This window comes from Virgibacillus sp. Bac330, from assembly GCF_003667845.1.
In the GTDB taxonomy this organism is placed as follows: Bacteria; Bacillota; Bacilli; order Bacillales; family Amphibacillaceae; genus Virgibacillus; species Virgibacillus chiguensis.
This window is the reverse complement of the sequence record NZ_CP033048.1, coordinates 1,557,127-1,787,812: the sequence shown is the minus strand read 5'-3', so window position 1 is coordinate 1,787,812 and position 230,686 is coordinate 1,557,127. Positions and strand designations below refer to the sequence as shown.

Genomic DNA, 230,686 nt, shown 5'->3' with positions numbered 1-230,686 from the left:
TGAGTATCGTTTAACAAAAATATATAGAAAATTAGATGTGAGTACTAGAAGTGAAGCAGTTAAGAAAGCAACTGATTTAAAATTATTGGACTTTTAGGGTAGTAAAAGCCAATTAATGTTTTTAGAAAAATAAAATTATTAATTATTTCATACCAATAATTAATTAAATTATTTCTCTCAGAAGAGAGTATGTCTGATTAAATACAATATTTTTTAAATCGCATCACTACCTGAGCTTTTCAATTACAACTAATTTAATATTCTGCATTCCCTAAATGTGTAACGATGAAAACCTTATGAATTTCTTTTGCGCCAACTGTCTTTATTAATTTACGAGTCGTTACACTTTGAAAAGTAAAACAAGGAAAGGGAATATAAAAAAATGCACCATTGTAGATAAAAATTGATTTGTCAGCCTATACGAAGGTTATAGTTACGAAATGTATATCAATTAGTTATAAATAGCGGGAATCTAGGTTAATATTTTTTTAGTCTTAGAAATGAATGCAGCGACCTTTAATCATTTTTGTTTCAAGTAGTAGCTGTAGATTTTTTACAAAGAACCGTTATTAGTATTTATAATAGCTTATATTGCCTCACTGATAGGTTCATTTTGAAGGTATATTTAAATTATGGTGTAGTCCCCTAAAATCTAGATTATCTTTATTCAAGCAATTGGCAATTTAGTCTATTAACTCCACTTAAACTCATACTTCTCAAATACTTTTATAAAAAAACGAATGCCGTTTGTCTACTATATGAAAGGCACCACGGGAATTTTACCCCCGCAAGTATATCTGTAAGCGTAAAATAAAATACACATAACAATCACAGGGCATCTATGTGATAATCTTCTTAGAAAATAAATTAGGAGGTTATGCGATGACCCTAAAAGACAAGCGAATAGAATGGAAAGCGCGGTATGATGCCTGGAAAGAAAGCGGACAAAGTATATCTGCATGGTGCCGGCGGAAAGAAATTAAAACGCATCAGATGTATTATTGGGTGCAACAATTTCGTGAGCACGGAAAAACTTCCATCAAGAAAAGCGCATCCAGGGAAACACAATGGCTAACCGTTCAAATGGGTGATTCTCCACTTGTACCACCTCACGAGAAAGAACCAATCTTTATTCACGTTGGTTCTACCTCCATTGAAGTGCGATCAGGAACGGATATGAACTTACTCTCGGATATTATTCATGTTTTAGGGAAGTAATCACGTTCATGAATATGCCATTTGAAAAAGTGTATTTAGCTTGCGGTAGCACAGATATGCGTAAATCGATTGATGGACTTGCTGCCATTGTGATAGAATGCTTCGATTTAGACCCTTTTTCTCCTTGCCTGTTTGTATTTTGTAACCGAAAGCGTGATAAGTTAAAAATACTGCAATGGGAAGTCAACGGATTTTGGCTGTATTATCGTCGGCTTGAAAAAGGAACATTTCAATGGCCATCCGATAAAGACTTAACGCCTATATCTATTAGCCCACGTCAATTTCGCTGGTTGTTGGATGGTATGTCAATGAACCAGCACCAAGCACACAGAGAAGTACTAGCGCGCACGATTCTATAAAAAATTGAAATATAGAAATACGGGAATTTTACTAGGCAAGTCGGGTTCTTTTTCGTATACTAATTTTATGGATAAAACAGCGGAAACAAACAAGAACACAATGGAATATTATCAAGAGCTCAACGAAAAGCTAGAGTTGGAAGAAGAAGAGCTAGAAGCAAAATTAAAATGGTATGAAGAACAATTTAGATTGCTTCAACAACAAAAATTCGGCTCTTCTAGCGAGAAGACCAATTCTGACCAACTGTCTCTTTTTAACGAGGTAGAGGACACTTCGGATTCCAACCATGAAGAGCCTACGGTGGAGACGATTACATATAAACGCAAGAAGCAAAAAGGGCAACGCAAGGAGCAATTAGACAACCTGCCTACGGAAACGGTAGAATACCGTTTACCTGCTGAGGAACAGGTGTGTTCGTGTTGCGCTGGTGAACTGCATGAAATGAGCACGCAAGTGCGTAAAGAATTAAAGGTTATTCCTGCGCAGGTGAAAGTGGTGGAACATGTCCAGTACGTCTATAGCTGTCGCCATTGTGAACAACATGAGATACAAACGCCTATTCAAACAGCTAAAATGCCAGCGTCTGTGTTTCCGGGGAGTTTAGCCTCTCCTTCCGCCATGGCCTATACGATGACGCAAAAATACGTGGAAGGAATGCCGTTGTATCGCCAAGAGAAGCAATTCGAACGATTTGGCGTCTTTATTCCACGTCAAACACTAGCTAATTGGGTCATATATGGTGCGACCACTTGGCTTACACTCATTTACAAAGAGATGCATACCGCCCTATTAGAATTGGATACCATACATGCAGATGAAACAGTTGTACAAGTTTTATCTGAACCAGGTAGAAAAGCTACTTCCAATTCGTATATGTGGCTGTATCGCTCTGGCCATACGGATGTGCCAATCATTTTGTATGAGTACCAGCAAACAAGAGCATCCAAACATCCACGACGATTCCTACAGGGATATCAGGGCTACTTAACAGTAGACGGTTACCCTGGTTATAATGGAATAAAGAATGTCGTACTGATTGGTTGCTGGGCGCATGCACGTCGTAAATTCACAGAAGCATTACAATCGCTTCCCGAATCTTCGACCACTACAGCGGTAAAAGCGAAAGAAGGCTTAGACTTTTGTAATCAATTATTCGATATCGAACGCGACCTAAAGAGCGTTAGCCCACAGGAACGTTATGAACAACGTTTGGAGCGCAGTCAGCCCGTGCTGGATGCTTTTTCAGCATGGCTAAAACAGCAAACGCCGCGTGTTCTTCCGAAGAGTAAACTAGGCAAAGCTGTTACCTATTGCCGTAAACAATGGGATCGCTTAGAAGGATTTTTAAAGGATGGAAGATTGGAGATAGACAACAACTGCGCAGAGCGGTCGATCAAGCCTTTTGTGATCGGAAGAAAAGCTTGGCTGTTTAGTAATACCGCCAAAGGAGCTACATCCAGTGCCATTGTTTATAGCATAGTGGAAACAGCGAAGGAAAGCGGATTAAATCCATTCCATTATCTTAGCTACTTATTTGAACGACTTCCCAATATAGATACAACAGATAGGGAACAACTAACCCAACTCTTACCGTGGTCAACCACGCTGCCTCAAGAGTGTCGTGTTCCTACGAAATCTAAGTAAATCTTAACATAGGCCCACATCTACATAATAGGTGCGGGCTGTTTTACGCTTACGTATATCTTGCAGCCCTACTCATAGCTTGCTACGCTTTTAACGCTCGAACCATAATGATAGGGGAGTATAATTATCCTAACTGATAAGTTATAGCCATCAATTCACCACGATTGCTTTAGATTCATAGATTCCCGCACTCACTACTAGTGAAAGTCACACTTATGAATCAAGTAGCTCATCATCAGTAGAACATATCTGATTTTTTGTTTATGCTGCACAGTGTTGCTTTCTTTGTCAAAGATCAAATTATGATTAATGAAAGGGAAAACCTAACCATTATTTCATCAAATCTTGAAAGCTAGAATAGCCTTGCATAAGCTTTGAACGTAAACGATCACGTGTATCTTCATCAATACCCCAGTAAAGTGCTTCCTTGCTCATCACAAAGCTTACGCATGGATAAACTTGTTAGATAGCTTCCATAATTGCACGATAGTGTAGTGACAAAAACATAAGCCTTAATCTTTTCTCCAGTATCCCGATCAATGATAAAAGCTGATGATCCTGCCCAATCAACCTCCATGATTTCCCCTAGTTTTCTAAATGCGCAAAGTTGCTTTATACTTTTCTGCGTAACGACTATAATACCGTAAACTTCTATAAGAATATGGGATCATTTTATTAGCTCTACAATCTATTTCATATTCATTCATGATGAAGAAGTTGGAGTGTTACATTAGGCTTCGCTAATTCCTTATGGATATAATCTAAGTCCAGTGCTTGCAGCCCCGACACTTCCAAGGTTTTTTCAGGGAAAAGGAACTCATCAATCCACTGATCAGTCATTTCTTCATCTAAGGGACACACCAATCCTTTCTTTACCGCCAAATGAATAGTCTCAGTTACTCATTGACAGGAGTTTCCTGTGCTTGCAGCAAAGCCTCTAAAGCTAACACCCTTATCTCGTAGTTCCGGAATATTCTGGTAATAGATCATGCAAAATACCTTCTATAAAAAATGTCACATATTTGAGTGTGCCCATTAATTATACAGGAGGTATTGTGTGGTTAACAGCTTGTTTGACATCGACTGGTATAATCTGTGGTATTAAGTGGTAAAAAAGATGTCATTATTGGTACATTACAATGGCCGTAACCACTTTTTTAGGGTGATCCCTAAATATTACGTTGAATAATAGGGATTGCCCTAATTTTTCCGTTGAAAAACTTAGGGTTTTTTTGCGGAAAATACTGTGAAGGATTGTGATAGTATGAGGGTGAGTTTAGAAATGAAAATATTTATAGTGACATCGGAATTTTTAAAATGATTAAATAGAGGTGCTAACTGTAAACAAAATATTTAAAGAGTGTTAGGGAAAGAGAAAATAATATGGTTACAAAACAACTTAGGACAAAAACTTGAAGAGGACACTTAGTAGTTTATGGATTTTGGAAATGCAGTAGATGTCAAAGTAAAAACATATGAAAATAATACGGAAAAGACTTTTATACATTTACAGATGGTTCAATATCAATCATTCCATTTCGTCCGTGTCTGTAAATTCACCGATAAAGGAGATTTAACCTTATTTATAAAAATAATGTTTATACTTGTGTTCATTAGCGTTACATTAATTATCACCTTAAATTTGCAATAATCTAAAATACCGTTATCAACCCTCATTGTCCAAGAAAAAATACTTTATAGTGAATTTGGAATGAGCGTAAACGAATGGAGAACTATGCCCCAATTTCTAACAGGGGGAGAAAAACAGATAACAGTTTGTATACTATGATACATAGTTCAATAATGTATAACGAGACATATGTTGAAGAAGTAAGAAATCCAAAATAACCAAAACTAACAAGTTTGTTTTTTAGGTAGATGTTTTTTAGAGGGAGAATTGGACATGAATAAATTTAAGCTGTTCTGCATTCCTCATGCGGGTGCAAGTGCAAGTGTATACTATAAATGGTTTCGAGATTTAGACGATACAATGATTGATTTATATCCATTGGAATTAAAAGGACGTGGAGCAAGACTTGAAGAGCCATTTTATTCAGATTTTAACGAAATGATGAATGATGTGTATGGAATGGTTACAAATATTCTGTCAACAAAGGACAGCTATATGCTTTTTGGACATAGCATGGGGGCCTATGTTGCATTCCGATTAGAGAGCATGCTTGAAAGAAAATTAGGAGTGAAGGCAGCACATGTATTTCTCTCAGGAAGAGAGGCGCCAATTGTTTGGGGGGAAAATAAAAGGAAAATTTCTCATCTAAATAATCAAGAGTTTTTGCATGAAATCAAAAGCTATGGCGGAATAGATGAGAATTATCTTCATGACCAAGATGTCTTAGATATGATTTTACCAATTATTCGTAATGATTTTAGGATAATTGAAACACTTGATACTAGCGATAAAAATAAGTGTTTACAATCCCCAATTACGATTTTAAATGGGAAAGAGGATTTTTATAACCCAGAAAATATTGATTTGTGGAATAACTATTCTTCTGCTAGTTGTCAATTTAAATATTATTCTGGTGGTCATTTTTATATGGAAGATCATTTGGAAGAACTGAATCATTGTATTTATGAGATTGCTAAAAAAAACTTTGATGACGCAATAATTTTGAAGGGAGTGTGTAAATATAAACGTTTTTGACACGTTTATATAATAAAAAATATGAAAAAAATTTATGATGAAGCAAATGTAAAAGTGGAACAAGCGTATGTTTCTGGTGGCGATATTAAAATGCATGATCCTAATTCTTTAACTTTAGTAAAAACGTTTGAAGAAAATTTGAAACAAAATGGAGAAGAAAGTGTTTATTTCTACAATGTTAAAGGTCAGGTTAGTTCTACGAATTATAACGAGATCAAAATCAATTCCTTAAAAATGCTTAACGGACTATCTAGAAGAAAGGTTCATCCACAAGAGAAAGTTATTTTTCAGTGTGGTACGCCTAAGGACTTTATCCATATGTTTTGGGCGAGTATGTATGGAGGCATCATCCCGATTTTGGCCAATTTGCCGAAGGATCTAGATGACATTACAGATATTAACAGTATAACAATATTAAATATTTGGAAAATGACTGATAAATCCAAAATCGTAGTTAGTGATGAAATTTATGACCAATATGTCCGTTTTGCTGAAAAAATCGGTATTGATGTGAACTGCTTGATTAATATCGATACCTTAGACGGGTCAATAACAGAAACTAATATTTATGAGACACAGCCAGAGGATACTGCAATGATGTTTTTTACATCAGGTAGCACCGGGGTTCCTAAAGGAGTTCTTCAAACCCATAAAGCTGCAGTGCTAAGAGAATTTGGTCAAATTCAATTAAATAATAGTCAAAAAGATGTTTTGCTTAACTGGATGCCTCTTGAACATGCTGGTGGTGTATTAATGGGACATGTTAGAGGAGTTATGTTAGGAAGTACGCAAGTGCTAGTTGAAACAGAGTATATCTTGTCTAATCCTTTGCGTTGGTTAGATTTAATCGACAAGTATCGCGTAAATTCTTCTTGGGCACCGCACTTTGCTTTTGTTTTAATTGAAGAAATGATCGAACATACACCAGGAGAATGGAACCTTTCCTGTGTCAACTCTTTAATTAACTCTGGGGAAATGGTTCACGCTAAAAGTGCTAAAAGTTTTCTAAAGAGTCTTAAAATATATGGGTTGAAGTCGGATGTTATGCATCCAGTATGGGGGATGAGTGAAACATGTTCTGGGGTTTTATACAATTTAGAATTTGATGAAAAAGAATTTTCAGGTGTTCAATTGGTTTCAAAAAATCTGAACGAACATGTCATTACAAATTCAGTAGAAAATGCAAATGTTGTGACGGAAATTGGCATGCCTATCCCAGGATGTTCTATAAAAATTGTTGATCAAAACAATAAAACATTACCCAAAGAAACAATTGGTCGCGTGTTAATCAAAGGAGAGCCTGTAACACAAGGTTATTTCAAAAATAAAGAAGCAAATAAGGAAAGCTTCACAGAAGATGGTTGGTTTATAACAGGAGATTTAGGTTTTATTCGTAATGATAAGGTTACTTTAACTGGTCGTGAAAAAGATGTTATTATTGTGAACGGCTTGAACTATAATAATGTAGAGGTAGAAGCGATTATAGAAGAAGATAGAAGGGTTGAAAAGTCTTTTACAGCTGTCTGCGCTGTTACTGACCCAGATAAACAACTAGAAAAAGTAATTGCTTTTATTGTACCTCAGAATGATGATCAAGATAAAGAGAAATTAATAAATGAAATTAAAAATCATGTTTTAGTAAGGCTTAATTTAAAAATTGATCACATCATTCCTGTTAAAAAAGATGATATCCCTAAAACTAATCTTGAAAAGATACAAAGATCGAAATTAGGACAATTATATATTGACGGTAAGTTTGCCAATCATGAGATCTTAACTGATGTTATAAATCAGTTAGATAGAGTAAAGACAGAGGTTTCCGAAAAATTTGATATTAGTGATGTGGCGATAGTTTTAAATGAATCTAACAGAAAATTAGATGCTTTAATAATTTCTGATCAAGCTGATTTAGCAAGGACAGGCATAATCTCTGAAGAATATAAAGAAAACCAAAATTTGTCCAAACAAATGAATCAAACACTTACAGATATTGAAGGAGTTCAAAAACTTTATCTAATCTGGAAAGTGAACTCGATAGGGATGGATAGTTTTGAACCTATTATTTTCTTTAAAACAGGATTAAAAGATTTTCATTTTAATATATTAGTGTTGAAGAAAATTCAAGAACAAGTCGTCAATAAGTTTAATTACAAGCAAAGTACAATTATACCTATTTCCTGTATAACTTACCTCGAAACAAGCAGTCTTACAGAGCTTGTAGATGCTTATAAGCAAGGACTGTTTCGTGATTTATTAACGAAAATAGATAAGGAACTATTGAATGCTAATACACTACCACAATGGTTTTATGAGGAAAAATTAGTACCATGTAACGCGATTGAAGAAAATCGTACAAACAATTTTAGAGTTATCTTGGTTAATGATGTTGAATTAATGACTCAATTAATAGATGTTTATCGTCATCAATTAAGGCAAATTGTCTTTTTAATAGATGAAAACAGTAACTATAACCAAACGAATGAATATTTAAATATTGAATATATTAATGTCTATGACAAGAATTCATATGAATCAGCCCTGAAAAAGTGGTGTGAAAATCAAGAACAGATTGATATCGTTCATTTAACTGGTTGTGAAATATATGAAATAGGCTCGATTGAAAGCTTAGAAGATGCTCAATATAAAACTGTTGTAAGTATACAAAATGTGATTCAGACACTTGGAATGATCAATGTTGCAATTGACCGTTTCCTTGTGATGACTAAAAATACATTAGCTATAGAAAATATTAATCATAATTATGCTATATCTACTGTATCAGGGTTTGTGAAATCTGCTGCTGATGAAGGACATAAAATTAAGCATATTGACATAGATGATGCTTCAGCAGGTTTATTAACGGAAATAATTAAGACTGAACTGAATACTATAGATAAATTAAAACAAGTTGTTTATCGTGAAAATAAACGACATAAACTTTCTGTTCAGAACTTAGACATTTACGAGAGTATTGAAAATGAGACATCACTTGTCGAGAATGGTTTCTATTTGATTACTGGTGGATTGGGTGGTATCGGAGTAAATATTGCAGAAACCTTAATGGATCATTTCCGTGCGAAAATTGTTCTAACAGGGCGAACAAATATTGTCGAAGACATAAATAGTGAAAAGTATAAAGCATATGATGATTTGAAGGTTTTAGAGAAAAATGGTAGTAAAATTTTTTATGAACCATGTAATCTTACAAATGATAAAGAAGTAAATCATATCATTGAACATTATGAAAATAAATTTGGAAAAACTTTAAATGGCATTATTCATTTAGCTGGGGGAATTACAGAACAATTAGTAGAAAACCAAGATATAGAAGAGCTTTTGGCTGTTTATGATGCCAAGGTTTATGGAACGTATGTATTAGCAAAAGTTATTGAAGACCGTAAGGATGCTATTTATGTTACGACATCAACAGCAAGATCTTTATTGCCAGGTATGACAGTTTCTGCATACTGTAGTGCAAGTGAATTCAATGCCCATTTAAGCAGATATATGAACGAACAGTTAAATATTCCAACATACTGTATTTCCTGGAGCCAATGGGATGAAATTGGAATGGGCAAAGATCTAGTTGTTAAAGATGTGCTAGAAGAAAAAGGTTTTAAGAATATTTTAAAAGAGCAAGGTCAAAATAGCTTTTTGATGACATTGAAATTCAAAAAACCATATGTATATGTAGGACTTGATCAAACAAAGAAGTCTATGCGGGAACTTCTCTTAGATAATGAAAATCCTCAGCAAGAAATTCAAGTTTTTACAACATATCGGAATGTTTTAAATAAAGAAGAAGAATTTATATCATTCATTAAAAAATCTATCGATCGTTTAGAAGAATTTAATGGAGTTACTATCAACTTCCGATTTGTTAATCATTTACCTTTAGATAAAAATGGTTTAGTAGATAAAACTCTTTTATCAGATCGGATGGATGTTTTACTTGGTGCAACTAAAATTATCAACCCCAGAAATGAGTATGAACAAAAAGTCTATGATGCTTGGAAGAAAGTCTTAAAAAATATTGATTTTGGTGTAACAGATCACTTCTTTAACTTGGGTGGAGATTCGATTAAAATTATCCAACTCATTTCAATATTAAAATCAGCATTCAATGTACCAATTAAAAACCAAGATATTTTTAAATTAATTACAATTGAACAACAAGCTAAATTCTTTAAAAATCAATACAAAACGAATCAACAACAAGTTCCAACGAATACATCTATTAAGATTAGTAATGAAGAGTCAGTCGTAAAAGGGAATATCGAAATTTTATCGGCACCTCAAAAAAGACAGTGGGTTCTTTATAAAATGAATCCTGACTCACCATATTATAACAACACTGTGGCTATTAATATTTCTGGAACCATTCTGTTGCCATGCTTGAAAATGGCTATTTATCAGCTAGTTGAACGGCATGAATCATTAAGAACAAGATTTGGAGAAAAAAATGACCAATTTTGTCAATTTATTGATGACTCTTTTAATTTGTCAATAGAAGAAGTTAATCTTGCAGAAATGAATGAAGTGGAACAAGCTGATGCTCTGGAAAAATTATATATCGAAGAAGCTAATAAAGTGATTCATATCGATCAGGAAATACCAATTAGAGCGACGATTATTACGATCGGCTCTAACGAAACGATTCTTCTTATTTCGATTCATCATATCGCATCAGATGGCTGGTCAATGGGAGTTCTGCTTCAAGATCTTTCAGCGATTTATTCTGATATTCTTACAACAGGACGGAGTAAATTGCCGGTATTAACAATGCAATATTCTAATTTCGCAACCTGGCAACATCAATTTATGAAAAGCCCAGAATATGAAAAACAGCTTCAATATTGGAAGGAAGAGTTGAAAGATGCACCGCCGACATTAGAGTTACCGTTAGATTTAAAAAGAACGGGCGAGATTCAAAATAAAGGTAAAAGACTCATTTTTGAGATTGATCAAGAAGTGACGAGCAAATTGAAAGCAATCTGCAAAGAAAAAAATTGTACTTTATATATGTTGTTAATGAGTGCCTTTTCGTCTTTAATGCATCGATACTCTAATCAAGAAGACATGATTATTGGAACACTCATTGCTAACAGAAATCAGGCAGAACTAGAGGAAATGATCGGTTTCTTTGTAAATTCCATGCCTATTCGGCTAAATGTTAAAAGTGATATGTCATTTGACTTGCTCATAGAACAAGTGAAAGATAAAACATTGAAAATGTACGATCATCAAGATGTTCCTTTTGATGAAATGATCGATGAGCTGGAAGTTGAAAGAGAGTTAGGGAAAAATCCAATTTTCCAGACGTTATTCGTCGTTCAAAATGCCCATATAGAAACAATCAAGGATGAGAATGCTGAATGGAATTTGGATATTTTGGATAGTGATACGTCTAAGTTTGATTTCATTACACAAGTGCTTGAAGTGGATAATAAGTTATCTGTTAAATTTGAATATGATACAAGCTTGTTTTATGAAGAAACGATTCAGCGCTGGAGCGAACACTTTAAGAGCTTAGAACTCATATTGCGAATGATTATAAACAAGCAGTTGGAGATTACGAAATTCTAACGGGAGAAGAAACACAAATGATCGAGCAGATCAATGAAACTTCAACCGATTATGCATCATCTAAAAATATTTATGAGCTTTTTGAAGAAACGGTAGCTAATCACCCGAATGCGAATGCAGTATCAACAGAAAATGAGCAAGTAACTTATATTCAGTTGAAAGAAAAAGTAGATAGATTGGCAACGCATTTATCCAATCTTGGTGTCAAACATGAAGAGAATGTTGTAATTGTTGCCGATAAATCAATAGAAACTATTGTCGGGATTATAGCTATTCTAAAAATTGGTGCAGCTTATGTACCTGTTAATCGAAACTATCCAGAAGAATTTCTTGAAAATATTATTGAAGACTGTAAATCGAAATATATATTGTGTGTGGAAGACTTAGCAGGTTTTGACCACCTGAAAAAAATAAATATTAATCGGGAGTTTGAAGAGGTGATTCAACACACTTCATATTCAATCAGTCCGCAAGATAAAGCGTATGTGATGTATACATCGGGAAGTACCGGTAAATCAAAAGGCGTAGTCGTTACACATAGAAATATTATCAGACTAATTAATAATACAAATATTATCGACTTTAAAAGAGAAGATGTCATCTTACAAACAGGATCAATTACGTTTGATGCTTCTACCTTTGAAATTTGGGGAGCATTATTAAATGGTATTGAATTATATTTAGTTGATGAGGATGTTTTATTAGATATTGAATCAATTCGAATGGTAATGGCAAAATCGAAAGTTACGATTATGTGGGTAAGTGCCCCGCTCTTTAATAAACTAGTTGAAATAGATGAAACGATTTTCAGAGATGTTAGAACTTTACTCGTTGGGGGTGATGTAGTATCGCCAAAAATGACTAATAAAGTCAGGAGACATTCTCCAGGGATTGTAATTATTAATGGTTATGGACCAACTGAAAATACAACCTTTTCCACCTTTTTTAAGGTAGACAGAAATTATGAGACGTCGATCCCAATTGGAAAACCAATTGCTAATTCAACAGCTTATGTAGTTAATGAGAAAATGCAGTTACAACCTTTTGGAGTGATTGGAGAACTTGTAGTAGGCGGAGACGGAGTAGCAGAAGGATACTTGAATAAACATGAGTTAACCGAACAACAGTTTATTGCTAATCCTTTTGATTCTAGTGGAAGACTATATAAAACCGGTGATTATGCGAGACTAAATGAAGAAGGAAATATTGAATTCATTGGTAGAATCGATAAGCAAGTTAAGGTTAGGGGTTTTAGAATTGAGTTACAGGCAATTGAGCAAGCAATTCGCACAATTATAGGTGTTGATCAGGTACTTGTTAATTGTGTCGAAGATGAAGATAACAAGAGGATTATTGCCTATTATACCGGTGAGTCTAGTCTAGATATTTTAGATATATTAGATGAAATGTTGCCAGATTATATGTTGCCACATCATATAATCCATATGAAAGAAATCCCGTTAAGCAAAAATGGTAAAGTTGATTACTCTAAATTGCCAAAGACATCTGAGCTAACAGAAGAGTCAGTTAAATCAACTCATGTTTTACCAAAAACGGAAGATGAAAAAGTTTTGTTTGAAATTTGGAAAGAAATACTGCAAACAGATGCTTTCGGGATCACAGATAACTTCTTTAAACTGGGTGGAGACTCTATTATGGTTATTCAGCTCACAAATATGGTTAAAAAAGCAGGTTATCATGTAACAACGAAAATGGTTTTTCAAAACCAAACGATCCGCAGTCTAGCAGGACAATTAACGAAGATTAACAAAGTCATTGAGGATGAAGTTGTGACAGGCGAAGGAGAACTCGGACCAATTCAACAATGGTTTTTCAATCAAGGCATGAAGAACAAACATTTTTGGAATCTCCCATTAATAATTCATTTTGATCAAAAGCATGAATCAGAAATTATTCACAAAGCTCTACATGAAGTCGTAATATATCATGAAAGTTTGCATTCAACATTTGTTGAGACTGAACATGGTGTTGTTCAAGTATATGGAGATAAGTCAGTAAATCTCCCATTTGAAATAGTAGATTTGACAAATGTAAATGATCGGGAAGAGGTAATCAAGCAAAAATCAATTGCTTGTCAAGAAAAGATCAATATCGAAAATGGCCCATTAGTAAGCGGAGTATTATTCAATGATCAAGAAAAACAATATTTATTTATTGGTGTCCATCACTTGGTGGTTGATGGTGTTTCATTAAGAATAATAGGAGAAGATCTTTTACATGCAGTTGAACAACTAGAGAATCATAAACAAATTCAATTACAACCTAAATCTACCTCATTTAAACAATGGACTGAAAGATTAAAAGAGTATGCAAATAGTAAGCAAGCTATTTCGGAATATGAATATTGGAAAGCAATTAATGATAACTCCAAAAATTTTATCAATCTAGAAGGAGTTAACCAAGAAAACACTTCCAAAACAATGTATGGAAAGCTAGATCAAGAAACTACTGATCTTCTATTAAAGAAGGCAGGTTTAAATTTAGGAGCGGAAATCAATGATTTGTTTTTAGCTAGTTTATTCAAAACATTCAAAGATTTATTTGGGGTAAGTAGTCTTTCGCTTAAAGTAGAAGGGCATGGCAGGGAAGATATCATTCCGGTTGATCTTTCTAGAACAGTTGGTTGGTTTACAACAGCTTATCCAATTTTACTCGAATCATCAAATGATGAATCGATTGAAAACTTAGTGTTGGGTGTGAAAGATATTTTACGTAAGATTCCGAATAAAGGAATTGGATACGGCATTTTAAGATATCTGTCTGACCATGAAGAGGTGTTGTTAGATTTTGAACCAGAAATATCATTTAATTATCTCGGTAATTTTGATGAAAAAATGGAAGTGGCTTCAAGGAAATATGGCATATTTCATGACGAAACTGCGAAGAGAGATGTAGTGCTTGATTTCAATATCGTTTTATTTAGAGGGGAAATGATATTTTATCTCACGCTCCATGATGAATTAATAAAAGATAAGCGTTTTAAAATATTATTAGAAACATATATTCAAAATACTAAGATTATTACACAGACTTGTGGCCAGTTAGAAGAAAAAATTTATTCTGCTTCCGATTTCCCGTTAGCAAATGTAGGGACGAAGGAAGTTCAAAATATTATGAGTGAATATCAAAATAAAGTAAAAGATCTATATTCGCTTTCAGTTGCGCAAAAAGGAATGCTTTATCATTATTTAATGAATTCAAAATCAGAAGAATATTTTGGGCAAATTCATTGCCAATTATACGGAAATCTAAATAAGGATCGTTTTACTGAGGCATGGAACCATGTGGTTAGAAACAATCCAATTTTATCTACTGTTTACAAGTGGGAAGAGATGGAAGACCCCGTTCAAATAGTCTTAGAAAATGAGAGGCTGGATGTTCGTTATATAAATGCTAAAGAGATTGAACAACTAGATGAAGGTTATCTTGAAAAATTACTTCAAGAAGATAAAGAAAACCGATTTGAATTAACGTCACTACCAGTTATTCGTATCATGGTTGTAGAAATGAAACAACATATTGAATTTGTTTTTAGCTTTCATCATATCTCTCTTGATGGTTGGAGTGTATTTGTGATTTTAAACGAAGTTATTGAGACATATAAACAACTAACAAACAGAGAAAAAGTTCTTATCGGTCATGAAAAAGGTCAGTATAAAGATTATATTGAATGGCTACAAGAACAAGATAAGGTAGAAGTTGAATCATTTTGGTCTCAATATATGAAAGGTTTCGAACAGAAAAATTGGGTATGGGGAGTATTACCTGAAAAAAATGAGATGAAAGCAAGCAAGTTTAAACAACAAACGATTGAACTTACGAAAGCTGAAGAAGTAGCACTAAATAAACGTTCCGAGGAAATAGGTGTTACTGTCAACACTCTATTACAGAGTGCATTAGCGATTATACTCCATAAGTTTTCGGGTAGTCAGGATATTGTATTCGGCACAACCGTATCTGGGAGAGATCCAAATATTGAACAAGTCAACTCAATTACTGGTCTACTGATTAATACGATTCCATTAAGAGTTCAAATGGACATGGAAGCAGAAATTCATGACTATATACAGTTTATTCAACAAAATGCTTTTGAAATAAATAACTATCATATGCTCTCAATGGCAGAAATTAAAAGTGTTAGTGATATAGATCATGCGGATGAATTTTTCGATGTTCTGTTAATATTTGAAAACTATCCAATCGCAGAACAAATCTCTGACCGTAACAATGAAATATCTTTTGGCAGATTTGAAAGTCACGAACGAACAAATTATGCTTTAACAATTGTAGCAGTTCCTGAAGAAACATTGAAGATTCGCTATTCCTATATGGATAACGAGGTAGATGAGGATACCATTCATGCATTAATGAAAGGGATGAAAACAGTGTTGATGAATCTATGTACCAGTGAAGGTACAGTTAGTCATATCAGCATTGACGAAGAAGACTATGAACACAATGTGCTTCATGAGTGGAGCAGAAATGCAACGATCAAAACCCTCTATGAGGATCAAGAGGAAATTTATTCTGTTGTAATGAATTCTGAATATGATGCACAAATTTTTATACTTGATAAAGATTTAAAACCAACATCTTTAGGTATTCCGGGAGAAGTGTATATAGCAATAAAAGATATTAATATAATTGAAAGTGATTGGACTGATTGGATGAAGGAAAATAAAATAGAGAATGAAATTTCCAGTGATTCATACGATCATTTGTATAAGACTGGCGACATAGGAATGTGGATTTCTAAAGGAAAGATTAGATTACTCGAATAATTAATGTATGAGGTGAAAAAATGTTACTTAAAAATTTAAATTCAGATATTGTGAGGATTAATGGTAAACGGATTGATATTCGTAAATTAGAAGAGGAAGTCCAAACTTATTTCGGACGGAAGAAATGTGTAATTGTAACCAAAGATTTATTAAACAAACAAAAAAGAACAACTTTATTTGTGCAAGCAAAATCGACAGATAATATTTCATTAGAAAGTCTTGTAACAAACATTAAGGACGCTGAAATCATTGATGAAGTGATTCCACTGTCAACACTTCCATTAGCTAATAATGGGAGTGTTGATAGAAATAGGTTAAGAGATTTGGAGCTTGCCGATCATACGGCATTAGAGCAACTTAACGAAAGGAATCATGATAGCCGGAGTTTAGCAAAACATCTCGTATTATATACAGAAAAATATAATATTGGAAAGCCTATCCATTTTAAAGATGTTTTCACTCCAGAAGAACCTAGGGATGTTCAATATGTAAAATCAATAAATGAACAAAAGAAAGAGAAAAAGCTTGCATATGTTGATGGAGGTCCGATCCATAAAGTTAAAGGTGATGTAAATAATTTACCTAATATGCTTATTCGGGCAACGAAGAAACACCCTAACAAAGGTATGACTATGGTTAATGATGAAGATGAAACGATATTTATTACTTATTCCGAATTACTTAATACAGCCAAAAGAACCTTGGGGGGATTAAAAAAAGCAGGTATTAAACCAGGCGACAAAGTGATTCTGTTAGCTGATTCCAGCGAATCGTACTTTTATGCTTTTTGGGGCTGTGTTATGGGCGGGATTATTCCTGCTCCAATGACCCCCCCAAAAACATTTACCGAAAATAATAGTGATATTAGGTTATTAAAAAGCGTTTGGGAAACATTGGAGAGTCCGCAAATTTTATCAACAAATCATTTAATTGAAAATATTTCAAACCATCAAGGGGAATTCAAATTTTTAGATATCGATCAGCTTGTTTTATCAGAACCGGAAAATCATTTGCCTGAAGTGGATCCACAACAAACTGCTGTTTTGTTATTTACTTCAGGTAGTACAGGGAAGCCAAAAGGTGTTATCCAAACACATCAAAATATTGTAAACAAACAAAGAGCAGCTGCACAGTTTAGCAGATACGAATCGGATGACATATTTTTAAATTGGCTTTCTAAAGAACATGTTGTCGGACTACTTGCTTTTCATTTGATGCCTGTTTATTTAGCTACAGATCAGTTACATGTTGCAACAGATTATGTGTTAGCAGAACCGTTACGCTGGATGGACTATATTTCGGAGTATCATGTAACGATAACATGGGCACCAAATTCGCTGTTTGCCTTAATGAATGATTCTATTCAGGAAGAAAGAAATTATCATTGGGATTTGAGTTCAATAAAAAGAATCATCAATGCAGGTGAATCTGTTAATCATGCAACTTGTGAAAAGTTTCTAGACAATTTTATACCTTTTGGACTTGATGAATTTGCGATTAAACCTGAATGGGGAATGTCTGAAACATGCTGTATGACAGTTTCTTCGGATATATACGGGTATAAAAATAATCAGGGGATTCAAATTATTGATAAAAACCATATGGAAAAAGAAATTGTGTATTGTGATGAAACGAATCCAAATAAGGCAATTTTTGTTGAATGTGGAAAAATTTATCCAGGACTTGAAATGCGTATAACTGATCACAATAATAAAGTTATAAACGAAGGTGAAATTGGCAGATTCCAAGTGAGAGGGGAAATGGTTTTACCTAGTTATTATAACAATGCGAAAGTAAATGCGACAGCTTTTACAGAAGATGGTTGGTTTGATACTGATGACCTTGCTTTTATTAAAGACGATGTTGTTACATTCACTGGTCGAATGAAAGATATTATTATCGTAAATGGTGTCAATTATCAAAATGTCGACATCGAAGCATGTGTAGAAGAAATTGGGGATATTGATGTAACCTATACAGCGGCTTGTGCAGTCCAATTCGACGGAGACCATACAGATAGTGTTGTAGTGATGTATGTATCGCTTTTAAAAGATCAAGCAGATATCGAGCAACAAATAAATAATATTAAAAAACATGTGTTTTCAACAACAGGTTTAAATGTAAGTTATGTCCTTCCAATCACGAGAGAAGATATTCCGAAAACAAATATCGGAAAAATCCAACGTTCACAAATAGTGAAAAGGTTAAAAGATGGACAGTATGATGAACTCATGAACGAACAGGATATCCGTTCTGATCAGGAAAACGTTATCCAACCATGGTTTTTTAAGTCAGAATGGATAAAAAGTAATTTAAATATCAAGGGAAATTTAAAGGACAAGAAAATTCTTTTATATGGTGGTAATAATGATATAAATATAAAAATCCAACAAGAGTGGGAAGATAATGGGGCAATCTGTAACATTGTCGATAATATCGATGCATGTATTGATTTTATTCAGTCGAATCAAGTCGATTATCTGATTAATTTAACTCATTTTAACATCAATAATCTAGAAACTGAAGGTAATCAGAGAGCCAAAACTTACCTATTGGAAACGAATCGACTCATCAGCGAAATAAACCCTACTCAAAAAATTAATTACTATGTAGTAACAAGACAGAAAATCATTGCTGATTCTCAATCAGAGGAAACAGGATTTGGTGTTTTAGAAGGTTATCTTAAGAGTTTAAATCAGGAAGAAGAGAAATTCCAGATGACCTTAATAGACGTAGAAACAGATGATCCTTTAGAAATATCATATATGTTAAAACATGAGCTGCTCGGAAACATGGATGATGAGATGGTCGTCTATAGGGGAAAAAGACGTTTAATTCAAAGCTTAAGATTAATTGATGTAAACAATGAAATGCAAGAACAGTCAAAATTAAAGGTCTCAGGAAGATATATAATTACTGGTGGAACTGGAGGAATTGGTCAGTGGGTTTCAGAAGAATTAGTAACAAAGTTTAACGCTGATTTATTGCTAATTGGAAAAACACCATTTGAAGAACTCGATGAAAAAAAGAAAAACACAATTCGCAGACTTTCACAAATGAATGATAAAGTGAGCTATGTCGCTTTAGATATCTCTACGGTCACAGGGCTTAATAAATTGGAAGACATAATTACTGATAAATGGAAAGGCAATCTAGATGGGATTTTCCATCTAGCAGGTGTAGGTACTTTTTCAGGTGATCATGATAGCTTTGAAAGTTATTGTCAAAGAGAAACAATCGAAAATTATGAAAAATTCTTTGCTCCTAAAGTTTATGGAACGATTCAGTTAGCAAAATTATTGAAAAAAGATACGTTATTTGTAAGTTTTGGTTCTGTAAATGGATTTTTTGGGGGATCAGGTTTCAGTGCATATTCAGCTGCTAATAGCTTTATGTCTGCTTATACAACTAACTTAATAAATAAAGGTTATAAAAATTGCTATTGCTTGAATTGGAGTGCGTGGGATGGAATAGGAATGTCACAGGATAATATTTTTACCAATGTAATTTCGGAAAAAGGATTCATTCCTTTACCAGGTATGCTAGCTACTTACTCAATGTTTGCAGTGTTGCGAACTGAGGAGAGGAATGTTTATATCGGATTAGATCCACTTAATACTCATATTAAAAGTAAAGTGTATCATAAAGAAGAGTTAGAGTTGACCTCAACACTCTTTATAGAAAAGGATCAGGAAATTAATGAGAGTCAGATGAACATTTTCAATGCCTTTAATGACTATATTACTTTAGACTCAATCCCAATAGATAAAAATAATCGTATTGACCGCCAACAACTATATTTATTAATGAATCATCAAAATAAAGACGAGTTTGTAGCATTAGAAACAGAAACGGAAAAGGCATTAGCGGAGATCTGGAAAGAAGTTTTAGAAACAGAAAAAATCGGTAAAAATAGTGAGTTTTTTAGTTTAGGTGGACATTCATTAAATGCTACTAGATTAGTGGCGCAGATTAAGTCAATCCTGCATGCAAAGGTAGCTTTAAGTGACATTTTTCAAAATACAAGCTTAAGTAAGATGGCAGCAAAGATCGATAATGAACTTGCAAATAAAAAAGAACAAAAGCAACAGATTGAACATGTTGTAAAAGAAAACTATGATTTATCCTATGCACAAAAGCGAGTATTTATTTTAGAAACAATTGAACAGCAACGAGGACTTTATAATATTGTCGGTGCGTGGAATATGAACGGTATTGTAGATCTCGATGTTTTAGCTGAAGCAGTCCAAGCGCTTACTAGGCGACATCCAATGTTAAGAACAACATTTAAAGAGGTTGATGGAGAGCCTAGAATGATAGTTCATGATGAAATGGACATTCCTTTTACGATCTTAAATTTAGAGGGATTACCAGAGACACTTAAAGAGGAAAGAATAGATGAAACCATTGACATAGAATGTGATCGTGAATATGACTTATATAATGGTCCATTAATGTATTGCAGTGTTGTTAAAAAAACCAACGACCAACTAGTTTTTATTATGAGTCAACATCATATTATTTCTGACGGATGGTCATTAGGAGTAATTGTAAAGGAATTAGGAGAAATCTATCAAAGCTTATTAGCCAAAGAAGAAATAAAGCTTCCAATATTCGATGTGAATGTTATGAACTATATTGAATGGAAGAATCAGGAGATCTTACAAGACAAAATTGGGCAAAGTTATTGGAAGAACCAATTAAATACAGATCTAGAAGTGTTAAATCTTCCACTTGACTTTGAAAGACCAAAAATTCAAACATATCGTGGTGATACAGTAGTCTTTGATCTATCTAGAGATTTAAAAGACAGTGTAGAAAAGTTCAATCGAGAAAATGAGAGCACAATGTTTATGACTTTATTATCAGCATATTACTTGATGTTACATAAGTTAACACACCAAGATGATGTTGTGATAGGAATTCCTGTCGCCGGTAGAGAGGATGAGGAAGCGAAGGACTTGATCGGTATGTTTGTCAATTCTTTAGCAATCAGAACCCAAATAAATCCTGAAATGACGCTCATTAACTTTATTAAACAGATAAGAAGTTCTATGATAGAAGGATTTGAACACCAAAATTATCCGTTTGATAAGCTTATCGACGATATGAATCCACCGCGCACTCTAAATAATACGCCACTGTTTCAGACGATGTTTAACTATTTAAGTGTTCCTTTAAAAATCAAGATAGATGATGTAACTGTCGAGGAACACCTTGTTCGACATAAAATCGCAAAATATGATATTTCAATTAATATTTTAGAATTAACAGATAAACTGAACATTTCGTTTGAATACAATATTGATTTATTTGAAAAAGATACTATCCGTAGATGGTTGAAACATTATATACATGTTATTAGACAAGTATTAGCAAACCCTGATCAGACAGTAGCAGAATTACAACTATTATCAAGCAGTGATCAAGAACAGATTTTAGCAATAAATGAAAACCAAACTAATTATCCAAAAAATAAAAATGTAGTTGAGCTATTTAAAGAAAGTGTTGAAAAATATTCAAATAAATCAGCGGTGACATTTGCTGATAAAAGATTGACTTATCAAGAGTTAGATGAGAGATCTGAGGAGATTGCCTGTGAACTTATTAGAAAAGGCGCAAAAGCAGGGGATATTATCGGTATTTATGCCGAGCGTAATATTGAAACGATTGTTGGAACGTTGGCGATTCTCAAGATTGGCGCTATTTACTTACCCATTAATCATAAATATGCGGATAATGTAATTACACGTATGTTGGAAGACTGCCAAGTAAATTTGATTTTAACAACTGGAAATGCGGAAACACATGAAAACATCCATTATATAGATCTTAGACAGCGATTTGCAAAAGAAACTATATACCCAACATATTCAGGTGAAAACTTAACGGCATATATTATGTATACTTCTGGAACAACGGGTAATCCAAAAGGTGTTAAAGTAAGTCATCAAAATATTGTCCGTTTAGTAAAGAATCCTAATTGGATTGATTTAAGTGAGCAGGATGTGATTTTACAGACTGGTGCACTATCATTTGATGCCTCGACGTTTGAAATTTGGGCGGCTCTGTTAAATGGTATGACTTTATGTTTGGTAGAAGAGGAATGGATTCTTGATGCAGAGAAACTTAAGTCTGAAATAGCGAGACACAGTGTTTCCATTATGTGGTTAAGTGCTCCATTGTTCAATCAATTGGTTGATATTGATGCCATGGTTTTAAAAGGTTGTGAAAAGCTTATTGTAGGTGGAGATGTACTCTCACCGAAACATATCAATAAACTAAGGGAAGTATGTCCAGAAATTACAATTATAAATGGATATGGGCCAACGGAAAATACAACATTTTCTACTACATTTACAATTGATCAAACTTATGAAAATTCGATTCCGATTGGAAAACCCATCTCTAACTCAACAGCTTATGTCCTCAATGAGAACAATCACTTGCAGCCAATTGGGGTGATGGGGGAATTATGTGTTGGTGGAGATGGAGTCGCTTTGGGTTACTTGAATCAGGAAGAGTTAACAGCGGAAAGCTTTGTAAAAGATCCTTTTAATCCTGGACAAAAGATGTATCGTACAGGTGACTTTGTCAGAATGGATAAAAATGGTTTATTACATTATCTTGACAGGATAGATAACCAAATGAAAATTAGAGGATTTAGGGTCGAATTAGATGCCATTAAATTTGTGTTGTTAAATAATACAAATATTATAGATGCAGTCGTACTTGTTCAAGAAACCGAACATAACAAGTTTATTACAACCTATGTCGTGCAAGATGGGAACAAAACAGAGCAAGAAATTTTAGAGTATTTAAAACAACATTTGCCGTTTTATTTGATTCCCGCAAAAATGATTTTTGTGTACTCCATCCCATTAAATACAAATGGGAAAGTAGATGTAAATAGATTAGAAAAGATGAAATTAACGAAACCATCTGCTGATAGTGAATTAGAACTCCCTGTTAAAGGATTAGAAAAAACATTATTAGAATTGTTTGCAAAAACTCTTAATCATAGTGAAATGGGAGTCAATGATTCCTTCTTTGAGTGTGGCGGAGACTCATTATTAACTATTAAAGTAACTGCAAAATTAAAAGAATTAGGGTTTAGAGTAGATCCTAAGTTAATTTTCATGTATCCAACTGTCAGGGAACTGGCAAAAGAAATATCATTACTTGGTGAATATGAAAACACAGAACGGACATCTAAAGATTATCTGATTAAAACACATAGTGGTAATGAAAACAGCAGCAGAATCTTTTTTGCACCACCCGCTGGAGGTACTATATTAGGATATATCGAATTATCTAGACATTTTAAAGAAACGGGCGAAACATATGGAATTCAGGCACCTGGACTCTATGATGATGAACAACCTCAATATTTGAGTTTTGAAGAAATGGTAGACTTCTGTCTGCAAGCAATTGACCAAACGTATAGACCTGGGAAAGATTATCTAGCCGGACATTCATTAGGAGGGCATTTAGCTTTTGCGATGTGTGTGGAGTTGATTAAGAAGGATAAAGCACCGAAAGGTTTAATAATTTTAGATACAACGCCATCGCTAGATCTCATTAAGACAGATGCTGCTAAAAATATCAATGAAGAAGATTTTAAATTACTCTTGCTTACTATGGGAATTGGAAACATGATGAATGTAGATTCGAAGCGTTTTGAAGGTTTATCATATCATGAAGCGAAAAATGTCATTTTGGAAATGTCTGAAACAGATGAAAGGATTGCTTCCTTCCTTAATGAAGAGTATTTAGATAAATATTTAAAAATGCAGCTCCATCATATTCTCATGTCAAGAGAAATAGTACTTCCAAAAGTTCAGTTAGATATTCCAATACATGTAATCAGAACGACCGAGCATGAAGAGTATGTCTATGAGTTATTTGAGCAGTGGCATGATTACACAAAAGATTTAAATATCATTGATATGAACGCAAACCATACATCTATGATGAAACTACCACATGTCAAAGAACTTGCAGAAAAAATTGAAAAAAGTTGCTACAAATCATTTGCTCATTAGTCTTTAGGAAAATAAACCTAAAGCCTAGGTAAAGTTTGCTGAAAAGCAAATGTGAAGGGGAATGGAGCAGCGGATAAATGAACTGTTCCATTCATGACTTCATTCGAAGTAACTGAATAGGAGGAAAAAGGTTGATTGAAGTAAAAAAATTAACGAAAAGATTTAAAAACGGAAAAGGTCTCTTCGATATTAATTTTCAAGTAAAATCAGGCGAAGTATTTGGTTTTATTGGACCGAATGGTGCAGGTAAATCAACAACAATTCGTCATTTAATGGGTTTCTTAAAACCTGATATAGGAGAATCAAAAATAAATGATCTTGACTGTTGGAGTGAATCAACAAAAATTAAAAAAAGTCTTGGTTATTTACCTGGAGAGATTGTTTTTCCCTCGAGCATGTCAGCGGCAGATTTTATAAAGCTTCAAGAAGGCTTATATAATATAAAAAACCGTTCAAGAACGAAAGAGTTAATCGAACGTTTTCAACTCAATATTCATATTCCTATTAAAAATATGTCCAAAGGAATGAAGCAAAAGTTAGCTATTGTCGTAGCTTTTATGAGCGATCCTGATATTCTAATTTTGGATGAACCAAGTACAGGTTTGGATCCATTAATGCAAAAGGAATTGATTAATTTATTAATAGAAGAAAAAACAGAAGGAAAAACTATTTTTTTATCCTCCCATATATTTGAAGAAATTGAAAATATTGCGGATAAAATTTGTATCATCAAAAACGGAAAGATTCTAAAGAATCAAGGAATAAAAGATGTTCATGATCAGATGAAACAAACGCTTATTATTCGATTTACCGACAATACTGATTTAACTTCCTTTGCAATTCCCCATCAAAGAAAAGAAGATGGTAGTTTTCATATTGAGATTAAAAATAATGAAAATGAAGTGATTAGAGAATTAGCGAAGTATCAAATTCAAAGCTTAGAGATGAAAAGAACAACCTTAAGCGAAGTTTTTGAACAATATTATATGGGAGGGGACTAGGATGTTGTCGACAAAAATTGTTCGTTCATCTCTAAAAACAAGCAGTGTCTTGATTAGTATTATCATTGTGACTATTATCGCTTCGATTGTAGGTTTAGTTTCACTATACCCAAGTATAACTTCAGACAATTCGTATGCAGATCTTTTAGATGTAATGCCGAAAGAAATGCTTAATGCAATAGGTATGACTGGTGATATCACGGACTTAAACGAATATTTAAATATGAATTTTTATAACTCTGTTTATTTATATGTGTTAATGGCTTATACGGTTGTATTTATAGCAAAATTAGTAGCAAAACCAATGGGGGATACCTCGTTAGTTTATTATTTAAACTCTTCTGTTTCGAGAACACAATTTTTGGGAAGTCAAATAGTTACATTTATAATTGGTCTCAGTCTTATATTTGTATCTTCCGTTTTTTCGGTGATGCTATCAAAGTGGATATTTATTCGAGACCAAGATTTTGAGGTTATGAATTTCTTGAAAATTAATGTCACGATTATTTTAATATTTTTCTTCCTAGGGTCTATCTGTTTTTTGATCAACACATTAGTAAATAACAATAGTGAAGCCGTTGCCTATACAGCCTTATTAATTGGTATCCAATATATACTAGATGTTTTCAAGAATATAAGTTTCAATTTGGAAAATTTGAAATATTCTACGATTATTTCTGTTTATGATACACACAAAATTTATACTGATGATACTTATTTTATGATAAGTTCTTTAATACTGTTGGTTGTTGGAATCATCTTTTTTGTGATTTCATTAATTCAATTTAAAAGAAGAGACTTATTTTTATAAAAATATAAAATTCTTATTTTATTCATCAATTCAAGAAAAAAAGGGAGAGAAAAATGGTTAATCAAAAAAATATTATTGTCTCTATTATATTATCAATTATAACATTAGGTATCTATAGTCTTTTTTGGATTGTCAAACAAACGGACGATTCGATCACATTAGTAGAAGAAGAAGGGACTCAAGGCTTAACTGTCTTATTTCTTACCATTATAACATTGGGTATTTATGGTATTTATTGGGCATACTCAATGGATAAACGCTTAAACAAGATTGAACTGAAAAAGGATATGAAACGTAAAAATTATGGTGTTTTATATATAGTTTTTTATGTATTAGGTGTCATTATTACTCTCGCTCTGATACAAACTAGAATGAATGACATAATTACTGCATCATCTATGAGTGAGGGCAATGATTTATCTATTTGATGATATAGAAAGTATTACCGATCACCATTTAAATAATGCCTATGCATATCTTTCTAAGGAAAGAATTAATAGAATTACGCAGTATCAATTTAGTCTTGATAAAAAATTATCCGCTATGGCAGAACTTTTGCTCCAGTACACATTAGAAAGGGAATATGGTATTTTAGGTAAATTAGAAATAATGAGGACATCAGCAGGAAAGCCTTTTTTAAAAGATGAAAAAGGTCTGTTCTTTAATTTATCTCATTGTAAAGAAGGAGTAGCCTGTGCTGTTTCTAGTCAACCAATAGGAGTAGATATTCAACAACTTGTAGAATGTGATCATGATGTTTTAAAAATGGTCTGTTCAGATGAAGAATTGAAAGAATTTGAGGATCATCACGATGATCTGCCCTCAAAGTTCACTCGACTTTGGACGATTAAAGAGGCATACATCAAATGTATTGGGGAAGGGCTAACAGAAAACATTTCAAAATATAACTTTGCCAAATGCTGTGAACAACAGTTTATGAAATATGGGCTTTCTTTTAAAACATTTACTTTTAAAAACTATTTCCTAACAGCTTGTGGTGAGTTCCATGATATTAAAGTCCAAAAAGTCTCTTTAGATCAATTTGAAAAAAAGTTTAAGCAATTTTCAAAAAGTTAGGTAAAAGTTTTTCTTTAATTGCAAAACACGATCGGTTATTGTCATTATGAATGATAAAAAAATCACCGTATTATCATTATAAGGCATTCGCCATAAAATTTGGTGAATGCCGATGTTTTTTTAATGTTTAAAAAATGATAAACTATAACATGAGATGATGAAAAAAGAAAAAGTCTATTAGAAATGAGTGTGATTTTTTGACTTTGCATTATAAAGAATATGGAAATCAACGTATGCCACTAATAATGTTTATTCATGGTGGTGGTGTAAGTGGTTGGATGTGGGATAAACAAGTACAATGCTTTTCAGATTATCATTGTGTTGTTCCGAATTTAGTGAATGACGAATCTAGTCAAAGGGGATTGGATTTTTCAATCAACAACCATGCAAATGTACTTCTAGATTTAATTGCTGAAAAAGCAAATGGAAAAACTGTAATTATCGTCGGATTTTCTTTAGGTGCTCAAATAGCCTTACAAATGATTAGTTTAAAACCACAATTATTAGATTATGCGTTCATTAATAGTGCGTTAGTGAGACCCCAACCTTTCATGAAACGTTTAATAAAACCAATAGTAAAATTATCTTTTCCCCTCATTAAAAATAAGTTGTTTGCAAAAACCCAAGCAAACGCATTGTACATCGGTCATGAATACTTTGATTTATACTATCAAGAAACTTCAAAAATGAAGATGGATACATTAATTAAAGTACTAGAAGAAAATATGTCTTTTAGCATCCCAGAAAACTTTTCTCAAGCTTCATGTAAAATACTAGTAACTGTAGGAGAAAAAGAGAAGAGAATGATGATAAAATCTGCAGTCGATATTGTAAATAGCAATCCAAATTGTAAAGGTGTTATATTGCCTAATATTGGTCATGGTGTTTCATTGGCAATGCCTGATTTTTTTAATGAAATAGTGGAAAATTGGGTCAATAATGTTCAATTACCAGAAGGAAAAGTTATCAAATAAAGCTATGTTTTTAAATATTTGATTAATGAGGGTCACTTGTAAATGTTGCCCCTTATTTAGGTATGGTTTTGGATAAAGGAATAGATGCATTATTAGTTTTCTCCTCTATATATTGATTAGATCCATAAGTTTACTGCTTAAATTTATCATCGGCCGTTAGCACAGCGGATCATTATGCGCTATCAAATGTAATCTAAGATTTATATTTATGTTGAGCACGATTTAAAACTGGCTGGAGACAAGATACCTATTTTTACAGTATTTGCCCTAGAAGAAAATTTCCTTGTGTTTTCAGGGCTGCCACGAGTTATTAGCACGTTAACAATCCATTGTCTTCTTTTTAATTCCATTCGCTCTCATTACTTTAGTTGTAACAATTTCTTGCTCTTGAATAGAATTGTAATTAAAAATATGCATTTTAAAAAAGTTGAATCCACTGCGATATTTCAAATGCAAGAATATTAGTGTATATTAAGGATTGAAAATATAATCCGCAACTTAAAGGTTTAAAGGCGCTCTTTTATAGTTTTGCTCTAAATGCTTTAACAAGGTTCAAACTATGTATTATCTGCTTACTTACTGTTCAAATATTAGATTTACTAATTCGATAAAATTATAGTTTCAATATAGAAGTGATAAGTCACGTTTTACATGATAAGCAACTTTTTTATTGACTGTGTTTGATGAATTAAAGCACGGCACTGATTATAGATTGCCGCTGCACTCTTAAAAATATGAAATATAAATAGTTAATAGCATTGCAAACTTTACAGGCAATGCTATTTTTTTTGTTAAGTTCATATATTCATTAATTAACCTGTCTAATTTTTGACTGGTTTGAATAGTTAAAGGATGATTCATGCCCTTTTCCTTGCTAGTTTTAATCATCCGTATTTTTAAACATTTAATTTTTTGACATAAATCCTTTTTTGACTTCAATTTTTTTTGCTCCTGTTCCTTTTTGGTTACAGCTATCTGATTGCACGTGTTCCTCCAAAATCTGCCACGAGGAAGATACGTCTTCTTCTTTGAGGGAGAGTGGGTTTTCCCCAATATTGGGCGTCCAACAGTCGCCAGCACACATCAACATCATTCCCTCGGACCATTCCTGCTTTTGCCCAGACTCCAGAAGCAGGCATTGGAATTTCGGTATTTGTGAACGACTCCAGCACGGCTTTAAAATCCAACCGGTTATTTGATGAAAAAGCTCCCATGACGTTTTCCCAAACAGCGATAACTGGATATGTTCCATTCGTTGCACACCTCATTTCTTTGACAATTCGGATAGCATGATAGAACAAGTTGGATTGACTTCCTGCCAATCCTTCTCGATTTCCGATATTGGATAAGTTCTGACAAGGTGAACCAAAGGTAATGATATGAACAGGCGGTATTTTTCCACCATCTATTTTTGTAATATCTCCGAGATGAAGCATGTTAGGAAAATGGTGTTTTGTAATAGATACAGGTGCTTTCTCAATTTCACTTGCCCATGTTGGCGCAATTCCGTAACGAGAACCAGCTAGAGGAAATACCCCCGATTCCATCAAATAGACTTCCTAATGTTAAATTTGTGCTAGAATCTTTTTCGGTTATCCTATCTTTCAAAAATAATCACCTCTAAATATCACAACTTAAAAACGCCATTGATTGGTAAAATACCATTCAAATGACGTTTTAGGTGTGATTATAGATATGTTTAATTGTCTTTAAATTTTTGTAACCCCTTGACTGGCAAGGTTTATAACAGTTCTTCTATATATAGATGCTTCTAATGGCGCAGGAAAAACTACTTTAATGAAAATATTAGCAGGACTAGAACCTTTTCAATCTGGTGAAGTACATGCAGATGAAAAATTAATAAGTTCAAAATCATATGTTAAAAAAACAGAACTAATTGGTTATTTGCCACAAAATTTCATGGTATACCCGGACTTAACTGTTTATCAAGTGCTGGAACATATTGCAGTTCTCCAAGGTTTACCTGTTTCCAAAACTTCATTAAAAATCCAAGAAGTTTTAGAACAAGTAAATTTAAAGTTGCATAAAAATAAAAAAATGAAAGAATTATCAGGTGGCATGAGGAGGAGAGTTGGAATTGCACAGTTATTACTTCGAAAGCCGTCTGTTTTATTATTTGATGAACCTACAGCTGGACTAGATATTGAAGAAAGAGTTCGTTTTCGAAATTTACTTAAACAACTAGGAAGGGTTCATACTGTGATTATATCCTCCCATCTAGTTGAGGATATTGAATTTCTCTGTGATCAGATCGGTGTTATACGAAATGGTAAGGTTTTATTTGAAGGTAGCCCTTTACAACTAAAAAAAATGGCTGACCGATATGTTTTTCAATTACAAGTAAATAATTATGAGTTAGATGAAGTAATTGCAAATCATGAAGTTATTCAATTGGATGACGAAGGTAAGCACATATTAGTACGGATATTATCTAACAAACCTGTTGGTAAAGCAGTTTCCCCAAGATTAATTGATGGGTATTTATCATTATTGAAAGAGAGTCAATCACATGAATAGGCTTAAACATCACTTTACCTTTGACATAAAATTACTAAAAGGAATTTACACTCTTCCTTTTGTTGGCTACATTATAGCGCTATTTCTAATATTCACAAGCCATTTGAATTCAACTGATCCATATTTACCTTATATTTTTTTACAAGGGGTAACTGTACCTGTTTCTGGACTGCATATCGTTTTTTTATACAGTTATATTTATGACGAAGGATCCAAGGAGGTGCTACTTCCATACTATAAGAACAATCTATTATATGATTTAGTTCGTTATAGTATGTTACATGGTTGTATACTGTTCCTATTTACTTGTTTACTAATTTGGTTGAATGGGTTTGGTTTTTTTGATGCAAAAATCATATTGCATTTACTATTATTGTTTGTTTTTTATCAAGTAATTGGCGTTACATTATTGTCTTTAGTGGAATCATTAGAATTATCTATAGCAATATATGCAACTTACACAATAACAGAACTGGTAACAAAAGGTACGTTTTTACCTTGGCCGCATATATTTTTATTTGAAGAGCCAATAATAAATATTTGGCTTGTATTAACCTTTATTTTCTTAATACTTGGTCTTGTATTATCTATTGTTCAATTAATTCGGTCTTATAAATAAAAACATTAATTAACACAACATTACAAATTCACTATTGTATAAAAGGCACACTGTTTGATACGAAAAGAGGCTATCCCGTTTTACATAAGATCGATAAATTGGATGCAGTGTATGGTGAGCTGTACCAAGTTGATAAAGCTGGATTACATCTTTTAGATGAACTGGAAGGATATACAATCTGTGAAGCAAATGATAACTTGTATGAACGCATGATACAAACTGTCTTTACAAAGCAGGGGGAACTGGACGCATTTGACATCCCCATGTTGTATGCAAATCTTTGGGATCATGAAGGAAGACGGTTTACAGGAACACAAGCTAAATTTAGTCTTAAAGGTGTAGAACAGTTTATTACCTCTGCTGCTAATGATCAAACTAGAATGGATCTGTTAATTTGTCTACAAGAGAATGATCTATGTATTGGCGATATAGCAATGAGCGATATTGACTGGCAAAATAGGAATGCTTCCGTACGAATTGCTATATTTAACAAAGCATATTGGGGGAATGGATATGGGACAGAAGCAATGGAACAATAATAAACTATGGATTTGAACAATTAAATTTACATCGAATAGAATTAGAGGTCTTTGACTTTAATACAAGAGCAAGGAAATCGTATGAAAAACTAGGGTTCAAACAAGAAGGGATTCGACGAGAAGTATTGTTTTATGATGGGGAATATCATCATGCGATAATGATGAGCATATTAAAAGACGAATACTTAAAAAGAAATTAGCGCAAAATAGATGTAAAATTAGGATTTGATTTTGAATGGCGTTATCAACCGTACGAAAAAAAATAAAGGAATTCATTCAAACTAATAGAGAAAATCTTGCATGGAAAGATCTATTCCTCATTCTTGGAGTAGATCTTTTTTTCTTAAAATATAAGAAAGTGTAAAATGAGCGGTTTATGTATAATACAATAATCGAATAAGTCATGTCTAGCTTCAACGCCCACTAACTGAGCCTTCACGCAATCACCTTAAGATAAGTCATCATCGGTTCACGCCTCACCGTGATTCCTTTATCTCAGTTGATGCGTTTCACTAGCTACGTTGCTAATCGGGTGTTTACGCATTTATTTAATTTTAGTTAAAAAGAACTTGAATCGAACGTTACGTGCTGATTTATACTTACAGTAGAAATACAAGGAGGTAGGAGGTAAAAACATATTGAACTGGTGCCAGATTGGGTTGAAACCGTTGCAACTTTTAATCCTCTAAATTGGGCAGTTGAAGCGGGTAGAGAAGTTATTACGACAAAACCAGATTGGTCGCTCGTCATACCTAATAGTAGTTATTTAATTATCATGTTTATTGTCTCTTGTGCACTTGTTTTGGTAGCGTTTCGAAAGTATCAAAGAACGTTATAGAGTGTTTTACTTGTTTCGTCTTTATTCATCTATTATGATATGTATATATTTTTAGAAATATTTAAAAAATTATTTAGAACAAAACATATTTGAAGGAAGGTGAACGGATGGATTTTAGAGATTTTTCTGCAACACAAATACGTATAGCAAGACCTACGGATAAATTTACAGAAGTCATTCATTTTTACGAAGCAGGTATTGGTTTAACTAAAATAGAAGAATTCCATGGTCATAGAGGATATAAAGGGGTTATATTTGGCCTACCACACGCGGACTACCATTTAGAGTTTACATCTCATGAAAGCGGTAGCCCTTGTCCAGCTCCAACAAAAGATAATCTTCTCGTCTTTTATATGGAAAATCAGGATGAAATAGGTCAGTTAATCAAGCGAATGGACGAAATGGGTTATAAAGAGGTAGAGCCCGAAAATGAATATTGGAAAGAAAAAGGTGTTACGATTGAAGACCCAGATGGGTGGCGAGTGGTATTTATGAATAGATCTTATGAGTAACAGCAGTTTGCTATATACGCACAAATTATTCACTCCCTTTGCTAATAGTATTAGTAGAGGGAATATGCTTTCCTTACAACTGTTTTATAAGAAAAGAATCGGCATTTTACTGTAGACATACTATATTTTGCTGGTCCAACAGAAGTGCTTTCATTAACAGCACATAATAAAGCAGAACAAGTGATAACGCTTTATAAAAAGCAATTATTGCCTACAAGACCATTTGAAGTTATAACGATTACAGAAAATGGAGAAAAAATTAAAACACATTCTGGTATATCAGTAGAACCTGACTACAGCATTGATCAGCATCCGGAAGAGTGAGGTGATACTGAATTGAAACTGTTGAGCATGATTAAAGTTAGTTTTTTTCACACACTAGAAAGGAGAGTTAGCATAATGGAGGAACAAATGAAACAACTAACCGATTTTTATAGGGTATATAAATTTATTAGATTTAATATGTGAGAATGGATGATCTGTTAGTTAGGTTAGTTTTCTTGATGCAAGAGGTTTTATTAGAAGGTTCTTTCTAGTTAAATGACTGATTAAACAGATAAAAATGTATAGTTCCATTTAATCATTCACTTGTGCAGAATTTTAATGTTTATTATTTTGAATTTTAAAGACTTGTAATTTAGACATGCTTTTTCTTGTTTTAGAATTAAAAAGAATTCGTTACATCGATTTTCCTATATAAGGAAAACTAATCAATTAATCATAGCCATTTACTATAAAATTAGTGCAAGAATCTAATTATTTTCCCAATATGCATTTGTGGGATTTGTGTTACAATTATATTAGATACATAATAAATTAATGAGAGATTGGTAGGTGATAATTTGATAGAAATAGGTTCTATTATTAAATTACAGCGAACCAAGCGCAATATGACACAAGAGGAATTGTCAGAAGGCATTGTTTCATTATCCTACTTATCAAAAATAGAAAACAAGAAGACAAAGGCTAGTCCTGAAATTATTCAATTACTGTGTAACAGATTAGAGATTGAGCTTACGGAAAAGCTAGATATAGAAATTGAAGAAAAATGTCAAGAGTGGTACGGAATGCTTTATGACCGATTCGATAAACAGAAAATATCAGTAATATATGAAGAATTGCAGCAGTTGCTGGGTCGAAGTATTAATGACCAGACACTCATGTTTGAGATTCATAAAATTCGTTATTACTGTATTATGCGAGACCTCAAAAAAGCATTATGTAAAATTAACGAACTTCATGAAATGGCAAGTTCATTTAACCCTATACATAAATATTATTGGCATAAATTTCAAGGTAACTATTATTCTTTTAAAACGTACCACCATCAAGCTATGCAACATTATAAATTAGCAGAAGAAACTATCAGTTTTGCAAATATTCAAGAACAGGAAATAGCAGATTTGCAATATATCATATCTATAGAACATAGTAAATTATGGAATGATCTTGAGACTATTGAATATGCAAAAAAGGCAATGGGAATTTTTCAACAAAACTACAATTTTATTCGCTGTGCTCAATGCCATATTTTATTGGGGATTGCGCATCATAGAATTAAGAATTTAGATAAGGCTACCAAAAATTATAACTTGGCATTACAATTGGGAGAATTAAAAAACAATGAGGATGTAGTTCATCTAGCACATTACAATCTGGGCTACCTGCATTCAATAACTGGAAATTCAGAAAAAGCAATCGAACACTATCTAATTGCGATACAAAATAATAACTTTAAAGAAAAAACTAAACTAGTATCCCTAATTCGCTTAATTCAAGAGTTTTATTTAGTTGGGGATTATGAAAAAGCCAAGAACTATTTGGATCAAACAATATTAGCTTTGGAAGCGTATATTAATGATTATAACGAATATATTGAAGATTTACACAAATATGTCATTAAAGTATATACACATTTATTAAATGGAGAAACTAAACAATTTATATCTGTATTAGCTAATGATTTCATACCTTACCTAGAGAAAAAAAGAAATTATGAGCATTTAGCTTTTTATGCAAAAATGTTAGGTGATCATTTAGAGAAAAATGGTAAGTATAAAACATCTTTACAATATTATAAATTAGCTAATAGCAGTTATGAGAAATTATTTAATTTATAAAGGAGGAGAAGGAAAGTGAAAAAAACAGTCTTAAAATTATTAGTTTGTGGTACATTTCTTATAGGTGGTTTGGTATTTTTAAATGTTCAATATGATCAGACAGCAACACTTCAACCTAATCCTACATTTAACCCAATTGAAGTTGAAAATGTTTAATTAAACAAATTATTTATTATTGAGTCTTTATTGTCACAGAAGTCAAAATAGATACAAGACTTCTGTGTTTTTTGTTTTATCAATAATTAGAATATAAAGGATGGAATGTTTCCTTATCTTTCTAGAAAATTTAAAAGCGTTAGCATTTTTATTAATATTCATATCAGTATTATGTATTATCGAAAGCTCAAATTGCTTAAAAAACAAAGAAGACTCACTAACTTGAAAAAGCAATGTATGTAATTACGTGACCACACCGTTTACTTATGCATTTATACATATTCTCTTTATTATAAGAACATAGTGGTATTATGTACTTGAAGATCTCATAATAATTCAGTTAACCTAAAATCTTCTATGTTCTATTTGTATCAAAAGGAACATATAGTTATAGGTTATAACCAGGTATAGATAAGGGGATGTTATACGATGGCTGTAACACTTATAAAAGTGTTAGAATCAGAAAAATCTATTTTGCGTAACTTTTACACATTGTATCTTCATGATCTTTCAAATTTCACTATAAATTTAGATGTTGAGGAGGATGGTCTTTTTCATTATAAGGAATTGGATAAATTCTGGGAAGCAGAAGGGTTATCGCCATATTTTATAAAGTTGGATCATAAAATCATCGGATTTATATTGCTATTAGAACGCCCATTTTTGAAAAAGAACAATGATTACGGAATAAACGACTTCTTTATACTTAATAAGTATAGGGGCAAAGGTTTCGCTATTCAGGCTGTTGAAAAATTGTTTAAGGAAAAGCAAGGTCAATATTTTGTAATGCAGGTTACAGAAAATAAGCGTGCGGTTGCATTTTGGAAAAAAGTATATGAAGAATTAAATATTGAACATCATGAAAGACAGGATTTAATTAATGGTGAACTATGTTTAATTCAAACGTTTATAGTATAATTCATTTACAAGCTTTTGAAAAAGGCGAGATAGTGATTAAATAATACGACTGACTTTTCGCAAGAGAACAATTAGATTTTTAGAAAATTTTACGTACGTAGAGCAGTTTTAAGGAATTAGAAAAGCTAATAGAGGAAGAAGCAATGATAGTACTTTCAAAAACACTAGTTTACATAATATATATTATAGGAAGTTATAACCGAAACGCTTATTTATGTCTCAATTTTAAAGTATTCTTTTGATAGTGAGACGAAAATAAAAAATTACTATGATTGAATAGCTCATAGTAATTTTTTATACTTCACTTTAATTTATTTGGATCAATATGTTTTAAGGGTTTGTTCGCAGGTCCATTCAAAACTTCGCCTGTATATGAAAATCTTGAACCATGACACGGACAATCCCAACTTCGTTCTCCGGAATTCCATTCGACTTCACATTTTAAGTGTGTACACGTTGTATCAACAATATATATTTGGTTTTTCTTATCTTTATAAACACCAGCTCGGTTTCCATTAATTCGTGTAACGGTTGCTTGATCTGCTTGCAATTGATTTATATCCAAATGGTTATTCGTATTATCCAATTTTCCTTTCACCATGTGTTTAGCTGCATCTGTATTCGTTTTCACAAACTTTTTTATCGTGGGATCTGCTTTAAATCGGGCCGGATCAAAAAGTTTCGTATATTCACTTGCTTTGTTAACAATGATGTTTGTTAGCATGTTTGCAGCAGCAGTTCCGTTTGTCATCCCCCATTTACGGTAGCCTGTCGCAACGAGTATGTTAGGTGTTGATTTTTTCATACAACCAATATAAGGTACTTTATCCAATGTTGTTAAATCCTGCGCCGACCAGCGAAAATCATATGACGCTACTGCAAAGTTTTCATTTGTAAAAGATTGTAATGCTTTAAAATGTTCGTGCATAGGTTTACCCTGGCCAGTTTTATGATTTTCCCCACTTATTAACCATAAATCTCTTCCCTTCCATGTTGTAGTGCGAACAGATCTTGTAGGTGATTCTGCATTAATGTACATTCCACCAGGATACTTTTCCTTAGATTGCATCGCCAGCACATAAGCACGTTCTGCGTACATTCTAGTAAAATAAAAGCTGTCTCGATCATAAAAAGGAAAATGAGATGCAGCAATAATATAATCACACTTTATTCGATGACCATCTTTCGTTATAATGGAGGGGTTTGAGCGATCACTTTCAATATCTACAGCTACTGTATTTTCATAGACCGTTAACCCATTCCTTATACTTTCTTCTAATAATGAGCTTAAGTACTTTAACGGATGAAATAGAGCCTGATTTTTCATTTGTAAAGCTAATTTCATCGGAATTTTTAGGGGGGTATCCTTTGTTATTTCGCTCTCAATACCAATATGGTCATAGGCATCCTTTTCTTTTTCTAAATCACGCTGCCAAGAATCTAGATTGGTGTAAAGAAAAGCATCTTCATGGCAAAAATCGCAATCTATTTGTAGATTATTTATATTGTTTTCAATTAATTGCCTAGCCTCATCCATAGCTTTATAATAAAGAATAGCTTGTTCTATACCGAAGTGCTGTATAAGCTCATCATAAATTAGACCATGTTGTGCAGTAATTTTAGCTGTTGTATGACCCGTTGTTCCTTTTAAAATTGGATTCGCATCAATTAATGTAACTTTTATATTTTTTTTAGATAATAAATACGCTGTTGTAATTCCGGTTATTCCCCCTCCAACGATCCCAACTCCTGTTTGAATGGAGGTATCTAAGGATGGATATTTAGGTATTGTAGATGTTTCACGCCAAAATGATTGTGAGTGATTCGGCAAGTGGTTTTCAACCAATATCTTCATTCCCTTTCAACATTTTTTATTTTATTTAACGAGGTTGTTCAAAAAGTGCCTTAAATGGGGCAAGTGAGCGCACTACTCTTTGTTTCTCTTGTTTAATAATGTTTTCTATATGGGATTAGATAAGACACAGACAAAATTCAAGTTGAAGTCATATCTATTCCAAAGGTACTAACTAGTATGAACATGAAAATTAGGTTTTAATCGAAAAATATGTTTAGACTTTAGTATAAAGGGATAATTGTAACTGAGGTGATAAGTATGCGTATACATGTGGTTTTTCATGGAAGAGTGCAAGGCGTGGGGTTTCGCTATTCTGCTAAACAGAAAGCTCTTGAATTAGATGTTCACGGATGGGTGAAGAATAAGGAGGATGGCACGGTTGAATTAGAAGCTGAAGGCAATGAAGCTCATTTAAGAAAGTTTATGGGTGCTTTAAAAAACGGATTGAATCCCTTTATTAAAGTAACTCATATTGATCAAAAATTACTTGATAATGAAGCTGGTTATTCAACCTTTTCTGTCAAATAAATGTAGTGCATTTTATTTTTCTAGAAATTTTGCCAATCAGGTAAGTCTCAATTAATAAAATTTAATGTAAAAAAAAGGGTTTACGTGTTGTTTAGATACAAAGAAGCAAGCTAAATAATCACAGCTTGCTTCTTACTCAGTTATTGTTCTTCAAAAAACTTGCGATTTAAAGCAATATATTCTGTTTCCTCTTCGGGAACTTCATCCTCCATATAAATTGCTTCTACAGGGCATACAGCTTCACATGCACCGCAATCAATACATATATCAGGGTCAATATAAAACATATCTTTTCCTTCTTCTATACAATCAACAGGGCATACTTCCACACATTCTCCCGACTTTTCTTCTTTACATGGTGACGTAATTACAAAAGCCAAAATGGCTCTCCTCCTTTTTTGAATCCATAAGACGAATGTTATTATGTAGTTATTTATTATTGTACTAGTTATTATAACGCATTTTCTATAAAAAATGAAAGCAATATCGTAAGTGAAGTAACTCAATACTGGTATTTTCAACCATTAAAAGTAATGCTACAGTTTCTAGCTCAAAAAATAACCACTCGTAACTTAACTAGTTCTTTTTTGTGGTTATTTTTTTGCTAGTTGTCTACAAGCGTTAGTTTACTTTAGCAAAAGCCATTACGAATCATTTCACAAACTTTTCTAGTTAATTTATTTCATCAAAATATTCTTTTCGAAATCCGCCTATACGTTTACTGTTATCAATAATAAAATAAAACTCATTTGTTTCATTTTTTACATCATATATCTTACCAGGTGTTAATTTGTTATTCACTACAAACTTTTTTGCATCTGCATGAACGCATTTTAATTGCTTCATCGTTTTTCGGTTTTCCCAATTTAAATGAATCATTTTCTGCTCCTTTTGTTTACATAATATAATTATAGTTTACTCAATCAGTGAATAAGTTTATATACTCTCCGTAGCCTTCTTCGACCAATTTATCCTTTGGAATAAATCGCATAGCAGCAGAATTCATACAATAACGAAGACCTCCTTTATCCTTAGGGCCATCTTCAAATACATGCCCTAAATGTGAATCTGCCTCCTTACTGCGGATTTCTGTACGCATCATGCCGTGCGACATGTCCGTTTTTTCTGCAATTTGGTAACGGTCTATAGGTTTAGTGAAACTTGGCCAACCACAACCAGCATCATACTTATCTTTAGATGAGAATAATGCCTCACCAGAGACGATATCTACATAAATCCCTTCTTCTTGTTTATCCCAATATTCATTTTGAAATGGCGGTTCTGTACCATTTTCTTGGGTCACATGATATTGTATCGGTGTAAGCTTTTGTTTCAGTTCATTTTGATCGTATGTGTTTTTCCAATGCTTCTTAATAAAATTTTCCCTACCTGACCCTTTTTTGTATAGACGATAATGAAAGCCTTGCTTTTTATAATAATCTTGATGGTGTTTTTCTGCAGGATAAAAGGTTTTGGCAGGGACAATTTTAGTTACAATTGGTTTAGCAAATTTTCTACTAGCTTCCAGTTCCTTTTTGGAAGCTTCTGCTTCTCGTTTTTGCTGATCTGTATGATAGAATATTGCAGTTGTATAAGACTCACCACGATCATTAAATTGACCATGTGGGTCTGTTGGATCGATCTGTTTCCAAAATGTATCTAATAACTTTTTATAGCTCATAATATTGGGATTAAATTCAATTTGAACCGCCTCGACATGCCCTGTTGTATTAGAACATACCTCTTCATACGTTGGGTTTTCCACAGATCCTCCTGTATATCCAGATGTAATTCGAATAATTCCAGGACGCTGATCAAACGGCTCTACCATACACCAAAAACACCCTCCAGCAAAGGTTGCATACTCTTTTGCTGTAGCATTCATCATTTTCATCCCCTTATTTCTCATTTTCTTCTATTTTTCACTTTATAGAAGAAAAAATCAAGTTAGGAGCATTTAAATTAAATAAATAACTTTGGTACAGACTTTCCATTCTGTTGATTATTCTCTTCTTGCTTCCCTGTTGAATATTCTGCTTGAACCGTACTTGTATTTAATAAATCATCATTAGATATTGCTTCCGTATTGTTTTTCTCTTTATCTTCTATATCTTCATCATTTAGTGAATTGAATGCTTTCATCATCCGATACATTCTAGGCAGATTCTTTACCATTGGTCCGTATTCTTGCACGATAGGAGCTGCGTTTTGTACAACATTTAGTACTTGCTGAACATTATCCAATGCGCCACTTAAGCCACCAACTCCTTTGCTTAGAAATCCACTACCAACGCTATTTACTCCTGCACCGGCTTGAGGCTGAAAGAGACTCAATAAATTTTGCAATTTCCCTCCTTTAGATAATGATTGCCCTCCTGGCAGAGAACCGCCAGATAAAGGTCCAGATGGAATTGGTGCGCGAGGAAAACCTTGTTGAGGATTAAAAGCTCGTATATTCGGGGGCATAGGTCCGCGTTGCATATGAAATGGGAAATTAGCCGTTCGATTTGGCGGAAAAATCATTGATTACACTCCTTTCTTTAAGTGAATCACCTATAGATAGTGTACGTTAGGTAAAAAAAATAGTGTAGGCTCTGCTGTAAATAAACAAAAGATAACATCATTCATTAACTTGATGTCTCACAAAGTTATAAGCTCAAGCTTTAAGAAATACACATTTAACAAAATGAAATATTTCCCGGGCAACCGCACATAATTACAGTTTTCTTCATGTAATGCCCTTTACTTGCCGAATATTGCTGAAAAACAACATAGAAACATAAATTAATCAAACGTTTGTTTGAAATTCTTAATATGATGATAGATTTGTACCCTCCAATTTGGAGATCTTGCACTCTCAGTTCTTCCTGTTGTCTTTTAACCCTCTTCGTTATTTAAAGCACTCGATATGTTTTTTTGCAAAATCTTCAAACGTACACGGTTGTTTCCCAGTTAATTTGGTAAAATCGGTGGTGATATGTTTTGCTGTACCTAATCGAGTCATGAAATATAGAGCAACTGTAACATTTACATAAGATTTATTCAGCCCTCTTTTTTTTACATAATAATTTCTGTATCGTAAAAAACCTGGTTTTGCATAAGTGATTTTGCTTCCAGTAACCTTTGTAAGAATCTCGGCTATTTGGTAATAATCAAGTGCTTCTGGGCCGGTAATGGTATGAGCTGTATTCTCATACTTACCAGCATCGTGCAAAATAGTTGCTATAGAAAGGCCGATATCTTCTGCATCAATAAAACTTGTCTTGCTTTTTCCTGCCGGTATAAAAATTTGCTTTTTTTCTTTTATTTCAGCTGCGTGAATACCTGAAATATTCTGCATAAAGAACCCAGGGCGAATATGTCCATATGGTATACCTACTGACTCTATATATTTCTCAATTTTATAATGTGGTGGGAAGGTGTTTTTTTCAATTCCCATAAGCGATAAAAAAGATACAAATTCAATATCATAATGTTTCATTGCATCGATGAATGGAAACAAGTCATCTGCTTTACCTAGATGTGGTGGACGCATTAAAAACACGCGATTTACACCGTAAAGTGCGTGTTGATACGTCTTCAAATCTTGAAAATCTAAAATTACTTTTTCAATATCTCCTCCAAACAAATGGTTAAGCTTTTCTAAATTGGTTCCAGCAGCCACAACATGCTCTCCCATTTGAAGAAGTTCATGAACCACATATTTTCCTACATTACCAGAAGCTCCTGTTACTAAAACTTTCATAAGTAAACCCTCTTTCTAAATTAATGTCATTGCTGCAAAAGTAATGGAATTTGTTCAGCTACTAACAATAATGGTTCCTTACTATCCATTGTAAAGGATAGTAAAAAAGCTCCTTCAATCATTGAATTAATAACAATTCCTAATTCATGTGCCCTATTTTGTGCTACTTTTGCTTGTATCAATTTTTCAGTAAATAGGTGTTGAAAGCTTATATATGCTTCTTGGCACGCTTTTCTCAAAGGCTCACTAATTAAAGAAGTCTCCAGGGCTACAGATGCAATAGGAATTCCTTCAAGCCTGAATTGTTTCTGAAAGAATTCAGCTATTTTATAAATGAATGATTGAATTGCTTTTATTGGATCGTCTTCTTTATTCAAAATTTCTTGAATATTGGTACGTATGAATTTCGCCGTTGCATAAACAGATTCGATTGCCAATTGCTCTTTTCCACCTGGAAAATAATAATATAAGGAACCTTTAGGGGACTGACTTTCTTCTACAATCTGCTTAACTCCAGTTCCGTGATAACCTTGTAATTGAAAAAGGCGAGAAGCTGTTTGAATCAATTTCTCTCTTGCATTCGTTTTTTTAGATTTCAATTATTATCACCTCTTAATTATAACGATCGGTCAATATAATTATAGGACTTAGGTTTGTTAATGTCAACTTATAGAAGTAGAAACCCTCTTTTATGGTATATATAATCTTTTTGTATCTCTTTTTTAATAGTAAGTTTCTAGACATGACTTCTTGCTTTTTTTATATTTTGATTTGTCAAATTAAGCGAGACAACATGTTTTGATCAAATTCTTTATCGACATGGGACATGAAACACTCCATCGGTGTTTTGTAACCTAATGATTTTCTTGGAATATTGTTTCTTCTAAGTGCTACTTCAGAAATATACGTTTGGGTTATGGGGTTGAAATCCATATCCTTTGGTAGCCCATTTCTTCGAAGCAGACCGTTGGAATGTTCATTCAATCCTCTTTGTGAAGGGGTTCCAGGATCTGCAAAATAAATATCAATATCTTGCTTATTACTGATAGATTTCCAATTAGAAAACTCTTTACCACAGTCGAAAATAATCGATTTAAACAAGTGTTTCGGCAGTGGAGCGAGCCAGTCATTAAGCGATGATTCAACATTAGCAGCTCTTCTTCCCTCTGGCTTAATGGCAATGATACATTTTGTTAATCGCTCAACCAATGTGATGACAGCACTTTTATGGTGGCGACCAACAATCGTGTCTCCTTCTAGGTGACCAAATTCTTTCTTGTAGTTCGGATGGTCATTGTCTCGGTCTTGAATGCCGCGTCTAAAGCTTTGTTTCCCTCTTTTTTCTTTATAGCCATTTGGATTGCGTTTGCCTTGCATAGGTAAAGTATTTACATCAAATTCGCCTTTTTTAAACTTACGGTAAAGCGTACGCATGCTACAGGAAATAGGTCTTTCATTCCGACCGATGATGACATCAGGCGTCCAACCGTCACGGGCTTTTTCTTCAATGTAGGCTCTTTCTTCATCTGTTAACTGCGTTCTTTTTCGACCACATTTAGCTTTGTTCGCTTGATAGTTCAAATGAATGTCTATCGCAGTTAGACCGTTTTTCAATTCGCGAATCACACGATATATAGTTTCATGACCACGCTTTAATTTTTCAGCAATTTTTCGACCTGATAGACCAAATTCAAGATATTCCTCTATGAATATGATCTCTGTTTTGGTAAGATGGGTATAGGACATGTCAGATACACTCTCCTTAACTTTGGTAGGTTTTGATTGAGTATATCATGGCATGTCTTTTTTGTATTGCATCTCTTTGAAGTCACAATATCACACTAACCACAGCTTTAGCTGCCTGCCCTTGACCGCCGTGCCCATTCTTAGTAATCGCTGGAAGGGGTCGGGGCCCCACCAGCGGAGCTTAGAATGGATTGTCCGTGGTACGCTATTCATGCGGATGTTGCCTTAAGGCATTTTTTCAACCATCCGTCGTTTACATCTCACCACGGACACAAACAAGGTCAAGGGTGGTGGTAGGGTGACCTTCACTTAAAGCCCTAATCTGATGAGAATATTTTATGTGTCTCGCTTAATTTTACAATCTAGGTATAATGAGGCGGGTAAAGGATATTTTGCAACGAACACAGATTTTAAAAAAGCTTGAGCGATAAGCTCAAGCTTTTAGAAGCCTTCAAAGTTCCCAGAGAATACACACTATCTAGTTAAAGAAATTTACTATATTGTTAAATTTAGAATAAAGATTTGACACGCCAGTTTTTTAATTATCCAGAATGTATGCTTCCCACAATTCATCAAAAACCGTTAAAGCTGTTGGAAAAGGACTATTCCATTCCAAGTAATTGCTTATTTCATTGTAGCTTGTAGCGTGTTTAGGGAAATGATGATCTTGGAATGCCCAATCTGCTAAACGTGATGGATCATCTGGTTGTTTTTTTCCTCTGTAAGTCATTAAATAATGATAAAAGGAGCGCAATTAGCCTCCTCCTTCCCTATAAATCAGCGTCGTTCATAAATGCTTCGTGTTTTCGTTGCTTTTTTCGATAGACGATGGCAGCTAAATTAATGCTTAGTTCATAAAGTAGAATTAATGGGACAGCAACAACAAGTTGTAAAACGAAATCTGGTGGTGTAACGATAGTGCCAATAATAATCAGAATAAAATAGGCATATTTTCTCGTTTTTCTCATAAATTGTGGCGTTAAAATGCCCAATACTGTTAAAAACATAGCGATTACTGGAATTTCAAACAACACAGCAAATGGAAGTGTTATTCGCAATAAAAAGCGAAAATATTTATCTACTGTAAACATTTCATTAAACATACCGTCATTTAGTGAAAGCAAAAATGGTAGAATAAGTTTAATAAACATAAAATAGCCAAAAACTAGCCCACCGATAAACAAGATAAACACAGCTGGTATATAAGCGATTGTTGCTTTTTGTTCCCCTTTTGTTAATCCCGGCTTTACAAATAACCATATTTGCAAAATTAGAATCGGTAATGTAAATGCAATAGCAACCACAGATGCTAAAGTAAAATAGATCCAGATAATTTCACCAGGACTAATAACAGTAAGTTTAAAAGATAAATCTTGCTGGAAAAAATCATATATATCCGTTGCGAAAACAAAACCAACGATAAAAAACAAAATAAAAAAAACTGCCGTTACAATAATTCGATTTCTTAGCTCAGAGAGATGGCCTGTTAAATTCATTTCTTTTTCTTCTGTTGATTGATTGTCAGACATCATGTTACTCCCCCTACTGCCCCGCATCAAGAGCTTTAAACTATAAATATATAAAATAAACTTTATGAAAGACTATGTAAGTTCTCGTATTAATGCTCTTTTCACATAAAAGAAGATGTAAGGAGTTTCCTTACATCTTCGCTTGTTAGTTTTTACTTGATGTAGGGTTTTCCTTCTTATCTGATGCGTTATCGTCTGAAGCAATATCTTTTGTCGCATTTTTAAACTCTTTTAATGAGTTTCCGAATGCTTTACCAATTTCAGGTAGCTTCGATGGCCCAAAGATTACTAATGCAATAATTAAAATTAGAATAAGCCCTGGAATACCTATACTTTGAAACATTCTCCTCACTCCCCATTAGCGATCATTATTATTTGTAATTAATTCTTTTGTTTCTTTAAACTCATCTCTCACATCACTCGTTAAGTCATTGGTCGAGTTTTTAAACTCTTTTAAGGTTTGTCCAGCTGCTTTACCGATCTCAGGTAATTTTTTTGGCCCAAAAATAACTAAAGCAATGACCAATATTAAAATAAGTCCTGGGAAACCGATGCTAGATAACATTTTTCCACCCTCTTTAGATGATCTTTTTATATAAGTGCCTCACTATTCTATAAGCGCTTTAAGTGTAACATGATTTTCTATAGCAAAACAAGCTTCTAAGCACCCCTTATTATCCGCTTGTTTGAGGCAAAATTTAAATAGTATCCAATAACTTGCTATTTAAAAGGGGCGTATCGATAAAATGAATAACCAAAGTTACATTAAAAAGTAACATTAATATAGAAACACATCAATTATACGTTCCAATTGCAATCAATTCATTATTTTCTATCATATTGTAAGAAATAGTATTCATAAGGATTTTTATCGTCTTTTTCTCCTTTTACCTTGGAAGTTAACTTCCAATTTTGTTCAGAAAAAGAAGGAAAATATGTATCACCTTTAAAGGAATAATCTATCCACGTAATATACATACGATCTGCATTCGGTAATATTTGTTCAAAAACATGTGCGCCACCAATAATGAAATATTCTTGTTCTGGATGCTTTTCATTCCACTGTAAAACAGTTTGTAAATTATGGATAACTTCAATATCTTTTGGAAAGTCTCGCTTCGTTTTGGTCAATATTACATTTCTACGGTTCGGAAGTGGCTTTCCTATTGATTCATATGTTTTCCTACCCATAATAACTGTTTGATTTATCGTTTTTTCTTTAAAAAAACGTAAATCCTTAGGCAAATGCCAAGGAAGGCCATTGTTTACACCAATTACACGGTTTTTATCCATCGCTAAAAGTAATGATATCATTCGTTATAAAAATCTCCTTTCCTTATACAGCGATAGGCGCTTTAATTGTAGGGTGAGGATCATATCCAACAATTTTAAAGTCATCTAATTCAAAATCAAAAATAGATGTTTTTTGTTGATTAATTTCAAGCTGTGGCATTTGCTTTATATCTCGCGCCAGTTGTGTTTTTACTTGCTCCACATGGTTTAGGTAAATATGCGCATCTCCAAGTGTATGCACAAACTCCCCTGGTTTTAAATTACATTGATGTGCAATTAGATAGGTTAGTAACGCATAACTAGCAATATTAAACGGAACTCCTAAGAATACATCGGCACTTCGTTGATACAATTGACACGAAAGCTTACCATCCGCTACATAAAATTGAAACAACGTATGACATGGCGGAAGCGCCATGGATGGTAAATCTTCCGGATTCCAAGCAGAGACAATATGTCTTCTGGAGTTTGGATTGTTTTTAATATTATCTATCACATCTTTTAACTGGTCAATGGTTTCATTTTGCGATGTTTTCCACTTACGCCATTGTTTGCCGTACACATTTCCTAAATCTCCATATTTCTTCGCAAAAGCATTGTCGGTTAAAATTTTATCTTTAAAAATTCCCATCTGCTCTTGATATTGTTTTTTGAAATTAGTATCTTCCTGAGAACGATTACCGAAATTACTCATATCAGGACCAGAATAATTACTGCTAGTAACCCATTTCTCAAAAGCCCATTCGTTCCATATATTGTTATTATGCTCTAACAGGTAACGAATATTAGTATCTCCTTTAATAAACCACAGAAGTTCACTAGCCACTAAGCGAAAAGGAACCCGTTTTGTCGTTAGTAAAGGAAATCCTTCCTCTAAATTAAAGCGCATTTGATGACCAAATACAGAATAGGTTCCTGTATTGGTTCTGTCCCCTTTTTTCGTGCCATTCGCCAAAATATGTTGGCATAGGTTTAGATAAGCTTCTTCACCAATAATCATAATTATCCCTCCAAACTACTCCATCTTATCTGCTTTATTGTAACATAAAAGCTTGACCCAATCATTTGTAATCAAAACGTAATTCATAACTAGCTGAAAACTACATATTTCTATTAATAGACCACATGACGCCAATTTGCCAAAAGTTGCTTGCATCAAGAGTGTAATTGGAGGGGAGTTTTGTGTATGAATAGAAATGTGGAAAAAATCATGAAAACATCTTTACTCTATGGCTTTGTAATGACGCAGCCTTTTGTAAATTATGTCGACGCATATCCTGAATTGCAAAATAAAATCTTATTTAAATCAAATCAGTTAGAAATTGATGAGCACGGTAAGAGTGTTCGTTTGTTACAAAAAAAATTACATACATTATCGTATTTTGACCAACCAGTTGATGGAATGTTTGGATATTATACGAAGCATGCGATTAAAAATTTTCAAGCAGATCATAAGCTATCTATAAACGGAAATGCAAATAAAGAGACATTAACAGCTATCGTAAAAAATGAGCAAAAACAATATAAACAACAGTTAAAAACTTTTGCTAAAGAAATTCAGCCTGGTATGCATAACGAAAAAGTGAAACTTGTACAAAAATCCTTACAATATTTCGGGTACTATGAAGGTAAATTAGATGGCATATATGGCCCGCTAACCAAGCAAGCGTTAGAAGTTGCTGAAAATAAGCATGACTTGAAATTGATAATAGCCCCTCCACCTACACCAACAGAAAAACAACCAACATTACCTGCTACCAATAAAGAAACAAATACGGAACGAAAAGAAAAAACAAAACAAAAGGCTGTTCAAAAGGCTACTTATACAGGTATTAATGGTTCAGGTATTGTAGAAAAAGCCCAATCCCAAATGGGAACACCTTATGTTTGGGGTGGAACATCTCCAGGTGGATTTGATTGCAGTGGTTTTATTCAGTATGTTTTTCAACAAGAAGGTATCACCATTCCACGTACAGTTAGTGAAATCTATAATTTTTCACAACCAATATCTGAGCCATCTGTTGGAGATCTCGTTTTTTTTGAAACTTATAAGCCTGGCCCCTCTCATATGGGGATCTACGTCGGTAATGGTAGCTTTATTCATGCAGGAGAATCGAGAGGTGTTGAAGTAAGCAAAATGAATAATTCTTATTGGCAAGAAAGGTATTTAGGTGCTACACGTGTAAAACAATGATTTGCCTTTATAAAAGAGCGTTTTTGCAAGCATAATTTCTCCATTGCATAAAACGCTCAATCTAAGTTTTAAAATACAATGTCATACTAATTCTCTACCATTCTCCCATGAATAGTACACAAACTTTACTTCCTCACCATTCATATTAAATGAATCCGTATCTGTTTTTTCGTAATGAAAGCCGTTTTTCTGTAACACCCTTTGAGATGGGAAATTATTACTGGTTGTTTTCGCGTGTATCTTTCTTATGTCCAATTTTATTACTTCTTTCATGAAAAGCTGCAAACCTTTTGTTGCTAATCCTTTTCCAGTATACATCTTGCCAATTCGGTAGCCTAGCTTTCCTCGGCGTTGTTTATTTAAATCAACCACATTAATTCTACCTAATATGGAATCATGATCGTCTTTTTCCTTTAATAGTTGTTTATGTCTTGTTTGGAAATTTTCAGACATATAGTACGCATCCCCACGGCTGGGCACCATTGTCTCAAAGAAGTAACGATTTTCCGCTTCAAACACTAGTAAAGCTTCTGCATCACTAGCTTTTAATCTAGTTAAACGAATATTCATTTTTCACCCCTATTTTCTATATCAGGGAAATTCCAATCCTGATAAAACTGTTCTAGAAATTGCTGCATGATGTGATGTCGTTCTTTTGCAATGGTTTTAGCGGATGCTGTGTGCAACTTATCTGGAATACGTAATAGCTTTTCGTAAAAATGTTGGATTGTATGATTGTCTAATTCCTCATGATAAAGATGGCGTTCTTTTGCCCCACCATAGCTAAAAGCACGAGCGATGCCAATTGCCCCAATAGCATCCAACCGATCAGCATCTTGAACGATTTTCCCCTCTAGGTTTACAGGTGTTTTCCCTTTACGAAAAGAAACATCTTGCATTGCTTGCTTTATTTTCTCTATTTGTTGTTTTGTTAAAGAAAGGCGATCAAGCAAATCTTCCATTTCTTGAATGACAACACGAGGATTTATAAACAATTTTTCATCCCCAACGTCATGCAGCCAAGCAGCTGTTTCACAAATAAACGGGTTAACACCTTCTTTTTCCGCTATATATTTTGCCAAACGAGCCACTCGCCTCATATGATAATAATCGTGACCGGTAATGTCATTAGAAAATAACCTGTATACAAAATACTCTATCTCAGATAGTTGTTCTGCTGTTTGCATTAGAATAATCCTTTTGCTCGTCCATCTTCTCCTACATCCATTTGTAAAGCAGCCGGTTTGGCAGGAAGCCCTGGCATTGTCATTACGTCACCAGTTAAAGCGACAATAAATCCGGCCCCAATAGATGCTCGAAGCTCTCTAATTGTAATAGTAAACCCTGTTGGTCTTCCTAATAACGTTGGGTCATCTGATAATGAATATTGGGTTTTAGCCATACAAACAGGCAAATTCCCCCAACCTTGTTCTTGGAAAAAACGTAATTGTTTACGAGCCTCTTTTGTTATTTCAATATCATCTGCCCCATATACTTTCTGAGCTACTATTCTTAACTTGTTTTCCAAGGACTCGTTTATGTCATATAAAGGTTGAAAAGAAGAAGGAAAATTATTTGTTTTAGCGATTACTTTTTCAGCTAACTCTATTCCTCCTTTTCCCCCATGAGCCCATACGGTAGTTAACGCAACATCATAACCTCGCGCTTGACACCATTGCTGAATAAAGGATGTTTCCTGCTTTGTATCGGTTGGAAATTGATTAATTGCCACAACAAAAGGTACGTTAAAAGCCTGAATGGTTTCAATATGTTTTTGTAAATTATCCATGCCAGCCTCTAAAGCTGTGATGTTTTCCTCCATCAACCTATCTTTTGTAACGCCGCCGTGCATTTTTAGCGCACGTACAGTAGCGACGATAACAACAGCTGAGGTATCAATATTACCTGCATGAGATTTAATATGAAAATACTTTTCAGCTCCTAAATCCGCTCCAAACCCAGCTTCTGTTACTGTATAATCTGCCAACTTAGCTGCCATTTTTGTCGCAATAATGCTATTACAGCCATGAGCGATATTAGCGAATGGACCTCCATGAATAATAGCAGGTGTGTTTTCTGTTGTTTGTACAAGGTTTGGTTTTATTGCGTCTTTTAATAACAGGGTTAATGCGCCTTCTACTTTCAAATCGCTAACTGTGATAGGATGATGATCGAATGTATAGCCGATAACGATGGAACGAAGCCTTTCTTTTAAATCTTGTACATCGGTGGCTAAGCAAAGTATAGCCATAATTTCAGATGCTACAGTAATATTGAAACCATCTTCTCGAGGAACTCCTTGGTTTGCTCCACCTAGCCCAACAACGATCTGCCTTAGAGCGCGATCATTCATATCTACTACTCGTTTCCATTCAATCTTTCTTGGGTCAATTTGTAATTCATTGCCTTGATGAATATGATTGTCAATCAATGCAGCTAAAGCGTTATTTGCTGTAGTTATAGCATGAATATCCCCAGTAAAATGCAAATTAATATCTTCCATCGGTAAAACTTGGGAATAACCCCCTCCTGCTGCCCCACCTTTAATTCCCATTACTGGACCTAGCGAAGGCTCGCGAAGTGCAATAATGGCATTCTTTCCCATTTGGTTTAATGCTTGTCCAAGTCCAACCGTAACTGTTGATTTCCCTTCTCCTGCGGGTGTTGGATTAATTGATGTGACTAAAATAATCTTTCCACTTTTCTTTTGTTTCAATTTCTCAAATAAGGTTGCTGACAGCTTAGCTTTTGAATGTCCATATGGTTCCCAATCCTCTGAAGTTAGTTGAAGTTGCTCTGCAATGTTATGTATTGGCTCTAACGGTGTTTGTTGGGCAATTTCAATATCCTTATTCATATAGTATGACCCCTTTCAATTTGATGTTTCAGTAATCGTTTTCATTGCTTATTTAATACATTTAAATCATAACTGGAAACATAAAAAATGTCGAGTTATCGTCCTTACTTTCCTTGACGAAGTTACATAAATAAGCTATATTAGAATCAAGCAAAGAAGATGTACGGATTCATTCATGCAGGCAGCTTCCATAGAAGTGGGTGTAAAGTGATCCTACACTTCTATAGAGGCTGTCTATTTTTATGTTCTGTTATCTGCTTTGCATTACCACGTTTTTCAAAGGGAACGTGAAGCATTTTAGGAGGATTAATTAGATGGAAAACGGAGTAGTAAAATGGTTTAACGCTGAAAAAGGATATGGATTTATTCAGCAAGAAGAAGGAAACGATGTCTTTGTACATTACTCAGCAATTCAAGAAGAAGGTTTTAAAACACTTGAAGAAGGCCAAGAAGTTTCTTTTGATATCGTTGAAGGTGAACGCGGACCACAAGCAGCTAATGTTGTAAAAAAATAACGAACGTACCTCATAGATAAAGCGGTAATCTTTTCGTTAGATTACCGCTTTTTTTGTACTATAAGAAAGTAAAGGTTTATAGTATAAGAAAAACTACAGCTTTCTAACGATTAAATCATTAGACGTTGTCACTCTACAGAGGGAGAGTGACTTTTTTCGTGATTGCATATCTCTTTTCCTTCTTTAGAAAAGCCTAACTTCATACGCTAATCGTCATTCTATTACAAATACTTAATGGTTTGTTTTCTTTACGAAAAACCCAATTAGTATTTACAAAAAAATATTATTAGGAGAGATCAGATTATTTGTTTACAGACAATCGTTTCAACAGTTTTTCATTAGCCGATATAAAGCGTGACATGATTGCAGGTTTAACAGTAGGGATTGTGGCTATTCCACTTGGGATGGCGTTTGCTATTGCCTCTGGTGTTAAGCCTGAGTACGGTTTATATACAACCATTTTTGCAGGTCTTCTTGTAGCTTTGTTTGGGGGTTCCAGATTTCAAATTGCTGGTCCAACGGGAGCATTTATTCCGATATTACTGGCTATTGTATTAGAGTATGGATATGAAAAATTATTGGTAGCCGGGTTTTTATCAGGATTTATACTCTTGTTGATGGGGATATTTAAATTTGGCAAATTGATTCAATTCATTCCTAGATCAGTAACTATCGGATTTACATCAGGAATTGCTGTTATTATATTTAGCGGTCAAATTGGTAATTTTCTTGGTCTTGAAGAACTTGAGAAAAAGCAATATTTTCATGAAAATATGATGCAAATTATAGAGAATATATCTTTTATTAATTGGTATAGCGTTTGTACAGCACTAATAGGTCTATTCGTTATCATCTTTATCCCAAAGGTGCTTCCAAAGGTTCCTATTCTACTTGTTGCATTGATTTTACCAACAGCTGTCGCCATGCTGTTATATCCTTCTGAAGTGGCAACCATCGGTACATCCTTTGGTGGTATTCCTCAATCTTTACCTAGTTTTCGAATGCCAGAAGTAACTTGGGGAACTATTGCTGAGCTTTGGCAACCTGCTTTTGTAATTGCAATGCTTGGAGGAATAGAATCATTATTATCCGCTGTCGTATCCGATGGAATGACAGGGACAAAGCATAACTCCAATCGAGAATTAGTTGGGCAAGGGATTGCTAATATGGTTACACCCATGTTTGGTGGAATCCCTGCTACAGGTGCTATAGCGAGAACAGCTACGAATATTAAGAGTGGAGCAATTAGCCCTTTCTCAGGTATATTTCAAAGTGTTTTTGTTTTATTGATTCTATTGTTATTTGCACCATTTGCATCGAATATACCTCTAGCAAGTATGGCTCCTATTTTAATGATTGTCGCCTATAATATGAGCGAATATAAATCGTTTATTCATATACTAAAATTAAAAACAGGCGATTCACTTGTACTAGTAGTCACTTTTTTATTGACTGTATTCGTTAATCTTACAACAGCTGTACAAATTGGTCTATTACTTGCAATGGTTTCGTTCATAAAGCGGATGAGTGAAGTGTTGCAAGTAGAAAAAGTTATTCCTGATAAAATCAAAGACACCATACATGGTAATCATTTGGACACGTTAAGCTCCACTTGTCCCAAGCTTTCATTTTATACTGTTGGCGGAGCGCTATTTTTTGGAGCTGCAGACAAATTCGAGTCTATTATTACAAGGTCCATTAACCAGCGTCCAAAGGTATTAATTTTAAAAATGAAGCATGTTTCTATTTTAGATGCTACAGGCGCAGCTAATTTAGACTCTCTAGTTACTGATTTTAAAAATATGGGTGGAATAATTATTATCTCAGAAGCAAATTCAGATGTAATGGCTATGCTAAAGGCAAGTGGTCTTTTGTATAAAATTGGAGGACATCATATCTTTCGTCGTTCAGAAGAAGCAGTTAATTATGGACTGCAACTCATTGAAGTTAGCAAGTGTTCTGTATGCTCTAAAGAAAATAGAACCTCATGTAAAGCTTTTAAACAAAATAACAATGTATCTCTTTCATCATCAGATCAATAAATTCACGTATTAATCGGTTTCTTAAAATAAAAACATAGATTGAGAATGCTAAAATAAAACACCTTTTTTCCTTTATATTTTAATTTTATGTAATAAAATGCGCCACCTTTTACTTCTTGAATCAGGAGATACACAATAAATAATTGCATTTTAGTTCTTTGCAGCGTATAATATCATTTGTGTTTTTCGCGGTTCGAGAACTCCCGCGTTATCAAAACTAAGGAGGAATTTATGTGACAAACGAAATAATTTGGATTATCTTCGCTATCGTAAATTTTTCCATGCTATTATTGTTTTATCGTCTGTTTGGAAAAACAGGTCTTTATGTTTGGATTGGAATGGCTACAATTATTGCAAACATCCAAGTTTTAAAGACTGTCGAGCTTTTTGGGCTGACTGCTACACTTGGTAACATTCTATATGGGACAGCTTATTTAGCAACAGATATTATTAACGAAAAGCATGGAAAAGATGAAGCGAAAAAAGCGGTTTGGATGGGGTTTGCTACGCTATTAGCGATGACCATCTTTATGCAAATAGCCCTGACGTTTCAACCTGGTGCAGACGACATCGCTCATGAATCATTAACAACTATATTTGATTTAATTCCTAGGGTGGTTGCTGGAAGTCTAGCAGCTTATATCATCAGCCAGTCATTCGACGTTTGGATTTATGATAAATTTAGGAAGATGTTTCCTGCTGACAAGCATCTATGGATCCGTAACAATGGAAGTACAGGTGTTAGCCAATTATTGGACACGGTCGTATTTTGCAGTATCGCTTTTTATGGAAGCTATCCAACAGAAATATTTTTTGAAATTTTCATTACTACTTATGTCATTAAGTTTATTGTAGCCATTATGGATACGCCATTTATGTATATAGCTAAAAAAATGAATCATGTTTAAATTTTATCCATGTAATAAAAAGCCGCTCTTTTTAATCTGGATTTTGAGCATAACCTAAATAAAACACATTCATATTCACTAAATAAACATGTTCCACTTTCAATAAGTGGAACATGTTTATTTATTTTAGCACTATAGGAAATTATAAGTGTTTCTAATGCCCATAAACAGCTTTTTCTTCTACGGGAATGCGGACATATAATAATAACGCATGTAGAATTGGAAATACTATCGCTGTAAACCACGCACCAAACAGTGAAGGAATGACAAACAATTCTATACCAACAATAATGTAGTTAGGATGTTTTACGTATTTATATGGGCCTCGCTTAATAACGTCAAATTGCGGTGCAATGATTATTTTGGTGTTCCAAAATCTACCCAATGTTGCAATACACCAAATACGGCCAATTTGGGTAATTATAAAAGCAGTAAATAGAAAATAGTTAAAGGAAAAGCTTTGTTGATTACGAAAAATAATTTCCGCAATGAGGGACAGGAAAAACAATGTATGGATAATAATAAACCATTTATAGTGTTGCTTCCCTTTTTCAATGGCTCCTCTTTGTTTCATCCATTGCTCATTACTACGTGCAATAACCAGCTCGACTAGTCGCTGTATTATAATCACCGACAAAATAACCCACATAAAAATTGGCATTACTACATCCACTCCATTAAAATTAATTCTGAACTGAACCCTGGGCCAAGTGCAGAGAGCACACTTTTTTCATTTGTATATCGTGCTTCCTTCATCCATGAATAAAGTACATATAGAACGGTTGCTGATGACATATTACCGTGTTTTCTTAATACAGAAATGGAGTGCCGAAATTTATCAACATTTGCTTGCAACACATGTTGCATTGCTTCGATAACTTTCTTGCCTCCTGGATGGGCAATAAAAGTAGCAATAGCATTTTCGTTTAATTGGTGTTGAGTAAAAAATAGCTGTACATGCTCCCTCCAAAAACTTTGCACGAGCGCAGGAATGCTTTTGGAAAAAATCACTTCAAACCCTGTATCGGTAATTTGCCATCCCATTACCGAAATGCTGTCCTTTTTAGTATAAGAATGGGATTGCAACAAACGTGGTACTTTATTTTTATTATGTTGAATTAATGGAGATGTTTCTCCAACAATAACTGCGGCCCCTATACCGTCACCAAATAAAGCAGTTCCTATCAGGTTACTTTTTTTCAAATCCCCTTTTTGAAACGTTAAACTACATAATTCACAACAAATGACTAATGCAGATTTATCTGGGTTTGCTGTCAACCAATCGTGTGCTCTTGCTAAGCCAATAGCTCCTCCAGCGCACCCTAACCCCCATAAAGGCATGCGCTTTACATCTTGTCGAAATGGGCGTTCATTCATTACATGTATATCTAATGAAGGTGTTGCTACGCCAGTACTTGACACAAAGATAATCATATCAATATCTTCGTAATCAATAGGATTGGATAAAAACGCAGTCTGATGTAAACAATCATCAATAGCTTTTAACGCATACGCTTTAGCAAGTTCAATAAATAAATTGTTGCGCTCTTGGAAGGAATGATTTTCTGTAAACCAATTAGCTTCCACTACAAACTGCCTTTCGTCCACTTGTGCATGATCAAAAACAGGGAGTAGCCGGTTAATTTCTCGCTTGGAAAAAGGAAAAATTTCCTGAACGATTTCTTTTATACGTTGTTGACTTAGACGATACTCTGGAATCCCCAGGCCAATCGAACAAATATATGACATGCTTTAATCTCCTTTACAAATCATGACGTTTGAACGTTGTTCCCCCTGTTAATGGATCAAAATTGCATACTAAAAACAACATCTTTTATACAATTAAAAATGATAAATCGCCTTGAATTTTTTCTCTAAATGTTGAACTAAATAATCAGGATTTAATGTTTCGTTCGTTACATCAGTTAGAATTTCCAGCGGTTCTTTTAATTTACCATATTGGTGAATCGACTTGGCGAGCCAACTTTTAATAGGAGTAAGGTCACCAGTTCGTATAAGGCTCTCTACAGGAAGGTCTTTAGATAATGTATGATAAATTTGTGCTGCATACATATACCCTAAAGCGTAAGACGGGAAGTACCCGAAATCACCGCCTGCCCAATGAATATCTTGTAGTACACCTTCTCTATCTGTTGGCGGCGTGATCCCTAAATAATCATTCATTTTTTCATTCCATAAATGGGGTAAATCATCTACTATGATTTCTTCATTTATAAGTGCTTTTTCTAACTCATATCGAATCATAATATGTAGCGGATAGGTTAATTCATCTGCTTCAATTCGAATAAAAGATGGCTTCACTTCGTTGATTGTTTGATAAAATTGCTCTAGATCTACATTTTGAAATGAATGTGGAGCATACTGCAAGAATAAATCGTAATTCTTTTCCCAAAATGGATAACTTCTGGCAATAAAATTTTCCCAAAATAATGATTGTGATTCATGTATACCCATAGAAGCTCCAGTCGCTAATGGTGTTCGAGCTAAACGAGGATCAATATTTTGCTCGTATAAGCCGTGTCCCCCTTCATGAATCGTTCCAAATACAGCCATTCGGAAATCATTTTCGTCATAACGGGTAGTTAATCTTACATCATTTTGATTTAATGGAATAGCAAATGGATGAACAGTCTCATCTAAACGTCCAGATGTAAAGTCATAGCCCATCTGTTTAAGCAGTTGCTCTGTAAAAGCTACTTGCTGTTGTTTAGGGAAATGAACCTGTATTATACTAGGGTCAGGCTTTACAGCACTTGTTTGCACTTTTTCTAACGTGGAGCGTAACGAACTGCGTAATTTAGGGAATACATGATCTAGTTCGTTTACTGTGATACCTGGCTCAAATTTGTGTAGCAAAGCATCATAAATATTGTTTTCATATCCCCAATAAGAAGCGAATTCACGGTTGAAATCCACTAACTTTTTAAGGTATGGTCGAAATAGATGAAAATCATCATTCTCTTTAGCTTGTTGCCAAATCGCTTCAGATTTAGTCTGCGTAATTATAAAATCTTTATACAGCTTGTGAGGGATTTTTTTATTCCTTTCATATTCTTCTTCACAAACTTCAATTGTTCTTAAAAGAATAGAATCATCCGTGTTAGGTTTAAGTTCTTTAATATATGCTTCCATTTGCTTCGATGTCTGCAATTGGTGAATTTTTTCACCCAAAAAACCTGCCACTTCTGACCGCTGCTCAACGCCTTTAGTTGGGATTTTCGTACGCATATCCCAATGTATAAGGGAAAGTGCCTCTCGATAATAATCAATTTCTTTTAAATAATTTTTAAATTGCTGTTTTTGATCACTTAATTTCATCAGAATATCCCCTCTCTTTCTGACCGAAGTACTGATAATAATCTGTTCGAATATAGCCATTAAACAACTTTCGCTTCTTCGTTGCTTTTTTACCAAAAGCGGCTTCAAATTGATCGTATGCTGTTATTATATAAACACTCCAACTGGGGTAGTTACTTATGATTTCACCAAGTTGTTTTGCTGTTTTCATTGCTTGTTTTTGATCTCCGAGACGCTGCCCATAAGGCGGATTGCTTACAATATAACCGTTAGGCTGTTTAAAGTGAAGGTCACTAACTTGCATTTGCTTCCATTGAATAAGTTCCCCTAGCCCTGCTTCAAGTGCATTTCTATTGGCAACGTTAATCATTTTATGATCGATATCCGTCCCAGTAATATTTAAAGGTTGATCATAATTAGCGACGTCCTCCGCTTCTTCAAAAGCTTTGTCCCAATGCTTTTGTTTAACAAATGACCAATTTTCGGATGAAAATTCACGATTAAAACCTGGAGCAATATTCTGTCCAATCATTGCAGCTTCAATAGGTATAGTACCTGAACCACAAAATGGATCAACGAAAGGCTCATTTGGATGCCAATTAGTTAATAATACTAATGAAGCAGCAAGGGTCTCTTTAAGCGGAGCGTCACCTTGCCCAACTCGATAGCCTCGCTTATGTAAACCTACGCCTGAAGTATCGATCGTAAGTGTTGCTTCATCTTTTAATAGGGCGATTTCGACACGATACATTGCTCCTGTTTCTGGTAGTTTAGAAACCATGCCGTATTTTAATTTCATCCGTTCAACGAGCGCTTTTTTGACTATTTTTTGACAATCAGGAACACTATGTAATGTTGATTGAACAGATTTTCCTATTACAGGAATTTCGCCATCTTCATCAATGTAAATCTCCCAGGGTAAAGCCTTTGTTCCCTCAAATAAATCATCAAAGGAAGTAGCTTTAAATTTACCAACTAATAATTTTACTCGATCCGCAGAACGAAGCCATAAATTACAGCGAGGAATTGCGCTTATAGGTGCCTCAAATTCTACTTTTCCATTATCAACTTGTACTTCATAACCTAAATTTTTAACTTCTTTTGCAACAACAGACTCTAATCCCATCGCTGCGGTAGCTATTAATGTAACTGTCTGCATAAAAAACGTCCTTTCAATGACTGTTTGTGTTTTAGTTTACCATATTTTCTTATGTATCATGAATAATTATTCGTGATGCAAATGAATTTCAGATAGGAAATGAAAAAAGTCTCTCTTTCGTTTATACACCGATAGAGAGACTTCATGTTAATTTTTTGACCTGTTAAATACTCGATAAGCCATGTTCTGTACCATTGTACTGCTAACGGTGGTCAACCTCGTACTTTGGTGGTGATCATCTATCTACAAGCTTAGCTTGTCCTCCGTTCGGTTCCTATTCCCTACTAAAAGATGCCCCTACCATTATTTGGGTTGCTCACTCGTGGGGTTTACCTCGTTCCACCTGAAAGGTTTCCCAATCAGCTACGTCACTGTGGCACTTTCAAGGTTACTTCCGTATCCGATTACTGGACTTAGGAAATATACCTGCCGTTAACCAAAAGGTTACCTTAACTTATGATTTCGTCAAGCACGAACACTACAAACATCGCAGTTTGTGTGAGCATGGACTTTCCTCTGTAAAAATTACAGCGATCACTTGAGTATTTAACAACTAGTCCAAGTTAAAATTATACCATATGGATAAAAAAAAGCAAGTTAAGAAAGAGAAATCACCAGATCACCCTTCTGAATCAGCAAACTTTTTACCAAACACTGCTTTTTCTAAATTTGAGAGACGTTTTAACACATCATAATTAACTTGATGATTAGGTGCAGTTTGCACAGACCTTGCTTTTGGTTTCTCAGAACTTGTTTTTCGCAATTGCTCATTTTCTTGTTGTAAACGATTGATCTCCTGTTTAAACAAATCATAATCTTGAATAATTAAGTCAAGAAATTCATCCACCTCTTCTTGGTTATATCCTCGCATTGCGGTCTTAAAATCTTTATCCAAAATATCTTTACTTGTTAAATGCACTTGGTTCATACTCATTCCGATCACCTCATACCAGTTCTATAATTAAGTGTGGCTTTGTTTGTTTCTTCTTTTCCATTGTATGACTGGAAAAAAATAATATGTTTGTGTACTCTTTTTTTATTATAGCATTAAATAAGAGGTGTGAAAAATGAATCCGTGCAAATGCGTTGTGAGTGGTACATAATGAAGTATCAAAAAGTGTTTGTTACGATTGAAAAATCAATTGTTTGCTGTTCCCCAGTTTGTCTGCATTTTCAATAGAGAACAAACGTCGTAAATTGCTACACTTCTTGTTCTAAATCAGAAGGTTGAAATGAAAAAGGCAATAATTCTTCCACTTTAACCGTTTTTACATCTTCTTTTAGATTAGTTAGGTGAATAAGCATATCAGATGGAAAAAATTCACTCATTACCTGTCTACAAGATCCACATGGAGGTACAGGTCTTTCTGTATCAGCAACAACAGCCATCTCCGTAAATGATTTTTCGCCATTGGCAATTGCTTGAAAAATAGCAACTCGCTCTGCACAGCATGTGACAGGATAAGCAGCATTTTCGATATTACAGCCTGTATAAATGTTTCCAGAAACCGTTTGTAACGCTGCTCCAACTTGAAAACGAGAATACGGTACATATGCTTTTTCTCTAATCGTTTTCGCAGCTTCTATTAATGCTTGTTTTGTTTTCATCATGCATCCCCTTCTCAAAAGATTTTAGAATTATCTTTAATATATTTACGACAGCGTATCCAACTCGCGCATTAACTGATCAAAAATGTATTGTATTGATTTGTATAATTCGAAATATCGTTTTCTCTTTACATCAATATAATAACTATGCAACAGTAATAGTTCCATATTTTCTCTTGTAGAAACAATTTGATGAGGATGTACATTCACTTTGCGCTCTTGTACCAACTGTAAAGCTTCTTTTTCCCAACGTTCAAGCAACTGATAAATAGGCGTTGTTTCCTCTTTAACTTTCAGAAACAACGCTCTATCTTTTCGGTCCTCTGGAGGATTCGTATGCTCAAATTTTTCTTTCAACTGATATAAATTTTGTTGTAATTTATTTGTTTGTTGTTTTATATCCATGCAAATCTCAACCTACTTAAATATAATGTTATGTTTATATAGTAACATATAATGAAGATGAATAAGAACTTTTTTCTATGGTGTTATTTTAAAATATTTATTATTCCTTTTGAGGAACAAAGTAGATACAAGTTGATACTGGATAGGATTACTTACTTTGTTCTCTTGTATTTTTTTCTAATTGCATACATTGATTCTTCACTAGCGCAATTTCATTTAGTTTTTCATAATATTGACTTGATATATTATTTTCTACTTTCATTGTCAACTTTTGATCCAATCGGCGAATTTGATTTGATAATTCGTATAAAGCTGCTTCTACTTTTTTACGGTCCACACCGCGCTTTCCTTTTTTTTGTGATTGATACGCAAGCATTCTTATGCTACCTCCTCTTCCCATCTTACTGTATACATTTCGTCTTAAAAAGAAGGCTTCCTTCACGTTCGACAAAACTAGAATGAAGCTTACAAAACAAGTGCATATACTCATTTATTTTTACATTTTTGACAAACTAATGATGAAAGGAGGGTAAACGATGAAAGATAAAAAGAAGAAACAAGCCAAAACAGAAAGCATCCGTTCTAACTCTTTGAAAAAAGGAGATAAAAAATTGAACGGACCCAATTTCCCAGCAACTTAAGGGTTTAATGATTAACAAAGTGCTGCCATATACATGCATGGCAGCACTTTATCTATTCAAAATGGTTTTAAAAATTGCTCGAAATGACACGTTGTTTTTCTTTTGCTATATTTTTTTTGTTACTGTAACCTAATTTATATATTTTAGAGAAGCTAACCCCTTTTATTGGTGGAAAAATATTTTTTTGCGGTAAACACTTGTTTAGTATAGAAATAAGCAAATAACATTTGTCGTTTTTGGTAAAAAGTTTTTCCGATTTGTTGTTTGTTACATTGATGTGCGTCGCGAATCCATTTTTTCTTTACACCCCCTGATTGATACCAATCCTTTCGAATAGTCTCTTGATGTGTAATAATGGGATATACCATTCGCAAGATTGGGGTAACCGGTTGTTTGGGAAGCTTCAAAAAACGTTCATAATCACGTCTAGATCCAGTGTGTGTACAATATTTAACAAATAAAAACGTTTGCTTATAGACAGTTGGGGAAAAAATAAGAGAAGCTAGTTTTTTCCCTAGCTGAATTCGGTTCGTTCTATTTGTGAAGTTATGGACATAGGCACCATATAAATCATTGGACATAGAAGGCAAAAGAACAGCATTCATCATAAAAAAGTTTTGCATTTGATAAGGCAATTGATGAAATACACGACGTTGAAAATAATGCTGTTTAATAACAGGTTCTTGAATAACATTCTGTTCGTTTATAATAAGTGCTTGTACAAGACGATTTTTATCACAATACTTCCAAAAATAGTGCCATTCTTTTATCATATAACTAGAAACATGAAACAGAGAAAGAAGGTCGAACATTGGTTTGTTGTTTTGCTTGGATAATTGGTATACTAAGAGTTGGGGATAGGCATCTGAAAAAATGAGCCAATTAGCACGCTCATACGTCATAAACAGCCGCTCTCTTTCTTGTTTCCCTAATAAATATTGAAATGGAGTCATTTGCAAATCAGTCATGTTCCATCCAGCATTTCTTGATACGATACTTGCTAAAAAAGCCCATTTTATTTCCGGGAATTTCAGATAAAACTTAAAATAAGCGTTTGTACGTGTTATATTATCTTGGTTATGTGCTATTGTTTTATTTGTTATATAATGAAGATAGGCTTTGAGGTTTGCATCTATATACATCTGCCTCCCATCCTTTCAGAACAATTATTTTATAACATGTACGGAGCAAGACGTTACTATGCATTATAAGTTGCTAGTATTTTTTGCAGAGAGGAAATACGATGTAAATAAAAGTAAATTTCTAATCAAGGTGAATTTTTCAGAGACAACACATTTTGTGTTGTTGAACAATTTCTTTTCTCCATGAAACGTATCAGCTATTTCATTTAATCATACGCTGATTTAAAGAAGGGATTGTAAATAAATGAATTACCCAAATGGAAGAAAAAATGGGGACCTATACAAGCAAAAAAAATTATATTCTCATCAATTTGGTAATCGTGGGATGTCATTAGAAAAGGATATTAATGATACAAATGCATACTATTTAGAGGCAAAAAAAGCTGTGATTCACAAAAAACCGACACCTGTTCAAATTGTCAAGGTTAATTATCCAAAAAGAAGTGCAGCAGTAATTACAGAAGCGTATTTCAAACAAGCTTCAACAACGGATTACAATGGAGTGTATCGCGAAAAATATATTGATTTTGAAGCAAAGGAAACAAAAAATAAAACGCTATTTCCGTTAGCAAATATACATGATCATCAAGTCGATCATATGCAGGCTGTTGTTGCTCAAGGCGGTATTACATTTCTGCTCATACGCTTTTCTGTACTTGATGAAACATATTTATTTCCTGCTGAAAGACTTTTTACGCATTGGGATGCTCACCTAAAAGGAGATAAAAAATCCATTGCGTATAAAACAATAAAACAGCAGGGTTATTTTATCCCTTTTCAATATAAAGCTAGAGTTGACTATTTAACAATTATTGATAAGCTTTATTTTTAGAGATGGAGGAATGAAGCATGGCAAATAATAGCCAGTCTCGTACAGCGAGAAGAAAACAAAAGAAAACAAAGAAAAAACCATTATGGAAAAAAATATTACTTTCAATCATAATTATTTTTATAATTATGGGACTTGGCGCTGGAGCTACAGCAGCTTATTGGGTAGCCACAGCACCTGATCTGAATGAGTCGAAATTATCCGACTCTCTTGCCTCAAAATTCCTAGATATTGACGGGAAATCTTTTGCGGTTATGGGCGAGAAAAATCGAACGAAAATTAACTACGATGATTTACCACAAGTGTTAATTGATGCTGTTACAGCAACCGAAGATGCGAGGTTTTTTGAGCATTCTGGTATTGACTTAAGGAGAATTGGCGGTGCGGTTATTGCCAATATAAAAAATGGTTTCGGTTCAGAGGGGGCAAGTACGATCACGCAACAAGTAGTTGAGAAATCTTTCTTGTCTGCTGAAAAAAAGATTAGTTTAAAAGTTCAAGAGCAATGGTTAGCATTGCAATTAGAAAGAGACTACTCAAAAGAAGAAATTATGGAAATGTATCTGAACAAAATCTTTTACGGTAGTAATGCTTATGGAGTAGCGACTGCTGCTGAAACTTATTTCGGAAAAGAAGATTTAAACGAATTAACGTTACCTGAAGCGGCCATTTTAGCTGGTTTGCCACAGCGACCAACAGCATACAATCCGTTTGAAAATCCTAAATTGACGAAAGAGCGAATGAATACTGTTTTAGATTTAATGGTACGTCATGATAAAATTTCTGAAAAAGAAGCCGAAGAAGCTAGAAATGTTGATATTCCTTCTTTATTAGTTGAAGATAAGCCAGAAACAACACCTTATGAAGGTTTCTTACAACAGGTGGAAAAAGAAGTGAAAGAAAAAGTAGACGGTGCAGATATTTATACAGATGGTTTAACCATCCATACGACAATTGATCAAGATGTGCAGAAACATGTGGAATCCTTACTAACGGATAGTGATTCCAATCCGATTCAATATCCTGACGATGAGATGCAAGCAGCAATGACAGTTCTTGATACGAAGACAGGAGCCATACGTGCTATTGGTGGTAGAAGGAATAGTGAAGGGAAAAGAGAACTAAATTACGCTATTCAAAACAAAACGCAGCCAGGTTCAACTTTTAAACCAATTGTAGCTTACGGACCAGCGATTGAATATAATAAAATGTCAACGTATCATCAAATAAACGATGATAAACCATACGAAATCGGTGGTACAGATTCAGTAATTGGTAATTGGAATGGGCAATATGCTGGCTGGATGACAGCACGTCATGCACTTAAACAATCGCTAAACGTACCTGCTGTGAAAGTTTTAGAAGAAGTTGGTTATGAAAAAGCAAAAGAATTTGCAGAAGGTTTAGGAATCAAATTTAAAGACGATAAAATTTTAGTTGGTGATGCTATCGGTGGTACAGGGACAGAGGTTACACCTTTACAGCTGGCTGGAGCCTTCCGAGCCTTTGGTAACGAAGGGTTGTATAATGAACCTTATTCGGTTACAAAAGTCGAATTTCCAGATGGGAAAACAGTTGAATTAACACCACAAGCAGAACCCGCTATGTCAGACTATACAGCATATATGATGACAGATATGATGAAAACAGTTCTAACTGAGGGTACAGGTAAGAATGCAAATATTCCAGGCCTTCCCGTAGCTGGTAAAACCGGAACCACAAACTTAAAAGATCGTGAAGGAAGCCCTGATGCTTGGTTTAGTGGTTATACAACGAATTACACGATTTCTGCATGGGTTGGTGGTTATGAAGATGAAGAAGGAGGTCGAGATGTTATTCCTCCTGGAAATGGAAATACGCAAATTCCATTACAAATGTTTAAAAATACGATGACAGAAATATCGAAGGACATAGAGACAAAGGATTTTGTCAAACCAGATAACGTAATTGAAGCGGAAGTTGAAAAAGGATCTAATCCACCTGCAAAACCAAGCGAACATACACCTAGCGACAAGATTATTACAGAGTTGTTTGTTAAAGGTACAGAGCCGAAAGAGACTTCCGAGAAGTTTGATCAATTAGATCCGGTTAGCGGATTAACGGCAAGCTTTAACGAAGAAAAAAGTGCGATCGACGTTTCTTGGGAATATGATGCTGATGCAGATGTTTCCTTTGAAGTCAGTGCGCAAGTGGATGGCGGTGAGATGCAAACATTATCAACTACCGAAGATACATCTATGGAAATATCAGCGGTGGAACCAAATAAAGAATACACGATTCAAGTTGTGGTAGTTAGTAATGAAGACGATTCTAAAAGTGAACCGAAAACGACTACAGTAGCAACAGGTGAAGAAGAACTAGAGGAGTTACCTGAAGTAACAGGGCTAACAGCTACCTATAATGAAGCAAACAAACTCATTGATGTCAGTTGGAATTACAATGGCCCGCCCGCTACCTTTGAAGTATCTGTTAATGGTGAGGTACAAACCGTCCAGTCAAATGGGTTAGAAATAAGTGGAGCTGCACCTGGAGAAACGTACAACATATCTGTTACACCTATTGGTAAGAAAGGTAAAAACGAAGGTGTAAGAGGACCCTCTCAACAAACATCTGTAACCATACCAGCAGAACAAGAAGAACCTCCTGCTGATGATGGAGGGGACGGTGGAGCTGATACTGGTGATAATGGTCAAGATAACGGGGAAGCTCGTCCACCAGAAGAGGAGGAGGAAGACCCCCCCTCTGATGAAAATGGTCAAACCGATGATGGATCAGATGAAGAACAAGGGGCTAGTGACAAAAGCTAAACTGATAATAACTAAAGCTTCGATTATAGAGTAGAAAAGAGGTAAACGCAATATTTACGCGTTTACCTCTTTTCTTTTCTTCATTCGTTTTTGTCCCTCACGGCACACTTCTAATAATGGACATTCCATACAGTTCGGATTTCTTGCTTTACAATGATATCGACCAAAAAAAATCATGCGATGATGCGTATCACTCCATTCTGACTTTGGAATTTTTCGCATTAAAGTTTCTTCCACTTCCGGGACCGAATCTTTCCACCTACATATACCAAGTCGCTTTGAGACGCGTTCTACATGTGTATCAACCGCAATTGCCGGCTCACCAAACGCTACAGAGGCAACGACATTAGCTGTTTTTCTACCTACCCCTGCTAATTTCATTAATTCTGTTTTTGATTTTGGAACGATTCCTCCATAATCTTCTATCAACATCGCACAAAGCTTACGAATATTTTTTGCTTTATTTCGGTATAAACCAATTGATTTAATATCTTCTTGAAGCTCTTCTAAAGGTACGGCTAAATAATCTTCAGGCGTTTTGTATTTTTGAAACAGCGTTCTTGTAACCTTATTAACTAAGTTATCTGTACACTGGGCAGATAACAGCACTGCAATTACTAATTCAAATGGGTTTTTATGTGTTAATTCACATTGGGCGTGAGGAAACATTTTTTTCATTTCATCCAAGCAAAAGCGAATTTGTTTTTGCGTCAGCATCGCTAATCCTCCCCTTCCAGCCAATTATAGTAAAAAGAACTGTTACGAGTACTTTGTGAACTACCTTCTGATCTTGGAGCATTCTGTCTGGCATGAAATTGTTTACTGGACATTCTAGCTTGTTCTACACTATGGATCCCTTTTTTCTTCCATTCGCGTAAAATACGATCAATATATTTAAAATTTAACTTTCCCATTAACACGGATTCACGTAAAGCTGCTTTAACTAATGATGGAGCAATTTGATCCTCATCTAGCCACGCATTAATCATTTCAATTTCAAATGGCGATAATGGTCTACCGAATTCTTGTTCAAACAAGATAAAAATAGTCCCTTCAGATGTATCTGAATCCTGTTTCGTATCTTCTTCCGTCTGAAATAATTTATCCCATAGAGGATTTAAATCGTAAGCTTCTTTAATCTTTCCATCGTTTTCTTCTTGCTGTACAATAGCCAGCATCCCTTTTTGAACAAGACCACGTAATAAATGTGCACATTCTTGTTCTTTCATCGTTACAAAAGTAGTTAATTGATCTGGAGTAGGAAAATCAATTCTTTCTACCATAAATCGTTGTAATTGTATTAGCAACATAACTTCTTTTTCATCTAGCCCTATAGAAACATAGGAAGTTAATAGTTCCTTTGGAATAGGCACTTGATTGTTTAAAAGGTGCTGAATGGAGAATGATTGCTTTTTAATGACGAACATCTCCTTCTCATCTTATAAAATTTCCGTTTTACATGATAAATGAATCCCTTGCCTGTTCTAGCAAGGGATAGGTTATTTTCTAAGTTTTGTATAAAGTTTGAGATACTTCTTTTAGAACATGAATCAATCGGCGTTTGTTTCTGACTTGTTGCATTCACTCATTTTCCCTTATTAAGATAGATATAGAAGCCTTACAGCACCCCTATATATTTAAGCTAAATTAACAACTTAATAATTATGGATAAAGCCGATTTAGTAGACGTGGAAACGGTATAGTCTCGCGAACATGATCAACACCCGCAAGCCAAGCTACCGTTCTTTCCAATCCTAGGCCGAAGCCAGAATGCGGTACACTACCATATTTTCTTAGTTCTAAATACCATTGATATGCTTCATCTGTTAATCCATGTTCTTTATAACGCTCTTCCATTAACTGCAAATCATCAATTCGTTGAGAACCACCAATAATTTCTCCATACCCTTCTGGTGCAATGAGATCTGCACATAATACGACATCATCTCTCTCTGGATGTGGCTTCATATAGAATGCTTTTATTCCCGTAGGATAATTGGTAATAAATACTGGTTTATCAAAGCTTTCAGCGATAGCTGTTTCATGAGGAGCCCCAAAATCTTCACCCCATTCTATGTCGGCAAAACCTTTTTCTTTTAATAGCGCAATTGCTTCATCATAAGTTATCCGAGGAAACGGTGCTTGTACTTTTTCTAAGCTTGAAATATCACGATCTAATGTTTGCAATTCCAATTTACAATTTCCAAGCACATTTTGAACGATAAAGCTAACATAATTTTCTTGGATTTCAAGACTTTCTTCATGCTCTACGAAAGCCATTTCTGGTTCAATCATCCAAAATTCAATTAAATGTCGGCGTGTTTTTGATTTTTCTGCTCGGAAGGTCGGTCCGAAAGAAAATACTTTTCCGAATGCCATTGCCGCTGCTTCCATATATAATTGCCCGCTTTGTGATAAATAAGCTTCTTCATCGAAGTATTTTGTATGGAATAATTCAGTTGTTCCTTCTGCCGAGGATCCTGTTAAAATAGGCGGATCAATTTTAACATAGCCGTTATCATTAAAAAATTGATAAGTCGCACGTATAATTTCATTGCGTATTTTCATAACAGCATGTTGACGTTTAGATCGTAACCACAAATGGCGATGATCCATTAGAAACTCTGTACCATGCTCTTTCGGTGTAATCGGGTAATCATGAGCTTCATGAATTAATTCAATATCACTTACTTGCATTTCGTATCCAAATGGAGAGCGTGTATCCTCGACAATTTTACCAGTAATATACATCGATGATTCTTGTGTGATGTTTTTAGCTAATTGGAATGTTTCTTCGCTCACATCATTTTTTACAACAACACCTTGCATAAATCCAGTGCCATCACGTAATTGTAGAAATGCAATTTTTCCACTTGAACGTTTATTTGTGAGCCAAGCTCCAACCGTAATTGTCTCTTCATTATATCTTGGTGCCTGCGAAATTGTCGTTTTCAAAAGAACTCCTCCTAATACATGTTCATGCTTTTAGAAAATTTTTTAACGTAAATTATTGTTGTTTTTACACGATAAAATTAAGAATTTATGCTCTCTTATAGTGTAAAATAAAATGTTTAATTCTTTTTGCAGCTTCTTCTAGTGCTTCCATAGATGTGGCATACGATAAACGTACATTATTAGGCGCACCAAATCCAGACCCGGGAATAAGAGCTACTTTTTCTTCTTCCAATAGTGCCTTTGCCCAATCATCTACATTACTAAAGCCACTTTTACGTACTGCCTCTTGCACATTTGGAAATAAATAAAATGCCCCTTCAGGCTTTACACAGCTCACTCCAGGTATCTCCGTTAGCAGTTGATATAAACTTTCCAAACGATGTGAAAAAACACCCTTCATTTCTTCATTAAAGGAATCGTCCATTTGATAAGCGGCTAATGCTGCGTACTGAGCAATTGACGTTGGGTTTGATGTAGAATGTGAAGCAAGACTTGTCATTGCTTTAATAATTTCATTTGGTCCAACAGCATAACCAATTCTCCAACCAGTCATGGAATGGGATTTAGATACACCATTAATAATAACTGTTTGAGCTTTTAATTCTGGTGATAATTGTGCTATAGATACATGGTCTTCGCCAGAATAAATTAGCTTCTCATAAATTTCATCGGATACAATTAACAAATCGTGCTTTAAACAAATGTCTCCTAACTGCTTTAATTCATCTTTATTATACATCATACCAGTCGGGTTACTAGGTGAATTAATAATGATGGCTTTCGTTTTCCTCGTAATAGCCGCTTCTAATTCCTGTGGCGTTAATTTAAATTGGTTTTCTTCTTTAGCAGGAATAAAAACAGGAGTTCCACCAGCAAGCTTTACTTGCTCTGGGTAACTAACCCAATACGGGGCTGGGATAATAACCTCATCCCCTTCATTTAGCAGCACTTGAAAAAGTGTGTATAATGCATGCTTGGCTCCAGTAGTTACGATAATTTGTTCTTTAGTATAGTTAAGTTGATTATCTTTTTGAAATTTGTTTACAATGGCTTGCTTTAATTCCACAATCCCTCCAGAAGGCGTATATTTTGTTTTGCCTTCATTCATTGCTTTTTCAGCCGCAACCAATATAGGCCCAGGTGTATTAAAGTCAGGTTCACCAGCCCCTAAAGCGATAACGTCATGACCTTGCTGCTTTAATTCTTTTGCTTTCGCTGTAATGGCTAATGTAGATGAGGGGCTTAATGTTTTTACTCTGTTTGCTAATTCCACTTTTTATCACCTTTCTATTTAAACATACTTTTAAAGCGCATTTGTTCATATCGCGAACCATCATGCATATCTAAATAATCAAAAACGTATCGATTTGAGTCATCTATATAAGTCAGTTCCCACAATTCTTTGCCATCTACGAGTGCGGGGGTAATACGGATAAACTCACATTGATCACATTCCTGTCTCCACTGCTCTTTCATTTCTGATTTACTTACAATATCAGCTTGGTTTACAGTTAAAAGCTGTTTTTCTTTCCCTTTTAAGGGATAAAAAACAAGTTTGCTTTGTTCATTTTGGTCTTTTCCATACGCAACATGGTAGGCTTCTTTTCCATGAAATGTTTCTATTTTATCAATCTCAGCTAAAGTTTCAGCCTTCAGTAGCTGTTGCTTTGTTTCTTCATATCCTGCTGTTTTACTTTCAAGCAAACCATTGTATAAATAAATAAAATAGATACCGCAAGCCACCGTCAATAAAAAGAGAATGGATAATGTCCATCTTATCCATTTAGGACCGATATATAGTAAAGATCGCTTGTTCTTCATCTTTATCATCCAATGCTAAACCAAATATTAGGTTTTGTTCTTTTAAAGTTTTATTACATAGGTCTACTATTTTGTATAACTCGGAAGAATATCCGATTTGTACAGTCGCTAAAGTGGTTAATTCATCCATATTTTGACCTCCCTATATAGCAAGTATTGAAATTACGTTGATTGGTATAAAATGCAACATGGTCAATTCCATTTACGGTTAAAGTTTCTTGTCTTATCAAGTTCTGCTAGACATATCCTGCTTTTTTTAGCAAAGAATATGTATATGCTTAAATAAATAAAACAGAACATAAATATAGTATAACAAGCTTTACAACAAATGTGTTTTGTTTTTAATTATTGAGCAAATTATTATTCAACCCACACCACTTTACTTGTAACTGATGCTTTTTAGCATCAGTTTTTTATATACATGAAGTTCTTTAATTGGAGCTAGGATACAAAAGCTTTATTTATCCATATTTAAAACCATTTTTCAGCTCTATTCATTAATTCATGTGTTGTATCAAAAAATAATGGTACTTTAGGAATAGAGCGGATAAAATATTTCCCATAGCGAGCTGTTATAATTCGGGAATCACAAATAAACACAATTCCTCGATCACTGCTAGATCGAATTAATCTCCCAAATCCTTGCTTAAACCGGATAACAGCATTAGGTAAGGCATATTGCATAAATGGATTTTTGCCTTGCTCTTTTAAAAACTTTGATTTTGCTTCAAGCACTGGATGATCAGGTGGTTGAAACGGTAAACGCACTATTACAAGACACGATAAATCTTCGCCAGGAATATCTACACCTTCCCAAAATGAACTGGTTCCTAGAAGAATCGCTTTATCAAACGTTTGAAAGTTCTTTTTTAAACGCTCTCTACTACCACTGGAGATTCCTTGGGCAAAAAGTGCATACGTGTCATTCTCCATTAACTCTTTAAGCAAAGAATGTGAACGTCTTAGCATATCATATGATGTAAATAACACCAGCATCCTACCGTTGGTTATTTCTGCCAAAGATAATACTGCCTCACAGGTTGCATGAATAAATTCATCGTTGTGTCCTGAAGTGATTGTTGGAAAATCATTTGGCACCATTAATTGTACTTGATCGGCATACGAAAATGGAGAAGCAATTTTCTTCGTTAAAGGGTTCTCTGTTTGTAAGCCTAGACGCTCCACAATATATTGAAATGAATTCTCTATTGTTAATGTAGCGCTTGTTAAAACAATACTTTCTTTAACTGAAAAAAATACGTCTGTTAGTAAATTAGCAATATCTGTTGGTTCACTGTATAAGTAAACTGCATTTTTTGCGCCGTATGCCTCTATCTCCATCCATTTTACTTCCTGTGCGCTATCTTCTACAAGGAAAAACTGCTCTAATTGGTCAATAAATATTTGCAGCCGTTCGGCACTAGCCAAAAGTTTCTCTTTATCTTCCTGATGAAGTTGATTCACTCGTAACTCTGCTTCAATCATTACTAATCCATGTACTAAGTCGCGTAAATGTAAGCAAACCCTTGATACCATTTCTTTAATTACTGTCCATTTGTTTTGATCTTCTTTATTCGCTTCAAAGCGATATTGCGTTCTACCTATATCACTAAACGATTTGTCTCCTTTACGTACCTTGGAAACATATTGAAACAAGTAACGAAATAAATCATCCGTTTCATAACGAGTATCATCAAGCAGTTTATTCCACAAAACCTTAGTTTCTTCTGAAAGTGCTGATGGGTAATGAGATAAAATGGTATGAACCAGTTTCTGTTCATCTGTTCTCCCTAATTGATTCAATGTATAATGCATATGCATATAATCAAGTTTTAGTCCATAATGCTTCGATACGGTTGCGTCAAAATGATGTGCTTCATCAATAATTGCTCTTTCGTATACTGGTAGTAAAGAAGAAGGATGAAAAATATCTGTACATAATAATGCATGATTAGTAATAACAATATGAGCTTGCTGGGCTCGTTTTTTTGCGTACTGATAGTGTGATCTATAAAACCATTGCGAGGATGGGTCAACACCTTCTTCCATGTCTGCAGATATGCGTCGAAAAAACAAATATCCACTAGAAGGCAACTGGATTTCGTCAACGTCACCCGTTTTCGTTTCTGTTAACCAAACCAAAAGCATCGCTACGGTAAGAGCGATGTCGTAGTTACTCTGGAGAGGCTCTACCAACTCTTGGTGCAATTTTTCCAAACTGATATAATGCCCTTTCCCTTTAAGCAGTGCTACGCGGAAAGGGAAAGGAATTAACCGACGAATTAAGGGGATTTCTTCCTCTAATAATTGAGTTTGTAACTGCGTAGTGTATGTACTAATGACTACTCGTTTATGTGTAGAAACAGCATCATATATTGCTGGAAGCAGGTATGCCAGTGATTTTCCTGTTCCTGTTTCAGCTTCAATCAACGCATGCTGTCTCGTTTGGAATGCATCAAAGATCATTTCCGACATTTCTCGTTGTCCTGCACGTTTTTCATAAAAAGACAAATTTTTTTCTAAACTACCATTTGATTCATAAATGGAGTCTAAATAATCCCCAAAAGAAAGATCCATAACGTTATCTTCCTTTTCTAGATGATTCATACGGCGATAGGCAAGACCTTGATATATAGCAATTTCATCATTTTTTTCTACAAACACGTTTTGCTCTTTATAATAGTTAAATAAAGCATATGCATCTGACTTTAACCACTTTTCCAAACGTAGCAATTGCTCTAGGGTCTCATAAGGTAAAGAAGCTAGTTTTTCTTTTAGCTTTAAAAATAACTTCGCGGTAACAAATGCATCGGAAAGTGCGCGATGCGGGTTTTCATGGTTGATTTGTAAATAATCAGTTAGCTGATTTAATTTATAACTTGGCGCACTTGGAAATAGTATTCTTGCTAATTCTACTGTATCAAGCACTGGGTTCTTGAGCTTTTTTCGATCACTTTTAGTCAATTCTCCATTTAAAAAGCCGAGGTCAAATGGGACATTATGTGCGATCAAGTAACTATTTTCAAACATAGCAGTTACTTCATCTGCTATATTTTCAAATAATGGTGCATCGGCTACATCTTCATTTGAAATACCTGTTAAATTTGTTATAAATGCTGGAATTTCTTTGTTTGGATGTAGTAAGGTAGAATAGCTATCTACAATTGTATCTTGCTCAATAACTACGATACCTATCTCAATAATTTTGTCTGTTTTAGCTGGATTATTACCAGTTGTTTCTAAATCGATCACAACATAGCGTTGCACGTCAGCCCCTCCCTTCTTTTAAATAACTATTTTATTTATTCATTATTAGATTTAGCTTCATGAAACCAGTCAATTTCCCCTGAATACAACCGCTCTACATCACCAGCTTCATTTTTTATTAACAGCGCACCATCGTCAGCCAAACCATAAAATACAGCCTGTCGAGTCTTATCCAATTGACGGATGGTGATCCAATCCCCTATTTTAAATCCATATGACTCCCATTTCGTTTTCACAGCTAAAAATCCTTGCTTCATATATTCATCATAAAGACTTTCGAAACTGCTCAAGAAATATTGTATAATTTTCCTAATCGGCCATTGTTTCCCAGTTTCTATTTGCAATGAGGTTGCTCTTTTTTGTACGTCTTCTGGCCAATCATTCTTTTGTTGGTTAATATTTAATCCAACACCAATGATAACATACTGGATTTTGTCCTGCTCAGCTTGTAGTTCTGTTAAAATTCCTGCACATTTTTTTTCATTATCAAAGAGAATGTCGTTAGGCCACTTAATACGTGGCGTTAATCCCGTTAACTTTTCAATAGTTTCCGTTAATGCAACAGCAGTTAATAATGTTAACTGTGGAGCAAGATATGGTGGTAAGGGTGGCTGTAAGATCATGCTCATCCACATGCCATCGCCTTTTTTAGAATGCCAATTTCGATTCATTCTTCCTCTACCAGAAACCTGCTCATCTGCAATAACTATAGTGCCATGTCCTTTCTGTTCTTTTGCAACTTTATGGGCAATAATTTGAGTAGAGCTAGTCACTTCACGATGAATCACTTTCTGGCCGAGCCAATTCGTTTGTAAACCCCACTGTACGGTGTTTTCAGATATTTTTTCTGGATAGCTAACAAATCGGTAGCCTCGCTTCGACTTTGCTTCTATGACGTAACCATCTTTCTCCAATTCTTTCATATGCTTCCAAACGGCGCTGCGAGATATGTTTAATTTTTCTGAAAGAACCTGTCCAGATATATATTCTTCGTTATTCTTAGCAAGTAATTGGATTAATTGATTGCGGGTGGATTCCATTTTATCCATTCCTTTAACTTATAGTAATCATTTGGCAACTGTCCTGCAACAACTTTTCGCTCCAGTTTATTCAATAGTTGTTGTATCCACGGGCCTTGTTTAAAGGCCGGAAAAAGATCGATAATATCCTGGCCACTTAATTTTATGTCTGATCTAGATGTAATCGGTAATGTTTGTTCTATTTGTAATAACTGTTCTATTGTAATATTTTTTTTAGAATATAAACAATTTGTTAGCCGAATAAAGCTATTATACAAAGCTCGTGGTAATTGATAAACAAGCCAAGGAGTTAAGTCATTTGCTTGTAATTCTTCTAATTGTTTAGTTAGATTCATGGCAGCATTTTTTTGTTTATTTGAGCATTTCCATGCTTTTGCCCATGTTAAAAGCGGTATTGTGCGATCCAAAAAATGAAAAAGCACCAATACTTCGTGAAAAAACGGTAAAGGTTTTATATTTTTTGGAATCCGGTAAATTAATGAGTGGTGCTGTTCAAATACAGGTAAGTATTTATAAATCTCCAAATCATTTACATATGTTAATCCATGTTGTACATAATCACCAGCGAATAGCTTGGTAAACTCTCTTGTAATTCGTTCTACTGCTAACCCTTTCATTTCATGCCTTACTTTTCGAATGTGTTCGATCGTATCCGGATGAATAGTAAACCCTAATTGACTGCTGAAACGAAGTGCACGAATGATTCGTAACGGGTCTTCTCTAAATCTTTCTTCCCCGTTTCCTACTGTACGAATCACATGATTATCTAAGTCAGACCTACCAGCAAACAGATCAATAATGTTCCCTTTTAAATCCATTGCCAATGCATTTATCGTAAAGTCTCTTCTTTCTAAATCTTTATCAATGCTATCTACATATGTAACATCATCTGGATGACGTTGATCCGTATATGTTCCGTCAACTCGAAAAGTGGTTACTTCATAAGACTCATTTTGATGGCGAATAATAACTGTTCCATGTTCTATTCCGACTGGTATCACGGAAGAAAACAAATTTTGTAGCTCAATTGGTTTTGCTGATGTAGCTATATCAATATCCCCAATAGGACGATGAAGCAGAAAATCTCTGACACACCCTCCTACAAAATAAACATTATATCCATGAGCCTTGATTTTCTCTACTACTGGCTTAGCTTTTTGGAAAGGTTCTGCTAACATAATTATCACCATTTCTATAAGCTTGTAAGTAAACAGTCATATAATTGCTCATACTGCTTTACAATTTGCTTCGAATGAAAATGAGTTTCTACTCTTTTAACAGCATTGTTTGAAAAACTATTCCACAATGTCTGATTCGTTAATATTTCAATAGCATATGTTGCTGCTTGATCAGTGTCCCCTAATTCGGAAATAAACCCTGTCTGATTATGATCAATTACTTCGGGTATACCGCCAACATTTGTGCCAACGCACGGTACACCGCAAGCCATCGCTTCCAACAAAACAAGGCCAAAGCTTTCCTTTTCTGACAGCAATAACTTTAAATCACTGATACGTAAAAGCTCACTTATATTTTTTTGCTTACCTAAAAATAGAACTTTCTGCTCTAATTTTAATTCCTTTACTAAATTCATAGCTGTTCCACACTCTGGACCATCACCAATAAGTAATAATTTACTATCTACTTGTTGATGTATAAGGTAAAATGTACGTATAATATCTGGCAATCGTTTTACCTTACGAAAATTAGAAATATGAACAATCACTTTTTCGTTTGACTTAATGTCATATTGCTGCTTGATAAAGTCTAACCGTTTTGGATAGTACTCTTGTTCATTTATAAAATTATAAATGACTTGTATATCTTGTTTTATTTTAAGAAGTTGTTTCGTATGACTAGCTAAATGGTTTGAAACTGCTGTTACAGCATCTGATTGATTGATTGCATGAGTAATCATGTTTTTAAAAATATCATCAATCGCTAAAACAGTAATATCTGTTCCATGTAAGGTTGTTACAATCTTTACTTTATGTTCTGCAATATCTCGTGCTAAAAGAGCGCTAATAGCATGTGGCATTGCATAGTGGACATGTAGTATATCCAACTTTTCCCGATTGATTACTTCTGCCATTTTAGCAGCTAATGCTAAATCATACGGTGGATATTGAAAAACAGGGTAGTGACTTAATTCAACTTCATGAAAATAAATTCTTGGATTAATATGATTTAGGCGAAAAGGTAAACTGGAAGTTATGAAGTGAACTTCATTCCCCTTTTCAGCGAGTAACATTCCTAACTCCGTTGCAATAATTCCAGATCCTCCTACACTAGGATAGCACGTTATTCCAATTTTTTTCATGCTTTTTCTTTTTCCTTTTTCTGTTTGACAATGTCACGCCATTGAAAGTCACCGTTTTCCAGCCCACGGATAAAAATCTCAGAAGCTGCTATATTTGTAGCGAGCGGTATATGATAAACGTCACATAAGCGCATTAAAGCACTAATATCTGGTTCATGAGGCTGTGCAGTTAAAGGGTCACGGAAAAAGATCACCATATCCATTTCATTATTTGCAATCATTGCACCAATTTGCTGGTCGCCACCCAATGGACCCGATTGAAACAAATGTACATCCATTCCTGTTGCCTTACGAATCTTACTGCCTGTAGTTCCTGTTGCATATAAATGATGTTCCGATAAAACATATTGGTATGCTGTAGTAAAATTCACCATATCTTGTTTCATTTTATCATGTGCTATTAAAGCAATATTCATCTGTATCCCCGCCTTTACAAGATAGTATCTAACCCATAGATCAATCCTTTTACTTCCATCACTTTATTCACACAAAGTTTCACACCATCCATAAAGGAAGAGCGATCCATGGAATCATGTTTTATCGTTAATGTTTGTCCAGGACTTCCAAAGATAACTTCTTGATGTGCCACTAATCCCGGTAGCCGAACGCTATGAAGCTTTATTCCATCTAAATCAGCACCTCTTGCTCCTGGAATAGTCTCTTCTTCCTTTGGATGGCCTTGTGTTTTCGCCTTGCGATTTTCGCTAATTAATTCAGCCGTTTTAATAGCTGTTCCAGATGGTGCATCTAATTTTTGATCATGGTGCTTTTCTATGATATCCACATCTGGAAAGTAAGTAGCGGCCATTTTAGCAAATTTCATCATTAAAACTGCTCCAAGGGCAAAATTGGGAATGATCATACATCCCATATTATTTCGTTGTGCAAATTCGTCTAATTCCTTTAATTGTACTTCCGTAAAACCTGTTGTTCCTACCACTGGACGAACATGATGTTCTAGTGCAGATTTTGTGTGTTTGTAGCCTGCTTGGGGGACAGATAACTCAATTAAAACATCTGCATCTTTATGGTTTTCGAAACATTTTGTAGCATCATCATAGATTGGAATAGAACGTTCCACGTCTGGAAAAATCGTATCTAATGTTCTGCCATTATTTTTATGGTCAATACACGCAACTAAACGGAAATTTGTTTCGTTTTCTACCATTTTCACTGCTTCTGACCCCATTTTACCTCTTGGGCCTGCAATTACAACATTAATTGCCATACTCTATCTCTCCTCTATTGATGTAAGTCGTCTTTCTTCGTCCAACGATCTTTGTCCCTAGTTTCAATTTTTGTTATAGCTCTATGAAAACAATCAGATAGGTCCATATTTAATGAATTAGCAAAGCATGTAAGCACAAAAATGATATCCCCGAGCTCTTCTTCCATACTTTTTTCCTTTTCTGTTTTCTTTTTAGGTTTTTCTCCATAATAATGATTAACCTCTCTGGCTAATTCACCTGTTTCCTCTGTTAAGCGAGCCATTAAACTTAAAGGAGAAAAATAACCTTCTTTAAATTGTCCGATATATTGATCAACTCGCTCTTGAATTTCTTTTGTCGTGTATATAGTATTTTCCATCCATCTCTTCCTTTTATCTACATTATTAATATTACCATGTTAGCGAATCCATCACATTTTGACAAATGATTTATCATGAGTCAATCGTTCACGAGACAAAATTAATTAACCTTAGAGAAAACATATGTCAATATAGCTTTTATTTTTATTTACTATTTCATTATAAGGCAAATGGAGTAGTATTAAAAGTTCAAGAGAAAGACTATTATAAGCAATATAAGTTAGCCTTCATTTATCTTAAAATTTAATTACATATTTAATAAACTAGGAATGTATACATTGGTTACTGTGTATATTGGGGCAAGAGTTATCGATTTTATTCAATAAGGTGCTTATTCAATTCAGCTAAAGGGGCCACTATTATTTCAAACCAAAGTGAGGAAATTGCTGCAACAATTCTCCAGAGGATGGATCGAGGTGTTACGGTGTTAGAAGGAAGAGGAAGCTATTCTGGAGAGAAAAGAGATGTATTGTACTGTGTTGTAGCTAGAAATGAAATTGTGCGTTTAAAAAACATCATCGAGTCTATTGATCCCTATGCATTTGTAGCTGTTAGTACTTTCCATGATGTAGCAGGTATAGGCTTTACATTGGATGAAAATAAAAACCCTATTAAAAATTAGTGGAATAGTTTAATTAGATCAATGACTCACACATGTTTACAATAAACCCTAAAATTATCTGTTTCCCTATAGTAAAAAATCATCCTTAAACCTAAAAAATCAGCGGTAGTTCAAACCACCGCTGATAACCTTTAAACTTTATTCATCGCTAGCAACAAACATCAAAATAAATCGTAGTAGTTCTGCTAACGCGACTAACGCTGCTGCTACATAAGTCATCGCAGCTGCATTCAGAACTTTTTTCGTATCTCGCTCTTCATTATTTCGAATTACTCCTGAAGATACTAGTTGAGCCATCGCCCGATTAGACGCATCGAACTCTACTGGTAATGTAACCAATTGGAATAAAACAGCTGCGGCAAATAGAACGATACCTAACAAATACAGCTGGCTCATTCCGATCACAAATCCAATTAGTATAAAAACCATTCCAAAATTGGAACCGAAGTTGGCTGCTGGAACAAGTGCGCTACGAAAGCGAAGAAAAGCATAATTTTCTGCATCTTGAATAGCATGTCCGACTTCATGAGCTGCCACAGCAGAAGCCGCCATAGAATGCCCATGGTAGTTATCGCTAGAAAGACGTACAACTTTTTTTCTTGGATCGTAATGATCAGAGAGCATACCTTTTGTTTCTTCTATCGTTACATCGTATAATCCGTTTTCATCAAGAATGCGACGTGCTACTTGTGCACCAGTCATATACGAAGATGTTGGCACTTTCATATATTTTTTATACGTGCTTTTTACTCTTGAGCTTGCCCACAGTGGAATAAGAAGCAATAAAGCTACATAAATTAAGTAACCTCCAAAACCACCAAACATACGCATCCCTCCTTATAAGGTCAATTTTAGTCAAAAACAAGGCGTTAGTCAACTGTTTTGTCTTGTTTACTTTTCTTCTCACCTTTATATTTTCTCCAACTTACATAAGTTAATGTAATGCCGATACAACCTCCTACAATAAGCAAAATCCAAATAAACGGAAATAATTGACCTTTCTGTTCCGTGACTGGTTGTACCCAGTTAGAGGCATTGGCGTGTGCTGCTTTAGACATAAAAATATTAACATATATGTATATCCCTATGGTCATCCCAAAAGTAAACACGAATTGATGCCTATTCTTATTCATAGAGACCACCCCATTTTTTCGTCTAATACTAATGTATGAAGCGGTCTTATATGATATAACGAGATCTTTTCATTTTCATTTGCTTTTTTGCATTACAGAATTTTAGTATTATCGTACAAGTAAAATGCAGGTATTACCATTAACAATTGGTAATAAATGGGGTTCTCTTAAATCGAATAGCAAAATAATATGTAATGCCGATGGATAAAAGACTTAACCAGAATGTAAAATAGCCTATTTCGTTCATATAAGAGGATAGCGAGGAATAAACTGGCATTTGCTCAAAAACGTAATCAATCACATCATTATGTAACGTCCAAATAGCTGCAAACACAATATGACGTAAGCGTAATTGATAATAAGGCATATAGAGCAGCCCTTGAACGGCCATAGCACCGTGCGAGGCCATTAACATATATCCTTGCCAATTTAACGTTCCCTCCACTAGTAGAGTAAGAAAATTCATGACAACAGCCCATATACCATACTTAAATAAAGTAATTACTGCTAATGCTTCTATGTAAGGAAGATGTTTACCAAAAATAAAAAGCAATAAAAATATAGAGAAAAATAAACTGGCCGTTGGACTATCAGGAACAAAAATTAAAAAAATGGATGCTGTTTGTGATAATTGTGAACCATACCATATATAACCATATATAGTGCCTGCTAAATTAATAATAAATAACAAGCATAAAAACCGTTTATCTATCAATAAGTATTTAAACAAATTGTCAACCTCTCTCTAACATAATATGATACATATTTAGCCTAGAAAGTTTGCAAGGAGATAATTTCTTAGGAAAACCTAGCCTACTGAAAAGCTGTAGCTTTTCTTATAACAAACCTTCATAGTATAAAAAATGAAGAAGCACCTTTGCCAATAGTATTGGCAAAGGTGCATTTGTATTACTCTATTCACCAGACTCCTCATTCACGGATACGATAAAATCAACCAATTGTTGTAGTTCTTCATCTGTACCTGAGAACTGATCCGGTGGCATGGAGTTAATTCCCTCTGTAGCAATTGTAGCAATTTCTTCAGCAGATTTATCGATACCGATGAGTGACGGACCAGCCGCCCCCCCTTGCAAATTATCGCCATGACAAGATAAGCAACTGTTCTCATAAACGGCGTAACCAGGGTCTTCTGTATCAATCGCTGCCTGCTCACCAGGAGGTACTGGTTTGTTAGTTTCTGCTCTTGATTCCCAATCTACATTGGCTGCAGATTCGTACGTTAGCCAAATTACAGAAGCTAAAGCAAGTAGCATCATTCCAACAGAAATAGGACGTTGATGTGGTCTTCTTCCGGGACCTTTGTCTAAAAATGGAGCTAATAATAATGCACCGAATGCAATTCCAGGTAAAACAAGAATCCCCATCAGTGTATAATCTCCACTAGCAAATTCATATTTTAACAGTTCATACAAGAACAAGAAATACCAATCCGGCAACGGAATATAAGATGCATTTGTTGGATCAGCCATACCTTCTAATGGAGAAGGATGAGCTAATGTTAGACATAAAAATCCAACTAAAAACACAGCACCTACTAACCATTCTTTTAATAAAAAGTTGGGCCAGAAAGCTTCTGTTCTTCCAGGATATTCGGAATAATCCTTTGGTACATTTGGTTTTCTATCAGCAGTAATACGTGAATCGCCAACAAATTTCATACCTTTTCCCTTATGCATGCTTTCCCCTCCTTTTTATAATGGTCCAGAAATCCCTTGTCTACGGATTAGAATAAAGTGTACTGCTAATAATGCAAAGAGTGCTCCAGGCAAGAAGAACACATGAATTGCAAAGAATCTGGTTAGTGTTTGGGCTCCTACAATTTTTTCGTCACCCGCTAATAGCGTTTTCAACTCTTCGCCAACAAATGGAACTTGTTGCGCAATTTCCAATCCAACTTGCGTAGCAAAAAAGGCTTTGTTATCCCATGGTAATAAATACCCGGTAAACCCTAATCCAAGCATGATAAAGAAAATCAAAACACCAACAATCCAATTCAGTTCACGTGGCTTTTTATAAGCTCCTTGGAAAAACACTCGTAGTGTATGTAATAACAGCATGACAATAACAACACTAGCGCCCCAATGGTGCATACCACGAACAATCTGCCCATGTGCTACTTCCGTTTGCAAGTAATAAACGGATCTCCATGCATTTTCGATATCTGGAACATAATACATCGTTAAAAACATTCCAGATAGGATTTGAATAACAACCACAAAAAAGGTTAAACCACCAAAACAATAAACAAATGCGGAAAAATGATGTGCTGGATTTACATGCTCTGGAACTTCATGGTCTGCAATATCCCGCCAGATAGGCGTAATATCAGCACGCTCATCAATCCAGTCATAAATTTTTTGTAGCATATACTATTACGCCCCCTCTCTTGGTACTGCATCACCTAAAAATAAGATTCCATCTCTTACTTCTAATTCATAAACATCCAACGGCTGTAAAGGCGGTGTTCCTGGTACGTTTGTTCCATCTTTGTAGTAACGTCCATCATGACATGGGCAAAAAAACTGTTCAGGATATTCATCACTTCCTCCCCAGGATACGACACAACCCAAGTGTTTACAAACTGGGGAAAAGGCTTGAATATCGCCATTTTCATCCTTAAAAACCCAAGCGGAACGGTTTACTTCCGACTCGTACCAGCCATCAACTTGTGTGATTTTCCAATCTACTTTTTGTGGCTCGGTAGTAATGTCATCAACAGATAAGCCGACATTTGCCATGTCCCCCTGCCCCGATTCTTTTAACACTGGATCAACTGCCATTCGCAACATTGGCGCCAGCATTCCTGCTGCCATAAAACCACCAACCCCAGTTAACGTATAGTTCAAGAACTGTCTACGGGATACTTGTTGCTTTTTATCGCTCATGATTTTCCCCCCCTCTTATACAATAATCACGGACAATACAGATATTCACATTACTAGGACATAACCATGATAGCGTAAACTGTTTGTCCGGTCAATGATTATTCCTTTTTCCCAAAAAAACTTTTTTCTTCTTATTACCAATAAGATTGAATTAACTCGCTCATTTGCTCCACTTGATCACGAATAAATCTGTACATGTCTGCAGAATGTAAATCACCTGACTTCATTCCAGGCAACCAGAGTAGTGTTCCAGGAAGAACTTCTTCATGCTTTTTCCATCCACCATCTAAAGTTAGAAAAAACACATGATTAAACGGTTGCTTTTTTATTTCTTTAGCCCAGGAATCAATCCTTTTAAGTTCCTGTTCTTGGATGATAGGTTTTCTATAAACATAAGGTGGTAATAACATCATCCGTCCTGTAAGTTCTTTTTCTAACTCATTTACAAGTAACATCGTCCATTCGTATTGAAACGCGTTTACGTCTAAATGCGTATCACTTTCCATTTCAAAAGGCATTAATGGAATTAGAACCGTATCAATGTATTCTTTTGCTTCTGTATACTGCGTTATGTCTGTTTTTTTCCATTTCATCGCTCTGCCCAGCCTTTCTTATTCTGCAAAATTTTAAATATATTTATTTAAATCTTATCTATCTTCACAAAAAAAATCAACCTATCGCTTTAGCAATTTTGGTTGATTTAGAAAGTTCTCTTCCAACATTTGAAGTTCTTTCGTTAATTTTAAGAAAGCTTCTTCATTCATAGAGTCCAAGGCTTGATCAATTTGCTCATTTAAAAAACTTTTTTGAAATTCGTATCGAGATTGATCAAGCAGCTGCTGTGCAACTTCTTTGTCCTGAGCAGTTATGAAATAGTCATTTGGTATAAATGGGTTTTCCTCTAATACCGCAATATATAATGCACTTCGGTATGATCTTTTAAAATTTAACTGAAGGTACAGAGCTTCTGTTTTATTCAAGCGAATGTCATGAAACGATTTCTCTGCATCTGTTGTTACGAGTTGATTTTTATAAAAACGAAAGGCTGTTTCACTGGAGCATTGACTTGTCATAATAATTCCCCGCGGACAGAATTTCGCCTCTCTAACAAAATGAAGATGGTGAAGTATTTCATCGTGATTCATTAAATAATTTAAAATCCATACGCTCTCTCGCTTTTTTAGCTGGTAATGATTTAAAAACCATCGAATAAAACTTTTTTTATCTTCTACAGATACTGGAGTATGCACCATTTCTCACTCTCCTTTACAACCTCTTTTCATGGATAATTTGGTGTACCACGAGTCCATTTAAATAAGTCTAAGAAGTTGTTCAATCAAAAAGCCATGCACTTACGGCTCTTCACGATCAGATTGCTTTAAGCGAAATAGAAATTCATTTACTTCATCATCTATTGGTTGTTGCTCAAGGTATGCAGTAAATACAGGTATCGCCTCTTTGATCCTCCCCTCTTCTGTTAAAAAATAGCCATATTCTTTTAAAAAGTCACTATCGTCTTTGAGATTATTATATGCAGTTTGATAGTGTTTTAATGCATCATTATATACTTCCAATTCATTATAAGCGCGGGCTAGTTCCCAATTATACAAAGGATCCTCTGCACCTGTATTCATTATTTCGCTAACCAAGTCAACAATTCCTTTAAAATCAGCATTATTTTTTAGTAATTCAATTAAAAATAGCACTGCTTCTTTAAAATCAGGATCCATTGCTATAGCTTCTCGAACATGCTGTTCACTTTTTTCATCTTCTCCAAGTTGATGAGCAATTTTCCCAGCTAACAAAAATAAATCTTTATTAAAAGCATCTACATGAAGTCCTTTTTGACTAATTTCATACGCTTTCTCATATACCCCCTCTTCCTCATAAAGAGAAGCAAGATGATAATACACTGTATGGTAATACATATCAATTTCCATGACATGTTCCCACGCTTTTCTAGCGATGTCTTTTCTTCCAGTTTGGTAAGCAGTAAAACCATATTTAAACAACGTATCGGGATTTTTACTATCTTCATCTTGATAGTAAGTTAAAGCTAATTCAAACTCTCCAGTTTCGGCATACGCTTCAGCTAGGCGATCTGTTATCGATACATGAGCAATTTCTTTCGTCTTAGGCAAAATATTTTCATAATAAGTAGTGGCTTTTACATAATCTGCTGTTGAAAAATATAATTCTCCTAAAGCAAAATCAATAATTGGTTCATTAGGATCAAATCGTTTAGCCATTAATAACTTTTGTTCAGATACTTCAAAAAGCCCTTGCGCTTGATAAAGATCTGCTAATTGAATCAATGTTTGTAGGTAAGCAGGATCTTCTTCATCAATATCATTTAACAGTTGGATAGCAGCTTCGTCATCATCCAATTCCGTATAAATATTTGCAAGAGCCACTTTTAGTTCTCCTTCAGCAGGAAATTGATGCATTAAATCTTGAAAAATAGCTTTTGCTTCATGTAAGTAGCCCCATTGTAAATACAATTCTGCTATTGTATATCGCTCTTCATCATCAGCCATTGGTAAATAGTTATCCAATAATTCTACCGCTTTTTCTGCGTGCTGGGCTTCCATTAAACGAACAGCTTCCATAATTGTTTCCACATTGAACTTCCTTTCTTCACGTTCATCAGGTCTTTATCATAACGGAAAACGAGCAGATGTTCAAAATAAACGCATAGCCAATCATTTTAAAGTTTAACACCATAGAAAAACTTGGCTATCTCCAAAGTCTTTCTAACTATAACCGTAGTTTTTCTTATTCTATAAACCAAAAAATCTTGTACTCCCTTTATATAATAACGTTTTCTCTTTATAGCCAGGAGAGCTTGATAAACATCCGAATAGCAACAGCCGAACCATTAAATTATAAAATAGTTCGGCTTGCTTGTACTATAGACATGTTATCATGTAGGAATTTTCCATGTAGCCTCTTGGATAGAGGCTACATAATTTGACTTCGCTAAAATAGCGTAAATAATGGGCTTTTATTAATCGTTAGCTTGATCGCTGTTGTAGTTTTGTCATGACCTTTTTTTTAGAATTACTCGCTTACCGATTTTAAATCTGCATAAAACGTTGGGTAAGATGTTGCAATTGGAGATATGTCATTGATTACGACTTCGCTTGTGGTGATCAAAGATGCAATAGATGCCATCATAACCATTCGATGATCATGGTAGGATTGAATTCTATTGCCGTGCAGTTTGGATCGTCCATGAATTAGTAGCCCGTCCTCTTTTTCTTCGACTTTTGCCCCTAAATTAGTAAGTGTTTCTGTCACAGCATGAATGCGATCCGTTTCTTTGACACGAAGTTCTGCAGCATCCTTAATTACTGTCGTTCCTTCAGCTTGAGTAGCTAATAAAGCGATAATTGGTATCTCATCTATGAGTCTTGGAATCATATCTCCTTCAATAATTGTTGCTGTTAGCTCCTTGTAACGAATATGAATGTCACCAATACGTTCGCCACCTTTTGTTTCTTCCCTCTCAATGGTTATGTCAGCTCCCATTGCTTGTAAAACGTCAATGATTCCTGTACGAGTTTCATTCAACCCAACATGTAATAGTTTTAATTGACTACCTGGAACGATAGCAGCTGCAACGAGAAAGAACGCTGCAGATGAAATATCACCGGGAACGTAAATATCTGTAGCTGTTAATGTTTGTTGTCCACGAACGGAAATATCTAAACCGTTATTTAACAATTCCACACCAAAAGCTTGTAACATTGATTCTGTATGATTTCTTGTAGGTGATATTTCAGTAACAGTAGTAGTTCCGTTTGCAAATAAACCAGCTAAAAGAACAGCTGATTTAACTTGCGCGCTTTTTACAGGTAAATGATAATGAATGGCTTGCAATGTTTTCCCTTCTACAGATAAAGGGAGATAGTTTCCTTGTGAGCGCCCTGTAATGCTTGCTCCCATTAGACGAAGTGGTTCAACAACGCGATTCATAGGCCGTTTCGTTAACGAACGATCTCCATAAAAAGTAGTAAAAAGAGGTAAGCCTGCTAAGATACCTAGTATTAGCCTTGCCGTCGTACCAGAATTACCTAGATAAAGAGGCTCAACTGGCTCAGTAAATGATTGTGGACCTTCTCCATAAATAGTTAAAGTGGATTCTTTCTGTTCAATAGAAACACCCATAGACCGAAAAATATTTACTGTACGTAAACAATCTTCACTGTTTAAAAAATGTTCCACAATTGTAGTCCCATGAGCTAGTGAGCCAAACATAATGGATCGGTGTGAGATCGATTTATCTCCTGGTACTTCTATCTCCCCATGTAAAGGGTTGCCTATCGGTTGTAATATTCGTTCTTTCAACTGTCTATCATCCTTTATCAAACATTATTTTTCGATCGTCGTTTCATAACCCGATTCATTTAAGGTGTGTGCACTTATTTTTTGGAGTTTTTCAGTTGCAAAACTTAACCTAAGAGCTCCCATTATTCCTTCCCTAATTTCTAATATTTGAATATTATTTATGCTAATGTTATTATCTGCCAACAGTTTTGTTACATGGGCTAAAGCCCCTGTTTGATCTTGAATATCTACATACAAATCGTAATATGAAGGAATGGCTCCTTTATCTTTTGTACCTAAACCATCACGGTACCGTTTAGCTGTTTCTAAATACGTAATCATCTCTTGCTTATTATTTTCTTCAACTAAATTTTTTACATGTTTCATTTCTGTAATCCATTCTTCTAAAAACAGCGACATTTTCTTTCGATTATGATAAAAGATATCCTGCCAAAGTGTTGGATTGCTAGATGCAATCCTTGTAATATCACGAAATCCACCAGCAGCAAGGCTGGGTAAATAAGCGTGCGTCTGTTCCCAATGCTTTGCCTGATGAACGAGAGAAGATGCAATTAAATGCGGGAAATGAGAAATCACACCAGTCATTTCATCATGTTCCTTCGCATCAAGTATGAGAAATTTGCTACGTGTCGGTTCAAGAAGCTTTTTTAATGATTGAACATCACACTCTTTACTATGCTTCGTGGGAGTCAATACATAAATTGCGTTTTCAAATAGATGCGCTTTTGCAGCCTGCACCCCTTTTTTATGGGAACCTGCCATTGGGTGTCCGCCAACAAAAGATATATCCGTGTTTTGTAACTGATTAGCCGCTGTTATCATGGACTGTTTCACGGAAGAAACATCAGAAACGATTAACTTTTGGGATAATTGTATTTCATCTAAAGCTGCTAGTAATTCAATTGACTTAGATATTGGAGCTGCCAAAATAAGATAGTCAACTTGACATACTGCGGCTGTAAAGTCTGTTTTTGCTTCGTCAATGATACCATGAGCCTTGGCGTATTGTAATGTTTCTAAGTCAATATCATAACCGATTACATAATTATCAGCTATTGTTTTTAATGCTTTTGCTATCGACGCGCCGATAAGACCAAGACCTGCTATAGCTATTTTTCGCTTCACATATACATCTCCTTAGCTGTTTTGGTGCTGATAGAGCGAGAGTAATTCCTGCATGCGATACATATCATCCTGTAACCCTAACGTAAATCGTATCGTATTTGGTATTCCCAACAGCTCACCAGGGCGAACGATAAAACCATGTTGGATTAAATAATCAAACACTTTTGTTCCGCTAGTAGGTGTAGAAACAAGCATGAAATTTGTTTCAGAAGTGTAATAATGCCAGCCGATCCTATCCAAAAATGCTTGGAAATCAAGCTTTACTTTTAGGTTTTGCTGCCTGGTTTTTTCAATAAAAGCTTCATTAGCAAGCGCAATTTGTGCGATTTGCTGAGCGATGGAAGTTGTATTGAAAGGTCCACGTACAACGTTTAATTGATTAATAATTTGTTTATTTGCTACCCCATACCCAATACGCAATCCTGCAAGTCCGTATGCCTTTGAAAAAGTTCGTAAAATGATAAGATTGTTGTATTTTTGAATCTGTTCCATTGCATGAAGGTCTTTCGTTTTGTCTAAATACTCATAATATGCCTCATCTAATACGACTAAAACATGTTGTGGGCACGTATCCATAAAAGCAATAAAATCCTGCTTCGTTATTGGAGTGCCAGTTGGGTTATTAGGAGAACAAAGCCAGATGACATTTGTATCTTGATCGATAGCTTCAAGCATACCATTTAAATCATGGTGGCCTTCTATAGTTGGTATCTCTTTTATTTTTGCTCCTTCAATGATTGCGTTATGCTTATATTGAGGAAAAGTTGGTATAGCCATCACTGTGTTAACTCCTTGAAATAAATAAGCTCGGCAAATCATTTGAACAATTTCTTCAGAGCCACTCCCAAAAATTATTTCTGACTCACTTACTTTTATTTTATAAGCTAGATCTTTGCGGAGTTGTGCTGTATGGCCATCTGGATAAATATCAAAAGCAGGCTCGTAAGAAGCTAAAAACTGTCTAACTGTATCTGCATAACCATATGGATTTTCATTTGAAGATAATTTCACAATTCTATCTATTTGGTATTGCCTCTTAATATCTTGGATCTGCTTTCCTTGTTGATATGGTGCAATTTGCTTTAACGAAGATTTTGTTTTCATTTTTGTTTGTCCTCCTTATTCCATTTTGCTAAATCAGGGCGCAAATGAATAGCTTCATTTTGAAAGACATGGTGAATATTTGATTGTTCTAGTTCTGTATTCACAACCATCATTACACGTATACAACGTTCTAAACTATTCGGCACATCTATTTCCGTCATACACATTACTGGAACGTATGTCCAACCCGGTAATTCACGCAAACCTTTAGCTGGGAAGGTTGCAGTAATGTCTTTTGTTACAGATATAAAAACATGAGAAACATCTTTTGGTAATACATTATTTTTCTTGATCATTTCTTCAATTAAGTTTTTTGTAGTGTTTATAATTACATCGGCTGCATTAACAACTACCGTTGTTGCACCTCGTATCCCTCTAGTCAATTATTCACCAACTTTCTTGTAAAAGAAGATAAGTAGGAAAGCATATCTTCATCCGTCATTTGTTTTATAAATGGTTTACCAACTTGTTCTAGCAACACCATTTGAATATGATGTTGTTTATTTTTCTTATCGTTTTTCATTTTAGCTAATATAGTTTGTTGATCTCCAGTTAGGAAATGAAGTGGGTAGTGATTTGTTTCTAACCATTGCTTTAGTTGTAAAAAAGGCAATGTCGTATCAAAAACTGATTCGCTAACATGGAGTGCAAATAACAAACCTATAGCAACCGCCTCACCATGTGTAATAGATCCATATCCTAAATGAGCTTCCAAAGCATGGCCCAACGTATGACCAAGGTTCAAATACTTTCGCATTGCATTTTCTTTCTCATCTTGTTCTACCACTTGTGCTTTAATTTGAATCCCTGAACGAATATGCTCTTGCATTATAGATGTTGATAAATTTTGTAATTTTGTAGTTAAAATGGAACGAAATATAGCTTCATCAGATATGAGCGCTTCTTTTACTAATTCTGCGTATCCAGAGCGGATTTCTCGATCATTTAACGTAATTAGCGTCTCCATATCATAAAAAACTCCTTGCGGTGCATAGAAGCTACCAATCAAGTTTTTCCCCAACGGATGGTTAATAGCTACTTTTCCACCAACACTACTATCATGCGCTAATATTGTTGTCGGCATTTGGATATAGTCAATGCCACGCATATAAGTAGCTGCTACAAAACCTGCTAAATCACCAATAACCCCCCCACCTAAAGCAATTAACAAAGAATAACGGTCTAATCCATACGCAATTGCTTCTGTCATTAATTGATTATAGTAATCTATACTTTTCGTCTGTTCTCCAGCAGGTAATATAGTGTGGTGGACATGAAAATCTGAGAGTGTTTCTAACACGTCTCCCAAATATAATTTAGCTACATTCTCATCTGTTATTATCCAAATAGAGGAATAACTATTAGTGAAATAATCCGTAATTTGATTTCGGATGCCTTCTCCAATAAGGATAGAGTAAGCGTGTGAACTTGCTTGAACATTTAGTTCTTCCATTTAAAAACACCTGATTTCTTCACGATATGCTTCAATCGCTTCTTTTAACTTTGAAAATTGATCATTTGTAAATTGTTCTGTTAAAGCTTTTGCTAGTTCAAATGCAACAACATGCTCCATAACAACTGAGGCGGCAGGAACTGCACAAGCATCAGATCTTTCAACCGTCGCTTTAAACGGTTCTTTTGTATCGATATCTACGCTCGTAAGTGGTCGTTTCATTAATGTAGGTATAGGTTTCATTACTCCTTTGACCACGATCGGCATTCCTGTTGTCATCCCTCCTTCAAACCCCCCAAGGCGGTTCGTAGTTCGGTAATAACCCTTCTCTTCATTCCAAGCAATCTCATCATGGACTTGACTACCATTCCGTTTTGCCGCTTCAAAACCAATCCCAAATTCGACCCCTTTAAAAGCATTTATGCTTACTACACTTCCAGCTATTCTACTATCTAATTTGCGATCATAATGGACATAAGAACCAACACCTGCTGGCATTCCTTCCACATAAACTTCACAAACTCCTCCGATAGAATCTCCAACTTGTTTTGCATCGTCAATTGCCTGTATCATAGGCTCTTCCACTTGTTTATCCAAAACGCGAACGGGTGACTCATTAGCTATTTGCTGTCTTCCTCGTACAGAAAGTTGTTCCGGGTCTTCTGCAACAATACCTGCTATTTCCTTCACATAACCAACGATTTCAATATCTAAATGCTTAAGCAACGTTTTTGCGATAGCCCCTGCAGCTACTCGTGCGGCTGTTTCTCGGGCTGATGAACGTTCTAATATATTCCTTATGTCTCGATGTCCATATTTAAGAGCACCATTTAGATCAGCATGCCCAGGTCTTGGCCTTGTTATCGTTCTACGAATTTTTTGATCTGCTTCTATCGGATCGGCGCCCATAATGTCTTCCCAATGTTTGAAGTCATCATTATGTACAACCAAAGAAATGGGTGATCCTAAAGTTTTGCCATGCCTTACACCACCTGTAATGTCTACAACGTCTTTCTCAATTTGCATTCGCTTTCCCCGTCCGTGCCCTTTTTGTCTACGAGAAAGGGACTGATTAATATCTTCCTTTGATAATGGCATTTGGGCAGGAACCCCTTCAACAATCGTGGTTAATTGTTTCCCATGTGATTCGCCTGCTGTTAAATAGCGCACGTTACATTCTCCTTTTATAGAATTTTTCTAATTACTATACCATACCTTAACATGTTTTTGACAATAAAAACTGAAAAAAACAAAGAATTAGTTAAATGAAGCGCTAACATTTTTAAAGAATTACGACCATTTTGTTTAACCATACATTATAAACTTACCTTATAGCGAAATCTTAACCGTAGCTTCACTTATTCTATAATCCACCATGATATACTTGTTTGAATGTAAAAAAGCTCGTAGTGGACCTATAGATCTCTACAAGCTATGTATGGTTATTCTATTGATTTAAATGCGATTCATACTTGTAAATTGTTCGTTCTTTAAATTTCATAAAACATCATTCTATTTTTTGATAAAAGAATGTGTCTAATAAACGTAATTGATATTTTTCTGGGTGAAATATTTGTTCCGTGCTACCGACAAATAAAACACCATTTGTGTTTAAGGATTCGCTAAAATGTTGATAAACGCTTTCTTTTGCTTCATCAGTGAAATAGATGAGAACATTTCGACATATGATTAAGTCAACATTATTTGGATATGTATCTGCTAGTAAATTATGCTTACGAAACGTAACTTTTTCTTTTATGTTAGGAGATAGATGATAGAGCCCATGTTGATTCGTAAAATACTTTTGAATAGCTTTCGCCGGTAATTCTTTTAAAGCCTGTTTTTGATAAATGCCTTGCTTGGCCTTGCTTAAAGCAGCTTCATCTATATCTGTTGCCATAATTCGATAGGAAGCTCTAGGAAAATGCTCTGATAGCAATATAGCAAGACTGTACGGCTCTTCTCCTGTAGAGCATGCTGCACTCCAAATTGTAAACGATGGTTTTTTCACCAATGCTGGCATAACTGTAGTTTGTAAAACTTCCCAACGCTTAGGATTACGATAAAATTCAGATACATTTATTGTTAACCGATCCACAAATTCGTTCAGTAATGCTTGCTCTTGATCTAGTGCACGATAATAACTTGAAAAGTCTTTATATCCTCGTTTATTTCTAAGAGATGTGAGTCTTCGTTTCATTTGTGTTTCTTTGTAAAGGTGTAAATCAATGCCTAATTTTATTTTTATTTTATTTATAAACTGGTTATAATCCTTCTCCAATAACTTCTCCCTCTTTCAATGATCACCGGTCTGCCTTCAGTCTATGGTGATAAAGCCGTCGTTTTGCTTATACTTTTTATGTAGTATAAATGTACCGCGAGGCACAATATCATCCTCGCGGCAACTTAAAGCCTTGCTATGTTAGTAGATCCAAGTTGCATCTTGCTTGGAATAATCGATGAGTTCTTCAACTTTAAAGAATAAAGAAAGCTCCCGTTTAGCACTTCCAACAGAATCAGAGCCGTGTATAATATTCTTTCCAACAGTCATACCATAGTCTCCACGGATTGTTCCAGGCGATGCTTCTGTAGGGTTAGTTTTGCCCATCATTTCTCTTGCGGTTGCGATTACATTTTCTCCTTCCCAAGCCATAGCAAAAACTGGACCAGATGTAATGAAATCAACCAGTTCTCCAAAAAAAGGACGTTCTTTATGCTCTGCATAATGCTGCTCAGCTAATTGCGTTGAAATGGTCATCAACTTTGCACCAACTAGTTTGAAACCTTTCGCTTCAAATCGGCTTATAATATCGCCAATTAAATTACGCTGAACACCATCCGGTTTCACCATCAAAAAAGTCTTTTCCATGTCACAAAACCCCTCACCTTATGTAATTTGTCTCACCGATAAAATTCTATCAAAACTATGTAAAAAAGACAAATTAAGTACGACGCTTGCCAATATATTTTCCAATTTGAAGTAAAGTTTGTTTTGCACGACTATCAGAAAAGCCTTCTAATTGTTGCAGTGCTTTTTCTAAATACCGATTACTAATTTGATAAGACTCGTCAATAGCGTTTGTGCTTTTTATATCTTCAATAATTTCTTTCATATGCTTCTCACGGATTTCAGAAGGAGCCTGTAATCCTTGAATGACTTTCTCTTTTAAAGCGGGTTTTCTCATCGCTAAAAATACAGGCAATGTTAAGTTTCCTTGTAATAAATCATTTCCTGCAGGCTTTCCTAGCTCTTTTTCAGAACCCGTAAAATCCAAAATATCATCGATGATTTGATAGGACATACCGATATTGTATCCATAAAGATATAATCTATGGGCTTCTGTTTCTGGTAACCCTGAAGCAATGGCGCCTAGCTTACAACTCGTAGCTATTAGTAAAGCTGTTTTACGCTTAATTCGTCGCAAATAATTGCGAAACCCCTGACTCGAATCAAATTTATCTTTAATTTGTTCAATTTCACCTTTACACACTTCAACGATCGTTTTAGAAAGTAGATGATGTATTTTCGCATCTTGCAAGAGTGTAATTTCTTCTAACGCTCGTGCTAAAATATAGTCGCCTGCATACATGGCAACACGATTACCATATGTTTGTCTAATTGTTGGCATGCCTCTTCTAATATCAGCATCATCAATTACATCATCGTGAACCAATGTAGCAGTATGAATAAGTTCTAATGACACAGCGACAATTTTTAGTCGTTCTAAGTCATAGGTCCCCATCTGTCCTGATAGTAACACAAATACCGGACGAATCCGTTTTCCACCTGCTTGAAGTAACTGGGTTGAAGCTTTTCTTAAAACAGGATGTTTAGCCTGTACAACTTCATTAATCGTTTGTTCAATTTCATTTAGGTCTTTTTTTAAATATCCATAAGCTTTAGCTAATTTCATTCATGTCACCTTTAATTTTCGCTTTATTAACTATTCGGTTCTTTCTCGCCCATATGCATGGCTGCAACCCCGCCAGTATAGCTCTTCACTTGAACATTAGTAAATCCAGCTTCTATAAACATTTGATTTAAACGGTTTTTATTAGGAAAATCTTTAGCAGATTCGTTCAACCATGCATACTCTTGTTTACTTTTGGCAATTAATTTCCCCAGCAGCGGCATAATGTATTGGAAATAAAAACGGTATAATTGTCGATAAATGGGTATAGTAGGTTGTGATGTTTCTAAACAAACTACTTTCCCACCTGGTTTTACAACACGGTACATTTCTTTTAATACTGTCATATAATCTTGAACATTTCGTAAGCCAAAACCGATAGTTACATAATCAAAGCTATTATCTTGAAAAGGTAGTTGCATTGCATTACCTTGTATGAAATCTACATGTTCTAATTCTAATTTTCGCTGTTTCTGTTTCGCAATGGAAAGCATATTTTCACTAAAATCAAGGCCTGTAACTTCACCTTTAGCTCCAATCTCTTCTGCCATTACCAACGCCCAATCTCCCGTTCCACAACATACATCTAATGCACTTGAACCTACCTTTACGTCCATACGCTTCATAACATCTTTTCTCCATGTTTTATGGCGTTGGAATGAAATAATGGAATTCATCGAATCGTATTTTGAATATATTTTTTCAAAAACGTGATGAACACGTTCCTCTTTAGATGGATATGCCATAGTTTAACCTTCTTCCCCCATAGTAGATATGTAAGCTTTTTTTATAGAAGTAATTTCTGTTTCTAAGTAGTTTGATAAGCTAGAATAAATAGACGAGAGCTTGTGCACTTCATCTTCTAATTGTTGCAATAATGCTGTCAGCTGCTTGCTTAATTCATTTTTATCGAAAAAACTTTTCACCCAAGAATGTACTTGCATTTTTCTTGCGTTAAAATGTTCGATATCATTTATCAGCTTAATAACCAAAAGCCATTTTTCCACAATCTTTCCCATCATAGAAATATTCAAAAACGAGGCCACTTGTACGAGCAAATGTGTATCAATAATATTACGAATAAGCATATAATCCTGCAAAGAATCTATTTCATTATAATAGAGTTTCATTTTATACTCGTTAATTTCTTTAATTGTGGAGGCAAGTAGTTGAATAAACTCAAAATCACTGATCTCGGCTAGCACTAAATAATAAAGACCACTATAATAATCTCCAGCAAGTACATGCAATTGTTTCTGTAACTTGACGTCTTCATTTTCATTGGGTGAAGTTAAACTCGGAACCTTGTCATGTGTATCTAAAGCCATCTGTACAAGCATAGTTGTAACAATATATCTTTGTTTATGGGACTCAGGTAAGGAACTATGATTCATCATTTCCATTAATAAAAACAATTTTTCCTCATCGATAGCGGGCTTGTCAATATATTTTTCCAAATAGGAATGCTTTATTTTCTTTTCTATCTCTGCTTTTACATAGTATATGTCCTTTGCTGACCTATTCAAAGAAAATCACCTGAACCCTTCATCCATTCTATTCGCTTTTGCTATTATAGCATATTTTAAGTCTAATCAATAATCAAACATTCTAGAAAAGCAAATGAGATCTCATAAAGATAATAAATCTGCGAATGAGCCGGCTGTGAAGGGATGGATGATAAAACTTAAGCAAATAGATAGAGGTAGTAAAGTATAAAAGCTACTGTCATCTAATCTTACTCACTCTCAATTTCACCGTGACTTGTTTGAACTAAAGCTTTACCTCTTACTTTAACCGCTGAGGTGTGCTCTGTAAACTGGGCGATCATAATTTCTCCTTGATCAAGTTTTTCTGAATGATGAAAACGCGTATCATTTCCTCTGGTTAACCCAATTACTTGTACCCCATCTTCCAGTGCTTTGATAACAAAAAAATCTGAAACACTTGACTTATCCATTTCTTCAGCCTTTCCTTTCTTAGAATTAATATTTTTAAAACAATATGTAGATTGTTACGCTATTGGCAAGTATGTCGTTTAAAGCTTATAGTATTAAAAAAATAACAGCTTTCTCCATAAAGATTTGGCGTTAAGCCCCAATTTCTATAAAAGGGTTGTTCCTCGTTTCTATTGAATTAAAATTTAATTTAAATTTCAGGAATGGAATCTTCATCCCTAGAGAATAGCTTTTACTTAGATTCATAAGCTAGACATCTTCCGATTTTTGAAGTGGAGGTCTTACAGCACTTTATATCCTCTATGATTTATATTTTATTATAGTGTAAAAAAGGATACGCAAATCGCGTATCCTTTTGCCCTATGTAAAATAATTATTTTACACTATCTTTTAGGGCTTTACCTGGCTTGAATGCAGGAACTTTGCTTGCTGGTATTTCGATCTCTTCTCCTGTTTGAGGATTACGACCTTTACGAGCAGAACGTTCACGTACTTCAAAGTTACCGAATCCAATTAATTGTACTTTTTCACCATTTTTAAGTGAATCCATGACAGATTCGAATACTGCATCTACTGCTTTCGTAGCATCTTTTTTAGAAAGATCGCTTTTTTCAGCTACAGCATTAATTAGGTCTGTTTTGTTCATGACATTCACCTCCTCCCATTTATCATCAATCGACATTGGAACAAATTAAACAACTATCTTCATTTGTTCACCTTTTTGCCAGTTTTTATACTTCATGCCACATAATAGTAATGTGACATGGCTTATATTAACCGAGTTTGCAACAAAATTCAACAGTTTCCACCTAATTTTTATTATTTTCTTCGGTTTTCATAAGTTTTTATGGATTATATGGTACAATTTTACATTTAGCGCAGAAAGCTTATTAGAATCGTATTTAGCAATACTTCGGCTATATTAAAGTTATACGACACAATGAGCAAATATCCTGCCGTTTCCAATGAAGATTTTTATTTAATTTATATAGTTGGCTAAAAGCAACTAAAAAAATAGTAAAACATAGTTACTTTTTTTCTTTTACTAAAGGGATTCTTAACATAAAAATGCTCGCTAATCGTACGCGAGCATATAAAAGCATATATCAATAATTTTTTCGTGATAGAACGCCAAAGCTTACGTCTCTTTAGTATTGTGAGAACCATGGTTGAACGTTGTTTTACAGTCTTATCCATCATCCCCAAAAATAAAAGCAGCTACATACAGCTGCTATAATATAATAGCTATTAGACCACCAGAACCTTCGTTTATGATTCGTTCTAGTGTATCCTTTAGTTTGTAACGTGCGTTTTCAGGCATAAGCGCAATTTTTGCTTGTATACCTTCTCTTACTATTGAGCTTAGGGAACGCCCAAAGATATCTGACTCCCATATGGATAATGGATCCTCTTCAAAGTCTTGCATCAAATAACGTACTAATTCTTCACTCTGCTTTTCCGTTCCTATAATTGGTGAAAATTCGGATTCAACTTCTACTTTAATCATGTGAATGGACGGAGCGACAGCTTTTAAGCGAACACCGAACCGAGAGCCTTGCCGAATAATTTCAGGCTCATCCAAAATCATATCCTCTAGAGCCGGAGCTGCAATTCCATATCCTGTTTGCTTGACCATTTGTAATGCGCCTGATACTTGATCGTATTCTCTTTTCGCATGAGCAAAATCTTGCATGAGCTGTAATAAATGATCTTTACCCCTAATTTCTTCACCTACAATTTCTTTTAATATTTCGTCATATAAATAGTCAGGTGCATGGAGGTCAATTTCCGCTATCCCTTCCCCCATTTCCATATCAGCTAATTTTGCTTGCTCAATATGTTCATAAACAGCAAATTCACCAACAATTTGATCCACATCACGCAAGCGTTTAATGTTTTTTACAGTCTCTTGAATGGCTTCTTGATATTCTCTTCTTAACCAGTGATTTTCTTTTAGCACCATTACCCAGCTTGGTAAATTTACATTAACTTCTAAAACCGGAAATTCGTATAATGCCTCACGTAAAACATTGGTAACATCATGTTCTGTCATAGATTCAATACTCATTGCTATAACAGGTATATCATATTTATCGACTAAATCTTGGCGTAACAACTCTGTTTCTTGACTGCTAGGACGCTGGGAATTAAGCACCATTATAAAAGGCTTTCCTACTTCTTTTAATTCATCAACAACCCTCTCCTCGGCATCCACATATTCATGCCGATTAATTTCTCCAAACGAACCGTCAGCTGTTACAATAACCCCAATTGTTGAATGCTCTTGAATTACTTTTCTTGTTCCAATTTCTGCTGCATCGTGAAAAGGTATTGCTTCTTCGTACCAAGGGGTGTGAATCATTCTGGGTCCATTTTCGTCTTCAAACCCTTTTGCTCCCTCAACGGCGTATCCAACGCAATCCACTAGACGAATGTTTACATCTAATCCTTCATCGACATGAACAGAAACCGCTTGATTAGGTACAAATTTAGGCTCTGTAGTCATAATTGTTTTTCCAGCAGCACTTTGAGGCAATTCATCAAGTGCACGAGCCCTCTCGCTTTCTTCCTCCATGTTTGGCAGTACAACTTGCTCCATGAATTTTTTAATAAATGTTGATTTTCCAGTACGAACCGCTCCAACGATACCTAAGTAAATATCTCCATTTGTTCGTTTAGAAATATCATTAAAAATATCTACTCTTTCCAAAAGATCCCCTCCCGATCTCCGATTTCATTTTTACGCACAAACTATGAATAATTGACATTACAAGTCTATGATGTTGTCCTATCAAAATATGCCTTATTCATGTGTAAAAGTTTAGAAAAACTTGGCTATTGCAAGTTTTTATGGCGATGGGACGCCGTAGATGTCATATGTTCTAAAGATAGCAATATGCTTATGAACTGTATGTTTCACATTATGCATAATTAAGAATTTAATCCTGTAATGGAAATTTGTTATAAATTTGCTACGATCAAAAACCCTTGAAACAATATATTGTTTCAAGGGTTCGAATATGATACTTTTTATTTATTTTCGTGTAAAAATACAGGTTCCTCATTCTTAATCGTATAAGGAAGAGAGTACACTGGAACAAAAGGAGTATTATTAGCTAACAGATAGCGAATATCATCCCCTGTTTCGTACTTATGGTTTTTTGTTTTTAATGCTTGATTCAAATCAATTCGGTAGTCTACATAGAGTTCGCCTTCCGTATTCATCACAATTGGTAAGTTTTCTTTAGAATATGGACTTACAACAGTAGGTGGGTTTTCCAAACCAAGTTTTTCATAATCAATCGTATAAATCCCATCTGCTATTTCTTCTTTAAATGGTGGATACATATGTTCATCTCGATATATATCCAACTTTATATTTACACTACGTATTACTTCAGATATACGTAAATCAATTAGTTTTACCCGTGGGTTTTTTTCTGGTGTAATTAAAGCATATTGGTAAACACCACCATTTTCAAAAGCATTAGCAGGAATTTCCGTTAATACATTGGCTTCCTTTAATTTGGGAAAATCAATTAAATATTTTTGGAAAATAGGTGTGTCGTTGTCTTTTGTTCGAATTGGCACAAGACCGCCCTCTTGTTCTCGATATTGCTCTACTGCAGATTGGACTGCTTCTAATTGGCCTTCATTGGGAACCTGATTTTTTGATAATTCATTATCGGGATATAAGCAACCGCTTAACAGGATAGTAAATAATATAAAAATGGCTATTTTTCCATATGTAGTATACATGATCAACCCCCCCTTGTACTAAGCCGATGGGCCGCTAAATACAATGTAAAAGATAATAAGACTCCCAAAAATTAATGATATGTATGCGAGTAACGACACTACTCCAGCTAACCACCCTTTAAGTTTATACCTTGCCAATAAAATAAAACCGATTGCAACGAGCAAAAGAGCCATACCCACAAATGATATATACATTTTCAGCATTGCTTGTGACACGATTTATCCACCCCTTGAATACAATTCTTCACTGCAACACGTATTATAACATAAACCATTGACATACGTGATAAAAGACTGATAAAACCATAATAAAATCCGGAATGAAGGGGGGCTTTCTCCATCCCGGTATGACTAAATAATTATCCACAGCAACTCTATTCATGAATGCTTGTGCGATTTATTCTATGCGTAAATGAGGAGGATTGTATCCTCACTTGCCCAAGAACGTTTATTTTTTAAACATTTTATTTAGTGAATTCATATCCATGGGCATATCATTTTTTACAATAGACTGAACAATTTTGTCTTCTTTTTCTTTGGAGATAGGTTTATTCGCTAGTTTGCTTAATTGGCGAACAAGCTTACGTACGGTTCTTTCATCCGAAAAATCTGCATGTTTCACAGAATCAGCCACTTTGTAAACATCATCTGGATTAATGCTCGACTTTTGTTGAATTTTGTCAAAAAGTCCTTTTTGAAAATTATTCACGAACTCGCCTCCCTGCTCTTAGTAAACTCAACCACAGTATATGCAGGCAGGGCTTTTCATGTTATTGCGAATACCTTTCCATCAATAATTGGGCGAGGTCGTCCATTTCTTGCCGCTTGCTTCGATTCATCAATTGACCAACAATGTCTTTTGGTGATTTATCTTCAAATAACAATTGAAAAATGCCTTCTGTTATTGGCATTTCAACCTGCTGTTCTTTTGCGAATTGATAAGCTGCTTGAACGGTCCTTACACCTTCGACCACCATCCCCATTTGCTCAAGAACATCGTCTAATTTATGCCCTTTTCCTAATAAGTTTCCAGCACGCCAGTTTCTGCTATGCGCACTTGTGCAAGTAACAATTAAATCGCCAACTCCTGGTAAACCAAGAAAGCTTAATGGGTTGGCTCCTAATGATGTGCCTAATCTAGCTATTTCAGCAAGTCCTCTTGTCATCAAAGCTGCTTTCGCATTATCACCATAACCTAGTCCATCAGAGATTCCCGCTCCTAAGGCGATAATATTCTTTAGAGCGCCGCCGAACTCAATTCCTATTACATCAGGGCTAGTATAAACGCGAAATGATTCATTTATAAACAAATCTTGTGCAATTTTTGCATGTTCTGGTTCAATAGAAGAAACAGTTACCGTTGTTGGTTGTCGTAGAGCCACTTCTTCTGCATGGCTTGGACCGGAAAGAACAACTATTTCTTCTTCCGTAAACTCAGATAATTCTTCACTAATCATCTGTGAAACACGTTTTAAAGTAACAGGTTCAATCCCTTTTGAAGCATGGATAATTGTTGTATCTGGTTCCACTAGCTGATCTAATTGCTTTGCGACCTCACGGATTGCCTTTGTAGGTACTACAAAAACAATCGCAACAGCATCTTGAATTGCTTGCTTTAAATCAGAATAAGCGATAACAGATGCTGGTATGTCTGTATCTAAATATTGCTCATTTCTTTTTGTATTATTTATTTTTTTTGCTTGCTCAGGTCGATGTGTCCATAAGCGCACATCATGTCCATTATCAGCTAGTACGATACTTAAGGCTGTCCCCCAACTTCCAGCGCCTAATACAGCTACTCTTGCCATCTTATCTTCTCCTTTATTGTCTTTTTCTAGCTATTATTTTAATAGGTGTACCTACAAAGCCAAAAGCTTCTCTAATTCTATTTTCTACAAACCTGGCAAAAGAAAAATGAACAAGTTCTGGTTCATTTACAAAGATAACAAAACGTGGAGGTTTTACATTCACTTGTGTAGCATATAGAACCTTTAATCTTTTCCCTTTTACAGTTGGTGTCGGGTTCATAGCAAGGGCATCCATAACGACATCATTTAACACATTTGTTGGCACTCGCTTCGTATGATTTTCACTGGCCAATTGTATAGCAGGAAGTAATGTATGCAGGCGCTTTTTTGTTTTAGCAGATAAAAACACAATAGGAGCATAGTCTAAATATTGAAAATGAGCTCGTACTTGTTCTTCAAACTCTTTCATTGCTTTTTCATTACTTGTAATCGTATCCCATTTATTAACTACAATAACTACTGCCCTACCAGCTTCATGAGCATAACCTGCGATGCGTTTATCCTGTTCACGTATGCCTGTTTCTGCATCAATTAAAACTAACACAACATCCGAGCGGTCAATCGCTTTTAATGCACGTAACACGCTATACTTTTCTGTCGTTTCATACACTTTTCCACGTTTTCTCATTCCAGCTGTATCAATAATAACATAATCTTGGTTATCTCTATGCAGTTTTGTATCGACGGCGTCTCTTGTTGTTCCTTCAATATCACTAACGATTACACGTTCTTCATTGAGTAGCGCGTTCACTAATGAAGATTTACCAACATTTGGACGTCCGATAACACTGAAATAAATTGTATCTTCATCTTTTTCACTTATATCCAATTCAGGGAAATGGCTTACCACTTCATCCAATAAGTCTCCTAGCCCTAATCCGTGGGACCCTGAGATTGGAAATGGTTCGCCAAACCCTAGTGCATAGTATTCATAAATTGTTTCTCTCATTTCTGGATTATCCACTTTATTAACACCTAAAACAACAGGCTTGTTTGATTTATATAGCAATTTTGCAACTTCTTCATCTGCAGCGGTAATACCTTCTCTACCATTCACTAAAAAAATAATGACATCTGCTTCATCAATTGCAACTTCAGCCTGCTGGCGCATTTTCACTAAAAGTGGCTCGTCTCCAACTTCAATCCCTCCTGTATCAATAAGGTTAAAGTGGGTAGTAAGCCATTCCGCTTCAGCATAAATTCTATCCCTTGTTACCCCAGGAATATCTTCAACAATGGATATGCGCTCGCCAACTAATCTATTAAAAATAGTTGATTTACCAACATTTGGCCTTCCTACTATTGCTACTGTTGCTTTCCTCATGAAAGGAACACCCTTTCTTTCACATCTTTTTTGCGTTTTTAATTTTTATGTTTGTTTTCACATTTTGGCAAATGGTTGATTTATAGTTGTAGTAAAACTTCATTTAATAGTCGCTTTTTCTACATCTCCTACAAATTTTTCCCTAATCCGGTAAATTTAAAGGTCTTTGTACGTATAAGGTGTTGAGGCATTTTTCACTCTTACTTTAAATTATTCTAGACGAAGTTCTTCATTTTTTGAAATAAGAGTGTCACATCACCTTCTATGTAACGCTAATTCATAAACCAGCGTTTATGTAATAAAGCTCTTACTCTAAGTCGTTGCCCTATTTGCCAACTGCTTTGAACAATCTCTATCATAGCAAAAGTAGAGCATACGCACAATTATAATTATTAGCCTATCAATGTTTTACGATAATAAATAACTCTTCACTTAATTCATGAGCAATCCCGTCCGTAATTGCTTCTAAATTAGCAGATATATCTTCTGCTTCTTTTCGAGTTTCACAGATGAAAATTGGTGCGCCACCTTCAACAATGGAAGAATTTGTTGTAATGACAGCTAATATAGCCTTTTCGATTTCCATTTATTCGTCTCCCTTTCGATGTACTTAGTTTTAGGATAATAGTATAAGTAATAACGGCAGTGTTCTTTCGCCATAAAGAGTTGGGCGATAAGTCAAGTTTTTCTAGTGAAAGTGGACTCAGATGGCATGCGTATGGCACTTTCCAGTATAGGGACAGATCCAATGACTTTTATTGCTTTGTTAACATCTCTTATTTGTGGAAGAATAAATATTCCAATTCGTCCATCATCTAAATCCCGCTTAATTAACGGAGTCAGTGCTGGAGTTCCTGAATCTCTAAATACGCCTAAAGTTACAGAAACGTCGTGCAATATAGCTTGTCGTTGTCCCAAGTTCGCAATAGTAGTTATGGTATTAATATTATTGGGGGTGAGAACAAAGCCTAAACCATATTTTAAAATTTCTTCCTGCCTTTCAGGTAAACCAATATTCATAATATATATATTGTCCACATATAAACCAGCACCTTTAAAATGGAGTGGGTGATGATCTATTTGTACAATATTTTTCATTGTTTTACCGCTCATTAAAATCATTGAAACAGTAACAGAGCATATCGCTGCAAATAATGCAACATAAACATTAAATATAATAAATGTTAATGTAGTTATAAAGGAAGTAAAAATTACTAAGTAATTCCTACTTTCAAACGAAATAGCGATACCCTCAATATAAGTCTTTCCCCTTGGTACTAATTCAAAACTATCAACTTCCGTTAGTGTGTTTCTTTCCATATTTCTTACTTCCCTAAATTGCGTTGCAGCAACAGTCAAAAATGTAACCGCCGTAAATTCTAACTCCATAATGGCTGGAATGGCAACAGAACCTAGTGATGCAGCAATAAAACCTAAAGATACGTGAATCACTTTTCCATGTAAATAAGTAGGATATTGCCTATAATCAGTTCTTAACATTAAAATACGTGCTAAAGTTCCAATAATTACTCCAAATAAAATTGGCATCGTATACTCATTCATTAGCTTTCCTCCCGTAGTTTTCCCGTTTATCAGCGATTAAGTTCTCTATATTTTCATCCTATTAGAACGATCTCTAAAATCCGAATCGATTCATAATAAAAAATATATATTGTTAGTATGTCTCAAATTTATTGTTTTACTATATAAACAGTACAGAAGAATTAATGAGGACTATAAAACTGGTCAGCAAAACGCGTAAATTTTTAGGTGAGTACTTTATTTGGAGGAAAACTTTTTTGCAGTAATTGGAAGTTAAAATTTATTCTACAGGCGTAATAACATATTTAACAATTTAAGCAATCTCATTAAAAAGACGCTTCCATAGATAGAAAGCGTCTTTTTAACTAGTTAATATGTTACCACAGACATTTGTTATTTACTGTTTATATTTATCTAATTTATTACCAATAAAATCACTTATATGAAAGCCAGATTGGTCATCATCTTTTTCATATTGACTATATTCTTTTTCTTCTTGTTCTTGTTCTAATTCTCTAATACTTAAAGAGATACGTTCTTCTTTTTCATTAACATCAAGTACTTTTACTTTCACCTGTTGTCCAGGTTCAAGAACTTCCTGCGGTGTACCAATATGACGTGTGGCAATTTGTGAAATATGAACTAAACCTTCTACTCCTGGTTCAATTTCCACAAAAGCACCAAAGTTTACTAAACGTTTTACTGTTCCATCTAACACATCTCCTCGAGAGATACGTGTCCCAATTCCAGACCACGGACCAGGCAAGGCATTTTTTCTTGATAGAGAGATTCTCTCACTATCCGGATCTACAGAAAGAACTTCTACTTCTATGCTGTCGCCTTCTTGTACGACATCAGAAGGATGTTTCACATGCTCATGAGCTAATTGTGAAATATGAACTAAACCGTCTACCCCGCCAATATCCACAAAGACTCCAAAGTCGGTAATACGTTGTACGGTACCTTGGATAATTTGTCCTGGTTCTAATGATTGAAGCAATGACTGTTTCTTTTCTTGTAATTTTTCTTCTTCAACTGCTTTATGAGATAGAATAACCCTATTTTGATCACGAACAAGATCAACAACTTTAACAGTAAGTGTTTTATCCTTATAATCATTAAAGTCTTCAACATAATATGTCTCTACTAAAGAAGCGGGGATAAACCCACGTAGTCCGACGTCAACAACTAAACCGCCATTTACAACTTCTTTTACCTGTGTCTCAAAAACTTCTCCACTTTCAAACTTCTCTTGAAGGTCCTCCCAAGCTTTCTCAGCATCTACAGCTTTTTTTGATAAGATAACATCATCATCTTCTACTTTCTTTACTTTTAATGTCAATGTGTCTCCTTCACTTACAACATCACTAGCAGCCTCAATATGAAGATTAGAAAGTTCACCGATTGGTAAAATCCCTTCTGTTTTGTATCCGAAATCAACGAGTACTTGTTTATCTTCCACTTTTACTGCTGTTCCGGTTACTGTATCTCCTACAGCTACATTGATTTGTTCATTGTTTGCTTCTTCATTCATATCCATAGCCCTCCTAAAATCTTATGAAATCCCAAATAACTTTTATGCAATAAGTTACTTAAGCTTTCTACCAACTAAAAATAACTTAAAATAAATGCAGTAAAATAATATCCCTTTTTTATAACTTCTAACAATTATAATTATTTGTCAAGTAATGTAGTTTTATTTATTAACATCTAATAATTTTTGAATTTCTTCCATAATCAAATCTGCTGTTTCTTGAGCGGTTGCTTTTTTCGTTTTTCGACATTCATCCATAGGGATAGGCTTTCCATAGATAACCTTCAATTGTTTAAACGGTTTATAGTTCCCGATAATGGCACAAGGAACAATAGTTGCATTAGAGCGTAAAGCAAAAAAACCAGCCCCAGCAAGTGGTTTACTTAATTCACCAGTCCTACTTCTTGTTCCTTCTGGAAATAACCCTAGTGTATGGCCTTCTTTTAAAATTTGCAACCCTTTCCTTAAAGCATTTCGATCACTCATGCCCCTTTTTACTGGAAAAGCCTGAATACCTATTAACAATTTCCCTAGTAAAGGATTATCAAACAACTCCCCTTTAGCCATAAAATAAATACTTCTTGGGGAAGTGATTCCCACGACTGGAGGATCATAATTTGAAATATGATTGGAACAAATGATTACAGGACCTGTTTTAGGAACATTTTCTCTCCCGATTACTTGAATACGAAAAAGTGGAAAAAAAATAATAGAGACAACCCATTTTGCTATACGATACAAGTTCATTCTTTATTCTCCTCCTACTAAATATCTTTCGCTATGAGGAGTATGCGTTCAGCAACTTCTTGAATGGACAAAGAAGTTGTATCAATTTCAGTGGCATCCTTTGCTTTTATTAACGGCGATGCTTCTCGTTTTGAATCGATCTCATCTCTTCGTTCTATTTCTTTTTTTAGTTCGTTCAAGTCAGCATGAATTCCTTTTTTAAGATTTTCTTCATATCTTCTTTTCGCTCTTTCTTCAACAGAAGCAATTAAAAATATTTTTATATCTGCATTAGGAAGTACATGCGTTCCAATATCACGTCCATCCATTACAACTCCTCTATGTTTGGCAAGCATTTGTTGACGACGTACCATTTCTTCTCTGATCTTAGGATGTTTTGCAACATATGATACGTTATTTGTTACTTCATTTGATCGAATATCATAGGTTACATCTTCCTCATCGACAAAAACAAGTTGCCCGCGGCTACTTTGCTTTAACATGATATCCGTGCTCTCTAATAATTCAATAAGCTCCGCTTCGTTATTAACATTAACAGAATTCTTCAACGCTTTCCAAGTTAGTGCTCGATACATTGCTCCTGTATCAATGTAAATACATGATAACTTCTCAGCTACAATTTTTGCTACAGTACTTTTTCCTGCTGCTGCAGGTCCATCAATGGCAATAGTTATTAATTTCTTCATAAATGGTACCTAATCCTCTCCAATACATTTATCCTGAAAAAACTTGGCTATGCCAAGTATATGTAAATAATTATAATAAAAAATGCACATTAATAACACGTCGATGTTCCAAGTTTAAGAAAGAAGAATTTTCACCAAGACCTTTATGGCACATGCTTATACTAGAAATCCTATATCCTTTCATCATCTTGTATATTATAAAAGATTACCTTTATACATATTTTGAACAAGCCCTACTAAATAATAACATATTCATTTCAAAATGGTCTATTCAAAGCTTATTTTTTATTATGCCATAAGAACGATCAAATAGTTGTTTTTTTCTTGCTTCTCGTTGCTTTTCAAAACAAAATTGTATCAAAGATTGCTCCATTTTAGTATCTAATGTTAAAAATTGAAAAGAGGCTATAGTAATTTCGTTCCTTTCCTTCTCTTGATGCACAAGCTTAGCACGTATATTTGGATACAAAAAAGACCCTTTAGATATTGGTAAAACTAGCCATAATTCTACTAAATCCCCAATAATAGGCTGGTTTCTAGGTACGATTAAAGATAAACCTCCTGCACCAATATCATTGGTTACTGTAATAAACGGAGAGAAGAGGTTTTGATCTGAATGTACCGCAACATCAACAACTGTTTCCACTCGAATAAAATTTCGTCGCTGAATACGATGAACGTTGACAGGTTTTTGAATTGCTAAAGAAGGAATCTTACCTTTTATTTTGGTTATTAATTTAGAACGAAATTTATAAATCACTTCATCATCTCCAACAAAAGTGATGTCAAATACCGTTCCTCTTGCAAAGACAGCTGTTTTTTTTGATTTTATATTTACTGGGAAATCAATAAAAATACATTGTTCATTTTTATTGATTAATTTACACCGGTATTTGTTATCCTTATCACTTCCTTTTTTTCTAGATTGTATGACTTCTAATTGAAGCATCGTTCCTAATTTCATTATAACACTCCTCGTATCGTATATTAGGCGATATAGCGGTCTATTCGAATAGTTCTTTATACCTATTATTACAGAAAAATAAAAAAAGAGGAAGACATATTTTGTCAACCTCTAGCATAATTAACTTCTGAACCACTCAATTTTTCTATTTGTTCTTCTCGTCCATCATTAGCATTAATAAAAATACGGTATGTTTCATTTCCCATTGTTCCTAAAAATTCATACGTTAACACTTCTTCACCAAGATCATTGTCAATAACAGCTAAATATTCTTCTTGAATATCAACATTTGGATTAACCATTTCTTTTGCTTCATCTACACTAATCTTAGGTTCAACTTTTTCCCTGTCAACATGATTCATAAAGTAATCAATAGCAGTTAGACCGAGTATTTCTCCATTATCCAATGCTACTTTGACCTCTAGCGCATCAGAATAATAGCGGATACCGTCTTTATTATATAAGAAAGAAAATGCTCCAATATCTCCATACTGAGCGCTTTGGAAAACGGTCATATTTTCAAATTGGTTGGTTTTTAAATATTTTTCTGCTTTCCTCATAGCTTCATTTAAACTAATCTTCTTTTGATTTATAGGCCTATTAATTAATAGGGTTAATGGATGGCCTCCTTTTTGGGATAAATCTAAATAGCCACTTTCTTCTTCATTATGATAGGAAACACTATATACAGGGACATCTGCTCCCTTGCCGCTTTCAGTAATTCGAAGTTTATCTTTATTTTTTACGCCTAAAAGTTTACTTGCTTTTGTAAGAGCATTTTCATTTGTCATTTGATTGCCTGTTAAAAATTTAAATTCGTGGTCTCGTACTGATTTATTTGATGTAGATGTATCACCGCCTCCTTCAGTAAACCCATCCACTTTTTTCTCTACCGTTTTAAAACCGTCAATTATCGTATTATCCAACTGCTGATCTTCATTAGCTAAAGCTAGCTGCACATCCATCCAGCGTAAGTTGTTTTCTAGTGTTGTATGTTGAACTTTTCTTAGTTCATCTTTAATCTCACCTGATTGATTGTATAGCTTTTCTAAAGCTTTTGTTTCTTGATCTGATAACGGTTCTTTTTTTAAATCACGCACTGCCGTACGATAGGTAAACTCACCAATATTAGCTAAAAATTCTTCTGTCTTATTAAATGGCAATAACCCTAGTGGTAATTGCCCAACATCAGATAATGCTTCCGAGGTAATTCGCCAAATTTCAACAAGTTGCGGTGATAATTGTTGATTAGAGTTCATAGCTAAAGCAGAGCCAATCTTATCATTTAATACGTCAACTCTGTAGGTTAAATCATGAAATGCTCGCTGATATGTGTTTTCAGCTTGAATGAGAACCGCGTTTTTTTCTTGATGCTCCTGATACCCCCAAAACCCTGTTCCTATAATACCTATGGCAAGTACGGCAATTAGTATCCAGCGGATCATATCCTTTCACACCTTTCTATTTTGCAAATATATGCTTTCCGATTTTTTTAATTTGTGGCCTTGTCCAAATCCAGCCTGATGTTGCAGTATCTGGATTAAAATAATATATTGCATTTCCAGATGGATCCCAACCGTTAATAGCATCTAATACTGCTTCTTTCGCAGTCTCATTAGGCGTTAACCAAATTTGTCCATCTGCAACAGCAGTAAAAGCCCGTGGTTCAAAAATAACACCCGATACAGTATTTGGAAATGTAGCACTTTCTACCCGATTTAGAATAACAGCTGCTACAGCTACTTGACCTACATAAGGTTCCCCTCTTGCTTCTCCATGCACAGCATTTGCCATTAACTGTATGTCATTTTGCGAGTACCCTTGTGGAACATTGACAGCAGTGCTACTTCCTTGATTGCCCTGCCCTTGATTTGCTCCACCTTTGTTTTTACTAGTAGATTCTTTATTTCTCTTTTCACCGCCATAATGCGTGAATTTTTTCCCTTGTTTAATTTGTTGCTTTACATAGTTTTCATCATATTCACTGGCCTTTGTAAGTTTTTGTTTTGTATCTTGTCCAGCTAATCCGTCTATCTCAAGCCCAAACTCATATTGGAAATTGCGTAACGCCCAATACGTCCCCCATCCAAATACACCATCTATTGTTCCGTTATAAAAACCTAAATATTGTAATCTTGCTTGTAATTCAATTACATCATCACCAACAGCGCCATGTTGAATTACTTGACTACTAAATGCATGCGCTGTTTTTTCCGTTTGTATTACATTCAATCCAAGAAATAAAAAACTGATAAGGCAAATTGTAATTGTCAGCTTTTTCTCCATCATACACTTCCTCCTGCTATTCAAGGTTTTGTGCTGTTAGTTTCCGTTATAATAATCATTTTATTCATCTGCTACTTTATATTTGGAAATCAACTAAATAAAAGAATAGCAAGGATTCATGGACAATAAAAAACCTCTATCACTTAATGGATAAAGGTTCACTGTTTACTTTCATGATCTATCATTAAATTGCGTGGTTTTCTTTCTTTTTTTCGCAAGTTTTACGTAAAGCATGTGGGGACAAATTAGCAATTTTCATTCTGTGTAATGCGATAACCCATAAAAAAATCATGAATGGTACTAAAACAACAACCCAATTACTAGAAACTATTGTAAGAATATAGTGATATATGGCGTGTAGTACATACGGTATAAAAAATGCTAAGAAAATATTGCGGCGTTTATGTAAAGAATATATTTTAGCTTTTCCGAAGTAATACCCCATAATTACACCAAATAAAGCATGTGAAGATACGGGGAAGAAAGCCCGAATAAAGGCATAATTAATTCCGTTAGTAAATAAGTATAAAATATTTTCTAACGTTGCAAAACCGAGACTTATAGCAACAGCATAAACAATTCCATCATAATGCGCATCAAATTCAGCATGATGATAAATAGCATACATGAAAATAAACCATTTAAAGAATTCCTCTAAGAGCCCAACAAGCAAAAACGATTCACTAACTGGATGATTAATAATACCTTCTGCTTGAAAAACATATTGGATAAACATGATAGGGAAAACTAACAACATTCCAAAAATAAAGTTTCTCGCAATTAGAGTTATTGGTTCAGAGAAACGGTCTTTTAAATAAAAAAATGACATTAAAGCCAAAGCTGGCGCAACACCAGCAGATAATATAGAAAACATAGCTCCCCCTATCCTTTCCCGTTAGTAAACCTATAGCATGTGTGAGCAAATATCAGTCATTTAAATTCAATTATTAGGCTCTATTTCTATAAGACTAGTATGGCCTATGCAAATTACAAAGCAATAAATATATAAGTGCTCACACAAATGATATGCATATGATTAATTTGGGATTAAACAGCAAACAATGCAGCTATATCTCTCTGTTCACTAGCTAATCCAACCATTAATTTTATACGAGCTTTTTTACTGTCATAATCTCTTCCTAAAATAACACCAGCTTGTTTTAAATCAAAGGTACTTCCTTTATAATCATACGTGGTGTATACTTCACCTTCAACTGCAGAAGTTGTAATAACTACAATGATTCCTGATTTAACACAACGTTTAATTTCGGTCATCATTCCAGGCGATACTTGCCCTCTACCAACACCTTCTAAAATAATGCCATCTACCTTAGCTTCTCTAGCTGCTCGGATATATTTGTCACCTGCTTGCATATAACATTTAATAATATCAACTTCAGGTATCACATTTGTCAATTTATAGTATTCATTTCCTATTGGTTTTTGAAATATATGTACAGCTTCGTTATCTATAATGCCTAAATATCCAAAGCCAAACGAATTAAACCCCTGTACATTGGAAGCATGCTCTTTTTTTACATAACGAGAATGAAATATTCTTTCATTAAATACGACAACGACACCAACATTGTATAAATCATTACTAGACGCAGTTAAAACAGCATGTTTAATATTAATAAAAGCATCTGTTCCAACTTCTCTCGGTGATCGCTGTGAACCTGTAAACACAATAGGCTTTTCATGATCTGTAATTAAGTTCATAAAATAAGAAGTTTCTTCTAATGTGTCTGTTCCTTGGGTAATAACAACCCCTGAAACTTGATCATTCGCTAAGTGCAAATCTATTCTTTCTTTTATAGCTAATAAATCGTCAAACGAAAGATGCATGCTGGCTTTTTGTAGCATAGATTCGACTTGTAAGTCAATGTGCTTAGGTATATCACAGTACTGAACAATCTCTTCACCTGAGATGACACCAGATTGCAACAGTCCAGTATCTTCTTTTTTTTCACTTGCGATGGTGCCCCCAGTAGCAATTAGTACCACCTTTTTATTTTCCAATGATTTACACCTACAATCTAGCATATTCTAACTAATCTAATAGTAGCATTTTCATCTTAATTTTTACAAGAAAACATATAACTTTTCGGGTGAAACGTTCACATAGAGACAAGAAACGAGCTAAAGTGGATGCTTAAAAAATGAACTTTAGGAGCAGTATTAAAAATGCATGAAAACAAGTGAACAATCATGTTAGTTTAATTTTGATGAAATAGACTGAGCAATTGCTTCTCCATGAAAACGCCCATTTTCAATAAAAATTTTGTTATTATTAAATCCAGCAGCTACCACTCCAGCAATGTAAACGCCAGGTATATTTGTTTCATATGTTGTTTCATCATAGTTGGGCACACCTGTCGTATCATTCACTTCTATACCTGTGGAAGTAAGTAACGAAAAATCAGGATGATAGCCTGTCATTGCAAATACAAAGTCATTTGACAAACGATATGCTTGTTGATTGACTTCGTAAATTAATGAATTATGAGTGATTTCACATATATGTGCATTAAAAATCATATTTACTTTTTCTTTTCTTACAAGCGAATCAAACTCAGGTAATATCCACGGCTTTATACTATCTGAATATTCACTCCCGCGATAGAGTACAGTTACATGCGCACCAGCTTTGTAAAGCTCCATTGCTGCATCTACAGCTGAGTTTTTCCCACCAATAACCGCTACATTTTTACGAAAGTATGGATGAGCTTCTTTAAAATAATGTGATACTTTAGGAAGTTCCTCACCAGGTATACGCATCATATTTGGTTGTCCATAATAACCAGTAGCTATTACTACATACTTTGCTTTATATGCTTGTTTTGTCGTAACAACACGGAAATCATCATTCAATGGTTCCACTTTTGTCACTTGCTCAAATGTATGAATTCTCAACTGTTTACGTTGTGCTACAGCACGATAATAAGAGAGCGCTTGATTACGTACTGGTTTATGTTCTTCTGTAATGAATGCAACGTCTCCAATTTCTAATCTATCACTTGAACTAAAGAATGTTTGGTGCGTAGGATAATGATAAATAGCATTGACAATATTTCCCTTTTCAATAATTAATGGTTGTATACCTAAATTTTGCAATTCAATTGCGGCAGACATTCCGCATGGTCCTCCACCAATGACTATCACTTTTTCTTGTTGCATAGCATAAAACCCTTCTTTCTATTTTGCAATTATACTTATTTTTATATGTATTAAAATGTTGTAATAATGATTAATAAAAGTAGATTAAAAATGAACGATCGAATATCCTTCACTACAGGAAATCCCCTGTCTGAACACAGTACCTATAAGCTTATAGAGAAAAAACTCTTATCCTACTATACAAGATAAGAGTTTTTTCGTCATTTGTTATGCCTAACATCTCACTACGATTTAAACCCAACCGCGGAATCTGGATGCTTCAGCCATCTTTCGAACTCCAATCATATAAGCAGCTAAACGCATATCCACACGTCTCGTTTCAGCAGTGTTATAGATTGAATTGAATGCTTTAATCATTGTTTCATGAAGCTTAACATCTATTTCTTCTTCGGACCAATAATAGCCTTGATTATTTTGCACCCATTCAAAATAAGATACGGTGACTCCTCCAGCAGAAGCTAGCACATCTGGTACTAACAAGATGCCACGTTCTGTTAGAATTTTGGTTGCTTCCATTGTAGTTGGTCCATTAGCAGCTTCAACTACAATACTAGCCTTAATCTTGTAAGCGTTTTCGTCTGTGATTTGATTCTCAACCGCTGCAGGTACAAGAATATCACAATCCATTTCTAACAATTCCTTGTTTGTAATCGTATTGTTAAAAAGTTTGGTGACGGTTCCAAAGCTATCCCTGCGATCTAATAAATAATCAATATCTAGTCCTTCTGAATCGTAAAGACCGCCGTAAGCATCGGAAATACCTACTACCTTAGCTCCTGCATCGTGCAAAAACTTTGATAGGAAACTTCCTGCATTTCCAAACCCTTGAACGATTACTCTCGCTCCTTTTACATCAAGCCCTTTCTTTTTAGCAGCTTCATTAATGCAAATTGTTACACCCTTTGCAGTTGCAGATTCTCTTCCATGCGATCCACCAAGAACTATTGGCTTACCAGTAATAAAACCTGGACTGTTGAATTCGTCAATGCGGCTATACTCATCCATCATCCAAGCCATAATCTGTGAATTCGTAAAAACGTCTGGTGCGGGTATATCTTTTGTTGGCCCTACAATTTGACTAATTGCACGTACATACCCTCTACTAAGTCCTTCTAACTCCCGAAATGACATTTCACGAGGATCACAAATAATACCACCTTTTCCCCCACCATAAGGTAGGTTGACAATGCCCGCCTTTAAACTCATCCAAATAGATAATGCTTTCACTTCTTTTTCAGTGACATCTGGATGGAATCTTACACCGCCCTTTGTCGGACCAACAGCATCATTGTGTTGAGCGCGGTACCCAGTAAATACTTTAATGGATCCATCATCCATGCGCACTGGAATACGAACTGTCATCATCCGAACAGGGTCTTTGAATAGTTCAAAGACTTCCTCAGGGTAACCCAGTTTCTCCAATGCAGTTTTTACAACAGCTCGTGTTGAACTTAATACATCCATTTTTTCATTTACTTCTTTGGTAGAATCTGCTGCGTTATCGGCTACCATGAATTTACCTCCTAGTATATCTCTAAATAATTTATTGACAGAGGATGTTCAAAAGCTTATGGAAAAGAACAATGGAACTTTTCTCCGTATGGCAAGCAAATGATTAAATATGTTGAAGTTAGATACTGTAGAACAAATCTTTACTGTTCTTTTTGATTTTTTTACTATAACCCCTACCAAAAAGTTTCCCATAAACAAATGGTCCTTTTTCCGCTTTAGTGAACATGCGCTAATAGCTGTACTCAGACATTAGTATACACTTTCGTTGTAAATATGCAATATAATTACTCGCAATTTCTGCTTCTCCTATTACATAAACTTAAAAAAATATATGCTTTAGTCTGAATACAAGATTTATCCCAATAGATATCGTAACATTTTATTATACAAGGTGCTAGTCCATAATCTTTTTTTAGGTAAAAATATCGATTTATGCAAATAGAGCACGAATTTGTTTTACGGCATCGGTAGCGAATATCAATTTTCCGTATTCTTGTAAACGATAAGTAGTAACAATGCTTGGATTAGCAAATTCGGATAAAACAGCTATGACATCTTCTCGATTCGCACCATTTAACTCCGTATCATTTAATAACATATAATAATAAGGATCCATGTAATATATTTTTCCGCCGGTAATATTCATCGAAGCTAAAGAAGACGCAACACCAATAACAGCTTCCAAATCACAAAAAGAAAACAACAGTTTTTTATTTTCATCAAGAGTAACCTTCATTTCCACAAATTCATCATCATAGTCCACATCTTCTAATTTTTGCGTTACAATAACATGCATACCTTGCGCTTGCATTAAATGCACTTGCACAAGCAGTGCCCCTTCTAGTTCAAATCCTAATTCAGAACTGGCTTCATACATCATATCGCTAAACAATTTCCGAACATTTGAACCATCATACCATAAGTCATCTTTTGTAAAGCCTCTTTCAATTAAATCATCAAAAGTCAAAAAGATCGTAAATTGGTTATTAGACACTCTCTCAATTCGCATATTGTAACCTCCTTTAAACATCTATCATTAAATAATTCATTTATTCGTAAAAACATCTATCCATGGTAAAAGAACTGTGCGTTTCGTGACAGAACAGCATAAAAAGATGGAACGAATTAAAGTTCAAGTGGGTATTTACTGATTTTCTTATTATACTATATGCTACAAATACAATTGTTGAACAATTTCAATTACATTTAACTTACAAATATAAATGAGGTATAAGAAAACTTTTTACAGCACTTCAAAATCAAAGCTATAAAATGAAATAGTAGTAAACAACTTATCTCCTATAATAAAATAAGCACCAACGATGATAAGTAGGATAAAAAAAACAATGAATAAGAATCTTTGCGTAGGATTACTTATTCTTAATCGGATAGTTTGCTTTTTCTGCTGATGAGTCTCTTTCCTTGGTGGTAAATTCAAAACATCTATATCCTTCTCCTGTTTGGAATCTGGTACTTGTTCCATAGTATTACTGTCCGCTTCATTTACTTCTTGGACTTTGCGTCGTAATTGTTTTGCTTGATCTCTTGTAGGGTTGTGTTCTGTGTTCATCGCATCCACACCTCTCTTTTAAATCGAATGAAAAAGCCTAATAAAACATCAACGATAAAATGCGCTGTAATTGTAACTACTAGATTGTCCGTTATATGGAATAAATATCCTAAATAAAAACTAACAAGCAACACGGATACAAGTAATACAGGCTTTTTTAAATAGCGGAAATGTACAAGCGCAAATAGAATACTTGCCACCCAATAACCAAAAGTAGTCTGAATAACGCCACGAAACAACATCTCTTCAGACAGAGCAACTAAAATGGAAATAGTAACAATAAACCAAACGGGCTGGTTAGCAAACAATTTTTCATTTATTCCACCATCATCGTAATATTTAGCGGGTAACGTATATGTTAAGAACCAATCAACCATTACAATGATAAAACCAGGTAAAACTCCATAATAAATTATTTCTTCTATATTCCAAACAAACATTTCCTTCCAGCAAACGAAAAAGGATTCAAAGAATAAAACACTTCCGCCAACGCTAAATAGGATAAGAATGAATTGTGAAATGATCATTTGCTTCCGCAACTCAGTACGATCCATTCGTTTAATATAATCAATTTGTTTCATAAGTATCCCCAATGAGTAATTTTTGCTTTAGTTTTTCCCGCCAGGAATAGTTCATACAAGACGGTGTTTTCTTTTGTACAGGATGCCAGTTGTCCCACAAAAAGCCACAATTACTACAACATTGGTCAGTAGTAGGAGGTAATATTGATGGCGTAAATTCTTTATATAAATGTTTTCTCAAACATTCGGTGTGGTGAATCCAATTTAGTACTTGATTCAATCTTGATTGTTTTGCTTTGTTTCTTTTTTCAATATAGTTGCTAATATATTGATAAGCTTTATTCCAAGTGTCTATATGAAAGTAAATATTGCTTTGCCTTATAATTGCATACCTTTCCAATTGATAACGTATGAATCGCCACTGTTGACTAGAGATACCTAGCTGCTCAGATAATTCTTCTTCCTGTAAAGGCAAAGGTTTTTTTTGGTCATACCATTGCTTTAACTTTTGGAAGACGGCGACCAATTCATCTATTTCTGGCAGTTCGCGACGAATAATAAACTTAGATAAATGTATATCTTTCCTGCAGTAAAGCAAAACACTCACACTTGCTTTCCCATCTCTCCCTGCTCTACCAATCTCCTGAATATAACTTTCCAATTGTGTTGTTAAATGATAATGGATAATTAGCCGGATGTCTGCCTTATTAATTCCCATACCGAAAGCACTCGTACAACAAACCACATCAATTTGATCGTTCATAAACTGTTGCTGAATAGAAATACGGTCATTTTGTTCCATTCCCCCATGATATACTGCAACACGCCGGTTAATTCTTTCAGCCAACAATACAGCTATTTCTTCCGCTTTTTGACGGCTTGAGAAATAAATTAAAGCAGGTACATGGTATTTCTTGAAAATAGCCGTTAATACTGTCATTTTATCATGTTCATCGTCTACTTTTTGAATGCAAAGGGCAATATTGCTCCGATCTATGGGATAAACATGTTTTTTAAAAGCTAAATTTCCTAACGACTGAATGATATCAGCTTGTACTTTAGATGTTGCTGTAGCACTGAGTGCTAGTGTAGGTGGATAGTTACAATATGTAATAATGTGCTGTAAACGCATATAATCAGGCCTAAATTCATGTCCCCACTGTGAAATACAATGAGCTTCATCAATTACAAACAAGCTTACTTTCAATGTTTTTAATTTATTTTGTAACATTTCCTGTTGTAGTAGCTCTGGGGATACATAAATTAAACGATACGTATGTAATGTTTGTAATACTTGTTCTCGTTCTTTTCGATCCATAAAACTGTTTATTGCTGCTACTTGCTTCCACTGCTTTGCTTTTAATTGCTTTACTTGATCCATCATTAATGAAATAAGTGGCGATACAACAATAGTTATCCCATCTTGCAACATTGCAGGCAATTGATAACAGATCGATTTTCCTGATCCAGTTGGCAACACACCAAGTACATTTTTTCCTGCTATAACATCTTCTATTATTTCTCGTTGCCCACGACGAAAGGACGTATAACCAAAAAATTGGTTTAATTTTTGTTCCAAATAATCTACAGGCTGCTCCACTCTAATCACCTACCTTCTGCGTGTTGGTTAGCATTGTTAAGACTAAACGAATGTGAAAATAAGTAATATGCTCTGGTACTTTTTGCTTTATTAGCTTAAGCTTGTAGACATCCACTTCGTTATATGCACGAACAATAATCTTTTGATCATACTTTGATACATAAGCATCAATTGGGAACGCAGAATCATGCAGTGCAATTTCTACTACGTGGTCATAGATCGTATTCACCCTTAATTTTCTCTTCTTGGCAATCTCCTCAATAGAAAACCCTTTAAGCAAATATTGATAGGTAGTTATAGCTGTATTTGATAAACGACGAGGTTCCGTTGTTTGTATGATATCATTCAATAATGAATAAGTTTGTTTATATGACTGAATGATATTAATGATTCGGTGCAAAGCTGCTATTAAGGTTAGTTCTAAGTCGATTGTTGTTAAATAATGACTACTAGCCAGTTGATGAACGCTTTTTCCATAATCTTTAAAACTTGTGAGTCGATCTACAAAAATTTCCGCCATATAAGTAGGAAGTTTTTGTAAAACCTCTTGTAATTCCTCGTATAATTGTTGTAAAAACGACGAAGTGTCAAGCTTAATTCGTTGATAATAAAGCTTTACCCAAATTTCAATTGCTTTATCTTCAACAACTGGTATAAAATGAAATTCATTTTTGTGTACATTCGTAATTGTTTGAATCAATAATTGTAATCGCGACCAAAATACACGGCTACTTTCTCCATTTTGCATCCCAGAATAATAAGAAAGAGGTAATATTGATTTATGATCTCTTAACCACTGAAGCCCTATAGACGAAAGTATATAAGTTTCTTTATTACCATCTGTAATTTCAATCAATTGTTCTTTTTTCAATTCATAAATTACCTTGTCAAAATAAGACTTAATAAGCTTTGGGTATATAGAATAAAATTGTTTTAATCCATACATATGTATATCTTGTACCGTTTGAATCGATTTTCTACCTGCTATAATATAGTAGGTTGCTGATGTGGATCGTTCTCCTTTTAATCTATGGATACTACTTAGAATTATCCCTTTCAATATCAATCGTTCTCAGCCCCATCTACTCTTAAGTTTTTAATTTAAAGCTAAGACATAAACTGTGAAATTTATATAGCATTACGTTCAGCTAGAACACATAGTACCTAATGCAAAAACTATTTATTACATTATAGCATTTGAAGCACATTACAGCATTGAATTTTCATTTTTTTAAGTATAAACTTATATAGGTGAGTTTATAAGTTACTTGAATAATCTAGGAATGTACTACTATGCTAAGGAGACTTGAAAGATGTGTTATTATACCAAAGTTGATAGAGAGACGTGTATTGCCTGTGGAGCATGCGGTATTTCAGCGCCAGATTTATATGATTACGACGATGATTGTATTGCTTATTTTCTAAAAGATAACAACCTAGGAGTTACACCTGTTGAAGGTGATCAAATTAATGCAATGTTTGATGCATACGAAGAGTGCCCTACAGGTTCTGTGAAAGTTTCTAAACAGCCATTTTAGTAATACTTATGTATTTTTTATACATTCTTATAGCATAAAAAACTTGTAGAAAATCAAAAGATTCTCTACAAGTTATTAATCAGTCGGTATCTTTTACTGCAAAACGGTGTAACGCATATTTTTCCATTAAATAAGCGATAAGAGGATAAAAAAGCACGAAAAAAACAGCGTTGCCAATAGCATGATTTGTATCAAATGGTAATCCACTTATGTAATAAGGCCAAAATGAACCAGTAATTTGATAAGTCGTCAGTGAGATAATAAAGCCATAAAAATAACCGCTAAAAACAGTAAAGATCAACAACAGCAAAAACGGTGGTCGTGAAAACATTTTCCCTATCCAACCACTTATAATGCCTATCACTCCCCATGAGATCGTTTGCCAAACCGCCCATATTCCCATGCCAAGTAGCATATTGGATACAAATACAACGATAACCGTTAACAATAATGCGCTCCCCGGCCCTAAGATTACTCCTGTAATAATTATTATTGCCGTAACTGGTTGCACATTTGGTAAAAAAGCAAACCAATACCTTCCAACAACTGCTAGTGCCGCTAGTATCGCTATAAGCGTTAATTTATACGTGTTCATTTATATACTCATTCCCAAGCTTGAAAATCAAAAACTACTTTATCACCTGGCTTTAATTCATATTCTGTAGCACCAACATTTGGCATCTCGCCGTTTACAGTATAAATCCACCCTTTCTTTTCACCTTCTTTTGCTGATAAACGTTCGATTGAGGTAATAAATTCTCCATTCTTTTCCGTTTCAACATAAAAATTTTCTTCCATTACATCCATTAAAATATCGCCTTTTTCAATGGGTATCTCTTTTTCATGTAAGTATTCCGCGCCATCGTCTTTAGATATTGTAATCAATACTGTTTCTTCTGCTTGTTCTTCCTGTGTTACTTGATTTTCAGAAGGTTGATTGCTTGATGGGGCAGTAGTTCCTGAATCCTCATTTCCACACCCTACTAATAGAGCAATAGCGACCAAAAATGATCCAAATCGGAATAACCATTGTTTCATAAAATAACATCCTTTCTATTTCCAATTTTTCATTTATGATATCATAATTACCTGTTTAAAACAGTGGGATAAAATCGTACGATTACTATAAACGAATCTTCAATCAGTAGCAACTTTTAACCACAATGACTGTTTAGTACCTCAAGGGTATGACCTTAAAAACCCTTCCAGAAAAGGGGATGCTATTATCTCCTGTTTAGACTTGTTAAGCTCACATCCACTAATCTTTAAAGTGGTAGCCTACAGCACGTTTTACTCTGGATAAAACGTGCTACTTCTAATCTTATTGCCTTGGTATGCGGAAATAAAATGCTGTCCCTTGATTCAACTTACTATTTACATTAATCGTACCTTGATGAGCGTCAATAATATTTTTAGCAATTGCAAGCCCTAGTCCAGTACCTTTTTTCTTTTTATCTCTTGTTCTTGACTTATCAGCTTTGTAAAAGCGTTCAAAAACAAATGGAAGATCTTCTTCTGGGATTCCACTTCCACTATCTTGTATTTCTACTTGGAAAGCCTCATTATCATTGATCACTTTTATATTTACATAACCTTCTTTACTAGTATGACGAATAGCATTGTCAATTAGATTTGTAAAAACTTGCTCAATTCGATCTGGATCGAATACAGCAGTCGCTTCGTAAATCGACTTCTCTAGATGTAAAGATATTTTATTTTCATTAGCGAGTCCTTGAAATTTTTTATAAATTCGTTCAACATATGGGCCTACCTTCACTTCTTCTGTATTCAGGTGAATATGGCCTGCTTCCATTCTAGCTAAGTCTAATAATTCGTTGACTAGCCGTCCCATACGGAGCGATTCTTCATGAATAATTTGGGCTAATTCATTTTTGTCTTCTTTGGATTCTGCAATATCATCGACAATTGCTTCACTATAACCTTGGAGCATGGAAATGGGAGTTCTTAATTCATGAGAAACATTAGCAATAAAATCTTGACGTAGCTTATCCATTCTTCTTTCCTCTGTCATATCTCTAATTACCGCTACTGCTCCACGAACGTAGGATTGATCATATAAAGGTGTCATTACCATTACCCAATTCCTACCTTGTAGGCTAAGTTCATGCATAGCTTCCGTCTCGCCATCAATGACCTCTTGCAAAATGGTTTTTAATTCATGTGGTAATTTTCGATCTTCAGCACGGTATGGAAAATTATTCTCATAATACCAATCTTCAATAAATCGATCTGCTGGGGCATTGGTAACGATCATGTCTCCTGAACGATTTAAAGTTATTACACCATCTGCCATTGAACTAACAATACTAGATAATTGCTCTTTTTCCTGTCTTAGTGCGTTTAAATGGAATTTTAACTGTCTTCCCATACGATTAAACGCTAAAGCGAGTTCTCCTATTTCATCATGGGTTAAAATAGGCACTTTCGTATTAAATTCACCTCTAGCTAAATCGAAAGCAGCTTCCCTCATTTTAATAAGTGGAGAAGTTATACGTGTGGATAGAAAAAACGCAAATATTGTAGTCAAAACAATAGCAATTCCTGCAGCAAGAAAAATAATTTTAGTCGTTTCTGCTTTTGTTTGATCAATAACATTCAGTGATTGATACACATAAATAGCTCCATCTTGATGGTTCATAGGAACGCCTACAATCATCGCCTCTCGTTCGGTACCAGGTAACTTCATTTGCTTACGTACTTGGACATTGTTAGTGAGAACCGAAGAGAGCTCCTCTTGCTTTAGCCAGTCTAATTCTAACTTGGATAACTGATCATCCTCGCTATTAGAAACCCATAATTCGCCATCACCTGAAACAATGGCTACTCGGCTAGCTGGGTCTTTAACTCGTTCAGTTGTTTCTTCAATAATTTCATTTTCATCATGAGTATCCACAAGCATTGAGATTTTTTCAGCTGTTTGTAACATATCTTGCTCCGCTTCCTGAATATGGAAATCTTCAAAAAACTGTAAAAGTAAAATAGTTAAGATAAATAACACGAAAGAAACTAGCAATAGAATCGTTATTGCTAGTTTACCTACTACACTCCGCCAAAACATTAGTCTTCATCCACCTCGAACTTATAGCCAACTCCCCAAACAGTGACAATCATTTTCGCAGCTTCTTGAGATACTTGGTTCAACTTTTCACGAAGCCTTTTAACATGCGTATCCACCGTTCGCAAATCTCCAAAAAATTCATATTGCCATACTTCTTTTAACAAATGCTCACGGTTAAACACTTTATCCGGTGATTTAGCTAAAAAACATAATAATTCATATTCTTTTGGTGTTAAGCTCACTTCTTCTCCATCCGCAGTAACACGGTGCGCGTCATGATCAATGGTTAAATGAGGGAAAACTAAAACGTTCTTCGCAGTTGTATCCGTTTCCTGAAATGTTGCACTTGAAACACGACGAAGCAAGGCTTTAACTCGCAACACCACTTCTCTAGGACTAAAGGGCTTCACGATGTAATCATCAACACCAATTTCAAAACCTTGCACACGGTTAGCCTCTTCGCCTTTTGCTGTTAACATAATAACAGGCGTATCTTTTTCTTTTCGTAATTCTTGACAAACCTCAACGCCATCCATCTCTGGCATCATAATATCAAGTAAAATTACATCATAATGGTTATCAAGAGCAAGCTTTAAAGCATCTGCTCCATTCTCTGCTTCTTCAACGAGAAAACCGTCTCGTTCCATATACATACGTAGTAGTCTTCGAATTCTTTCTTCATCATCGACTACTAACACTTTTGACTCTTTGTCCATTTTTGTTCCCCCTTGTATCCTATCTTGCTAATAAGAGTATAAACTAAGTTGTTTGAAATGTATAAAGAAAACTTGGATAATAAAAAGGCTAGACAAACTGTAGTATTTCCTTACATAACACTATACTAAAAACCATCTAATAATAACATAAATAAAGAAAAGGCACCACTATGACCATAATGATGCCTTGCGATTAGCTACTTAAGCATAGGAATGTAAACCAGCTAAAACAAGGTTTACAACAATTAAATTAAACATAATTATCGCAAAACCGACCGCAGCGAGCCAAGCAGATTTTTCGCCATGCCAACCTCTTGACAAACGTAGATGTAGAAAGGCAGCATAGAAAAACCATGTAATTAGTGCCCAAACTTCTTTAGGATCCCAGCCCCAAAATCTTCCCCAGGCTTCTTCTGCCCAAATAGCAGCAAATATAAGACCTCCCAAGGTAAATAAAGGAAAACCAATCGCTACGGAACGATACGTAATTTCATCTAATAAATCAGGATTCGTTTTCTGAAGTAATGGCTGAATCGTAGCACCCAGTCTCTTTCTGAATACGAGCCTTAACAGTATATAAAGGCCAGTACCAAAAATAAATGACCATAATAATGTATTAAATTTTCGTCCAGCATCTGCGCCATGCATCCATTCCGGAATTTCAAACCAAGGATTCATAACTTTATCTGTTAGTAATGTTCCGTCTGTTGGTGCAGCAATTGCTGGCATATGATATTCTGTTTCTATCGTGCCAGTTCCGGCATTATTAGGATACTCAAAAACAGCTTGATAATTCATGACATTGAATAAAGTTGTTGCTAGTATAAATCCAACAAAGAGAATTAACGAATAAAGTGTTATTTCCAACCAAGTCGTTCGTTTTGTTGTCTTTGATTGGTCTATTTGCCTAATTAAATAGATTAATCCAGCGACAAAGCTAATGGTTAAAATTCCTTGTGATAGAGACACTGTAGTAACATGAATGTATAACCAATGACTTTGCAACGATGGGACTAGAGGGGATACCTCAGTTGGAAACATACTTGCATAAGCAATAATAATTAAAGCGACTGGCAATGCAAATAATCCCAGCACCGTTATTTTATAAATAAAATACAAGATAATGAATCCCAATACTGTTGCCATACCAAAGAATGTCATATATTCAAATAAGTTACTGACAGGAGCATGCCCACTCCCTATCCACCTTGTTATAAAGTAGCCTAGTTGGGTGGAAAAACCAATGATAGCCAATGTAATTCCTATTTTAGCAGCTTTGCCATCTGATTTTCTCTTACTCCCTATTGTAAATGAAAAAAATAAAGTTGCAACTAAATAGAGAAAGAAAGCAGTATATAGAAGTGTACTACTTAATTCAATTAAGTTATTCATGAAACCCCTCCTAATGAAATGAAAACGTGAACCAACAGATGTCTTCCATTTAAATCTTTGCCCTGAACAAATGGGATGTAGTGTAAGGAACATTTCGTCCAGCATTATACTCTATAAGTCTATTGTACTAATGTTGCCGGACTTAGAAGCTTAACATAATAAATTATACTTTTATTTATCCAGCTCTTGTTGATCGATTACCATTTGAATATGTGTCCCATCAACGATTTTTTCAATATCCTTTTTCACACCATACCAGTTTTTATTCGTATGAGCGGCTAATAGAATTCCACCATTTTGAGGACGAACCCAAATCCTTCTATGGTGCCAATACATTCCCTGAATAACACCGATCATAAAGATAATAGCGCCAACGATAAAGTATGGTAAAGAGTAATCGCGACGTATACTTAACCCGCTAACATCACGAAGTTCAAAGTTTGTAATTCCTACATTATAGTCATTTTCTCCAGTCGCATCTATGTTTTTGCCAATTCCTAAAAAGCTCACTTCTGGTTCACTTCCATCTGGCGGATAAATCATCATCACGAACGCTGGATTTCTAGGGTAATCTGTCTCTGAAGCAGGTTCTCCATTATCATCCAAAAAATAATCCGGATAATAATTGTTAATTTCTACTTTAAACCCACTATCAAGCTCATACTCCGATTTAGGAGAAGTTAAATCAACAGTAAAATCTCCTAATGATTTTTCTTCCCGATCATTTGTTTCATGAATTTTAAATGACATGCTAGAAAATTCATTTTGCTGATACCCCATTTGATACACTGCATAGTCGTCAAAATTTAATGGTTCGTTTAACCGAATATTTCCTTCTTCAATTTTCTTTAATTCTGGTTCTGCACCAGTTACTTCTGGTTCCATCGCTTTATAAATAACCGCATTGGTTTGGTAATTACTTGCAACAGGCGCACCTTCTTGTTCTAAAGCATCTTTGTACAACTCATCTTCCGGGTCATAATTTTCCAAGACAAAATCTTTATTTTCAATGTAGTACTGTTGTTCCGTACCGGGGATCACTTTTTGCTCCCCTTCACGAATCCAGATATATTCATCCATATAAAAAACCGAAGTTTGCCTTAATAAAGCGGCAAGCAAAATAATAATCAACCCAATATGGTTTACATAAGGCCCCCATCTTGAAAATCTACCCTTTTCAGCAAGGATATGCCCATCTTGCTCTTTAATATTATATCTTAATTTTTTTAATCTTTGTTTTATAGTATCGATATCTTCTTCATCAACTTCGTCTGTTTGACTAAACAGACGTTGCCTTTGCAAAAATGTTGCATGTCGCTTTGCTTTTTGATTCCGTAAAGCACGAAAAAGTGGCACAAAGCGATCAAGGCTACAAATAACGAGTGATATACCTATCAAAGCAATTAAAATCATATACCACCAGGAACTATATAAATTATGGAAACCTAATTGATAAAAAATTTGCCCTAATATTCCATAACGTTCTTCATAAAAAATAGCCGGGTCTCTAGAGACTGCATCTGCAGGTATGTATTGTTCTTGCGGAAAGATGGACCCCACTGCAGAAGCTATAAGTGCAATGACAATAAGCCAAATTCCCACTTTAACGGAAGAAAAAAAGCTCCAAACCTTATCAACAATCGATTTGTTATACGTTTGTGAGCGTCGTGCAGTACCATCATATCGCATATTTAACAATTTCTTCTTGTCGTTGCCATCAATATGTTGATTTTCTTCTATCGGTTTACCACAAGATTCACAAAGGACGGTACCTTCTGGATTAACATGCCCGCACTCACATTTTATTTTATTCATTTCATTCCCCTTCCCCATTACAAAAAGACATTTACTTCGGCGTTATTTCCTGTAGATAACCATCTAATCTTTCTAAGCTTAATGCTCCATTTACTACCTCTACAATCTTACCTTGCGGGTTAATAAATACAGTGCTTGGAATAGGGCCCACTTTATATAAGTCTCTCACTTGACTATCTTTGTCGTGAGGAATAGGAAAAGTTAAGTCATATTCATCGACGAAACGATGAACAACGAGTTCTGTGGAATCAAGACTAACTGCAACTATTTCGACCCCTTTTTCTTTATATTGTGGGTACAATTTTTGCATGTAAGGCATTTCTTCTTCACAAGGCTTACACCAAGTTCCCCAAAAATTAAGCATTACCCCTTTTCCTTTTAAATCGCTAAGCCGAACTGTTTCTCGTTCATTGTATTTGTTTATTTGCTCCAGTTGAAAATCAGGGGCATTGTCGCCAACAGTGTAAATAATTTTATCATCTTGCAAATTTTGGACGACTGCAAATACAACTGCCCCAACTAGTATAAGTAAAATAACAGATCGAAATATAAAGCGATTTCTTTTTTTATTCTTTTTCTTCTGTTTTATTTCATCTAAACTCATCATGAATCAACTCCCAACAACCATTATAGCATTTTGGAAGAATTTAAATTTTGAATATTATTCAACAATTTTGTTCTGCCAAATGCCGCATTTGCTTTACTTCTTTCGGGGTTAATGGTCGATATTCTCCTGGTTTTAGACCATCAAGAGTTAAAAAACCATATTTTTCACGCTTTAACTTTAAAACTGGATAACCTAATGCTTCCATCATTCGACGCACGTGTCTATTCTTCCCTTCTCTTAAAGTTAGTTGTAAAATAGTATGATTTTTCTTTTTGTCCGTTTCAAGAATACGATATTGTACGGCTTTTAATATATCCTGCTCCGATCGAACGCCTTTTCTCAACCTTGCCAAGTCAGCTTTTTCTGGAATTCCTTTTATTTTTGTAACATACTCTTTATCTATTTGGTATCGGGGATGCATGAGCAAATTAGCAAATGCACCATCATTTGTTACAATCAATATACCAGATGTATCATAGTCTAATCGACCGACAGGGAAAACACGTTCGTCTACTTCACCTAGTAGATCGGTAATTACTTTTCTACCTTTATCGTCTTTTAAACTGGATATTACACCACGAGGTTTGTACAACAAATAGTAAACAGGAGCCTCTTTTTCCAAAGGAACACCGTCTACTTCAATAAAATCATCATGTTTTACTTTCGTACCAAGTGTTGTAACGACTTGTTGGTTTACCTTTACCTTTCCATCTAAAATTAATTGTTCTGCTTTTCTTCTGGATGTTATGCCACTTTGGGCAATCACTTTTTGTAGTCTCTCTTGCGTGTTTGTCATTTTATCACCATTACCTTTATATGTGCAATATATAGTGAAGCCTTCATGGTTATGAAAAATTTAATGCTAGATTAAATGGGGCTTCTACACCTAAATTATTTTACCCTTTGTATTCGATTCTTACAAATGAATATCAATTATACTATACGAATAAATAGCTTAGATAACAAATCTTACGCCTTTATTTTATTTTGATATCCCGATTTCACATCTAATTCATTATAAACATGCAGAACAAATAGTACGGACGGTAAAATTCTACCTTAAATTATAAAACTTGGCTTATCGCCAAGTTTTCATGACAAGCTTATCTTTTTTTATAAGATAAAGCAACTTTTATCTTTCTTCTAGTCTCAAAGAACCCCCTACATATTTAAACTAAAAAACTATTGTTACCCAGTTACCCAAACAGAATAGATACAATGATAACGGAAGCAATAATTCCTATTAAATCGGCTAATAAACCAACTTTTAAAGCATATCTCATCTTCTTAATGCCAATAGCCCCAAAATATATTGTTAAAATATAGAGTGTCGTATCTGTACTCCCTTGCATAACAGATGCTAGCCTACCTATAAATGAATCTGGGCCATGCGTGTGTATTAACTCGGTTGTCATCCCGAGTGCTGCTGTACCTGATATCGGTCTAACCAATGCTAGTGGAATTATATCTGGCGGCACTCCGATCGCTGTTAAGATTGGCGCCAATAAATCAATAAACGCCTCTAATGCTCCAGAACTTCGCAATATAGCTATTGCTACAATCATACCGACTAAAAAAGGGAGCAAGGAAAAAGCCATTTTTACTCCTTCCTTCCCGCCTTCCACAAATACTTCATAAGCAGGCACTTTTTTAATTATTGAAGTAGCTAAGACAATTAAAATGAAGCAAGGAACTAGCCATGCGCTCACTATTGTTACCAGTTCCATTAAGATGCTGCCTCCCATTTATTTTTGTGATAAAAAATCCGATCAATTATTATGGCGCCCAATGATGATATGAACGTCGCTAAAATAGTTGCCCCAACAATTTCAGTTGGAGATGCAGAGTTATATTGCATGCGTATAGCAATAACCGTTGTTGGGATAACCGTTAGACTTGATGTATTTAAAGCTAAGAAAGTAATCATAGATCTAGAAGCAGCGTCATTTCCACTTAACTGCTTCATTTGCTCCATAGCTTTAATCCCCATAGGTGTTGCTGCGTTACCTAGTCCAAAAATATTTGCAGTGACATTGGACAGGATGTAACCAATAGCTGGATGATCTTTTGGAATATCTGGAAATAATCTAACAATAAGCGGCCGAAAGAGTTTCGCCAAAACAGATAGAATGCCAGCTTTTTCAGCAACCTTCATAATTCCGAGCCAAAATACGAGCACACTAATTAGTCCAATAGATAAAGTAACAGCTTCACTTGCGCTAGAGAAAATAGCTTCATTAACTTGATCCATTGTACCGTTTAACATAGCATAAATAATGCCGATGGCTGCCATAGATACCCAAATTATGTTTACCATAACACATCAACTCCGGAAATATACTTAAATAATTGATAAATATTGCTGGAAAATGGTTTCTTATTAACAGATTTCGGTGCTTCATTTAAAACATTTGTCGTTGCAATGGCTTTGCCATTTAAATAAAATATGTTTTTTCCAATTATGTTGTTATTAGAAATGGTCTCATCAATGAACAGCTGGTTAGATACTTTACTTTTTTCTTGCTTCGTTAATGGGTATTGAATTGCTTTATCTATATAAGCAGTATAGACTTCATTACTTTCAGGTAATCGATAAGCAAGTCTTTTTGGTTTAGTCAATGTTTCTATATTGTATTCTTCAAAACCCCACTCAAACATCGTAATATGGTCTCTCCAATCATCAGGAGCATTTAACGTTACTGCTATTAAATTCATATCATCTTTTTCAGCAGTAGAAACCAATGTTCTTCCAGTTTGTTTCGTATATCCCGTCTTTCCTCCAGTACTATGGTCATAATATTGGGTTAATAATTTGTTTTTATTTTGCCAAGAATAGATACGCGTTTCCGCTAAATAAGATGTTGCGCCTGTTACCTTTTGAAATGTAGGGTTTTTCATAGCATAGCGCATTAGTGTTGCCATATCATATGCGGTTGAATAGTGACCTTCTTCATCCAAACCATGTGGGTTAGCAAAGTTTGTATCGTTCATACCTAGCCACCTAGCTTTTTCGTTCATTAAGTAAACAAAACCAGCTTCACTCCCTCCAACATGCTCACTAATTGCTACAGCTGCATCGTTTCCCGAGCGCAACATTAATCCATATACTAGATCTTTTAAACGCATCTTTTCCCCTTCCTCTAAGTAAATCGATGAGCCTTCTGTATAAATAGCTTTTCGACTCACTTTTGCTTTTTCATGCATCTTACCAGATTCAATCGCAATAATAGCAGTCATTATTTTTGTAATACTTGCAATGTTAGCCTTTGAGTAAGCTTGTTTTTCAAATAATACACGACCTGTGCTTTGTTCCATTAAAACTGCATGATTTGCAGAAACTTGTGGTGCAGCATGTCCTTTTACGGGAAATAAAATAGTCAACAAAAATATTGAGCAAATGGTAACTAAAACAAATCGCATACGCTTGGTTCCTCCCGATCTTGGTCTCTTTACAATCTATGCATGTCCTAATAAGTTATGCAAACACAATAGGAAACCGTAAAAAGATCGCCATATAATCACTAGATCACATAAAACATTCTGTATGCAAAAACCACTCTATAATAAACACTTTATTATTTTTCTGCCTTTAAAGTTTCCTATAGCAACAAAGGCACAAGCCCCCGGTTAGCAACGTAACGAGTGGAACGAAGCAACTAAAGTTTTAGGAATTATGGTGAGACGGTGTTGCACGAACCAATGATGACTTATCGTAGGGCAATGGAGCGAAGTCGCCTAGTCGCTGGCGATGAAGCGGCATGTGGCTAAATAGCTTAGTGAGTTTATCCACAGCTAAAAAATTTTGTAATTTCCTAGACCACAAAAAAGTTGGCATTTAGCCAACTTCCATTATGAATGGTCTTCATTTATTTGTTCATTAAAACGCTCAAAAAATAAATCTGCTTCCGTTTCTACTTCTTCATCATTTGCATCTGGTAGAGGTGGTAAATCTTGTAATGATGTTAAACCAAAATAAGTAAGAAATTCTTTTGTAGTAGCAAACAAGATCGGTTTACCTACTGTATCTTTCCTCCCTACTTCTTCAATTAAAAGCCGAGAGAGGAGAGTTTGTACTGGTCGATCACTCTTTACACCTCGTATTTCCTCAATTTCAGTTCGTGTTATCGGTTGATTATAAGCAATAATGGCTAACGTTTCTAACGCTGCTTGAGACATCCTTGTGGTTTGAGGTGTCTCTAGTAATTTCTTGTAATAATGACTATGCTCTGGTTTAGTTGTTAAATGGAACACTTCATGTGCTTGCATCATTCGTATACCGCGATCTGTACTTTCATATTCTTGCTTTAATTCGTCTAGAACAAGTTCAATCGTTGCTTCTGTTACTTCCAAAACATCTGACAATTGCTTTATTGTTATTCCTTCATTCCCTGAAGCAAACAACAAACCTTCTACAATTGCTTTTAATTTATTTATTTCCACCTTTATTCCTCCATATTAAACACGTATAATTCGGATAACTGCTTCTCTTGTTTACAATAAACTTGATTTTTTTTCATTAATTCCAAGAGGGCAATAAATGTTACAACAATATGAGGGCGAGTTTGTATTGTGAATAACTGATCAAACAAAACCCCTTCTTTCGCTGATTTCACTATCTGTAGTACTTCCTCCATTCTCTGTTCAATCGGTATGTCTGATTTTTCAACTTTTGTTTTTAGTGGAGCATTCCATTTTTTCCGTTCAAACATTTGACGTAATGCTTCCAACATATCATAAACCGATGTTTCACCTGGCACGATTTCTGAAGATTTAGATATACTTTCATCGAACAATAAAGGTGATCTCGTATATATTTGGTTTGCCTCTTTTTCTATAACCTGCAATTGCAAAGCAGCTTCTTTATACTTTCGATACTCAATTAATCGTTGCATAAGATCTTCTCGTGGATCTTCCATATACTCTTCAGCATCTAAATCTAATTCCGGTTTTGGTAAAAGCATTTGACTTTTTATTTCTATGAGAGTTGCTGCCATAACTAAGTATTCACTAGCAATGTTTAGCTCTAACCGTTTCATAGTATGGATGTATTGCATATACTGTTCCGTAATTTGCGCTACGGGTATGTCATAAATATCAATTTCAAATTGATTAATTAAATGAAGTAATAAATCAAGTGGACCTTCAAAAGCGTCCAATTTCACCTGGTAAGCTTGCATTTTATTACCTCCTTTCCGTAAAAATTATATCATTAATTACAAACGCCTATACACGATTTTAAATTCTAACATATGTTATTACTGTAAGATAAATGTTATTCGAAACATTTAAGGCTAAGTACAAAAAGGAGGTATATTATTATGAGTGGCGGATATGGTTACGGTGGAGGATTCGCGTTAATCGTTGTACTATTCATACTATTGATTATTGTTGGTGCTGCATGGCTCTAAATCAATATCTTCTACATGGCTAAGCAGTGCAAACGAAAATAAAAGCCGGCCCTTTTAGGCTGGCTTTTTTTCTTACACTTCATTCAAAATCATTTGTTTCATCACACCTTTGATAAAACTCCTGAATTTCTTTTGTTGTAGAGACTGTATACTTATTACGGTAAAGTTGATCAACCTCAATAACCATTCTTTTTCCTATCCCTTGATTACGATGTGAAGGATTAACCGAAACATGCTGAATAATAGCATTGCTTTCGTTTTCAATCCGCAAACCAATTGCTCCTAGAACGTCATCTTCTTCCTTCCATAAATACAAATGCCAATCTGGGTTGGCTTCATATTCTTTAATGGTTTGCTGTAGCTTCTTAACATCTTTTTCTTCAGGCATAAAAGAAAGCAAACCCATGGCTATTTTTTCTAAATTTTTCTTAAAGCGAATTAACATAGATACCCCTCATTAACAAAATAGCTTATATGTGAAATTTATTCAATAGGAGTTTTTCATTTCAAACTAGATGTTTGTATCTCCTGCAATCAACTTATCTCCTTGTTGTGGATGTTTAAAACGCCCTACATTGAGATAAAACAGTACACAATTAAGCTATTGGTTTTAAGCGGACAATTTAATTAGTAACTATATAATATAGAAATTTTAAACTAAATGCTCGTAATTATATTTATGCACGTTTCCCTTGTTTTGTCAAATATGTATGTAAAACAAAGCTCAACTGCACGAATAAACTAGACTACCATAAAGCGTTTTTATTTACCATTCATAAAAGTTGGCTAATTCATTTAACTTGCAGCATGAATTACAATTCATCTGTGTAATCAAATTTTTCAATAAGTAAAACAACTTCTGTTAGTATTAAGATCGTCTTCTAGACATTTTTATTTCGTAGGAGTTGCATAATGATATGTCCATCTGTTTTCTTTCCTTTCCACTTAAGAGGAATTAAATTTACGAGCCCTACCCAAAGGTTGAACCAAACAAACAGGTGAAAGGAAATGGCGATAGTCATGACATCTATTTTCCAAAATATAAAAGCCATGAAAATGCTGAATAAAGGGCCAGAAATAGTTATAATTATTTTTTCCAATCTGCTATAGTCGGGTTGCCGATAACTTGTTGCTAAACCCCCAATAAAAAACAACGGAGCAATAGAAATAGTAAACCTACCTACGTGCATTAATGTTTTTACAGTTCCTGCTCCAATTGATATATCCACTTTTTCGGCTTGAAAAAACCAAGCAACTATAGCATGACCAAATTCATGAAAAAAAATACTAATTGGTGCTACGAAAACGAGGAGGTAAAAAAGCAGTAAAACATCCATACTCCCACCTCAGTTTCATGTGAATCCTTAATTAGCAGGCTCTTCTCCTACACTAGTTTGTGCCCGTACTGACTAATTACTAAAAACGAATGGTTAAAAAACGGAGATGGCTAATCTTCTTTACTACTTCTCCGTTTTTACTATTTGTACATTAACTCAGAAAATCTAGTAAATTTATTAAAGAAAGGCTCTTACTATAAAGTTTATAACTTCTGTCACCCTTATGTTACCTGACTACATACCAATGAAAATTAAGCCGTATAAACTTTAACTTCCTTCATCACATCTCCATTTTGCATTGTTTTTGCAAATTGAATTCCTGATGTTACTTGTCCAAATATAGTGTGAACGCCATTTAAATGTGGTTGAGGTTCATGGACAATAAAAAATTGACAACTTCCTGTATCTTTTCCAGCATGAGCCATTGAAAGAGATCCTTCTTGGTGTTTATGCGGATTCCCTTCTGTTTCACATTTAATTGTATAACCAGCTGATCCTGTTCCGTTACCTACTGGACAACCACCTTGACTAACAAAGCCAGGAATAACACGGTGAAATGTTAATCCATTATAAAAGCCATCATTGGCAAGTTTTTCAAAGTTTGCCACTGTATTTGGCGCTGCTTCTTCATATAAATCAAACTCAATTTTATTATCATTTTCCAATAAAATATACCCTTTTTTAGCCATTCTATAAATCTCCTTTTTGTAATAGAACTAAGCTCCATTTTATCATGTAATGAAGTCTGTGCAAAGAATTTACTTATTCAAAACTAAGGTCATGGCGAGTAACATCTTTATAAGTCTCACGTCTGACAACGAGTTTATCCTTGCCATTTTCCACAAAAACCACTGCGGGTTTTGCAAATCGATTGTAATGGTTTGCCATAGAATAACCATAAGCCCCCGTTGAAAAAACGGCCAAAATATCATTCTGTGAAACAGCAGGCAAAGGTAAATCCCATATAAGCATATCCCCTGATTCACAACATTTACCAGCAATAGATACTTTTTTTTCTACTAACCAATCTGCTTTATTTGCTAACACCGCTTCATATTTTGCTTGATATAACGAGGGTCGTAGATTATCTGTCATACCCCCGTCAACCGCTATATAATTTCGAATTCCTGGAATTTCTTTCATCGAACCTATAGTATATAAAGTAATCCCAGCATTGCCAGCAATTGCTCTACCAGGTTCTATCCAAATTTCTGGCATTGGAATCGCTATAGATTCTGCTTGTTTTTGCACTTCATAAATTAATTCTTCTATAAATGGGGCGTATGATATAGGAGCATCCTCCTTGGTGTAACGAATTCCATAGCCTCCCCCCAAATTTAGCACATTAGGTACATAATTATACTGTTGTTTCCACATTTTTAATGATTCAAACAACATATTTGTAGCTAATATAAATCGATCTGTTTCGAATATTTGAGAACCTATATGGCAATGCAATCCTTGAAAACAAATATATGGATCATCAATCATCTTTAAAAGTGCATTCTCGGCTTGCCCGTTTTGCAAGTTAAACCCAAACTTAGAATCTTCATGTCCTGTCATAATATACTGATGTGTTTTGGATTCCACCCCTGGTGTTACTCGCATTAAAACATCCATTTGTTTATTGTAATCTTTAAGTAAAGAATGAATATGTTGAATTTCTTGAAAGTTATCTACCACAATACATCCAATATTATTTTCAATTGCCATCCTAATTTCTGCAATACTTTTATTATTTCCATGAAGGTGAATTTTCTCAGTTGGAAAACCAGCTTGTAATGCTGTGTACAATTCTCCTTCCGATACCACATCCAAATACATTTCCTCTTGCTTCATGACTTGTAACATAGCAATTGATGAAAATGCCTTGCTAGCATAAGCTACTTTCGCAGGAATACCCATTTTTTTAAACGTATTTACAAAAGCGCGACAGTTGTTTCGAATTATTTGCACATCATAAACATATAAAGGTGTTCCATACTTTTTTGCCAATGTTACACTATCTATACCGCCAATTTCTAAATGTCCTTGTTTATTTACTGTAAATGGATGATTATCAATTATCATAGCATTAAAAACCTCCGTAACATATGAAAAACTTGGCTTGTCGCCAAGACTTCATTTAGCTTACACTATACACCATAAAATTTTATACTTTTCTAAACGTAAGTTATAATTAAAAACTTTACCACATCAACGTATAAATGAAAAGAGACTTGTTTAAAAATTCAGGTCTTATCTTATACATTTAACTGTAGCTATGTGCCTAAGTGTAATATTTTTCTACAACATGTAAAAGGTAATACAACCTCTAACAGCTATTCTTAACAAATCATTACGTTTAATATAGTAGTGCGTATCCAGCAGGAGACACGCATAACTCCTACTGAATAATACCATCATTTTTCAGGTTGACGATAATTGTTTTTAGGGTGAACAATGCTTGGTCTACTATTTGTATATGGTACAGGGATACGAATTAAAGTGTGCAACATAGCTCGTGGATTAAAAGGGATAAATGGCCATAAATAAGGTGTTCGTAAAGATTTAAGGTGCATTAAAAATAGGAGATGAGCTAAAAATATGGTGATAAAACCAACTAATCCAAATAACCCAGTAACCACCACAAATATAATATTCACTATTTTATTAGACACGCTTAACTCATAACTGGGAGTAACATAGCCACCTATAGCACTAACAGAGACATACAAAATGACTTCAGGACTGAACATCCCAACATCGATGGCAATTTGCCCAATTAAAACCGCTGCAATTAAACCCATTGCGGTTGATAAAGGGGTCGGTGTGTGAATGGCGGCCATTCTAAGGAATTCAATACCAATGACAGCCATTACTATCTGGACAGGAATCGAGATATTCCCCTCTTCATTCGGTCCAATAAAAGCCAGTTCTTTAGGCAATAAATCCGGTTCCATGACAAGTAATAGCCATAATGGTAGTAAATACATAGATGCAAAGATAGCCAAAAATCGTATCCAACGAATAAAAGTACCAATTGCTGGTGTTTGACGGTATTCTTCTGCGTGCTGTAAATGGTGAAAAAATGTGGTCGGTAAAATAATGACACTAGGTGATGTATCCACAATGATTAAAACATGTCCTTCTAATAAATGATTTGCCGCAACATCTGGCCGCTCTGTATAACGTACTAGTGGATATGGGATCCACTTGCGATCAATAATAAATTCATCAACGGTCTTATCAGCCATTGAAATACCATCAACTTCAATGTCTTGAATTCGATCTTTAATTAATTGAATCAGCCCTTCATCCGCAACATCATCAATATAGCTTAAGCAAACATCTGTTTTGGATCGTTCTCCTACTTTCAGCATTTCATTACGCAATCTTGGGTCTCTTATTCTTCTTCTGGTCAAAGCTGTATTTTCAATAATATTTTCAGTATACCCATCTCTAGAACCACGAACCACTCGTTCAATATCTGGTTCTTCAGGTGTTCTACCTGGATAATTTCGTACATCTATGACGTAAGCAAACCGCTCTCCGTCAATAAATAAAACAATTAAACCCGATAGCATCTGATCTACAGCCTCATCCATTGTTTTTACTTGCTCAACTTGTTGATGTATAAGTCGGTTTTTAATGATTTCTGGAAGCTTTTTACTATTGGCTTCATGATCATTTAAATTAACAAGCTCTTTTAATAAGTCTTGGATGATGATTGAATCGCATAATCCTGTCACATAATAAATTTGAATGTCTCGTTTTAATAGTACAAGCTCACGAAAGCCTAAATCAAAGGAAACACCAATTCCTAATCTTGTTTTCATATAGTTTTCAGTATGTCTTATTCTAGGATTCACAGGTATTTTTTGATCATGTTGTACCATATGTACGGTCCCCTTTTAAATTACAATAATAATGATGCTGATGGAATATTTTTCCGTAAATAGCCACAGGGAGCTTGGTTAGAAAAACGGAAACAGGTAACAGAACCTACCTTGCACATTTAACTTTGCTGGGAAACCCAAATAAAATGGGAATAGCAACTTAGATAAATGCGGTAAGCAGATTAATGCTTTACAAAATATAACCACTGGAATAAAGAACCTGCTATTTTTCCAAACACAATTGCCATAAGCAGCCATAACAAATATTTTTCAATACCAATCCGTTTATATAATATAGGAAATACATTAAGAACTTCTGCTAATGCAGCTGCAAGCATTCCATTAAAAATACCTTGTAATAGCCCCCATATAGCTATAAAAAATACTGAATTGTTCCAAACTACAGACGTAAATGATAAATAGGTTCCGAATAAACTTCCCACAAGAATACATGCTGTATAGATAGGTAGAAACATTTCTGTTTTACTTAATTGTATAAGTCTAGGAACAATTCCTAAAATGGTAATAAACGCTACATAACCAGCACCTACAGCAAGCCCTGCACTAAATCCAATTAAAACTTCAAGAAGATGAGTGAGGATGGTCAGCATCGTTGTGTGCATTTTCGTATTGAATTACGTAATCATCTAAATCTCGCTGGTAATTATAAATTTCTACTTCTAATGGGCTCGGCTCTTCATTAAAGCGTTTATTAAACCAATGATTAAAGAACAACAGCATACCAATTCCTAATCCTAAAGAATAAGGAATTTGCAACCATAACGGATATTCTTTTTTCTCTCCAGTTAACAAAAAGTGAACTTTTTGATGTACTTCTTGCATACTTACATCATAATGAAAATTCATAATTGTCATTGCTGTTCCAACAAAGATTAGTAACCAAACACTAAGAGCAACAAGAACAGAAGGAGACTTTTTGCGCTTATTAATCCGAATTATTGTTTGATCTGGGCCAATTAATTGAAAATCCAGATCTGGAAAATTACAATTCAAATGTTCAATAACTAAAAAACTGTCAATTACAACAATATTTTTATCTTTTTTACCCAATCGATATATTGGTGTGTATTCAATTTCCTTTTTATTTGTATTATTTGTGGATATCACTGCAATATCTTTTAGTTGTAACAATTGATATGCATTTAATTCCAGGGTTTTTTTCATTCTTACATAAACTTGGTTGGGCAATTTTCTCCCTCCAAACGCTTCGGATACTTGTATCATTTAGTATTTACTAAAACCTTAAAATTTACACAGGTTAATTATATTAAAGAATTTTCTATATTTAATTTGCTATAAAAACTGAGAAAACATCTTCTTTTTTGCTTGTACTATTTTCTGTAGCCCAAAGATTTATTAGGACATATTTAACTTATCCAACTCGCATCTATCAATTCTTGCGAAAGCACCTTTATATTTTGGAAAAAATCTTCATTCATATTTCCTACAGTACAAAAATGATCCCATCTACCGTATTTGGCAAATGGGATCTTACAACTAATTTTATTTAAACATCAATGTATAGTTTCATTTCCTCTAATATTTTCTTCTCTAATCGAGATACTTGTACTTGCGATATACCTAAACGTTTAGCTACTTCAGATTGCGTTTGATCTTTGTAATAACGCAAATAAACAATGAGTCTTTCTCTTTCACTTAGGTCGCGAATAGCCTCTTGTAAAGTGATCCTTTCAAACCAATTTGTATCTTGATCGGAAATTTGATCTAATAACGTAATTGGGTCACCATCGTTCTCAAATACCGTTTCATGAATAGATTGTGGCGATCTACTTGCTTCCTGTGCATGGATAACTTCTTCCGGTGAAATTTCCAATGCCTCTGATAATTCATTTACTGTTGGTGATCTACCGTTTTTTTTCGTTAATTCATCTTTTTTCTTTCGAATTCGGTTCCCAGTTTCTTTTAATGATCGACTAACTTTCACAGTTCCATCATCTCGAATAAAACGTTGAATTTCACCAATAATCATTGGCACAGCATACGTGGAAAAACGGACATCATAGGATAAATCAAACTTATCAATGGATTTAATGAGACCAATACTTCCAATTTGAAACAAATCGTCTGGGTCATATCCTCTGTTTATAAACCGTTGTACAACCGACCATACAAGGCGCATATTTTTTTCCACTAATTTATCTCTTGCTACTTTATCCCCTTGCTGACTTTTTTCAATTAGTGTTTTTACTTCCTGATCAGATAGTGAATCGCTCCTATTATCCCCTTGCACATTAACATTCATCGCTAAGACCTTTCACGATGAGCACATCGTTTTTGCGTTGGTTAATTGTTTGGTCATGTGTACAGTTGTGCCTTGTTCAGGATTAGATATAACCTCGACAGTATCCATAAAGTTCTCAATAATCGTAAAACCCATTCCAGATCGCTCTAACTCAGGTTTGGAAGTATATAGTGGCTGGCGTGCTTCGTCAATATCATCAATCCCAATTCCGTTATCCTTAATAATTAATTCCACTTGTTCATCTATTAACGCACAGGTTATTGTTACTTCATGATGAGGTTCATTATTATAAGCATGAATAATGCAATTAGTTACAGCTTCTGATACTACTGTTTTAATTTCTGTAAGTTCGTCCATCGTCGGATCAAGCTTACTTACAAAAGCAGCTACGGTTACTCTGGCAAATGATTCATTTTCACTAACACTTGAAAAGGTAACTGTCATTTCATTTTTCACGATGCCACCCCCAACGTCTCTAAAGCAAATTGCTCGTTCTCCTCTAATCGAACAATCTTAAATAATCCTGACATTTCAAACAACCTTCTTACTGGAGGGGAGACAGAACAAACAACCATCTCTCCTCCTAACTGTAATACTTCCTTATACCTTCCCAACACTACTCCTAGACCAGAACTATCCATAAAATCCATAGCTTCTAAATTTAAAACCACATGTTTAATGTCATGCTCACACATTACTTCTTTCCATTCTTTACGTAGTTGTTCTGCTTCATGGTGATCTAATTCCCCAGAAAGGCGAACAACTAATACATTCTCTTTAACAGCAAATGTTGAATGAAGTCCCATTGCCTTTGTCTCCTCCTTCATACTGCCATACTTTTATAGTTCGAGAATCTAGAATATAAATCCTGCTCGTTGACAAAAGAAGAAATAGTTCTGCCAAAATAGAAATAATTAATCATTTTTCGCCATATTTTGCCATACACGCTTCCAAAGAGTACCGAAAGTCGCCTCATGAATAGTATCTTTAACAGTCAAATTACTTTTAGATAAAATGTTATCTTTATCTTTTATAATAAGCTCACCTACAGAATCCCCTTTTTGAACAGGAAGTTGAATATCTTCTTTCATAACCACTTCTGTAGTAATATTGTCAAAAGAATCTCCCCGCTTAAATAATGTACTAATAGATTCTGCAGCAACTACATCCGTTTTTTTGTTTTCAGCTTTAGTTAGGTTAAGCTCGGTTATTTTATCACCTTTCTCAAATAATTTTTGCGTTTGATAATGGTTAAATGCATAGTCAAGCATTTTAGAAACTTGTTCATTTCTTTCTTTAGAAGAACTAGCTCCCATAACTACTGCAATAACTCGCATTTCTTCTTTCTCCGCTGTAGCGGACAAACAATATTTTGCTTCACTTGTATAGCCTGTTTTTAGCCCATCAACACCTGCATAAAATTTTACTAACCTGTTTGTATTCACAAGCCAAAATTCATTATCTTCCCCTTTACGTAAATAATCCTCATAAATGGAGGTGTAGTTAGTAATATCTTCATATTTTAGTAACTCTTTCGACATTACAGCCATATCATGAGCTGTACTATACTGACCATCAGCAGGAAGCCCTGTTACATTTTGGAATTTTGTGTTTTTTAATCCAAGTTCTTTTACTTTTTGATTCATTTTTTCTACGAAAGCATCTTCACTTCCAGCTATTCGTTCTGCTAAAGCGACACTAGCATCATTACCAGAAGCTATAGAAATTCCTTTTAACAAGTCATCAACACTCATCTTTTCTCCGGCTTCCAAGAATATTTGCGACCCTCCCATAGAAGCAGCATGCTCACTTACCCTTACTTGTTCGTTTATTTTTAATTTTTCTTCATCTAATGCTTCCATAATTAATAACAACGTCATAATTTTCGTCATACTTGCTGGTGGTAGTTTTTCATGCTCGTTTTTATGGAATAATATCTTTCCAGTATCGCGCTCCATCAAAAGAGCTGATTTAGCATCTTCAGCTAACTTTTGATCGGTATTTTCTTTTTCTTCTTCAGCACTTACGAAAGTTACCGCGTTTCCAATGAGAATACAGACAAGGCTGATGATGCATAGAGCTTTTTTCATTGTTTTCCCTCCAATATTCCTATGTAGGTTATCCATTTTTAACCGATATAGATGCTTTAGTTTCTATTCAGACGTCATACATATAGGCTAACCAAATTAGGCATTTTTTATACCAGAATATTGGAGATAAGTTTACTTTATATGCTTACTTTAAAAGTAGTTTTTTAGAAAGACTTGGCGATTGCCAAGTCTGTATGAGGATAAAACATCGTCGTTTTACTTATACTATAAACCTAAAAATCTTATGCTTTCCTAATAGCACAAAAATAAATGGCTCGCATTGAGCGAGCCATCACCTATCTTGACATAGTTTCCTAGCCTAAGGAAGGAAAGTTTGTTAAACTAGTTTTTCGTCAAGATGTAGAAAATTTCACCTGTTTTATATCTAGAAATAAACGAAAGCTTTTCGTTCTCTAGAAACTAAAAATCATGATTGCAAAATCGTACTCTTGCATATAGGCTTCAATTCAAACCAGTTAAGGTAAAAAAACCTATTTTTTATGATTCTGTAATCATACCATGAATTAATGTTGGTGCTTTTATTTCATTTGTGGAAATAGTAATGCTATTGTAAAGCTTCTCTTTAACATCGTTAATTTCTTCTGTATTTGCATAAATTGTAAGTAAAGATTCTCCTTCTTGCACACTGTCTCCAATCTTCTTATTTAAAACAAGACCAACCGCTAAGTCAATTACTGCATCTTTCGTTGCTCTGCCAGCACCTAGCATCATCGCTGCTGTTCCAATGTCATCAGCTATGATTTCAGAGATTTTTCCGGAACTTTTAGCAGGCAGTTCTATTTTATAAGATGCTTGGGGTAAAGTTTCCGGATGATCGACTACAGAAGCATTTCCACCTTGAGATTCAAGAAAAATCTTAAATTGCTGTAATGCCTTTCCATTATGCAGGTTTGCTTCTAATTTCTTGCGCGCCTCATCAATTGTATCAGCTTGCTCTGCCAAAACAACCATTTGGCTTCCTAATGTTAAGCAAAGCTCCGTTAAATCTTCTGGCCCTTTTCCTTGCAATGTTTCAATTGCTTCTTTTACTTCTAAGGCGTTTCCAATTGCTTGACCCAGTGGTTGACTCATATCAGAAATAACCGCCATCGTATTTCTTCCTACTTTATTTCCTATTGTAACCATAGCCGTTGCAAGTTCCTTAGCATCTTCTAACTCTTTCATAAAAGCCCCAGCGCCCGTTTTCACATCAAGAACGATAGCATCTGCACCTGAAGCAATCTTTTTACTCATAATAGAACTAGCAATCAGCGGTATTGAATTTACAGTTGCCGTAACATCTCTCAAACCATAAATTTTCTTATCAGCTGGAGTAAGATTGCCTGACTGACCTACGACTGCTACTTTGTTTTTATTAACTAAGTCTATAAATTCATCATTGGATATTTCAACATGAAAGCCCGGCACAGACTCCAATTTATCAATTGTACCACCTGTATGACCTAGTCCTCTTCCACTCATTTTAGCTACCGGTACACCTACAGAAGCAACGAGTGGCGCAAGAATTAACGTTGTTGTATCACCAACACCTCCAGTGGAATGCTTATCTACTTTTATTCCTTTAATAGCAGATAAATCAATCTGATCCCCAGATTCGACCATAGCTTGGGTCAACTCAGCACGTTCTTGATCATTCATATCTTGAAAATAAATTGCCATTAATAGAGCACTAACTTGATAATCAGGAATTTCTCCATTCGTATAACCTTGAATAAAAAATTGAATTTCGCCTTTTGTTAACGCTTGATTGTCTCGTTTTTTTTCAATAATGTCATACATACGCATATTTATCAACCTAACCTTTCCGGAATTTTTACAATTACTTGCTTAACAAATTGCAGAAATGATTCTTTCACTCGTTCTGTAGTTTCAATTACTTCATCATGGGTTAATGGCTGATCAAGAATACCTGCTGCCATATTTGAAATGCAAGAAATACCAAGGACTTCCATACCAGCATGTTCTGCAACAATAACTTCAGGAACCGTTGACATCCCAACAGCATCTCCACCTAACGTTCGAAGCATACGAACTTCAGCAGGCGTTTCATATGAAGGGCCTGTATTGCCAACATACACCCCTTTTTGAATTGGTAAACCAATGTCCTTAGCGCAAGATTCAGCATGTGCGATTAATTTTTTACTGTACACTTCCGACATATCGGGAAATCTTACTCCTAATTGATTATCATTCTTACCAATTAATGGATTGGCTCCCATGTTATTAATATGATCTGTAATAAGCATAAGATCTCCAGGGCGAAATTGTTCATTTACGCCACCTGCAGCATTGGTAACAAGAAGAGTCTCCATTTCAAGCTCTTTAAAAACACGAACAGGAAAAGTAACTTGTTGCATTGGATATCCTTCATAATAATGAAATCGTCCTTGCATGGCAATAACTGGCTTTCCTTTTAATAATCCTGAGACTAATTGCCCTTTATGACCTGATACCGTTGATACTGGAAAATGTGGTATTTCGTTATATGGAATAACTACTGCATCTTCAATTTCATCCGCTAACACGCCTAACCCTGATCCTAGAATTAAACCTATTTTAGGTTGATGTTGTATTTTTTGTTGTATAAACGTGCTTGCTTGCTTTATTGCTTCTGGATTCATACGCGATTCCCCCTACTATTTTTTAATGCTATTTAAGAAGCTTGTTCCATGTTTTGGCATTGAAACTTCAAAATTTTCAGCAATGGTTGCACCAATATCAGCAAAAGTTTCACGTATTGGTAACTCTTTCCCTTCTTGTATACCATTATGATAAACAAGTAGTGGAACAAACTCTCTAGTGTGATCTGTACCATGGTGAGTTGGGTCATTACCGTGATCAGCCGTTATAATTAATAAATCATTATCCCGTAGTTTCTCTAGTACTTCTGGGAGTCGATCATCATAAGCTTCCAAAGCTTCAGCATAACCGTCAGGGTCACGACGATGTCCGTACTTCGCATCGAAGTCAACTAAATTCAAAAAACTGATTCCATTAAAGTCTTCTTCCATAGACTCGACTAATTTTGTCATTCCGTCATCATTATCTTTTGTACGTACTGCTACCGTAACCCCTTCCCCGTCATAAATATCAGAGATTTTTCCTAAAGCAATGACATCGTATTGATTATCCTTTAATTCATTCATAACTGTTCTACCAAACGGCTTTAAAGCATAGTCATGGCGATTTGCAGTTCGTTCAAAGGCACCTGGTTTACCAATAAACGGTCGAGCTATCACACGACCAACCATATACTTTTCATCTAATGTTAGCTTTCGTGCTATCTCACAAATACGATACTGTTCATCAATTGGAATGATTTCTTCATGTGCAGCGATCTGCAAAACAGAATCTGCGGAAGTATATACAATTAACGCACCCGATTCCATATGTTCTTCGCCAAGTTCTTCAATAATTTTCGTACCAGACGCTGGTTTATTTCCAATTACTTTACGACCCGTTTGTTTTTCCAATTCTTGAATAAGTTCAGCTGGAAAGCCCTCTGGAAAAGTGCGAAACGGCTGTTCAATATGAAGTCCCATTATTTCCCAATGACCTGTCATCGTATCTTTCCCATTCGAAGCTTCTTTCATTTTTGTATAATGTGCTTTTGGAGAATCCGCTTTCTCAATTCCTTGAATTTCTCTAATATTACTTAAACCTAAGCTCCCCATATGCGGCATATGAAGTCCATTCCGATGTGCTGCAATATGTCCTAAAGTATCAGCCCCCTTATCATTAAATTTTTCAGCGTCTGGCGCTTCTCCAATACCTACAGAATCCATTACTACAAGAAAAATACGTTTAAATTTTTGCAATGATGTTCCCTCCTTCTATTAGTTATGTTCCCGAAATTAAGAGAAACTATGTTTACGTTCCATGTTGTAGGATGTCAGACAACTCAGTAGAAATTAAGCTCTGGGATGATAACTTGTATAAACATCCTTTAGCCTAGTTTTTGTTACATGTGTATATATTTGTGTTGTGGAAATATCCACATGTCCAAGCATTTCTTGAACCAGTCGTAAATCTGCCCCATTTTCTAATAAATGCGTAGCAAAAGAGTGCCGTAATGTATGGGGTGTAATCGTTTTGTTTATACCGGCTTCCAACGCTCTTTTCTTTAAAATTTTCCAAAATCCTTGTCGTGACAATGGCTTACCATGTTGATTTACAAATAGAGTATCCGTCAGTTGACGTTTCAATAGCTTCTTTCTTCCCTGTTGCAAATAGTTCTCCACTGCATGGATAGCTGTATTACCTAATGGAACAATACGTTCTTTCGACCCTTTGCCTACACACTGCACAAATCCCATGGTTAGATGTAAGTCAGAAACTCTTAAAGTAATCATTTCAGTTACACGTAATCCTGTTGCGTAGAGAAGTTCAAACATAGCTTTATTTCTTACTTGTAATGGGCTTGTCCCTGGGATGTTTAAAAGCGCATCCATTTCTTTGACAGACAAAACATCTGGTAGTTTGCGCTCTTTCTTTGGTGTTTCAATATGCAAACTTGCATCATGAGTCACAATTCGCTCACGAACTAAAAATTGATGAAACGCTCGCAGTGAAGAAATATGACGAGATATCGTAGCTGAGGACTTATTATTATCCTTCAAGCTGTATAAAAACTTGGTCATATCTGTTCGTGTAACTTCTTCCCAATCATTTCTTCCTACAATCGTTTTTAAGTATTGAATATAATGTTTAATATCTCTTTGGTAGGATGTAAGTGTATTATCTGACAACCCTCGCTCAATTCGCAGATACTGAAAAAAATCTTTTGCACTATCATGTAACATAATTTTACTCCCCTAAACGGAAAAATAAATGAATGCGTTCAAAAAAACTATGCTCTTCTGAATACACTTTCACAGCAGGTCCTTCAGGTGGGGTGTAGCGATGAAAGTGCTCATATTCAGCATGCATGACACGTAAACCATAGTAAAATAATAAAGTGAACGCAACAAACAAAAAAAACACTTTTACAATATCCATTAGAATTGTTCTCATACATTTTGCTCCTCTAAAAATATCTTTATAAAAAAGATATGCAGAAATAGAGGGGCAATATACGTATTAAAGTAAAACTTCATATAGCAATAGTTTCCAAACTTAACCATAGCAGTTCGTGCCGTCGTACTTGGCTTCTGTACTAACATGGAAACTCTTAACCTAATAAGGTATGGCCGTCACTTGAAGAGTTAAAATAAAAAACTAGCAAAGAGTCTTATCTTTAATGTACAGCTTTTATCGCTATTTGTAAATGATTTTCCATATGTAAGTTTTTATTTTTTTAGTTCGTTTCCTATCCGATTAGCGAATACAAATTTTCTAGGTTCCATTATCCAAATCCAATTTAAATAAAACAATTTAGTGAAAATACGTGCTTCTAGTATAGTAGCATGAAAATTAACTAGAAGCACTTACTGTTACAGCTTGGCATTGCTTACAAACACCATGGAATGTGAGTCGGTGATCCTTTACTTGAAATCCCCATTCATTTTGAACTATTTTTTCAACCTCTTCAAGTAAATCTTCTTCAATTTCCTCAACTGCACCACATTCAGAACAAACGAGGTGGTGATGTGAATGTTTTGCACCTTCTTTTCGTAAATCGTAACGAGAAACACCATCACCAAAATTTATTTTATCAACAATTTTTAATTCCGATAATAATTCTAATGTACGATATACAGTTGCCAAACCTATTTCTGGGGCTTTTTCTTTTACTAATAAGTAAACATCTTCCGCACTTAAATGGTCTTCTTCCCTTTCCAATAAAACACGGACAGTAGCTTCGCGCTGTGGTGTTAACTTGTAACTTTGGGCATGGAGTTGTTTTTTAATCCGGTCAATTCGATGTTCCATTGGGCTATTACCTCCCTCATATCCCATCTTTATTATATGCGTGGATGAAAATTGTGTCAAAGCAAAATCATATTACATTATATTTATAATAATTATAAGATAAGATGGATTATTAGTAAAATGACCGAACAACCCATTGCATTGCTTCATTTGCAATAAATGTTTCTAAAAGAGCAGCAACACTAGCAAAAAGAGCCAACAATGAAAATAATATGACGTATCTTCCAAAAGGTTGAAAAACTGGTTGTGCTATTTTATTAGTAAATAATTTACTCAACAATGTTAAAGAAAAAATCATTGCCAAGCTACCTGCTACAATATATACAGGTATAATAAGAAAGTTTTGTGGAGCGATGGATAAAGTAGCGATCAACAAACCATTCATTCCTAGCTGATTAACCATAAAACCAACAGAGAATCCGATTACCAAACCTTTAAGAAAAATTAGGATCCAAACTAATGGCAAACCGATTACAGATAACCCTAACACAAATAAAAGCAATAAATACTTAATATGATAAAAAAAGCTATTTTTGAAAATTTCATCGTAATTCGCTTGTTCATTATCAGTTATCTGTTTGAAAAATCGTTCTAAATAGAAAAATAAATCTTGTTTCTGAACAAAATTCATACTATTAACGAGGATTGCTCCAAATATAACACCAGTTAAAAATAGAATGACCATAAATAAATAGATTGTTGCATGTTCTTTGACATGATTAATGAGAAGCGTTTTATTTTTCTGCATTGGAATCCTCCATTCAAAAACTGCTATATTAAAATCTATGAAGGTAACCAAGCAAAAATACCATGTTTCTATTAACTTTCTATCAAAAACTATACATTTACAAATGCATTTCCCTATTTGTAATAACTTAATAAGAGATAGTTGACATCGTGTTATATTACAGAAGATATCTTATTGGCAGCGTGAAGGTTTATCGATTCTATTAGCAAGTTCACTTAATAAAACCGTATTTCCCTCCACCTCCCTCTTGAACATGTAATTCCCCATTTCTCATATCAATAATAGCTTGTGCTATTTGTTCTGATACTACTAGAGCAAGCTTCTCCCTAGTAGTTTGATGTATAATATGCATTTCTGTTCCAAAGCTTTTCAAAAGTTTTTCATATGTTCTCTTCCCTATCCCCGGCAAGTATTCTAATGGAACTTGATACGTATAGTCCGGTCGCGAGCTACAAAGTTCATCCGCGTCCTTTAAATCTGCAATTCGGTCTGCTACACCTTTCACATGTTTTTTAGAATGACAGTTAGGGCAAACCGATTTTTCTACCGTTAAATAAGTTAAGCATTGACTGCATACCGTTCTATAGTATTTACCTAATTTGGGATTCATTCCGTAATTATTTTGTATTTTCCTGCCATTTTTGTTCGCTAATACGAACTGAAACTCTTTAAATGAAGGATGTTTCATTTGCATATGTTGATACTCACGGGCGATCTTTCCTAAAGAATGTGCATCAGAGTTAGTTAGATACGTAAAAGAATGCAGTTCCTCTATCTGATCGGCCATCTGCGTATCAGCACTTAGACCTAGCTCCATTCCATCAATTAAATCTGGTGATAGTATTTCTGATAAAGATCGTAAAACACCCTTACCATATAAACTTTTAAAGGGAGTAAATATGTGCGCGGGAATAAACACACCTTGTAAATCTTTTACTTTCCATTGTAATTCTTTAGCAGATCCATAAAAACGTTGCGAGCTTAAAGAAATATTCTTCATCCGTAGACTAAGCCATTCAGAAAATATCTCCATTTGGTGGATTTGGGGAAAATAGCAAAGGACATGTATCGGCCCTTGCCCCTTGGCATCATTCACCTCAATTTCTGATCCTAATAGAAGCGTAACGGAATCAAATCGAATACCACCTTCTTGTAACTCTTTAGCTTCCCCTTGAATTATCAACTGTTTCAACTCCCGTAACACAGCAGGCGCTTGACAATCTACTACGCCTATCATATCAATTCCTTTATTTATACTTGCTTCTCTTAAAATCGCCGTTAATGTCAGACGGTTAGAAGCCGTTATTTTAACAGGGGCAAAATACATGTCTCGACCAATATGGATGTGTAAGTCAGCCGTATACGAAGATAGCATTTAGCTCAAACCTAATGCGTGTAAATAGAGAATAGCATAATTTGTTTTTGCATCATGAATTCGTTCTGCTTCCACGTATTGTTTTGCTTCTTCTAATGATAATTCAACGATTTCAATAAACTCATCCTCATCCCCGTCAACGCTTTCGTCTAACGGCTCCAATTGGTTCGTAATATATATATGCATTAATTCATTCGCAAACCCAGGCGAAGAATAAAACGAAGTTACAAATGATAATTCTTTCGTCGTATATCCTGTCTCTTCTTCTAATTCACGAATTGCTGTGGTCTCCGGATCTTCACCTGTTTCCAGCTTGCCAGCAGGAATTTCTAAAATAGATTTTTCTAAAGGCTTTCGGAATTGTTCCACTAGTACAATCTTATTTTCTTTCGTTATAGGAATGATCCCTACTGCACCTGGGTGTTTAATAATCTCTCTTTTCGTCTCTTTACCATTTGGAAGTTTTACATCATCTACTTGTAAATGTACGATGTTTCCTGTAAATATTTGCTTGGAACGTATCGTTTTCTCTTCAAATTTGTTCATTGATATCACCCTTGTTATGAATTCGTTTTTCCTTATTTTATCACAAAATCATACGTATGGTTTGTTTTCACGGTTATGAGTAGATAAAATAGAGTTACTAGGGACGATTATAACGTTCAATAGCTACACTGCTGATTTATAAAACATACCTAATTATAAATTTAATAGTAAGTGGTAAAAAAGAAAGGAGATGGAAAATGAACCAACTTGGAAAATCATCTATTTACATTTCAGAATTAACATTAGGCTGCATGTCAGTAGGTACAGATTTACAAAGAGCGAAGAATATTATTGACTATGCGCTTGATAACGGTATTAATCATTTAGACACAGCTGATCTATATGATTTTGGAGAGAATGAAAAAATTGTTGGAGAAGCGATCAAACAGAAGAGAGATCAAGTAATTATTACTTCAAAAGTAGGCAATCATTTTGATAAAGTAAAACAAACTTGGTTTTGGGACCCTTCTAAGAAACATATCCTCAATGGTCTAAAAGCAAGTCTTCAACGCCTACAAACAGATTATATTGACTTTTATATGCTACATGGTGGCACCATTGAAGACCCAATTGACGAAACTATTGAAGCCTTTGAAGAACTAAAACAGGAAGGACTCATTCGAGCTTATGGCATATCCTCGATACGACCTAATGTTATCAAAGAATTTGTAAAAAAATCTTCTATAGACGGAGTTATGATGCAATATAGTTTGTTCGACCGAAGACCTGAAGAAGAAATACTTGACCTTTTACTGCGAAATCAAATTAGCGTTTTAGCAAGAGGCCCTTTAGCAAAAGGAATTTTAACTGAACATGGGATTCATCAGATTGATAAAAAAGGGAAAAATGGTTTACTTGGATATTCAAAAGAAGAACTTCATCAAACTTATGAACAACTTACTTCTATCAATAACCCAGCGAAAATAAATGAGCTTGCATTTCAATATGTCTTGAAACATCCAGCTGTTGCTAGTGCGGTATTTGGCGCAAGTTCTATTGACCAAATAAAAGAATCAGTTACAAAAAATATTACGCATTCTTTACCCGAACATATCTATGAAAAATTAAAAGTAATAACCAAAGCTCTTGTTTACGAGGCACACCGTTAGAATTTTTTAAGTTTTCCTTAATACACTCTCAAAATTGCTAACTGTTGGTATGTAAAAAAATAGCAGCGGATGCATTTTGAGAGAACATACATTCAGGTTGATTGTCAGTGATGCATAGTGCGTGCAAACTTGTGCAAATAATTATTAAACGCGGCTGTTTTTTAGTAAATTCTTACTTGAACGATCTCTTCTTTGGACACTCAACGATGAATATTTATTCTATGAGAGAAATTAATTGTTGTCTAGGAATAAAAGGATTCAAAATCTCCTCAGGACTGTTTAGACGAAATAAACCTTGGTTGTAATCCAAAATTAATTGTTCTGCAAAAAATATTTCTTGTTGTTCTTGAATATAAGTCGGTATTTGCATATTTAATACCCGCTTATAGTTTGATGGCAATTGTTTTGTTAAACAAATTGTTGGTATGCCGTTTACCCCACAGCCGCACCCCTCCGTATCATACCACAAAAATAAATACGGATAATATTCTAGCGGTAATCCTTGTAGCTCTTCCCAAGCTTTACTCGTAATTTTTAGTTCCATTGGAATTCCCCCTTTATTTTTTCATGAATTGGCTTTTAAATAGCTTTTCGCATATTGCTGGAAACAATTGATAGATTCGGCTGCCAATTTCCATCCAAAATGGCAAATTTATCTCTCTTTTTGGAATAAATAATTGTTGTACAATTTTTTTTGCTACATCATCTGGATCCAACATGTAACGCCCAACATTTTTCTCATACCTACCTGTTGGATCAGCTGTATGAAGAAAATTCGTTTTCACAGGCCCTAAATTTACTGCTGTCACATAAATATTACTACTTGCAGTCAACTCCAGGCGCAGTCCATTTGTAAAGCCAAGTACTGCATGTTTGGTCGCTGCATATACGCAAGCTTTTGGAGTGGCTATTTTCCCTGCTTGAGATGCTATATTAACGATATGTGCTAAGGATTGTTTTTGAAAATATGGCAACAGCTGCTTGGTTATACCAATTAAAGAAGTTACATTTAATTGGATCATAGACTCGATATCACCGTCATTCATTGCACTCAATTCTGCAAACATTCCTATACCAGCATTATTAATGAGACCATGCACTGGATCGTGGTTTTCTATGATTTCATTTATTACCTTTTTTGTCTCCTGCTTGTTTAACAAATCAACAATATAAATAGGACTATCAATATGGAATGAGTAAAGAATATCCGCTTTTAAATGCTCCAATTTATCTCGTGAGCGAGCTAATATTATAGGAATACCTCTCTCCTTAGCAACATACCATGCCACTTTCTCTCCAATACCGCTTGATGCACCTGTAATAATTATTTTTTTATTCACTAATGAAGTTCGCTTCATAAACGATGATTCCGTCCTTTTTTCTTTTTATGATTTGTTTTAAAGATTCTAAATAATCTAATTGTCCGAACGTTTCTGACATAGTTAGGTCAATTTGTTTTTTATATTGGTATGGGAATAACTTTTTACAAATTTCAAATGGCGTTAACATTACGCTTTGCTGTAAAAATTCATAAACTATATTTGCTCTTTCCTCCTGCTTTGTTAAACGTGAGAGAATCAACTGTTGTGGATTCTCTACGATCTTGCCGTGACCAGGTAACACTTTGTTCACGTTTATATCAACGCATTTTTGCAAATTCTTCCGATATTGTATCATCGGCTTTGGTCTATCTTCTATTGTTTTGCCTATTTTCGGTGGCTCTATTATTGGATTGGACGAGATATGTTCCAAAAGATGATCCCCGCCAATTAAAAGGTGATCACGGTCACGCAAAAAAGACAGATGGCTTTGCGCATGCCCTTTCGTTTCAATTACTTCCCATTCTGGATGTCCAGGTAATCGATCACCTTCTACTAGCGGTGTCGTAACTTCTCCTCTCCCTGCAAAATCCATGGTTGCTTCAAGCTTATCCAAAGCCTGATAAAATATTTTAGGGATGCCACTAGCCACGAAGTATTGTTCAAAAAAACGCCTATAATGTTCCAAATATTCCTGATCTCTTGTGAGCCAAGTGTTCACACTTGGCTCAGCGGCAATATATTGTGCATTTGGAAACTGTTCTGTTAAACCGATATGATCAGGATGATGATGGGTCAAAATAATCTGCTCTATATCTGATGGTCGATAACCTATTTGCTTTAATTGCGTTGTCAATGCTTCCCATGCCTGTCTCGTTTTCACACCAGCATCCACAATAGATAAAATATCTCCTTTTAAAACGTATACATGCACATCACCGACCGCAAAAGGAGTAGGCAATGTTAGCTGACTAATTGTTTGTTCAATTACTTTCATATTTGATTCCTCCAACTGAATCGCCATTCATTTTTATTTCAAATATTAAGATGCCATAAGTCTTTCTCTTCAAAAAGAAAAACGGCACCTCCATTCTGAACTCATTCAAAAGTGATTAGGTGATACCAATGCGATACTAACAAATATAAGGTGTTTACTTCATATATTGTACTTCCTTTCTACTTCTTTGTCGATTTTTTTATGTTGTATCTAATGCACTGTTAGGCGACATGTTCAATAAAAAAAGACAAATTTTACATACTCGTTAATGATACTTTGATTATTCACATAAACACTTCTCTCCACATAAGCTATTGTTCTGTACCATTCATTTTATTAGAAAAAACTAAGCTTATCACGAAGTCTATATGCGGAAAGGTGTAGTATTGCTTATACGGTAACTCTACCATTTCTAAAATGAAATGTAACTAGTTGCATACGTTAAGTAACTATTAATAAACAATCACATTTGACCCTATTACGTCAGAAACTTTATCATAGTATTACACCTATCATATATTTTCTGTTAAACATAAACGTATAAGGTAATGAGGAAGTAAAATAATGGCAGCATGTTACTAAAAGCATTGAATAATCCTTATTCAAATGTAAAAATATTTTAGTACGTGCATTTCGAGGTGAAACGGAGTGAAACCAACCCTATATGCTCATCGAGGGGCAAGTTATTATGCTCCCGAAAATACGATGCCAGCCTTTGAATTAGCATATCAAATGCAAGCGGATGGAATTGAAACAGATGTTCAATTAACAAAAGACCAAGTGCCAGTTCTTATTCATGACGAGAATGTAAAAAGAACAACGAACAGCAGCGGTTATATTAAAGATTATACTTACCATGAACTATGTCAGCTAGACGCAGGTAGTTGGTTTTCGCCTAATTATGCCCATACTCCTATTCCAACTTTAGAAGACTTTTTAACATGGGCGAAGCATAAGCCTTTGTATTTAAATATTGAACTAAAAAATAATAAAGTGGCATACCATCATATAGAGGCCATCGTTTATGAGTATATTTCTGCTTATCAACTAACGAATAGAACAACTATATCGACTTTCAATCCTAATAGCGTGGTTAAACTGTTAAATTATAGAAAAAACATTGAAATAGCGTTATTAACATCGCGGCGATATCGCTATCCTATACATGTTGCAAAGGAATTAGGTGCTAGTGCATTACACCTAAAATATAAGTTGATCACACCAAAAATCGTAGCCTCCGCTTATGAACAAAACGTAAAACTAAGACTTTATACTGTAAACCGCCCGGCCCACATTATTCGATCTATTCAATATGGTGTGGACGGAATGTTTACAGACGTACCTGATCTGGCATTCTACTATCGTAATTTGTTGTACAATCGTTAATCCTTTATAGTTGGAAACGACGCTTCAAAAGCTCGTAAATATAACAACGAGTGTATAATTGCTATACAATCCAAATACCTTGAATACGCATACAAATTAATTTACTGTTAATACAGAAGAGACAAGGTATTAACTTTCCACTCAGTTCTCATTCAAGTCGGGTAGCTTTAAAAAATATCTTGATATTTTTTCCTACTGCATGATGAAGAAAAAAATGCTATTCTAAACAAAAGCTATTATAAATGCAGTATAATAGCTATAGTGGGTCATTTAAGGAATATGGAGGAATAATAATGGAAGTAGTTTTTCTAGGTACTGGAGCTGGTGTTCCTTCCAAAGAAAGAAATGTTTCTGCTATCGCGTTATCATTACTACAAGAACAGAATAGTGTTTGGTTGTTTGATTGTGGAGAAGCAACACAACACCAGATCTTGCAAACGAATATCAAGCCACGGAAAGTTAATAAGATATTTATTACGCATATGCATGGCGATCACATTTATGGTTTACCAGGTTTTTTAAGTAGCCGTTCTTTTCAAGGAGGAAACAATCCTGTAACTGTCTATGGTCCAAAAGGTCTGAAACAATATATAGAAACAAATCTAACCTTGAGTGAGACACACTTGTCCTATCCGTTATCATTCGTAGAAGTAACCGATCAAATGATTATTGAAACAGAGCATTTTCAAATATATGTTCAGTCATTAGATCATGGCATACCATGCTTTGGTTATCGAGTTGTTGAAAGGGATAAGCCAGGTGAGTTACTTGTTCACAAACTAAAGGAAATGGGTATTGAACCAGGTCCGATCTATAAGGAAATTAAAGAAAATGAGTACGTAACTGTACCTGATATTGGAACTATTTATCGTAAGGATGTGGTTGGTAAACCAAAACGAGGAAGGATTATTTCTGTAATCGGTGATACGAGGTTTTCTAAGCTTCACAGAAAGCTTGCTAATTATGCAGATTTACTTATTCATGAAGCGACATTTGGCAAAGATAAGCAAAACCTAGCCCACCGTTACTATCATTCAACAACGTTACAAGCTGCTCAATTAGCCACGGAAAGCAATTGTAAACGTCTAATTATTACACATATTTCGTCAAGGTATCAACAAAAAGAAAGCGAACAACTGTTACAGGAAGCCCGAGAGATTTTTCCTAATACAGAATTAGCTAATGATTTTTCAAAGTTTACCATTACATAAAGGAGGGCTTTCATTGATAGACATTCCACAGCTTGTTGCTGATCAACGTACATTTTTTTTAAATGGAAACACGATGGATTATAGCGTTCGTAAGCAACAATTACAAAAAGTAAAATCAATGTTAAAGGAAAATGAAGCAAGTATCTATCAAGCATTAAAAGCAGACTTAAATAAATCCAAACATGAAACATTAACAACTGAGTTGGGCTTTTTATATATGGAGATTGATCATACTCTAAAACAATTACAAAATTGGATGGAACCAATTAAAGTAGCTGCACCAATTACCCATAAAGGTACAAAAAATTATATATTAAAGGAGCCATTTGGTGTTTGTTTAGTAATTTCACCTTGGAATTATCCATTACAACTAGCTCTGGCTCCTGCAATCGGTGCTTTAGCCGCAGGGAATTGCGTCATCATCAAGCCTTCAGAAGAAGCAAAAGCAACATCAGCACTATTAAGAAAGATGATTGATAATTATTTTGACCCTTCTTTCTTAGCGGTTGTAGAAGGTGAAAAAGAGACTGCTCAAGAATTATTGCAACAACGCTTTGATTACATTTTTTTCACAGGAAGTACCGCTATCGGTAGAATTATAATGAAGGAAGCGAGTAACCATCTAACACCTGTTACATTAGAACTTGGTGGTAAAAGCCCTGTCATTGTTGATAAAGACGCAAATATTAACCTAGCAGCTAAAAGAATTGCATGGGGAAAATTTACCAACGCAGGACAAACTTGTGTAGCTCCTGATTATTTATATGTACATGAGAAAGTAAAATTTAAATTAATTAAATCCATGAAAAAATATATTCGCAGTTTCTATGGACGGACCCCATTAAACAATAAAGACTACATCCGAATAATTAATGAAAAACATTTTAATCGCCTATCTAAATTCCTTACTAACGGTTCCATTTTACACGGTGGTGCGACGGATCCACTAACGTTAAAAATAGAACCAACCCTTCTAGATAAAATCACTTGGGAAGATTCTGTGATGCAAGAAGAGATCTTTGGCCCTATTTTGCCTATATTAACGTTTAAAGAAATTGAAGAGGCAGTGAGCGTCATACGTAAACAAGAAAAACCATTAGCTTTATATTATTTTGGAGAAAATGGGCAGACACAGCAGCAAATCATGCAATACTTATCTTTTGGTGGTGGTAGTATTAATGATACCGTTCTGCATTTGGCGAATCCACATCTTCCTTTTGGCGGAGTTGGTGAGAGCGGAATGGGAGCTTATCACGGTAAGTTCAGCTTTGATACATTTTCTCATAAAAAAAGTATTATGAAACAATCAACAAAATTTGATGTACCGTTTCGCTATCCAGGCGGAAAAATATCCGATAGCATTTTGAAAAAAATCATGAAATAAGCCTATAAAATTAGATTTTCATTGAGCAAATGAATAAACACTCCAACAATCCTCAGGTTTATTTGTGAGCGATTGAATGAGTGTAGTGAACTTGTATTCAGGAGAGGTGCTTATCCTCCCCTGAATGATTTTCTCCCTGTTTAGTTTACATAATGTTATTATCGTAAACTAATAGAGGTTTACAATATTAATATCCTGCAATATAGGAACTTCATTACCATACCAAGAGTAAGTGATTTGATAATTTGCATTCACCTTTATTAAATCCCATGTTGATTTGCTTTCTATTATTATATCTATGATTTGATTCTCTTCTATTTCAACCGAAATATAATAGTCATTGTTTTTGACGTATTTGTCTACCGCTTTCGCAGATGAATATGAACTAGTATGTAGTAAAAAATAAGAGCCTATAAAGTAAATCAGCATAAGCCCGATAACGGAAAGTGTAAAATAGGTCAACACGCTCCATTTTCTATTCACTTTTCCTCTCCCCTCTCGAATTTTAAATTCAATTAAGATAATGAAACGCTCTTTTCCTTATATAATATGCTTTTATCGCAATTACATTTAAAAAGAGGAGGTATGGATCTTTTTTTAATGTGGCTATCACTGTTAATTTCTGTCGTTTTTATAATCGTCTAGAAAATCTTTTTGAAAGCTTGTTGTTGGTTGCTGTGCATTTACGGAGTCCATATCTTCTACATGAATAAACGGATTTTCACCGTATTTACTGGTCAAATGATCAATTGCCTCGTATAATTTTTCTTTTTCCGCCTCATTTTGATACGTAAATAAATCCAACTGTTTTGCAATTTGTTGCCCTTCTTCTAAGTCAGCTACTGTTATTCCTAGCAAACGAATAGGTTCCATATTCCAATGTTTTTGTAACAGGTCATATATCTCTGTTAAAATATCTTTTGCACGATGTACATAATACCGTAGCTTTTTACTACGAGTAATCGTGCGGCGATCGTGATAGCGAATTGTTAATTGTACACTCTTTCCTACGGTTTTTTTTCGTTTCATTCTCTGTTCTACTTTATTAGCTAATTCTTTTAGTAAAGTATATATTTCTTCATCATCCGTAGTGTCAAAAGGAAGCGTTTTAGAGTTACCGATACTTTTAAAAGCATATATTGCATTTGGATCAATAGGGCGGTTATCTACACCATTTGCCCTGTTTTGTAATCGCTCACCATTTATTCCAAGGAATTGTTTTAAATGATATACATCCTTTTTTGCTAAATCTCCAATAGTATAAATGCCTGCTTTATTTAACTTGGTAGCAGTTTTTTCACCAACCCCATACATTTCTCCAACTGGCATCGGCCACAATTTAGTAGGTAATTCGCGCTTTCTTAGCACGGTTAAACCTAAAGGCTTTTTCATATTTGAAGCCATTTTAGCTAGAAATTTATTAGGCGCAATACCAATACTACTTGGTAAATCAAGCTCCCTTAATATTCGTTGTTGTATTTCTTGGGCTAGATCAACAGCGTGGACATCTTTTGCAATTTCTGTAACATCCATAAAACCTTCATCAATAGATACAGGCTGTACGAGAGTAGTATACTCAGAAAATATTTTAAATAACGCCTTAGAAGCTGCTCGATAGCGTGAGAAATTAGGTCGCATCACAAGCAAATCCGGACATAATTTTTTTGCTTGCCATACGTTCATTGTTGTTTTAACTCCTTTGGCTCGAGCTTCATAACTACTTGTTACCACGATCCCTTTTCTTTCCTCAGGATTACCAGCAATAGCTAACGGCTTTCCTTTAAGGCTGGGATCATAAGCCATCTCCACGGAAGCATAAAAGCTATTCATATCGACATGGAAAATAATTCTTCTTTGTTTCTCGGCACCATTATTCATTTCGATAACTCCCTTATGAAGTAAATACTATACTATTATCCCCTCCAAGAATAGTACTTAGAGGGGAGTTCACTTTAATTTTTAGCTACTTCCTGAATAATTGCTGTCACGAGTTCTGTAACTTTCACCAAGTCTTCTACTTTCATCCGTTCATTCGTCGTATGAATTTCCTCATATCCGACAGCTAAATTAACTGTTGGTATACCATACCCTGAAATGACGTTGGCATCGCTGCCTCCACCACTTTGAAGTAATTGACTTTCCAATCCAAGCGTTTGAGCAGCTTTCCTAGCTACCTCTACCACTTTATCTCCAGATTCTTGTTTAAATCCAGGGTACATCACTTTAACAATAACTTCTGCATCTCCACCAAGTTCTTTTGCCGTTTGTTCAAAAGCTTCTACCATTTTCTGAACTTGCGCTTCCATCTTTTCTGGAACGAGAGATCTTGCCTCTGCTAAAATTTTTACATGGTCTGCTACAATATTTGTTTGTTTTCCACCTTCAAAACGACCAATGTTTGCAGTTGTTTCCTCATCAATTCTTCCTAAAGGCATTTTAGCAATTGCTTTTGCCGCTAACGTAATTGCAGATATCCCTTTTTCTGGTGCTACACCCGCATGAGCTGTTTTACCTTTTATAGTTGCATGGAGCTTCGCTTGCGTTGGTGCAGCAACTATAATATCTCCCACATTACCATTACTGTCTAATGCATAACCATAATTTGCTTGTAATAAAGAGGTATTTAAGGCTTTTGCTCCTACTAATCCAGATTCTTCACCAACTGTTATTATAAATTGAATGTCACCATGACTTATTTTTTGTTCATTAAAGACGCGAACTGTTTCAAGAATCGCAGCCAATCCAGCTTTATCATCCGCACCTAAAATAGTTGTGCCATCTGAAGTAATCCACCCTTCTTCGATGACTGGTTTAATGTTTTTACCCGGTACAACCGTATCCATATGAGATGTAAAGTAAATGGTCTCCGCGTTAGCAATATCCCCTTTCCAATTACAGATTAGGTTTCCGGCACCATGACCTGTCCTAGATTTGCTATCATCTTCCAAGACTTCAATACCTAGTGCTTCAAATTTACTTTTTAAAACAGATGCAATTTTTCCTTCGTTGCCTGTTTCGGAATCAGTTTGTACAAGTTCTAAAAATTCTTCAACTAAACGCTTCTCGTTCACCATTTAAATCATCCTTTTTATTTGTCTCTTCATAGTGGGTATTCCCATGTTTTTTAACTGGAGATGACTGTTACTTATGTTTAGTATCTCCAAAGCTTGAATAAATTTACTTCGGGTTTCTCATGAATCAATCACATCTTGTACTAAAAATACTTCTGCCATTTCATAAGGTGTCAGAAATCTTTTTGTATGTAGAGATTTTTTGTTCTAAAGTGGCAGTGGGGCATTACTTTGTGCCAATTTCTTAGCATATAAGATAGATGGACATCGCACCTTCTTCACCAATAACTGCTATTTCAGCATTTGGCCATGCATAGAACCAACAGTTCCACCTGTGGTGGGGCTTAACATGACAGAAATTTGCGGAGTAACACCTGAATATCGAATATTTCTACAAAGAATTTGACCATTAAGGCAGCTACACCTTCTTGAATGCGCTCTCCCCTGATTTAATTAAACTAAGGATTGGCAATTATTCTGGCTAGATAAATATGCAGGTCAACAATTTTTCACTGTATCTCCCCAAGTGTTCCACCCATTACAGTAAAATCTTGTACATAAATGTAAACAGATTCTCTTTTATTTTACCATAACCTGTTACTACTTCGTCACATATGCGCTTTCTTCAATCTGCATAGATGTCACACGTTGTTTTATGAACGGATAAAATTCAACAAATGATTTTCCTCCAACGAATAGGTAATACGTTCACAGGCTGTTAGGTTTCCTTTTGCACGTTGTTAATTTATTCATTGTTTTCCACCTCCTAATTTCATTTGGCGTCGCTTTTCATACAACTCGTTCAACTTATCATACATATCCATTTGTGGTTGTCCACCCTTCACAAAATTCAAACAAAACACCATTTGCTGCTTTAGGGTGTATAAATGCGACGTAGTTGTTCCATGCTCCCTTCCTTGGGTAATCATCCACTAAAGGAATGTGGCGCTCTTTGCATTTTTGTATACGCTTAGATAGTTGGTTAACTCCCAATGCCACATGATGAACGCCTTCACCATATCTCTCAATGAACTGAAAAATAGTAGACTTTTGACTCAATGGTTCCATCAATTCTAAATAGCTTTCTCCAATAGGTAAAAAGGCAATGGAAACGAGCTCCCTTTCTAATAATTCACGCCTTGTAACTTGTAATCCTAGTATTTGTGTATAAAAAGGCAATACATTGTTAATTGAACGTACAGCAATGCCAATATGCGCAATTTGTTTTGGCTTAGATAAATATTCAGACATGATCTTCCTCCTCTAATTTTGCGTTTCTATATCATGCATATTTATCAGTTTACTTATACAGACCACGTTTTTTATTTCACTATAGGAAAATCAAATTTTAGAGTTACTGTAATTTTGACTGTTTCCTAGAATACTCAAAAAGGTTTACTTTTAGATAGCAGGGATAAAAATTTCCGTATGACATTTTGTAGAAAAATACTTTACAATACTTGTCCAAACATCTATTTCAAGGTAAAATAAAGTAAATAAACATGAAAATATATTATGGACATCTATTATAGTAAATAAGTTTGTTTCCATTGTTCATTGGATTTACTTCAATCCACTGTATGGTTTAGATTATTGAAAGTTTTGTAGTGGAAATCTTACGAAACCTTATGTTCATTATAAATAGAATTTCAAATTGTAAGGAGGATCACAAATGTCGCGACAATCTAAGCGTCAACGCAGAACAAAAATTGTTGTCTATATTATGATTATAGCAATGCTTCTCTCCACTATAACAACAGGTCTTATGATGTTTATATAAGTTTTTACTATGAATATACAAAGACTCCTTGTAAAGGAGGTCTTTGTTATTTTTCATTATATTTCTTCCTTACTTAGCTAAAAATAGAGACTAAATCTAATAAGGAGTTGCCCATAAGACATTCAAAATATCGTTTAGCCATTAAGTATGAACATTCGTTAATGCTTTCTGTAAGATATTAAGATTAGAAAATTGAAACGATGTTATAACGCTTGCTGCTATTAAACTTACGTTTCCAGTTGCTTCTTTTTTTTAACAACATCACTTTCTTTATATTTCATCTTCACAATTAAGTAATCTTCAATATCATGCAACAAACGAAAGAGGTTTGCCCTTGTCTCGAATTCCTCTTTGGAACAAGGAAGTTCTTCCTCATCAAACTCTTTACGTAGATTTTCTAATCGTTCTAGATAGATAATGGCTGTGTTTCCAGGATGAACAGCCTTTGACAGATCCTCAAAAAAATCAGCTATCTTTTCCGAAATGGTGTCCTTTTTTGGTAGCTTTGTAACTAATGGTAGCATCCTTTGTAATAATTCAAATTGACGTGTGCGCATTTTGAAATAGTCTCGATAAATATGTTTGCTTCGTAATAGATGGTTTTCCTTATCCCGTTCGACTAAATCATTTGTCTCGTCCAAAATTTCTCCGATTCTCTTAATTTCTTTTCCATCCCAATCAATATTTTTATTACGTACATAGAGAGCAATTTCGTATAAAACAAATTGAAAATTTTCCTCTAAGTCTTGTTGTTTCTCTTTTAATTTCCGGTCTAAACTTGGCATATATAGATTCATTACGAGCCCAGTTCCAATTCCAATAACAATTAATAGAAATTGATCCACTAGAAAGCTTATATCTAAATAATTTGCTCCATATAAATTTAAAATGATAACGGAGCTGGTAGCTATACCTTGCGTAATATTAAAAATCACAGTTACCGGAATAAAAACCAATAACAATAGCCCAAGAACTAATGGGTGATAACCAATAAAATAAAAGAAAATGATGGAAAAAACAGATGCAATGATACAAGCCAAGAATCTGTTCCATGCACTTAAAAAGGATTGTTTTCTTGATGGTTGAATACATAAAATGGTTAAAATACCAGCGGAAACAAAGTTTGTTACACCTAATAATTGTGCAACCCATATAGCAATTGGAGTTCCGATTGCTGTTTTGATTGTTCGATACCCAATCTTCAAACGTCATTCTCCTTTAAAATTAATTCCTATCTACGTAAGAGTTTTACTTCATTAAAGAAAGAACAAGAACGAAACTATTTTGAAGGATACGAAAAAATGGGCTGACCTATAATATAGCGACAGCCCTCTTTTTCATAAATTCGTTTAAACTTCTTCACAATGTTGTTCGAAAATTTGTTGCAAGTTGCTAATTACATCAATAGCATTATGTCCTTCAATATCATGACGCTCCAACATCGTGACTATTTTCCCATCTTTAAGGAACGCAAAGGAAGGTGAAGATGGTGGGTATCCTTCAAAATATGTTCTTGCCCTTTCCGTAGCTTCTTTATCCTGACCTGCAAATACGGTTACTAAATGGTCAGGTCGTTTATCATAATGAACTGCATTTGCAGCGGCAGGCCTAGCAATACCACCTGCACAACCGCATACGGAATTAACCATAACGAGGGTTGTTCCTTTTCGAGATAACGCCTCATCAACAGCCTCAGGTGTCGTGAGCTCTTCATATCCTGCTTCTCTTATATCTTCTCTTGCAGCATTTACAACATCATTCATAAATATATTAAAATCCATTACCAAATCAAACCCCTTATTATAATGATACGTAACCTTGTTGTTAGAATAACAGCATTAAAGGAATATTTCAATAAAATACATTTGAACGCATGCTATACCAAGCTATAGTTATAATTGGTATCCTGTTACATACAGTTAAATATTGCTTTATCCCGCATATCATGAGATTCCTACTTGAGTAAGATGAGAGCCGAACAATAAAGTGGGAGACAACAACATCTCATTCCCTTTTTCAGTAAGAGGTCTTAGGCCTACCTGGATGAATAACTTCATTGAGGGACCAAAGTCCCCAATGATTAAAGTAGAACTATACGAAATGCCTTCTACAGGCTTTTAAAATGTTTATCTAATAGACATTTATAGTATGTTCGTTCATTTGTTCTAAAATAGCTTTTACTCGAGCTAAAAATTGACCGCAAATCAATCCATCTAATATCCTGTGATCCAGAGATAAAGATAAATTCACCATGTTTCTAGCAGCAAACATATCATTAACAATGACTGGACGTTTCACTATGGACTCCACTTGTAAAATAGCTGCTTGTGGATGGTTAATTACCCCCATAGAATGAATGGAGCCAAATGATCCCGTATTATTAACAGTAAAAGTTCCACCTTTCATATCATCAGGAGTTAATTTTCCCGTTCGCGCCTTAACAGCTAATTCGTGAATTTGCTTTGCAATGCCTTTAACGCTTTTATCATCAGCATGATGGATCACTGGAACAAACAATTCTTGATCTTTTGCTACGGCGATCGAAATATTAACATCCTTACGTTGAATAATCTTATCTTCCGCCCACGTACTATTTAATTGCGGGAATTCTTTTAAAGCTTGAGCTACAGCTTTGACAAAAAAGGCGAAAAAAGTTAGTCCATAACCTTCTCTTGTTTTAAACGTGTCTTTAACCTTGTTTCTGTAGGTTACTAAATCCGTCACATCTACTTCCACCGTCATCCAAGCATGCGGAATTTCTTGTGTAGAACGTACCATATTTTGTGCAATTGCTTTGCGTACTCCACTAACAGGAATTTCTACATCGCCAGGATAAGTTCCAGATACCGATTTATTCAATGGTTTAACTTCCTGTGGTGACACTTGCTCTTCCGTTTGAAATGCAACTTTACTTGGTTCAGGAATTTTACCAGACGCAATAATCTTCTCCACATCTTTTCTAGTGATTCTTCCTGCTTTCCCTGAACCTGTCACTTGTTCCAAATCAATATCGTGTTCTTGAGCTAAACGTAGCACAGCAGGAGAATAGCGTTTTTTCATAGATTGATCTGAACTAGCTTCCGCTTCTTTATGTTCAACAGCTTCAGTAGATGAACTACTACGCTGTTCCTGTTTTGAACCTGGCTCATCAACAGTGTCGATATAACACATTAGTTCTCCAACTTCAATTGTGTCGCCTTCTTGAGCAACAATTTCTTTAATCTTCCCACTATAAGAAGATGGTACTTCAGCATTTACTTTATCTGTTAGAACCTCGGCAATCGGGTCATATTTGTTTACTTCATCTCCAACCTGTACGAGCCAAGAACTGATGGTGCCTTCCGTTACACTCTCACCTAACTGGGGCATATTGATTTTTTCTATTGCCATTATTTATCCTCCTATCAGCTATTTAAAATTCCGCTAATTCACGCATGGCTTTTTCTACTTTATCAGGATTAATCATAAAGAACTTTTCCATCGTCGGTGCATATGGCATGGATGGAACGTCAGGACCTGCTAGCCGTTGTACAGGAGCATCTAAATCAAATAAACAATTTTCGGCAATGATCGCTGCAACTTCACCAATAATACTGCCTTCTTTATTGTCTTCAGTAATTAATAGTACTTTACCAGTTTTCTTTGCAGCTTCAATAATAGCCGCTTGATCCAAAGGATATACGGTTCGTAAATCTAACACATGTGCACTAATTCCATCTTCTGCTAATTTTTCTGCTGCTTGTAAAGCAAAATGGACACAAAGACCGTATGTAATGACGGTAATGTCAGATCCCTCCTTCTTAATATCTGCTTTTCCAATAGGAAGTACATAATCATCTTCTGGTACCTCTTCTTTTAATAAGCGGTATGCGCGTTTATGTTCAAAAAAGAGCACTGGGTCATTATCGCGTATTGCTGCTTTAAGTAATCCTTTCACATCATAAGGTGTGGATGGCATAACAATTTTCAAGCCTGGTTGATTAGCAAATACCGCCTCTACGGATTGGGAGTGATATAAAGCGCCATGGACTCCACCACCATACGGAGCGCGAATCGTTATTGGCGCATGCCAATCATTATTAGAGCGATAGCGTATTTTAGCTGCTTCAGAAATAATTTGATTTACTGCTGGCATAATGAAGTCTGCAAACTGCATTTCTGCTACAGGGCGCATGCCATACATCGCTGCTCCTATGCCAACTCCAGCAATAGCTGATTCTGCGAGTGGCGTATCTAAAACTCGAGCCTCTCCAAACGTTTCATACAGTCCATCCGTGGCACGAAAAACTCCGCCTTTTTTTCCAACATCTTCTCCTAAGACAAACACGTTTTCATCTCGTTGCATTTCTTCTCGTAAAGCAGTGGTTATTGCTTGAATGTAGGACATTACTGGCATTGTATTTCCCCCTCCTTACTCCTCATATACAAATTTTAATGCTTCTTCTGGTTTTGCGTAAGCAGCATTTTCTGCGTAATCTGTAGCATCATTTACTTCTTGTTGAATGACTTCATTCATTTCTTTCTCGACTTCGTCTGTTAATACGCCAACATCCTTTAAATACTTCGCAAATGTAATAATCGCATCTTTTTTCTTTGCTTCCTCTACTTCATCACTTCCTCGATATAGTCGATCATCATCATCACTAGAGTGAGCAGTTAACCGATAAGAAACAGCTTCTATTAATGTTGGTCCTTCTCCCTTCAACGCACGTTCATGCGCTTGTTTGACAGCATCATAAACTGCTAAAGGATCATTCCCATCCACAGTAACTCCCGGCATTCCGTATGATTGTGCTCGTTCAGCTACGGTTTTACTCGCAATTTGCTTTTCCAGTGGGACGGAGATGGCATATTTATTATTTTCTACCATTGTAATAACAGGAAGCTTATGTACACCTGCAAAATTTAACCCTTCATGGAAGTCACCTTGGTTGGATGAACCTTCTCCTAATGTTACAAACGAAACAATGGGGTCATGCTTCATTTTTGCAGCAAGCGCAACGCCAACCGCATGTGGAAGTTGTGTCGTCACAGGTGAAGAACCCGTTAGTATACGATTTTTCTTTTGACCAAAATGCCCAGGCATTTGTCTTCCACCAGAATTTGGATCTTCTGCTTTAGCAAAACCAGATAGCATTAAATCCGTTGTTGTCATACCAAACGCCAACACCACTCCCATGTCTCGATAATATGGAGCCACATAATCTTTTTCCCGGTTTAAGGCAAAAGCGGCTCCAACTTGGGCTGCCTCCTGTCCTTGACATGAAATAACAAAAGGAATTTTCCCAGCGCGATTAAGTAACCACATTCTTTCATCTATTTTTCGAGCAAGCAACATGGTGCGATAAATATCTAAAACTTGCTCTTCAGTAAGCCCTAAAGCTTTATAGTCTTTTTTTGACATACAACGTCCCCTCCTTTAAAATCCTTATCCGTGTATTTGTTTTCCATCTACCGCAAGCGCAGCCTCACCAATAACTTCCGACAAAGTAGGGTGTGGATGAATAGCATGAGCAATTTCCCAAGGAGTAGCATCCAGCACTTTAGCTAACCCCGCTTCAGAAATCATATCGGTTACATGTGGGCCAACCATATGAACTCCTAATAAATCATCATTTTGTTTATCAGCAACTATTTTTACAAATCCATCTGTTTCTCCGTAAACGAGCGCTTTACCAACTGCCTGAAAAGGAAACGTACCAACCTTCACGTCATACCCTTTTTCTATTGCTTGTTGCTCTGTTAAGCCAACACGAGCTACTTCAGGATTGGAGTAAATACAAGTAGGAACTTGCAAATAGTTAATTGGCAATGGCGATTGGCCTGCCATATGTTCTACAGCAACAATTCCTTCATGTGAAGCAACATGAGCTAATTGCATGCCACCAATTACGTCACCAATTGCATATATATGCGATTCTTTCGTTTGATAAAATGCATTTGTTTGAATAACATCTTCGTCCACAACAATATCGGTATTTTCCAAACCAATATTTGTTATATTCGCTTTACGACCAACAGAAACAAGTATTTTCTCTGCTTGAAATGACTGCTTTTCCCCATTAATTTCAGCTTCTAAACGAACTAGCTCTCCTTTATCAACGGTATCTGCCAATACTTTTGCTTCTGTTACAAAGGTTACGCCTTTTTTCTTTAATAATTTTTGTACTTCTTTAGCAACTGCTTCATCTTCTGTAGGTAATATTTGCTTCGCGTATTCAATAACAGTAACATTTACATCAAAATCCGCCAACATCGATGCCCATTCAATACCAATTACGCCTCCGCCAACAATAAGGATCGAATTTGGTAATTCTGTTAAATTCAACGCTTCATCCGAAGTCATTACAAACGACTGGTCTACTTCTAACCCCGGTAAAGTTTTCGGTTCCGAACCTGTAGCTACTAACACATTTTTAGGAATTAGCATGGTATTCTCTTGCCCGTCTCCATGTTCAATCGATATCGTTCCAGCCATCGGGGAAAAAATACTTGGTCCTAAAATACGACCATGCCCATAATACGTATCAATTTTCCCTTTCTTCATTAATCCCTTGACACCTTGATGCAACTGGTCAACAATTTTTTGTTTTCGTTCCTGTACTAAAGGAAATTTCAATGTAGTTGCTTCCGTTTCTATTCCATACAAAGCGGCCTGTTTGGTTTGTCTATATACTTCAGCACTTCGTAAAAATGATTTTGAAGGAATACAACCACGATGTAAGCAAGTGCCTCCTAGTTCTCGCTTTTCTACAACAGCTACTTTCATTCCAAGTTGGGAGGCGCGAATAGCTGCTACATAACCGCCAGTTCCTCCTCCAAGTACAACTAAATCATATTCTGTTGCCAATTCATTCACTCCTTTTATCCAGTCTTATCATCATAAATCTTTGCTTGTTCTTCTCCACGTAAAACACGCAACGCCCCTTCGTTTAATGCCTGTAATTCGTCTTCACCAGGATAAACAATTGTATCGGCTATCCAGTCTACACGTTCCACAATCATATCTGTAAAGGTTTTACCATGAGCAAGGCCACCAGTTAATACAATGGCATCTACATCCCCTTTTAATACAGCACTTAAAGCAGCAATTTCTTTAGCGACTTGATAAGCCATTGCTTCATATACTTTTTGAGCATACGAATCCCCTTGAGAAATTCGTCGTTCAACTTCCATTGCATCACTTGTCAGTAAATAGCCCATTAATCCGCCGTTACCAACAATTTTACGCATGATTTCTTCTAAGTAATATTGGCCTGAAAAGCACATTGATACTAAGTCACCAACAGGAACAGTCCCTGCTCTCTCTGGAGAAAAAGGTCCTTCTCCATGTAAACCATTATTAACATCAATTACTTTCCCAAGATGATGGGCACCTACCGTAATACCTCCACCCATATGTGTTACAATAAAATTCATTTCCTCGTATACCCCGCCAACTTGTTTAGCTACTCGTCTAGCAACGGCTTTTTGATTCAGTGCGTGAAAAATACTTTTTCTAGGAAGTTCAGGTATACCAGAAAAACGGGCTATTTCAGCAAGTTCGTCTACTACGACGGGATCTACAATATATGCTGGTATATGAAGGGAAGAAGCAATTTCATTTGCAATGATACCACCTAAATTGGAGGCATGATGCCCGTTGTACCCTCTTTCTAGATCAATAATCATCGCTCCATTTACTTCATATGTTCCACCTGCAATTGGTCGAATTAATCCACCTCTTGCACAAACAGCATCCAATTTAGAAACACTAATCCCTTCATAATCGAGTTGTTCTAATATTACATTTTTACGAAAGGATTTTTGTTCGCTAATAGATATAAAACCCTGTAATTCATCAACAGAATGGCGAATAGTTGTTTCAAAAACGCATCCCTCATTATCAAACACACCTATCTTCGTTGATGTAGAACCTGGATTGATAACAAGTGTTCTAAAGATTTCTTGCAATACATATCCCCCTCCACAATTTGTGGTTTGCAAATAGCTTTTTTACTTTGTAGCCATTCGTGCAAAAGCAAACACGAATGGCTTCTATTTATCTTCTACTTAAAATATGATGACCATTTAACAAAAATTGACTCCTAGAACGATATTCAGATTTAATTCTTTCTTCCGCCATTCGATTTGCAGCTAAGTAAGTAGGTATATTATCTCGTCTAGCGATGGCAAATACTTTTACCAAGCTGTCATATATAGTTTCAACCTTCTTCATAGCCCGATCGTAATTATATCCTTGTAACTCATCAGCAACATTAATAACCCCACCAGAGTTAATGACATAGTCAGGTGCGTAAACAATCCCTTGCTTGTGAATCATATCACCATGTCGCGACTCTTTCAATTGATTATTAGCTGATCCAGCAATAACTTTTGCTTTTATTCTTGGAATCGTGTCATCATTTATCGTTGCTCCAAGTGCACAAGGTGCATAAATATCACAATCCACATCATAAATTGCATCCGGTTTAACTGCTTTTGCATGGAAAGCTTCTACTGCTCTTTGTACAGCTTGTTCATTGATATCTGTTACTACTAAATTAGCTCCTTCTTTATGTAAATGTTCACAAAGAGCATAAGCAACATTACCTATACCTTGAACTGCAACTGTTTTTCCTATTAAAGAATCATCCCCAAATGCTTCTTTAGCGGCAGCTTTCATGCCTTTATACACGCCATAACCAGTTACTGGAGAAGGGTTTCCGGAAGACCCTGATTCTGGGGAGATACCCGTCACAAAATCGGTTTCCATATGGATAGTATCCATATCTTGCACGGTTGTACCTACATCCTCTGCTGTAATATATCTTCCATTCAAACCTTGGATATAACGACCAAAAGCACGAAACATTTCAGGGTTTTTATCTTGTTTTGGGTCACCAATGATAACCGTTTTCCCACCACCTAAGTTTAGTCCAGCTGCAGCATTCTTATAAGTCATTCCTTTAGCTAAACGAAGCGCATCTTCAAGAGCAGCTTCTTCTGTTTCATAGGTCCACATTCTCGTTCCACCTAAAGCAGGGCCTAAAGTTGTATCGTGGATGACAATAATTGCCTTCAACCCAGAATTCTTATCTTGACAAAACACGACTTGTTCATAATCATCTTGTTCCATGTAGCGAAATAGTTCCATTAAGATCTCCTCCTATTTGAATTAGTGGTCATAATTGCTAATGATAGCGAATGTAATTTGCTTTCAACGGTATCTGCTCGTGACGTTAAAATAATCGGTGCTTTAGCTCCGCAAATAAGAGCAGCTACTTTTGCTTGTGCATAATAAATAAATGATTTATATAAAGCATTGCCTACTTCAATGGAAGGGGCGAGAAGAATATCTGCATCCCCTGCAACTTCTGATGAAATACCTTTTTGAACTGCCGCTCGCTTTGATACAGCATTATCAAATGCTAAAGGTCCATCGATAAGACAGTTTTTTATTTGCCCCCTTCGTTGCATTTGCGTAAGTATAGCAGCATCCATCGTAGACTGCATACTAGGATTCACTTTCTCTACTGGTGCTAGAGCAGCTACTTTTGGTACCTCTATCCCAATACTTTGTGCAACTTGTACTGCATTTTCAACAATAGTCACTTTTTGTTGCATATCGGGCGCAATATTCATTGCTGCATCTGTTAATATCACTAGTTTTTCTTGATTTGGAACTTCAAAGACTGCAGTGTGTGATAAAATTTTTCCAGTTCGCAATCCATACTCTTTATCAAGAACTGCTTGCAAAACATCTTTTGTTGCGATGTTTCCTTTCATTAATATATCTGCTTGCTTTTGGCTTACTGCTTTAACACTTGAATGTGCAATCGCAGTTAAATCAGTTGCATGTTGAATAGAGACTTTTTCTTTATAGTTGGATAAATGGAGCCCTATTCGGTTTGCTGTTTCCTTTATTTTCTCTTCATTTCCAACAAGCAAAAATTGGCAAAGGTTTTCTTCAAGAGCTATTTTAACAACTTGTAATATACCTTCATCTTGAGCATTTGCAATGGAAACAATATTTCCTTCTTTCTTTTTGGCTGCAATTTTTAGTTGGTCTAAACCACCCATATTTCCCTCCTATCTTCTCTGCCATAGTTATTATGCAAATACTATGCCAAAAGAACAATCATTGTAAGCGCTTCACTTAAATACTACTCCCCTGCAATTTGTTGCGCATACCTGCAAACTATTGCAGGTCAGGTTTTGCAATTTGATGTTTTTCCATTTTATAGTAAAGATTTCGGATTGAAATTTGCAACGACTTGGCCGTTTTTGTTTTATTATAATCATTTTGCTCATATACTTGCGCAATATAATTTCTTTCATATTCTTCCATTGCTTGTTGTAAAGATGGAGAGCTTGTTTGAAGTACTGGTGAAAAACTCGGTTTCCTCTCCTGATTTTCTAAATGAGGCAGATGGGATTGTTGAATTGCTTTTTCTTGTATCCCCATATAAATCATGGCTCTTCCTATTACATTTTCTAGTTCACGAATGTTTCCTGGCCAATGATAATAATTTAAATGAGTTATAGCTTGCTCAGAAATGTGTTGCACGTCTCGTCCGTAATCTTGATTAATTTTTGTAATAATATGCTTCGCAAGTAATGGAAGGTCAGAAAGCCTCTCCTTTAAAGATGGAATAAATATAGGTAAACGGTTCAATCGATAATATAAATCTTCGCGAAACGTTTTTGCCATAATTGCTTTTTCGAGATTTACATTAGTTGCTGCAATCACACGCACATCAATCGTAATTGGAGTCGTCCCTCCAACACGTACAATTTCATTTTCTTGTAACACTCGTAATAATTTTGCTTGCATGTGTAAAGACAATTCACCAATCTCATCTAAAAATATACTCCCGTTATTTGCTTCTTCAAAAAAACCTTTTTTTCCGCCTCTTTTGGCACCAGAAAAAGCTCCTTCTTCATAGCCGAACAACTCACTTTCTAATATCGTTTCAGCAATGGCGGCGCAATTAACGCGTATAAATTTATAGTGTTTACGGTCACTTTCATTATGAATGGCGTGAGCAAATAATTCTTTTCCAGTACCAGATTCGCCTCGAAGTAAAACAGTAGCAGGTGTTCTAGCACCTACTTTCGCTTGCTCTAAAGCAATTTTCATTTCTGGAGAAGTACCAATAATATCCGTAAATGTATACTTTGCTTCCAAATTACGTATAATCTGTCTTGCACGCTTTAGTTCATTGGTTAATGACTGCACTTCGGAAATGTCGTGAAGTACACCGACACTGCCTTTTAATTTACCATCTACAATTACAGGAGCAACGTTGACATATACTTCTTTTTTATTTGGGCCAACTTTCATTAATACTCCTCTTATGGGTCTTCTTGTTTGTAAGACCCTCATATGTACACTCTCTCCCTCAGAAATATCCGTAGTTGCTGGTTTGCCAATGACGTCAGAGGCAGCTAATCCAGTGATTTTAGTATAGGCAGGATTTATCATTAACCCAAGACCTTGTTCGTCTACAACACTGATTGCCTCATCAGAAGAATGAATAATTGCTTCTAACATCGTTTTAATTTCTTTTAAGTCGGTGTTTTCTTCTGCTAAATGTACGACTTCCGTAATATCTTTAAAAACAGCAAACGCACCTAGTAGACTATTGTCTGACCGTATAATTGGAATCCTTGTTGCAATAATCTGTTTCCCGTTTTCTAAAGTTAATTTTTGATTTATTTCCTTTCTACGGTTTTTTAACACTTCAGTAAGACGTGTACGATAAATGACTTTTTCTATATGTTCTCCTTCAAGTAGTTTCTGCTTTGAGGTGTTAATAATCTTTTCTGCACTTTTATTAACAAAAGTGATAAACCCATTAGTATCGACGACAATCATGCCATCACGTATATTGTTTAATATCAACTCTTGATTTAGCATTTGTAGTTCTATTTCTTCTAACAGCTCTTGTTTTTCATCAAATAGCTCAGAAATGATATAAGCAACTGTCCCTGGAATAATTACTGTCCTTCGATTACGTCGCTGTAATAGTGCTTCTAATACAAATTCATTACCAGTTGCTTCAATGATAATATCAATATTTTCATCAATCCAATTTTTCCACGAACGCCCTATAGGAATGTCCCATTTTTCTGCCGCTACTAGACCGGGAGCAGACGAATTCGTGTCCACGATAGCTACAACTTTCATAGTTTGAGTAGCATGGAGAATTTTTAATATTGCACTCCCGCCTTTACCAGCACCAACAATAAGAACGCGTTTCATTCCATCCCACCTTGCATTTTTTTGCATACTTTTATCTTACGTTAGTCTGCAAAGTAATGCAATATGTGTATTTCATTTATTTCTATAGCCAATCTTGAAGTGGTGTTTTGCTTTATTCCTTTTTCTGTCCTTTTTTGCTATACTATATTTGACAATAATGAAGGAGAATTTTTAATGATCCGAATCATAGCCATACTTATTTTGTTTATCCCAGGTTTAATAGCTGCTATAGGCATTAAGTTAATGAGAGACACATTATTTGCTACTTTCTATCCGATATTTTTACATAGTAGTATTCAGTTCATTATTGGGCTTATACTATTCTTGGCTGGACTTGCTTTCATAGGCGGTTTCATTATACACAGGGATCGAAAACGACAAAAAAATCAGCAACAAAAAAGAAATTGTTATGCAAATGGGGACTAAGTCTCCATTTTTTTAATTGTAGTCATTTAACATTACGATCTACATACTTTACCGTCAATTTAAAGTAAGTACATTCATTTTTATTCTTTATAATGTGAAAATAAACAGAATTTATGATATGATGAAAAATAAAAAATTAGCGGGAGGAATTCACACGTGAAAGTTGCAAAATTTGGAGGAAGCTCTGTAGCTAGTGCAGAACAAATAGAGAAAGTTGCCAACATTATAAAAACGGACCTCCAAAAGAAATTTATTGTCGTTTCTGCTCCAGGTAAGCGACATAAATCAGACCAAAAAATGACGGACATGTTTATTCAATTATGGAAAGCAAACCAACAGAAAGCTTCTTTAGAGCCATTTATTGATCCAATTATTAAAAGATTTACTGAGATTGTGGAACAGTTAAGCTTGTCTTTCACTATTGTGGGCGAAATTAAACAATCCATTAATAAGCTATTACATATGGAGGAAGCACCTATTAGAAAATTAGATGCTTTAAAAGCAATTGGTGAGGATAGTTCAGCTAAAATTCTTAGCGCGTACCTTACTTCAATTGGTTTAGAAGCACGTTACGTAAACCCTCGCGAAGCTGGTGTAATGGTCAGTGATGAACCGGGTAATGGCAAAATATTGCCAGAAAGTTTTGAGATGATATATAAATTACGCTCTACAAAAGGTATTTCAGTTATCCCTGGTTTTTTTGGATATACAAATGATGGAAAATTAATCACATTTTCACGTGGTGGTTCTGATATTACCGGATCCATTATAGCCGCCGGAGTTAAAGCGGATCTATATGAAAATTATACAGATGTGGACTCTGTTTACGCAGTTAATCCTTCCATCGTAGACAACCCTAAAAAAATAACAACACTTACGTATAAAGAAATGCGTGAATTGTCTTATGCAGGATTTTCGGTGTTTCATGATGAAGCATTAATACCTGCATATCGGGAAAAAATACCAGTATGCATTAAAAATACAAATAATCCGCAAGCAACTGGCACATTCATTGTTTCTGAGAAAAAACCAAGCGAAAAATGTGTTGTTGGCATTGCCAGTGATACTGGTTTTTGCAGTATTTATATTAGTAAATACTTGATGAACAGAGAGATTGGTTTTGGACGTAAAGTCCTCTCTATATTAGAAGAGGAAAGTATTTCCTTCGAACATGCTCCTTCAGGTATTGATGATTTATCGATTATTATTCGGGAAAAACATTTACCTCTAGAAAAAGAAAAGCAAGTATTAGAACGTATTCAAAAGGAGTTATGCCCTGATTTAATTTCTATTCATCGTAATCTCGCTATGATTATGATTGTGGGGGAAGGACTTGTGCGTACAATTGGTGTCGCTCAAAAAGCAACGTCCGCCATTTCTAGTGCGAATGTAAATATTGAGATGATTAACCAGGGGTCATCAGAAGTTTCTATGATGTTTGGCATTATAGCTGACGATCTAGAAAAAGCTGTTCAATCATTGTACAATGCTTTTTTTGTCAAATAAGATCTTTTCATTCAAAAAAAACATATCCCTCCAAAATATAAGGGATATGTTTTTATTTGAAAATTTTTAACTTGCTTTATGCTCTAACCGTAAATGGTCAGCCACCATCGCAATGAATTCTGAATTTGTTGGTTTTGCTTTCGAAATGCTGATTGTATATCCAAATAAGGCAGAAATAGAGTCAATATTCCCTCTACTCCACGCTACTTCAATAGCATGACGAATGGCACGTTCAACACGTGAAGCAGTAGTATTGTATTTCTTAGCTATATCTGGATATAAAACCTTTGTGATAGAACCAAGCAGCTCAATATCATTAAATACCATCGTAATGGCTTCTCGTAAATACATGTAACCTTTAATATGCGCAGGAACTCCTATTTCATGAATAATGTTGGTGATACTTGCTTCTAAATCTTGTTTTTTCCTTTCTTTTCGCTGAACTTTTGAAACACCAGCAGAGTAAGAGGAACTGCCCTGTACTTGTCTTATTTGTTCAGCTAAATTATCTAAATCAAAAGGCTTCAAAATAAAATAAGCGGCACCTAAATCTACTGCTTTTTTCATCACTTCTTCTTGCCCAAAAGCTGTAAGCATAATGACGTGTGGAGGATTCTCTTTCGAAGAACGTAGTGTGTTCAGAACAGCAAGTCCATCCACATGTGGCATAATGATATCTAGAATTAAAACATCTGGTTCCAAATCATCCAGCATGGTCAAGCAATCTCTTCCATTAAACGCTGTACCAATAACTTCAATGTCAGCTTGTTCTTCAAAATAATCTTCCATAAGCTTAATCAATTCCCGGTTATCATCTACTAAACAAATTTCAATCTTTTCCACAAAACTCCTCCTTTTATGTAGTACATTACTTCTCTTTATTCTACATATTCTACATAAATGTAAATTATCCTTTTTTTATTTAACAAACATTGGTTTTTTTTAGATTTGCTTTATTTTGCTTAATATTTCTCTAATAAACGACTACATTCGATAAATTAACCCAGATGTTTGTCGAATTATATTTGCAGTTTTAATAAAAAGCGCTATAGAAACAATAAATTAAATAACATGCACCAACTATATTCGATAGATGCCTGCCCTAGAGAAAATTTTTTCACTTAAATAAGTATACCACAATTACTTCAATTTCTTGGCTTTGTCCAATTTTCTTTTCTCGCATCGTAAAAAAGACTTGATTTGGAAAAAATCCAACCAAGCCTTTCATTTAACTTACTTTTTTTGGTGATGAAGTAGCTGTATTAATACCAGCTTCCTCTAGCATAAACTTAATGTGAACACCATACCCCGATGTAGGGTCATTTACGAATACGTGAGTGACTGCCCCGATAATTTTGCCATTTTGTATAATAGGACTTCCACTCATCCCTTGTACAATTCCACCTGTTTTGCTGAGCAATTCCTTATCTTTTATTTGAATGACCATTCCTTTTGTTGCTGCATTTTTCTGAGGAACACTGCTAACAACTTCGACTTCGTACTCTTTTATCTCTTCCCCGGCAAGTACTGTCAAAATTTTTGCAGGCCCTTCTTTCACCTCGTTAGGTTGAGCTATAGGCAATGGTTTTTTTATTTCCTCTAAATTTTGATTTAACTTTCCAAAAATACCAAATGCGGTATTTTTTGTAATAGATCCAATCTTATCTTCAGTTGCTGAAAAAGTGGCTTGTTTTTCTCCTGGTATACCATTATTTCCTTTTTCAATGGAAGTTACAGAAGATCGTACGATAGAGCCATTATTAATTTCTATAGGTTTTTGGGTATCCATATCGGAAATGACGTGACCTAAAGCTCCATATTTTTTTGAATTTGGATCATAAAAAGTCATCGTGCCTATTCCTGCAGCAGAGTCTCTTATATATAATCCGATTTGATAATTATTTTCTTTTTCATCTAGAGCTGGCTCTAATTCGGTAGAAATTGTTTTCTTTCCTCGTTTTAATTTTATATCCAACGCATTTTTTGTTTGTCCGGCTTGTTTTACAAACGGTTTTACATCTTTCATTTTTTTAACTTCTTTGCCATCAATTTCTAAAATAACATCGCCGACTTGAATATCTGCTTTTTCCCCAGGTGAAACTCCGCCCGTTTTTCCCTTTACTAAATGATGACCAACAACGAGTACACCCTTTGTTTGTAACTGAACTCCAATGGATTGTCCACCGGGTATAATTTTTATTTCTTCTCTTGATTGTGCTTTTGTTTGTTGAATAGGTAAGCCAATAATTTGATGAAGTGTAGAAGTATCTTCTGGATTCATGCTAGTTGCTGTGGTTGCTGCTTGTGTAATTTGACTTTCCGCTTTAAATAGGTTTGTAATAACAGGAAGCGCAAGTAAGGCAAGCATTGTCAAAAAGCATATACCGAAACGTAATATTTTGTTGTGCTTTGTTCGCAAGTTCATTCACTCTCCTCTTTTCATACCCAAACCACCTTTTATCTGTACCTTTAATTTAAGCTTTTTGTCGATGATTTAAACTGGTGAAAGATAAGCAAGCTTGCCTAACATTACCTACAGCTTTTTTATTTGTTATGTATATTGCTTTTGAAGAAAACAAAACTAATTTTTTATCTTTTTCACATAGTATAACTAAACGATACAATCTAATTTGGCGCATTGATTCTTGAAAGCCAACCGTTTTACTTATACTACAAAGTCATTTTTACCAAAAGAAAAAAGCCAGATAGTTTATTTTCTGGCTTTTTGTTATAAATTATGCTCTTTTCCTTTAAATTGAATCACCATTTCTAACATCTCTCTAGCATGATTCACCGCTGATTCTGTAAGCTTTGTACCTGTAATCATTCGAGCAAGTTCATTAATTTGCGCTTTTTGGCTTAATTCATAAACAGTGGTGGATGTTCGTTGATTTGTTACCTCTTTCTCAATTAATTTATGTGTATCAGCCATAGCTGCGACTTGGGGTAGATGTGTAATGCATAAAACTTGTGACTTTTGTGAGATGTGATATATTTTTTCAGCAATCGCTTGTGCCACTCTACCGCTTACTCCAGTATCTACTTCATCAAAAATGACACTTGTAACACCTTGATGTTTAGCAAATATTTTCTTCAAACTTAACATAATCCGAGACAATTCTCCTCCAGAAGCTACTTTATTTAAAGGTTTGGGAGGTTCACCTGGATTGGTGGAAATCAAAAATGTCACATCATCCATTCCATTTTTATGCAAATGATTCTCTGGCTCTTCTTGTGGTTCTATATTCTCAGCAAACTGAACCTGAAATTCCGTCTTTTCTAAGTAAAGGTCTTTTAATTCCTCATGAATTTCCTTCGTCAAAGCTTTTGCCGCTTTTTTTCGGATATCACGCAATTCTTGAGCTTCCAAAAAAGCATCCTTGGCTTTTTCTTTTATTTGTTGTTCGAGTTTAGATATATGAGAATCTTTATTGCTTATTTCTTCTACTTCTTCTTCTATCTTTGCCATATAAGTCAACATATCCGAAACCGTAGGACCATATTTTCTTTTTAAACGATTAATTTCATTTAAACGAGCTTCAATTTCATTTAGGCGTTCTGGGTCAAATTGCAACGTTTCAATTTGATTTCCTAAGTCATGGGTCAATTCTTCTAACCCATAGTAATAATTTGCAATATCTTCTGCTTTTTGTGCTAGAGAAGCGTCATAATTACTGTTATCTTGCAATGCTATTTGCGCCTGATTTACCCAATCAAGCCCTTTCTGTTCGCCATAAAGAGAATTGTAAGCAAGCTGTAAGGATGAATAAATACGTTCAAAATTAACTAAAGTATTCTTTTCCTCTTCCAATTGCTCGTCTTCATTAGGTTGTAATTGAGCTTCTTCCAATTCCCGCAACTGGAATTGCAACAAATCTAATCGTTGAGCTGTTTCTTGTTCATTTTCACTCAATTTACGATAACGATTTTTTAGTTTAGATAATTGGTCATATAATTTCAAGTATTCTTTTTTCGCCTTATTAATTAATTCAGGCTGGTATAAATCCAACAAATCTAAATGATGCTCAGGATTCATAAGGGACTGTGTTTCGTGCTGACTATGAATATCAATTAATGTCCTTCCAAATTCACGCAGGACAGCTAAAGTTACTAATTTGCTATTAACCCGACAAATACTTTTCCCATTTGCTGTTATAGTGCGTCTAAGCACAAGTTGCTGGTCTTCACTTTCAATGCCATACTGCTCACAAATGGTATATACAGGGTGTGATTCATGGTCCAAAGTAAATAAACCTTCAATATCTGCCTTTTTAGCACCGTGACGGACAAATTCAACAGAACCTCTACCTCCAGCGAGCAATTGAACCGCATCAATAATAATGGATTTACCAGCTCCCGTTTCACCTGTTAAAACGGTTAATCCTTCATTAAAAGTAACGGAAAGCTTGTTGATTATCGCAAAATCCTGAATAGACAATTCCGTAAGCACGTCATAATTCCCCACTTTCGTATTACAACATCTCGATAAAACGTTCTTTTATCGTTAAAGCGTCTGCCTCTGTTCTGCATATAATTAAACAAGTATCATCACCACAAATAGTACCCATTATTTCTTCCCAATCTAACTGGTCGATTAAAGCTCCAACAGCGTGAGCATTTCCCGGAAGTGTTTTGAGTACGATAAAATGGCTTGCATAATCAATTTTAACAAATGCATCCATGACTAAACGCTTTAATTTATCTAATGGATTAAAGCGTTGGTCTGCAGGTAAACTGTATTTATATGTTCCATTTGCCGTTGCTACTTTTACCAAATGTAATTCTTTAATATCTCTAGAAACCGTTGCTTGTGTTACATTATAGCCTAAGTTTTTCAACCGATCTACAAGTTCATCTTGCGTTTCAATTTCATTATCGGTAATTAATTCCCTTATCTTTATATGTCGTTGTATTTTGCTCATCGGGTGCCTCCATTTCTTAAACTTACACGATAAGAAAGTGCAATCTTAAATATTATAGCAAACAGATACACTTAGATCATGCCTCTTACGCTGTGCTAAAAATGTTAAGATTAGTTATTGTTTTTTTCGAGCCAATGCTTCATGTGCTTCAGAAACTAAGCTTTTAATTTCGAAATCAGAAAAAGCTTTAGGAAATGGTCTATGTTTTTCCCAACCTAAATGCAACAAAAACTCGATATTCCCATCTCCTCCAGTTATAGGAGAAAAAGTTAAATCAAATACCTGGAATTTTTCTTGCAATGCAAAGTCAATAATCTGTCTTAAAACAGCTTGGTGCACACGACTGTCTCGAACAATTCCTTTTTTGCCCACTTGCTCTTTTCCTGCTTCAAATTGTGGTTTAACTAGTGCAACAACATCACTGTTATTTTCTAATAAATGCTTTAAGACTGGTAAAAGTAAACGTAGTGAAATAAATGAAACATCAATAGAAGCAAAATTTGGTTTACCGTTTTCCAGCATATCCACCGTAACATAACGAAAATTTGTTCGTTCCATTACAATAACCCGGTCATCATTTCTGAGTTTCCAATCAAGCTGATTATAACCAACATCAATGGCATAGCATAAGGATGCACCATTCTGCAATGCACAATCTGTAAATCCACCAGTAGATGAACCTATGTCCATTACAATTTTATCTGTTACTGTAAGCGAAAAAGTCTTTAGCGCTTTTTCGAGCTTTAAACCTCCACGTCCAACATAAGGTATTAATTTTCCTTTTACCGTCAAATTTATCGATTCATCCACTTGCATTCCTGGCTTGTCTAATCTTTGTTGACCAGCAAACACAAGTCCAGCCATAATTAAACGCTTTGCTTTTTCTCTTGTAGTGGCAAGTGATTTTTCTACTAATAACACATCAAGTCTCTTTTTACTCATACAGGCAAATTCCCTTTTGTTAATTTTTAGGTAGTACGCTTATTTTAAATTTATTTTCCATAATAGAAATGACTTTTCCCGCAAAAAAAATGATTTTCGTTGAAGCATTTATCGCAAAAAATTTGCCCATTGCTTTTCCACCAACTGTTAGGGCGGCGACAACACTTGTTAGCACTACAGAAATGATAATTTGAATGGAAGACCCCTCACCATAACCTAAAATATTGGCCATTTGCAGTACTACAATTGCTGAAGCCGTTCCACTTACAATTCCAGAAATATCACCAATAACATCATTACAAAAACTGGCAAATCGATCGGCATTTCTAATAATAATCACTGCTTCTTTTGCCCCAGCTACTTTTTCTGCAGCCATCGCATGGAATGGAGCCTCATTAGCTGCTGTCGATGCTATACCTAACATATCAAAAATAACACCAACGAAAACGATAACAAATACAATAAAAAGGCCGATAAACCAAGCAACACCACTTAATATTGAAGAAGATATAACTGAAAAAATAGCCGCTAACACAAAAGTGATAACGGCAATAGTTAAACTAAATTTAATCGATCGTTTTACATGTGATTTCATTTCATACCTCATTATTTTAATACTTTTACGCTATTTTATACTATGTATAACAGGAATGGTCATTTAAAAGGTAAAAACTGCGGCTTAGGTCCAGTAGGTTTTCCCAAATGGTTACCCCGTGTTACCACAAAGGTGGTTCCCCTTTAAAACCATCTTAGCTTTGTCACCAAGAGCTAGACTGGATTACCACTTAGTCCACACTATAATCCCTTTTAAATGTCGAATGAACAGTCTAGGAGATTTCCTCAGCAGTTCTTAACCGTCCCCTAGCCTCTTTTGCAGTGCTGATTTCATAGAGATTACAACATAAAATTAGTGGCCACCTAATTTCATGTTTTATTGCCCTAATCCCCTCAGTCACCACTCAAGGCAGGCTACGCTGCATATTAGGTGTCCCTTACCGTCTACTGCAGGTTCATACCCCATTCCATAATGACAACTAGGCTTAGCTATTACTACAGAGATGGGCCTCCGCGGAAATCGGGTCAACGCCCACATGCCTTTGTGGATCGCCCGATAACCTTAACTCCCAGCACAGACCCAAAGCTGGGCGCCTCAAGCCTGCACAAGGAACTTCATCGATGTGCCCTTTGGCGAATTTTTAGGCTCGCCTTCAGGTACGGAGAACTGACTAGAATACTGCACCATTCCTTATTCTACATAAATTATATCATATATTTTAGAAAAAAACTATGGGTTAATAATCTCTTTGACCAAAATAAATGGCTAAATCCATTAAATTAGAATTTTCTATGCCTGCAGCTTGCAGAGATTCTTTTGCTTTAAGAAGATATTGTTCTTTTTTCTCAATAGCACCATCTATACCAAGCAATTTTGGGTACGTACTCTTTAAATTAAGCGCATCACTACCTACCGGTTTACCTAGCTTTAATTCGTCACCAGTAACATCCAATATATCGTCTTGAACTTGAAAAATAAGCCCTAAATAAGAAGCAAAAAGTTGTAATGCGTGCAATTGCTCCTCTGTAGCCCCTCCTAGGTATGCTCCTGCATAGACAGCATAGCGAAGTAACTCACCTGTTTTTAAAGTATGTACACGTTCAAGTTCTTGTAAAGTAATCGCTTTATCTTCTGCTTCCATATCTAAAATCTGTCCAGCGACCATGCCTTTAGGACCGCTCGACTCAGCCAATAGCGCTATTAATTCTGCTTTTTGAACAGCTGTAAGTTTGTCATCTTTACTTATTATTTCAAAGCTGTAGGTCAACAAAGCATCGCCAGCTAATACAGCTGTAGCCTCACTAAAGGCTTTATGATTGGTTAATTTACCTCTACGATAATCATCATCATCCATTGCGGGTAAATCGTCATGAATTAATGAATACGTATGAATCATTTCTAGTGCTGCAGCCGAACTTAAAGCTACAGTTATATCCTTTTGAAACGCTTCATAGCTTGCAAGTAATAATATTGGTCTTAACCGTTTACCGCCAGCTTCTACTGAATAAGTCATTGACTGCTTTAATGCAGGAGGAACTTGTAAAGCTTGCATATACTTTTTTAAAGCATTGTCTATGAATTGTTTTTTTTCCTCTAAATACATCTCCATCGTTCGTTCCACGTTTATTCTTCCTCCTGAAGTGGGAATCCTTCTAATTCTCCCTGTTCGTTCATAATTTTGGTCATTTTTTCTTCTACTTGGTTTAACTTATCCGTACAAAGTTTCGACAGCTTCATGCCATCTTGATAATAGCTAATTGCCTTTTCTAAAGGAACGTCTCCTGTTTCCAGCTTTTCTACAACTTCCTCTAACTGTTGCATCGCTTCTTCAAATGATAATTCTTCCTCAGTCATTTTGGCTCTCCTCCTTTGTTTCTATAACTTTACACTTTAAAAGTCCATCTGCTAAACGTAAAGAAATCGCATCCTCCCGTTCAACAGCATGCACAGACTTAATAATCTGTCCTGTACTTGTATAAGGAATAGAAAATCCCCTCTTCATTATTGCTAATGGATTAAGCAAGCTTAATTTATCCATTTCATTATGAAGTTTTTTTACCTTGTCTGTATGTAGTTGTTTCATCACCATATATTGTTGTTTCACTAATTGTTGAAGCTGTTGTTTTCCTCTTTCTACTTGTTTTCCAGGATGTTGAACGGTGAACCGAGCCCATAAGTGCTCGTAGGAATTATTACTTGCTTCCATCGTATGTAACATCGCTTTTTGTAATTGCTCTATTTTCCCATCTAATTCTTGTTCTTTTTGTTTCAGCAACTGATAAGGGTAGCGAAAAGCATATGACTGTTTAAGTCTAAAAAGGTGTTTTTGCTGTTGTTTCCATTTTTCTTGCATATCTTTCGTCGCCATGCGTTTTAGTGTAACAATCTTATCTTTAAGATCTTGACTCGACGGTACAGCAATTTCTGCAGCAGCCGTAGGGGTTGGGGCTCGTAAATCAGCTACAAAATCACTTATTGTCGTATCCGTCTCGTGCCCAACCGCAGAAATGATAGGAATGTTAGAATGAAAAATAGCTTTCGCCACTATTTCTTCATTAAAACTCCAAAGCTCTTCAATCGATCCGCCGCCTCTTCCAACAATTAACAGGTCAAAGTCTCCCTTTTGATTGGCAATTTCAATGGCCTGTTTAATGGAGCGAGCAGCTGCTTCTCCTTGAACTAATGCTGGAATGACCGTTAACTCAACAATAGGATAGCGTCGTTTAATGGTTGTAATAATATCTCTTACAGCTGCTCCTGTTGGCGACGTAATAATACCAATATTTTTTGGTAATGGAGGGATATTTTTTTTGACATAATGATCAAAGTACCCTTGTTTCTCTAACTTTTCTTTTAATTGCTCAAAAGCAACATACAGCGCGCCAATACCGTCTGGTTCCATTTGTTGAATATATAGTTGATATTGCCCATATGCTTCAAAAACACTAATTTCTCCCTTAATTAAAACATTCATTCCATTTTCAGGTTGAAATTTTAATGAACGATTATTGCCTGCAAACATTACTGCTTGAATTCGTGATCGATCATCTTTAATTGTTAAATACATATGTCCTCTAGAATGGTGTTTAAAGTTGGAAATCTCACCTCGAAGCCATACTTGGCGTAAATGGGGATCCACATCCATCTTGCGTTTAATATATCTAGTTAATGCCGTAACAGTTAGATAATTATCCTTCACGGTTCTCCAACCTTTTTGCTGCTTTAATCGTGTTCTTTAAAAGCATAGTGATCGTCATAGGACCTACTCCACGAGGAACAGGAGTTATAAATGATGCCTTTTCTTGTACAGAGTCAAAATCTACATCACCAGTTAATTTTCCGTTCTCTAAACGATTCATCCCTACATCAATCACGGTAGCTCCTTCTTTAACATAACTAGCATCAATCATATTCGCTTTTCCTACAGCAACAACAAGGATATCAGCGATTCGTGTAAATTGCTTCAGGTTTTCTGTTTTAGAATGACAAGTGGTTACTGTGGCATTTTCGTTTATCAACAGTTGTGCCACTGGCTTTCCAACAATATTACTCCTTCCTATAACAACCGCGTGTTTTCCTGCTATAGAAATATTTTTTGAGCGAAGCATCGTTATAATTCCGTATGGTGTACATGACAAATATGTATCCATTCCTGTCATCATTCTACCAATGTTAATTGGATGGAAGCCATCTACATCTTTTTCAGGAGATATAGTTTCTATTACCTTTTGTTCATCGATATGAACTGGTAATGGTAACTGCACAAGTATCCCATGGACATTTGTATCACCATTTAGCCTATGTATTTCCTTCAAAAGATCTGATTCGCTTACTGTTTTTGGTAATTCAATAATATGAGAGCCTATTCCCGTTTCACCACAGGCTTTCTCCTTTCCATTCACATAGGATCGAGATGCAGGGTGATCCCCAACAAGGATAACAGTAAGTTGAGGATGAATACCACCTGTTTTCAACGTATCTACTTCCTTTTTCATTTCTTCCTTTAGTGCTAATGACAAATCTTTCCCGTTAATAATTTCTGCAGACAATGCAACTACCCCCTTCAAATTTAAACTTTTATAAAAACCGCTTTACTACCAATCAAACAAGATTAAAGTTACGAGGAATTATCTGAACCACCATTTTCCAACTATAACAAATACTGATTTAAGGGTGTTTATAATAGGCTTGGTGATGGTTACTCACTAATGCGTGATAATACACCGTTAATAAATTTACCAGATTTTTCATCCCCAAACGTATTTGCTAACTCAATGGCTTCATTAATAGAAACACTTACAGGAATATCTTCTACGTAGCGTATTTCAAAAACTGCAATCCGCAATATTGCTTTTTCAACAGACGCAATCCGTTCTAAGCTCCAATTCTCTAGTTTCTCACTAATGATTTTATCAATTTCTATTTTATAGTTTATTACTCCGTTTACAAGTAAATTTAAAAAGGCGTCCTTTCTTACTTGTTCATCCAGATGTTCCATTTCATGAATGGATTGTATTTCATTCATGTCAATAGAAAATATGATTTGCAATGCCTTCTTTCTAGCTTCATGTCTATTCATTCCTTACTAACTCCTTTAGTTCATCTCTCCCAAAATCATAACACGATTCCAATAGCAACGCTACAATCAACCTTTAATTGCTATATCCAAAATGCATCATACTATTTTCCAACAAAACTCTATTGGAAGAGCTAAGATATTGTCGAACATTTGTGAAAAACAGGGTTACGTTACCCTGTTAATTATATTATTTTTTAAAAATTTTATCTTTTACGAACCAAATATTGGGACACTATGATTACAAATAACCTGACCTACGCCAAGTTTTTCTGACGAAATTATGCTATATATACTCCCGCTGCTTCCCTATAGCAGAAGAAAACGCCCTTCATGAGACATATTTTTCATGAAGGGCTTTCTAATAGAATTATCACTACAAAAAAGATTTAACTGTTTGTTTTTTCCGTTGCTTCTTCTGGAGAATCCATTTGAATGCCAACAACGTGAACATTGATTTCATCAATTTCTAACGCAGTCATATTTTTCAAAGTTTGTCTAATATTTGTTTGTAACAACTGCGCCACATGTGGAATAGATACACCAAATTGTAAAATGACATATAAATCAATAACAATTCCGTTTTCTGTTAATTCTACTTTTACCCCTTTACTATGTGCCTTCTTACCAAACCGTTCAGCTACACCAGAGGCAAAGTTTCCTCGCATAGCGTAAAGTCCATCTATTTCTGAAGCGGCTAAACCTGTAATAACTTCAATGACTTCTGGCGCAATCTCGACCTTACCTAAACTGTCATCACTTACGTTTAATAACGGTTGTTCACTCATACACTCAACTCCTTTATTCATCTTCGTCTTGCGTTATAGGGTTTTCTTCAAGAAATTTTGTATTAAAGTCACCATTTATAAAAACGGGGTGCTCCATAATTTTATGATGAAATGGTATTGTCGTATGCACACCTTCAACAATAAACTCATCCAAAGCTCTTTTCATTCGATGAATTGCTTCTTCTCTAGTTTTACCGTACGTTATCAATTTAGCAATCATTGAATCATAATAAGGAGGTATTCGATACTCTGGGTAAACAGCAGCATCTACTCGAACCCCTAGACCCCCAGGTGGCAAATACATATCAACCTTTCCAGCTGAAGGCATAAAATTCTTAAAGGGATTTTCAGCATTAATACGACATTCTATCGCCCATCCGTTAAAAGTAATGTCAGACTGAGAATATGCTAATACTTCGTTATCGGCAATCTTGATCTGTTCTTTTATTAAATCAATACCAGTAATTAATTCTGTCACAGGGTGCTCGACTTGTATGCGTGTATTCATCTCCATGAAATAAAATTGATGTGTTTTGCGATCAAAAATATATTCAATAGTTCCAGCGCCTTCATAGCCTACAGCTTTTGCAGCTTTGACCGAAGCTTCTCCCATTTTTTCCCGGATTTCTGGAGTGATTGCTGGAGATGGCGCCTCTTCTACAAGTTTTTGCAACCTACGTTGAATGGAGCAATCCCGTTCACCAAGATGGATAACATTCCCATGTCTATCAGCTAAAACTTGGATTTCCACATGTCGGAAATCTTCAATATACTTTTCGAGGTAAACACCTGCGTTACCAAAAGAAGTCTCTGCTTCTTTTTGAGTTATATCTACCCCTTTCGTTAATTCTTCCTCGTTTCGCGCTACTCGTATTCCTTTACCGCCACCACCAGCAGTTGCTTTAATGATGATTGGATAACCGATCTGATTAGCAATTTCTTTTGCTTCTTCTACATCATGGATGATTCCATCTGAACCCGGAACGATAGGAACATTAGCTGCTTCCATTGTTTGCCTAGCTACGTCTTTTATTCCCATTTTTTGAATGGCCTCAGGCGTAGGACCAACAAAAGTAATATTACATGCACGGCATATTTCAGCGAAATCGGCATTCTCTGCTAAAAAGCCATAACCTGGATGAATAGCATCTACACCTGTCAGCGTAGCTATACTCATGATATTTGTAAAATTTAAGTAGCTATCCTTGCTTTGAGTTGGCCCAATACAATAAGCTTCATCAGCCAATTGCACATGAAGAGCTTCACTATCAGCTTGGGAGAATACAGCTACTGTTTCAATATCCATCTCTTTACAAGCTCGAATAATTCGAACAGCAATTTCCCCTCTATTTGCGATCAGCAGTTTTTTTATCACACTTTACATCCCCTTACTTTGTACTAACTCGAAATAGCGGCTGACCATATTCTACCAACTCACCATTTTCTACTAATATTTCGACAATCTCACCTTCAACTTCTGCTTCAATTTCATTAAATAATTTCATTGCTTCAACAATACAAACAACGCTTGACTTATCAACTTTACTACCTATTGAAACAAAGTTTTCTTTCTCTGGGGATGGAGCTGCATAAAATGTTCCTACCATAGGTGAAACAATTTCATGATCATAATCTACTGTGCTTTCTTTTTGGGAAGATGCATCTTGTGTATTTTCTCCACTCGCTTTTTCTGATTCTATCTGCGCTACTGTTTCAGATACATTTTGTTCAGGTATATTTTTAGGCTGTACTTGTCCATTTGTAGAAGATTTTTTTAATGAAATAGAAGCTCCGCTTGTTTCATACTTAAATTCTTCAATAGACGTTTGATCAATTAACCTTATTAATTCCTGGATTTCTTGTACATTTAACATATATTCAAGGCACCCCTTCATTTTCTAGCTTATTATTAGGTACTAATAACTCCTGTTAATATTTTACGATAAATGATAAACAAACTTCAAGATATATTATGAAGAGATGTCATACAAATGGCTTGTATTTTTATTATAACAAACTAAAAATGGAAAGCGAATGAAAAGCGAGTCAGTCCGATTACTACTCCATAGGGTGCGCTGCCTATTGGTACAACTTACCTTAACAGACGTTTTTATGATGAATGGCTCCTTATTAGTCGGAGACACGATTAGTAATAAGAAAAATGCGAGCACTTAACTGACTGTAGCTTTTATATAACTATAAGCCTTCATTTTATAGCAGAACAAAGGCGAAAGCGCCCGTTCAGCAACGTAGCGACTGGAACGAATCAACTAAAGTTTTAGGAATCACGGTGAGGAACGAACCGATGATGACTTATCGTAGGGCAATGAAGTGAAGTCGCCTAGTTGCTGGGCGCTGGAGCCGGACGTGGCTAAATAACTTAGTAAGTTTATCCACAGCTGCTAAATTTTATAATTTCCTAGACGATAAAAAAATCCGGGCTTCCCCGGATTTCAATCATCTATTCTGTATCTTTTTTCGTTTCTCCTTGAGAAGGCAAATACGATACATTTACTTTTTTATCTCCTAATTCATCTTTGACCATTTGAATAATGGAAACAGCTTCTGATTTTGGAAGATTTTCTTCAACCTTCACTTGAACGGTTACACTATCATCTTCAGATCGAACAAGTACATCTTCGTAGTTGGCAGAAGCTACAATCGTTTCTTCCAAAATCTTTTCTTTTGATGCCAAGTCTTCCATTGCATCAATTTCTTGTAAAGCTTCATCCTTTTCAACAGAACTAGCGGAGCTCGAAGCAACGATATCGGTTAATCTCTCTTTTTCCATGTTACGTTTATCTTGTAACTCCATACGAATTGTCGTAAATAATTCATCTTGCCCTACATTAGAAATCTCATCTACTTCGGCATCATCATTAGCTTCTGAGTCAGTTGGAACCGCTTCTTCCTCCTTCGCATTTTCTTGTCCATCATTGATATAAGCTAAATCTTCACTATCAGGCGAAGTCATATAATAAACACTTAATAAAATCATTAAACTTAGCATTGTTAATAGCCACACGGTTTGTTTTTTTAACATTTAAATTCCTCCCCTAATTCTTTGGCATTACAGACACTCGGTGGGTTGGCACATCTAAGACACGGGAAACAGCTTCGACAATCCATTTTTTTACTGTGGCATGATCAGCTCCCTTAGCTACAACAAATACTCCTCTGACTTCCGGCTTTTTCGTTTGAATGAGTAAAGGGACTTCCTTTTCACCTTGCCGTACTAAAACTGTTTGTGTTTCTTCCGTACCATCTTCAATTTCTCGAGTTCCCCCATTCGTATCCGTTTCTTCAGTAGTCTGTTGCCCTTTAATTAAGTTTTTCTCATATACTTTAATACTTGTAGATTCCAAATTGACCATGACTTCAGCTTCACTAACGCCTTGGATTTTATTTATCAATGTTTGTAAGTCCTTTGTATAAACGGATTCCAGCTCTTCGATATTTGACGTTGTTGCCTCCTTTGGAGATGCTGTTTCTTTTGAATTCGGTTCACTTACCTGTTCCGTTGGCTGTTGGATCGGCTCTTCCATATCTGTTTCTGATGAAGTCGAAAAAATATTACCAATAATTAACAACATTACACTGACTAAGGCTAAAATGATCATGTAACTCCATTTTTTAGGTGGTTTTTTTCCATCTTTTTGAAAAAATTCTTTTAATTTCTCTATCAAGGTGCCCCTCCCTCCCATTGTAAAAGTAGCTTTTTTTGCTCCATTTCCCATAGTTCGGATAGCTTATTCTCTATGTCCTTCAATTCGTTATTTTCTTTAGATACATCTGGGCTGTCTGAATAAATTACTACATTATCAACGTTTCGCACTGCTCCCTCCCCATTTTTTAATTCATTCACATACACAATGACTTTATCCAAATTTTCGTATGACTTATCTTTTCCATTTGCAAACTGAAATTGGATATCTGTAATTTCTGTTTGAAACGCTTCGTGAAGTGGATCTTTTGCTATTTCTTTTAATTGGACAGCCATTTGTTCTAAAATATATGCATCTTGTGTAGCTTCTATTTCATTTTTTTGTGTTTTAATGGCATTATCTAGAGATTTATTTTGATTCATTTCTTCAAAAACACCTGATAGAGAGCTTTCCACTGCACGTTGGACATCAATTTGAAAAATATAAAATATAGGCTTTAACAAAATTAATATAAGGATAAGTCCGACGACGAGCTTCATGTATTTTTTCATGGAATTAGCGGGAATAACTAAATCTATGATCGTAGCTAGCAGGATAAATAGAATGATTTGAGTGACCCAGTCAATAACTATTTGCAATTCAAGCCCGCCCCCCTATCTTAAGAGCAAAGTTACATTACTAGCTGCAATGATGATGACAATTGCCAAAAAAAACATAAATGATACTGCTAGTAAACACGCAAGAATAAAAACAATATATTTACTAATTGTATTCAATGTGGTAATAACTGGCCCATCCGCAATCGGCTGTAAAATTGCGGCAGCAACTTTATAAATTACTGCAATTGCAAAGATTTTTAATGCCGGAAACAAAGCGATAAACAGTATAATAATTAACCCTACAATTCCAATTGCGTTTTTTAACAATAGGGATGCGCTTAATATCGTATCTGCGGCATCTGTCATCGTACGACCTACAACTGGTATAAAGTTTCCGGTTATAAATTTTGTTGTTTTCATCACTACCCCATCTTGAATGGCACTTGCTGTTCCTTGTACTGACATGATGCTTAGAAAAATGGTAAAGAATACACCTAAGGTGCCAACTGCAATGGATTTAAATAGATTTGCTAAATGCGTTACCTTATAGTGCTCTGTTAAGCTACTGACTATCACTAACAAAGCCGATAAAAACAAGAGCGGCAAAACAAAATTAGCAACGATGAGACCACCTGCATGAATAAGAAAGATAATAATGGGATGAAAAAAAGAAACTGCCACAATATTCCCAAATGAAGCCATTAACCCTAAGACTAAAGGTAAGAGAGCAATCATAAAACTACTCATCGTATCTATCGCATCTTTGGTGTAGGTCACTGCTGAATAGAAGCTATTTAAAGCCAGAAAAATGAGCACGATATATACAACAAAGTAAGCGACTTTACTTACGGTACTTGTCTCAAATGCATTATGCATCGTCTGTAGCATTGCCGAAAATAAAGTTAACATTAAAAGAGAGCCTAATAATTTCCCATTTAAAATTAGTTCATGAAATAAGAATTCTAGAATACCAATAATAATAGATTGAGGTGACAAAGAATCTTGATTTTTAATAAATTCATATACACTTGTTTTTTCGAGTTCTGGTAAATATCCACCATATTCATTTACTAACTTACCCCAATATGCTTGTACTCCCTCCAAAGAAATTTCTTCTAGCATGTTAGTTTGTACAGTGTCTGATTCATTAGATGTCGTTTCTGCTATAACTTTTTCATAACCCAGAAGGCAAATAACGAAAGTACATATAAGAATGATCCCTATTTGTTTACCATTCATGCACGATAAAAACTCCTTCCTAGGTTTATTTCTCGTACTACAATACATTTCATACAGTAGGTATAAATTGTAAAATTGCTTCTATTACTGCAGTGATTATTGGTATAGCCAGTAACAAAATAAATAATTTTCCTGCAAGTTCAATTTTATTGGCTACGGAATTTAATCCTGCATCTTTTGTAATATTTGCTCCCAATTCAGCAATATAAGCGATGCCGATTATTTTCAAAATGGTTTCCAAGTACATTCCATCTACTTGAGCTTTTGCACCTAATGTTTGAATCAACTGAAATATATGATTGATTTGTTGTATGATAGAAAGGAAAATAACTATCCCTGTAAGTAAAACGACAAAAAATGCAAATGTCTGATTAACATTTTTTAAAATGATGTAAAGCAAGCTAGCTACTAGACCCAATGTTACAATTTGTAAAATATCCATTACACACTACCCTTGATAAAGAAAAACAGATTTAATCTGCTGAAAGAGATCTGATAGTCCATCAATGACTAATACAAGAACAATAATAAAGCCAATTAATGTGGCAAACTGGGCAATTTCTTCCTTACCCATTTGCTTTAAAATGGTGTGGATTAAAGCAACAATAATGCCAATTCCAGCAATTTGAAATAAAATCGTCGCGTCTGTAAACATAGGGAAGAACTCCTTTCACACTATAAAAGCAACAATACGATAAACACACCACATAATACACCTAAACTTTTTGTCATTTTCCCGTATCTTTGATACTGTTCATTAGCGGCTTCCAGCTCCCTTTCCAAATGACTGGCTGCCAGTTGAATATGCTTTTGCTGTTGGAGAAAATCATGTTTTCCAAGTGTTTGTCCAAATTGAAGCAATATTTCTTTCTCGTTTTTTCCAAGACACGATATATCCATAAATGTTTCTAAACTATTCTCCCAGACAACTTGAAAATCTTTACTCTCATAGTTCATGTTTTTATACAAGCGGTCAAAAAATGCGTGGATTGGAAATGGTGTCTGCTTTTGGATTGTGTAAAAAGCATCTTGAAGTGGTAAATGGCTATACATCATTTCAGCCTCAAGTATTTGTAAGGCATTTTTCACTTGCCTTATATGCTTAGGACGATTAGCGAGTCGATTACTCCATTCAAACCCAATCCACGTTGTTGTAGCAATAAATAACATTGCTCCTACCCAAATCATGTTGCGTACCCCTCCATTTTTGCATACGATAAATTCCTATGATTCGAATCAAAAATTGTATATGTGTATTGCAACGGAGACTTTTGATGAAGAAGAACAAAGCGGTTAAAAATTCCTTTCTCAAGTAATGCTTGCACGCCAGGGCGACGTTTCAATTCTTCTAATGAGTATCCATGTACAGAACATATCACAACAACACCTGCATGAAGGGCTTCTAACAATGCCTCAACATCTTTTTTACCGCCAATTTCGTCGACAATTAAAACTTCAGGTGACATAGATCGAATCATCATCATCATTCCTTCTGCTTTTGGACAAGCATCCATCACATCTGTTCGCAATCCTAAATTGTGTTGCGGTATTCCTTTAATAGAAGCAGCAATTTCGGAACGTTCATCGATAACTCCAACTTTGCATGGTGAAATATGTTTCCATCCACTGGAGATGATCCTTGTTATGTCGCGAATAAGCGTAGTTTTTCCAGTTTGTGGGGCACCAACAATTAACGTATTCATATACCCATTATGATATAGGTGCGGCATGAGCTTATTAGCAGCCCCAAGCTTTTGTTTAGCAATTCGAATGTTTAAAAACGTAATATACTGGATCGCCTTTACAGATCCATTTAAAGTGTTTACTCTCCCTGCCAGACCTACTCGATGTCCTCCTTCAATAGTCATATATCCTTCTCGTAATTCTTCTTCCATTCGATATAAAGAGTAGTCACTTAACTGCTGAATAATATGCACAAAATCACGCTTGTCCGGAACTAGAGAAGAAAGGTGCTCATAGGAATGATTAAAAATAAGTTCAATTGGTTGCTGTAACCTTAGTCTAATTTCTTGCAATGTTTCCCATCTATTCGTAAGTGCGCATTCTATCTCTTTTTGTAATCGTTCAGGAAAAAGTCTGCTTATTTCAATCATTAGCCTCTTCCCTCACTTTTTGAATTTCATTTATTAGTAAATGTATGCGCAAATAGAAGGAATATGACTTAATTGTAAATGATAAGATAGAGTAAAATGTTTCAATTTTAAAATATATACAATGATAAGATAACAAACAACGTATGAGGAAGGACATACGACAACTTCGCTTACCACAGTTCTGCTATGACTATATTTATTTTAATAGGGTGAAATTAATTTTATTTATTCTATATTCAGATAATATTTTATTTACTAATCTATGTTGAAGCACGTCTGTTAGAACTACTTCGCTTATATTATTGTCAGCCTACATAAGAAATGCCTAAGCGTCTGCTACCTCAAGAGTTAGAAAGTGTGAGCTAAATAAGTTTAAACTGCCATCCTAGTACCTAAAAGGGATACGAAACAAGGCGCGGAGGTTTTTCTCCCCCCACGCCTTGTATCTGCCTCTAGCGTAAAAAAAACAGCCTACCACAGGCTGCTTTTTTTACGCTCTTGATACATATTTTCCGTCTGATGTATTAATAACCAAAACGTCTCCTTGATTAATAAAAAATGGTACTTGTACTGTATGTCCTGTTTCTAAAGTAGCTGGCTTCGAACCCCCACTTGCTGTATCACCTTTAATACCTGGTTCTGTTTCCACAACTTCTAATTCCACGTTATTTGGAAGCTGCACACCTAGTACTTCACCCTCATAAGTTACAATAGAAACTTCCATATTTTCTTTCATAAATTTTAATTCATGTTCAATTTGGCTGCTGGAAAGCTCTATCTGTTCATACGTATTTGTATCCATAAAAGCATGCGCATCACCAGAAGCATATAAGTATTGCATCTTCTTCGTTTCAATATGCGCTTTACTTACTTTTTCTCCTGCCCGAAATGTTCTTTCTTGTATATTACCATTACGCAGGTTTCGAAGTTTTGAACGAACAAAGGCAGCTCCTTTACCAGGCTTTACATGTTGAAATTCCATTACTTGCCAAACACCATTGTCTACTTCTATTGTTAATCCTGTTTTAAAATCGTTCACTGAAATCATTGTCTGCCTCCTGTTATAACTGAATTAATTCTTTTGGTGCCAAAGTTAGTCGTTCATTTCCTGTTTCAGTTAAGACTACATCATCTTCAATGCGGCATCCACCGACTTCTGGGATGTATATACCTGGTTCTACAGTAACAACCATCCCCTTTTCTAAGGGCTTTTCAGATTTAAATGACAACGAAGGAGCTTCATGAACTTCCATACCTAGTCCATGTCCAGTTGAATGACCGAAAAATTCTCCATATCCGTTTTCTTTTATATAATCCCTCGTTGCTGCATCTGCTTCTTTACCAGTAACCCCAGGTTTAATAGCGGTTACTCCACGTAATTGAGCCTCTAGAACAATATGGTAGATGGAATGTAATTGGTCATTAATTTCCCCTACTGCTACAGTACGAGTAATATCAGAACAATAGCCTTGATATAATGCACCATAATCCATTGTCACTAGTTCCCCAGATTGAATTTTTTTATTCGAGGCAACACCATGTGGTAAGGCAGAACGATATCCAGAAGCTACGATAATATCGAAGCTTGATGAAGTCGCGCCTTGCTTACGCATAAAAAACTCCAATTCATTAGAAATATCTATTTCTCTTACACCAGGCTTAATATAAGATTGAATATGGTCAAATGCATCATCTGCTATTTTGGCAGCTTTTTTCATGATAGCTAATTCATCGTTTGTTTTAAAGATACGTAAAGATTCAACCATATTGTTTACAGGAATTAGTTCGACTTCAAATGTGTCGTTAAACGTTGTGTACTCACTATATGTAACATGATCTTGTTCAAAACCCAGTTTCTTAATGCCCATATTTTTTAGCTGTTGTTTTATTTCTTCATTTAATCCCTGCTTATGTTCCACTACTGTAAAATCAGCGATTTGTTCATTTGCTTGATTTGTATAACGAAAATCAGTAATAAACCGAGCATCTGTTAAGCTAATTAAAGCAACACCCGCAGTACCAGTAAAACCAGTCATATAGCGACGATTTATTCCACTCGAAATCAAGATACCATCTAATTTCTTCGCTTCTAGCGCCTGTCTTAATTTGGTAAGCTTACTCATTTTCTCATCCCTTCATCTTCTATATTTTCCACAGGAAAATCGACTGTATACAGTTTATCATAAACAGCACCATTTGAATAATATAACCTGCTGATAACCAAGCCTATTTCTGCGACATTTCTGTTTGTGTTGTGTCATCTTTAACACGCTGCAGATCTTGATAATCATAGGATATGGAATAGCCAATAAATGTTCCATAAAGCACATAAACACAAAGCGTGGAGACGATAGTGTCTAGATTTAATTTTTGTACAGATGGTACGTTTGAAAATATGGGGTTCATGATGATAAAAACAACTCCCCAAAGCACCCCCCCAAATACCACTCCCATCCAAAGCGAACTCATTTTTCGAAACAATAAATAATAAACGAAGGCTACTGCTATTGAAATGACGCCTATTGCGATAATAGTTATGAGCGTGCCTAGCCATGTATCAATCCATTCCGCTTGTAGCCATGAGCTCAATATAAATGATTTTGGAGCTATTTGAGAAAAATTAAAGTAGTATAATATTGTCGCAAACGTACTCCAAATTAAACCTCCAACAAAGCCTGTTAGCAAGGATCTAGACAAAATAGTCATTGGCGTTTCATGTTTATTTTGCTCTAAATGTTGATCTTGTTTATTCAATTTGAACACCTCCTATATGTAGTATTACCGAAACAAAGTAAAGCCATCCCTGTAATATATGGTCATGCAATTTACCTATTTTTCTCTAGTTATTTCCTTGTTAATGCAGTAAAATAAAAGTATAGATATAATTACATTTTTAGTTCGTTTCATTTAAAATAGATGAATATTATATTAAAAAGAAGGAAAAGCTATACATGACAGACTTATTTGATTAATGAGCAGGCAGCGTAAATACGTGACTTACCACTAAGCCTTTGTTTCACTTATACTATAAGCCTAAAAAATTTATATTTTATTACCGTGTAAATAACATGTCATACCATACCTCCCACTTCCAGTGTGCCGAATAAGGAAGCCTACATTCAGAAGCTTTTTTTTAGAAGTGTCGCTACGAATAAAGACGTTTAAGCTTTAGAATCAGTAAATTGTGCGAAGTTGTATGATAAACATAGATAGGAGGACGCGTAATGAAGCGAAAATCTATTTCCATTGCTGTGTATATGATTATCGGTTTAGCTACTATTGGACTATTAACACAACTATTTACAAACCCTGGGAATTTAATCAATAACATGTTCATTTCCATCGGATTTGGGGTCATTCTATTTGCGATTATCTATTTTGTGTTTATTCGAAAAAAGAGTTCTTCGAATGAAATGAAGAAATATAAACAAGCTGTTAAGCAGTCTAAAGCAAAATACCACCAACAGAAACCAGCATACAAAGCAAACGCTACAAAGCAACAACCAACCAACCCTACACTGCGAAAGAAAAAACATAAGCGGGCAGCTCATTTACGAGTTATTGAAGGTAACAAACACAAAAGAAAAGATCGTGCGTCTTTTTAAAACGCGCACGATCTTTTCTTTTTTCCCAGTTCACCTTTTTATAGTTCATAGTTGGTAACACTATTTACAAGGAAATCGAAACTACTTAGGCCAACGTTCAAGAAACTTTTCTGTATACGCATATCCCGCTTGAATAAGTGCTGCTTTGGCGGTTTTATTGATATAAAAATCAGTACTTTCAATATTTTCCACAGAAATAAAAACAATGTTTTTTGCTTCCGACGTAGAGATATAACGCGCATCATGCGCTTCTTTCATTGTAAGAAACAAAGCATGAAACATGTGTAATGCATTTTTTATTTTACGAGGTTTTAATTCTTGGGTTGGGGTAGTAGTTAATTTGACACCGATAATTGGGCGGGTTCGTTTATGAGGTTTCTTTTCAAATATCCAAAGCGGAAAATTACTTAAAAGACCTCCGTCAATGATCAAGCTTTTCTCTTGTTTACCCCCTTTCAATTTCTGCGGCATGAAAAAATATGGAAAGCCTGCACTCATTCGAATAGCTTTAGCTACAGAAAATTCCTCTGGAGGTATACCATATATTCTTTCTAAATCATCAGGGATAACAACAAGCTTACCTAAAGATATATCGCTAACAACGACTTTTAAATAACCGGCTTTAATATCTTGAAAAGTAAAAATTTGCTTTGCTGCTAATTTTTCTCCGATCCATTTTTCTAATTTATTCCCTTTATTAATCCCTAATTGAAAATATAAAAACAACCATTTTGTAAAAGGAAGCCATTTAGCCAATTTTGGGGGGTCTAAGAAATCTTTTAAATCCAACTCTTCCATAAAAGCTTCTATCTCTTTATGCTTGTACTCTGCCACTAATAAAGAAGCAATGATCGCTCCCGCTGAAGTACCTGCAACACGCTCCAACGTAAGACCTTTTTCTTCTATTTTTTTCACTGCACCAATAAAAGCATAAGCCTTCACTCCACCACCAGAAAATACACCATCTATTTGCATACGCGTAATCTCCCCTTCATCACTTTTATAAGCGGTGGTTCAAAAAAAGGTAATTAAAACGTCGCACGTTTTTTCCTCCATAGATGGTTTTTACGAAAATTCGTGAAGGTAATCTCTAACTACTGATGCAGATGTACATCTTCACACACTACCTTCATACTCACTTGATAGAAAAACTTGGCTTGTCGCCAAGTCATATGGCGGAAGCTGTAGATTTTTTCTTATACTATAAACCCTAAAAATTTTATGCTTTTTTAACCTTGTTTATGAACACACGCTTTTAGTTTTATAAATAAGCAGTGAAGTGCAAAAATAGAACCTCTTAAAGATTATTTTTTAAATGAAGGCTTTCCAGTTTAGGTGAAAAAACGATTTATGAATTGCCTTCTAATTCTGCTTCATGATGCGTGCGCTTTAGTTCTTCTACTCGAGCTTTATCTTCTTTAAAATAATTGACAACATCACCAATTCGATCAATGGAATTCCAACTCAAATGGTGCTCAATCCCCTCTACATCATTGTAAATATTTTCATGATCTACTCCTATAATTTGCAAAAATTCTTCTAGTAGGTCATGACGGAAAACCAATCTCTCTCCAACTTTTTTTCCTTTAGCTGTTAAAATAAAGCCTCGATATTTCTCATAATTCAAGTAATTATCGCGGTCTAATTTTTGTACCATTTTTGTTACTGAAGATGGGTGTACTTCTAATGCCTCTGCAATATCAGAAACACGTGCATATCCTTTTGATTCCATTAAGTTATAAATCTGCTCTATATAATCTTCCATGCTTGGTGTAGGCATATCAGTTCCTCCGTTTCAAGAATAAGTTTTTATCTAAGGCAAAATTGTTTCTATTATAAGGATACATGATTTATGAATAGGAAACAAGCTATAATAACTTATCATATATTGTATTTATTTTCACCCTTCCAACCCATTTCAAAATCAAACCATCGTATAACTTTTGAAAAATAGCTCTAAACCACCTATAATAGAAACTGTACAAATGTGAAAGACGGGGGAAAAATAATGGAATTTTTAGCAATACTCATCGTTGTTCTTGCAGCCTTTCTTATATTTCGGTTTTTCAGACAACGTATGTATTTAAAAACATTAACTGAAGATCAATTTCGTGAAGGTTATCGTAAAGCGCAGTTAATTGATGTACGAGAACCACAAGAGTTTAAACGTGGACATATTCTAGGAGCAAGGAATATACCAGTTACGCAATTGAAACAAAGACTAGTGGAATTGCGTACAGACAAGCCTGTTTACCTGTATTGTCAAGGCGGTTCAAGAGCTGCTAGAGCTGCGCAACTATTGCATAAAAAAGGGTATAAGAACATTAACGTGTTAAAAGGCGGTTTTAAAAAATGGACAGGAAAGATTAAGCAATCTTAACTCTCTAGCAAAATCCATAATACAATAAAACTGCTTTCTCTTTTAAAAAAAGGAAGAATAGCATCTATTAAACGGCTTTAGCTCTATGGACGATAGAGTTAAAGCCATTTAATTAGTTATTTCTCAACATAAAATGGCCTATTTATTTCTTTAAATTTATTAGAAAAACCTGGCTTGTCGCCAAGTCTTTATGCCAGTTGAGCGAAGTCGTTTTACTTATATTATAATTCTTAAAATCTTATATTTTTCTTTCATGCAAGAGGATGATCTAAAGACAACGTTTGAAAAGAGTTTAGTTTAGTTATCTCCTGTTTAAGCTTGTCCAGCACACATCCATTCATTTATTCTTGATGGAAATTTCACAGCACTTCATACTCGGCATAAATACTCCCCACAGATAGCGAAAGTTTTCATCTTCTCTTCTTTAAGGGGAGTATTTAAACAAACTTTTAATACCTTTTGAAAGTTATCAATTAAGGTTTCCTATTTTTCATACCGTAAAATCGGCTTTCTAGCAGCTGTGGTTTCATCCATCCGTTTAACAATTGTTTCATGCGGTGCTTCTTGTACTAACTCAGGTTCGTCTCTTGCTTCAGTAGCAATCTGCTTCATTGCCTCAATAAATCCATCTAACGTTTCTTTTGCTTCTGTTTCTGTTGGTTCCATCATTAACGCTTCTTCCACATTTAGAGGGAAGTAAATGGTAGGTGGATGATAGCCATAGTCTAACAACCGTTTAGCAATATCCAATGTACGTACACCCAATCTTTTCTGACGTCTACCAGAGAGGACAAACTCATGCTTACAATGTTGATCGAACGGTAAATCATATTCTTCTTGTAATTGCCTCATCAAGTAATTTGCATTTATTACCGCATACTCGCTTGCTTTCTTCAAACCTTCTGCACCCATCGTACGAATATACGTATAAGCACGTAAATAAATCCCAAAGTTACCGTAATAAGGCTTTACCCTCCCGATTGATTGAGGGAGATCATGATTAAATCGATAAGCTGCTCCTCGTTTTTCCAATATGGGTTTTGGTAAAAATGGTTTTAGCTCTTCTGTCACGCCAACTGGGCCAGATCCTGGGCCTCCGCCACCATGAGGACCTGTAAATGTTTTATGAAGATTTAAGTGGACAGCATCAAATCCCATATCACCTGGACGCGCATAACCCATAATGGCATTTAAATTTGCTCCATCATAGTATAACTTTCCACCAGCTTCATGAACAATTTGCGCCATTGCTTCAATTTCTGTTTCAAATAAGCCTAATGTGTTTGGGTTTGTTAGCATTAATGCAGCAGTATCAGAGCCGACTACCCTTTTCAAATCTTCTAAATCAACAAGCCCTTTGTCATTAGATTTCACTGTTACCGATTCAAATCCGGCAACGGTTGCTGAAGCTGGGTTTGTACCGTGAGCTGAGTCAGGAACAATCACTTTTGTGCGATGGAAATCTCCATTTGCTTCATGGAAAGCACGAATCATCATTAAAGCAGTCCATTCGCCTTGAGCACCTGCAGCAGATTGTAAAGAAACTTCATCCATTCCAGTTATCTCTGACAACGCCGTTTGCAAGTCATACATCATTTCCATTGCCCCTTGCACACTGCTTTCGGGTTGATTTGGATGAATATGACTAAAGCCATCCATCCGTGCTACATCTTCGTTAATTTTAGGGTTATACTTCATCGTGCAAGATCCTAATGGATAAAAACCGGAATCTACACCATAATTTCTATTCGATAGAGCTGTATAATGACGCATTAAATCGAGCTCGCTAATTTCAGGGAGATCTGGTGATTCTGTTCGAATATACGATTTTGGCAATTCTGCTTCTAAATCTATATCAGGTACATCTAACTCTGGTAAACTATACCCCGTTCTGCCAGTTTTACTACGTTCAAAAATTAATGGAAAGTCTCGATTAGCCATGAATATCCCTCAATTCTTTGACAAATTGATTTATTTCTTTCATACTTCTGTTTTCCGTAACAGCTATAAGCATATGTCCGTTCATGTCAGGATAATCTTTTGCCAGATCATATCCTCCAATGATCCCTTTTTTAAGTAATTGCTCATTAATTTCTGCAACAGGCTTATCCAATTGAATAATAAACTCGTTGAAAAATGCACCATTATGAACCGTTGAAAATCCTGATTCCTCCAGTTTTTTCATCGCATAACGTGCTTTTTTCATGTTCAAAGCTGCCATTTTTTTTAGTCCATGTTTTCCAATGGAACTCATCGCAACTGCACTCGCAAGCGCGTTTAATGCTTGATTGGAACAAATATTAGAGGTAGCCTTATCTCTACGAATATGCTGTTCCCTTGCCTGTAATGTAAGAACGAATCCTCTAACACCTTCCTCGTCCGTAGTTTGTCCTACTAGTCTACCTGGAACTTTTCGCATAAGCTTTTTTGTAGTTGCAAAATAACCACAATGCGGCCCACCAAATTGCGCAGGAATACCGAATACTTGTGTATCCCCTACTACAATATCTGCACCGAATGCTGCAGGCGGTGTTAAATAACCTAAAGCTAATGGATTACTTGATGTTATAAGCATCGTTTTCTTTTGGTTTTCAAGCAACTGTTGCACTTCTTCCATCGGTTCTAGTTGACCTAAAAAGTTTGGATACTGTATAACGACACTTGCTGTTTCCTCATCCAATGCTGTTTTTAATTGTTCTACGTCTGTTTTTCCCTCCTTTGTATCAATGTAGACGATCTCCAAGTTTGGACCTTTTGCATACGTTTCAATTACCATACGATACTGAGGGTGTACAGCAGTAGAAACTAATATCTTTTTACGCTTTGTTTGTGCAGCACTTAAATTAACAGCTTCCGCCAGAGCAGTTCCACCATCATACATAGAGGAATTAGCCACATCCATACCTGTTAGTTCACAAATCATCGTCTGAAATTCAAAAATGGCTTGTAGCTCCCCCTGCGAAATTTCTGGTTGGTACGGTGTATATGCTGTATAAAATTCTGATCTGGAAATAACATGATCGACAACAGATGGAATAAAGTGATCATAAACACCAGCCCCTAAAAAGCTTGTGTATTGCTTTAAATTTGCATTTTTATTTGCTAGTTGTGCCAATTCTTTTTTCAAATCCACTTCATTAGCAGGTTTTTTTAAATCCATTGGTCGATTTAGACGTACATTGCTTGGTATATCGGAAAATAGCTCCTCTGAATCTTTGACACCAATACTAGCTAACATGGCTTGTTTATCCTCTTCTGTCATAGGTAAATAGCGAAATTCCATTGGTTTGCCTCCCTACCTTTCACGTTTATAAAAAGGTGTTTCTATTATTCTTGCTTTTAATAGGCGCTTTCTTACTTGGACGAAAAGCACAGTTCCAAGTTCTGCAGAAGCAGTGCTTACTAAAGCAAGACCCAAATTCTTTTGAAATGTTGGTGATTGCGTTCCTGAAGTAATGAATCCTACTTTTGTTTCGCCATCATAAACTTCGTAACCCGTTCTTGGAATGCCTTTATCAAGCATTTCTAAACCAACAAGTTGTCTCTTTGCACCTTGTTCCATTTGCTGCTGTAATACATGTTTACCAATGAAGTCATTTGCTTTATTTACCTTTACTGCAAATGATAACCCAGTTTCTATCGGCGTAATCTCTGGAGATAATTCTTGACCATATAAAGGTAAACCCGCTTCAAATCGTAATGTATCTCTAGCGCCTAACCCGATTGGTTCCACGCCTTTTTCTTTACCAGCGTCTAAAATTGCTTTCCATAGTGCAATCCCACTCGCTGTAGGTATATAGATTTCAAATCCGTCTTCTCCTGTATACCCTGTACGAGATACGAGTGCTCGCTCTTCTACCCCTGTAAAAGTGATATCTGTCTCAAATCTAAAGAAGCGGATTGCCGATAAATCTGCTGATGTGAGCGATTGCAATACTTCTTCTGCAAGAGGACCTTGTAAAGCAAGCTGAGCATAACAATTGGAAACATTCTTAATAGTAATCTCTTCCGCTACATAATCATTATTGTCAAGAAGCCATTGATAGTCTTTATCTGTGTTTGCTGCATTTACAACAAGCAAGTAGTCGTCTTCTTTTAGCTTATAAATTAAAAAATCATCAACGGTTCCGCCATCTTCATAACACATAAACGTATATTGTGCCCGATTCGGCGTTAGTTTTGCCACATCATTCGTAACCATTCGTTGCAAAAATTCTAAACTTTTCGGCCCTTTAACTTCAATTTCCCCCATATGCGATACATCAAATAGTCCAGCTTTCGTCCTCGTCACCTCATGTTCATGTTTAATGCCTTTAAACTGAACAGGTAAGTTCCAGCCGCCAAAATCAATAACTTTAGCTCCATATTCTTCATAAATAGGATATAAAGGCGTTTGCTTTAATTCACTCATCCCGATCACTCCCTTAAATCTTTCTATAGTACAAAAAACAGAGATTTCATTGTTTTTCATGAAATCTCTGTCCTGCTACCAGAAAGTTGCATACCGATAACTAATATAATCGGTACTTGCTTCGTGGGTGGTCTACAGCTAACCGCCGTAAACACTCTCCAGAGTTGCGTCCTACAAGAGTCTGTTTGCCTGAGAGATTCGCTTCCACTTGCTCCTTCGGCGTTACATAGTTTAACACTTTAAAATCAAGCCATCTATGTAAACTCTCCCCTTGTATTCATTCGCTTTTATGAAAAATGTAGTTTTGGTTATACTATGTACTAATTCATCAATGAAACATCTATTTATTGTGTATTATTATATCACATATATAGAAAGATAAAATAGTGAAACAGTTATTATATAGAAAAGGAAGGTTACCATGAAATCGATCTATATAGATAAAGATGATAACTTCATAAACGAACTTGAAGATAAACTTAAAAAAAATACGCAACTTTCTTCTTGGGAATTATTTTCCATGGCTTATGCTGCAGAACAAACTACCATGGTACCTAACTTTACAGGCTTAAGAGCCCTTGAATTTTTACCACATGTTACCTTTTTAGATCATCAAATTCAAACAGCTGAACGAGTTGTTGAGCAAATGAATGGTAGAGCTATTCTAGCCGATGAAGTTGGTTTAGGAAAAACCATTGAAGCAGGGCTTATATTAAAAGAATATATGATTCGTGGCTTAGTTAAAAAAGCACTTCTTCTCGTACCTGCATCTTTAGTAAACCAATGGGAAAAAGAGTTGAATGAAAAGTTTTATCTTCCAGCTGTAGCTTACAGGAAAAACATGAGCTGGGAGCAGGGTAACATTATCATCTCTTCTTTAGATACAGCGAAAAGGGTACAACACCAAGATACTATTCTTGATTTAAACTATGATTTCGTACTTGTTGATGAAGCACATAAATTAAAAAATCATAAAACAAAGAATTACCAGTTTGTGCGCTCATTAAAAAAGAAATATTGTCTATTATTGACAGCTACACCTGTACAGAATGAACTGCTAGAAATTTTTAATTTAGTCTCTATCTTAAAACCAGGGCATTTAGGTAGCTATGATTCTTTTAAAGCAAGTTACGGGAATGATCGAAAAACGATGAAACAAGATCTATACCTAAAACAATTAGTTCAAAAAGTAATGGTTAGAAACACTAGAAAAGATACTGGTTTAAATCAAATTAAGCGTCATATAGAAACCATCTGGACAGAGTTCTCTTGTGAGGAAGCTGAAGTTTATCAAGCATTAGAAGAAAGCACTATGCTATTCCCTTCTTTTTCTAAAATTACCTTTTTGCGAGAATTATGTTCATCAAGGGAAGCATGTTATTTATCACTTAAAAAATTGCTCGAAGAAAACCCAGAACTTGAATCTGTTCAAGGTGTAATAGAAAAAATTGAGCAATTACCTCATCACCAAAAAGCAGCTAAAGTGGTTGAGTTAATAAATAACATAGGAACTGAGAAAGTAATCATCTTTACAGAGTATAGAGCTACGCAATTTTACTTACAATATTACTTGAAACAGCACGGTATTAGTTCTGTACCGTTTCGAGGCGGTTTTAAACGCGGAAAAAAGGATTGGATGCGTCAACTTTTTAAAGATCACGCCCAAGTGTTGATTGCAACAGAGGCTGGTGGTGAAGGGATAAATTTGCAGTTTTGTAATTATATGATCAACTATGACTTGCCATGGAACCCTATGCGTTTAGAGCAACGTATTGGCCGTATTCATCGCTATGGTCAGGAAAAAGATGTGTTTATCTACAATTTCGCCATTAGAAATACAGTGGAAGAGCACATTATGAAATTATTATATGAAAAAATTCATTTATTCGAAAACGTCATTGGAGATCTAGATGCTATTTTAAGTGAGCTTTCGATTCAAAATATGGAACAGGAAATTGAACAAATCTACACAGAATCAGAAACAGCTGGTGAAGCAAAAATTAAATTACAAAATTTATCGGCTATTATTGAGGCAGAACAACAATCAAACTTGGAGGAAAAGCGATATGGCGATACATGATTTGAATGCATTTCTACATGCTTTTTTTAAAGCCCATCACTGCCAAATACTTTCCAATGACAATGGTGTATTAAGCATTCAACTAACAGAAGAATTGGATAAGGTACTTATGAATAGGCCATTTTATTGGCATTATATGAAAAAAATGGGCTACGCCGGCGATCCCATGAAGCTTACTTTAATAACAAACCCAGATAAGCGTCAGGAAAAAGGGGAGTGGATTCATTTTGGTAGCCCTCGTTTGCAACAAATCATTCGCTATTTACAAGATACTAAAAAATACACCAAGCTCTTTCAGCAGTTATCTGCAAATAAAAATACGCCTCTATATCCATGGCTTGTAACAAATATAAAAATAAGTTACCAAGGAAAGCATAAGCGAGACGAGTTGTTTTCAATTGGCTTGAATTTAATAAATGGTGTAATGCATGCAAAAATGATGGATGTATTAAATACTATATCGCTTGAAAAAACCATTGCGGATTATTGTTACACGTTGTCACCAATGATTAAAATGGAAAGTGGTTTTAACCGTATTAAGTCCGTATTAGATCAATATATAGAAAACCAAGAACATCAATGGGCAGTTGATTCTTTACAAGCTTTAGAAGAAGAAACAAAGCTATTACATCATTTTTACACAGAGGACAAGGAAGATGAGATGATGAAAAGGGAATTACAAGAAATTCAAGAACGATTTCAGCCCAAAATTTTATATCAAGTGATTAATGGTGGTTTATTTTATTTAGCAACGGAAACATCCTAACCTTTAACATACAAACAATCTCAAGCAGGCGTTTATTTCGCCTGCTTATTAGATGTGTCACGCAGCATTTTTAAAGCTAGAGGGATGACACCAAACCATTTGTTTGTCATCAAACGCTCTTGGCTTTTTTTGGTTTCTTTACGATGTCTTCTCTTTTCCTTAGGCATATCTAAATAAGTTACAACTTGTTCAGTTACAAATTGCAGGTAATCCTTTGCCGACATAATTTCCCCTCCTATTTAGAAAAACTTGACATATCACTACGTTACTATAAAGAACAAAGACACGGGGCGCCCGTTTAGCAACTTAGCGACTGAAATGAATCAACGAAAGTTTTAAAAATCATGTTCCTGCAACAGAAGTATACCGGCGCCCTCCGGCAAGCCCGTCTTTAGTCATCCTTCCTATTTAGCGCGAACCGATGATGACTTATCGTAGGGCAATGGAGTGAAGTCCCTAGCTACTGGGCGCTGAAGCCGGACGTAGCTAAATAACTTAGTAAGGTTATCCATAGCTGCAAAATTTTATAATTTCCTAGACTACCAAAAATTTTTCACTCTCTATAGTGTGAAAAATGAACTACTTATAGTTTTTCCAAATGTAAATACTTTATCCCAATAAGAGATCAGACAATTTTCCGCTGTTCATGAAAAAAACATGATCAAAGGCATAAAGCGTTAGAAGTTAAGAAGAGATCTCCCTCCGTAATCTGATTGCTGTTTCCCTTTTGCTTAGACGTACTTTTATTAGAAAGACCTGTTGTCATCAAGTCTTATGGCTAAAGCTGTAGTTTTTCTTATACTATAAATCTTTAAAATAGTACACTTTCCTATAGGAAAAAAATTAAAAAAAGAAGGAGTTTGATGTCTTTTGTCGAAATATGATTGTATAAGGAGGTGAATTAATTATTGAACCCTGCAGAAGTAAAGTCTACCCGTTTACTATTGGAAGCAATTGAGCGTGATGCTTCCGACATTCACTTCTCCCCTCTTCCAACTAAAACGGATATCTACCTTCGAATTCAAGGTGAACGCGTTTTCCACAAAAGCATTCCCACTTCATCATACCAGCTCTTGCTTACGTACTATAAGTTTACATCTGCTATGGATATTGGTGAAACAAGGAAACCACAAAACGGAACGATTGTTTTCCAATTAAAAGGTCAAGCTTATGATCTGCGTCTATCCACATTACCTGTAAAACACAATGAAAGCCTAGCTATTCGGATTCTACCCCAGCAAGAATCCCTTCCGCTTCAACAGTTATTTCTTTTTCCACAGCAATTAAAAATTTTATTAGGTTGGTTGAAAAATCGTTCTGGTCTAATTCTTATTAATGGGCCGACAGGAAGTGGAAAAACGACTACCTTATATGCAATTGTAGAGGAGATGTGTAGGCAACACACGTTACAAGCCATCACGTTAGAAGATCCAATCGAAAAAGATATAGAGACAATACTCCAAGTACAAATTAATGAAAAAGCTGGAATAACATACCAAGCAGGTTTCAAAGCAGCATTACGTCATGATCCTGACATCATTTTGGTAGGCGAGATTAGAGATTCCGCTACGGCTGCATTTGCTGTCGAGGCTTCTCTATCTGGTCACCTTGTTTTAAGTACTATCCACGCTACTAATGGATTAGGCACCTTGTACCGCTTAAAAAGCCTCGGTTTAAAGATGGACGATTTAAAACAATCGCTAATTGCTATTGCATCCATTCAATTACTTCCATTTGAAATAAGAAAGTATGGAAAACGAAGAGCAGCCATCTTAGAATTACTTGAACCGTCTCAATTAATTCAATACTTTCAAAATGATGCGCAATGGACTGTCAATTCATATCATTCATTTACCCACTTACGAAAGAAGGCATTTGCTTATGGATATATTTCTAAAACATCCTTTGAAGAAACATAATAAACTGTCAAATCAACAACAATTGCGGTTTTTAAAACGCTTGAACCACCTTTTAACCAATGGATACCCTCTTATTGAAGCATTAAATAGTATTGCTTGGACAAAACCGTTTAGTAATTTGTCTGAAAAAATTATATTTGAATTAAAAAATGGCGCTACATTTGATCAAGCTTTACAAAAAAGCGCTTTTCATCCATCTATTACGAATTACCTCTCCTTTTCTATGTCCAATGAAAATTTACAAGGAAATATACAGCGTTGCTACAAAATGTTTGAGCAAAAACTGAAATACAATAGCAAGTTTAAACAAGCCATCCGCTATCCCATTCTGTTGTTAACGATTTTCTTGCCTATACTGATTCTGCTCAAACAAGTAGTGCTTCCCTCTTTTATTGACCTATACCAAGGAATACCAGGTTCTTCGACAATTTTAGTTATAACCATTTCGCTCATTGATTGGTTACTCCTATTATGCATCATTACATTCATTACAGTTTGTATCCTCGCACTTAGCTGGCAACGTATGAAACGTTCCATATCAATAGAGAGACAAATTAAATTATATACGCGCATTCCAATTTACAGAGCTTTTTTAACCACACAAACTTCTTTTTTATTTGCTACTCAATTTAGTACTCTAATTCAAACAGGGCTTTCCTTTAAAGCAATTCTTCAACAAATGATGCATCAAAAGAAACATCCGCTTATTGCTCACTATGCCAAGCTTATGACAGCACAATTGAGAGAAGGACGACAACTCCCGGCTTTGCTAAGTCAGTTTGATTTTTTAGATAAACCGCTTGCTAATATTTTTCAAAAGGATAGCAATACAGCAACATTAAAAATGGACTTACATGTTTATGCAGAAGGGTTAATGGAAGAAATGGAAACAAATATGCTCAAACTCATCACCTATATTCAACCTATGTTCTTTATCATAATTGGCTGCTTTGTTTTATTTATCTATATAATACTAATGTGGCCTATGTTCCAACTTATCAAAACGATTTAATTTGGAAGGTAAAAATTAATGTATACATGAGGAGGATTATGTACATGTGGAAGAAAAATAACGCTTTTACTTTAATTGAAATGCTAGTTGTTCTAATGATTATTTCCGTGTTAATTATTCTAATCGTTCCTAATTTAGGGAAACGCAGTCAAGATGTAAACAGCAAAGGGTGTGAAGCATTAATAGCAGTTGTCCAAGCTCAGGTCGATGCATATTATGCTGAACATCATCAATTTCCGACAAATTTAGACGCATTAGTGCCAGAGTACATTAATGAAGATCAGAAATCATGTAATGACAAGGAACTAAGCTATGAAAGTAATAGCGGAAAAGTTCGCAACTAGTCGCATAAAGCAAGCCAATGGTTTTACGCTAATCGAAATGCTGTTTGTAATAAGTATTATGTTCATTATATTGGGACTGCTGTTACCTCCACTTTCTGCAAATGTAAATAGAATAGAAAGCAATTACGTTATTGATAAACTAGCTTCGGACGTAATGACTATACAGCATATGCATGCAACTACAAATGGAACGGTTAGGATTCAACTATACAGAGATAAATATGTCATATTAAAGTCAACTAAAATTTTAAAGCAAGTTTCTCTCCCAGAAGGATTCTGGTTTAATCAAAATGGAAAGCATTTTTTAGAGTTTCATAAGAATGGCAGTATTAAACATCCTCGAACATTCTTTCTATACTCGCCGACAACAAAATATAAAATAATCTTCCCGTTTGGTAAAGGACGGTTTCGTGTTGAAAAAAGTTAATGGATTTACTCTCATTGAAGTTATTATTGCATCGAGTTTATTGTTTTCGTTTATCTTAATTTTAGTACCTGCTTTTTCCATTTTGCATGTAGAACAAACAGTATTGCATGACCGGCTAGCAATTGCCTATAAACTTCACGACGAAATGCAGCCAATCATTTGGGAAAACGATAATTTTACGGCCAGTTATGATTTACTCGTCAATAAACAAACAGTAACGATAGAAATTGATCATGAGCACAACTACTTGAAGGGATGTGCATATTGGAAAAATGCGAAACAAACAAACGAAGAAGTCTGTCTTTATGCTGAGCCATCTTGAATCTGGTTTTACATTTGTAACAACATTAATTTCCATTGTAGTTTTAGTTTTTAGTATTCCATTTGTTAGTTACCTTTTACGCCAAGTTTCCGTAGACAATACAATGAATGATGTATCCGTTGGACAGTTTTTTATATTTATGCGTAATGAAGTTATGCAAGCGGAAGAGATAAAATTATATCCTCATCAACTAAAGCTGTCTATGCATAATGGAGATGAAGCTACATTTGAAAAGTATGGTAACCTTATAAGAAGACAAGTTGATGGTACCGGTCATGAAATATATTTACGGGATATAAAAGACATTACATTCTCCCCTTTTTCTTATGGATTTCACATTATCATTACCACCGTGAAGGGGGAAAAGTATGATAAAAAAATCATCTATTATCCGTAACAACGCTGGGTTTATGTTCCCGTTTGTACTAGTCATTACAGTTCTCGTGTTACTGATTATAACAGCAACGGCCTATCATTATCAAAACAATATAGTTATGACAAAAAATCAAATCGAACAGTTAAAAATAGAGACAATGGTGCAAATGTCACGAGAAAGAGTAAAGCAAGCACTCATTCAAAATGGAGAGCTTAAAAAACAAATGTATTTTTCATTCCCTTATGGCGACGTTTCTTTACGTATAAACGCTTTATCCTCTGATAAATACACATTGTTTTTCACCATTACAACGGACAATCAATCTACAATCCAACTAAGAGGATTTCTTAACCCCTCTTTATAGCAATACCATCTACAGAAAAAAGGTTAAAAGGTTGCGTATTCTTTCGTTTTTGAATGCATTCGAATCACCTTTAAGAATAAATAAAAATAAACAGAGCAAAACATTTGGCGACTTTTTAGTACAAACATGGCTATGAACAGAACAGCAATTCCACGACTATCATTTACAAGTTCATACTGGTCGTTTATAATGACTATGATAAGGTTACCAAAAGGAGGGGGATTGGCATGGATCGAATGTTTCGTGTGTTAGCCTTTTGGACAGGAATTTTTACTGTAATGTTTTTCGTGGGAGATATGCAAAAAACCGCATTACTTTTTCTCGTTCAAACGGCCTTTTTCCTAACATTAAGTTATTTGAAACTTTCTGAACGCATGTATATGTATTTATTCGGGGCATACTGTACCATATTCTTTATTGGCTTTACATGGTATTCAGAATTCATACTTGTACCTGGTTTCGGACACTAAGAAGCAACAAAAAACCCTGCTACATACTGTGAAGCAGGGTTTTTTGTTGTTTGCACATTGGTTTGAAAGAAGATGAAGTATTACAGAAAGACTCTATTCAGACTGAGCAATTATTTTACTTATTCCTCACACTGTGAAGAACGGGTTATATTGCTTTTCAAATTGGATATTCGTTTTTGGCCCATGACCTGGATAAACGATAAAAGCGTCATCCAACGTATATATGGATTCTTTTATAGACTTTTCTAGTTGCTGAAAATCTCCCCCTGGTAAATCTGTACGGCCAATTCCTTGTTGGAATAATACATCTCCGCTAATAATAAAATTTTCTGTTGTAAAAACAAAAGTAACACTACCAGGAGAATGGCCTGGCGTATGTAATACATGAAAAGAAAAGTTTCCAAGCGTCATCTTCCTTGGATATAAGAATTGATCCGGCCTTTCTGTTTCTACTTTTTGCTGCGTAAATAACAACGAACCATTCTTACTAGCATCTTCAAGCCAGTTCGCTTCCAATTCGTGCAGATAAACATCAACATGATACGCTTTTCGTAGTTCATCTACTGCTCCAATATGGTCAAAATGAGCATGTGTTAATAAAATAGCAATTGGTGTTACGTGATGATCTTGTAAAAATTGCATGACTTTCTCCGCATCACCACCTGGATCAATAATTAACGCTTCTTCTTGATCGTATACAATATAACAATTTGTTCCTAATGGACCTAAAGACATTGTGTGTATTTGCATGTATATTTCTCCTTTCAATATGAATGATATATCACTTGTTCCACAAAAGAAATAAGATAAAAGCCAAAGTTGCTTAGATAAAGGAAATAGACGTTTAGAAATTGGTGGTTTTCATTACGTTTTTGAATAGAGGCATTCTAATAAGCGAACTCTCTTGATCCAAATCATCTTTGGATTTACCTATGTAGATTCCTTTTCTTTCTGTTCAGCTGAAAAACACCCAATTACCATGCTATGTCTCGACAAATAACCAATAATGCTTTAGAATAATGAATATAACAGCACTAGTTACATAATAATACAAATACATTTCCTATACCAACAATAGGAAATGAGAAGTTATAAGGAGGAAGAATTTCATGCATATCGTATTAGGGGTTTTGTTTTTATTAGTAGCTATTCTTGCAGTTGTATCCATCATTCGTCAACTAAAATACAAAAATATCTTTGCTATTGGTTTTTCTGCGATTACAGCGTTAGCATTTGGATTTTTTGCTGTGGCAACCATTATTTCCGAATTAGGTGGTTAAATAGAAAAAAGCTGACATTTATTGTCAGCTTTTTTCTATTTATTTTTTTTGAAATCGATAAAACGAAATAAGTCACCGTAAATCAAATCATCGGAATAGTCTAATTCTTTTTCCACTTGCTTGCGAATTAAGTCGCATGCATTCGAAGTTTCTTTAGATTCGTCCTCTTCTTGATTTTTTTCAACTGGTTCTCCAGTTTTTTTATTGTAACACGTATCATTTGTATAAATATACTCATCTGTTATAAAACTTCCATTTCGTAAAGCTATAAAATCTTTACGTTGTTTACTAAACAAATCATTCCCAAATTGAATATCCTGATTATTTTTTATACCTAGTAAGTTTAACAATGTAGGTTTCATATCAATCTGGCCAGCAATTTCAGATTTAATTTCCCCTTTTCCAAAGCCGGGTATATGGATAAATAGTGGTACACGTTGCAATTGAATGTGATCGTAAGGAGTAATCTCTTCTTTTCCTAAATACTGACTCATCGCCTTATTGTGATTTGCACTAATTCCATAATGGTCACCCATAATAACAATAATGGAGTCTTCATATAAACCAGTACGTTTTAATTCATCGAAGAACAGTTCAATGGATTCATCCATATATCTAACAGTTGGAAAGAAATTATTTAACGTATTAGAATTGGAATCATACGGTTCAATAGATCGATCTTCCTCATCTAACTCAAATGGAAAATGGTTCGTTAATGTTATCAATTTTGTATAAAAAGGTTTTTCCATTCGCTGTAAAATATCGGTCGATTGTTCAAAAAACGGTTTATCTTTTAACCCCCAACCAACCGAATTTTCTTCTGTTATTTCAAAAGATTCTTCCCCATAATAATGGTCAAATCCTAAACTTTGATACATTTGATCTCTGTTCCAAAAACTCTTATTATTGGCGTGCACGACACTAGAATAATATCCATTCTCGCCCAATATTTCAGGCATTGCATTATATTCATTTTGACCGTGGGTAAAGAAAACAGCGCCACGCGATAGCGGATATAGCGAATTTTCAACAAGAAACTCCGAATCAGAGGTTTTTCCTTGCTCCGTTTGGTGATAAAAATTCTCAAAATAGAAAGTATCTTTATCCTTCGTTAAAGCATTCAAAAATGGTGTAATTGGCTCCCCGTTAACATCATTATTAATGACAAAACTTTGAATTGATTCCGCATTAATAAAAATTACATTTTTACCTTCTGCTACCCCAAACAACTCGGAAGTAGTATTTCTAGCCATGTTCTCGTCCATATATTTTTGGATTTCAGGAAGCTCATTCCCATCCGCAAACACTCGTTGCGTCTTTGCTTTTGCTTGAGTTGCAATATCATAGATATGATAATTAAACAAACCAATGTTTTTTACTAGATACTCACGATCAAACGCACGCGTAAACAATTGTGGGCGTTCCATTTCCGCTAAGAAGAAGTTTCCCGCTAATAAAACAAATGACATGGCAAGTGCAAAGACCTTCCCACTTTTAGGGTAGTGCGCGACATCTTGAGCTGATTGCTTTCGGCTAATAAACCAGATTATAACAACGTCTACAAATAGCAATATATCATACGGTTTAATCAATGTTAAAATACTTGAACCTAAATCAGCAGCGTTACTCGCTTGAAAAAGTTGCGGGATCGTAATAAAATCAGTAAACGATCGATAAAAAACAAGATTTGCAAATATAATCAACGTGCCTATTAAGATCGTATAACGTAAATATTTCATTTGCCTTTGCGGCTTTTTAATCCATACACTTAATGCAAATATTAAAAATCCAGATACAAATGGATTAATAAGTAATATGATCTCTTGCATCATATTTTCCAAATCAATAGAAAACATAAACCGGTATACGAGATATGTTTTTATTCCAAATAAAATGGTTGCTAGTATAAATAACGGTATCTTATTTATTTCCTGTTTCATACAACTTCCTCCTATTTATTTTCCCCTCTCTTCATTTTTACAACGCTTTTTATGCGTTTCATAAAAATCCCCTTCTTATTAGACGAATTTTCACATGTAAACTCCTAGTGGAAAAACGATAGTGAACTTTATTCCATATCGTTTTCTCGTTTTTATCCCCTAGTTAATTACCTGATGTTTTGTTCTAAGGCTTTTAACCAAGTGAGAACCGAAATACGGAACACAATTAAAAAAGGATATTACTCAACCCTTAAACAGCAGAATGGAAGCATATAAATTTGTTATATGCATGTTTTGAATTTATAGTTACAACGCTTAGAAAAACTTAGCTTGTCATCAAGTCTTATGGCGGAAGAACGCCGTCGTTTTACTTATACTATAAACCTTTATACTTTCTATCATGAAAATTAAAAAGCGTATACCCCATTTCAGTTCTGTTTCAAACACTGTTAATGCTATAATTATATCACTCTATAGCCCATAGTAGAAGATTATACTACTAAGACGTTTTACATGTAAAAAAGTTTCATATTTTATTAGATTTTTTCACCAAATACTTTTTTCTCTAGCTTTTGCTTTACTAAAAAAGCAGCGCCTATAATACCTGCATCATTACCTAATTGGGCAAACTTTAATTCACAGCTTTGGTATACTTTTGGAAGAGCGTAACGTTTAAACGCTTCTGCTATTGCCGTTAACAAAGGTTGTCCAGCTTTCGAGACGCCGCCTCCAATTAATACTTTAGCCGGACTAATAGTAACGCTCATGTTTGCAATTGCCAATCCTAAAATGTCGGTTGTATGTGCGACAATTTGTTTTGCTTCTACATCCCCTTCATTCGCTAATTGGAAGACGTCTTTTGCAGTAATAGTTCCTTTTATATTTACATGTTTAGCTAATTTACTATCTGGTAAATTCTCGGCTGATTCGAATGCTTGTCGCACAATACCAGTAGCAGAAGCAATGGTTTCTAAACATCCTTTTCTGCCACAATTACATTCTGCACCATGTGTATCCATAATAATATGACCAATTTCTCCACCTATACCGGCTTCTCCATTTACTACTCTACCATTTGCAATAATACCGCCCCCTACACCAGTACCAAGTGTAACCGCAATTAGATTAGCTACTTCATTACCAGCTCCACGCCAGTTTTCTCCTAAGGCAGCTACATTCGCATCGTTTTCTACAAATACTGGAAGCTTGGATTGATTACTTAGTAATTCACCTAGAGGGTAATTTTTCCACCCAATATTTACCGCTTCATAAATAAACCCTGTTTCATCTTCAATAAATCCTGGAGCGCCAACACCTATTCCGAGAACTTGCTCTTCATTATAATGTAAATGCTTTAATTTTTGACGAACTGAATTCCAGATATCATCCACAATATGCTTACCACCATCATTTGTGTTTGTAGGTATTTCCCATTTGCTTATAATTACTCCATCATTACTAATTAATCCTAATTTGGCTGTAGTTCCTCCAATATCCATACCAATAATTATTTGCTCCATTTCTATTGACTTCCTTTCTTCTGCTTCAGCGTAGATGTAATTTCTTTTTTAAGTACCATTTTTATTTCTATATACGTTTTGTTTTCTATGAAGCCAAGCTCATACAGTTCATTTATTTCTAATTCCATCATACGTAAATCACCTAAACGATTTCCCGTATAAATAAATGTACCATATTTTTTTAAGAATTGCTGTATATCATACATCGTTTTCATACAATCACCAGTTTAATTATACTAAATCCTTTTCAGAAAGAAAAACACTATGAGAAAAACTGAACATATTTTCATGTAATGGGCAAAAAATTCGAAGAACAAAGGCTCGGGGCTCCCATTTAGCAACGTAGCGAGTGGAACGCAACTAAAGTTTTAGGAATCATGCTCCTGCAAGAGGAGTATGCCGGCGCCCTCCGGCAAGCCCGACTTTAGTCGGCATTCCTATTTAGTACGAACCGATGATGACTTATCGTAGGGGGATTCGTGAAGTCGCCTAGTTGCTGGGCGCTGGAGCCGGACGGTGCTAAATAACTTAGTAAGTTTATCCACAGCTGCAATTTTTTAATTTTCTAGACCATTAAAAAACTTAGCAAAAGGGCTAAGTTTTGCTAAGTCATCTATTCTATCTGCTATCGATCAGGGTCTTTTGGGTGCAAGAAAGCAGGTCTACGGTTTTTCAACGGAATTGGCGATCGCAAAAATACATCTCGAAACGGACGATAGGAAAAGGGAATGAACGGCCAAAAATAAGCAACGTTAAACGATTTCATTCTAACCAAATACAAAATCCAAAGTGTTATGCCAACAATATAACCGATAGCACCAAACAAGGCAACAGCAATTAAAAGAAAGATACGAACTAAACGATTAGCTAAGCTTAGCTCATAACTTGGTGTTGCATACGTACCAATAGCTGCTACGGCTAAATATAATACAACTTCATGGGAAAACCATCCTACTTGTACAGAAACCTCACCGATCATAATAGCTGCAACTAAACCAAGTGCAGTGGCTAGCGAAGAAGGTGTATGAATGGCTGCCATACGTAAAATATCTATTCCGATTTCCGCTAGTAAAAATTGGACAAATAACGGAACAACACCGGCTTCATCAGGGCCTATATATTGCAAATTGGCTGGCAAATAATCAGCGTGTTTTGCAAATAAGTAATATAATGGCAAGATAAATATAGAAGCTATAACAGCAAAAAATCGTACAAATCGTAAATAGGCGCCAACTAACGGCTTTTGTCTATATTCTTCTGCATGCTGTAGATGATGAGCATATGTTGCAGGAGTTATCATTACACTAGGTGAACCATCAATAATAATGAGAACATGGCCTTCATAAAGATGCGAAGCGGCTGTATCTGGGCGTTCTGTATATCTTACTGTTGGATATGGATTCCAGTGCCTCCCACTAATATACTCTTCAATAGTTTTCTCAGCCATAGGCAAACCATCTGTATCAATCATTTCTAACTTTTTTTTTAAGCTCTCTACCCTATGTTTATCAGCTATATCTTCAATATAACAAATACAAATATCTGTTTTTGATCTTCTCCCAATTTGCAAATACTGCATTCGTAAAGAACGATCTCGAACCCTTCTTCTCGTTAAAGCTGTATTAAAGACAATTGTTTCCACATATCCATCTCTAGAACCTCGAACAACACGCTCTAAATCGGGTTCCTCTGGCGAGCGAGCAGGATAAGTTCTTGCATCAATAATAATGACTTTATTTGCGCCTTCTACAACTAATGCAGCTGGGCCGGCGAGGACAAGGTCGCTTGCTTCATCTAAATCATTCGCTTCATCTACTTCAATGTAAGGAATATATCTTTCAAGTAATTTTTTTAATACATTTGGTTCTAAATCTTCCGTCTCTAGTTCAGCAAAAAGCTGCATAATATAAAGTAATATTTCGTCTTTGCCAAATCCATCAATAACAAACAAAGCCATCTTAATACCTGCATACTCCAAGTCGCGTTGAATCATATCAAAGCTTTGATCGACTGCTAATCGCTCATGCATATAGTCTCGGTTTTTTTCAAATGATGAAAATAGTGGCTGCCTTTCCATTTGCATTTACTCACCTGACCTATTCAAAATCTTATAGTTAGCTTTCAACAGCAGAGGCTATATTATACATTATTTCAAAATTAGCATACCTCGTTTAACGAAAACATAAAATGCTTAAGACAAGTCTGTCAAAAGGACGTGGTTTAATGAAAAAATGGTCTGTCATCACCATCGTTGTTGCCATAACTAGTTTTATTACCATTATCTATATCGTTGGTTTACAATCTAAACCAGCAATTACGTATTTTCCTCTTGATAAAAATTTTGCATTTACAACAGCAGAAACCGATATACAACTTTTTACTGAGAAAGGAATAGATGATTATGAAATCATCTGGAAAGCATCTTCTGCAACAGAAATTCCTGTTTACTTAAGGCAAGATGTTTCTTTGCTATTTGACAATGGAAGGCTAAGAGGAGCTTTGTCGAAGTGGGTGCAAGATACGGATACAATTCATTTAAAAAGAATGCTCACTTTAGAAGATAGTAGTTTGTATGAAGCGATTTCCTTTCATCATGGGGAAATTCATGAAAAAGACAGCCAAATAAAGAGCATGCAACAAATGTCAAGTGATCATTTATATGTCATCGACTCACCAGCAGCAAAATTAGATTCATTTAAAACACCTTCTACAACATACGAAAAAGAATGGAAAACACTACTTGATCGTGCCTCCATGAAGCAACTAACCTATCATTGGGATACATTGTATGAATATTTCGACATTAACAAAGAAAGTTATACAGCTGTACCTTTAACCGATTTAAATAAGTTTGCGGCACAACCGATAGCTGGCTTAACACAAGCGCAAACAGATAAAGTTATGGGACAATTATGGGAAGGGTTGTACAAAAACTATCTCTTACCAATTGTGAATGCGGAAAAAGCAGTCAATAGCTATATTCCCATTATTTTATTCGACAAAAAAAACAAACATTTGCTCGTACTTTTTGAGATGAATGGTAAAAAAGAAAAGCTCATACAGCAGTATTCTTTTTCAGAATAAGGTATCCAAGAAAGATTATCTGATAAGGCGCCGTTTGCTAAACTTCTAGTATGACTTACCTTCCTATATTAAAAAGCTTACGGCACCTTATATCTAAGATGAATTCCTTCTTTTCATGTTTACTTCGGTTTTTCGCCTGTAATCTGCTCATACATTTCTTGAAAATCCGTGTTATTAGAGTCTAATTGATAAGCTCTTTTTATGAAATCTTTTGCTTCCTCTATATTACCTTGCTGGTAATATAGTAAAGCAAGGTTATAATGTGCTTCTGGAAAACTATTGTCTAGTCGAACACTCTGTTTCAAATCATCCATAGCTAAATTTTTCTGATTTAATTCAATGTACGCATAGGAACGATGGAATAAAATAGCTGCTTTCCATTGCTCCTCCCCTTCAGTATTGCGTATCGCTTTACTGGCCTCTGTAACAACTTGTTCATATTTTTCTTCTTGAACTAATTCTTCAATGTGCATGACATAATACATTGGCGAGTTCATGTTGTTTGTTATGCCGTATTGTATTATTCCATATGCAAGCGCTAAGTAGACAAGCACTGCACTAAGCTGCTTCCATCTTTCTTTTTGTTTCGGCAAATGAACAATTCCAGAAGCAATAAAACCTGCTACTAGACCACCAAGGTGAGCACCATTGTCAATAGCTGGAATAGAAAAACCAAACACAATATTTATTCCAATTAACAACAATACATTACTTCCAATAGTTTGAAAGAAAACCCTCCTATGATGAAGCCCAAAAAATAATAACGCTCCAAATAATCCAAATAGAGCACCGGATGCACCTGCGGCAATATTGGCTGAAAAAGCAAAGCTTGCTATTCCACCTCCTATTCCAGCCAGAAAATAAATAATTAAAAATCGAATGGAACCATATATACGTTCTACTAATGTACCTAAATAATAAACAGCAATCATATTCATTACTAAATGTAACAAACCAATATGTAAAAACATGGAGCTAATAATCCTCCACCATTCCCCATTTTCAATAATAGCTGGGTTATATTTAGCACCAAATTGTTTTAGTGTTTCGATATTTTCACTCCCACCGTTCCATTCTAACAGCAGAAATAAACTAACACATAGAGCTAAAATGATATATGTTAACCTTGGTTTTCCAAAAGAAAATAACTCTTTCTTTTCTTTTTGATCATCCAAAATCCGTTTCCTTAAATAATGCTTATAAGTAGCTATTTTCTCTTCTTTTACTGTTTCCTCGAGACTATCATCCAATTCTAGCGCAGAAATCTCCGCCTCTTTTTCTAACCTGTCTTTTTCTTCTTCAAATTGTGAATTAGAGAGGTAATATATTTTCATCATAATTGCTTGTTTTTCATTTAATTTCATTGGTTGCTTTAAAAACTCCCATGAGTCTACAGGAGTGAATTCTGATATGTATATATTATGTATTTGAATGGTTTTAGCTCTTAAAAGTTTTTTCATGGCTTTTACTTTTTGAAATACGACGGCTATATCTTTTTTTAAATAGTTTTTCCAGTCAAAGCCTTGATTGATAAATCGTAATACTTTTGAATCTTTCCCAACTTTCTTTTCTAACCATATCTCATTCCCTTGTTCGTTTACATAAAGAACATTATACGCTTCACGAGAAACAATTTGATAAGCCATATTGTACATCGTATACTGTTCATCTAAATACATTATCACATCTCCCCTTGTTTTCTATATTTCTATAACACTTTCTATTTTACACAATAGGAAAGTATATTATTTTTATAAATTATAGTGTATAAGCAAAACGACGGCGTTTTATCCCTATAAATGCTTGGTAATAGCCCAGTTCTAAAAAAATTTACCATCTCTAACTGTAAAATTGAACATATGGGGCTACAAGTTCATAGTCTTCAGCCCCATTAATGTTAAAAGCTGTAAAGGAACTATTATACATTCGTATTTGTTTGCGACATTTTCGATTTAAAAAGACTTCGGATGGAAGGAGAACTCATAGATAACTGTACAGCAAATTTGCGTAAAAATCCAATTGCTAAAACCATATTCAAAATGCGATAACGCCATTTATAAACGAAAGCGGACGCAGCAACAAGACCTATAATTAAAACAATAATACGCATGTGAACACCTCTTTATGATTGATGTTCTTAGTTATGATCCTCACTGGATATTTTTATGCAAGTATTAGAAAACTTGGCTTGTCGGCAAATCTTACGGCTAAAACATTAGTGCTTCTTCCCATTAGAAAGTATATAGATAAAATGAAGCACTTTAGCTAACTTAACGTACTAAACCTTCTTCTGTTATTAAATGCTGAACGGGTAAATCAAATGTGTTTTTCGGTATTGATGGTACAAGTTGGCTACTGTGTAATATAGAAACAGTTTGATTGAGAAACCCTGCTAAAAAACGGTCATAATAGCCGCCACCAAATCCTATACGATAACCATCTGGATCAAAAACAATACCTGGCACAAGCAACAAATCAATGGTACTCGGAGCAATATACACGGTTTCACTTGGAATAGGCTCTAAAAGATGATAGTATACTTCATCTAGTTGTTTGAAGGTTTGAAACTTATAAAAATCCATCGTTTTAAATTTTGGGTCACACTTTGGGGCACATATCTTTTTACCTTGCCGCCAAGCTTGGTTAATTAATTCATAAGTATCCCATTCAAATCCTTTCGAGATAGTAATACCGATTGTAGTAGCATTTTCCCAAAATGTCGAGGTCACTAGGTGTCGATGTAATTGGTGGTTTATATCCCCTTTTTGCTCTGGGGTTAGTTGTTTTAAAGCATAAATAGTGGCATTTCGGAGTTGGTCTTTTTTCAAGAAGCTCGCCCCCTTTTTCAAATAAATAATAATAATAATAATAATAATAGAACCTTTATCTACAAGATAAAGGTTCTATTATTATCGTTATTTTGTTTCACGATGTAGAGTGTGTTTTTTTAGACGTGGGCTGTATTTCATAAGCTCTAAACGCTCAGGATTAGTTCGTTTATTTTTAGTAGAAATGTAATTACGATCTCCTGTTTCTGTACAAGCTAAAGTAATGTTTACGCGCATCATTTATCCCTCCAAACTTTACCAAATTGTTGCCTCGCTAGCAATAATTTCATTTCAGACTTATTTATAATACCAAATGTTAGCCGTTCTAGCAAGAATTTAAATACATAAGCATCAATTTGTCATTTTTAATCGAATCAGATTTGGCCAATGGGTTATATGGTTGCATAGCTGTTGTATTTCTCCAATATCAAAAAAAATAATCAAATTGTAATGGCATTTCGACAGCATTTTATGTTATAACTAGTAGTGAGTAGAAGGAGGGGAGCAGATGATATATGCAATTATTACCATTATTGCAATCGGAATCGTTTTACTTGCTATTTCCTTTTTCATGAATGATCGAATCGAGCAGGTTGAAAGTCAATTAGAACAATTCTCCATTACAACGATGCAAGATACATATCAAATGAAAAAGAAAATGAAGATTCTGGAAGAAGAACTATTAACAGAGGACTTCACAGACACTCGTATAGAAAATAAATCTTAAAGGGAGGAGGACAAGATGAAACAACCTATACGTCTTTTTGGTATTGGTCTCCTAACAGCTGGAATAATTATGTTAGGGGTTTATTTTATTACAAATGGGAGCACTCAAACAGCAGATAGCTTATCCGACAAGGAGCTAGTAGCTTTAGTAGAGGATAAAGGT

At 35.1% G+C, this 230,686-nt stretch carries 232 protein-coding genes, 1 other RNA gene, 1 pseudogene and 1 riboswitch (2 of these 235 running past the window's edge); of the genes and pseudogenes, 56 read left to right on the top strand and 178 right to left on the bottom strand.

Translation table 11 applies throughout. The features are described from left to right. The 4 genes from D9780_RS08375 to D9780_RS08360 form a co-directional block, all read left to right on the top strand. Positions 1-97: the end of a response regulator transcription factor gene (locus tag D9780_RS08375; RefSeq protein ID WP_121639841.1), read on the top strand. 506 nt of this gene lie to the left of the window's left edge; the window shows 97 of its 603 coding nt (coding positions 507-603); its start codon lies off the left edge, out of view; the stop codon is at positions 95-97. Between the two features lie 785 nt (positions 98-882). Further along, the gene (locus D9780_RS08370) at positions 883-1,218 is read left to right on the top strand and encodes an IS66 family insertion sequence element accessory protein TnpA (RefSeq protein WP_121639840.1); all 336 of its coding nucleotides are present in this window, start codon (positions 883-885) and stop codon (positions 1,216-1,218) included. 8 nt (positions 1,219-1,226) lie between these two features. After that, positions 1,227-1,577 carry an IS66 family insertion sequence element accessory protein TnpB gene (gene tnpB / locus D9780_RS08365; protein WP_162985763.1) on the top strand — a complete coding sequence of 117 codons (351 nt, stop codon included), beginning with the start codon at positions 1,227-1,229 and terminating at the stop codon, positions 1,575-1,577. Positions 1,578-1,644: 67 nt separating this feature from the next. Beyond that, positions 1,645-3,222 carry an IS66 family transposase gene (locus tag D9780_RS08360; protein ID WP_121641461.1) on the top strand — a complete coding sequence of 526 codons (1,578 nt, stop codon included), beginning with the start codon at positions 1,645-1,647 and terminating at the stop codon, positions 3,220-3,222. Between the two features lie 403 nt (positions 3,223-3,625). On the opposite strand, the gene D9780_RS21645 is transcribed toward D9780_RS08360, so the two are convergent. Then, complete coding sequence (locus D9780_RS21645; protein ID WP_371413715.1) at positions 3,626-3,799, bottom strand: hypothetical protein; 174 nt, start codon at positions 3,797-3,799, stop codon at positions 3,626-3,628. Positions 3,800-4,657: 858 nt separating this feature from the next. On the opposite strand from D9780_RS21645, the gene D9780_RS08345 reads away from it, so the two are divergent. The 10 genes from D9780_RS08345 (at position 4,658) to D9780_RS08300 (ending at position 28,183) form a co-directional block, all read left to right on the top strand. Further along, positions 4,658-4,873, top strand: coding sequence for a hypothetical protein (locus D9780_RS08345; RefSeq protein ID WP_121639839.1), 216 nt, complete (start codon positions 4,658-4,660; stop codon positions 4,871-4,873). A 252-nt stretch (positions 4,874-5,125) separates the two neighbouring features. Continuing rightward, positions 5,126-5,887, top strand: a complete 762-nt coding sequence (locus D9780_RS08340; RefSeq protein ID WP_121639838.1) for a thioesterase II family protein — start codon at positions 5,126-5,128, stop codon at positions 5,885-5,887. A 21-nt stretch (positions 5,888-5,908) separates the two neighbouring features. Further along, complete coding sequence (locus tag D9780_RS08335; protein WP_121639837.1) at positions 5,909-11,473, top strand: SDR family NAD(P)-dependent oxidoreductase; 5,565 nt, start codon at positions 5,909-5,911, stop codon at positions 11,471-11,473. Positions 11,474-11,490: 17 nt separating this feature from the next. Then, the gene (locus D9780_RS08330; protein WP_121639836.1) at positions 11,491-16,275 is read left to right on the top strand and encodes a non-ribosomal peptide synthetase; all 4,785 of its coding nucleotides are present in this window, start codon (positions 11,491-11,493) and stop codon (positions 16,273-16,275) included. A 20-nt stretch (positions 16,276-16,295) separates the two neighbouring features. Next, entirely contained in the window at positions 16,296-24,320 is an 8,025-nt protein-coding gene (locus D9780_RS08325) for a non-ribosomal peptide synthetase (protein ID WP_121639835.1), read from the top strand. Positions 24,321-24,451: 131 nt separating this feature from the next. Then, complete coding sequence (locus D9780_RS08320) at positions 24,452-25,321, top strand: ABC transporter ATP-binding protein (protein ID WP_121639834.1); 870 nt, start codon at positions 24,452-24,454, stop codon at positions 25,319-25,321. Between the two features lies 1 nt (position 25,322). Then, on the top strand, positions 25,323-26,132 hold the full coding sequence (locus tag D9780_RS08315; protein WP_121639833.1) for a hypothetical protein: 810 nt from the start codon (positions 25,323-25,325) through the stop codon (positions 26,130-26,132). A gap of 53 nt (positions 26,133-26,185) precedes the next feature. After that, complete coding sequence (locus D9780_RS08310; RefSeq protein WP_121639832.1) at positions 26,186-26,560, top strand: DUF4234 domain-containing protein; 375 nt, start codon at positions 26,186-26,188, stop codon at positions 26,558-26,560. Continuing rightward, entirely contained in the window at positions 26,544-27,209 is a 666-nt protein-coding gene (locus D9780_RS08305) for a 4'-phosphopantetheinyl transferase family protein (RefSeq protein ID WP_121639831.1), read from the top strand. Before D9780_RS08310 ends, D9780_RS08305 begins: the two co-directional genes overlap by 17 nt. Positions 27,210-27,406: 197 nt before the next feature. After that, complete coding sequence (locus D9780_RS08300; RefSeq protein WP_121639830.1) at positions 27,407-28,183, top strand: alpha/beta fold hydrolase; 777 nt, start codon at positions 27,407-27,409, stop codon at positions 28,181-28,183. A 726-nt stretch (positions 28,184-28,909) separates the two neighbouring features. Here D9780_RS08300 and D9780_RS21495 read toward each other — a convergent pair. Then, the gene (locus tag D9780_RS21495; protein ID WP_256359892.1) at positions 28,910-29,263 is read right to left on the bottom strand and encodes an aspartyl-phosphate phosphatase Spo0E family protein; all 354 of its coding nucleotides are present in this window, start codon (positions 29,261-29,263) and stop codon (positions 28,910-28,912) included. Further along, a pseudogene (locus D9780_RS08290) lies at positions 29,164-29,779 on the bottom strand (DNA cytosine methyltransferase); the annotation flags it as partial. The pseudogene D9780_RS08290 and the gene D9780_RS21495, both read right to left, overlap by 100 nt. A gap of 201 nt (positions 29,780-29,980) precedes the next feature. On the opposite strand from D9780_RS08290, the gene D9780_RS08285 reads away from it, so the two are divergent. The 9 genes from D9780_RS08285 to D9780_RS08245 all read left to right on the top strand — a co-directional run bounded on the left by D9780_RS08285 (position 29,981) and on the right by D9780_RS08245 (position 36,423). Next, the gene (locus D9780_RS08285; RefSeq protein WP_121639829.1) at positions 29,981-30,721 is read left to right on the top strand and encodes an ATP-binding cassette domain-containing protein; all 741 of its coding nucleotides are present in this window, start codon (positions 29,981-29,983) and stop codon (positions 30,719-30,721) included. Then, a complete protein-coding gene (locus tag D9780_RS08280) occupies positions 30,714-31,340 on the top strand; it encodes a hypothetical protein (RefSeq protein WP_240458798.1) in 627 nt (208 codons plus the stop codon). The genes D9780_RS08285 and D9780_RS08280 overlap by 8 nt, the downstream gene beginning before the upstream one ends. Then, positions 31,337-31,879: a GNAT family N-acetyltransferase gene (locus tag D9780_RS08275; protein WP_371413736.1), complete on the top strand. Its 543-nt coding sequence runs from the start codon at positions 31,337-31,339 to the stop codon at positions 31,877-31,879. The genes D9780_RS08280 and D9780_RS08275 overlap by 4 nt, the downstream gene beginning before the upstream one ends. Next, complete coding sequence (locus D9780_RS21640) at positions 31,840-32,079, top strand: GNAT family N-acetyltransferase (RefSeq protein WP_371413714.1); 240 nt, start codon at positions 31,840-31,842, stop codon at positions 32,077-32,079. The genes D9780_RS08275 and D9780_RS21640 overlap by 40 nt, the downstream gene beginning before the upstream one ends. Before the next feature lie 745 nt (positions 32,080-32,824). Then, positions 32,825-33,229, top strand: a complete 405-nt coding sequence (locus tag D9780_RS08260; RefSeq protein ID WP_121639825.1) for a VOC family protein — start codon at positions 32,825-32,827, stop codon at positions 33,227-33,229. A gap of 144 nt (positions 33,230-33,373) precedes the next feature. Then, positions 33,374-33,553, top strand: a complete 180-nt coding sequence (locus D9780_RS08255; RefSeq protein ID WP_121639824.1) for a type 1 glutamine amidotransferase family protein — start codon at positions 33,374-33,376, stop codon at positions 33,551-33,553. A gap of 518 nt (positions 33,554-34,071) precedes the next feature. Further along, a complete protein-coding gene (locus tag D9780_RS08250) occupies positions 34,072-35,349 on the top strand; it encodes a helix-turn-helix domain-containing protein (RefSeq protein WP_121639823.1) in 1,278 nt (425 codons plus the stop codon). Positions 35,350-35,364: 15 nt separating this feature from the next. Then, positions 35,365-35,505, top strand: a complete 141-nt coding sequence (locus D9780_RS21085) for a hypothetical protein (protein ID WP_162985828.1) — start codon at positions 35,365-35,367, stop codon at positions 35,503-35,505. 429 nt (positions 35,506-35,934) lie between these two features. Continuing rightward, a complete protein-coding gene (locus tag D9780_RS08245; protein WP_073004053.1) occupies positions 35,935-36,423 on the top strand; it encodes a GNAT family N-acetyltransferase in 489 nt (162 codons plus the stop codon). 301 nt (positions 36,424-36,724) lie between these two features. Here the strand turns inward: D9780_RS08245 and D9780_RS08240 are convergent, their stop codons facing one another. Beyond that, the gene (locus tag D9780_RS08240; protein ID WP_121639822.1) at positions 36,725-38,278 is read right to left on the bottom strand and encodes an FAD-dependent oxidoreductase; all 1,554 of its coding nucleotides are present in this window, start codon (positions 38,276-38,278) and stop codon (positions 36,725-36,727) included. Positions 38,279-38,536: 258 nt separating this feature from the next. Here D9780_RS08240 and D9780_RS08235 point away from each other — a divergent pair, with 258 nt between their 5' ends. Beyond that, positions 38,537-38,806 (top strand): acylphosphatase, encoded by a 270-nt coding sequence (locus D9780_RS08235; RefSeq protein WP_121639821.1) that lies wholly within the window; start codon positions 38,537-38,539, stop codon positions 38,804-38,806. Between the two features lie 140 nt (positions 38,807-38,946). Here the strand turns inward: D9780_RS08235 and D9780_RS08230 are convergent, their stop codons facing one another. From D9780_RS08230 to D9780_RS08170, 13 genes are all read right to left on the bottom strand, one after another. Beyond that, a complete protein-coding gene (locus D9780_RS08230; protein ID WP_073004058.1) occupies positions 38,947-39,186 on the bottom strand; it encodes a DUF362 domain-containing protein in 240 nt (79 codons plus the stop codon). A 292-nt stretch (positions 39,187-39,478) separates the two neighbouring features. After that, complete coding sequence (locus tag D9780_RS08225; protein WP_073004060.1) at positions 39,479-39,685, bottom strand: DUF6501 family protein; 207 nt, start codon at positions 39,683-39,685, stop codon at positions 39,479-39,481. A gap of 40 nt (positions 39,686-39,725) precedes the next feature. Continuing rightward, complete coding sequence (msrB, locus tag D9780_RS08220) at positions 39,726-40,691, bottom strand: peptide-methionine (R)-S-oxide reductase MsrB (RefSeq protein ID WP_116277095.1); 966 nt, start codon at positions 40,689-40,691, stop codon at positions 39,726-39,728. A 77-nt stretch (positions 40,692-40,768) separates the two neighbouring features. Then, positions 40,769-41,329 (bottom strand): VrrA/YqfQ family protein, encoded by a 561-nt coding sequence (gene vrrA / locus D9780_RS08215; protein ID WP_121639820.1) that lies wholly within the window; start codon positions 41,327-41,329, stop codon positions 40,769-40,771. A 367-nt stretch (positions 41,330-41,696) separates the two neighbouring features. Beyond that, the gene (locus tag D9780_RS08210) at positions 41,697-42,551 is read right to left on the bottom strand and encodes an NmrA family NAD(P)-binding protein (RefSeq protein ID WP_121639819.1); all 855 of its coding nucleotides are present in this window, start codon (positions 42,549-42,551) and stop codon (positions 41,697-41,699) included. A 26-nt stretch (positions 42,552-42,577) separates the two neighbouring features. Beyond that, positions 42,578-43,150 carry a TetR/AcrR family transcriptional regulator gene (locus D9780_RS08205; RefSeq protein ID WP_121639818.1) on the bottom strand — a complete coding sequence of 191 codons (573 nt, stop codon included), beginning with the start codon at positions 43,148-43,150 and terminating at the stop codon, positions 42,578-42,580. A 175-nt stretch (positions 43,151-43,325) separates the two neighbouring features. Then, positions 43,326-44,297 (bottom strand): IS30 family transposase, encoded by a 972-nt coding sequence (locus tag D9780_RS08200; protein ID WP_121639266.1) that lies wholly within the window; start codon positions 44,295-44,297, stop codon positions 43,326-43,328. 538 nt (positions 44,298-44,835) lie between these two features. Further along, positions 44,836-45,051, bottom strand: coding sequence for a YozE family protein (locus tag D9780_RS08195; protein ID WP_073004063.1), 216 nt, complete (start codon positions 45,049-45,051; stop codon positions 44,836-44,838). 16 nt (positions 45,052-45,067) lie between these two features. After that, positions 45,068-45,826, bottom strand: coding sequence for a twin-arginine translocase subunit TatC (gene tatC / locus D9780_RS08190; protein WP_121641458.1), 759 nt, complete (start codon positions 45,824-45,826; stop codon positions 45,068-45,070). Positions 45,827-45,971: 145 nt separating this feature from the next. Further along, complete coding sequence (gene tatA, locus D9780_RS08185) at positions 45,972-46,169, bottom strand: twin-arginine translocase TatA/TatE family subunit (protein ID WP_073004065.1); 198 nt, start codon at positions 46,167-46,169, stop codon at positions 45,972-45,974. 15 nt (positions 46,170-46,184) lie between these two features. Then, positions 46,185-46,391: a twin-arginine translocase TatA/TatE family subunit gene (locus D9780_RS08180; RefSeq protein ID WP_073004074.1), complete on the bottom strand. Its 207-nt coding sequence runs from the start codon at positions 46,389-46,391 to the stop codon at positions 46,185-46,187. A gap of 260 nt (positions 46,392-46,651) precedes the next feature. Then, a complete protein-coding gene (locus D9780_RS08175; RefSeq protein ID WP_121639817.1) occupies positions 46,652-47,140 on the bottom strand; it encodes a dihydrofolate reductase in 489 nt (162 codons plus the stop codon). A gap of 22 nt (positions 47,141-47,162) precedes the next feature. Then, positions 47,163-48,119 (bottom strand): thymidylate synthase, encoded by a 957-nt coding sequence (locus D9780_RS08170; protein ID WP_073004078.1) that lies wholly within the window; start codon positions 48,117-48,119, stop codon positions 47,163-47,165. Positions 48,120-48,305: 186 nt separating this feature from the next. Between D9780_RS08170 and D9780_RS08165 the strand changes: the two genes are divergently transcribed. Further along, positions 48,306-49,313, top strand: a complete 1,008-nt coding sequence (locus tag D9780_RS08165; protein WP_121639816.1) for a C40 family peptidase — start codon at positions 48,306-48,308, stop codon at positions 49,311-49,313. Between the two features lie 81 nt (positions 49,314-49,394). Here the strand turns inward: D9780_RS08165 and D9780_RS08160 are convergent, their stop codons facing one another. From D9780_RS08160 to D9780_RS08150, 3 genes are read right to left on the bottom strand one after another with little or no spacing between them, the layout of a single operon-like run. Then, positions 49,395-49,883: a GNAT family N-acetyltransferase gene (locus D9780_RS08160; protein WP_121639815.1), complete on the bottom strand. Its 489-nt coding sequence runs from the start codon at positions 49,881-49,883 to the stop codon at positions 49,395-49,397. Further along, positions 49,880-50,500 (bottom strand): HD domain-containing protein, encoded by a 621-nt coding sequence (locus tag D9780_RS08155; RefSeq protein ID WP_121639814.1) that lies wholly within the window; start codon positions 50,498-50,500, stop codon positions 49,880-49,882. The genes D9780_RS08160 and D9780_RS08155 overlap by 4 nt, the downstream gene beginning before the upstream one ends. Then, entirely contained in the window at positions 50,500-52,170 is a 1,671-nt protein-coding gene (locus tag D9780_RS08150) for a formate--tetrahydrofolate ligase (RefSeq protein ID WP_121639813.1), read from the bottom strand. Before D9780_RS08150 ends, D9780_RS08155 begins: the two co-directional genes overlap by 1 nt. 314 nt (positions 52,171-52,484) lie before the next feature. Between D9780_RS08150 and D9780_RS08145 the strand changes: the two genes are divergently transcribed. The 3 genes from D9780_RS08145 (at position 52,485) to D9780_RS08135 (ending at position 55,635) form a co-directional block, all read left to right on the top strand. Next, positions 52,485-52,685, top strand: coding sequence for a cold-shock protein (locus D9780_RS08145; RefSeq protein ID WP_021291310.1), 201 nt, complete (start codon positions 52,485-52,487; stop codon positions 52,683-52,685). 359 nt (positions 52,686-53,044) lie between these two features. Beyond that, entirely contained in the window at positions 53,045-54,727 is a 1,683-nt protein-coding gene (locus D9780_RS08140) for a SulP family inorganic anion transporter (RefSeq protein WP_121641457.1), read from the top strand. 233 nt (positions 54,728-54,960) lie between these two features. Continuing rightward, positions 54,961-55,635, top strand: coding sequence for a queuosine precursor transporter (locus tag D9780_RS08135; protein WP_121639812.1), 675 nt, complete (start codon positions 54,961-54,963; stop codon positions 55,633-55,635). A 154-nt stretch (positions 55,636-55,789) separates the two neighbouring features. Here the strand turns inward: D9780_RS08135 and D9780_RS08130 are convergent, their stop codons facing one another. The 10 genes from D9780_RS08130 to D9780_RS08085 all read right to left on the bottom strand — a co-directional run bounded on the left by D9780_RS08130 (position 55,790) and on the right by D9780_RS08085 (position 63,908). Continuing rightward, complete coding sequence (locus tag D9780_RS08130; RefSeq protein WP_121639811.1) at positions 55,790-56,296, bottom strand: isoprenylcysteine carboxyl methyltransferase family protein; 507 nt, start codon at positions 56,294-56,296, stop codon at positions 55,790-55,792. 2 nt (positions 56,297-56,298) lie between these two features. Then, on the bottom strand, positions 56,299-57,384 hold the full coding sequence (locus D9780_RS08125; RefSeq protein WP_073004093.1) for a type III polyketide synthase: 1,086 nt from the start codon (positions 57,382-57,384) through the stop codon (positions 56,299-56,301). Between the two features lie 93 nt (positions 57,385-57,477). Continuing rightward, complete coding sequence (locus tag D9780_RS08120) at positions 57,478-58,974, bottom strand: carboxypeptidase M32 (protein ID WP_121639810.1); 1,497 nt, start codon at positions 58,972-58,974, stop codon at positions 57,478-57,480. Continuing rightward, positions 58,961-60,112 carry a THUMP domain-containing class I SAM-dependent RNA methyltransferase gene (locus tag D9780_RS08115; protein ID WP_121639809.1) on the bottom strand — a complete coding sequence of 384 codons (1,152 nt, stop codon included), beginning with the start codon at positions 60,110-60,112 and terminating at the stop codon, positions 58,961-58,963. The genes D9780_RS08120 and D9780_RS08115 overlap by 14 nt, the downstream gene beginning before the upstream one ends. A gap of 170 nt (positions 60,113-60,282) precedes the next feature. Then, positions 60,283-60,658, bottom strand: an RNA gene (gene rnpB / locus D9780_RS08110) — RNase P RNA component class B. A gap of 73 nt (positions 60,659-60,731) precedes the next feature. Next, on the bottom strand, positions 60,732-61,046 hold the full coding sequence (gene gpsB / locus D9780_RS08105) for a cell division regulator GpsB (RefSeq protein WP_073004098.1): 315 nt from the start codon (positions 61,044-61,046) through the stop codon (positions 60,732-60,734). Positions 61,047-61,312: 266 nt separating this feature from the next. After that, entirely contained in the window at positions 61,313-61,720 is a 408-nt protein-coding gene (locus tag D9780_RS08100; protein WP_121639808.1) for a cytidine deaminase, read from the bottom strand. A 45-nt stretch (positions 61,721-61,765) separates the two neighbouring features. After that, positions 61,766-62,125, bottom strand: coding sequence for a DUF1798 family protein (locus tag D9780_RS08095; protein WP_116277080.1), 360 nt, complete (start codon positions 62,123-62,125; stop codon positions 61,766-61,768). Between the two features lie 148 nt (positions 62,126-62,273). Further along, complete coding sequence (locus tag D9780_RS08090) at positions 62,274-62,501, bottom strand: hypothetical protein (RefSeq protein ID WP_121639807.1); 228 nt, start codon at positions 62,499-62,501, stop codon at positions 62,274-62,276. A 417-nt stretch (positions 62,502-62,918) separates the two neighbouring features. Beyond that, positions 62,919-63,908: a DUF2515 family protein gene (locus D9780_RS08085; RefSeq protein WP_121639806.1), complete on the bottom strand. Its 990-nt coding sequence runs from the start codon at positions 63,906-63,908 to the stop codon at positions 62,919-62,921. A gap of 244 nt (positions 63,909-64,152) precedes the next feature. Between D9780_RS08085 and recU the strand changes: the two genes are divergently transcribed. Together recU and D9780_RS08075 are read left to right on the top strand one after the other, a co-directional pair. After that, positions 64,153-64,740, top strand: a complete 588-nt coding sequence (gene recU / locus D9780_RS08080; protein WP_073004107.1) for a Holliday junction resolvase RecU — start codon at positions 64,153-64,155, stop codon at positions 64,738-64,740. 17 nt (positions 64,741-64,757) lie between these two features. Further along, positions 64,758-67,544, top strand: coding sequence for a penicillin-binding protein 1A (locus D9780_RS08075; protein WP_121639805.1), 2,787 nt, complete (start codon positions 64,758-64,760; stop codon positions 67,542-67,544). Positions 67,545-67,598: 54 nt separating this feature from the next. On the opposite strand, the gene nth is transcribed toward D9780_RS08075, so the two are convergent. From nth to D9780_RS08010, 13 genes are all read right to left on the bottom strand, one after another. Next, on the bottom strand, positions 67,599-68,261 hold the full coding sequence (nth, locus tag D9780_RS08070; protein WP_121639804.1) for an endonuclease III: 663 nt from the start codon (positions 68,259-68,261) through the stop codon (positions 67,599-67,601). Positions 68,262-68,263: 2 nt separating this feature from the next. Beyond that, on the bottom strand, positions 68,264-68,971 hold the full coding sequence (locus D9780_RS08065) for a DnaD domain-containing protein (RefSeq protein ID WP_170861684.1): 708 nt from the start codon (positions 68,969-68,971) through the stop codon (positions 68,264-68,266). A 235-nt stretch (positions 68,972-69,206) separates the two neighbouring features. Then, positions 69,207-70,499: an asparagine--tRNA ligase gene (gene asnS / locus D9780_RS08060; RefSeq protein ID WP_121639803.1), complete on the bottom strand. Its 1,293-nt coding sequence runs from the start codon at positions 70,497-70,499 to the stop codon at positions 69,207-69,209. 85 nt (positions 70,500-70,584) lie between these two features. Further along, positions 70,585-71,772, bottom strand: coding sequence for a pyridoxal phosphate-dependent aminotransferase (locus D9780_RS08055; RefSeq protein WP_121639802.1), 1,188 nt, complete (start codon positions 71,770-71,772; stop codon positions 70,585-70,587). A 14-nt stretch (positions 71,773-71,786) separates the two neighbouring features. Next, complete coding sequence (locus tag D9780_RS08050) at positions 71,787-72,320, bottom strand: cell wall elongation regulator TseB-like domain-containing protein (protein ID WP_116277074.1); 534 nt, start codon at positions 72,318-72,320, stop codon at positions 71,787-71,789. Then, on the bottom strand, positions 72,283-72,450 hold the full coding sequence (locus D9780_RS08045; protein WP_073004117.1) for a YpmA family protein: 168 nt from the start codon (positions 72,448-72,450) through the stop codon (positions 72,283-72,285). Before D9780_RS08045 ends, D9780_RS08050 begins: the two co-directional genes overlap by 38 nt. 341 nt (positions 72,451-72,791) lie before the next feature. After that, entirely contained in the window at positions 72,792-75,587 is a 2,796-nt protein-coding gene (dinG, locus tag D9780_RS08040) for an ATP-dependent DNA helicase DinG (RefSeq protein WP_073004119.1), read from the bottom strand. A gap of 35 nt (positions 75,588-75,622) precedes the next feature. Continuing rightward, positions 75,623-76,627, bottom strand: a complete 1,005-nt coding sequence (locus D9780_RS08035) for a biotin--[acetyl-CoA-carboxylase] ligase (protein ID WP_121639801.1) — start codon at positions 76,625-76,627, stop codon at positions 75,623-75,625. Further along, positions 76,603-77,805, bottom strand: a complete 1,203-nt coding sequence (locus D9780_RS08030) for a CCA tRNA nucleotidyltransferase (RefSeq protein ID WP_121639800.1) — start codon at positions 77,803-77,805, stop codon at positions 76,603-76,605. The genes D9780_RS08035 and D9780_RS08030 overlap by 25 nt, the downstream gene beginning before the upstream one ends. A 14-nt stretch (positions 77,806-77,819) precedes the next feature. Continuing rightward, entirely contained in the window at positions 77,820-78,947 is a 1,128-nt protein-coding gene (gene bshA / locus D9780_RS08025) for an N-acetyl-alpha-D-glucosaminyl L-malate synthase BshA (RefSeq protein ID WP_121639799.1), read from the bottom strand. Next, complete coding sequence (mgsA, locus tag D9780_RS08020; protein ID WP_073004126.1) at positions 78,944-79,363, bottom strand: methylglyoxal synthase; 420 nt, start codon at positions 79,361-79,363, stop codon at positions 78,944-78,946. Before mgsA ends, bshA begins: the two co-directional genes overlap by 4 nt. Before the next feature lie 14 nt (positions 79,364-79,377). Further along, positions 79,378-80,175: a 4-hydroxy-tetrahydrodipicolinate reductase gene (gene dapB / locus D9780_RS08015; RefSeq protein ID WP_073004128.1), complete on the bottom strand. Its 798-nt coding sequence runs from the start codon at positions 80,173-80,175 to the stop codon at positions 79,378-79,380. 14 nt (positions 80,176-80,189) lie between these two features. Further along, complete coding sequence (locus D9780_RS08010; protein ID WP_073004129.1) at positions 80,190-80,534, bottom strand: nucleotide pyrophosphohydrolase; 345 nt, start codon at positions 80,532-80,534, stop codon at positions 80,190-80,192. A 407-nt stretch (positions 80,535-80,941) separates the two neighbouring features. On the opposite strand from D9780_RS08010, the gene D9780_RS21635 reads away from it, so the two are divergent. Beyond that, complete coding sequence (locus D9780_RS21635) at positions 80,942-81,157, top strand: YitT family protein (protein WP_371413712.1); 216 nt, start codon at positions 80,942-80,944, stop codon at positions 81,155-81,157. A gap of 138 nt (positions 81,158-81,295) precedes the next feature. Here the strand turns inward: D9780_RS21635 and D9780_RS08000 are convergent, their stop codons facing one another. From D9780_RS08000 to D9780_RS07780, 45 genes are all read right to left on the bottom strand, one after another. Then, a complete protein-coding gene (locus D9780_RS08000) occupies positions 81,296-81,982 on the bottom strand; it encodes a zinc metallopeptidase (RefSeq protein WP_116277067.1) in 687 nt (228 codons plus the stop codon). 44 nt (positions 81,983-82,026) lie between these two features. After that, positions 82,027-82,290 carry a sporulation protein YpjB gene (locus D9780_RS07995; RefSeq protein WP_240458797.1) on the bottom strand — a complete coding sequence of 88 codons (264 nt, stop codon included), beginning with the start codon at positions 82,288-82,290 and terminating at the stop codon, positions 82,027-82,029. Between the two features lie 139 nt (positions 82,291-82,429). Next, positions 82,430-83,020 (bottom strand): lipoprotein heptaprenylglyceryl N-acetyltransferase LhaT, encoded by a 591-nt coding sequence (locus D9780_RS07990; RefSeq protein WP_121639798.1) that lies wholly within the window; start codon positions 83,018-83,020, stop codon positions 82,430-82,432. Positions 83,021-83,204: 184 nt separating this feature from the next. Next, the gene (locus tag D9780_RS07985; protein ID WP_073004148.1) at positions 83,205-83,987 is read right to left on the bottom strand and encodes a menaquinol-cytochrome c reductase cytochrome b/c subunit; all 783 of its coding nucleotides are present in this window, start codon (positions 83,985-83,987) and stop codon (positions 83,205-83,207) included. Between the two features lie 15 nt (positions 83,988-84,002). After that, positions 84,003-84,677, bottom strand: coding sequence for a menaquinol-cytochrome c reductase cytochrome b subunit (gene qcrB, locus D9780_RS07980; protein ID WP_073004149.1), 675 nt, complete (start codon positions 84,675-84,677; stop codon positions 84,003-84,005). Between the two features lie 6 nt (positions 84,678-84,683). Then, positions 84,684-85,196, bottom strand: coding sequence for a QcrA and Rieske domain-containing protein (locus tag D9780_RS07975; RefSeq protein WP_073004151.1), 513 nt, complete (start codon positions 85,194-85,196; stop codon positions 84,684-84,686). Between the two features lie 134 nt (positions 85,197-85,330). Then, positions 85,331-85,789 (bottom strand): DUF2487 family protein, encoded by a 459-nt coding sequence (locus tag D9780_RS07970; RefSeq protein WP_073004153.1) that lies wholly within the window; start codon positions 85,787-85,789, stop codon positions 85,331-85,333. An 81-nt stretch (positions 85,790-85,870) separates the two neighbouring features. Next, positions 85,871-86,446, bottom strand: a complete 576-nt coding sequence (locus tag D9780_RS07965) for a ReoY family proteolytic degradation factor (RefSeq protein ID WP_121641455.1) — start codon at positions 86,444-86,446, stop codon at positions 85,871-85,873. Between the two features lie 102 nt (positions 86,447-86,548). Then, positions 86,549-87,817 carry a tetratricopeptide repeat protein gene (locus tag D9780_RS07960; protein WP_121639797.1) on the bottom strand — a complete coding sequence of 423 codons (1,269 nt, stop codon included), beginning with the start codon at positions 87,815-87,817 and terminating at the stop codon, positions 86,549-86,551. A 439-nt stretch (positions 87,818-88,256) separates the two neighbouring features. Then, positions 88,257-89,546 (bottom strand): 3-phosphoshikimate 1-carboxyvinyltransferase, encoded by a 1,290-nt coding sequence (gene aroA, locus D9780_RS07955; protein ID WP_116277063.1) that lies wholly within the window; start codon positions 89,544-89,546, stop codon positions 88,257-88,259. A gap of 24 nt (positions 89,547-89,570) precedes the next feature. Continuing rightward, the gene (locus D9780_RS07950) at positions 89,571-90,671 is read right to left on the bottom strand and encodes a prephenate dehydrogenase (protein ID WP_121639796.1); all 1,101 of its coding nucleotides are present in this window, start codon (positions 90,669-90,671) and stop codon (positions 89,571-89,573) included. Between the two features lie 12 nt (positions 90,672-90,683). Continuing rightward, positions 90,684-91,775 (bottom strand): histidinol-phosphate transaminase, encoded by a 1,092-nt coding sequence (gene hisC, locus D9780_RS07945; RefSeq protein WP_121639795.1) that lies wholly within the window; start codon positions 91,773-91,775, stop codon positions 90,684-90,686. After that, the gene (gene aroH / locus D9780_RS07940) at positions 91,772-92,158 is read right to left on the bottom strand and encodes a chorismate mutase (RefSeq protein WP_116277060.1); all 387 of its coding nucleotides are present in this window, start codon (positions 92,156-92,158) and stop codon (positions 91,772-91,774) included. Before aroH ends, hisC begins: the two co-directional genes overlap by 4 nt. Further along, positions 92,155-93,228 carry a 3-dehydroquinate synthase gene (aroB, locus tag D9780_RS07935; protein ID WP_121639794.1) on the bottom strand — a complete coding sequence of 358 codons (1,074 nt, stop codon included), beginning with the start codon at positions 93,226-93,228 and terminating at the stop codon, positions 92,155-92,157. Before aroB ends, aroH begins: the two co-directional genes overlap by 4 nt. Further along, positions 93,229-94,398, bottom strand: a complete 1,170-nt coding sequence (gene aroC, locus D9780_RS07930; RefSeq protein WP_121639793.1) for a chorismate synthase — start codon at positions 94,396-94,398, stop codon at positions 93,229-93,231. Between the two features lie 337 nt (positions 94,399-94,735). Continuing rightward, positions 94,736-95,509, bottom strand: a complete 774-nt coding sequence (locus D9780_RS07925) for a CheR family methyltransferase (protein ID WP_073004167.1) — start codon at positions 95,507-95,509, stop codon at positions 94,736-94,738. Between the two features lie 141 nt (positions 95,510-95,650). After that, positions 95,651-96,097: a nucleoside-diphosphate kinase gene (gene ndk / locus D9780_RS07920; protein WP_073004168.1), complete on the bottom strand. Its 447-nt coding sequence runs from the start codon at positions 96,095-96,097 to the stop codon at positions 95,651-95,653. A 73-nt stretch (positions 96,098-96,170) separates the two neighbouring features. Then, entirely contained in the window at positions 96,171-97,142 is a 972-nt protein-coding gene (hepT, locus tag D9780_RS07915; RefSeq protein WP_121639792.1) for a heptaprenyl diphosphate synthase component II, read from the bottom strand. Positions 97,143-97,168: 26 nt separating this feature from the next. After that, entirely contained in the window at positions 97,169-97,885 is a 717-nt protein-coding gene (locus D9780_RS07910) for a demethylmenaquinone methyltransferase (RefSeq protein WP_121639791.1), read from the bottom strand. 3 nt (positions 97,886-97,888) lie between these two features. Further along, positions 97,889-98,665 carry a heptaprenyl diphosphate synthase component 1 gene (locus D9780_RS07905; protein WP_121639790.1) on the bottom strand — a complete coding sequence of 259 codons (777 nt, stop codon included), beginning with the start codon at positions 98,663-98,665 and terminating at the stop codon, positions 97,889-97,891. A 209-nt stretch (positions 98,666-98,874) separates the two neighbouring features. Further along, a complete protein-coding gene (mtrB, locus tag D9780_RS07900) occupies positions 98,875-99,096 on the bottom strand; it encodes a trp RNA-binding attenuation protein MtrB (protein ID WP_073004174.1) in 222 nt (73 codons plus the stop codon). A 371-nt stretch (positions 99,097-99,467) separates the two neighbouring features. Next, on the bottom strand, positions 99,468-99,740 hold the full coding sequence (locus D9780_RS07895; RefSeq protein WP_077703661.1) for an HU family DNA-binding protein: 273 nt from the start codon (positions 99,738-99,740) through the stop codon (positions 99,468-99,470). A gap of 585 nt (positions 99,741-100,325) precedes the next feature. Continuing rightward, positions 100,326-101,804 carry a stage IV sporulation protein A gene (gene spoIVA, locus D9780_RS07890; protein WP_116277056.1) on the bottom strand — a complete coding sequence of 493 codons (1,479 nt, stop codon included), beginning with the start codon at positions 101,802-101,804 and terminating at the stop codon, positions 100,326-100,328. A gap of 320 nt (positions 101,805-102,124) precedes the next feature. After that, on the bottom strand, positions 102,125-102,853 hold the full coding sequence (locus D9780_RS07885) for a hypothetical protein (RefSeq protein ID WP_073004179.1): 729 nt from the start codon (positions 102,851-102,853) through the stop codon (positions 102,125-102,127). Positions 102,854-102,871: 18 nt separating this feature from the next. Then, positions 102,872-103,069, bottom strand: coding sequence for a DUF2768 domain-containing protein (locus D9780_RS07880; RefSeq protein ID WP_073004181.1), 198 nt, complete (start codon positions 103,067-103,069; stop codon positions 102,872-102,874). A gap of 232 nt (positions 103,070-103,301) precedes the next feature. Next, complete coding sequence (locus D9780_RS07875) at positions 103,302-103,562, bottom strand: stage VI sporulation protein F (protein WP_073004182.1); 261 nt, start codon at positions 103,560-103,562, stop codon at positions 103,302-103,304. Positions 103,563-103,623: 61 nt separating this feature from the next. Further along, a complete protein-coding gene (locus D9780_RS07870) occupies positions 103,624-104,661 on the bottom strand; it encodes an NAD(P)H-dependent glycerol-3-phosphate dehydrogenase (protein ID WP_121639789.1) in 1,038 nt (345 codons plus the stop codon). Positions 104,662-104,674: 13 nt separating this feature from the next. Next, positions 104,675-105,985 (bottom strand): ribosome biogenesis GTPase Der, encoded by a 1,311-nt coding sequence (gene der, locus D9780_RS07865; RefSeq protein ID WP_073004186.1) that lies wholly within the window; start codon positions 105,983-105,985, stop codon positions 104,675-104,677. A gap of 400 nt (positions 105,986-106,385) precedes the next feature. After that, positions 106,386-106,571 (bottom strand): capping complex subunit for YIEGIA, encoded by a 186-nt coding sequence (locus D9780_RS07860; RefSeq protein WP_073004188.1) that lies wholly within the window; start codon positions 106,569-106,571, stop codon positions 106,386-106,388. Positions 106,572-106,663: 92 nt separating this feature from the next. Next, entirely contained in the window at positions 106,664-107,548 is an 885-nt protein-coding gene (locus D9780_RS07855; protein ID WP_073004190.1) for a YIEGIA family protein, read from the bottom strand. A gap of 376 nt (positions 107,549-107,924) precedes the next feature. Next, positions 107,925-109,061, bottom strand: coding sequence for a 30S ribosomal protein S1 (gene rpsA / locus D9780_RS07850; protein ID WP_121639788.1), 1,137 nt, complete (start codon positions 109,059-109,061; stop codon positions 107,925-107,927). Between the two features lie 162 nt (positions 109,062-109,223). Further along, positions 109,224-109,808: a lysophospholipid acyltransferase family protein gene (locus D9780_RS07845; protein ID WP_073004194.1), complete on the bottom strand. Its 585-nt coding sequence runs from the start codon at positions 109,806-109,808 to the stop codon at positions 109,224-109,226. A gap of 17 nt (positions 109,809-109,825) precedes the next feature. Further along, positions 109,826-110,494 carry a (d)CMP kinase gene (cmk, locus tag D9780_RS07840; protein ID WP_073004196.1) on the bottom strand — a complete coding sequence of 223 codons (669 nt, stop codon included), beginning with the start codon at positions 110,492-110,494 and terminating at the stop codon, positions 109,826-109,828. 271 nt (positions 110,495-110,765) lie between these two features. Continuing rightward, on the bottom strand, positions 110,766-111,458 hold the full coding sequence (locus tag D9780_RS07835) for a flagellar brake protein (RefSeq protein ID WP_121639787.1): 693 nt from the start codon (positions 111,456-111,458) through the stop codon (positions 110,766-110,768). A gap of 104 nt (positions 111,459-111,562) precedes the next feature. Next, a complete protein-coding gene (ypeB, locus tag D9780_RS07830) occupies positions 111,563-112,903 on the bottom strand; it encodes a germination protein YpeB (RefSeq protein WP_121639786.1) in 1,341 nt (446 codons plus the stop codon). 16 nt (positions 112,904-112,919) lie between these two features. Next, complete coding sequence (gene sleB / locus D9780_RS07825) at positions 112,920-113,747, bottom strand: spore cortex-lytic enzyme (protein ID WP_116277049.1); 828 nt, start codon at positions 113,745-113,747, stop codon at positions 112,920-112,922. A 181-nt stretch (positions 113,748-113,928) separates the two neighbouring features. Next, positions 113,929-114,618, bottom strand: a complete 690-nt coding sequence (prsW, locus tag D9780_RS07820; RefSeq protein ID WP_073004202.1) for a glutamic-type intramembrane protease PrsW — start codon at positions 114,616-114,618, stop codon at positions 113,929-113,931. A 173-nt stretch (positions 114,619-114,791) separates the two neighbouring features. Next, positions 114,792-115,766 (bottom strand): asparaginase, encoded by a 975-nt coding sequence (locus D9780_RS07815; protein WP_240458796.1) that lies wholly within the window; start codon positions 115,764-115,766, stop codon positions 114,792-114,794. Positions 115,767-115,958: 192 nt separating this feature from the next. Beyond that, positions 115,959-116,924: a YpdA family putative bacillithiol disulfide reductase gene (locus tag D9780_RS07810; protein WP_121639785.1), complete on the bottom strand. Its 966-nt coding sequence runs from the start codon at positions 116,922-116,924 to the stop codon at positions 115,959-115,961. Positions 116,925-117,155: 231 nt separating this feature from the next. Beyond that, positions 117,156-118,436, bottom strand: a complete 1,281-nt coding sequence (locus D9780_RS07805) for a Glu/Leu/Phe/Val family dehydrogenase (protein WP_077703648.1) — start codon at positions 118,434-118,436, stop codon at positions 117,156-117,158. A gap of 430 nt (positions 118,437-118,866) precedes the next feature. Beyond that, the gene (locus tag D9780_RS07800; RefSeq protein WP_073004209.1) at positions 118,867-119,445 is read right to left on the bottom strand and encodes a genetic competence negative regulator; all 579 of its coding nucleotides are present in this window, start codon (positions 119,443-119,445) and stop codon (positions 118,867-118,869) included. Between the two features lie 234 nt (positions 119,446-119,679). Then, positions 119,680-120,006 (bottom strand): hypothetical protein, encoded by a 327-nt coding sequence (locus D9780_RS07795; protein WP_073004211.1) that lies wholly within the window; start codon positions 120,004-120,006, stop codon positions 119,680-119,682. Then, the gene (locus D9780_RS07790) at positions 120,003-120,587 is read right to left on the bottom strand and encodes a CPBP family intramembrane glutamic endopeptidase (protein WP_121639784.1); all 585 of its coding nucleotides are present in this window, start codon (positions 120,585-120,587) and stop codon (positions 120,003-120,005) included. The genes D9780_RS07795 and D9780_RS07790 overlap by 4 nt, the downstream gene beginning before the upstream one ends. Next, positions 120,574-122,127: a RecQ family ATP-dependent DNA helicase gene (locus tag D9780_RS07785; protein ID WP_121639783.1), complete on the bottom strand. Its 1,554-nt coding sequence runs from the start codon at positions 122,125-122,127 to the stop codon at positions 120,574-120,576. Before D9780_RS07785 ends, D9780_RS07790 begins: the two co-directional genes overlap by 14 nt. Position 122,128: 1 nt before the next feature. Then, positions 122,129-123,187 (bottom strand): YpbB family protein, encoded by a 1,059-nt coding sequence (locus D9780_RS07780; protein WP_162985826.1) that lies wholly within the window; start codon positions 123,185-123,187, stop codon positions 122,129-122,131. A gap of 253 nt (positions 123,188-123,440) precedes the next feature. Between D9780_RS07780 and D9780_RS07775 the strand changes: the two genes are divergently transcribed. Next, on the top strand, positions 123,441-123,665 hold the full coding sequence (locus tag D9780_RS07775) for a ferredoxin (RefSeq protein ID WP_116277042.1): 225 nt from the start codon (positions 123,441-123,443) through the stop codon (positions 123,663-123,665). 79 nt (positions 123,666-123,744) lie between these two features. On the opposite strand, the gene D9780_RS07770 is transcribed toward D9780_RS07775, so the two are convergent. From D9780_RS07770 to D9780_RS07710, 13 genes are all read right to left on the bottom strand, one after another. Beyond that, positions 123,745-124,260: an ECF transporter S component gene (locus D9780_RS07770; RefSeq protein WP_121639781.1), complete on the bottom strand. Its 516-nt coding sequence runs from the start codon at positions 124,258-124,260 to the stop codon at positions 123,745-123,747. Between the two features lie 8 nt (positions 124,261-124,268). Beyond that, positions 124,269-124,703, bottom strand: coding sequence for a DUF4430 domain-containing protein (locus tag D9780_RS07765; RefSeq protein ID WP_121639780.1), 435 nt, complete (start codon positions 124,701-124,703; stop codon positions 124,269-124,271). A gap of 283 nt (positions 124,704-124,986) precedes the next feature. Continuing rightward, on the bottom strand, positions 124,987-126,744 hold the full coding sequence (locus tag D9780_RS07760) for an ATP-binding protein (RefSeq protein ID WP_073004231.1): 1,758 nt from the start codon (positions 126,742-126,744) through the stop codon (positions 124,987-124,989). Beyond that, positions 126,744-127,460: a response regulator transcription factor gene (locus D9780_RS07755; RefSeq protein ID WP_073004232.1), complete on the bottom strand. Its 717-nt coding sequence runs from the start codon at positions 127,458-127,460 to the stop codon at positions 126,744-126,746. Before D9780_RS07755 ends, D9780_RS07760 begins: the two co-directional genes overlap by 1 nt. Before the next feature lie 201 nt (positions 127,461-127,661). Beyond that, complete coding sequence (gene ccsB / locus D9780_RS07750) at positions 127,662-128,852, bottom strand: c-type cytochrome biogenesis protein CcsB (protein WP_077703638.1); 1,191 nt, start codon at positions 128,850-128,852, stop codon at positions 127,662-127,664. A gap of 171 nt (positions 128,853-129,023) precedes the next feature. After that, positions 129,024-130,667: a cytochrome c biogenesis ResB family protein gene (locus D9780_RS07745; protein ID WP_121639779.1), complete on the bottom strand. Its 1,644-nt coding sequence runs from the start codon at positions 130,665-130,667 to the stop codon at positions 129,024-129,026. 31 nt (positions 130,668-130,698) lie between these two features. Beyond that, on the bottom strand, positions 130,699-131,271 hold the full coding sequence (resA, locus tag D9780_RS07740) for a thiol-disulfide oxidoreductase ResA (protein ID WP_121641454.1): 573 nt from the start codon (positions 131,269-131,271) through the stop codon (positions 130,699-130,701). Between the two features lie 61 nt (positions 131,272-131,332). After that, positions 131,333-132,070 (bottom strand): pseudouridine synthase, encoded by a 738-nt coding sequence (locus D9780_RS07735; protein ID WP_121639778.1) that lies wholly within the window; start codon positions 132,068-132,070, stop codon positions 131,333-131,335. A gap of 400 nt (positions 132,071-132,470) precedes the next feature. Beyond that, on the bottom strand, positions 132,471-133,001 hold the full coding sequence (locus tag D9780_RS07730; RefSeq protein ID WP_073004239.1) for a spore maturation protein: 531 nt from the start codon (positions 132,999-133,001) through the stop codon (positions 132,471-132,473). Beyond that, complete coding sequence (locus D9780_RS07725; protein WP_073004241.1) at positions 133,001-133,591, bottom strand: nucleoside recognition domain-containing protein; 591 nt, start codon at positions 133,589-133,591, stop codon at positions 133,001-133,003. The genes D9780_RS07730 and D9780_RS07725 overlap by 1 nt, the downstream gene beginning before the upstream one ends. Continuing rightward, positions 133,585-134,694, bottom strand: a complete 1,110-nt coding sequence (locus D9780_RS07720) for a D-alanyl-D-alanine carboxypeptidase family protein (protein WP_073004243.1) — start codon at positions 134,692-134,694, stop codon at positions 133,585-133,587. Before D9780_RS07720 ends, D9780_RS07725 begins: the two co-directional genes overlap by 7 nt. Before the next feature lie 429 nt (positions 134,695-135,123). Continuing rightward, a complete protein-coding gene (gene scpB / locus D9780_RS07715; protein WP_073004245.1) occupies positions 135,124-135,714 on the bottom strand; it encodes an SMC-Scp complex subunit ScpB in 591 nt (196 codons plus the stop codon). 2 nt (positions 135,715-135,716) lie between these two features. Further along, positions 135,717-136,451: a segregation/condensation protein A gene (locus D9780_RS07710; protein ID WP_116277034.1), complete on the bottom strand. Its 735-nt coding sequence runs from the start codon at positions 136,449-136,451 to the stop codon at positions 135,717-135,719. Between the two features lie 141 nt (positions 136,452-136,592). Between D9780_RS07710 and D9780_RS07705 the strand changes: the two genes are divergently transcribed. After that, positions 136,593-136,682: a YjcZ family sporulation protein gene (locus tag D9780_RS07705; RefSeq protein ID WP_021291215.1), complete on the top strand. Its 90-nt coding sequence runs from the start codon at positions 136,593-136,595 to the stop codon at positions 136,680-136,682. A 79-nt stretch (positions 136,683-136,761) separates the two neighbouring features. On the opposite strand, the gene D9780_RS07700 is transcribed toward D9780_RS07705, so the two are convergent. The 20 genes from D9780_RS07700 to D9780_RS07605 form a co-directional block, all read right to left on the bottom strand. Then, complete coding sequence (locus D9780_RS07700) at positions 136,762-137,127, bottom strand: GNAT family N-acetyltransferase (protein ID WP_073004248.1); 366 nt, start codon at positions 137,125-137,127, stop codon at positions 136,762-136,764. Between the two features lie 436 nt (positions 137,128-137,563). Continuing rightward, on the bottom strand, positions 137,564-138,019 hold the full coding sequence (locus D9780_RS07695; protein ID WP_121639777.1) for a M50 family metallopeptidase: 456 nt from the start codon (positions 138,017-138,019) through the stop codon (positions 137,564-137,566). A gap of 251 nt (positions 138,020-138,270) precedes the next feature. Continuing rightward, positions 138,271-138,708, bottom strand: coding sequence for a peptidylprolyl isomerase (locus D9780_RS07690; RefSeq protein ID WP_077703628.1), 438 nt, complete (start codon positions 138,706-138,708; stop codon positions 138,271-138,273). A 73-nt stretch (positions 138,709-138,781) separates the two neighbouring features. Next, complete coding sequence (gene lysA / locus D9780_RS07685; RefSeq protein WP_073004254.1) at positions 138,782-140,089, bottom strand: diaminopimelate decarboxylase; 1,308 nt, start codon at positions 140,087-140,089, stop codon at positions 138,782-138,784. Positions 140,090-140,421: 332 nt separating this feature from the next. Continuing rightward, positions 140,422-141,897, bottom strand: a complete 1,476-nt coding sequence (locus D9780_RS07680; protein ID WP_121639776.1) for a spore germination protein — start codon at positions 141,895-141,897, stop codon at positions 140,422-140,424. A gap of 182 nt (positions 141,898-142,079) precedes the next feature. Further along, on the bottom strand, positions 142,080-142,508 hold the full coding sequence (locus tag D9780_RS07675) for a stage V sporulation protein AB (RefSeq protein WP_116277031.1): 429 nt from the start codon (positions 142,506-142,508) through the stop codon (positions 142,080-142,082). Next, positions 142,480-143,106: a stage V sporulation protein AA gene (locus tag D9780_RS07670; RefSeq protein ID WP_121639775.1), complete on the bottom strand. Its 627-nt coding sequence runs from the start codon at positions 143,104-143,106 to the stop codon at positions 142,480-142,482. Before D9780_RS07670 ends, D9780_RS07675 begins: the two co-directional genes overlap by 29 nt. Positions 143,107-143,425: 319 nt before the next feature. Beyond that, a complete protein-coding gene (sigF, locus tag D9780_RS07665; protein WP_121639774.1) occupies positions 143,426-144,181 on the bottom strand; it encodes an RNA polymerase sporulation sigma factor SigF in 756 nt (251 codons plus the stop codon). A gap of 12 nt (positions 144,182-144,193) precedes the next feature. Next, positions 144,194-144,637, bottom strand: coding sequence for an anti-sigma F factor (gene spoIIAB / locus D9780_RS07660; protein ID WP_073004262.1), 444 nt, complete (start codon positions 144,635-144,637; stop codon positions 144,194-144,196). Beyond that, positions 144,634-144,987 (bottom strand): anti-sigma F factor antagonist, encoded by a 354-nt coding sequence (gene spoIIAA / locus D9780_RS07655; RefSeq protein ID WP_073004264.1) that lies wholly within the window; start codon positions 144,985-144,987, stop codon positions 144,634-144,636. Before spoIIAA ends, spoIIAB begins: the two co-directional genes overlap by 4 nt. Before the next feature lie 108 nt (positions 144,988-145,095). Continuing rightward, positions 145,096-146,271 (bottom strand): D-alanyl-D-alanine carboxypeptidase family protein, encoded by a 1,176-nt coding sequence (locus D9780_RS07650; RefSeq protein ID WP_121639773.1) that lies wholly within the window; start codon positions 146,269-146,271, stop codon positions 145,096-145,098. A gap of 498 nt (positions 146,272-146,769) precedes the next feature. Next, entirely contained in the window at positions 146,770-148,077 is a 1,308-nt protein-coding gene (locus D9780_RS07645) for a pyrimidine-nucleoside phosphorylase (RefSeq protein WP_121639772.1), read from the bottom strand. A 5-nt stretch (positions 148,078-148,082) separates the two neighbouring features. After that, positions 148,083-148,913 carry a purine-nucleoside phosphorylase gene (locus D9780_RS07640; RefSeq protein WP_121639771.1) on the bottom strand — a complete coding sequence of 277 codons (831 nt, stop codon included), beginning with the start codon at positions 148,911-148,913 and terminating at the stop codon, positions 148,083-148,085. A gap of 15 nt (positions 148,914-148,928) precedes the next feature. After that, entirely contained in the window at positions 148,929-150,110 is a 1,182-nt protein-coding gene (gene deoB / locus D9780_RS07635; protein WP_121639770.1) for a phosphopentomutase, read from the bottom strand. Positions 150,111-150,203: 93 nt separating this feature from the next. Next, on the bottom strand, positions 150,204-151,094 hold the full coding sequence (xerD, locus tag D9780_RS07630) for a site-specific tyrosine recombinase XerD (protein ID WP_116277025.1): 891 nt from the start codon (positions 151,092-151,094) through the stop codon (positions 150,204-150,206). Between the two features lie 4 nt (positions 151,095-151,098). Beyond that, positions 151,099-151,305 (bottom strand): DUF4227 family protein, encoded by a 207-nt coding sequence (locus D9780_RS07625; protein ID WP_073004275.1) that lies wholly within the window; start codon positions 151,303-151,305, stop codon positions 151,099-151,101. Between the two features lie 399 nt (positions 151,306-151,704). Then, a complete protein-coding gene (locus tag D9780_RS07620) occupies positions 151,705-152,163 on the bottom strand; it encodes a ferric iron uptake transcriptional regulator (RefSeq protein WP_073004277.1) in 459 nt (152 codons plus the stop codon). A 112-nt stretch (positions 152,164-152,275) separates the two neighbouring features. Then, complete coding sequence (gene spoIIM, locus D9780_RS07615) at positions 152,276-152,911, bottom strand: stage II sporulation protein M (protein WP_121639769.1); 636 nt, start codon at positions 152,909-152,911, stop codon at positions 152,276-152,278. A gap of 211 nt (positions 152,912-153,122) precedes the next feature. Next, complete coding sequence (locus D9780_RS07610; protein WP_073004280.1) at positions 153,123-154,286, bottom strand: endonuclease Q family protein; 1,164 nt, start codon at positions 154,284-154,286, stop codon at positions 153,123-153,125. After that, positions 154,287-154,832: an NUDIX hydrolase gene (locus D9780_RS07605; protein WP_121639768.1), complete on the bottom strand. Its 546-nt coding sequence runs from the start codon at positions 154,830-154,832 to the stop codon at positions 154,287-154,289. It lies immediately after the preceding gene. Positions 154,833-155,029: 197 nt separating this feature from the next. Here D9780_RS07605 and D9780_RS07600 point away from each other — a divergent pair, with 197 nt between their 5' ends. Then, positions 155,030-155,941: an aldo/keto reductase gene (locus tag D9780_RS07600; protein ID WP_121639767.1), complete on the top strand. Its 912-nt coding sequence runs from the start codon at positions 155,030-155,032 to the stop codon at positions 155,939-155,941. A gap of 214 nt (positions 155,942-156,155) precedes the next feature. Here D9780_RS07600 and D9780_RS07595 read toward each other — a convergent pair whose 3' ends face one another. From D9780_RS07595 to D9780_RS07585, 3 genes are read right to left on the bottom strand one after another with little or no spacing between them, the layout of a single operon-like run. Beyond that, the gene (locus D9780_RS07595; RefSeq protein ID WP_121639766.1) at positions 156,156-156,485 is read right to left on the bottom strand and encodes an iron-sulfur cluster biosynthesis family protein; all 330 of its coding nucleotides are present in this window, start codon (positions 156,483-156,485) and stop codon (positions 156,156-156,158) included. Positions 156,486-156,498: 13 nt separating this feature from the next. Next, positions 156,499-157,299 (bottom strand): SDR family NAD(P)-dependent oxidoreductase, encoded by an 801-nt coding sequence (locus D9780_RS07590; protein WP_121639765.1) that lies wholly within the window; start codon positions 157,297-157,299, stop codon positions 156,499-156,501. Next, entirely contained in the window at positions 157,274-158,257 is a 984-nt protein-coding gene (locus D9780_RS07585; protein WP_121639764.1) for an MBL fold metallo-hydrolase, read from the bottom strand. The genes D9780_RS07590 and D9780_RS07585 overlap by 26 nt, the downstream gene beginning before the upstream one ends. A gap of 648 nt (positions 158,258-158,905) precedes the next feature. Here D9780_RS07585 and D9780_RS07580 point away from each other — a divergent pair. The 3 genes from D9780_RS07580 to D9780_RS07570 all read left to right on the top strand — a co-directional run bounded on the left by D9780_RS07580 (position 158,906) and on the right by D9780_RS07570 (position 162,238). Further along, positions 158,906-159,643 (top strand): glycerophosphodiester phosphodiesterase, encoded by a 738-nt coding sequence (locus tag D9780_RS07580; RefSeq protein ID WP_073004290.1) that lies wholly within the window; start codon positions 158,906-158,908, stop codon positions 159,641-159,643. 293 nt (positions 159,644-159,936) lie between these two features. Next, positions 159,937-160,854 (top strand): ribonuclease Z, encoded by a 918-nt coding sequence (gene rnz, locus D9780_RS07575; RefSeq protein ID WP_073004292.1) that lies wholly within the window; start codon positions 159,937-159,939, stop codon positions 160,852-160,854. A 73-nt stretch (positions 160,855-160,927) separates the two neighbouring features. After that, positions 160,928-162,238, top strand: a complete 1,311-nt coding sequence (locus D9780_RS07570) for an aldehyde dehydrogenase (protein ID WP_371413735.1) — start codon at positions 160,928-160,930, stop codon at positions 162,236-162,238. 168 nt (positions 162,239-162,406) lie between these two features. On the opposite strand, the gene D9780_RS07565 is transcribed toward D9780_RS07570, so the two are convergent. The 4 genes from D9780_RS07565 to mce all read right to left on the bottom strand — a co-directional run bounded on the left by D9780_RS07565 (position 162,407) and on the right by mce (position 166,560). Next, on the bottom strand, positions 162,407-162,721 hold the full coding sequence (locus D9780_RS07565; protein ID WP_121639762.1) for a hypothetical protein: 315 nt from the start codon (positions 162,719-162,721) through the stop codon (positions 162,407-162,409). A 132-nt stretch (positions 162,722-162,853) separates the two neighbouring features. Then, complete coding sequence (locus D9780_RS07560) at positions 162,854-164,116, bottom strand: DNA polymerase IV (protein ID WP_121639761.1); 1,263 nt, start codon at positions 164,114-164,116, stop codon at positions 162,854-162,856. Positions 164,117-164,190: 74 nt separating this feature from the next. Next, on the bottom strand, positions 164,191-165,312 hold the full coding sequence (locus D9780_RS07555; RefSeq protein WP_121639760.1) for a M20/M25/M40 family metallo-hydrolase: 1,122 nt from the start codon (positions 165,310-165,312) through the stop codon (positions 164,191-164,193). Positions 165,313-166,119: 807 nt separating this feature from the next. Continuing rightward, positions 166,120-166,560 (bottom strand): methylmalonyl-CoA epimerase, encoded by a 441-nt coding sequence (mce, locus tag D9780_RS07550; protein ID WP_121639759.1) that lies wholly within the window; start codon positions 166,558-166,560, stop codon positions 166,120-166,122. Between the two features lie 421 nt (positions 166,561-166,981). Here mce and prli42 point away from each other — a divergent pair, with 421 nt between their 5' ends. Then, the gene (prli42, locus tag D9780_RS07545) at positions 166,982-167,089 is read left to right on the top strand and encodes a stressosome-associated protein Prli42 (protein WP_116277013.1); all 108 of its coding nucleotides are present in this window, start codon (positions 166,982-166,984) and stop codon (positions 167,087-167,089) included. A 227-nt stretch (positions 167,090-167,316) separates the two neighbouring features. Here the strand turns inward: prli42 and D9780_RS07540 are convergent, their stop codons facing one another. The 10 genes from D9780_RS07540 to D9780_RS07495 form a co-directional block, all read right to left on the bottom strand. After that, positions 167,317-168,294 (bottom strand): aromatic acid exporter family protein, encoded by a 978-nt coding sequence (locus D9780_RS07540; protein WP_116277012.1) that lies wholly within the window; start codon positions 168,292-168,294, stop codon positions 167,317-167,319. 144 nt (positions 168,295-168,438) lie between these two features. Beyond that, entirely contained in the window at positions 168,439-168,870 is a 432-nt protein-coding gene (locus D9780_RS07535; protein ID WP_116277011.1) for a BrxA/BrxB family bacilliredoxin, read from the bottom strand. Positions 168,871-169,219: 349 nt separating this feature from the next. Further along, positions 169,220-170,479, bottom strand: coding sequence for a dihydrolipoamide acetyltransferase family protein (locus D9780_RS07530; RefSeq protein WP_121639758.1), 1,260 nt, complete (start codon positions 170,477-170,479; stop codon positions 169,220-169,222). A 22-nt stretch (positions 170,480-170,501) separates the two neighbouring features. Further along, positions 170,502-171,485, bottom strand: coding sequence for an alpha-ketoacid dehydrogenase subunit beta (locus D9780_RS07525; protein WP_073004310.1), 984 nt, complete (start codon positions 171,483-171,485; stop codon positions 170,502-170,504). Between the two features lie 15 nt (positions 171,486-171,500). Further along, complete coding sequence (locus D9780_RS07520) at positions 171,501-172,493, bottom strand: thiamine pyrophosphate-dependent dehydrogenase E1 component subunit alpha (RefSeq protein ID WP_073004311.1); 993 nt, start codon at positions 172,491-172,493, stop codon at positions 171,501-171,503. 24 nt (positions 172,494-172,517) lie between these two features. Continuing rightward, positions 172,518-173,939 carry a dihydrolipoyl dehydrogenase gene (lpdA, locus tag D9780_RS07515; protein ID WP_121639757.1) on the bottom strand — a complete coding sequence of 474 codons (1,422 nt, stop codon included), beginning with the start codon at positions 173,937-173,939 and terminating at the stop codon, positions 172,518-172,520. Between the two features lie 14 nt (positions 173,940-173,953). Beyond that, entirely contained in the window at positions 173,954-175,042 is a 1,089-nt protein-coding gene (gene buk, locus D9780_RS07510) for a butyrate kinase (RefSeq protein ID WP_084723497.1), read from the bottom strand. An 88-nt stretch (positions 175,043-175,130) separates the two neighbouring features. Next, the gene (locus D9780_RS07505; RefSeq protein WP_073004316.1) at positions 175,131-176,225 is read right to left on the bottom strand and encodes a Leu/Phe/Val dehydrogenase; all 1,095 of its coding nucleotides are present in this window, start codon (positions 176,223-176,225) and stop codon (positions 175,131-175,133) included. Then, positions 176,225-177,151, bottom strand: a complete 927-nt coding sequence (yqiS, locus tag D9780_RS07500; protein ID WP_121639756.1) for a phosphate butyryltransferase — start codon at positions 177,149-177,151, stop codon at positions 176,225-176,227. The genes D9780_RS07505 and yqiS overlap by 1 nt, the downstream gene beginning before the upstream one ends. A gap of 118 nt (positions 177,152-177,269) precedes the next feature. Continuing rightward, on the bottom strand, positions 177,270-179,336 hold the full coding sequence (locus tag D9780_RS07495; protein WP_073004320.1) for a sigma 54-interacting transcriptional regulator: 2,067 nt from the start codon (positions 179,334-179,336) through the stop codon (positions 177,270-177,272). 174 nt (positions 179,337-179,510) lie between these two features. Here D9780_RS07495 and D9780_RS07490 point away from each other — a divergent pair, with 174 nt between their 5' ends. Together D9780_RS07490 and D9780_RS07485 are read left to right on the top strand one after the other, a co-directional pair. Continuing rightward, positions 179,511-179,762 carry a DUF2627 domain-containing protein gene (locus D9780_RS07490; RefSeq protein WP_073004322.1) on the top strand — a complete coding sequence of 84 codons (252 nt, stop codon included), beginning with the start codon at positions 179,511-179,513 and terminating at the stop codon, positions 179,760-179,762. Between the two features lie 156 nt (positions 179,763-179,918). Beyond that, positions 179,919-181,268, top strand: coding sequence for an aspartate kinase (locus D9780_RS07485; protein WP_121639755.1), 1,350 nt, complete (start codon positions 179,919-179,921; stop codon positions 181,266-181,268). Between the two features lie 66 nt (positions 181,269-181,334). Here the strand turns inward: D9780_RS07485 and spo0A are convergent, their stop codons facing one another. The 25 genes from spo0A to D9780_RS07360 all read right to left on the bottom strand — a co-directional run bounded on the left by spo0A (position 181,335) and on the right by D9780_RS07360 (position 203,423). Further along, entirely contained in the window at positions 181,335-182,111 is a 777-nt protein-coding gene (gene spo0A / locus D9780_RS07480) for a sporulation transcription factor Spo0A (protein WP_073004325.1), read from the bottom strand. Between the two features lie 385 nt (positions 182,112-182,496). Then, entirely contained in the window at positions 182,497-183,693 is a 1,197-nt protein-coding gene (spoIVB, locus tag D9780_RS07475) for a SpoIVB peptidase (RefSeq protein ID WP_073004327.1), read from the bottom strand. A 303-nt stretch (positions 183,694-183,996) separates the two neighbouring features. Continuing rightward, entirely contained in the window at positions 183,997-185,718 is a 1,722-nt protein-coding gene (gene recN, locus D9780_RS07470) for a DNA repair protein RecN (RefSeq protein ID WP_116277001.1), read from the bottom strand. A gap of 22 nt (positions 185,719-185,740) precedes the next feature. Next, positions 185,741-186,190 (bottom strand): transcriptional regulator AhrC/ArgR, encoded by a 450-nt coding sequence (gene ahrC / locus D9780_RS07465; protein WP_073004330.1) that lies wholly within the window; start codon positions 186,188-186,190, stop codon positions 185,741-185,743. Between the two features lie 114 nt (positions 186,191-186,304). After that, positions 186,305-187,132 (bottom strand): TlyA family RNA methyltransferase, encoded by an 828-nt coding sequence (locus D9780_RS07460; protein ID WP_121639754.1) that lies wholly within the window; start codon positions 187,130-187,132, stop codon positions 186,305-186,307. Positions 187,133-187,151: 19 nt separating this feature from the next. Beyond that, on the bottom strand, positions 187,152-187,727 hold the full coding sequence (locus D9780_RS07455) for a hypothetical protein (RefSeq protein WP_121639753.1): 576 nt from the start codon (positions 187,725-187,727) through the stop codon (positions 187,152-187,154). 697 nt (positions 187,728-188,424) lie between these two features. Then, on the bottom strand, positions 188,425-189,309 hold the full coding sequence (locus tag D9780_RS07450) for a polyprenyl synthetase family protein (RefSeq protein ID WP_371413711.1): 885 nt from the start codon (positions 189,307-189,309) through the stop codon (positions 188,425-188,427). A 2-nt stretch (positions 189,310-189,311) separates the two neighbouring features. Beyond that, positions 189,312-189,542: an exodeoxyribonuclease VII small subunit gene (locus D9780_RS07445; protein ID WP_073004335.1), complete on the bottom strand. Its 231-nt coding sequence runs from the start codon at positions 189,540-189,542 to the stop codon at positions 189,312-189,314. Beyond that, the gene (xseA, locus tag D9780_RS07440) at positions 189,535-190,887 is read right to left on the bottom strand and encodes an exodeoxyribonuclease VII large subunit (protein ID WP_121639752.1); all 1,353 of its coding nucleotides are present in this window, start codon (positions 190,885-190,887) and stop codon (positions 189,535-189,537) included. The genes D9780_RS07445 and xseA overlap by 8 nt, the downstream gene beginning before the upstream one ends. Further along, positions 190,877-191,737 (bottom strand): bifunctional methylenetetrahydrofolate dehydrogenase/methenyltetrahydrofolate cyclohydrolase FolD, encoded by an 861-nt coding sequence (gene folD, locus D9780_RS07435; RefSeq protein ID WP_073004339.1) that lies wholly within the window; start codon positions 191,735-191,737, stop codon positions 190,877-190,879. The genes xseA and folD overlap by 11 nt, the downstream gene beginning before the upstream one ends. Positions 191,738-191,886: 149 nt before the next feature. Further along, complete coding sequence (nusB, locus tag D9780_RS07430) at positions 191,887-192,267, bottom strand: transcription antitermination factor NusB (protein WP_116276996.1); 381 nt, start codon at positions 192,265-192,267, stop codon at positions 191,887-191,889. Positions 192,268-192,653: 386 nt separating this feature from the next. Then, complete coding sequence (locus tag D9780_RS07425) at positions 192,654-193,052, bottom strand: Asp23/Gls24 family envelope stress response protein (RefSeq protein ID WP_073004342.1); 399 nt, start codon at positions 193,050-193,052, stop codon at positions 192,654-192,656. A gap of 13 nt (positions 193,053-193,065) precedes the next feature. Beyond that, positions 193,066-194,427: an acetyl-CoA carboxylase biotin carboxylase subunit gene (accC, locus tag D9780_RS07420; RefSeq protein WP_121639751.1), complete on the bottom strand. Its 1,362-nt coding sequence runs from the start codon at positions 194,425-194,427 to the stop codon at positions 193,066-193,068. A 13-nt stretch (positions 194,428-194,440) separates the two neighbouring features. Next, the gene (gene accB / locus D9780_RS07415; RefSeq protein ID WP_073004345.1) at positions 194,441-194,926 is read right to left on the bottom strand and encodes an acetyl-CoA carboxylase biotin carboxyl carrier protein; all 486 of its coding nucleotides are present in this window, start codon (positions 194,924-194,926) and stop codon (positions 194,441-194,443) included. 587 nt (positions 194,927-195,513) lie between these two features. Next, positions 195,514-196,095: a SpoIIIAH-like family protein gene (locus D9780_RS07410; protein WP_073004347.1), complete on the bottom strand. Its 582-nt coding sequence runs from the start codon at positions 196,093-196,095 to the stop codon at positions 195,514-195,516. Between the two features lie 13 nt (positions 196,096-196,108). Next, the gene (gene spoIIIAG / locus D9780_RS07405; RefSeq protein WP_084723498.1) at positions 196,109-196,738 is read right to left on the bottom strand and encodes a stage III sporulation protein AG; all 630 of its coding nucleotides are present in this window, start codon (positions 196,736-196,738) and stop codon (positions 196,109-196,111) included. Continuing rightward, on the bottom strand, positions 196,735-197,355 hold the full coding sequence (gene spoIIIAF, locus D9780_RS07400) for a stage III sporulation protein AF (RefSeq protein WP_073004348.1): 621 nt from the start codon (positions 197,353-197,355) through the stop codon (positions 196,735-196,737). The genes spoIIIAG and spoIIIAF overlap by 4 nt, the downstream gene beginning before the upstream one ends. 15 nt (positions 197,356-197,370) lie before the next feature. After that, positions 197,371-198,555, bottom strand: coding sequence for a stage III sporulation protein AE (gene spoIIIAE, locus D9780_RS07395; RefSeq protein WP_073004356.1), 1,185 nt, complete (start codon positions 198,553-198,555; stop codon positions 197,371-197,373). Positions 198,556-198,604: 49 nt separating this feature from the next. Next, positions 198,605-198,997 carry a stage III sporulation protein AD gene (spoIIIAD, locus tag D9780_RS07390; RefSeq protein WP_073004358.1) on the bottom strand — a complete coding sequence of 131 codons (393 nt, stop codon included), beginning with the start codon at positions 198,995-198,997 and terminating at the stop codon, positions 198,605-198,607. A 6-nt stretch (positions 198,998-199,003) separates the two neighbouring features. Further along, positions 199,004-199,210: a stage III sporulation protein AC gene (gene spoIIIAC, locus D9780_RS07385; RefSeq protein ID WP_021291150.1), complete on the bottom strand. Its 207-nt coding sequence runs from the start codon at positions 199,208-199,210 to the stop codon at positions 199,004-199,006. 20 nt (positions 199,211-199,230) lie between these two features. Continuing rightward, positions 199,231-199,743, bottom strand: coding sequence for a stage III sporulation protein SpoIIIAB (spoIIIAB, locus tag D9780_RS07380; protein ID WP_116276991.1), 513 nt, complete (start codon positions 199,741-199,743; stop codon positions 199,231-199,233). Further along, complete coding sequence (spoIIIAA, locus tag D9780_RS07375; protein WP_073004362.1) at positions 199,740-200,669, bottom strand: stage III sporulation protein AA; 930 nt, start codon at positions 200,667-200,669, stop codon at positions 199,740-199,742. The genes spoIIIAB and spoIIIAA overlap by 4 nt, the downstream gene beginning before the upstream one ends. 490 nt (positions 200,670-201,159) lie before the next feature. Further along, positions 201,160-201,717, bottom strand: coding sequence for an elongation factor P (gene efp, locus D9780_RS07370; RefSeq protein WP_073004364.1), 558 nt, complete (start codon positions 201,715-201,717; stop codon positions 201,160-201,162). A 13-nt stretch (positions 201,718-201,730) separates the two neighbouring features. After that, the gene (locus D9780_RS07365; RefSeq protein ID WP_073004366.1) at positions 201,731-202,792 is read right to left on the bottom strand and encodes a M24 family metallopeptidase; all 1,062 of its coding nucleotides are present in this window, start codon (positions 202,790-202,792) and stop codon (positions 201,731-201,733) included. A 103-nt stretch (positions 202,793-202,895) separates the two neighbouring features. Next, positions 202,896-203,423 carry a YqhR family membrane protein gene (locus D9780_RS07360; RefSeq protein ID WP_073004368.1) on the bottom strand — a complete coding sequence of 176 codons (528 nt, stop codon included), beginning with the start codon at positions 203,421-203,423 and terminating at the stop codon, positions 202,896-202,898. Positions 203,424-203,893: 470 nt separating this feature from the next. On the opposite strand from D9780_RS07360, the gene D9780_RS07355 reads away from it, so the two are divergent. Further along, complete coding sequence (locus D9780_RS07355; protein WP_073004370.1) at positions 203,894-204,274, top strand: SA1362 family protein; 381 nt, start codon at positions 203,894-203,896, stop codon at positions 204,272-204,274. An 81-nt stretch (positions 204,275-204,355) separates the two neighbouring features. Here the strand turns inward: D9780_RS07355 and D9780_RS07350 are convergent, their stop codons facing one another. Next, positions 204,356-205,249: a patatin-like phospholipase family protein gene (locus D9780_RS07350; RefSeq protein WP_121639750.1), complete on the bottom strand. Its 894-nt coding sequence runs from the start codon at positions 205,247-205,249 to the stop codon at positions 204,356-204,358. Between the two features lie 373 nt (positions 205,250-205,622). Beyond that, positions 205,623-206,054, bottom strand: a complete 432-nt coding sequence (mntR, locus tag D9780_RS07345) for a transcriptional regulator MntR (protein WP_073004374.1) — start codon at positions 206,052-206,054, stop codon at positions 205,623-205,625. A gap of 228 nt (positions 206,055-206,282) precedes the next feature. On the opposite strand from mntR, the gene D9780_RS07340 reads away from it, so the two are divergent. Next, the gene (locus D9780_RS07340; protein ID WP_121639749.1) at positions 206,283-206,654 is read left to right on the top strand and encodes a rhodanese-like domain-containing protein; all 372 of its coding nucleotides are present in this window, start codon (positions 206,283-206,285) and stop codon (positions 206,652-206,654) included. A 483-nt stretch (positions 206,655-207,137) separates the two neighbouring features. Here the strand turns inward: D9780_RS07340 and gcvPB are convergent, their stop codons facing one another. Genes gcvPB through gcvT form a run of 3 tightly spaced genes read right to left on the bottom strand, consistent with a single transcriptional unit; the run spans position 207,138 to position 211,065 of the window. Then, complete coding sequence (gene gcvPB, locus D9780_RS07335) at positions 207,138-208,595, bottom strand: aminomethyl-transferring glycine dehydrogenase subunit GcvPB (RefSeq protein WP_073004377.1); 1,458 nt, start codon at positions 208,593-208,595, stop codon at positions 207,138-207,140. Then, positions 208,588-209,937 (bottom strand): aminomethyl-transferring glycine dehydrogenase subunit GcvPA, encoded by a 1,350-nt coding sequence (gene gcvPA / locus D9780_RS07330; RefSeq protein ID WP_121639748.1) that lies wholly within the window; start codon positions 209,935-209,937, stop codon positions 208,588-208,590. Before gcvPA ends, gcvPB begins: the two co-directional genes overlap by 8 nt. Before the next feature lie 12 nt (positions 209,938-209,949). After that, positions 209,950-211,065, bottom strand: coding sequence for a glycine cleavage system aminomethyltransferase GcvT (gcvT, locus tag D9780_RS07325; protein ID WP_073004381.1), 1,116 nt, complete (start codon positions 211,063-211,065; stop codon positions 209,950-209,952). Between the two features lie 167 nt (positions 211,066-211,232). Next, positions 211,233-211,346: riboswitch (glycine riboswitch) on the bottom strand. A 140-nt stretch (positions 211,347-211,486) separates the two neighbouring features. On the opposite strand from gcvT, the gene D9780_RS07320 reads away from it, so the two are divergent. Together D9780_RS07320 and D9780_RS07315 are read left to right on the top strand one after the other, a co-directional pair. Further along, complete coding sequence (locus D9780_RS07320) at positions 211,487-213,145, top strand: DEAD/DEAH box helicase (protein WP_121639747.1); 1,659 nt, start codon at positions 211,487-211,489, stop codon at positions 213,143-213,145. Further along, positions 213,132-213,911 (top strand): YqhG family protein, encoded by a 780-nt coding sequence (locus tag D9780_RS07315; RefSeq protein WP_116279318.1) that lies wholly within the window; start codon positions 213,132-213,134, stop codon positions 213,909-213,911. The genes D9780_RS07320 and D9780_RS07315 overlap by 14 nt, the downstream gene beginning before the upstream one ends. Positions 213,912-213,943: 32 nt before the next feature. Here the strand turns inward: D9780_RS07315 and D9780_RS07310 are convergent, their stop codons facing one another. Beyond that, positions 213,944-214,135 carry a YqzE family protein gene (locus tag D9780_RS07310; RefSeq protein WP_073004386.1) on the bottom strand — a complete coding sequence of 64 codons (192 nt, stop codon included), beginning with the start codon at positions 214,133-214,135 and terminating at the stop codon, positions 213,944-213,946. Between the two features lie 684 nt (positions 214,136-214,819). On the opposite strand from D9780_RS07310, the gene comGA reads away from it, so the two are divergent. The 8 genes from comGA to D9780_RS07270 all read left to right on the top strand — a co-directional run bounded on the left by comGA (position 214,820) and on the right by D9780_RS07270 (position 219,145). After that, on the top strand, positions 214,820-215,830 hold the full coding sequence (gene comGA / locus D9780_RS07305; RefSeq protein WP_121639746.1) for a competence type IV pilus ATPase ComGA: 1,011 nt from the start codon (positions 214,820-214,822) through the stop codon (positions 215,828-215,830). Continuing rightward, entirely contained in the window at positions 215,793-216,842 is a 1,050-nt protein-coding gene (gene comGB, locus D9780_RS07300; RefSeq protein ID WP_162985825.1) for a competence type IV pilus assembly protein ComGB, read from the top strand. The genes comGA and comGB overlap by 38 nt, the downstream gene beginning before the upstream one ends. A 44-nt stretch (positions 216,843-216,886) precedes the next feature. Further along, the gene (comGC, locus tag D9780_RS07295; RefSeq protein ID WP_073004391.1) at positions 216,887-217,186 is read left to right on the top strand and encodes a competence type IV pilus major pilin ComGC; all 300 of its coding nucleotides are present in this window, start codon (positions 216,887-216,889) and stop codon (positions 217,184-217,186) included. Further along, complete coding sequence (comGD, locus tag D9780_RS07290) at positions 217,155-217,613, top strand: competence type IV pilus minor pilin ComGD (protein WP_073004393.1); 459 nt, start codon at positions 217,155-217,157, stop codon at positions 217,611-217,613. Before comGC ends, comGD begins: the two co-directional genes overlap by 32 nt. Further along, a complete protein-coding gene (locus D9780_RS07285; protein WP_162985824.1) occupies positions 217,600-217,935 on the top strand; it encodes a prepilin-type N-terminal cleavage/methylation domain-containing protein in 336 nt (111 codons plus the stop codon). Before comGD ends, D9780_RS07285 begins: the two co-directional genes overlap by 14 nt. Beyond that, a complete protein-coding gene (locus D9780_RS07280) occupies positions 217,886-218,332 on the top strand; it encodes a competence type IV pilus minor pilin ComGF (RefSeq protein WP_121639744.1) in 447 nt (148 codons plus the stop codon). Before D9780_RS07285 ends, D9780_RS07280 begins: the two co-directional genes overlap by 50 nt. Then, positions 218,304-218,675, top strand: coding sequence for a competence type IV pilus minor pilin ComGG (comGG, locus tag D9780_RS07275; RefSeq protein WP_116279322.1), 372 nt, complete (start codon positions 218,304-218,306; stop codon positions 218,673-218,675). Before D9780_RS07280 ends, comGG begins: the two co-directional genes overlap by 29 nt. A gap of 227 nt (positions 218,676-218,902) precedes the next feature. Then, positions 218,903-219,145, top strand: coding sequence for a DUF2626 domain-containing protein (locus tag D9780_RS07270; protein WP_073004399.1), 243 nt, complete (start codon positions 218,903-218,905; stop codon positions 219,143-219,145). A 126-nt stretch (positions 219,146-219,271) separates the two neighbouring features. On the opposite strand, the gene D9780_RS07265 is transcribed toward D9780_RS07270, so the two are convergent. After that, entirely contained in the window at positions 219,272-219,895 is a 624-nt protein-coding gene (locus D9780_RS07265; protein WP_116279323.1) for an MBL fold metallo-hydrolase, read from the bottom strand. A 359-nt stretch (positions 219,896-220,254) separates the two neighbouring features. Between D9780_RS07265 and D9780_RS07260 the strand changes: the two genes are divergently transcribed. After that, the gene (locus D9780_RS07260) at positions 220,255-220,425 is read left to right on the top strand and encodes a DUF2759 family protein (protein ID WP_073004403.1); all 171 of its coding nucleotides are present in this window, start codon (positions 220,255-220,257) and stop codon (positions 220,423-220,425) included. A 35-nt stretch (positions 220,426-220,460) separates the two neighbouring features. Here the strand turns inward: D9780_RS07260 and D9780_RS07255 are convergent, their stop codons facing one another. From D9780_RS07255 to D9780_RS07240, 4 genes are all read right to left on the bottom strand, one after another. Next, complete coding sequence (locus tag D9780_RS07255; protein WP_121639743.1) at positions 220,461-222,365, bottom strand: LTA synthase family protein; 1,905 nt, start codon at positions 222,363-222,365, stop codon at positions 220,461-220,463. Between the two features lie 536 nt (positions 222,366-222,901). Continuing rightward, positions 222,902-223,885 carry an ROK family glucokinase gene (locus D9780_RS07250; protein WP_073004406.1) on the bottom strand — a complete coding sequence of 328 codons (984 nt, stop codon included), beginning with the start codon at positions 223,883-223,885 and terminating at the stop codon, positions 222,902-222,904. Positions 223,886-223,887: 2 nt separating this feature from the next. Then, a complete protein-coding gene (locus D9780_RS07245; RefSeq protein WP_116279326.1) occupies positions 223,888-224,100 on the bottom strand; it encodes a YqgQ family protein in 213 nt (70 codons plus the stop codon). Positions 224,101-224,510: 410 nt separating this feature from the next. Next, the gene (locus D9780_RS07240) at positions 224,511-225,968 is read right to left on the bottom strand and encodes a spore germination protein (protein WP_121639742.1); all 1,458 of its coding nucleotides are present in this window, start codon (positions 225,966-225,968) and stop codon (positions 224,511-224,513) included. Between the two features lie 140 nt (positions 225,969-226,108). Here D9780_RS07240 and D9780_RS07235 point away from each other — a divergent pair, with 140 nt between their 5' ends. Beyond that, on the top strand, positions 226,109-226,969 hold the full coding sequence (locus D9780_RS07235; protein WP_121639741.1) for a hypothetical protein: 861 nt from the start codon (positions 226,109-226,111) through the stop codon (positions 226,967-226,969). Positions 226,970-227,088: 119 nt separating this feature from the next. On the opposite strand, the gene D9780_RS07230 is transcribed toward D9780_RS07235, so the two are convergent. The 4 genes from D9780_RS07230 to rpmG all read right to left on the bottom strand — a co-directional run bounded on the left by D9780_RS07230 (position 227,089) and on the right by rpmG (position 230,034). Then, positions 227,089-228,648: a rhomboid family intramembrane serine protease gene (locus D9780_RS07230; RefSeq protein WP_121639740.1), complete on the bottom strand. Its 1,560-nt coding sequence runs from the start codon at positions 228,646-228,648 to the stop codon at positions 227,089-227,091. Between the two features lie 239 nt (positions 228,649-228,887). Continuing rightward, the gene (locus D9780_RS07225) at positions 228,888-229,079 is read right to left on the bottom strand and encodes a hypothetical protein (protein WP_116277531.1); all 192 of its coding nucleotides are present in this window, start codon (positions 229,077-229,079) and stop codon (positions 228,888-228,890) included. 160 nt (positions 229,080-229,239) lie between these two features. Next, positions 229,240-229,797 (bottom strand): 5-formyltetrahydrofolate cyclo-ligase, encoded by a 558-nt coding sequence (locus D9780_RS07220; RefSeq protein WP_121639739.1) that lies wholly within the window; start codon positions 229,795-229,797, stop codon positions 229,240-229,242. An 87-nt stretch (positions 229,798-229,884) separates the two neighbouring features. Continuing rightward, a complete protein-coding gene (rpmG, locus tag D9780_RS07215; protein WP_010530995.1) occupies positions 229,885-230,034 on the bottom strand; it encodes a 50S ribosomal protein L33 in 150 nt (49 codons plus the stop codon). Between the two features lie 271 nt (positions 230,035-230,305). Here rpmG and D9780_RS07210 point away from each other — a divergent pair, with 271 nt between their 5' ends. Together D9780_RS07210 and D9780_RS07205 are read left to right on the top strand one after the other, a co-directional pair. After that, complete coding sequence (locus D9780_RS07210; RefSeq protein ID WP_121639738.1) at positions 230,306-230,524, top strand: hypothetical protein; 219 nt, start codon at positions 230,306-230,308, stop codon at positions 230,522-230,524. Between the two features lie 15 nt (positions 230,525-230,539). After that, positions 230,540-230,686, top strand: partial view of an endolytic transglycosylase MltG gene (locus D9780_RS07205; RefSeq protein WP_121639737.1) — the 5' portion only. 435 nt of this gene lie beyond the right edge of the window; the window shows 147 of its 582 coding nt (coding positions 1-147); it begins with the start codon at positions 230,540-230,542; its stop codon lies off the right edge, out of view.

What these genes read in the sequence shown, in the direction of transcription:
- rpmG (WP_010530995.1), bottom strand. Translation starts at nt 230,034, where the DNA reads ATGCGCGTAAACATTACTTTAGCTTGTACAGAAACAGGAGATCGTAAT.
- D9780_RS07595 (WP_121639766.1), bottom strand. Translation starts at nt 156,485, where the DNA reads ATGGAACTAAAAATTACGAGTAAAGCTTGGGAAGAGCTACAAGGATTA.
- D9780_RS07845 (WP_073004194.1), bottom strand. Translation starts at nt 109,808, where the DNA reads ATGAACTTGTATCGTATAGCAAAATGGGTTGTCTCTATTATTTTTTTT.
- mntR (WP_073004374.1), bottom strand. Translation starts at nt 206,054, where the DNA reads ATGCCTACACCAAGCATGGAAGATTATATAGAGCAGATTTATAACTTA.
- nth (WP_121639804.1), bottom strand. Translation starts at nt 68,261, where the DNA reads ATGCTGACGCAAAAACAAATTCGCTTTTGCTTGGATGAAATGAAAAAA.
- recU (WP_073004107.1), top strand. Translation starts at nt 64,153, where the DNA reads ATGAATTACCCAAATGGAAGAAAAAATGGGGACCTATACAAGCAAAAA.
- D9780_RS07795 (WP_073004211.1), bottom strand. Translation starts at nt 120,006, where the DNA reads ATGAACACAGAACACAACCCTACAAGAGATCAAGCAAAACAATTACGA.
- tatC (WP_121641458.1), bottom strand. Translation starts at nt 45,826, where the DNA reads ATGTCTGACAATCAATCAACAGAAGAAAAAGAAATGAATTTAACAGGC.
- spoIIIAE (WP_073004356.1), bottom strand. Translation starts at nt 198,555, where the DNA reads ATGAATGGTAAACAAATAGGGATCATTCTTATATGTACTTTCGTTATT.
- spoIVB (WP_073004327.1), bottom strand. Translation starts at nt 183,693, where the DNA reads ATGAACTTGCGAACAAAGCACAACAAAATATTACGTTTCGGTATATGC.
- D9780_RS07600 (WP_121639767.1), top strand. Translation starts at nt 155,030, where the DNA reads ATGAACCAACTTGGAAAATCATCTATTTACATTTCAGAATTAACATTA.
- sigF (WP_121639774.1), bottom strand. Translation starts at nt 144,181, where the DNA reads ATGAATGTTAATGTGCAAGGGGATAATAGGAGCGATTCACTATCTGAT.
- qcrB (WP_073004149.1), bottom strand. Translation starts at nt 84,677, where the DNA reads ATGCTACAAAAAATTTATGACTGGATTGATGAGCGTGCTGATATTACG.
- cmk (WP_073004196.1), bottom strand. Translation starts at nt 110,494, where the DNA reads ATGAAGAAATTAATAACTATTGCCATTGATGGACCTGCAGCAGCAGGA.
- D9780_RS07995 (WP_240458797.1), bottom strand. Translation starts at nt 82,290, where the DNA reads ATGAATAAGAATAGGCATCAATTCGTGTTTACTTTTGGGATGACCATA.
- D9780_RS08130 (WP_121639811.1), bottom strand. Translation starts at nt 56,296, where the DNA reads ATGCCAATTTTTATGTGGGTTATTTTGTCGGTGATTATAATACAGCGA.
- D9780_RS07760 (WP_073004231.1), bottom strand. Translation starts at nt 126,744, where the DNA reads ATGTTTTGGCGGAGTGTAGTAGGTAAACTAGCAATAACGATTCTATTG.
- D9780_RS07835 (WP_121639787.1), bottom strand. Translation starts at nt 111,458, where the DNA reads ATGAAATTAGGAACGATGCTTCAATTAGAAGTCATACAATCTAGAAAA.
- D9780_RS08200 (WP_121639266.1), bottom strand. Translation starts at nt 44,297, where the DNA reads ATGTCCTATACCCATCTTACCAAAACAGAGATCATATTCATAGAGGAA.
- D9780_RS07640 (WP_121639771.1), bottom strand. Translation starts at nt 148,913, where the DNA reads ATGAATCCAGAAGCAATAAAGCAAGCAAGCACGTTTATACAACAAAAA.
- D9780_RS07535 (WP_116277011.1), bottom strand. Translation starts at nt 168,870, where the DNA reads ATGGATTTTAATATATTTATGAATGATGTTGTAAATGCTGCAAGAGAA.
- D9780_RS07210 (WP_121639738.1), top strand. Translation starts at nt 230,306, where the DNA reads ATGATATATGCAATTATTACCATTATTGCAATCGGAATCGTTTTACTT.
- D9780_RS08160 (WP_121639815.1), bottom strand. Translation starts at nt 49,883, where the DNA reads ATGAATATTCGTTTAACTAGATTAAAAGCTAGTGATGCAGAAGCTTTA.
- D9780_RS08370 (WP_121639840.1), top strand. Translation starts at nt 883, where the DNA reads ATGACCCTAAAAGACAAGCGAATAGAATGGAAAGCGCGGTATGATGCC.
- D9780_RS07310 (WP_073004386.1), bottom strand. Translation starts at nt 214,135, where the DNA reads ATGTCGGCAAAGGATTACCTGCAATTTGTAACTGAACAAGTTGTAACT.
- D9780_RS07620 (WP_073004277.1), bottom strand. Translation starts at nt 152,163, where the DNA reads ATGGAACATCGAATTGACCGGATTAAAAAACAACTCCATGCCCAAAGT.
- D9780_RS07520 (WP_073004311.1), bottom strand. Translation starts at nt 172,493, where the DNA reads ATGTCAAAAAAAGACTATAAAGCTTTAGGGCTTACTGAAGAGCAAGTT.
- D9780_RS08305 (WP_121639831.1), top strand. Translation starts at nt 26,544, where the DNA reads ATGATTTATCTATTTGATGATATAGAAAGTATTACCGATCACCATTTA.
- comGC (WP_073004391.1), top strand. Translation starts at nt 216,887, where the DNA reads ATGTGGAAGAAAAATAACGCTTTTACTTTAATTGAAATGCTAGTTGTT.
- D9780_RS07800 (WP_073004209.1), bottom strand. Translation starts at nt 119,445, where the DNA reads ATGCGAATTGAGAGAGTGTCTAATAACCAATTTACGATCTTTTTGACT.
- D9780_RS08085 (WP_121639806.1), bottom strand. Translation starts at nt 63,908, where the DNA reads ATGTATATAGATGCAAACCTCAAAGCCTATCTTCATTATATAACAAAT.
- D9780_RS07810 (WP_121639785.1), bottom strand. Translation starts at nt 116,924, where the DNA reads ATGCAACAAGAAAAAGTGATAGTCATTGGTGGAGGACCATGCGGAATG.
- prli42 (WP_116277013.1), top strand. Translation starts at nt 166,982, where the DNA reads ATGTCGCGACAATCTAAGCGTCAACGCAGAACAAAAATTGTTGTCTAT.
- D9780_RS07895 (WP_077703661.1), bottom strand. Translation starts at nt 99,740, where the DNA reads ATGAACAAAACAGACCTAATTAATGCTGTAGCTGAAAAAAGCGATCTT.
- comGD (WP_073004393.1), top strand. Translation starts at nt 217,155, where the DNA reads ATGAAAGTAATAGCGGAAAAGTTCGCAACTAGTCGCATAAAGCAAGCC.
- D9780_RS07690 (WP_077703628.1), bottom strand. Translation starts at nt 138,708, where the DNA reads ATGGCTAAAAAAGGGTATATTTTATTGGAAAATGATAATAAAATTGAG.
- D9780_RS07590 (WP_121639765.1), bottom strand. Translation starts at nt 157,299, where the DNA reads ATGAAGCGAACTTCATTAGTGAATAAAAAAATAATTATTACAGGTGCA.
- D9780_RS07235 (WP_121639741.1), top strand. Translation starts at nt 226,109, where the DNA reads ATGAAAAAATGGTCTGTCATCACCATCGTTGTTGCCATAACTAGTTTT.
- D9780_RS21645 (WP_371413715.1), bottom strand. Translation starts at nt 3,799, where the DNA reads ATGGAGGTTGATTGGGCAGGATCATCAGCTTTTATCATTGATCGGGAT.
- D9780_RS08340 (WP_121639838.1), top strand. Translation starts at nt 5,126, where the DNA reads ATGAATAAATTTAAGCTGTTCTGCATTCCTCATGCGGGTGCAAGTGCA.
- tnpB (WP_162985763.1), top strand. Translation starts at nt 1,227, where the DNA reads ATGAATATGCCATTTGAAAAAGTGTATTTAGCTTGCGGTAGCACAGAT.
- spoIIIAC (WP_021291150.1), bottom strand. Translation starts at nt 199,210, where the DNA reads ATGTTTACAGACGCGACGATTTTATTTCAAATTGCTGGAATTGGCATT.
- comGB (WP_162985825.1), top strand. Translation starts at nt 215,793, where the DNA reads ATGGATATATTTCTAAAACATCCTTTGAAGAAACATAATAAACTGTCA.
- D9780_RS07885 (WP_073004179.1), bottom strand. Translation starts at nt 102,853, where the DNA reads ATGTATACTACATATGGAAAAATAGCCATTTTTATATTATTTACTATC.
- der (WP_073004186.1), bottom strand. Translation starts at nt 105,985, where the DNA reads ATGAGGAAAGCAACAGTAGCAATAGTAGGAAGGCCAAATGTTGGTAAA.
- D9780_RS07610 (WP_073004280.1), bottom strand. Translation starts at nt 154,286, where the DNA reads ATGCTATCTTCGTATACGGCTGACTTACACATCCATATTGGTCGAGAC.
- ahrC (WP_073004330.1), bottom strand. Translation starts at nt 186,190, where the DNA reads ATGAGCAAAATACAACGACATATAAAGATAAGGGAATTAATTACCGAT.
- D9780_RS08315 (WP_121639833.1), top strand. Translation starts at nt 25,323, where the DNA reads ATGTTGTCGACAAAAATTGTTCGTTCATCTCTAAAAACAAGCAGTGTC.
- D9780_RS07625 (WP_073004275.1), bottom strand. Translation starts at nt 151,305, where the DNA reads ATGAGAACAATTCTAATGGATATTGTAAAAGTGTTTTTTTTGTTTGTT.
- spoIIIAB (WP_116276991.1), bottom strand. Translation starts at nt 199,743, where the DNA reads ATGATTTGGGTAGGAGCAATGTTATTTATTGCTACAACAACGTGGATT.
- xerD (WP_116277025.1), bottom strand. Translation starts at nt 151,094, where the DNA reads ATGTTACATGATAGTGCAAAAGATTTTTTTCAGTATCTGCGAATTGAG.
- ypeB (WP_121639786.1), bottom strand. Translation starts at nt 112,903, where the DNA reads ATGATCCGCTGGATACTAATTGCCGTACTTGCCATAGGTATTATAGGA.
- D9780_RS08165 (WP_121639816.1), top strand. Translation starts at nt 48,306, where the DNA reads ATGAATAGAAATGTGGAAAAAATCATGAAAACATCTTTACTCTATGGC.
- D9780_RS07225 (WP_116277531.1), bottom strand. Translation starts at nt 229,079, where the DNA reads ATGCGTATTATTGTTTTAATTATAGGTCTTGTTGCTGCGTCCGCTTTC.
- D9780_RS07855 (WP_073004190.1), bottom strand. Translation starts at nt 107,548, where the DNA reads ATGAATGAGTATACGATGCCAATTTTATTTGGAGTAATTATTGGAACT.
- D9780_RS07270 (WP_073004399.1), top strand. Translation starts at nt 218,903, where the DNA reads ATGGATCGAATGTTTCGTGTGTTAGCCTTTTGGACAGGAATTTTTACT.
- D9780_RS08280 (WP_240458798.1), top strand. Translation starts at nt 30,714, where the DNA reads ATGAATAGGCTTAAACATCACTTTACCTTTGACATAAAATTACTAAAA.
- D9780_RS07460 (WP_121639754.1), bottom strand. Translation starts at nt 187,132, where the DNA reads ATGAGTAAAAAGAGACTTGATGTGTTATTAGTAGAAAAATCACTTGCC.
- D9780_RS07240 (WP_121639742.1), bottom strand. Translation starts at nt 225,968, where the DNA reads ATGCAAATGGAAAGGCAGCCACTATTTTCATCATTTGAAAAAAACCGA.
- comGG (WP_116279322.1), top strand. Translation starts at nt 218,304, where the DNA reads ATGATAAAAAAATCATCTATTATCCGTAACAACGCTGGGTTTATGTTC.
- D9780_RS07870 (WP_121639789.1), bottom strand. Translation starts at nt 104,661, where the DNA reads ATGGCAAGAGTAGCTGTATTAGGCGCTGGAAGTTGGGGGACAGCCTTA.
- D9780_RS07525 (WP_073004310.1), bottom strand. Translation starts at nt 171,485, where the DNA reads ATGCCAGTAATGTCCTACATTCAAGCAATAACCACTGCTTTACGAGAA.
- D9780_RS07765 (WP_121639780.1), bottom strand. Translation starts at nt 124,703, where the DNA reads ATGAAACAATGGTTATTCCGATTTGGATCATTTTTGGTCGCTATTGCT.
- hisC (WP_121639795.1), bottom strand. Translation starts at nt 91,775, where the DNA reads ATGAAAACAAAATCTTCGTTAAAGCAAATTGCACCATATCAACAAGGA.
- D9780_RS07735 (WP_121639778.1), bottom strand. Translation starts at nt 132,070, where the DNA reads ATGACAAACACGCAAGAGAGACTACAAAAAGTGATTGCCCAAAGTGGC.
- D9780_RS07555 (WP_121639760.1), bottom strand. Translation starts at nt 165,312, where the DNA reads ATGGTGAACGAGAAGCGTTTAGTTGAAGAATTTTTAGAACTTGTACAA.
- D9780_RS08155 (WP_121639814.1), bottom strand. Translation starts at nt 50,500, where the DNA reads ATGCAAACAGCAGAACAACTATCTGAGATAGAGTATTTTGTATACAGG.
- D9780_RS08235 (WP_121639821.1), top strand. Translation starts at nt 38,537, where the DNA reads ATGCGTATACATGTGGTTTTTCATGGAAGAGTGCAAGGCGTGGGGTTT.
- D9780_RS08090 (WP_121639807.1), bottom strand. Translation starts at nt 62,501, where the DNA reads ATGCTTGCGTATCAATCACAAAAAAAAGGAAAGCGCGGTGTGGACCGT.
- spoIIIAD (WP_073004358.1), bottom strand. Translation starts at nt 198,997, where the DNA reads ATGGATATTTTACAAATTGTAACATTGGGTCTAGTAGCTAGCTTGCTT.
- D9780_RS08260 (WP_121639825.1), top strand. Translation starts at nt 32,825, where the DNA reads ATGGATTTTAGAGATTTTTCTGCAACACAAATACGTATAGCAAGACCT.
- gpsB (WP_073004098.1), bottom strand. Translation starts at nt 61,046, where the DNA reads ATGAGTATGAACCAAGTGCATTTAACAAGTAAAGATATTTTGGATAAA.
- dapB (WP_073004128.1), bottom strand. Translation starts at nt 80,175, where the DNA reads ATGGCAATTAATGTTGTAATTGCAGGCCCAAGAGGTAAAATGGGGTCA.
- D9780_RS08145 (WP_021291310.1), top strand. Translation starts at nt 52,485, where the DNA reads ATGGAAAACGGAGTAGTAAAATGGTTTAACGCTGAAAAAGGATATGGA.
- ndk (WP_073004168.1), bottom strand. Translation starts at nt 96,097, where the DNA reads ATGGAAAAGACTTTTTTGATGGTGAAACCGGATGGTGTTCAGCGTAAT.
- D9780_RS08360 (WP_121641461.1), top strand. Translation starts at nt 1,645, where the DNA reads ATGGATAAAACAGCGGAAACAAACAAGAACACAATGGAATATTATCAA.
- D9780_RS07255 (WP_121639743.1), bottom strand. Translation starts at nt 222,365, where the DNA reads ATGAAACAGGAAATAAATAAGATACCGTTATTTATACTAGCAACCATT.
- D9780_RS07710 (WP_116277034.1), bottom strand. Translation starts at nt 136,451, where the DNA reads ATGCAAGCTTACCAGGTGAAATTGGACGCTTTTGAAGGTCCACTTGAT.
- D9780_RS07745 (WP_121639779.1), bottom strand. Translation starts at nt 130,667, where the DNA reads ATGAATAAAATAAAATGTGAGTGCGGGCATGTTAATCCAGAAGGTACC.
- D9780_RS07725 (WP_073004241.1), bottom strand. Translation starts at nt 133,591, where the DNA reads ATGGTAAACATAATTTGGGTATCTATGGCAGCCATCGGCATTATTTAT.
- D9780_RS07230 (WP_121639740.1), bottom strand. Translation starts at nt 228,648, where the DNA reads ATGTATTTAGATGAACAGTATACGATGTACAATATGGCTTATCAAATT.
- D9780_RS07775 (WP_116277042.1), top strand. Translation starts at nt 123,441, where the DNA reads ATGTGTTATTATACCAAAGTTGATAGAGAGACGTGTATTGCCTGTGGA.
- D9780_RS08150 (WP_121639813.1), bottom strand. Translation starts at nt 52,170, where the DNA reads ATGAATAAGGATATTGAAATTGCCCAACAAACACCGTTAGAGCCAATA.
- D9780_RS07650 (WP_121639773.1), bottom strand. Translation starts at nt 146,271, where the DNA reads ATGAAAAAAGCTCTATGCATCATCAGCCTTGTCTGTATTCTCATTGGA.
- D9780_RS08140 (WP_121641457.1), top strand. Translation starts at nt 53,045, where the DNA reads ATGATTGCAGGTTTAACAGTAGGGATTGTGGCTATTCCACTTGGGATG.
- D9780_RS07425 (WP_073004342.1), bottom strand. Translation starts at nt 193,052, where the DNA reads ATGAGTGAACAACCGTTATTAAACGTAAGTGATGACAGTTTAGGTAAG.
- spoIIIAA (WP_073004362.1), bottom strand. Translation starts at nt 200,669, where the DNA reads ATGATTGAAATAAGCAGACTTTTTCCTGAACGATTACAAAAAGAGATA.
- aroB (WP_121639794.1), bottom strand. Translation starts at nt 93,228, where the DNA reads ATGGAAGAACTAAATGTTCAAGCAAGTTCACACGCTTACTCTATCCTT.
- D9780_RS08325 (WP_121639835.1), top strand. Translation starts at nt 16,296, where the DNA reads ATGTTACTTAAAAATTTAAATTCAGATATTGTGAGGATTAATGGTAAA.
- D9780_RS07975 (WP_073004151.1), bottom strand. Translation starts at nt 85,196, where the DNA reads ATGAGCGATAAAAAGCAACAAGTATCCCGTAGACAGTTCTTGAACTAT.
- D9780_RS07490 (WP_073004322.1), top strand. Translation starts at nt 179,511, where the DNA reads ATGATCCGAATCATAGCCATACTTATTTTGTTTATCCCAGGTTTAATA.
- D9780_RS08000 (WP_116277067.1), bottom strand. Translation starts at nt 81,982, where the DNA reads ATGTTTGGTGGTTTTGGAGGTTACTTAATTTATGTAGCTTTATTGCTT.
- D9780_RS08045 (WP_073004117.1), bottom strand. Translation starts at nt 72,450, where the DNA reads ATGGATGAATTAACCACTTTAGCGACTGTACAAATCGGATATTCTTCC.
- D9780_RS07410 (WP_073004347.1), bottom strand. Translation starts at nt 196,095, where the DNA reads ATGTTAAAAAAACAAACCGTGTGGCTATTAACAATGCTAAGTTTAATG.
- D9780_RS07365 (WP_073004366.1), bottom strand. Translation starts at nt 202,792, where the DNA reads ATGAGTAAGCTTACCAAATTAAGACAGGCGCTAGAAGCGAAGAAATTA.
- D9780_RS07530 (WP_121639758.1), bottom strand. Translation starts at nt 170,479, where the DNA reads ATGGCAATAGAAAAAATCAATATGCCCCAGTTAGGTGAGAGTGTAACG.
- D9780_RS08175 (WP_121639817.1), bottom strand. Translation starts at nt 47,140, where the DNA reads ATGATATCATTACTTTTAGCGATGGATAAAAACCGTGTAATTGGTGTA.
- D9780_RS07605 (WP_121639768.1), bottom strand. Translation starts at nt 154,832, where the DNA reads ATGAACAAATTTGAAGAGAAAACGATACGTTCCAAGCAAATATTTACA.
- D9780_RS08100 (WP_121639808.1), bottom strand. Translation starts at nt 61,720, where the DNA reads ATGAAAACAAAACAAGCATTAATAGAAGCTGCGAAAACGATTAGAGAA.
- D9780_RS07265 (WP_116279323.1), bottom strand. Translation starts at nt 219,895, where the DNA reads ATGCAAATACACACAATGTCTTTAGGTCCATTAGGAACAAATTGTTAT.
- D9780_RS08035 (WP_121639801.1), bottom strand. Translation starts at nt 76,627, where the DNA reads ATGGAATCCACCCGCAATCAATTAATCCAATTACTTGCTAAGAATAAC.
- msrB (WP_116277095.1), bottom strand. Translation starts at nt 40,691, where the DNA reads ATGAATGCTACAGCAAAAGAGTATGCAACCTTTGCTGGAGGGTGTTTT.
- D9780_RS07260 (WP_073004403.1), top strand. Translation starts at nt 220,255, where the DNA reads ATGCATATCGTATTAGGGGTTTTGTTTTTATTAGTAGCTATTCTTGCA.
- D9780_RS07645 (WP_121639772.1), bottom strand. Translation starts at nt 148,077, where the DNA reads ATGCGTATGTATGACATTATTGAAAAAAAACGAGACAATCAAGCGTTA.
- D9780_RS07680 (WP_121639776.1), bottom strand. Translation starts at nt 141,897, where the DNA reads ATGGTACAACATGATCAAAAAATACCTGTGAATCCTAGAATAAGACAT.
- resA (WP_121641454.1), bottom strand. Translation starts at nt 131,271, where the DNA reads ATGAGTTTAGATGAAATAAAACAGAAGAAAAAGAATAAAAAAAGAAAT.
- bshA (WP_121639799.1), bottom strand. Translation starts at nt 78,947, where the DNA reads ATGAAAAAAATTGGAATAACGTGCTATCCTAGTGTAGGAGGATCTGGA.
- D9780_RS07675 (WP_116277031.1), bottom strand. Translation starts at nt 142,508, where the DNA reads ATGCTGACCATCCTCACTCATCTTCTTGAAGTTTTAATTGGATTTAGT.
- D9780_RS07445 (WP_073004335.1), bottom strand. Translation starts at nt 189,542, where the DNA reads ATGACTGAGGAAGAATTATCATTTGAAGAAGCGATGCAACAGTTAGAG.
- D9780_RS07860 (WP_073004188.1), bottom strand. Translation starts at nt 106,571, where the DNA reads ATGGAAATCGAAAAGGCTATATTAGCTGTCATTACAACAAATTCTTCC.
- D9780_RS08050 (WP_116277074.1), bottom strand. Translation starts at nt 72,320, where the DNA reads ATGAAGAACAAGCGATCTTTACTATATATCGGTCCTAAATGGATAAGA.
- rnz (WP_073004292.1), top strand. Translation starts at nt 159,937, where the DNA reads ATGGAAGTAGTTTTTCTAGGTACTGGAGCTGGTGTTCCTTCCAAAGAA.
- D9780_RS07790 (WP_121639784.1), bottom strand. Translation starts at nt 120,587, where the DNA reads ATGAAACAAATTGATTATATTAAACGAATGGATCGTACTGAGTTGCGG.
- D9780_RS07355 (WP_073004370.1), top strand. Translation starts at nt 203,894, where the DNA reads ATGAAGCGAAAATCTATTTCCATTGCTGTGTATATGATTATCGGTTTA.
- mtrB (WP_073004174.1), bottom strand. Translation starts at nt 99,096, where the DNA reads ATGGATAAGTCAAGTGTTTCAGATTTTTTTGTTATCAAAGCACTGGAA.
- ccsB (WP_077703638.1), bottom strand. Translation starts at nt 128,852, where the DNA reads ATGAATAACTTAATTGAATTAAGTAGTACACTTCTATATACTGCTTTC.
- D9780_RS08335 (WP_121639837.1), top strand. Translation starts at nt 5,909, where the DNA reads ATGAAAAAAATTTATGATGAAGCAAATGTAAAAGTGGAACAAGCGTAT.
- D9780_RS08120 (WP_121639810.1), bottom strand. Translation starts at nt 58,974, where the DNA reads ATGAAATTAAGTGATCAAAAACAGCAATTTAAAAATTATTTAAAAGAA.
- hepT (WP_121639792.1), bottom strand. Translation starts at nt 97,142, where the DNA reads ATGAAATTAGCTAAAGCTTATGGATATTTAAAAAAAGACCTAAATGAA.
- D9780_RS07730 (WP_073004239.1), bottom strand. Translation starts at nt 133,001, where the DNA reads ATGGAACTGGTAACAATAGTGAGCGCATGGCTAGTTCCTTGCTTCATT.
- D9780_RS08125 (WP_073004093.1), bottom strand. Translation starts at nt 57,384, where the DNA reads ATGTCATATATTTGTTCGATTGGCCTGGGGATTCCAGAGTATCGTCTA.
- efp (WP_073004364.1), bottom strand. Translation starts at nt 201,717, where the DNA reads ATGATTTCAGTGAACGATTTTAAAACAGGATTAACAATAGAAGTAGAC.
- D9780_RS08170 (WP_073004078.1), bottom strand. Translation starts at nt 48,119, where the DNA reads ATGATTATTGGTGAAGAAGCTTATCTAAACCTATGCCAACATATTTTG.
- D9780_RS07770 (WP_121639781.1), bottom strand. Translation starts at nt 124,260, where the DNA reads ATGAACACGTATAAATTAACGCTTATAGCGATACTAGCGGCACTAGCA.
- mgsA (WP_073004126.1), bottom strand. Translation starts at nt 79,363, where the DNA reads ATGAATATTGCTTTAATAGCACATGATAAAATGAAACAAGATATGGTG.
- gcvT (WP_073004381.1), bottom strand. Translation starts at nt 211,065, where the DNA reads ATGAGTGAATTAAAGCAAACGCCTTTATATCCTATTTATGAAGAATAT.
- mce (WP_121639759.1), bottom strand. Translation starts at nt 166,560, where the DNA reads ATGTCTGAATATTTATCTAAGCCAAAACAAATTGCGCATATTGGCATT.
- D9780_RS08075 (WP_121639805.1), top strand. Translation starts at nt 64,758, where the DNA reads ATGGCAAATAATAGCCAGTCTCGTACAGCGAGAAGAAAACAAAAGAAA.
- D9780_RS07805 (WP_077703648.1), bottom strand. Translation starts at nt 118,436, where the DNA reads ATGGTAGCCGATAACGCAGCAGATTCTACCAAAGAAGTAAATGAAAAA.
- rpsA (WP_121639788.1), bottom strand. Translation starts at nt 109,061, where the DNA reads ATGAATGAAGAAGCAAACAATGAACAAATCAATGTAGCTGTAGGAGAT.
- D9780_RS08180 (WP_073004074.1), bottom strand. Translation starts at nt 46,391, where the DNA reads ATGTTATCTAGCATCGGTTTCCCAGGACTTATTTTAATATTGGTCATT.
- D9780_RS07970 (WP_073004153.1), bottom strand. Translation starts at nt 85,789, where the DNA reads ATGAAATGGAAAAAAACAGACATAACGCAGTATACAGAAGCAAAAGAA.
- vrrA (WP_121639820.1), bottom strand. Translation starts at nt 41,329, where the DNA reads ATGATTTTTCCGCCAAATCGAACGGCTAATTTCCCATTTCATATGCAA.
- D9780_RS08285 (WP_121639829.1), top strand. Translation starts at nt 29,981, where the DNA reads ATGAAAATATTAGCAGGACTAGAACCTTTTCAATCTGGTGAAGTACAT.
- D9780_RS08245 (WP_073004053.1), top strand. Translation starts at nt 35,935, where the DNA reads ATGGCTGTAACACTTATAAAAGTGTTAGAATCAGAAAAATCTATTTTG.
- D9780_RS08210 (WP_121639819.1), bottom strand. Translation starts at nt 42,551, where the DNA reads ATGAAAGTTTTAGTAACAGGAGCTTCTGGTAATGTAGGAAAATATGTG.
- nusB (WP_116276996.1), bottom strand. Translation starts at nt 192,267, where the DNA reads ATGAATAGACATGAAGCTAGAAAGAAGGCATTGCAAATCATATTTTCT.
- D9780_RS08030 (WP_121639800.1), bottom strand. Translation starts at nt 77,805, where the DNA reads ATGTTAGCAGAACCTTTCCAAAAAGCTAAGCCAGTAGTAGAGAAAATC.
- D9780_RS08310 (WP_121639832.1), top strand. Translation starts at nt 26,186, where the DNA reads ATGGTTAATCAAAAAAATATTATTGTCTCTATTATATTATCAATTATA.
- spoIIAA (WP_073004264.1), bottom strand. Translation starts at nt 144,987, where the DNA reads ATGGGACTTCATTCAACATTTGCTGTTAAAGAGAATGTATTAGTTGTT.
- D9780_RS08225 (WP_073004060.1), bottom strand. Translation starts at nt 39,685, where the DNA reads ATGATTCATTTAAATTGGGAAAACCGAAAAACGATGAAGCAATTAAAA.
- gcvPA (WP_121639748.1), bottom strand. Translation starts at nt 209,937, where the DNA reads ATGGAATTTCGCTATTTACCTATGACAGAAGAGGATAAACAAGCCATG.
- D9780_RS07570 (WP_371413735.1), top strand. Translation starts at nt 160,928, where the DNA reads ATGGATTATAGCGTTCGTAAGCAACAATTACAAAAAGTAAAATCAATG.
- D9780_RS07495 (WP_073004320.1), bottom strand. Translation starts at nt 179,336, where the DNA reads ATGAAACGCGTTCTTATTGTTGGTGCTGGTAAAGGCGGGAGTGCAATA.
- D9780_RS07910 (WP_121639791.1), bottom strand. Translation starts at nt 97,885, where the DNA reads ATGGCATATCCATCTAAAGAGGAACGTGTTCATCACGTTTTTGAAAAA.
- D9780_RS07700 (WP_073004248.1), bottom strand. Translation starts at nt 137,127, where the DNA reads ATGTTAATTCGCTTTAAGAAAAATTTAGAAAAAATAGCCATGGGTTTG.
- D9780_RS08010 (WP_073004129.1), bottom strand. Translation starts at nt 80,534, where the DNA reads ATGGAAAATACTATATACACGACAAAAGAAATTCAAGAGCGAGTTGAT.
- spoIIM (WP_121639769.1), bottom strand. Translation starts at nt 152,911, where the DNA reads ATGCAGAAAAATAAAACGCTTCTCATTAATCATGTCAAAGAACATGCA.
- accB (WP_073004345.1), bottom strand. Translation starts at nt 194,926, where the DNA reads ATGTTAAATGTACAAGAAATCCAGGAATTAATAAGGTTAATTGATCAA.
- yqiS (WP_121639756.1), bottom strand. Translation starts at nt 177,151, where the DNA reads ATGGGTGGTTTAGACCAACTAAAAATTGCAGCCAAAAAGAAAGAAGGA.
- D9780_RS07320 (WP_121639747.1), top strand. Translation starts at nt 211,487, where the DNA reads ATGAAATCGATCTATATAGATAAAGATGATAACTTCATAAACGAACTT.
- D9780_RS08065 (WP_170861684.1), bottom strand. Translation starts at nt 68,971, where the DNA reads ATGTTCGTCATTAAAAAGCAATCATTCTCCATTCAGCACCTTTTAAAC.
- D9780_RS08240 (WP_121639822.1), bottom strand. Translation starts at nt 38,278, where the DNA reads ATGAAGATATTGGTTGAAAACCACTTGCCGAATCACTCACAATCATTT.
- D9780_RS07340 (WP_121639749.1), top strand. Translation starts at nt 206,283, where the DNA reads ATGGAATTTTTAGCAATACTCATCGTTGTTCTTGCAGCCTTTCTTATA.
- D9780_RS07315 (WP_116279318.1), top strand. Translation starts at nt 213,132, where the DNA reads ATGGCGATACATGATTTGAATGCATTTCTACATGCTTTTTTTAAAGCC.
- D9780_RS07585 (WP_121639764.1), bottom strand. Translation starts at nt 158,257, where the DNA reads ATGAAAGTAATTGAACAAACAATTAGTCAGCTAACATTGCCTACTCCT.
- D9780_RS07505 (WP_073004316.1), bottom strand. Translation starts at nt 176,225, where the DNA reads ATGGAACTATTTCGCTACATGGAACAAGATGATTATGAACAAGTCGTG.
- D9780_RS07280 (WP_121639744.1), top strand. Translation starts at nt 217,886, where the DNA reads ATGCGAAACAAACAAACGAAGAAGTCTGTCTTTATGCTGAGCCATCTT.
- D9780_RS07250 (WP_073004406.1), bottom strand. Translation starts at nt 223,885, where the DNA reads ATGGAGCAAATAATTATTGGTATGGATATTGGAGGAACTACAGCCAAA.
- D9780_RS08345 (WP_121639839.1), top strand. Translation starts at nt 4,658, where the DNA reads ATGGATTTTGGAAATGCAGTAGATGTCAAAGTAAAAACATATGAAAAT.
- D9780_RS07560 (WP_121639761.1), bottom strand. Translation starts at nt 164,116, where the DNA reads ATGAATAATGGTGCCGAGAAACAAAGAAGAATTATTTTCCATGTCGAT.
- D9780_RS08095 (WP_116277080.1), bottom strand. Translation starts at nt 62,125, where the DNA reads ATGGATATAAAACAACAAACAAATAAATTACAACAAAATTTATATCAG.
- D9780_RS07755 (WP_073004232.1), bottom strand. Translation starts at nt 127,460, where the DNA reads ATGGACAAAGAGTCAAAAGTGTTAGTAGTCGATGATGAAGAAAGAATT.
- lysA (WP_073004254.1), bottom strand. Translation starts at nt 140,089, where the DNA reads ATGATAATTGATAATCATCCATTTACAGTAAATAAACAAGGACATTTA.
- D9780_RS07985 (WP_073004148.1), bottom strand. Translation starts at nt 83,987, where the DNA reads ATGCATAAGGGAAAAGGTATGAAATTTGTTGGCGATTCACGTATTACT.
- D9780_RS07455 (WP_121639753.1), bottom strand. Translation starts at nt 187,727, where the DNA reads ATGAAATCACATGTAAAACGATCGATTAAATTTAGTTTAACTATTGCC.
- D9780_RS07705 (WP_021291215.1), top strand. Translation starts at nt 136,593, where the DNA reads ATGAGTGGCGGATATGGTTACGGTGGAGGATTCGCGTTAATCGTTGTA.
- D9780_RS07350 (WP_121639750.1), bottom strand. Translation starts at nt 205,249, where the DNA reads ATGCAAATAGATGGTGTATTTTCTGGTGGTGGAGTGAAGGCTTATGCT.
- D9780_RS07245 (WP_116279326.1), bottom strand. Translation starts at nt 224,100, where the DNA reads ATGAAAACGATGTATGATATACAGCAATTCTTAAAAAAATATGGTACA.
- gcvPB (WP_073004377.1), bottom strand. Translation starts at nt 208,595, where the DNA reads ATGGCTAATCGAGACTTTCCATTAATTTTTGAACGTAGTAAAACTGGC.
- D9780_RS08115 (WP_121639809.1), bottom strand. Translation starts at nt 60,112, where the DNA reads ATGCAGACAGTTACATTAATAGCTACCGCAGCGATGGGATTAGAGTCT.
- prsW (WP_073004202.1), bottom strand. Translation starts at nt 114,618, where the DNA reads ATGTTTTCTATATTATCTGCTGGTGTTGCGCCAGCTTTGGCTTTAATG.
- D9780_RS08330 (WP_121639836.1), top strand. Translation starts at nt 11,491, where the DNA reads ATGATCGAGCAGATCAATGAAACTTCAACCGATTATGCATCATCTAAA.
- D9780_RS07720 (WP_073004243.1), bottom strand. Translation starts at nt 134,694, where the DNA reads ATGCGATTTGTTTTAGTTACCATTTGCTCAATATTTTTGTTGACTATT.
- sleB (WP_116277049.1), bottom strand. Translation starts at nt 113,747, where the DNA reads ATGATGGAGAAAAAGCTGACAATTACAATTTGCCTTATCAGTTTTTTA.
- tatA (WP_073004065.1), bottom strand. Translation starts at nt 46,169, where the DNA reads ATGTTTCAAAGTATAGGTATTCCAGGGCTTATTCTAATTTTAATTATT.
- D9780_RS21635 (WP_371413712.1), top strand. Translation starts at nt 80,942, where the DNA reads ATGGATCGAGGTGTTACGGTGTTAGAAGGAAGAGGAAGCTATTCTGGA.
- D9780_RS07695 (WP_121639777.1), bottom strand. Translation starts at nt 138,019, where the DNA reads ATGGATGTTTTACTGCTTTTTTACCTCCTCGTTTTCGTAGCACCAATT.